General features: G+C 68.8%; 202 protein-coding genes, 4 tRNA genes, 8 pseudogenes and 2 riboswitches (2 of these 216 only partly in view). Of the genes and pseudogenes, 114 read left to right on the top strand and 100 right to left on the bottom strand.

Annotated elements, in window-relative coordinates; genetic code table 11:
* Positions 1–269 carry the 3' portion of a MarR family winged helix-turn-helix transcriptional regulator gene (locus ATL42_RS00535; protein WP_245861902.1) on the top strand. 199 nt of this gene lie to the left of the window's left edge, so the window shows 269 of its 468 coding nt (coding positions 200–468); its start codon lies off the left edge, out of view; it ends in the stop codon at positions 267–269.
* Positions 266–1,621 carry an MFS transporter gene (locus ATL42_RS00540; protein WP_098453684.1) on the top strand — a complete coding sequence of 452 codons (1,356 nt, stop codon included), beginning with the start codon at positions 266–268 and terminating at the stop codon, positions 1,619–1,621. Before ATL42_RS00535 ends, ATL42_RS00540 begins: the two co-directional genes overlap by 4 nt.
* Positions 1,622–1,687: 66 nt before the next feature.
* Here the strand turns inward: ATL42_RS00540 and serC are convergent, their stop codons facing one another.
* The gene (gene serC / locus ATL42_RS00545) at positions 1,688–2,818 is read right to left on the bottom strand and encodes a phosphoserine transaminase (protein WP_245861905.1); all 1,131 of its coding nucleotides are present in this window, start codon (positions 2,816–2,818) and stop codon (positions 1,688–1,690) included.
* Between the two features lie 140 nt (positions 2,819–2,958).
* On the opposite strand from serC, the gene ATL42_RS00550 reads away from it, so the two are divergent.
* From ATL42_RS00550 to ATL42_RS00560, 3 genes are all read left to right on the top strand, one after another.
* Positions 2,959–3,684 carry an iron-dependent transcriptional repressor DtxR gene (locus ATL42_RS00550; protein ID WP_098453686.1) on the top strand — a complete coding sequence of 242 codons (726 nt, stop codon included), beginning with the start codon at positions 2,959–2,961 and terminating at the stop codon, positions 3,682–3,684.
* 99 nt (positions 3,685–3,783) lie between these two features.
* Positions 3,784–3,969, top strand: a riboswitch (cyclic di-AMP (ydaO/yuaA leader).
* The gene (locus tag ATL42_RS00555; RefSeq protein ID WP_245861908.1) at positions 3,970–4,770 is read left to right on the top strand and encodes a C40 family peptidase; all 801 of its coding nucleotides are present in this window, start codon (positions 3,970–3,972) and stop codon (positions 4,768–4,770) included.
* Between the two features lie 173 nt (positions 4,771–4,943).
* Positions 4,944–5,879, top strand: a complete 936-nt coding sequence (locus tag ATL42_RS00560) for a universal stress protein (RefSeq protein WP_098453687.1) — start codon at positions 4,944–4,946, stop codon at positions 5,877–5,879.
* Here ATL42_RS00560 and rocD read toward each other — a convergent pair.
* The 6 genes and pseudogenes from rocD to ATL42_RS00590 form a co-directional block, all read right to left on the bottom strand.
* Positions 5,876–7,093 (bottom strand): ornithine--oxo-acid transaminase, encoded by a 1,218-nt coding sequence (rocD, locus tag ATL42_RS00565; RefSeq protein WP_098453688.1) that lies wholly within the window; start codon positions 7,091–7,093, stop codon positions 5,876–5,878. The genes ATL42_RS00560 and rocD overlap by 4 nt on opposite strands.
* Positions 7,094–7,095: 2 nt before the next feature.
* A pseudogene (gene ddaH / locus ATL42_RS00570) lies at positions 7,096–8,016 on the bottom strand (dimethylargininase); the annotation flags it as partial.
* 26 nt (positions 8,017–8,042) lie between these two features.
* On the bottom strand, positions 8,043–8,531 hold the full coding sequence (locus ATL42_RS00575) for an SRPBCC family protein (RefSeq protein ID WP_098453690.1): 489 nt from the start codon (positions 8,529–8,531) through the stop codon (positions 8,043–8,045).
* A 1-nt stretch (position 8,532) separates the two neighbouring features.
* Complete coding sequence (locus ATL42_RS00580; protein ID WP_245861910.1) at positions 8,533–9,249, bottom strand: hypothetical protein; 717 nt, start codon at positions 9,247–9,249, stop codon at positions 8,533–8,535.
* 43 nt (positions 9,250–9,292) lie between these two features.
* Positions 9,293–9,823, bottom strand: a complete 531-nt coding sequence (locus ATL42_RS00585) for an OsmC family protein (protein WP_211281753.1) — start codon at positions 9,821–9,823, stop codon at positions 9,293–9,295.
* A gap of 25 nt (positions 9,824–9,848) precedes the next feature.
* The gene (locus ATL42_RS00590; protein ID WP_098453692.1) at positions 9,849–10,979 is read right to left on the bottom strand and encodes a GNAT family N-acetyltransferase; all 1,131 of its coding nucleotides are present in this window, start codon (positions 10,977–10,979) and stop codon (positions 9,849–9,851) included.
* 104 nt (positions 10,980–11,083) lie between these two features.
* Here ATL42_RS00590 and ATL42_RS00595 point away from each other — a divergent pair, with 104 nt between their 5' ends.
* Positions 11,084–11,428 (top strand): zinc ribbon domain-containing protein YjdM, encoded by a 345-nt coding sequence (locus tag ATL42_RS00595; protein WP_098453693.1) that lies wholly within the window; start codon positions 11,084–11,086, stop codon positions 11,426–11,428.
* Between the two features lie 17 nt (positions 11,429–11,445).
* Here the strand turns inward: ATL42_RS00595 and ATL42_RS00600 are convergent.
* A tRNA-Arg gene (locus ATL42_RS00600) sits at positions 11,446–11,521 on the bottom strand.
* 513 nt (positions 11,522–12,034) lie between these two features.
* Between ATL42_RS00600 and ATL42_RS00605 the strand changes: the two genes are divergently transcribed.
* Both ATL42_RS00605 and ATL42_RS00610 read left to right on the top strand, forming a co-directional pair.
* A complete protein-coding gene (locus tag ATL42_RS00605) occupies positions 12,035–16,384 on the top strand; it encodes a hypothetical protein (RefSeq protein WP_098453694.1) in 4,350 nt (1,449 codons plus the stop codon).
* 6 nt (positions 16,385–16,390) lie between these two features.
* Positions 16,391–16,633: a hypothetical protein gene (locus tag ATL42_RS00610; RefSeq protein WP_143556658.1), complete on the top strand. Its 243-nt coding sequence runs from the start codon at positions 16,391–16,393 to the stop codon at positions 16,631–16,633.
* 144 nt (positions 16,634–16,777) lie between these two features.
* Here ATL42_RS00610 and mscL read toward each other — a convergent pair whose 3' ends face one another.
* Together mscL and ATL42_RS00620 are read right to left on the bottom strand one after the other, a co-directional pair.
* The gene (mscL, locus tag ATL42_RS00615; RefSeq protein WP_098453696.1) at positions 16,778–17,245 is read right to left on the bottom strand and encodes a large conductance mechanosensitive channel protein MscL; all 468 of its coding nucleotides are present in this window, start codon (positions 17,243–17,245) and stop codon (positions 16,778–16,780) included.
* A 98-nt stretch (positions 17,246–17,343) separates the two neighbouring features.
* The gene (locus ATL42_RS00620) at positions 17,344–18,090 is read right to left on the bottom strand and encodes an SAF domain-containing protein (RefSeq protein WP_098453697.1); all 747 of its coding nucleotides are present in this window, start codon (positions 18,088–18,090) and stop codon (positions 17,344–17,346) included.
* Positions 18,091–18,197: 107 nt separating this feature from the next.
* Between ATL42_RS00620 and ATL42_RS16880 the strand changes: the two genes are divergently transcribed.
* Positions 18,198–18,470, top strand: coding sequence for a hypothetical protein (locus ATL42_RS16880; protein ID WP_342748145.1), 273 nt, complete (start codon positions 18,198–18,200; stop codon positions 18,468–18,470).
* A 62-nt stretch (positions 18,471–18,532) separates the two neighbouring features.
* On the opposite strand, the pseudogene ATL42_RS16885 reads toward ATL42_RS16880, so the two are convergent.
* A pseudogene (locus tag ATL42_RS16885) lies at positions 18,533–18,661 on the bottom strand (FmdB family zinc ribbon protein); the annotation flags it as partial.
* 178 nt (positions 18,662–18,839) lie between these two features.
* Between ATL42_RS16885 and ATL42_RS00630 the strand changes: the two are divergent.
* Positions 18,840–21,596 carry a penicillin acylase family protein gene (locus ATL42_RS00630; protein WP_245861913.1) on the top strand — a complete coding sequence of 919 codons (2,757 nt, stop codon included), beginning with the start codon at positions 18,840–18,842 and terminating at the stop codon, positions 21,594–21,596.
* 15 nt (positions 21,597–21,611) lie between these two features.
* Here the strand turns inward: ATL42_RS00630 and ATL42_RS00635 are convergent, their stop codons facing one another.
* Entirely contained in the window at positions 21,612–22,247 is a 636-nt protein-coding gene (locus ATL42_RS00635; protein WP_098453699.1) for a 5-formyltetrahydrofolate cyclo-ligase, read from the bottom strand.
* A gap of 171 nt (positions 22,248–22,418) precedes the next feature.
* On the opposite strand from ATL42_RS00635, the gene ATL42_RS00640 reads away from it, so the two are divergent.
* The 5 genes from ATL42_RS00640 (at position 22,419) to ATL42_RS00660 (ending at position 27,193) form a co-directional block, all read left to right on the top strand.
* Positions 22,419–23,669, top strand: coding sequence for a molybdopterin molybdotransferase MoeA (locus tag ATL42_RS00640; RefSeq protein ID WP_098456221.1), 1,251 nt, complete (start codon positions 22,419–22,421; stop codon positions 23,667–23,669).
* 2 nt (positions 23,670–23,671) lie between these two features.
* Positions 23,672–24,406, top strand: coding sequence for a GNAT family N-acetyltransferase (locus ATL42_RS00645; protein WP_098453700.1), 735 nt, complete (start codon positions 23,672–23,674; stop codon positions 24,404–24,406).
* A gap of 421 nt (positions 24,407–24,827) precedes the next feature.
* Entirely contained in the window at positions 24,828–25,706 is an 879-nt protein-coding gene (locus ATL42_RS00650; protein ID WP_143556659.1) for a hypothetical protein, read from the top strand.
* 89 nt (positions 25,707–25,795) lie between these two features.
* Positions 25,796–25,871: transfer RNA gene (locus ATL42_RS00655), tRNA-Ala, on the top strand.
* 227 nt (positions 25,872–26,098) lie between these two features.
* The gene (locus tag ATL42_RS00660) at positions 26,099–27,193 is read left to right on the top strand and encodes a fatty acid desaturase family protein (RefSeq protein ID WP_098453702.1); all 1,095 of its coding nucleotides are present in this window, start codon (positions 26,099–26,101) and stop codon (positions 27,191–27,193) included.
* A 75-nt stretch (positions 27,194–27,268) separates the two neighbouring features.
* Here ATL42_RS00660 and ATL42_RS00665 read toward each other — a convergent pair whose 3' ends face one another.
* Positions 27,269–28,939, bottom strand: coding sequence for a dolichyl-phosphate-mannose--protein mannosyltransferase (locus ATL42_RS00665; RefSeq protein WP_098453703.1), 1,671 nt, complete (start codon positions 28,937–28,939; stop codon positions 27,269–27,271).
* Positions 28,940–28,966: 27 nt separating this feature from the next.
* Here ATL42_RS00665 and rsmI point away from each other — a divergent pair, with 27 nt between their 5' ends.
* Together rsmI and ATL42_RS00675 are read left to right on the top strand one after the other, a co-directional pair.
* A complete protein-coding gene (gene rsmI / locus ATL42_RS00670) occupies positions 28,967–29,821 on the top strand; it encodes a 16S rRNA (cytidine(1402)-2'-O)-methyltransferase (RefSeq protein ID WP_098453704.1) in 855 nt (284 codons plus the stop codon).
* A gap of 73 nt (positions 29,822–29,894) precedes the next feature.
* Positions 29,895–31,649, top strand: coding sequence for an ABC transporter ATP-binding protein (locus tag ATL42_RS00675; protein ID WP_098456222.1), 1,755 nt, complete (start codon positions 29,895–29,897; stop codon positions 31,647–31,649).
* 16 nt (positions 31,650–31,665) lie between these two features.
* Here ATL42_RS00675 and ATL42_RS00680 read toward each other — a convergent pair whose 3' ends face one another.
* Positions 31,666–32,286: an isochorismatase family protein gene (locus ATL42_RS00680; RefSeq protein ID WP_098453705.1), complete on the bottom strand. Its 621-nt coding sequence runs from the start codon at positions 32,284–32,286 to the stop codon at positions 31,666–31,668.
* Positions 32,287–32,346: 60 nt separating this feature from the next.
* Between ATL42_RS00680 and ATL42_RS00685 the strand changes: the two genes are divergently transcribed.
* The 9 genes from ATL42_RS00685 to ATL42_RS00725 all read left to right on the top strand — a co-directional run bounded on the left by ATL42_RS00685 (position 32,347) and on the right by ATL42_RS00725 (position 44,755).
* Complete coding sequence (locus tag ATL42_RS00685; RefSeq protein ID WP_098453706.1) at positions 32,347–33,540, top strand: aminotransferase class I/II-fold pyridoxal phosphate-dependent enzyme; 1,194 nt, start codon at positions 32,347–32,349, stop codon at positions 33,538–33,540.
* On the top strand, positions 33,537–34,931 hold the full coding sequence (locus ATL42_RS00690) for a PQQ-dependent sugar dehydrogenase (protein WP_245861919.1): 1,395 nt from the start codon (positions 33,537–33,539) through the stop codon (positions 34,929–34,931). Before ATL42_RS00685 ends, ATL42_RS00690 begins: the two co-directional genes overlap by 4 nt.
* A 90-nt stretch (positions 34,932–35,021) precedes the next feature.
* Entirely contained in the window at positions 35,022–36,737 is a 1,716-nt protein-coding gene (gene metG / locus ATL42_RS00695; protein WP_098453707.1) for a methionine--tRNA ligase, read from the top strand.
* Between the two features lie 27 nt (positions 36,738–36,764).
* Complete coding sequence (locus ATL42_RS00700) at positions 36,765–37,676, top strand: TatD family hydrolase (protein WP_098453708.1); 912 nt, start codon at positions 36,765–36,767, stop codon at positions 37,674–37,676.
* A gap of 249 nt (positions 37,677–37,925) precedes the next feature.
* A complete protein-coding gene (locus ATL42_RS00705) occupies positions 37,926–39,122 on the top strand; it encodes a resuscitation-promoting factor (RefSeq protein WP_245861922.1) in 1,197 nt (398 codons plus the stop codon).
* A gap of 352 nt (positions 39,123–39,474) precedes the next feature.
* Positions 39,475–40,971, top strand: coding sequence for a resuscitation-promoting factor (locus ATL42_RS00710; RefSeq protein ID WP_098453709.1), 1,497 nt, complete (start codon positions 39,475–39,477; stop codon positions 40,969–40,971).
* A gap of 71 nt (positions 40,972–41,042) precedes the next feature.
* Positions 41,043–41,930, top strand: coding sequence for a 16S rRNA (adenine(1518)-N(6)/adenine(1519)-N(6))-dimethyltransferase RsmA (rsmA, locus tag ATL42_RS00715; protein WP_098453710.1), 888 nt, complete (start codon positions 41,043–41,045; stop codon positions 41,928–41,930).
* Positions 41,927–42,856: a 4-(cytidine 5'-diphospho)-2-C-methyl-D-erythritol kinase gene (locus ATL42_RS00720; RefSeq protein ID WP_098453711.1), complete on the top strand. Its 930-nt coding sequence runs from the start codon at positions 41,927–41,929 to the stop codon at positions 42,854–42,856. Before rsmA ends, ATL42_RS00720 begins: the two co-directional genes overlap by 4 nt.
* Positions 42,857–42,901: 45 nt before the next feature.
* Positions 42,902–44,755, top strand: a complete 1,854-nt coding sequence (locus ATL42_RS00725) for an ABC-F family ATP-binding cassette domain-containing protein (protein ID WP_098453712.1) — start codon at positions 42,902–42,904, stop codon at positions 44,753–44,755.
* Positions 44,756–44,786: 31 nt separating this feature from the next.
* On the opposite strand, the gene ATL42_RS00730 is transcribed toward ATL42_RS00725, so the two are convergent.
* Genes ATL42_RS00730 through ATL42_RS00745 form a run of 4 tightly spaced genes read right to left on the bottom strand, consistent with a single transcriptional unit; the run spans position 44,787 to position 48,115 of the window.
* Positions 44,787–45,299 (bottom strand): MarR family winged helix-turn-helix transcriptional regulator, encoded by a 513-nt coding sequence (locus ATL42_RS00730; protein WP_098453713.1) that lies wholly within the window; start codon positions 45,297–45,299, stop codon positions 44,787–44,789.
* A gap of 49 nt (positions 45,300–45,348) precedes the next feature.
* Positions 45,349–46,554: an ABC transporter permease gene (locus tag ATL42_RS00735; protein ID WP_098453714.1), complete on the bottom strand. Its 1,206-nt coding sequence runs from the start codon at positions 46,552–46,554 to the stop codon at positions 45,349–45,351.
* Entirely contained in the window at positions 46,551–47,495 is a 945-nt protein-coding gene (locus ATL42_RS00740) for an ABC transporter ATP-binding protein (protein WP_098453715.1), read from the bottom strand. The genes ATL42_RS00735 and ATL42_RS00740 overlap by 4 nt, the downstream gene beginning before the upstream one ends.
* A gap of 14 nt (positions 47,496–47,509) precedes the next feature.
* A complete protein-coding gene (locus ATL42_RS00745; RefSeq protein WP_098456225.1) occupies positions 47,510–48,115 on the bottom strand; it encodes a TetR/AcrR family transcriptional regulator in 606 nt (201 codons plus the stop codon).
* A gap of 198 nt (positions 48,116–48,313) precedes the next feature.
* Between ATL42_RS00745 and ATL42_RS00750 the strand changes: the two genes are divergently transcribed.
* The 8 genes from ATL42_RS00750 (at position 48,314) to ATL42_RS00785 (ending at position 57,252) form a co-directional block, all read left to right on the top strand.
* Positions 48,314–48,385 (top strand) — tRNA-Gln (locus tag ATL42_RS00750).
* Positions 48,386–48,445: 60 nt separating this feature from the next.
* Positions 48,446–50,104: a bifunctional UDP-N-acetylglucosamine diphosphorylase/glucosamine-1-phosphate N-acetyltransferase GlmU gene (glmU, locus tag ATL42_RS00755; protein ID WP_098453716.1), complete on the top strand. Its 1,659-nt coding sequence runs from the start codon at positions 48,446–48,448 to the stop codon at positions 50,102–50,104.
* Positions 50,101–51,084, top strand: coding sequence for a ribose-phosphate diphosphokinase (locus ATL42_RS00760; RefSeq protein WP_098453717.1), 984 nt, complete (start codon positions 50,101–50,103; stop codon positions 51,082–51,084). The genes glmU and ATL42_RS00760 overlap by 4 nt, the downstream gene beginning before the upstream one ends.
* 361 nt (positions 51,085–51,445) lie before the next feature.
* Positions 51,446–52,072 (top strand): 50S ribosomal protein L25/general stress protein Ctc, encoded by a 627-nt coding sequence (locus ATL42_RS00765; protein ID WP_098453718.1) that lies wholly within the window; start codon positions 51,446–51,448, stop codon positions 52,070–52,072.
* A gap of 128 nt (positions 52,073–52,200) precedes the next feature.
* Positions 52,201–52,800 (top strand): aminoacyl-tRNA hydrolase, encoded by a 600-nt coding sequence (gene pth / locus ATL42_RS00770; RefSeq protein WP_098453719.1) that lies wholly within the window; start codon positions 52,201–52,203, stop codon positions 52,798–52,800.
* A gap of 210 nt (positions 52,801–53,010) precedes the next feature.
* Positions 53,011–54,213, top strand: a complete 1,203-nt coding sequence (locus ATL42_RS00775) for a glycosyltransferase (RefSeq protein WP_098453720.1) — start codon at positions 53,011–53,013, stop codon at positions 54,211–54,213.
* Positions 54,210–55,949, top strand: coding sequence for a tyrosine-protein kinase domain-containing protein (locus ATL42_RS00780; RefSeq protein ID WP_098453721.1), 1,740 nt, complete (start codon positions 54,210–54,212; stop codon positions 55,947–55,949). Before ATL42_RS00775 ends, ATL42_RS00780 begins: the two co-directional genes overlap by 4 nt.
* A 1-nt stretch (position 55,950) precedes the next feature.
* The gene (locus ATL42_RS00785; protein WP_169925301.1) at positions 55,951–57,252 is read left to right on the top strand and encodes a glycosyltransferase; all 1,302 of its coding nucleotides are present in this window, start codon (positions 55,951–55,953) and stop codon (positions 57,250–57,252) included.
* On the opposite strand, the gene ATL42_RS00790 is transcribed toward ATL42_RS00785, so the two are convergent.
* Genes ATL42_RS00790 through ATL42_RS00805 form a run of 4 tightly spaced genes read right to left on the bottom strand, consistent with a single transcriptional unit; the run spans position 57,206 to position 62,812 of the window.
* A complete protein-coding gene (locus ATL42_RS00790) occupies positions 57,206–58,363 on the bottom strand; it encodes a glycosyltransferase (RefSeq protein ID WP_098453723.1) in 1,158 nt (385 codons plus the stop codon). The genes ATL42_RS00785 and ATL42_RS00790 overlap by 47 nt on opposite strands.
* Positions 58,360–59,445, bottom strand: a complete 1,086-nt coding sequence (locus ATL42_RS00795) for a glycosyltransferase family 4 protein (protein ID WP_098453724.1) — start codon at positions 59,443–59,445, stop codon at positions 58,360–58,362. Before ATL42_RS00795 ends, ATL42_RS00790 begins: the two co-directional genes overlap by 4 nt.
* A complete protein-coding gene (locus ATL42_RS00800; RefSeq protein WP_143556661.1) occupies positions 59,442–60,806 on the bottom strand; it encodes an O-antigen ligase family protein in 1,365 nt (454 codons plus the stop codon). Before ATL42_RS00800 ends, ATL42_RS00795 begins: the two co-directional genes overlap by 4 nt.
* Positions 60,803–62,812 carry a glycosyltransferase gene (locus ATL42_RS00805; protein ID WP_098453726.1) on the bottom strand — a complete coding sequence of 670 codons (2,010 nt, stop codon included), beginning with the start codon at positions 62,810–62,812 and terminating at the stop codon, positions 60,803–60,805. Before ATL42_RS00805 ends, ATL42_RS00800 begins: the two co-directional genes overlap by 4 nt.
* A 185-nt stretch (positions 62,813–62,997) precedes the next feature.
* Between ATL42_RS00805 and ATL42_RS00810 the strand changes: the two genes are divergently transcribed.
* Together ATL42_RS00810 and ATL42_RS00815 are read left to right on the top strand one after the other, a co-directional pair.
* Positions 62,998–64,041 (top strand): NAD-dependent epimerase/dehydratase family protein, encoded by a 1,044-nt coding sequence (locus ATL42_RS00810; protein ID WP_098453727.1) that lies wholly within the window; start codon positions 62,998–63,000, stop codon positions 64,039–64,041.
* An 11-nt stretch (positions 64,042–64,052) separates the two neighbouring features.
* Entirely contained in the window at positions 64,053–65,282 is a 1,230-nt protein-coding gene (locus ATL42_RS00815) for a transferase (protein WP_098453728.1), read from the top strand.
* A gap of 142 nt (positions 65,283–65,424) precedes the next feature.
* On the opposite strand, the gene ATL42_RS00820 is transcribed toward ATL42_RS00815, so the two are convergent.
* The 4 genes from ATL42_RS00820 to ATL42_RS00835 all read right to left on the bottom strand — a co-directional run bounded on the left by ATL42_RS00820 (position 65,425) and on the right by ATL42_RS00835 (position 68,279).
* Positions 65,425–66,141, bottom strand: a complete 717-nt coding sequence (locus ATL42_RS00820; RefSeq protein ID WP_098453729.1) for a hypothetical protein — start codon at positions 66,139–66,141, stop codon at positions 65,425–65,427.
* A complete protein-coding gene (locus tag ATL42_RS00825; protein ID WP_098453730.1) occupies positions 66,138–66,710 on the bottom strand; it encodes an RNA polymerase sigma factor in 573 nt (190 codons plus the stop codon). The genes ATL42_RS00820 and ATL42_RS00825 overlap by 4 nt, the downstream gene beginning before the upstream one ends.
* Positions 66,711–66,780: 70 nt before the next feature.
* A complete protein-coding gene (locus ATL42_RS00830) occupies positions 66,781–67,734 on the bottom strand; it encodes a pirin family protein (protein ID WP_245861926.1) in 954 nt (317 codons plus the stop codon).
* Positions 67,731–68,279, bottom strand: a complete 549-nt coding sequence (locus ATL42_RS00835) for a dTDP-4-dehydrorhamnose 3,5-epimerase family protein (RefSeq protein WP_098453731.1) — start codon at positions 68,277–68,279, stop codon at positions 67,731–67,733. The genes ATL42_RS00830 and ATL42_RS00835 overlap by 4 nt, the downstream gene beginning before the upstream one ends.
* A gap of 151 nt (positions 68,280–68,430) precedes the next feature.
* On the opposite strand from ATL42_RS00835, the gene ATL42_RS00840 reads away from it, so the two are divergent.
* The 5 genes from ATL42_RS00840 to ATL42_RS00860 are packed head-to-tail and all read left to right on the top strand — an operon-like array spanning position 68,431 to position 73,591.
* On the top strand, positions 68,431–69,834 hold the full coding sequence (locus ATL42_RS00840; RefSeq protein WP_098453732.1) for a glutamate-1-semialdehyde 2,1-aminomutase: 1,404 nt from the start codon (positions 68,431–68,433) through the stop codon (positions 69,832–69,834).
* On the top strand, positions 69,831–70,688 hold the full coding sequence (locus ATL42_RS00845) for a glycosyltransferase family protein (RefSeq protein WP_211281754.1): 858 nt from the start codon (positions 69,831–69,833) through the stop codon (positions 70,686–70,688). The genes ATL42_RS00840 and ATL42_RS00845 overlap by 4 nt, the downstream gene beginning before the upstream one ends.
* A complete protein-coding gene (locus ATL42_RS00850) occupies positions 70,688–72,037 on the top strand; it encodes a polysaccharide pyruvyl transferase family protein (RefSeq protein ID WP_098453733.1) in 1,350 nt (449 codons plus the stop codon). The genes ATL42_RS00845 and ATL42_RS00850 overlap by 1 nt, the downstream gene beginning before the upstream one ends.
* Positions 72,034–72,666: a PIG-L deacetylase family protein gene (locus tag ATL42_RS00855; RefSeq protein WP_098453734.1), complete on the top strand. Its 633-nt coding sequence runs from the start codon at positions 72,034–72,036 to the stop codon at positions 72,664–72,666. Before ATL42_RS00850 ends, ATL42_RS00855 begins: the two co-directional genes overlap by 4 nt.
* Before the next feature lie 52 nt (positions 72,667–72,718).
* Complete coding sequence (locus ATL42_RS00860; protein WP_098453735.1) at positions 72,719–73,591, top strand: glycosyltransferase family 2 protein; 873 nt, start codon at positions 72,719–72,721, stop codon at positions 73,589–73,591.
* A gap of 59 nt (positions 73,592–73,650) precedes the next feature.
* On the opposite strand, the gene ATL42_RS16530 is transcribed toward ATL42_RS00860, so the two are convergent.
* The 7 genes from ATL42_RS16530 to ATL42_RS00895 all read right to left on the bottom strand — a co-directional run bounded on the left by ATL42_RS16530 (position 73,651) and on the right by ATL42_RS00895 (position 83,195).
* Complete coding sequence (locus ATL42_RS16530) at positions 73,651–75,225, bottom strand: polysaccharide lyase family 7 protein (RefSeq protein ID WP_211281755.1); 1,575 nt, start codon at positions 75,223–75,225, stop codon at positions 73,651–73,653.
* Between the two features lie 195 nt (positions 75,226–75,420).
* Positions 75,421–76,977, bottom strand: coding sequence for a polysaccharide lyase family 7 protein (locus tag ATL42_RS16535; RefSeq protein ID WP_211281756.1), 1,557 nt, complete (start codon positions 76,975–76,977; stop codon positions 75,421–75,423).
* A gap of 282 nt (positions 76,978–77,259) precedes the next feature.
* Positions 77,260–78,051 carry a polysaccharide lyase family 7 protein gene (locus ATL42_RS00875; RefSeq protein WP_098453736.1) on the bottom strand — a complete coding sequence of 264 codons (792 nt, stop codon included), beginning with the start codon at positions 78,049–78,051 and terminating at the stop codon, positions 77,260–77,262.
* A 90-nt stretch (positions 78,052–78,141) separates the two neighbouring features.
* Positions 78,142–78,939: a polysaccharide lyase family 7 protein gene (locus ATL42_RS00880; RefSeq protein ID WP_098453737.1), complete on the bottom strand. Its 798-nt coding sequence runs from the start codon at positions 78,937–78,939 to the stop codon at positions 78,142–78,144.
* A 49-nt stretch (positions 78,940–78,988) separates the two neighbouring features.
* Positions 78,989–80,071, bottom strand: a complete 1,083-nt coding sequence (locus tag ATL42_RS00885; RefSeq protein WP_098453738.1) for a DUF1565 domain-containing protein — start codon at positions 80,069–80,071, stop codon at positions 78,989–78,991.
* Positions 80,072–81,111: 1,040 nt separating this feature from the next.
* Positions 81,112–82,086: a sugar kinase gene (locus ATL42_RS00890; protein WP_098453739.1), complete on the bottom strand. Its 975-nt coding sequence runs from the start codon at positions 82,084–82,086 to the stop codon at positions 81,112–81,114.
* Entirely contained in the window at positions 82,083–83,195 is a 1,113-nt protein-coding gene (locus tag ATL42_RS00895; RefSeq protein WP_245861929.1) for a LacI family DNA-binding transcriptional regulator, read from the bottom strand. Before ATL42_RS00895 ends, ATL42_RS00890 begins: the two co-directional genes overlap by 4 nt.
* Before the next feature lie 295 nt (positions 83,196–83,490).
* On the opposite strand from ATL42_RS00895, the gene ATL42_RS00900 reads away from it, so the two are divergent.
* From ATL42_RS00900 to ATL42_RS00930, 7 genes are all read left to right on the top strand, one after another.
* On the top strand, positions 83,491–84,768 hold the full coding sequence (locus ATL42_RS00900) for an extracellular solute-binding protein (protein ID WP_169925303.1): 1,278 nt from the start codon (positions 83,491–83,493) through the stop codon (positions 84,766–84,768).
* Positions 84,769–84,983: 215 nt separating this feature from the next.
* Entirely contained in the window at positions 84,984–85,814 is an 831-nt protein-coding gene (locus ATL42_RS00905) for a carbohydrate ABC transporter permease (RefSeq protein ID WP_245861932.1), read from the top strand.
* Positions 85,811–86,740 (top strand): carbohydrate ABC transporter permease, encoded by a 930-nt coding sequence (locus ATL42_RS00910; protein ID WP_211281757.1) that lies wholly within the window; start codon positions 85,811–85,813, stop codon positions 86,738–86,740. Before ATL42_RS00905 ends, ATL42_RS00910 begins: the two co-directional genes overlap by 4 nt.
* 46 nt (positions 86,741–86,786) lie before the next feature.
* Positions 86,787–87,554, top strand: coding sequence for an SDR family NAD(P)-dependent oxidoreductase (locus ATL42_RS00915; RefSeq protein ID WP_098453743.1), 768 nt, complete (start codon positions 86,787–86,789; stop codon positions 87,552–87,554).
* Complete coding sequence (locus tag ATL42_RS00920; protein WP_098453744.1) at positions 87,551–89,431, top strand: heparinase II/III domain-containing protein; 1,881 nt, start codon at positions 87,551–87,553, stop codon at positions 89,429–89,431. The genes ATL42_RS00915 and ATL42_RS00920 overlap by 4 nt, the downstream gene beginning before the upstream one ends.
* A 268-nt stretch (positions 89,432–89,699) precedes the next feature.
* On the top strand, positions 89,700–90,359 hold the full coding sequence (locus ATL42_RS00925; protein ID WP_169925304.1) for a DUF624 domain-containing protein: 660 nt from the start codon (positions 89,700–89,702) through the stop codon (positions 90,357–90,359).
* Complete coding sequence (locus ATL42_RS00930; protein ID WP_143556662.1) at positions 90,356–91,573, top strand: MFS transporter; 1,218 nt, start codon at positions 90,356–90,358, stop codon at positions 91,571–91,573. Before ATL42_RS00925 ends, ATL42_RS00930 begins: the two co-directional genes overlap by 4 nt.
* A 57-nt stretch (positions 91,574–91,630) precedes the next feature.
* On the opposite strand, the gene ATL42_RS00935 is transcribed toward ATL42_RS00930, so the two are convergent.
* On the bottom strand, positions 91,631–92,827 hold the full coding sequence (locus tag ATL42_RS00935) for a glycosyltransferase family 4 protein (protein ID WP_098453747.1): 1,197 nt from the start codon (positions 92,825–92,827) through the stop codon (positions 91,631–91,633).
* Positions 92,828–93,003: 176 nt separating this feature from the next.
* Here ATL42_RS00935 and ATL42_RS00940 point away from each other — a divergent pair, with 176 nt between their 5' ends.
* On the top strand, positions 93,004–93,867 hold the full coding sequence (locus ATL42_RS00940; protein WP_098453748.1) for a glycosyltransferase family protein: 864 nt from the start codon (positions 93,004–93,006) through the stop codon (positions 93,865–93,867).
* Between the two features lie 60 nt (positions 93,868–93,927).
* Here the strand turns inward: ATL42_RS00940 and ATL42_RS00945 are convergent, their stop codons facing one another.
* Both ATL42_RS00945 and ATL42_RS00950 read right to left on the bottom strand, forming a co-directional pair.
* On the bottom strand, positions 93,928–94,746 hold the full coding sequence (locus ATL42_RS00945; protein WP_098453749.1) for an ABC transporter permease: 819 nt from the start codon (positions 94,744–94,746) through the stop codon (positions 93,928–93,930).
* A 1-nt stretch (position 94,747) separates the two neighbouring features.
* Positions 94,748–95,965 carry an ABC transporter ATP-binding protein gene (locus tag ATL42_RS00950; protein ID WP_098453750.1) on the bottom strand — a complete coding sequence of 406 codons (1,218 nt, stop codon included), beginning with the start codon at positions 95,963–95,965 and terminating at the stop codon, positions 94,748–94,750.
* 59 nt (positions 95,966–96,024) lie between these two features.
* Between ATL42_RS00950 and ATL42_RS00955 the strand changes: the two genes are divergently transcribed.
* On the top strand, positions 96,025–99,363 hold the full coding sequence (locus ATL42_RS00955; RefSeq protein ID WP_143556663.1) for a galactose-binding domain-containing protein: 3,339 nt from the start codon (positions 96,025–96,027) through the stop codon (positions 99,361–99,363).
* A 696-nt stretch (positions 99,364–100,059) separates the two neighbouring features.
* On the top strand, positions 100,060–101,370 hold the full coding sequence (locus ATL42_RS00960) for an ISL3 family transposase (protein ID WP_098453752.1): 1,311 nt from the start codon (positions 100,060–100,062) through the stop codon (positions 101,368–101,370).
* Between the two features lie 13 nt (positions 101,371–101,383).
* Here the strand turns inward: ATL42_RS00960 and ATL42_RS00965 are convergent, their stop codons facing one another.
* The 5 genes from ATL42_RS00965 to ATL42_RS00985 form a co-directional block, all read right to left on the bottom strand.
* Positions 101,384–102,178, bottom strand: coding sequence for a Fic/DOC family protein (locus ATL42_RS00965; RefSeq protein WP_098453753.1), 795 nt, complete (start codon positions 102,176–102,178; stop codon positions 101,384–101,386).
* Positions 102,178–102,417, bottom strand: coding sequence for an antitoxin VbhA family protein (locus ATL42_RS00970; RefSeq protein ID WP_098453754.1), 240 nt, complete (start codon positions 102,415–102,417; stop codon positions 102,178–102,180). Before ATL42_RS00970 ends, ATL42_RS00965 begins: the two co-directional genes overlap by 1 nt.
* Positions 102,418–102,452: 35 nt before the next feature.
* Positions 102,453–102,899 (bottom strand): helix-turn-helix domain-containing protein, encoded by a 447-nt coding sequence (locus tag ATL42_RS00975; protein ID WP_143556664.1) that lies wholly within the window; start codon positions 102,897–102,899, stop codon positions 102,453–102,455.
* 650 nt (positions 102,900–103,549) lie between these two features.
* On the bottom strand, positions 103,550–104,608 hold the full coding sequence (locus ATL42_RS00980; protein WP_098453756.1) for a PDDEXK nuclease domain-containing protein: 1,059 nt from the start codon (positions 104,606–104,608) through the stop codon (positions 103,550–103,552).
* 397 nt (positions 104,609–105,005) lie between these two features.
* A complete protein-coding gene (locus ATL42_RS00985) occupies positions 105,006–106,220 on the bottom strand; it encodes an IS4 family transposase (RefSeq protein WP_098453757.1) in 1,215 nt (404 codons plus the stop codon).
* 1,033 nt (positions 106,221–107,253) lie between these two features.
* Between ATL42_RS00985 and ATL42_RS16315 the strand changes: the two genes are divergently transcribed.
* Both ATL42_RS16315 and ATL42_RS16320 read left to right on the top strand, forming a co-directional pair.
* Positions 107,254–109,866 carry a hypothetical protein gene (locus ATL42_RS16315; protein ID WP_169925305.1) on the top strand — a complete coding sequence of 871 codons (2,613 nt, stop codon included), beginning with the start codon at positions 107,254–107,256 and terminating at the stop codon, positions 109,864–109,866.
* On the top strand, positions 109,863–110,555 hold the full coding sequence (locus tag ATL42_RS16320) for an ATP-binding cassette domain-containing protein (protein WP_169925306.1): 693 nt from the start codon (positions 109,863–109,865) through the stop codon (positions 110,553–110,555). The genes ATL42_RS16315 and ATL42_RS16320 overlap by 4 nt, the downstream gene beginning before the upstream one ends.
* 53 nt (positions 110,556–110,608) lie before the next feature.
* Here ATL42_RS16320 and ATL42_RS00995 read toward each other — a convergent pair.
* The 3 pseudogenes from ATL42_RS00995 to ATL42_RS01005 all read right to left on the bottom strand — a co-directional run.
* Positions 110,609–110,845 (bottom strand): annotated as a pseudogene (locus ATL42_RS00995) (IS3 family transposase); the annotation flags it as partial.
* Positions 110,846–110,861: 16 nt separating this feature from the next.
* Positions 110,862–110,999 (bottom strand): annotated as a pseudogene (locus ATL42_RS01000) (IS110 family transposase); the annotation flags it as partial.
* A gap of 49 nt (positions 111,000–111,048) precedes the next feature.
* Positions 111,049–112,275 (bottom strand): annotated as a pseudogene (locus tag ATL42_RS01005) (IS3 family transposase).
* An 84-nt stretch (positions 112,276–112,359) separates the two neighbouring features.
* On the opposite strand from ATL42_RS01005, the gene ATL42_RS01010 reads away from it, so the two are divergent.
* The 4 genes from ATL42_RS01010 (at position 112,360) to ATL42_RS01025 (ending at position 116,321) form a co-directional block, all read left to right on the top strand.
* Positions 112,360–112,665 carry an ISAs1 family transposase gene (locus ATL42_RS01010; RefSeq protein WP_245862672.1) on the top strand — a complete coding sequence of 102 codons (306 nt, stop codon included), beginning with the start codon at positions 112,360–112,362 and terminating at the stop codon, positions 112,663–112,665.
* A gap of 896 nt (positions 112,666–113,561) precedes the next feature.
* Positions 113,562–114,011 carry a hypothetical protein gene (locus tag ATL42_RS01015; RefSeq protein ID WP_098453760.1) on the top strand — a complete coding sequence of 150 codons (450 nt, stop codon included), beginning with the start codon at positions 113,562–113,564 and terminating at the stop codon, positions 114,009–114,011.
* A 283-nt stretch (positions 114,012–114,294) separates the two neighbouring features.
* The gene (locus ATL42_RS01020; protein ID WP_098453761.1) at positions 114,295–114,822 is read left to right on the top strand and encodes a hypothetical protein; all 528 of its coding nucleotides are present in this window, start codon (positions 114,295–114,297) and stop codon (positions 114,820–114,822) included.
* 479 nt (positions 114,823–115,301) lie between these two features.
* A complete protein-coding gene (locus ATL42_RS01025; RefSeq protein ID WP_245861934.1) occupies positions 115,302–116,321 on the top strand; it encodes an IS30 family transposase in 1,020 nt (339 codons plus the stop codon).
* Here ATL42_RS01025 and ATL42_RS01030 read toward each other — a convergent pair.
* The 4 genes from ATL42_RS01030 to ATL42_RS01045 all read right to left on the bottom strand — a co-directional run bounded on the left by ATL42_RS01030 (position 116,261) and on the right by ATL42_RS01045 (position 120,116).
* Positions 116,261–117,082: an FRG domain-containing protein gene (locus ATL42_RS01030; RefSeq protein WP_098453763.1), complete on the bottom strand. Its 822-nt coding sequence runs from the start codon at positions 117,080–117,082 to the stop codon at positions 116,261–116,263. The two genes, ATL42_RS01025 and ATL42_RS01030, sit on opposite strands and share 61 nt — an antisense overlap.
* Before the next feature lie 316 nt (positions 117,083–117,398).
* Positions 117,399–118,793, bottom strand: a complete 1,395-nt coding sequence (locus ATL42_RS01035) for an IS1380 family transposase (RefSeq protein ID WP_098453764.1) — start codon at positions 118,791–118,793, stop codon at positions 117,399–117,401.
* Between the two features lie 345 nt (positions 118,794–119,138).
* Positions 119,139–119,705: a recombinase family protein gene (locus tag ATL42_RS01040; protein ID WP_098453765.1), complete on the bottom strand. Its 567-nt coding sequence runs from the start codon at positions 119,703–119,705 to the stop codon at positions 119,139–119,141.
* 159 nt (positions 119,706–119,864) lie between these two features.
* Positions 119,865–120,116, bottom strand: a complete 252-nt coding sequence (locus ATL42_RS01045; protein ID WP_098453766.1) for a hypothetical protein — start codon at positions 120,114–120,116, stop codon at positions 119,865–119,867.
* Between the two features lie 463 nt (positions 120,117–120,579).
* Here ATL42_RS01045 and ATL42_RS01050 point away from each other — a divergent pair, with 463 nt between their 5' ends.
* Together ATL42_RS01050 and ATL42_RS01055 are read left to right on the top strand one after the other, a co-directional pair.
* Positions 120,580–121,173, top strand: coding sequence for an RNA polymerase sigma factor (locus ATL42_RS01050; RefSeq protein WP_098453767.1), 594 nt, complete (start codon positions 120,580–120,582; stop codon positions 121,171–121,173).
* 251 nt (positions 121,174–121,424) lie between these two features.
* Positions 121,425–122,270 carry a hypothetical protein gene (locus ATL42_RS01055; protein ID WP_098453768.1) on the top strand — a complete coding sequence of 282 codons (846 nt, stop codon included), beginning with the start codon at positions 121,425–121,427 and terminating at the stop codon, positions 122,268–122,270.
* 51 nt (positions 122,271–122,321) lie between these two features.
* Here ATL42_RS01055 and ATL42_RS01060 read toward each other — a convergent pair.
* From ATL42_RS01060 to ATL42_RS01075, 3 genes and pseudogenes are all read right to left on the bottom strand, one after another.
* Positions 122,322–123,555 (bottom strand): annotated as a pseudogene (locus ATL42_RS01060) (IS3 family transposase).
* A 1,012-nt stretch (positions 123,556–124,567) separates the two neighbouring features.
* Complete coding sequence (locus tag ATL42_RS01070) at positions 124,568–125,842, bottom strand: hypothetical protein (RefSeq protein WP_098453770.1); 1,275 nt, start codon at positions 125,840–125,842, stop codon at positions 124,568–124,570.
* The gene (locus ATL42_RS01075) at positions 125,839–126,645 is read right to left on the bottom strand and encodes an ATP-binding cassette domain-containing protein (protein ID WP_098453771.1); all 807 of its coding nucleotides are present in this window, start codon (positions 126,643–126,645) and stop codon (positions 125,839–125,841) included. The genes ATL42_RS01070 and ATL42_RS01075 overlap by 4 nt, the downstream gene beginning before the upstream one ends.
* Positions 126,646–126,756: 111 nt before the next feature.
* On the opposite strand from ATL42_RS01075, the gene ATL42_RS01080 reads away from it, so the two are divergent.
* Positions 126,757–128,067 carry an ISL3 family transposase gene (locus ATL42_RS01080; RefSeq protein ID WP_098453752.1) on the top strand — a complete coding sequence of 437 codons (1,311 nt, stop codon included), beginning with the start codon at positions 126,757–126,759 and terminating at the stop codon, positions 128,065–128,067.
* A gap of 6 nt (positions 128,068–128,073) precedes the next feature.
* On the opposite strand, the gene ATL42_RS01085 is transcribed toward ATL42_RS01080, so the two are convergent.
* Positions 128,074–128,571: a hypothetical protein gene (locus tag ATL42_RS01085; RefSeq protein WP_098453772.1), complete on the bottom strand. Its 498-nt coding sequence runs from the start codon at positions 128,569–128,571 to the stop codon at positions 128,074–128,076.
* A gap of 276 nt (positions 128,572–128,847) precedes the next feature.
* Here ATL42_RS01085 and ATL42_RS01090 point away from each other — a divergent pair, with 276 nt between their 5' ends.
* From ATL42_RS01090 to ATL42_RS01110, 4 genes are all read left to right on the top strand, one after another.
* Positions 128,848–130,026: an alpha-amylase family glycosyl hydrolase gene (locus ATL42_RS01090; RefSeq protein ID WP_245861937.1), complete on the top strand. Its 1,179-nt coding sequence runs from the start codon at positions 128,848–128,850 to the stop codon at positions 130,024–130,026.
* Between the two features lie 205 nt (positions 130,027–130,231).
* The gene (locus ATL42_RS01095; RefSeq protein ID WP_143556666.1) at positions 130,232–131,425 is read left to right on the top strand and encodes an MFS transporter; all 1,194 of its coding nucleotides are present in this window, start codon (positions 130,232–130,234) and stop codon (positions 131,423–131,425) included.
* Positions 131,426–132,579: 1,154 nt separating this feature from the next.
* Complete coding sequence (locus tag ATL42_RS01105) at positions 132,580–133,656, top strand: ISAs1 family transposase (RefSeq protein ID WP_281254311.1); 1,077 nt, start codon at positions 132,580–132,582, stop codon at positions 133,654–133,656.
* A gap of 28 nt (positions 133,657–133,684) precedes the next feature.
* Entirely contained in the window at positions 133,685–134,641 is a 957-nt protein-coding gene (locus ATL42_RS01110) for an alpha-amylase family glycosyl hydrolase (RefSeq protein WP_281254257.1), read from the top strand.
* Positions 134,642–134,921: 280 nt separating this feature from the next.
* Here ATL42_RS01110 and ATL42_RS01115 read toward each other — a convergent pair whose 3' ends face one another.
* The 5 genes from ATL42_RS01115 to ATL42_RS01135 form a co-directional block, all read right to left on the bottom strand.
* Positions 134,922–135,974: a cation diffusion facilitator family transporter gene (locus ATL42_RS01115; RefSeq protein ID WP_098453776.1), complete on the bottom strand. Its 1,053-nt coding sequence runs from the start codon at positions 135,972–135,974 to the stop codon at positions 134,922–134,924.
* Positions 135,971–136,312 (bottom strand): ArsR/SmtB family transcription factor, encoded by a 342-nt coding sequence (locus ATL42_RS01120; RefSeq protein ID WP_245861945.1) that lies wholly within the window; start codon positions 136,310–136,312, stop codon positions 135,971–135,973. The genes ATL42_RS01115 and ATL42_RS01120 overlap by 4 nt, the downstream gene beginning before the upstream one ends.
* A 74-nt stretch (positions 136,313–136,386) precedes the next feature.
* Positions 136,387–137,001, bottom strand: a complete 615-nt coding sequence (locus ATL42_RS01125; RefSeq protein ID WP_245861948.1) for a DUF305 domain-containing protein — start codon at positions 136,999–137,001, stop codon at positions 136,387–136,389.
* A gap of 444 nt (positions 137,002–137,445) precedes the next feature.
* Entirely contained in the window at positions 137,446–138,594 is a 1,149-nt protein-coding gene (locus ATL42_RS01130) for a sensor histidine kinase (protein WP_245861952.1), read from the bottom strand.
* The gene (locus ATL42_RS01135) at positions 138,591–139,316 is read right to left on the bottom strand and encodes a response regulator transcription factor (protein ID WP_098453779.1); all 726 of its coding nucleotides are present in this window, start codon (positions 139,314–139,316) and stop codon (positions 138,591–138,593) included. Before ATL42_RS01135 ends, ATL42_RS01130 begins: the two co-directional genes overlap by 4 nt.
* A gap of 149 nt (positions 139,317–139,465) precedes the next feature.
* On the opposite strand from ATL42_RS01135, the gene ATL42_RS01140 reads away from it, so the two are divergent.
* Genes ATL42_RS01140 through ATL42_RS01150 form a run of 3 tightly spaced genes read left to right on the top strand, consistent with a single transcriptional unit; the run spans position 139,466 to position 141,338 of the window.
* Positions 139,466–139,765: a glutaredoxin gene (locus tag ATL42_RS01140; RefSeq protein ID WP_098453780.1), complete on the top strand. Its 300-nt coding sequence runs from the start codon at positions 139,466–139,468 to the stop codon at positions 139,763–139,765.
* Between the two features lie 2 nt (positions 139,766–139,767).
* The gene (locus ATL42_RS01145; RefSeq protein ID WP_098456233.1) at positions 139,768–140,715 is read left to right on the top strand and encodes a cytochrome c biogenesis CcdA family protein; all 948 of its coding nucleotides are present in this window, start codon (positions 139,768–139,770) and stop codon (positions 140,713–140,715) included.
* Positions 140,712–141,338 (top strand): peroxiredoxin family protein, encoded by a 627-nt coding sequence (locus ATL42_RS01150; RefSeq protein WP_098453781.1) that lies wholly within the window; start codon positions 140,712–140,714, stop codon positions 141,336–141,338. Before ATL42_RS01145 ends, ATL42_RS01150 begins: the two co-directional genes overlap by 4 nt.
* Positions 141,339–141,536: 198 nt before the next feature.
* Here the strand turns inward: ATL42_RS01150 and ATL42_RS01155 are convergent, their stop codons facing one another.
* From ATL42_RS01155 to ATL42_RS01165, 3 genes are all read right to left on the bottom strand, one after another.
* Positions 141,537–142,967 carry a multicopper oxidase family protein gene (locus tag ATL42_RS01155; RefSeq protein ID WP_098453782.1) on the bottom strand — a complete coding sequence of 477 codons (1,431 nt, stop codon included), beginning with the start codon at positions 142,965–142,967 and terminating at the stop codon, positions 141,537–141,539.
* A gap of 2 nt (positions 142,968–142,969) precedes the next feature.
* Positions 142,970–143,242 (bottom strand): SHOCT domain-containing protein, encoded by a 273-nt coding sequence (locus ATL42_RS01160; RefSeq protein ID WP_098453783.1) that lies wholly within the window; start codon positions 143,240–143,242, stop codon positions 142,970–142,972.
* Between the two features lie 339 nt (positions 143,243–143,581).
* Positions 143,582–143,842, bottom strand: coding sequence for a DUF2933 domain-containing protein (locus ATL42_RS01165; protein ID WP_098453784.1), 261 nt, complete (start codon positions 143,840–143,842; stop codon positions 143,582–143,584).
* A gap of 378 nt (positions 143,843–144,220) precedes the next feature.
* Between ATL42_RS01165 and ATL42_RS01170 the strand changes: the two genes are divergently transcribed.
* Positions 144,221–144,589 carry a hypothetical protein gene (locus tag ATL42_RS01170; protein WP_098453785.1) on the top strand — a complete coding sequence of 123 codons (369 nt, stop codon included), beginning with the start codon at positions 144,221–144,223 and terminating at the stop codon, positions 144,587–144,589.
* 231 nt (positions 144,590–144,820) lie between these two features.
* Here ATL42_RS01170 and ATL42_RS01175 read toward each other — a convergent pair whose 3' ends face one another.
* The gene (locus tag ATL42_RS01175) at positions 144,821–145,468 is read right to left on the bottom strand and encodes a C40 family peptidase (RefSeq protein WP_342748078.1); all 648 of its coding nucleotides are present in this window, start codon (positions 145,466–145,468) and stop codon (positions 144,821–144,823) included.
* Here ATL42_RS01175 and ATL42_RS16610 point away from each other — a divergent pair.
* The 4 genes from ATL42_RS16610 (at position 145,461) to ATL42_RS01190 (ending at position 148,102) form a co-directional block, all read left to right on the top strand.
* Positions 145,461–145,631 (top strand): hypothetical protein, encoded by a 171-nt coding sequence (locus tag ATL42_RS16610; protein WP_245862818.1) that lies wholly within the window; start codon positions 145,461–145,463, stop codon positions 145,629–145,631. The genes ATL42_RS01175 and ATL42_RS16610 overlap by 8 nt on opposite strands.
* A riboswitch (cyclic di-AMP (ydaO/yuaA leader) is annotated at positions 145,617–145,777 on the bottom strand. It overlaps the preceding gene by 15 nt.
* 239 nt (positions 145,778–146,016) lie before the next feature.
* A complete protein-coding gene (locus ATL42_RS01180; protein ID WP_098453787.1) occupies positions 146,017–146,436 on the top strand; it encodes a hypothetical protein in 420 nt (139 codons plus the stop codon).
* A gap of 96 nt (positions 146,437–146,532) precedes the next feature.
* Positions 146,533–147,144 (top strand): DUF305 domain-containing protein, encoded by a 612-nt coding sequence (locus ATL42_RS01185; RefSeq protein WP_098453788.1) that lies wholly within the window; start codon positions 146,533–146,535, stop codon positions 147,142–147,144.
* A gap of 79 nt (positions 147,145–147,223) precedes the next feature.
* The gene (locus ATL42_RS01190) at positions 147,224–148,102 is read left to right on the top strand and encodes a F510_1955 family glycosylhydrolase (RefSeq protein WP_143556667.1); all 879 of its coding nucleotides are present in this window, start codon (positions 147,224–147,226) and stop codon (positions 148,100–148,102) included.
* Between the two features lie 10 nt (positions 148,103–148,112).
* Here ATL42_RS01190 and ATL42_RS01195 read toward each other — a convergent pair whose 3' ends face one another.
* The 3 genes from ATL42_RS01195 to ATL42_RS01205 all read right to left on the bottom strand — a co-directional run bounded on the left by ATL42_RS01195 (position 148,113) and on the right by ATL42_RS01205 (position 150,691).
* The gene (locus ATL42_RS01195; RefSeq protein ID WP_098453790.1) at positions 148,113–148,694 is read right to left on the bottom strand and encodes a M15 family metallopeptidase; all 582 of its coding nucleotides are present in this window, start codon (positions 148,692–148,694) and stop codon (positions 148,113–148,115) included.
* Between the two features lie 102 nt (positions 148,695–148,796).
* Entirely contained in the window at positions 148,797–150,227 is a 1,431-nt protein-coding gene (locus tag ATL42_RS01200) for a 4Fe-4S binding protein (RefSeq protein ID WP_098453791.1), read from the bottom strand.
* Positions 150,224–150,691, bottom strand: a complete 468-nt coding sequence (locus ATL42_RS01205; RefSeq protein ID WP_143556668.1) for a hypothetical protein — start codon at positions 150,689–150,691, stop codon at positions 150,224–150,226. The genes ATL42_RS01200 and ATL42_RS01205 overlap by 4 nt, the downstream gene beginning before the upstream one ends.
* 155 nt (positions 150,692–150,846) lie before the next feature.
* On the opposite strand from ATL42_RS01205, the gene ATL42_RS16325 reads away from it, so the two are divergent.
* The gene (locus ATL42_RS16325; RefSeq protein ID WP_169925307.1) at positions 150,847–151,035 is read left to right on the top strand and encodes a hypothetical protein; all 189 of its coding nucleotides are present in this window, start codon (positions 150,847–150,849) and stop codon (positions 151,033–151,035) included.
* Positions 151,036–151,492: 457 nt separating this feature from the next.
* Here the strand turns inward: ATL42_RS16325 and ATL42_RS16615 are convergent, their stop codons facing one another.
* Positions 151,493–151,960 (bottom strand): transposase, encoded by a 468-nt coding sequence (locus ATL42_RS16615; protein WP_245861956.1) that lies wholly within the window; start codon positions 151,958–151,960, stop codon positions 151,493–151,495.
* 82 nt (positions 151,961–152,042) lie between these two features.
* Positions 152,043–152,171 carry a hypothetical protein gene (locus tag ATL42_RS16815; protein ID WP_281254259.1) on the bottom strand — a complete coding sequence of 43 codons (129 nt, stop codon included), beginning with the start codon at positions 152,169–152,171 and terminating at the stop codon, positions 152,043–152,045.
* Between the two features lie 130 nt (positions 152,172–152,301).
* On the opposite strand from ATL42_RS16815, the gene ATL42_RS01220 reads away from it, so the two are divergent.
* A complete protein-coding gene (locus ATL42_RS01220) occupies positions 152,302–153,006 on the top strand; it encodes a helix-turn-helix domain-containing protein (RefSeq protein WP_169925308.1) in 705 nt (234 codons plus the stop codon).
* On the top strand, positions 153,003–154,022 hold the full coding sequence (locus tag ATL42_RS01225; protein ID WP_098453794.1) for a hypothetical protein: 1,020 nt from the start codon (positions 153,003–153,005) through the stop codon (positions 154,020–154,022). The genes ATL42_RS01220 and ATL42_RS01225 overlap by 4 nt, the downstream gene beginning before the upstream one ends.
* A 425-nt stretch (positions 154,023–154,447) precedes the next feature.
* Here the strand turns inward: ATL42_RS01225 and ATL42_RS16935 are convergent, their stop codons facing one another.
* Complete coding sequence (locus tag ATL42_RS16935; RefSeq protein WP_098453795.1) at positions 154,448–154,813, bottom strand: SdpI family protein; 366 nt, start codon at positions 154,811–154,813, stop codon at positions 154,448–154,450.
* A gap of 606 nt (positions 154,814–155,419) precedes the next feature.
* A complete protein-coding gene (locus ATL42_RS01240) occupies positions 155,420–155,887 on the bottom strand; it encodes a DUF952 domain-containing protein (RefSeq protein WP_098453796.1) in 468 nt (155 codons plus the stop codon).
* 230 nt (positions 155,888–156,117) lie between these two features.
* Here ATL42_RS01240 and ATL42_RS01245 point away from each other — a divergent pair, with 230 nt between their 5' ends.
* Together ATL42_RS01245 and ATL42_RS01250 are read left to right on the top strand one after the other, a co-directional pair.
* Positions 156,118–156,894 carry a DNA-binding protein gene (locus tag ATL42_RS01245; protein WP_098453797.1) on the top strand — a complete coding sequence of 259 codons (777 nt, stop codon included), beginning with the start codon at positions 156,118–156,120 and terminating at the stop codon, positions 156,892–156,894.
* A gap of 59 nt (positions 156,895–156,953) precedes the next feature.
* Positions 156,954–158,348: an IS1380 family transposase gene (locus ATL42_RS01250; protein WP_098453764.1), complete on the top strand. Its 1,395-nt coding sequence runs from the start codon at positions 156,954–156,956 to the stop codon at positions 158,346–158,348.
* A 253-nt stretch (positions 158,349–158,601) separates the two neighbouring features.
* Here ATL42_RS01250 and ATL42_RS01255 read toward each other — a convergent pair whose 3' ends face one another.
* The 5 genes and pseudogenes from ATL42_RS01255 to ATL42_RS01280 all read right to left on the bottom strand — a co-directional run bounded on the left by ATL42_RS01255 (position 158,602) and on the right by ATL42_RS01280 (position 162,135).
* Complete coding sequence (locus ATL42_RS01255) at positions 158,602–158,853, bottom strand: DUF2283 domain-containing protein (protein ID WP_098453798.1); 252 nt, start codon at positions 158,851–158,853, stop codon at positions 158,602–158,604.
* 561 nt (positions 158,854–159,414) lie between these two features.
* Positions 159,415–159,900: a GNAT family N-acetyltransferase gene (locus ATL42_RS01265; RefSeq protein ID WP_098456234.1), complete on the bottom strand. Its 486-nt coding sequence runs from the start codon at positions 159,898–159,900 to the stop codon at positions 159,415–159,417.
* Positions 159,901–160,040: 140 nt separating this feature from the next.
* A pseudogene (locus tag ATL42_RS01270) lies at positions 160,041–160,280 on the bottom strand (sigma factor); the annotation flags it as partial.
* Positions 160,281–160,508: 228 nt separating this feature from the next.
* Positions 160,509–161,762: an RNA polymerase sigma factor gene (locus tag ATL42_RS01275; protein ID WP_098453801.1), complete on the bottom strand. Its 1,254-nt coding sequence runs from the start codon at positions 161,760–161,762 to the stop codon at positions 160,509–160,511.
* Between the two features lie 4 nt (positions 161,763–161,766).
* Positions 161,767–162,135, bottom strand: coding sequence for a YciI family protein (locus tag ATL42_RS01280; RefSeq protein ID WP_211281761.1), 369 nt, complete (start codon positions 162,133–162,135; stop codon positions 161,767–161,769).
* A 605-nt stretch (positions 162,136–162,740) separates the two neighbouring features.
* On the opposite strand from ATL42_RS01280, the pseudogene ATL42_RS01285 reads away from it, so the two are divergent.
* Positions 162,741–162,818 (top strand): annotated as a pseudogene (locus ATL42_RS01285) (NAD(P)-binding protein); the annotation flags it as partial.
* A 150-nt stretch (positions 162,819–162,968) separates the two neighbouring features.
* Here the strand turns inward: ATL42_RS01285 and ATL42_RS01290 are convergent.
* On the bottom strand, positions 162,969–164,069 hold the full coding sequence (locus ATL42_RS01290; protein WP_245861964.1) for a glycosyltransferase: 1,101 nt from the start codon (positions 164,067–164,069) through the stop codon (positions 162,969–162,971).
* A 178-nt stretch (positions 164,070–164,247) separates the two neighbouring features.
* On the opposite strand from ATL42_RS01290, the gene ATL42_RS01295 reads away from it, so the two are divergent.
* On the top strand, positions 164,248–165,495 hold the full coding sequence (locus ATL42_RS01295; protein WP_169925309.1) for a glycosyltransferase family 4 protein: 1,248 nt from the start codon (positions 164,248–164,250) through the stop codon (positions 165,493–165,495).
* A gap of 110 nt (positions 165,496–165,605) precedes the next feature.
* Positions 165,606–166,589, top strand: a complete 984-nt coding sequence (locus tag ATL42_RS01300; RefSeq protein WP_098453804.1) for an SDR family oxidoreductase — start codon at positions 165,606–165,608, stop codon at positions 166,587–166,589.
* Here ATL42_RS01300 and yczR read toward each other — a convergent pair.
* The gene (yczR, locus tag ATL42_RS01305; RefSeq protein ID WP_098453805.1) at positions 166,583–168,001 is read right to left on the bottom strand and encodes a MocR-like transcription factor YczR; all 1,419 of its coding nucleotides are present in this window, start codon (positions 167,999–168,001) and stop codon (positions 166,583–166,585) included. The genes ATL42_RS01300 and yczR overlap by 7 nt on opposite strands.
* Before the next feature lie 61 nt (positions 168,002–168,062).
* On the opposite strand from yczR, the gene yczE reads away from it, so the two are divergent.
* On the top strand, positions 168,063–168,845 hold the full coding sequence (yczE, locus tag ATL42_RS01310) for a membrane protein YczE (protein ID WP_245861966.1): 783 nt from the start codon (positions 168,063–168,065) through the stop codon (positions 168,843–168,845).
* Here the strand turns inward: yczE and lhgO are convergent.
* Positions 168,762–169,982 (bottom strand): L-2-hydroxyglutarate oxidase, encoded by a 1,221-nt coding sequence (gene lhgO, locus ATL42_RS01315; protein ID WP_098453806.1) that lies wholly within the window; start codon positions 169,980–169,982, stop codon positions 168,762–168,764. The two genes, yczE and lhgO, sit on opposite strands and share 84 nt — an antisense overlap.
* Before the next feature lie 184 nt (positions 169,983–170,166).
* Between lhgO and mfd the strand changes: the two genes are divergently transcribed.
* From mfd to ATL42_RS01335, 4 genes are all read left to right on the top strand, one after another.
* Positions 170,167–173,817, top strand: a complete 3,651-nt coding sequence (gene mfd / locus ATL42_RS01320) for a transcription-repair coupling factor (RefSeq protein ID WP_098453807.1) — start codon at positions 170,167–170,169, stop codon at positions 173,815–173,817.
* A 363-nt stretch (positions 173,818–174,180) separates the two neighbouring features.
* Positions 174,181–175,740, top strand: a complete 1,560-nt coding sequence (locus ATL42_RS01325; RefSeq protein WP_098453808.1) for a Re/Si-specific NAD(P)(+) transhydrogenase subunit alpha — start codon at positions 174,181–174,183, stop codon at positions 175,738–175,740.
* A gap of 1 nt (position 175,741) precedes the next feature.
* Positions 175,742–177,160, top strand: coding sequence for a Re/Si-specific NAD(P)(+) transhydrogenase subunit beta (gene pntB, locus ATL42_RS01330; RefSeq protein WP_098453809.1), 1,419 nt, complete (start codon positions 175,742–175,744; stop codon positions 177,158–177,160).
* An 87-nt stretch (positions 177,161–177,247) separates the two neighbouring features.
* Positions 177,248–178,108: a formate/nitrite transporter family protein gene (locus ATL42_RS01335; RefSeq protein ID WP_098453810.1), complete on the top strand. Its 861-nt coding sequence runs from the start codon at positions 177,248–177,250 to the stop codon at positions 178,106–178,108.
* Positions 178,109–178,190: 82 nt separating this feature from the next.
* Here ATL42_RS01335 and ATL42_RS01340 read toward each other — a convergent pair whose 3' ends face one another.
* Both ATL42_RS01340 and ATL42_RS01345 read right to left on the bottom strand, forming a co-directional pair.
* Entirely contained in the window at positions 178,191–179,222 is a 1,032-nt protein-coding gene (locus ATL42_RS01340) for a CNNM domain-containing protein (protein ID WP_098453811.1), read from the bottom strand.
* The gene (locus ATL42_RS01345; protein ID WP_211281762.1) at positions 179,219–180,628 is read right to left on the bottom strand and encodes a hemolysin family protein; all 1,410 of its coding nucleotides are present in this window, start codon (positions 180,626–180,628) and stop codon (positions 179,219–179,221) included. The genes ATL42_RS01340 and ATL42_RS01345 overlap by 4 nt, the downstream gene beginning before the upstream one ends.
* Positions 180,629–180,951: 323 nt before the next feature.
* Between ATL42_RS01345 and ATL42_RS01350 the strand changes: the two genes are divergently transcribed.
* The 4 genes from ATL42_RS01350 to eno all read left to right on the top strand — a co-directional run bounded on the left by ATL42_RS01350 (position 180,952) and on the right by eno (position 186,732).
* Positions 180,952–182,835, top strand: coding sequence for a carbohydrate binding domain-containing protein (locus tag ATL42_RS01350; RefSeq protein ID WP_245861968.1), 1,884 nt, complete (start codon positions 180,952–180,954; stop codon positions 182,833–182,835).
* Between the two features lie 54 nt (positions 182,836–182,889).
* The gene (locus ATL42_RS01355; protein ID WP_245861970.1) at positions 182,890–183,612 is read left to right on the top strand and encodes a nucleoside triphosphate pyrophosphohydrolase; all 723 of its coding nucleotides are present in this window, start codon (positions 182,890–182,892) and stop codon (positions 183,610–183,612) included.
* Positions 183,613–183,751: 139 nt separating this feature from the next.
* The gene (locus ATL42_RS01360) at positions 183,752–185,341 is read left to right on the top strand and encodes a sugar transferase (RefSeq protein ID WP_143556669.1); all 1,590 of its coding nucleotides are present in this window, start codon (positions 183,752–183,754) and stop codon (positions 185,339–185,341) included.
* 110 nt (positions 185,342–185,451) lie between these two features.
* The gene (eno, locus tag ATL42_RS01365) at positions 185,452–186,732 is read left to right on the top strand and encodes a phosphopyruvate hydratase (RefSeq protein ID WP_098453813.1); all 1,281 of its coding nucleotides are present in this window, start codon (positions 185,452–185,454) and stop codon (positions 186,730–186,732) included.
* A gap of 172 nt (positions 186,733–186,904) precedes the next feature.
* On the opposite strand, the gene ATL42_RS01370 is transcribed toward eno, so the two are convergent.
* Positions 186,905–187,102, bottom strand: a complete 198-nt coding sequence (locus ATL42_RS01370; protein WP_098453814.1) for a hypothetical protein — start codon at positions 187,100–187,102, stop codon at positions 186,905–186,907.
* A gap of 166 nt (positions 187,103–187,268) precedes the next feature.
* Here ATL42_RS01370 and ATL42_RS01375 point away from each other — a divergent pair, with 166 nt between their 5' ends.
* The 8 genes from ATL42_RS01375 to ATL42_RS01410 all read left to right on the top strand — a co-directional run bounded on the left by ATL42_RS01375 (position 187,269) and on the right by ATL42_RS01410 (position 193,233).
* The gene (locus tag ATL42_RS01375) at positions 187,269–187,658 is read left to right on the top strand and encodes an FtsB family cell division protein (protein ID WP_245861973.1); all 390 of its coding nucleotides are present in this window, start codon (positions 187,269–187,271) and stop codon (positions 187,656–187,658) included.
* 160 nt (positions 187,659–187,818) lie between these two features.
* On the top strand, positions 187,819–188,322 hold the full coding sequence (locus ATL42_RS01380) for a DUF501 domain-containing protein (RefSeq protein WP_245861976.1): 504 nt from the start codon (positions 187,819–187,821) through the stop codon (positions 188,320–188,322).
* Between the two features lie 46 nt (positions 188,323–188,368).
* Positions 188,369–189,364, top strand: coding sequence for a Ppx/GppA phosphatase family protein (locus ATL42_RS01385; RefSeq protein ID WP_098453815.1), 996 nt, complete (start codon positions 188,369–188,371; stop codon positions 189,362–189,364).
* A 158-nt stretch (positions 189,365–189,522) separates the two neighbouring features.
* Positions 189,523–189,852, top strand: a complete 330-nt coding sequence (locus tag ATL42_RS01390; RefSeq protein ID WP_098456241.1) for a PadR family transcriptional regulator — start codon at positions 189,523–189,525, stop codon at positions 189,850–189,852.
* Positions 189,852–191,051: a hypothetical protein gene (locus ATL42_RS01395; RefSeq protein WP_098453816.1), complete on the top strand. Its 1,200-nt coding sequence runs from the start codon at positions 189,852–189,854 to the stop codon at positions 191,049–191,051. Before ATL42_RS01390 ends, ATL42_RS01395 begins: the two co-directional genes overlap by 1 nt.
* A gap of 63 nt (positions 191,052–191,114) precedes the next feature.
* Positions 191,115–192,608: an NAD(P)/FAD-dependent oxidoreductase gene (locus ATL42_RS01400; RefSeq protein WP_098453817.1), complete on the top strand. Its 1,494-nt coding sequence runs from the start codon at positions 191,115–191,117 to the stop codon at positions 192,606–192,608.
* Between the two features lie 90 nt (positions 192,609–192,698).
* Positions 192,699–192,775: transfer RNA gene (locus ATL42_RS01405), tRNA-Leu, on the top strand.
* A 74-nt stretch (positions 192,776–192,849) separates the two neighbouring features.
* Positions 192,850–193,233, top strand: a complete 384-nt coding sequence (locus ATL42_RS01410; protein WP_098453818.1) for a response regulator transcription factor — start codon at positions 192,850–192,852, stop codon at positions 193,231–193,233.
* Here the strand turns inward: ATL42_RS01410 and ATL42_RS01415 are convergent.
* Together ATL42_RS01415 and ATL42_RS01420 are read right to left on the bottom strand one after the other, a co-directional pair.
* Positions 193,230–194,966, bottom strand: coding sequence for a sensor histidine kinase (locus ATL42_RS01415; RefSeq protein ID WP_098453819.1), 1,737 nt, complete (start codon positions 194,964–194,966; stop codon positions 193,230–193,232). The two genes, ATL42_RS01410 and ATL42_RS01415, sit on opposite strands and share 4 nt — an antisense overlap.
* Before the next feature lie 77 nt (positions 194,967–195,043).
* On the bottom strand, positions 195,044–196,699 hold the full coding sequence (locus tag ATL42_RS01420) for an FAD-binding dehydrogenase (RefSeq protein ID WP_098453820.1): 1,656 nt from the start codon (positions 196,697–196,699) through the stop codon (positions 195,044–195,046).
* Between the two features lie 197 nt (positions 196,700–196,896).
* Between ATL42_RS01420 and ATL42_RS01425 the strand changes: the two genes are divergently transcribed.
* From ATL42_RS01425 to ATL42_RS01450, 6 genes are all read left to right on the top strand, one after another.
* Positions 196,897–197,754, top strand: a complete 858-nt coding sequence (locus tag ATL42_RS01425; protein ID WP_098453821.1) for a Bax inhibitor-1/YccA family protein — start codon at positions 196,897–196,899, stop codon at positions 197,752–197,754.
* An 80-nt stretch (positions 197,755–197,834) separates the two neighbouring features.
* Positions 197,835–198,239: an FKBP-type peptidyl-prolyl cis-trans isomerase gene (locus tag ATL42_RS01430; protein ID WP_098453822.1), complete on the top strand. Its 405-nt coding sequence runs from the start codon at positions 197,835–197,837 to the stop codon at positions 198,237–198,239.
* Positions 198,240–198,413: 174 nt separating this feature from the next.
* Positions 198,414–199,373 (top strand): hypothetical protein, encoded by a 960-nt coding sequence (locus tag ATL42_RS01435; RefSeq protein ID WP_143556670.1) that lies wholly within the window; start codon positions 198,414–198,416, stop codon positions 199,371–199,373.
* 20 nt (positions 199,374–199,393) lie between these two features.
* A complete protein-coding gene (locus ATL42_RS01440; protein ID WP_098456242.1) occupies positions 199,394–200,791 on the top strand; it encodes a cystathionine beta-synthase in 1,398 nt (465 codons plus the stop codon).
* Between the two features lie 17 nt (positions 200,792–200,808).
* On the top strand, positions 200,809–202,050 hold the full coding sequence (locus tag ATL42_RS01445) for a cystathionine gamma-synthase (protein WP_098453824.1): 1,242 nt from the start codon (positions 200,809–200,811) through the stop codon (positions 202,048–202,050).
* On the top strand, positions 202,050–202,355 hold the full coding sequence (locus ATL42_RS01450) for an Rdx family protein (protein ID WP_098453825.1): 306 nt from the start codon (positions 202,050–202,052) through the stop codon (positions 202,353–202,355). The genes ATL42_RS01445 and ATL42_RS01450 overlap by 1 nt, the downstream gene beginning before the upstream one ends.
* 30 nt (positions 202,356–202,385) lie before the next feature.
* On the opposite strand, the gene ATL42_RS01455 is transcribed toward ATL42_RS01450, so the two are convergent.
* Positions 202,386–202,793, bottom strand: a complete 408-nt coding sequence (locus ATL42_RS01455) for a DUF5997 family protein (protein ID WP_098453826.1) — start codon at positions 202,791–202,793, stop codon at positions 202,386–202,388.
* A 40-nt stretch (positions 202,794–202,833) separates the two neighbouring features.
* Here ATL42_RS01455 and ATL42_RS01460 point away from each other — a divergent pair, with 40 nt between their 5' ends.
* Positions 202,834–203,664, top strand: coding sequence for a LysR substrate-binding domain-containing protein (locus tag ATL42_RS01460; protein ID WP_098453827.1), 831 nt, complete (start codon positions 202,834–202,836; stop codon positions 203,662–203,664).
* A 45-nt stretch (positions 203,665–203,709) separates the two neighbouring features.
* On the opposite strand, the gene msrA is transcribed toward ATL42_RS01460, so the two are convergent.
* Together msrA and ATL42_RS16620 are read right to left on the bottom strand one after the other, a co-directional pair.
* Positions 203,710–204,375, bottom strand: a complete 666-nt coding sequence (gene msrA / locus ATL42_RS01465) for a peptide-methionine (S)-S-oxide reductase MsrA (protein WP_098453828.1) — start codon at positions 204,373–204,375, stop codon at positions 203,710–203,712.
* Between the two features lie 184 nt (positions 204,376–204,559).
* A complete protein-coding gene (locus tag ATL42_RS16620) occupies positions 204,560–204,784 on the bottom strand; it encodes a hypothetical protein (RefSeq protein WP_245861979.1) in 225 nt (74 codons plus the stop codon).
* On the opposite strand from ATL42_RS16620, the gene ATL42_RS01470 reads away from it, so the two are divergent.
* Positions 204,774–206,030 carry an AI-2E family transporter gene (locus tag ATL42_RS01470; RefSeq protein WP_245861981.1) on the top strand — a complete coding sequence of 419 codons (1,257 nt, stop codon included), beginning with the start codon at positions 204,774–204,776 and terminating at the stop codon, positions 206,028–206,030. The genes ATL42_RS16620 and ATL42_RS01470 overlap by 11 nt on opposite strands.
* Positions 206,031–206,035: 5 nt before the next feature.
* Positions 206,036–207,250 (top strand): threonine ammonia-lyase, encoded by a 1,215-nt coding sequence (gene ilvA, locus ATL42_RS01475; protein WP_098453830.1) that lies wholly within the window; start codon positions 206,036–206,038, stop codon positions 207,248–207,250.
* A gap of 123 nt (positions 207,251–207,373) precedes the next feature.
* Here ilvA and greA read toward each other — a convergent pair whose 3' ends face one another.
* From greA to ATL42_RS01495, 4 genes are all read right to left on the bottom strand, one after another.
* Entirely contained in the window at positions 207,374–207,856 is a 483-nt protein-coding gene (gene greA, locus ATL42_RS01480; RefSeq protein ID WP_098453831.1) for a transcription elongation factor GreA, read from the bottom strand.
* A 260-nt stretch (positions 207,857–208,116) separates the two neighbouring features.
* Complete coding sequence (locus ATL42_RS01485; RefSeq protein WP_211281763.1) at positions 208,117–208,335, bottom strand: CDGSH iron-sulfur domain-containing protein; 219 nt, start codon at positions 208,333–208,335, stop codon at positions 208,117–208,119.
* Positions 208,332–209,420 carry an iron-containing redox enzyme family protein gene (locus ATL42_RS01490; RefSeq protein WP_098456244.1) on the bottom strand — a complete coding sequence of 363 codons (1,089 nt, stop codon included), beginning with the start codon at positions 209,418–209,420 and terminating at the stop codon, positions 208,332–208,334. Before ATL42_RS01490 ends, ATL42_RS01485 begins: the two co-directional genes overlap by 4 nt.
* A gap of 185 nt (positions 209,421–209,605) precedes the next feature.
* Positions 209,606–210,115, bottom strand: a complete 510-nt coding sequence (locus ATL42_RS01495; RefSeq protein ID WP_098453832.1) for a DUF4307 domain-containing protein — start codon at positions 210,113–210,115, stop codon at positions 209,606–209,608.
* Between the two features lie 90 nt (positions 210,116–210,205).
* Between ATL42_RS01495 and mca the strand changes: the two genes are divergently transcribed.
* From mca to ATL42_RS01510, 3 genes are read left to right on the top strand one after another with little or no spacing between them, the layout of a single operon-like run.
* Positions 210,206–211,096: a mycothiol conjugate amidase Mca gene (gene mca / locus ATL42_RS01500; RefSeq protein WP_098456245.1), complete on the top strand. Its 891-nt coding sequence runs from the start codon at positions 210,206–210,208 to the stop codon at positions 211,094–211,096.
* Positions 211,093–211,443 carry a hypothetical protein gene (locus tag ATL42_RS01505; protein WP_098453833.1) on the top strand — a complete coding sequence of 117 codons (351 nt, stop codon included), beginning with the start codon at positions 211,093–211,095 and terminating at the stop codon, positions 211,441–211,443. The genes mca and ATL42_RS01505 overlap by 4 nt, the downstream gene beginning before the upstream one ends.
* An 11-nt stretch (positions 211,444–211,454) precedes the next feature.
* Entirely contained in the window at positions 211,455–212,291 is an 837-nt protein-coding gene (locus ATL42_RS01510; RefSeq protein WP_245861984.1) for a nitrilase-related carbon-nitrogen hydrolase, read from the top strand.
* Positions 212,292–212,375: 84 nt separating this feature from the next.
* On the opposite strand, the gene trhA is transcribed toward ATL42_RS01510, so the two are convergent.
* Positions 212,376–213,128: a PAQR family membrane homeostasis protein TrhA gene (gene trhA, locus ATL42_RS01515; RefSeq protein WP_098453835.1), complete on the bottom strand. Its 753-nt coding sequence runs from the start codon at positions 213,126–213,128 to the stop codon at positions 212,376–212,378.
* A gap of 189 nt (positions 213,129–213,317) precedes the next feature.
* Between trhA and ATL42_RS01520 the strand changes: the two genes are divergently transcribed.
* From ATL42_RS01520 to hemQ, 3 genes are all read left to right on the top strand, one after another.
* A complete protein-coding gene (locus ATL42_RS01520) occupies positions 213,318–214,079 on the top strand; it encodes an isoprenyl transferase (RefSeq protein WP_098453836.1) in 762 nt (253 codons plus the stop codon).
* A gap of 85 nt (positions 214,080–214,164) precedes the next feature.
* Positions 214,165–215,319, top strand: a complete 1,155-nt coding sequence (locus ATL42_RS01525) for a ferrochelatase (RefSeq protein WP_098453837.1) — start codon at positions 214,165–214,167, stop codon at positions 215,317–215,319.
* Between the two features lie 55 nt (positions 215,320–215,374).
* The gene (gene hemQ / locus ATL42_RS01530) at positions 215,375–216,130 is read left to right on the top strand and encodes a hydrogen peroxide-dependent heme synthase (RefSeq protein ID WP_098453838.1); all 756 of its coding nucleotides are present in this window, start codon (positions 215,375–215,377) and stop codon (positions 216,128–216,130) included.
* Positions 216,131–216,202: 72 nt separating this feature from the next.
* Here hemQ and ATL42_RS01535 read toward each other — a convergent pair whose 3' ends face one another.
* From ATL42_RS01535 to ATL42_RS01570, 8 genes are all read right to left on the bottom strand, one after another.
* The gene (locus ATL42_RS01535; protein ID WP_098453839.1) at positions 216,203–217,513 is read right to left on the bottom strand and encodes a Glu/Leu/Phe/Val family dehydrogenase; all 1,311 of its coding nucleotides are present in this window, start codon (positions 217,511–217,513) and stop codon (positions 216,203–216,205) included.
* Positions 217,514–217,567: 54 nt separating this feature from the next.
* Positions 217,568–218,371 carry an aldo/keto reductase gene (locus ATL42_RS01540; RefSeq protein WP_098453840.1) on the bottom strand — a complete coding sequence of 268 codons (804 nt, stop codon included), beginning with the start codon at positions 218,369–218,371 and terminating at the stop codon, positions 217,568–217,570.
* 66 nt (positions 218,372–218,437) lie between these two features.
* Positions 218,438–219,493, bottom strand: coding sequence for a LacI family DNA-binding transcriptional regulator (locus ATL42_RS01545; RefSeq protein WP_098453841.1), 1,056 nt, complete (start codon positions 219,491–219,493; stop codon positions 218,438–218,440).
* Between the two features lie 53 nt (positions 219,494–219,546).
* Positions 219,547–221,019 (bottom strand): GH1 family beta-glucosidase, encoded by a 1,473-nt coding sequence (locus ATL42_RS01550; RefSeq protein WP_098453842.1) that lies wholly within the window; start codon positions 221,017–221,019, stop codon positions 219,547–219,549.
* Positions 221,016–221,924, bottom strand: a complete 909-nt coding sequence (locus tag ATL42_RS01555) for a carbohydrate ABC transporter permease (protein WP_098453843.1) — start codon at positions 221,922–221,924, stop codon at positions 221,016–221,018. Before ATL42_RS01555 ends, ATL42_RS01550 begins: the two co-directional genes overlap by 4 nt.
* Positions 221,921–222,955, bottom strand: a complete 1,035-nt coding sequence (locus ATL42_RS01560; protein WP_098453844.1) for a carbohydrate ABC transporter permease — start codon at positions 222,953–222,955, stop codon at positions 221,921–221,923. The genes ATL42_RS01555 and ATL42_RS01560 overlap by 4 nt, the downstream gene beginning before the upstream one ends.
* Before the next feature lie 135 nt (positions 222,956–223,090).
* On the bottom strand, positions 223,091–224,401 hold the full coding sequence (locus ATL42_RS01565; RefSeq protein WP_098453845.1) for an ABC transporter substrate-binding protein: 1,311 nt from the start codon (positions 224,399–224,401) through the stop codon (positions 223,091–223,093).
* Between the two features lie 272 nt (positions 224,402–224,673).
* A complete protein-coding gene (locus tag ATL42_RS01570) occupies positions 224,674–225,219 on the bottom strand; it encodes a DUF2505 domain-containing protein (RefSeq protein WP_098453846.1) in 546 nt (181 codons plus the stop codon).
* Positions 225,220–225,326: 107 nt separating this feature from the next.
* Between ATL42_RS01570 and ATL42_RS01575 the strand changes: the two genes are divergently transcribed.
* A complete protein-coding gene (locus tag ATL42_RS01575) occupies positions 225,327–226,784 on the top strand; it encodes a sensor histidine kinase (RefSeq protein ID WP_098453847.1) in 1,458 nt (485 codons plus the stop codon).
* Between the two features lie 153 nt (positions 226,785–226,937).
* Here ATL42_RS01575 and ATL42_RS01580 read toward each other — a convergent pair whose 3' ends face one another.
* A complete protein-coding gene (locus tag ATL42_RS01580; protein ID WP_093183738.1) occupies positions 226,938–227,186 on the bottom strand; it encodes a WhiB family transcriptional regulator in 249 nt (82 codons plus the stop codon).
* A 324-nt stretch (positions 227,187–227,510) separates the two neighbouring features.
* Here ATL42_RS01580 and ATL42_RS01585 point away from each other — a divergent pair, with 324 nt between their 5' ends.
* Complete coding sequence (locus ATL42_RS01585; RefSeq protein WP_143556671.1) at positions 227,511–227,987, top strand: hypothetical protein; 477 nt, start codon at positions 227,511–227,513, stop codon at positions 227,985–227,987.
* A 30-nt stretch (positions 227,988–228,017) separates the two neighbouring features.
* Here the strand turns inward: ATL42_RS01585 and ATL42_RS01590 are convergent, their stop codons facing one another.
* Both ATL42_RS01590 and ATL42_RS01595 read right to left on the bottom strand, forming a co-directional pair.
* Entirely contained in the window at positions 228,018–228,461 is a 444-nt protein-coding gene (locus ATL42_RS01590) for a DUF4825 domain-containing protein (RefSeq protein WP_169925311.1), read from the bottom strand.
* A gap of 127 nt (positions 228,462–228,588) precedes the next feature.
* Positions 228,589–230,686, bottom strand: partial view of an FtsK/SpoIIIE domain-containing protein gene (locus tag ATL42_RS01595; protein WP_143556673.1) — the final stretch only. The gene runs 2,135 nt beyond the window's last position; the window shows 2,098 of its 4,233 coding nt (coding positions 2,136–4,233); the start codon falls outside the window, past its right edge; the stop codon is at positions 228,589–228,591.

Consider the following 230,686-nt stretch of genomic DNA (forward strand, 5'->3'; position numbering starts at 1 on the left):
CACTCGCAGAGCACGAGAACATGCGCCCGCCGTCCATGACGAGGATCGTCAGCGCGCTCGCCGACGCGGGCCTCGTCCTCAAGGTCGGCGACGCGACGGACCGGCGTCTCGTCGTCGTCGAGATGACCGCCCTGGGCGCCAGCGAGATCGCCGAGACCAAGCGCCGTCGCAACCAGTGGCTCACCGAGAAGCTCGACGGGCTGACCGCGGAAGACCGACAGACGCTCGCCCGGGCGAGCGAGCTCCTCACCGAGATCGCTGCACGATGAGCCCCACGTTCTCCTCGCTCAAGTATTACAATTACCGGCTGTGGTTCGGGGCAGCGTTCGTCGCGAACGTCGGCACCTGGATGCAGCGCGTCGCCCAGGACTGGCTCGTGCTCACCGTCCTGTCGGACGACTCCGGGGTCGCCGTCGGGGTGGTCACCGCCCTGCAGTTCGCGCCGGTCCTCTTCCTCTCCGCCTGGGCCGGGGTCCTCGCCGACCGCGTCAACCGGCGCAAGCTCCTCATGATGACCCAGACGGCGCTGGGCGTCCTGGCGCTCGGTCTCGGTGCCCTCGTGCTGTCCGGCCAGGCCGAGCTGTGGCACGTCTACGTCTTCGCGACGCTCCTCGGTTGCGTCTCCGCGATCGACGGCCCGGTCCGGCAGGTGTTCGTCGCCGAGATGGTCCCGGCCAAGAGGCTCTCGAACGCCGTCGGCCTCAACTCCGCGTCCTTCAACGCCGCGCGTCTCGTGGGCCCAGGTGCTGCAGGTCTGCTCATCGCGCTCGTCGGGCCCGGGTGGGTGTTCGTCATCAACGGGGTCACGTTCGCTGCGACGATCTTCGCGATGTCGCGCATGCGCGTCCGAGAGCTGAACATCATGCCGGTCACCCCGCGGGCGAAGGGGCAGATCCGGGAGGGGATCCGGTACGTCCGCGGGCGGAGCGACATCGTCGTCATCATGGTCGTCGTCGGAGTCGTCTCCACCTTCGGCCTGAACTTCCAGCTGACCTCGGCCATCATGGCCCGCGAGGTCTTCGACAAGGGGGCCGGGGCGTACGGCATCCTCGGCTCGATCCTCGCGATCGGGTCGCTCGCCGGTGCGCTCCTCGCCGCCCGTCGAGAGCGTCCGCGCGTGCGGCTCGTCATCGGCGCAGCCTTCGCCTTCGGTGTGGCGAGCGGCATCACGGCCCTCATGCCGACGTACCTGACCTATGCGATCGCGTGCATCCCGCTGGGCTTCGCGTCGCTGACGATGATGACGGCGGCGAACAGCACCATCCAGATGTCGACCGACCCGCACGTCCGGGGCCGCGTCATGGCGCTCTACATGATGGTCTTCCTCGGGGCCACCCCGATCGGTTCGCCGATCGTCGGCTGGGTAGCCGAGGCGTTCGGGGCGCGCTGGGCGATCGGCATCGGTTCCATCTCCGCGCTCCTCGTCGCGTCTGGAGCCGCCCTCTGGACCTCGCGCCACTGGAAGTACACGGTCCAGTACCAGGTGCTCCACCGGCCGCACGTCGAGGTGCGCTACGCCCCCGTCCCCCACCAGGAGGGCGAGGCGCTCGTCGACGAGCGGCGTCTGGTGGCCGACGAGCTCGGGGCGCAAGAGGCGAAGAACACCGCGACGTCGACCTGACGCGTCATGGCGCGAGGCGCTGCTCCTGTGCGGCAGGTGCAGCGCCTGGACGTCGTGAGGGCCTCGTCAGAGGATCGTGTCGATCACGTAGTCGATGCTCTGGGTGAGCGCCTGCACGTCGGCAGGCTCGACCGACGGGAACATCGCGACCCGCAGCTGGTTGCGCCCGAGCTTGCGGTACGGGTCGACGTCGACGACACCGTTCGCCCGCAGGACGGCCGAGATGCGTGCCGCATCGATCTCTGGTGCGAAGTCGATCGTCCCGACGACGGTCGAGCGGGCGGCCGGGTCGGCGACGAAGGGGGTCGTCTCCGTGCGTGTCTGCGCCCAGTCGTAGAGCACCGAGGCGGACTCGGCCGTGCGGGCCGCAGCCCACGCGAGCCCGCCCTGACCGAGCATCCACTCGATCTGCTCGGCGAGCAGGAAGAGGGTGGCCACCGCGGGCGTGTTGAGGGTCTGGTTCGCGCGAGAGTTCGTCACGGCCGTCTGGAGCGACAAGAAGTCGGGGATCCACCGGTCGCTCGCGTCGATCTCGGCGATCCGCTCGAGAGCAGCGGGTGAGACGACGGCCAGCCACAGCCCGCCGTCCGACGCGAACGACTTCTGCGGCGCGAAGTAGTAGACGTCCGTCTCGGAGACGTCGACCGGCAGCCCGCCGGCAGCCGACGTCGCGTCGACCACGGTCAGGGCCCCCTGCTCGGCCGAGCCGGGCACCCGGCGGACCGGGGCCATCGCACCGGTCGAGGTCTCGTTGTGCGGCCAGGCGTAGACGTCGACGCCTTCAGCGGTCTCGGGGAGGGCGACGGTCCCCGGCTCGCCCGACGTGATGATCGAGGTCGAGAGGAAGGGGGCGCCCGTCGTCGACGCCGCGAACTTTCCGCCGAACTCCCCGAAGACGCCGTGCGCTGCACGCTCCCGCACGAGGCTGAACGTCGCGGCGTCCCAGAAGGCGGTCGACCCGCCGTTGCCGAGGACGACCTCGTACCCGTCCGGGACGTCGAACAGCTCGGCCAGGCCGGTGCGCACGCGGCTGACGAGCCCCTTGACGGGGGCCTGGCGGTGGGACGTGCCCAAGAAGGTGTGACCCGTCGCTGCGAGAGCGGCGAGCTGGGCGTCGCGCACCTTGCCCGGGCCGCTGCCGAACCGGCCGTCGCGCGGGAGGAATACGGGAGGGATCGTGGGCGCTGTGTCAGTCACGCGCCACACCTTACGCGCGCCCGATCGTCCGGCGTGGTGGCGTTCGAGCCCCGGGATAGGGTGTCTGTCGGAGACGAGTGAAATCGCCGATCGGCGCGGTTCGGGGCCTTCCAACGCCATCTGATCTACAGGAGGAACGCGTGAGCGACCTGATCGACACCACCGAGATGTACCTGCGGACGATCTACGAGCTCGCAGAAGAGGGGATCGTCCCGCTTCGCGCCAGGATCGCCGAGCGGCTGGGACACTCGGGACCGACCGTGTCGCAGACCGTCGCCCGCATGGAGCGGGACGGGCTGGTGGTCGTCAGCGGCGACCGGCACCTCGAGCTCACCGAGCTCGGCTACGGCAAGGCGATGCGCGTCATGCGCAAGCACCGGCTCGCCGAGCGGCTGCTCACCGACGTCATCGGGCTCGACTGGGAGTTCGTCCACGACGAGGCCTGCCGCTGGGAGCACGTCATGAGCGATCGCGTGGAGCGCCGGCTCGTCGACCTTCTCGACCACCCGCACTTCTCTCCGTACGGCAACCCCATCCCGGGCCTCATGGAGCTGGGGGAGTCGTCGGAAGCAGTGACCTTCCTCGACGGCGTCGTCTCTCTGACCGCTCTCGTGTCCGCGCGCTACGCGAACGGTGGGGTGCTCGAGGCGGGGGCGTTCCCGGCGACGGTCGCACGGCTCGGCGAGCCGCTCCAGACGGACACCGAGCTTCTCGCTCGGCTGGCGTCCGCCGGGATCAAGCCCGGAGAGGTGGTGCGGATCGAGCGTCAGCCCGACGGCGCGGGGATCTCGGTGACGTCGGAGGGGGCGGAGATCGTTCTGGACCTTCCGGACGAAGTATCACGACACATCTTTGTTGTGGCATAAGTCACACCGGCAAAACTTGAGGCCTGGAGTGGGTGACATACCGATGGTCTCTGAGGTACCGTCATGTTGCTTCGTAGGCATAACAAACTATCGAAGTGCAAGAGCGAAACGCCGAACCCTGCCATCGCTCGAGCTAGCCCACGACCCGCTGGCAGGGACGGGGGACCCATAACTGGGCACTGGTCGCAGTGTCCTCGGGGTGAAGTCGTATGAAAAGTTCATTCGGCCGGGTGTTCTCCTACCCGAACCCGACAGCTGACCTCGCAGGCGTCATTGGAGATAAACGTGACCACTAGCACCACTCGTGCCCGCCACAGGCAGGCTCGGCGTCCCATCAGCCCACTGACCACGCTCGTCAGCTCCGCGACCGGCAACGCCGCCGTCATGGGCCGTCGCACGGCCGTCGTCGCTGCGTCCTCGGGTCTCCTCGTCTCGTTCATGGGCGCTGGTGCGGCCATGGCTGCTCCTGCATCCAGCAGCCCGGCACTCAACTCCGTCGACGTCTCTGCGCTCACCACGCAGGCGCGTGCGGCACTGAACACGGCTCCTGCCGTCACGGTCGCCGCCGACGCGACCTGGACGGTCGAGCAGACCGCGGTCTCGGTCACGCCGAAGCCCGAGGCTGCCCCGGAGGTCGAGCGCACCGTTGCTGCCACGCGCAGCGCCGAGCGGACGTCGCTCACCGAGGACACCACGACCACCGCGAGCGCCACGACAGAGACGGCAGCGGCCTATGCGGTTCCCGCATCGGCTGCCGGCAGCTCGATCATCGACATCGCGAGCCGCTACGTCGGTGTCCCGTACGTCCTGGGTGGATCGACCCCTGACGGCTTCGACTGCTCCGGCTTCACCGCGTACGTCTTCGCGCAGGCAGGGATCTCCCTCCCGCGCACGGCAGCCGCACAGCACTACGCGGGGACGATCATCTCCCGCGACCAGGCGCAGGCCGGTGACCTCATCTGGTCTCCTGGGCACATCACGATCTACGCCGGTGGCAACACCCAGATCGATGCTCCCAAGCCCGGTGGAAGCATCCAGTTCCGCTCGATCTGGCAGTCCGACCCGGTGTTCATCCGTATCGGCTGATATCTCTCCTGTTGACGAAGCCCGGACCGCATCTGCGGTCCGGGCTTCGTCATGTCCGGATCTGTCCTGGTCGACCGTCAACCCGGTGCATGGTGGATGCGGGTTTCGCGTCATGGGAGCGTAAAGTCGTTGACGAGTAACGTCTTGGACCATCACGTCAAGGGAGTCTCCTCATGAGCCGCACCGAAGCAATCCTCGTCGGTATCGACGGTTCAGCATCGAGCCTGCACGCACTCGACTGGGCGACCGCCCTCTCGAGACGGTCCGGCCAGCCGCTGACTGTCGTCTGCTCCTACTCCTTGCCCTCGTTCGCGGCAGCGTCGCTCGACGGCGGCTACGCAGCGCTCGACGACTCCTCGATCCAGGCAGGGGCCCGCGTCGTCCTCGACGAGGCTGTCGCCCGCGCGGAGCTCTCGGGCGTGACCGTCACAGCGCACCTCACGACAGGTGACGCGGCCGGGGTGCTCATCGAGATGTCGAAGGACTTCTCCTTGGCTGTCGTCGGCACGCGTGGGCGCGGTGGGTTCGCCGAGCGGCTCCTCGGAACGGTCTCCTCAGCGCTCCCCGCCCACGCCCACTGCCCGACGGTCGTGGTGCCGCTCCGCTCCGAAGAAGCAGCGCCTGACGAGGACGCCGTCGCGCCGCTGCACCGGATCATCGTCGGGGTCGACGGGTCGCCCTCCGCTCACGGAGCGCTGGACCGTGCGATCGAGCAGGCGATCCTGTGGGAGGCCGAGCTCGTCGCCGTCGCCGGCGTACCCGTCGGTTCAGGGTCGGGGCTGCTCGCATGGCTCCCGGCGTCGATCGACCACGAGCAGGTCCTCGAGGACGTCACGAGGGGCCTCAACGACATCGTCGATGCCGCCGAGGCGGAGCACGCGGGCCTGAAGATCAAGCGCATCGTGCTCGACGGCACCGGCGCAGAGCTCCTCACCGAGTTCTCCACCGCCAGCGACCTCCTCGTCGTCGGTTCGCGTGGGCGTGGCGGCTTCGCAGGGCTCCTCCTCGGCTCGACGAGCCAGGCGGTCCTCCACCACTCCGAGTGCCCGGTCATGGTCGTCAACAAGCACTGCGACGCCCCACGACCTGCTGACAGCGCGTCGCTCTAGCCGTCCTCGGCGAGCACGTCGCGGAGCTGGTCGAGGCCGTGGTCGAGGTCCTCGACAGAGATCGTCAGCGGCGGCGCCAGCCGCAGGGTCGATCCGTGCGTGTCCTTGGCGAGCACGCCTCGTCGCAGCAGCGCGAGGCACACCTGCTTGCCTGTGCCCCAGGCAGGGTCGACGTCGATGCCTGCCCACAGGCCGGCGCCGCGCACGTCCACGAGCAGCTCCTCGGTCACGAGGTCGTCGAGCCGCGCCTGGAGGTGGTCGCCGAGAGTGCTCGCTCGCTCCTGGAGGTCTCCCGTGCTCAGGAGGTCCACGACCGCGAGCCCGACCGCGCACGCGAGCGGGTTGCCGCCGAACGTGGAGCCGTGCGTTCCCGGTGTGAAGACCCCGAGGACGTCCGAGCGACCGACCACCGCGCTCACCGGCACGATGCCGCCGCCGAGCGCCTTGCCCAGCACCACGAGGTCCGGGCGCACGTTCCACAGGTCGCACGCGAGCGTGGTCCCCGTCCGGCCGAGGCCTGACTGGACCTCGTCCGCGATGAGAAGGATCCCGGCGTCGTCGCACAGGGCGCGGAGGGAGGGCCAGAAGCCGGGCGCGGGAACGATCACGCCTGCCTCGCCCTGGATAGGTTCCATGAGGACGGCGACGGTCGAGGAGTCGATCGCGGCCTCGACAGCAGCCGCGTCGCCGAAGGGGACCACGCGGAAGCCCGGGGTGAACGGACCGTAGCCGGCCCGAGCGTCGTCATCGGTCGAGAACGAGACGAGCGTCGTGGTGCGACCGTGGAAGTTGTTCTCCGCGACGATGATGGTCGGGCTGGTGATACCGCGAGATGCGCCCCACTTGCGGGCCGCCTTGATCGCCGTCTCGACAGCCTCGGCGCCCGTGTTCATCGGCACCATCATCGACTCGGCAGCGCCTCCGGCGACCGACGGACCCACCAGGCCGCACAAGGCCTCCGCGAACGGGTCGAGAAGGTCGTGGGTGAACGCTCGTGACGTCAGGGTGACACGATCGAGCTGATCATGGGCGGCAGCCACGAGCGCAGGGTGCCGGTGACCGAAGTTCAGGGCCGAGTACCCCGCGAGCAGGTCGAGGTACCGGCGCCCTGCCGTGTCTGTCACCCACGAGCCATCGGCCGTCGCGATCGTCACCGGCAGCGGAGCATAGTTCGGCGCGAGCCGTCCCGTCCCCGGCGCTGCAGCCGCGGCCATGCTCAGTCCAGCCCTGCAGCGCCGGCGAGGCCGTCAGGGCCGCGCGCAGGCCGGATCTCCAAGGTGCAGCACTTCGCGCCACCCCCGCCGAGGACGAGCTCTGACGTGTCGACTCCCACCGGCTCGTACCCCCGCTCCGCAAGCTGACCGACGAGCTTCGTCGCCAGCGGGTTGAGGACCACGTGATGACCGTCGCTCACCCCGTTGAGGCCGAGCACCACCGCATCGGACTCGTCCGCGATGACCGCGTCCGGGTAGAGGCCCTCGAGCACCTCGCGGCTCGACGGAGAGAACGCCGCCGGGTAGTACGCGACCTGACCGGCCCGCGCTCCGCCCTCGGTGCCCTCGAGCCCTGTACCTCCCTCGGTGCCCTCGAGCACGATCAACGCGGTGTCCAAGTGATAGAACCGCGGGTCGACGAGCTCGAGCGTGACGAGCTCGCGTCCCCAGAGCTCCGCCGCCTCGGCATGGGCGGCCACGTCCGTGCGGAAGCCTGTCCCGGCGAGGATCCGTGGGCCGACGGTGAGGATGTCGCCCTCGCCCTCGTTGCGCTCACGGGCGTCGTGCACCGTGAAGCCGTGGTCGGCGAACCAGCGCAGGAACGCCGGGCCCTCAGGCTGGCGCTCGGGGTGCGTGAAGCGCGCGCCGTACACGACACCGTCCACGACGGTCGCGCCGTTCGCCGAGTAGACCATGTCCGGGAGCCCCTCCACCGGGTCGATGTACTCGACCGTCGCCCCGAGATCGAGGTACGTGTCTCGCAACCTCTCCCACTGCTTGACGGCGAGAGCCGTGTCGACGGGCAGGTGCTTGTTCATCCACGGGTTGATCTCGTAGCTCACCGTGAAGAAGTCTGGGCGGCACATGAGATAGCGGCGGCTCTGCGGGGTGGTCATGCGGTGGGCCTCCCGGGCGTCGTGGGTTCTGCGTTGGCTGAGAGTACGCCGTGCTAGCCGCGCGCGGCAGCGGTCGCCGCGATCTCGCGGCTGACGGCGCGCAGCGCGTACCGGAGCATGAGCACGAGAAAAGGGCCCACGAGGACCCGCGTCACGCGTGCGGGAATCGGGCCGGCGAGGTGGACGTCCTCCCACCACGTGATCTGGGACGTGCGCGCCGTCGGGCCGGGGGTGACCTCGATGCCGGCGACCCCGGCGAGCAGCGGGCCTGCCTTGCGAAAGGTCGTCGACAGGGTCGTCGAGGCTGTCCCGATGAGGTCCGTGACGATCATGCGGTCGACGATGCCCGGCGTGCTGATCATCGTGAACCGGGCACCGCGGGGGAGCGGGCCGGGAGGCGCGACGGGAAACCTGCCGTGGGTCAGGGGGATCCAGCGGTCGTGGTTGCGGACGTCCGCGACGAGCGCGAACGCGTCGGCCGCTGGGAGAGGGACGGTCACCGACGCCGCGAAGCGCAGGGCTCTCGACCGTTCGGAGGGCACGTCAACGCTCGATCGTGACGCGCTGCGAGGCGTCGTTGATGACGGTCGGGCGGACGAACGCCGGCGGCGGCGGACCGAACGCCTCGGTGGCCTGCTGGACCACCGTGCGAGCGAGCGCCCGACCGCCGGCGATCCCGATCGCGGCACCGATGCCGAACGGGATGACCCGCCCGACCATGAGGGAGCCCTGCTTGACCACCTGGCGCTTGATGAACCGCTTCGCCAGGACGCTGTTGACCTGCTTGATGGTGCTCTGCGGCATCGTCGTCAGCAGCGCGGTACCCCACGCGGAGACCGACTTGCCGGACGCGTCGGCGACCGTCTGCGCCCCGGACTCGCCGAGGACGGTCGCGAGCAGGAGCGCGCGCCGCCGCTCGATGTCGTTCACCTCGATCCCGTGCACCTCGGCGACGGCGAGGGCGTAGGCGGAGGACGACGCGAAGAACGTCGCGACGTCGCCGCTCGAGAGCACCAGGCTCACGCCCGTGCCCACGCCGGGGACGGCCGCCGCGGCACCGACGGCGCCGCCGGCGCCCTGGAGGACGAGCGCGTACTCGCGGCCGAGCAGCTCGATGATGCGGGCGGGGCTGGCCTCGGGGTTGCGTCGACGCAGCGAGTCGACGTGGCTGCGGACCCGTGCCGTCGGCAGAGCGACGGCGCGGTCGATCGCAGCGTCGATGATCGGTGTGCGGGAGCTGCCCCGTGTGATGATCGCCAAGGACTCTCTCCTGTGCTCGTGCGGTGCGACCGGGGGTAGAGCGTCAGGCCTCGGACGACTGGGCGTCCACGGAACGGTCGGCACCCGTGACGGACTCGATGTGCAGTTCGACCGTAGTGCCAGCCGTCAGAGTTCGCCCGACGGTGCACGCCTGGTCGATGGCGCGCTGCACCACGGTGAGGAGCCGCTCGGCGGCCGCCGGCTCGAGCGCCGAGAGGTCGACCTCGAGACGCTCGACGAGGGTCGGGTAGCGCTCCTCGGCGGCGTCCTTCGCGCCTGAGACGCGGATGACGGCGTCGTAGTCGTCGCCGAGCCGACGAGCGAACGGCACGTCCGAGGTCAGGCCCGTGCAGCCGGCGAGTGCGATCTTCAGGAGCTCGCCGGGCGTGAAGGTCTCGGGGGCCTCTGAACCACCGATGTGCACGACGCCACCACGCTCTGAACGGCCCGTGTAGAGCCGTGGGCCGGTGCGCTCGACCCAGAGTGCCGGCTGAGCCGGTTCGTCCATTCCTGGCGCGGTCGTGGGCTCTGAGGGCTCGGAGGAGGCTGAGGGCTGGGTGCCTGAGTCGGTCATGCGGCCGATTCTCTCATCGCCGGTGTCAGAGGTCGCGCGACCACCGCGCCTCGATGCTCGTCGACCGAAACCCGAGGGCGTCGTTGATCGCGAGCATCTGGGCGTTCTCGGCAGCGTTCCACGTGTGCACACGCTCGGCGTCAGGCCGTGCCCGTGCGACCTCGGCCATGAGCGACGTCTTGACGAGCATCCCCAGGCGTCGACCACGGTGCTCGCGCAGGACGAGCGTGTCGCACTGGAACACGACAGCAGGGTCGTCGACCGGGAACACGACCTCGGAGTAGGCGACGAGCGAACGGCTCGTCACGTGCTCGGCGGCGACCAGCACGCGCCCCTGCCCGCGCTCGCGGAGGTCGACCGCGGTCGCGAGGACGCGGGCGGCGTCCCACGGGTCTTCTTCGACGACGATGTCGCCGGACGGCATGTCCGTGCTGATGCGGGTCTTGAGCGTCGCGACGCTGTCGAGGTGCTCGGGCGGGATGTCGAGGTGCCACACGTGGACGCGGTAGTCGCTGCCTGCTGCCTCGACAGCACGGTCGTGCAGTCCTCCGAGCGTCTCGTGCGGCACGGGAAGGTCGAGGACCGAGTGGCGGGCCACCTGCACGAGGCGCAGGCCCTGCGCGATCGCGAACCGGGTCGAGTCGTGGTCGAGGGGGACGCTCCCGGGCCCGGTCGGGGGCTCGATCGTCCCCGGACCGGGGGCAGGCTCGGGCGAGTACGTGACGTCGGTCAGCAGGAGCCGTCGGCCCGACGCCCGTGCGACGTCGACGACGGCCTCGGCCAGCGCGCGTCCGATGCCCTGGCGCCGGTGCTCGGGGTGCACCTCGACGATGACGCGTGCTGTGTGGACGTTGCCCACCTGGGGGAGCAGGACCATCGCATGCCCGACGACAGCGTCGGCCGTCCGGGCTCCGGGCGCGACGGCGACGAGGCGCCGGACCTGGCGGTACGCGGGGGTGAGCATCGTCGCGCGGGCACCCGCGGCGTCGATCGCGAGATTGGCGTGGCCGTGGTTCTCCAGCGCGCAGGCGCGCGAGACGGCGGCGACGCCGTGCAGCGGCCAAGCATCGGGGGTGTCTAGCACCGCGGGGACGGTCGCCTCGACGATCTCGACCGGAGGGACGGTGGCAGCGTGGGGGCTCTCAGAGGGTGGCATCACGATGATCCTCGCGTGCCAGCTGGGTGGTCCGCCAGTCCTTTTTCGCCTGGGTGCATCGAGCACGGGCCCAGGCGGGGTCGCAGCCTCCGTACGATGGCGCCATGACCGACGTCCTGCCCCCGTGCCCTGCCTGCTCGAGCCCCTACACCTACGAGATGGGGGCGCTCCTCGTGTGCCCGGAGTGCGCGCACGAGTGGTCGCCAGAGCAGGTGGAGGAGACCCCGGAGCGCGTCATCAAGGACTCGGTCGGCAACGTCCTGGCCGACGGCGACACCGTGACGGTCGTCAAGGACCTCAAGGTCAAGGGCAGCGCGACCGCCATCAAGGTCGGCACCAAGGTGCGGGGCATCCGCCTCGTCGACGGGGTCGGCGACCACGACATCGACTGCAAGGTCGACGGCTTCGGACCGATGCAGCTCAAGTCGAGCGTCGTGAAGAAGGTCTAGCAGGCCGAGACAACGTCTGGTGCGCCCGGGCAGATTCGAACTGCCGACACCCGCTTTAGGAGAGCGGTGCTCTATCCCCTGAGCTACGGGCGCGTGAGCGAGTCAAGGCTACCTGACCAGGTCTGGGGTCCTGACGGCCGCGCTCGCAGGGTGGACCGAGGTGCCCGGATAGCGGATATCCGCTGGACTGGTGCCCGTCGAGGAGCGCGCGCGAGCCTCGAGGTTTCACCTACTGGAGGTTATTGACCATGGGTATTTGAACGTGCATACTTTATTTCGACAGCGCGTGCCGCCTGCCCCCCTGCGCGGCACGCGCTGTTCCTGTACCCGGTCCCCGTGTCTTCCCGGAGCGACCGCCCCCCGCCGGTTCTCGGCCGTCTGAACGGCCACCCACGTCGTGCGCTCTCCGCCGACCGGGGTGAAGTCGCCCGGATCACGTTCACGCATCCGGCGCGTCAGAGTCCCGTTTCTCCCCCTGGCCGCTAGCGTTCCAAGGTGACTGTTCCCGATCGCGACAAGCAAGCGGGTCCGCGCGGTGCTACGGCGGACGGATCACGACCGCCCGAGCGCACCACACCACAGCCGTCCACGGAGGGACACGCCGACATGACCACCGACGCAGCGGCGAGACTCTCACCAGCCGAGACCGACACGTCCGCGGGCGCCAGCGCCCGCACAGGGGCCGACGCCGCAGGTCCGACCCCGCCGTCCGTCGTGCGCACACCGACGACGACCGAGCTCGTCGCCGCCGCGGTCGAGAGATGGCGCGCCACGCTCGTCTCGCTCGCCGGCGGGTCCACGCTCGCAGACATCGGTCTGCTCGGCGACGCCGTCCTCGACCTCACCGCCGCGCACCCGTCGGGCATCGCCCAGCTCTTCGCCGGGCGCAGCACCCGCCTGGCCAACATCTTCCGCGAAGGCGGCTCGCTGCCCGTCGCGCGCCGCCGCGCCCGCGCCGTGGCCCAACGCTCCCAGGAGCAGGCCGAGCGCTACGGCATCGCGCCCACGTACCTCGCCATCGGCATCGCCACCTGGACCGAGTACGGCACCGACGACGCGAGCGACGACGTCGCCGCCCTCGCCCGCGCCACCGGCAGCGGGACCGTCAGCCACGGGAGCGGCGGCGTGTACGACGACGTCGCCGTCACCACCACCCGCGGACACGGACGCACCGTCCGCGCACCCGTGCTCCTGCGACCCATCTCCATCACCGCACGCGGGGGAGGAGAGTCCGACTACGAGCTCACCCTCGAGCCCACGGCCGAGATCAACCCCGTGCTCTCCCGCGCGCTGCGCTCACGGGGCGCGCTCCTCGACCCGACAGCCCTCGCCCGCGGCGCGTTCACCGGGTCCGGGTTCGACCCCTCGACGGCCCTCGACCGCATCAACGCCCTCGGCAGCGCCGTCCTCAGCAACTTCAAGCTCGCAGACCGCCTCCTCGTCGGCACGTTCGTCCACCCCGGCCAGATGCTCGTCGACGACCTCGACGATCTCGCCGCAGGGCTCGAGCGCCACGAGATCATCGCCGCGCTCGCGGGCGACCAGGCCGCCATCGACTCGCTCAGCCACCCGCTGGCAGCCGCCCGCACGGGCGACGCCGAACCGAACATGGAACGCGGCGTCGGCGACCTCGACCCCTCCGGCCGTCAGGTGCTCGACGCCCTCGCCACCGGCAGCCACCTCTTCATCGACGCCCCCGTCGGCGCCGACTCCACGGCCGCTGTCGCCGCAGTCGTCGCCGAGGCCGCAGCCATCGGTCGCAGCGTCCTCTACGTCCCCGGGCACCGTCGCGCCGCCGACGCGCTCACCGCCCGCCTCACCGACCTCGGCCTCGACGACCTGATCCTCGACGTCACACCGAACCCGAGCTGGCGCACGATGGTCTCCCGCCGGCTCCTCGGCGCGATGACCCTCGAAGCACCCCACGTCGATGCCGCCGCGATCGCCGACCTGCGTCTCCAGCTCGTCGAGACCCGCACCCGCCTCACCCGCATGATCGACGGGCTCCACCAGTCCCGCGAACCGTGGGGGATCTCCGCCTACGACGCGCTCCAGGCCCTCGCGCGGCTCACCGCCGAGCACCCCGCACCGGGGACCACCGTCCGTCTCGACGCCGCGACCGTCGCCCGGGTCGGGGCCATCCGTCCCGCTGTCGGCGCCGACCTCGTGCGTGCCGCGTCCCTCGACGCCTTCGCCCTGCGCCCCGCCTCGACCCCGTGGTTCGGTGCGGACATCGTCCGTTCCGCCGACGCGGACGCGGTCGTCGCTCGCATCGAGCGCCTTCTCGACGTCACGCTCGTCGACCTGCGCCAGCACATCGAGACCGTCGTCGACGACACCGGGCTCGTCTCCCCGCGGACCATCACGCAGTGGGGCGAGCAGCTCCGCATGCTCAGCGGCATGCGCTCCACGCTCGACGTCTTCCAGCCTCTCGTGTTCGAGCGGACAGCCGACGACCTCGTCGCCGCGACCGCGACCCGTCAGTGGCGCACCGACCGCTCCGTCGAGATGAGCGGGCTGCACCGCCGTCGCCTCGTCAAGCGCGCCAAGGACATGGTCCGCCCAGGCACCCGCGTGACCGACCTGCACAGCGCGCTCCTCCAGGTCCAGACCCAGCGCGAGGCGTGGTCCGCCCACTGCCCCGGCGGCGGGTGGCCCCGCCTGCCCGAGGGGCTCGCCGCCATCGAGGAGACCTACGAGTCCGTCCTGGCGGACCTCGCCGAGCTCGACACCGTGCTCGCCTCGACCCCTGGCGGCGCCGGGCTCGCGACGATGCCCCTCGGCGAGCTCACCGAGCGCCTCCAGAAGCTCCTCGACGACCAGGCCGCGCTCCTCACGCTGCCCGACCGGACGACCACCCTGCGCCACCTCACGAGCCTCGGTCTCGGCGAGCTCCTCGGGGACCTCTCCCGCCGTCGTGTCGAGGCCCCCTTCGTCGAGGCGGAGCTCGACCTCGCCTGGTGGAGCTCGGTGTTCGAGCAGATCCTCGCCGCCGACCCATACCTCGCCGAGGTCGACGGCACGAGCATCGAGGCTCTCGCTGACCGCTTCCGCAGGCTCGACCGCGCGCACGTCGACTCGCTCGGCGTCCCCGTGCGGGCCGCCGCCGTCCAGCAGCTCCATGGCTCGTTGCGCGACAACCGCGACCAGGCCGAGGGCCTGTTCGCCCAGCTCGTCGAGGAGCAGCTGACGAGCGTGCGCACCGCCATGGACGACTTCGGCGACGTCATGCGCAAGCTCCGTCCCTGCTTCGTCGCGACGCCGACCCTCGTCCCGCACCTCCTGCCGGCGCACCGCACCGTCGACCTCGTCATCCTCGACGCGGTCCAGCACCTCCCCGTCGAGACCGTCCTCTCAGCGATCGCCCGCGGTCGTCAGGTGCTCGTCGTCGGCGACGCACGCTGCGCGTCCGGCGAGGCCGTCCGCAGCCTCTCGGCGCTGCTCCCCACCGTCGCGCTCGCCGGCGACGCCTCGCGGCGCGACCCGATGCTCACGTCGTTCCTCGTCGAGCACGGCTACGACGGCGTCCTGCGACCGATGCCGCTGCCCTCGGCCGAACAGCTCGTCACCTTCGACACCGTGCCGGGCGCGGGGATGCCCGACTCCGTCTCGGGGGCGGTCGAGTCCACGCAGGTCGAGGTCGACCGGGTCGTCGACCTGGCGATCAGCCACGCGCTCGACCGGCCCGAGGAGTCGCTCGCGATCATCGCGGGATCGCGCGTCCACGCCGACCGCATCCGCGAGGCCGTCCTGTCCCAGGTGCGCCAGAACCCGGCCCTCGGTACGTTCTTCGACTCACGGCGCGCCGAGCCTGTCGTGGTCGCCGACCTCAAGGGGGTTGCTGGCCTCAGCCGTGAGGCCGTGATCTTCTCGGTCGGTTTCGGACGGACCCCGCACGGTCGCGTCCTCCACCGCTTCGGCGAGATCTCCGGACCGACAGGCGACGCGCTCCTGCTCAACGCCATCGGCGTGACGCGCCGACGGCTCTCCGTCGTCAGCTGCTTCGGAGCGCAGGACCTCGACCCCGGTCGTCTGCGCGGAGCCGGAGCACAGCTGCTCGGCGCGCTCCTCGACTTCGCTGAGAACCGTCCCACGGAGATCGGCGCCGAGCGGATCGATCTCTCGGCGAGCCGGCCGCACCCTGACCGCCTCGTCATCGACCTCGCCGAGCGGCTGTGGCGCACCGGCCTGACGGTCGAGACGCAGCACGGGACCCCGGGCGGCGAGCAGATCCCGCTCGTCGTGGGTCACCCTGACCTCCCGGGTGAGCTCCTCGTCGCAGTCCTCACCGACGACGACGCCTACACCGACGAGCGGAGCGTCCGGGTCCGTGACCGTCAGCGGGCGGAGCGGATGGAACGCCTCGGCTGGCACGTCATCCAGGTGTGGTCCGTCGCGCTGTTCCTCGACCCGGAGCGCCAGGCGAACCGGGTCCGCGAGGCTGTCTTCGCGATCGAGGCGCGTCGCCGGGCGCAGCGCCAGCCCGTGACCGGCGCGCTGCCGGTCGTGGACCCCGACGGCTCGAGCATGCTCGACACGCTCGTCGGTGATGACGCCGACGCCGCCGGACAAGACGACCTCGTCGACCCTGCCGCCCCGGTCAGGACGGTAGCGGTCGACTCTGCGGCCGCTGTTTCCGACGGACCTGGTGCTGCCGACCGACCCGGTGCTCCCAGCGAGCCTGCCGGGCCGGGCACCCCGCCCGCGGGCGGGGCGTTCGGTCGGGACGACGTCGCTCTCGAGCGTGGACCGCGTCCTGAGGTCGAGGCCGGGCTGCCCATCGCTGCTTATGGCGACGACCAGCTCGACGAGCTCGCCCTGTGGATCACCGCGGACGGTGTGGCTCGCGATCACGAGCAGCTGGGCCGCGCGCTGAGAGCCGAGCTGGGGATCACCCGTCGCAACCACCGCGTCGACACCGCCGTCGCGAACGCCGTCCACCGTCTGCTCGGCTAGGCCGCCGTGACTCACGAGGACGCCGAGCCCTTGGGCGCCGACGCAACGACCCGCGCCGACGAGTCGGAGCAGCAGCCGGAGCCGCAGCCACGACGACGGCACCGCCGGGTCGTGCGGAACGGGTCGGAGCACGAGGCGGTGTCGGGGCTGAGTGCTGACGAGGGCTCGACCGGCTGGTCCGAGACGCCGGGAGACGTGATCGACTCGAACGACGCACGCCTCACGAGGGACGTCCCGCCGCACTGGTAGCCGGTCGTCCGCGGACGAACGGTCACACGACAGCAGGGGCGAGACCTAGGTCTCGCCCCTGCTGTCATGTGCGGGGTCGCACGGGTCGTGCTGCCGTGCGGGTGCTGCTGGGACTACAGGTGTCGCTGCGGGAGCTGCTCGATCTCAGTAGCCGACCGGGGGTGCGGGCGGTGCTGGCGGCGTCGAGGGGCCAGCGGTCGGGTGCGACCCGCCGACGGACTTCTGTGCCTGGAGAAGATCGCGGATCTGCTGGAGGAGGAGGACCTCCTCGGCCGGTGCCTCGGGCTCCTCGACGAGGCCACGCTTGCGCAGGCTCTGGAGGTGGTTGATCGGGACGACGACGAAGAAGTAGAGCGCTGCGGCCACGAACAGGAAGTGGATGACCGCGTTGAGGACGAGACCGAAGCTGAAGAGCGCGTGGTTGATCTCGAAGCTCATGGCATTGGAGAGGTCCCGTGCACCGAAGACCGCTGCGATCAGCGGGGTGAGGAGACCTTCGACGAGGCTGGTGACGACGGTGGCGAACGCGCTACCGATGACGATACCGACGGCGAGGTCGATGACGTTGCCGCGCATGATGAACTCTTTGAAGCCGATGATGACGTTCTTCACGGATGTCCTCTTTCTGGGGGGCGAGGAGCGGTGCGCTCTGAACCTGGCAGCCAGGTCGAGTGAGCCGACTGCCGCGGCTCTGCAGGGCGACGCTCGGTTCAGTGGACCAGGACTGCGCTGATGGCACTCCAGCCGGCCATGTTAGCAAGCGAGGCCGCCTCGTCTGGAGAGACTGCGACGAGGACCAGATCGGTGGTTTCTCCCGATTCCGCCGCGCCGAGCGACAGCACGCCACCGTCCTCGGTCGCGGAGCCGGAGCGGGGCACCGGCTGGACGACGGCGCCGCGTGCGAGGTAGGTCCCGGGGACCGGCTGGCCGAAGCCCTCCGACGAGGCGTCCGTCGAGGGGCTCGCCGTCGCAGGTGCGAGCAGGTCCACGCGCATCCCCGGCTCGAGAAGGACGGCCAGCGCAGGTTCCGCCAGGCGGACCGCCGCGATGACGGTCCCTGGCGGGGCCTGTGCGGCGAGGTCGGTGCTGAGCACCGGTGTGCTGAGCACCGTGCCCGGAGTGACGTTCACGGCGACGGTCCGTCCGACAGCGTCGTGCTCGTCGCGCAACGCGTCGGGTGGGATCGAGTCCGGCGGGCCGGTGACCGTCCGGACGTCGGCGGACGTCAGCGAGGTCCCGGCCGCGACGGCCCGGTCGGCGACGACCATCGAGGCGACCTCAGGGCGTGCCGGACTCAGCTCGTGGACCGTGACTGCGGCGGCGCTGCCGAGCGCGAGGGCGGCCAGCGCGAAGCGCAAGCGCCAGGCGAGCGTCCGCAGCCGTCGTCTGACCCGCGGGTGAGCAGGTGGTGCCGGTGCGGTGCGTGGGCCCGTCCGAGACGGGGAAGAGGGGGTCATCCGTGCACGCTAGGCACGCTGCGCATTCTGCTGCCGCTACCCGCCAGGTGCTCGTGAAGAGCCCGGCGCTGGCCTGCCCTGTGGGCAGGCTGCTAGCCCATCAGGTCGTGGCTGATGCCGCGGGCTTGGACGTCGACGACCCAGACGAGCTGCTCCCGGACGAGGCCGACGACCCGCTCCCTGACGACCCGCTGCCCGACGAGCCGGAGGTCGAGCCTGAACCGGACGAGTCCTTCGAGCCGGACGAGTCCTTCGACCCGGACGAGCCCGACGACTCCGTCGACCCCGACGACGACTCGTTCGTGCTGGAGCCTGACCCGTCCTTCGGAGCCGCAGACGACGAGGAGCCCTTCTTCGAGGCCTTGTTGTCCGTGCGGTAGAAGCCTGAGCCCTTGAACACCACGCCGACCGGAGAGAACACCTTGCGCAGGCGGCCCGCGCACTCGGGGCACACCGTCAGCGAGTCGTCGGTGAACGACTGCTGGATGTCGAAGCTGTGGCTGCACGCCGTGCAGGTGTAGGCGTAGAGAGGCAACGAAACTCCTCGGAACCGGTAGGGGTCGGAGCGCACCGCGTGTTCGGGGGACTGGCCCCGGCGGGACTGGTACCAGGACTGGCACTCGCGACAACAGAGTGCCAATCATACGTCGGGCCGGATGATCACGGAAGCGGGTCCCACGGGCGTCGCGCAGGTGGTCAGATCAGGTCCTTGTGCGCACATCGACGCCAGGACCAGTTAGTCTCGCAGCGTGTCCCGTCGCCATATCATCCTGCGCCGCTCTCTCGCCGGGGTCGCGGCCCTCGTCGTCCTCGTCCTGGTCATGGCGGTCGTCGCCGTCGTCGTGATCACCCGACAGCCCCTGCCCAGCACCAGCGGAGAAGTCTCTGTGCCCGGCCTCGGCGCGGACGTCCGCGTCGTGCGCGACGAGGAGGGGATCCCGCACATCTACGCTTCGACGTCGGCCGATCTCTTCATGGCCCAGGGCTACGTCCAGGCGCAGGACCGGTTCTTCGAGATGGACTACCGGCGCCACGTGACCTCCGGACGGCTCTCCGAGCTCGTCGGCGACAACCCCGACGCCATCGAGGCCGACAAGGTGATCCGGACGCTCGGCTGGCGCGAGGTCGCGGAAGCCGAGTGGGAGCTCATCGACGCCCAGACCCGCGCCTACCTCACGGCGTACGCCGCCGGCGTGAACGCTTATCTCGACGGTCGGAGCCCCTCCTCGATCGCCGTCGAGTACACCGTCCTCGGTACCCAGGTCACGGTCGAGGCCCCCGAGCCGTGGGACCCGGTGGACTCGCTCGCCTGGCTCAAGGCGATGGCGTGGGACCTCCGCGGCAACTACGACGCCGAGCTCGGCCGTGCGCAGGCGTACGCGAGCATCGGCGACGTCGGACGCGTCAACCAGCTCTTCCCTGCCTACCCGCAGGACATCAACCCGCCGATCCTCGACGAGCCGACAGCGGGGGCGAACAAGGCCGCAGTGGAGGCCGCCGCAGCGGCAGAGGCCCAGAGGGTCGCCGACGAGGCCGCAGCCGCTGCAGCAGCCGAGACGTCGTCGTACGGCACGCGCACGATCGCGTCGACAGCGACGCCAACGGCGGGCCAGGACGCAGACACCGTGACGGCGACGAGCTCCTCGGTGACCGCTCCCGAGTCGTTCGACCTCACCGAGGCCGCATTCAGCGAGGCGGTTGACTCAGCCGCTGCGGCCATCGACGCGGTCCCCGTGCTCGTCGGTGACGGCGAGGGGATCGGATCGAACTCCTGGGTGGTCTCGGGTGCGCTCACGGACACCGGGAGCCCTCTCCTCGCGAACGACCCGCACCTCGCGCTCGGCGCCCCGAGCATCTGGTCCCAGGTCGGGCTCCACTGCAACGAGATCACCGCGCAGTGCCCGTTCGAGGTGAGCGGCTTCTCGTTCGCCGGGTTCCCCGGCGTCGTCGTCGGCCACAACTCCTCGCTCGCCTGGGGCATCACCAACCTCGGTGCAGACGTCACGGACTTCTTCCTCGAGCGGACCACAGGCGACACCTACGAGCGCGACGGCGAACAGGTCCCCTTCACGACGCGCACGGAGACGATCAAGGTCAACGGCGGCGAGGACATCCAGCTCGAGGTGCGCTCGACGGTGCACGGACCGCTGATCTCGGACGTCCTGTCCGTCAGCGGTGTCGACCGGACACCCGTCGAGGCGCCGCTCACCGACAGCATCAGCCAGGCGTTCTCGGCGGAGACAGAGACGACCTTCGAGGTCGCGCTCGGCTGGACGGCTCTCGAGCCCGGGCACACCGCCGAGGCGATCTTCGCGATGGACCTCGCGAAGACCCCGGAGGACATCCGTGCGGCGGCCGAGAAGTTCGAGGTCCCGGCGCAGAACATCACCTTCGCGACCGTCGACGGTCACATCGGGTACCAGGCGCCCGGAAAGATCCCGGTACGAGCCGCGGTCGCCGGCCCGGTCCCGTCCGACGGCACGTGGCCGCGACCCGGCTGGGACAGCCGCTACGACTGGCAGGGATACGTCGACTCCGCCTCCATGCCGTCGGTCCTCGACCCGGCCGAAGGCTTCATCGTCGCCGCCAACCAGGCGGTCGGTCCCTCCGGCGCTGGTCCGTACCTCTCCAACGACTGGGACTACGGGTACCGCTCCGAGCGCATCCGCGAGATGCTCCAGCAAGACATCGACCGCAACCGCAAGATCAGCTCCGCCACGATGGCCCGGATCCAGTCCGACACGTACAACCCGTACGCCGAGATGCTCGTGCCCACGCTCCTGGAGCAGGACATCGAGAACACGTTCGACGGTGACGGCCAGGACCTGCTCGTCGACTGGGACTACCAGCAGACGGCGGACTCGGCTGCCGCGGCCTACTTCTCGGCCGTCTGGGTCGAGGTCCTCGCCCTGACGTTCGACGACGAGCTCCCGGACGAGGCGTCTCCCACGGGTGGCAGCCGCTGGCTCGAGGTCGTCCGGACCCAGCTCGCAGACCCGACGAGCACCTGGTGGGACGACCGGTCGACCGTCAACGTCGTCGAGACCCGCGACGAGGTGCTCACACAGGCGCTCGTCAAGGCGCGCGAGTCGTTGACGATGTCCCTGGGGCGTACGGCCGACGAGTGGCAGTGGGGCAAGCTGCACCAGCTCAAGCTCGAGCACCCGGTGCTCGGCGGCGACTCTGTGCCGGCCCTCGTGCACCGCATCGTCAACCCGTCGCCTGTCGAGATGGGCGGTGGCTCGTCCATCGTCAACGCGACCGGGTGGGACGCGTCCTCCGGGTCCTACGACGTGACGACGGGACCGTCGATGCGCATGGTCGTCGACCTCGCCGACTTCGACCAGTCGACCTGGGTCGTCGTCACGGGGGCGTCAGGACACCCGGGGAGCGCCCACTACGACGACCAGCTGGAGACCTGGGCTGCAGGGGAGTCTTACTCCTGGCCGTTCACCGCGTCGGCGGTCTCGGCCGTCAGCGAGGACGTGCTCACGCTCAAGCCGTGAGCACGTACCACTCGCTCACGCCGTGAGCAGGTACCACTCGTGCGGGGTGGCCAGGCCGTGGACCGGCCGGTCGTGGTCTTCTTGCGGGAGCGGCCGGCTCGTCACGTCGTAGATCTCCTCGGGGAAGACGAGCGCGATGATCTTGACGTCCGGACGGGCGTGGGCGAGCGCGCGGTCGTACCAGCCGCCGCCCTGTCCGAGCCGGTTCCCTGACGAGTCGACGGCCAGCGCGGGTGCGATGATCACGTCGGCGAGCTCGAGCGCCTCGGGGCCGAGCGACGGGGTGCTGGGCTCGGGAGGCCGTCCCGGGGCACGCTGCAGCAGGTCGTCCGGGCCGGCGTACTCGGCCCAGTTGCGCTGCAGGCCGGCGCCGAGGACCGGGAGGAGGATGCGCTTGCCGAGCGCCTGGAGCTCCTCCATGAGGGGCGTCGTGCCGGGCTCGTAGGGCCGCGAGGCGTAGAGGCCGACGCAGTGCGCGTCGAGAACCTCGGGGATGGTGAGCACCACGTCGGCGAACATCCGCGCCGCCTCGGTCCTGCGTCGCTCGCTCCGGGTCTCCCGTGCGCCGCGGATCGCTTGACGAAGAGCGATCTTCGCCTCCTCTGCGTCGAGGGGATCGTGGACCGGGTAAGGCTGTAGTGGACCGCTCATGGTCAAAGTATCTCAAAGAAATGGTGCGCTCGGTCTATCGCCACGACGAGCGGGTGAGCAGCACCCCTGGACTAACCTGAGACCCATGAGCGGTGGAGCGAGCGAACGACAGAACGTCACGGTGCGAGGCAGCGAGCCGAGCGGGTGCGCCGGACGGGCGGTGGCGCTCTCGTGAGGAGCGTCCAGGACCAGCTGGCGGCGGTCCTCGCGATCGCGCGTCCTGTTCCTGCTCTCGACGTGGTCCTCACCGACGCGGCCGGGTGCATCCTCGCGACCGACATCGTCGTGACGGAGGACGTCCCGTCGCGCCCCGTCGCGACGTGCGACGGCTACGCCGTGCGCGCGGCCGACGTCGCCGGAGCGAGCAGCGCGTCGCCCACGGTCCTCCCCGTGGTGCACGACGTGTGGTCCGCCGCCGACGAGCCGTTCCGTCTCGTGCCCGGTCAGAGCGTCCTGGTCGGCTCGGGCGTCCCCATGCCGATCGGCGCGGACGCGCTCGTGCCGGTCTGGGCGACGGACCGCGGTGGGGCGAAGGTGCGTGTGAGCTCGCCGTTCGGGGTCGGCGCCAACGTGCGCGCGGCCGGCGCGGACGTCCGGGCCGGTGACGTGGCGCTCAGCGCGGGGACGCGTCTCGACGCCCGCCAGCTCGCGTTCGCCGCGAGCCTCGGGTACGCGCGGATCCGCGTGCATCCCGCCCCTCGTGTCGTCATCTTGCCGGTCGGCGACGAGCTCGTGCAGCCTGGGTCGTCACGGCCCGGCGTGTTCGACGCGAACGGGCCCTCGTTGCGGACCGCGGTCCAGGACACGGGGGCGGTGGCGATCCAGGTCGCCCCGGTGAGCGACGACCAGGCCGCGCTGCGCGACGCGATCGAGGACCAGCTCGTGCGAGCCGACCTCGTCATCACGACCGGCGGTCTGAGCGAGGGCTCGCGCGACACGCTCAAAGACGTGCTCGCCCCTCTGGGCACCGTGCGGTTCGACCATGTCGCGATGATCCCGGGGCGCAACCAGGGCTTCGGCACCCTCCATGCGGGGATCGGGAGCGGCCCGGAGCGTCCGGGCGACACGATCCCGGTCTTCTCGTTGCCGGGGCACCCTGTCGCTGCGCAGATCTCCTACGAGGTCTTCGTCCGCCCTGCGCTGCGCGCGATGGCCGGGTACTCGGAGATCTACCGACCGTCGGTGGCCGCGCACGCGTCGGTGGGGTGGCGCAGCCCGGCGGGGGTCCGCCAGTTCGTCCCTGCGACGCTCGTCGGCTCGCCGGACGAGGGATATCACGTGACGCCGGTCGGGGACCCCACCCGGCTCGACGAGCTCTCGGTAGCCGGTCTCGCCGGGGCGAACGCCCTCGCGGTCGTCGCGGAGGGCGACACGGAGGTGCGGTTCGGCGACCGGGTGCACTGCCTCGTGCTCGAGGGGTGAGCATGAACCTCTTCCGTCGCTCCCCGTGGTGGCCCGTGACCCTGCGCGACGACAGCCGTGCCGGGTCGCCGAGCGACGCCGTGATCCTCAGGCCTCTCACCCGAGCAGACGAGCGCGACTGGCTGCACCTGCGCGCCCTCAACGCGGAGTGGCTCGGGAAGTGGGACGCGACGACCCCGGAGATCGAGCCCGACGGGCTCGTCGGACCCGCCGTGGTGGTGCAGGCTCCCCGTCGTGGCAGGCCGATCGGGCCCGTCCTGCGCGCACCGCGCTTTCCCGAGTACGTGAACATCCTCGAGACGGCTGCGCGCGACGGCTCGACGCTGCCGTTCGCCATCGAGATCGACGGCGAGCTCGTCGGACAGCTGACGGTCTCCTCGATCACGTACGGGTCCTTGTGCTCGGCGAGCATCGGGTACTGGGTGAGCGAGCACGTCGCCGGCCGCGGCATCACCCCGACCGCGGTCGCGATGGCTGCGGACTACTGCTTCTTCGAGCTCGGTCTCCATCGGATCGAGGTGAACATCCGCCCGGAGAACGCCCCGAGCCTGCGGGTGGCGGAGAAGCTCGGTCTGCGCGACGAAGGGCTGCGGAGGGGATACCTGCACATCCAGGGCGTGTGGCGCGACCATCGTGCGTTCGCTCTCACCGCCGACGAAGTGCCGGAGGGCCTGCTCGCCCGGTGGCGTGCCGCTCCTCGCGCAGGCACCGGCGTCCTGCGTCATGACGCCCGCTAGCGCGGACCGAGCGTCATGAAAGAATCATAAGGATGTAACTTGCACCCTCGACACACCGTGGCGCGTCCATGGGTGGGTCCGTCGCCTCACCTACCGTCGAGGAGTGGACTCACCAGCCGGCATCGTCGTCCTGGCAGCGGTCGGTCTGTGGTTGGCCTATCTGGTCCCGCACAGGCTCCGCCAACGGCAGGAGATGTCGGAGTCGAGGGTCGACGACCGATTTTCTGGGCGTCTTCGGATTCTTGCGGTCGCTGCGGCGACCGTGCAGAGACCGAGGAACGGCCACCGGGTGGCGACGATGGCTGTCGCTCACCCGTCGCACGGCGACTGCCTGTTGTCGAGCAACTCAGCAGCACCGCTCTTGACCCCGCCTCTCGGGATGACCACGAGGCCGCAGCACCAGCCGGAAGGAGAGCAGGACATGGAGCGACCACAGACCCCGATCACGCAAGGGCTTGCTGTGCGTGAGGCCCTCCACGCGCGCCGAGCGGCCGCTGCTCGACGCAGGGCTCTGCTCACTGCCGTCCTCCTTGTCCTCAGCGTGGTCGCCGGTGCCCTCGCAGGCTTCTCCGTCATCAGCCCGTGGATCGTCCTCGCCCCGGCTGTCTTGCTGGGGACGGTGCTCGTCCTCGGGCGCAAGGCTGTCGTCGGGAACCAGCGGGCCGACGCCGAGTGGGAGGCGCGGGAGCACGAGCGGCGCGCCGCACGGCCTGTCGCCGGGCACGGCCCGGTCCGGCCCGGTCCGGTGCGCCACGCCTCGGGCCGCCCTGTCGCTGCTGTCCGCCCCGCCGTCACCGGGCACGCTGTTCACGCGTCGCAGTCGCACACGCAGATCATCGCCCGCGTCCGCGCGGTTCCTGGACCTGCCGCCCAGGGAGCCGGACCTCGACCGCTCGACAGCGACGAGCCTGCGGCGGTGAGCCTCACGGGCCTGCGCGCTGTGGACAGCACGGCTGTCGCGCAGAAGCTCGGCGTACCTCGGGTGCACGAGACGCCGTCTCAGGCTGCTCCCGTCGCTGCTGCTCCGGCTGCTGCGAAGGCGGAGCCCGAGGAGGAGTGGGCCCCGGTCCCGGTGCCGCGGCCCGTCTACACGATGAAGTCTGCTGCTCCTCGCTGGGAGCCTGCGCCGCTGACGGCCGAGCTCCAGCAGGTCACCGAGGCGCGTCGGGCACAGCTCGCCGAGGACCACGAGGTTCCGCCGGTCTCGGCTGTGCGCCGGCACGAGGGAGAGCCTGCTGTCGACAGCCTCGGCGTCAACCTCAACTCGGTGCTCGCGCGCCGCCGCGCCGCCGGCGAGTAGGACCATCGCTCCGGCGGTGCTAACCTGGTTATCGCTTCGCACGGACGGATCCTCGGATCCGGTCGAGCAGGCGGTACGTGCAGTTCAGAGGGGCTATGGCGCAGCTGGTAGCGCGCTTCGTTCGCATCGAAGAGGTCAGGAGTTCGAATCTCCTTAGCTCCACCACACAAGGCGTCCCCGTGAGCAACAGTTCACGGGGACGCCTTTTTCGTGTGGTGCTCCGCTGTTCGTGCCTCGTCTCCGGGTAGCCAGGCAACGACATCGCAGGTCTGCGCGCACACCGTTCCCCAGCGATAGGGGGGCTGTCCCCCTGTTGGTGGCCAGGGCCGGAATCTAGGGTGGTCGAAAGTCGCCGGACCCCCTGGCGATCCCCCGATGATGAGCGGACGGTTATGACGGCAAGCAGCGCGGTGATGGAGCACGACGGCACGACGTCTCCTCGTGAACGCCAGGTCAGCGACTTCGCAGCACTGACGCGGACTGTCCAAGAGACCGGGCTCATGCGTCGGCGCTACGCCTACTACTGGGGACGCTTCGCGCTCCTCGTCGCACTGCTCGCGGCGTCGGTGGCAGCGATGGTCCTCATCGGCGACTCGTGGTGGCAGCTCGCCGTCGCCGCCGGTCTGGGCGTGCTGTTCACCCAGTTCGCGTTCCTCGGCCACGATGCGGCGCACCGCCAGATCTTCCGGTCTGGTCAGTGGAACGACTGGGCGAGCCTCGTCATCGCGAACCTCTTCGGTGGGATGAGCTACGGCTGGTGGCTCCACAAGCACTCGCGCCACCACTCGAAGCCGAACGTCATCGGCACCGACCCGGACATGCTCAACGGCGTGCTCACGTGGGAGACCGAGTCGATCACGGAACCGAAGAAGGGCGTCTGGGCGTGGCTCGCAGCCCGTCAGGGCTACTGGTTCTTCCCGCTCCTCTGCCTCGAGGGGCTCAACCTCCACGCGAACGGCATCAAGACGATCTTCGGCCGCGGACCGGTCAAGCGCCGTGCCATCGAGATCACGTTCGTCAGCATCCGGCTCGTCGGCTATGTCGCAGTGGTCTTCCTCCTCATGCCGGTCGGGATCGGCTTCGCCTTCCTCGCCGTGCAGCTCGGCCTCTTCGGGTTCTTCATGGGTGCGTCGTTCGCCCCGAACCACAAGGGCATGCCGATCGTCGGCCCCGACGTCAAGATCGACTTCCTGCGCCGCCAGGTCCTCATGAGCCGCAACATCACCGGTGGCCGATGGGTCGACCTCTTCATGGGAAGCCTGAACTTCCAGGTGGAGCACCACCTCTTCCCGAGCATGCCCAGCCCGGCGCTGCGGGCCGTCCGGCCCATGGTCCAGGAGTTCTGCGCAGAGCGCGGCATCAAGTACACCGAGACGACGCTCGTCGAGTCGTACGGCATCGTCGTGCGCTACCTCAACACGGTCGGCCTCGCGGCTCGCGACCCGTTCCAGTGCCCGCTCACCGCGCAGTTCCGCTCCGCACGCTGATAGACGAGCGCTGATAGACGAACAGGGCGGGGCGCCTCCACGGCGCCCCGCCCTGCTCGTCTGCCCTCGGGCGTGCTACACCCAGCTGCCGAGCCACATGTGCGCCTGCCAGAACTCGTACGGCACCTGGATCCCCGTCCAGACGGGGTAGAAGAACGCGCTCACGCCGACGAAGACCGCAAGGAGCGCGCCGGTCGCCCACAGGCCCAGGCGCCGGCTGCGCGGCGCGTCGCCGAGCCGCTCCCAGCCGGTGACGACGAGGTACCCGATCGCGAGGTACATCCACGGGGCGAACGCGATCGAGTAGAACGTGAAGATGGTGCGCTCGGCGACGAAGAGCCACGGGACCCAGCCGGCCAGGATGCCCGAGAGCACCGCAGCGGCACGCCAGTCGCGGTAGCGCAGGAGCGCCCAGACGGCGAAGACCAGCGCGACGGTCGCGACCCACCAGATGAGCGGGTTGCCGATGGACGTCACAGCACGGGCGCACTCCGACGCCGTGCAGCCGTTCTCGCCGAGCGCCGACTTCTCCCAGTAGAAGGACGTCGGCCGCAGCTGGAGGAGCCACCCCCACGGGTTCGACTCGTACGTGTGCGACTTGACGAGCCCGGTGTGGAAACGCCACATGCTCTCGTGGTAGGCCCACAAGGACCGGAGCGCCTCGCCCCAGCCGGTGAGGACGTCTGGCATCCACGACGGGTACGACCCGCGGTTGAGCGTCCACCACGTGCGGTCGTAGGAGGCGGAGTGCGCGAACCAGGACGACCACGACGCGAGGTAGGTCAGCACGGTCGTGGGGATGACCAGGGTGACAGCAGGGACCAGGTCCTTGAGGAGCGTCCCGACCAGCCACGAGCGCACGCCGACAGCACGTCGCGCGGCAGCGTCCCACGAGACGGACATGATGCCGAAGACGGCGACGAAGTACAGCCCTGACCACTTCGTCCCGCAGGCGAGCCCGAGAGCGACGGCCGCAGCGAGGCGCCACCAGCGCCACCCGACGGTCGGCCCGTACCGTCCGAGGCCTGCGCCAGAGTCGATCGCGGCTGCGGCACGCTCGGCCAGCCGCCGTCGTGCCCAGGAACGGTCCGCCACGATGCAGGCGAAGGCGACGAGCACCCAGAACATGACGAAGCTGTCGAGCAAGCCTGTCCGTGCATGGACGATCGCCGCACCGTCGATCGCGAAGAGCCCACCGACGATCACGCCGATCGCTGTGGAACCGAAGATCCGTCGCGCGGTCCGAGCCAGGAGGAAGACCGCGACGATGCCGACCACCGCGGACGCGAGGCGCCACCCCCACGCGTTCTCCGGCCCGGCCAGCCGCATCCCGAGGGCGATCATCCACTTGCCGACAGGCGGGTGGACCACATAGTCGCCCGCGGTGAGGTGCCCCGACTGGTCGCCGTTCTCGAACGCGAAGTCCGACCCCTCCGGCCAGTCGGCCTCGTAGCCGAGCGTGAGCAGGGAGTAAGCGCCCTTGACGTAGTACGTCTCGTCGAAGACGAGCGTGCTCGGGAACCCGAGGTTGACGAGGCGCAGGATCGCAGCGAGCAGCGCGACGAGGCCCGGCCCTGCCCAGGACCAGAACCGGTCGCGGGAGGTCGAACCCAGCGCGAGGGCGCGAGGAGTGAAGAGAGCACCGAGGAGCCGCTCGTGCGTCGAGACGACGGGTGGGTCGTCGCTGTCGCCCGAGTCCGCAGTGACGTCGGTGGGTGTCGCATTCGTCGCACTCACGTCGGCCATCGTAAGCGACGTGGCAGGGTAGACCCTATGACCGGCCGACTGATCCTTGCTGCAACACCTATCGGGGACGTCGAGGACGCCTCGCCGCGTCTGCGCCGTCTGCTCGTCGAGGCGGATGTCGTCGCCGCAGAAGACACCCGACGCCTGCACGCCCTCGTCGGTCGGCTCGAGCTCCGGATGGGCGGCCGCGTGGTCAGCTATCACGAGCACAACGAGTCGGCCCGGGCGGGTGAGCTGCTCGACGTCGTGGAGCAGGGCGGGACGGTCCTCATCGTCACCGACGCCGGCATGCCGAGCGTGTCCGACCCCGGCTACCGCGTCGTCGCAGCCGCGATCGAGCGCGGACTCACCGTCACGTCGGCGCCCGGCCCCAGTGCCGTGCTCACGGCGCTCGCCGTCTCAGGGCTCCCGACGGACCGGTTCTGCTTCGAGGGATTCCCGCCACGCAAGGCGGGGGAGCGGGCGCGCGCGTTCGAGTCGCTCGCGGACGAACGGCGCACGATGGTGTTCTTCGAGTCTCCGCACCGCATCGATCAGACGCTCGCCGCGATGGCGGAGGCGTTCGGCAGCGACCGGCCCGCCGCTGTCTGCCGTGAGCTGACCAAGACCTACGAGGAAGTCCTGCGGGGCGGCCTCGCCGAGCTGGCCGAGCGCGCCTCGGGGGAGCAGCTCCGTGGAGAGATCTCGATCGTCGTCGCCGGGGCTCCGGCGCGCGAGTCGCTGTCCACGGGTGACGCTGTTGCTGAGGTCCTCGCACGGGTCGACGGCGGGGAACGCCTCAAGGAGGCTGTCGCTGACGTCGCCGGGATCGCGGGGATCCACAAGCGTGAGCTCTATGCGGCGGCGCTTGCTGCGAAGCCGGGGCGGGTCCGCCAGCCCTGAGGTGCGAGACCCGTGTCGAATCGATTCGGGCTACCACTGTCGAATTGATTCGACCGGGGTGACAATGATCACCATGACCCGCACACCCTTGGATCTCGAGGACTGGTACGACCCCACCCATCCGGTCCGGACCACGCTGCGGCTGTTCTCCGAGCAGCGCTGGCGCATGACCGGGGCGGCCTTCACCTACGCCGTCAAGCACTCCCCGGTCTGGGTGATGCCCGTGCTCACCGCCCAGGTCATCGACATCGTCGTCGACGAGCGCCCCCTCTCCGAGCTCTGGTTCATCGCGGCGTTCATGGCCGTGCTCATCCTGCAGAACCTTCCGCTGACCTCTCTGTACGCGCACCTCCTCAGTCACTCGGTCCGCACCGTCGAGACCAACCTGCGCATGTCCCTCGCCCGGCGCCTGCAGGAGCTCTCCATCGGCTACCACCGACGGATGAGCGCAGGAGTCCTCCAGGCAAAGATCGTCCGAGACGTCGAGAACGTCGTCGAGTCCTCCCGGCAGACCTTCGACTCCGCGCTGGGCGCGATCACCACGCTCGTCGGTGCGCTCGTCATCACAGCGTTCCGCACGCCAGAGTTCCTGCCGGTGTTCCTCCTCGCCGTGCCCGCGTCGGCAGGCCTCATCGTCGTCATGCGCAAGCGCATGACGAGCCGCAACGCAGCCTTCCGCGTGCAGATCGAGGCCATGTCCGCTCGCGTGAGCGAGATGACCCACCTCATCCCCATCACCCGGGCGCACGCGCTCGAGAGCCGCGAGCTCGACCGGCTCGACACCACCCTCGTCGGGGTCCGTGAAGCGGGGATCCGGCTCGACGTCCTCAACGGCCGCTTCGGTGCGCTCGCGTGGGTCACCTTCCAGCTGCTGTCCGCCGCGTGCCTCGTCGGGGCAGCCTGGGCTGCCTACACCGGGCGGTTCGACCTCACGCCCGGGGACGTCGTCATGCTCTCCAGCTACTTCGTGCAGCTCACCGGCTCGGTCACGGTGCTCATGACGCTGGCGCCGATCGTCACCAAGGGGCTCGAGTCGATCCGTTCGATGGGCGACGTGCTCGCCGAGCAGGACCTCGAGCGCAACGCGGGCAAGAGCCAGGTGAGCGACGTCCGGGGCGACGTGCGCTTCGAGAACGTGGGATTCCGGTACGACGACGGCGCGGCACCCGCGATCGGCGCGCTGACGCTCGACGTCCGTGCGGGGGAGACCGTCGCCCTCGTCGGGCCGTCAGGGTCGGGGAAGTCGACGGTGCTCAACCTCATCATCGGCTTCTTGCGGCCCACGAGCGGGCGGATCGTGCTGGACGGCGTCGACATGGCCGAGCTCGACCTGCGGTCGTACCGAAAGCACATCGCGGTGGTCCCTCAGGAGTCGCTCCTCTTCGAGGGGTCGGTGCGGGACAACGTCACGTACGGCGACAACGAGCTGCCTGACGAGGTGGTCGTCGCTGCGGTCCGGGACGCCAACGCGTGGGACTTCGTCGAGGAGATGGGCGGTCTGGACGCCGTCATCGGCGAGCGCGGCTCACGCCTGTCCGGCGGCCAGCGTCAACGCATCGCGATCGCTCGCGCGCTCGTCCGCAACCCTCGGGTCCTCGTGCTCGACGAGGCCACCTCTGCGCTCGACACGACGTCGGAGCGGCTCGTCCAGGAGGCGCTCGAACGACTCATGGCGGGGCGGACGACGTTCGTCGTCGCGCACCGGCTCTCCACGGTCCGCGGGGCGGACCGGATCGCGGTCATGCACGACGGGCACGTGGTCGAGGTGGGCTCGCACGCGGAGCTGGTCGCTGCGGGAGGTGCGTACGCGCAGCTGCAGACGCTGTGAGGCGCGGTCGGTCGCTCTACTGCGCGTGGCTGTCTGCGAGGTGGACACCGGCAGCCGTCAGCTCTGAGCGCGCGGCCGCGCCGAGCGCGACGGTGACCGGGACGGTGAGGTCTGTGAGCACCCGCGTCGCGAGCCCGAGCGCGTGGGCGTCGAGGGCGGTGGCCTTGACGCAGTGCGACTCCGCGATGCCGACGACGTCGACCCGGGTGATCTCGGAGTCGAGGAGGATGTCCGCGAGCATCCGGTCTGTGCTGTCGCGGCCCTCGAACCCGGAGTAGGCGGCCTGGTACTCGCCCTTCTTGACGCTCGCGTCAGGGGCGATCGAGGCGAGCGCGGGGTGGAGCTCGGCCTCGGCGGTGCCGGCGATCCCGTGCGGCGGCCACGTGTCGACGAAGTCGGGGGTGTCGCTGAAGTGTGCACCAGGGTCGATGTGCCAGTCCTGCGTGGTGACGACGAGGTCGTAGTCGTCGCGGTGCTCGGCGACGTAGCCGGCGATCGCGTGCGCGACGTCGTGGCCGCCGTCCACCGCGAGCGCCCCGCCCTCGCAGAACGTCGGTTGGACGTCGACGACGAGCAGCGCTCGGTGCGTGCGCTCCCGGGCGCTGCTGGCGTGGCTGAGGTCACCTGAGCTCGTCATCGTGCCAATCTAGCCGGACGCACCGGTCGCCGCACCCAGCACCGGCGATAGGCTGGCAGCATGCCCCGTGAGATCGAGTTCCGCCGCATCCCAGGCCTGCCGCCGTACGTCTTCACGATCATCGACTCGCTCAAGCTGGCGGCGCGCCGCGACGGTCGAGACATCGTCGACCTGGGCTTCGGCAACCCGGACCTGCCCAGCCCGCAGATCGCTGTCGACAAGCTGGCCGAGGCTGCGCAGAACCAGCGCAACCACCGCTACTCGTCCTCGCGCGGCATCCCCAAGCTCCGTGAGGCTGTCGCGGCGCTCTACCAGCGGCGCTTCGGTGTGACGCTCGACCCCGAGACGCAGATCATCTCGACGATCGGGGCCAAGGAGGGGTTCAGCCACCTCATGTGGGTGCTCCTGCAGCCGGGGGACTCGGCGATCGTGCCGACGCCGAGCTATCCCATCCACATCTGGGGCCCGTACTTCGCGGGGGCCGATGCCCGTCAGGTGCCGATCGGCGACGGGACGGACGCGTCGGGCTTCATCGACCGGGTCATGGCGGCGTGGGAGCTCGGCTGGCCGAAGCCCCGGGTGGTGGTGCTGAGCTTCCCGCACAACCCGACGACGACGGTGGCGACCCTCGAGGACCTGCAGCGCCTCGTCGACTGGGCACAGGACAAAGACGTGGTGCTCGTCCACGACCTCGCGTACGCGGACATGACGTTCGACGGCTTCACCCCGCCGTCGATCATGCAGTGCACCGGCGCGACAGAGGTCGCCGTCGAGCTGTACTCGATGACGAAGTCGTACTCGATGGCCGGGTGGCGTGTGGCGTTCCTCGTGGGGCGCGCGGACGTGGTCGGGGCGCTCGGCAAGCTCAAGAGCTACCTCGACTACGGGACGTTCCAGCCCATCCAGATCGCTGCGACCGTCACGCTCAACGAGGCGGTCGACGTCCCCCGCGAGGTGTCGGACGTCTACGAGTCCCGGCGCAACACGCTCGTGGACGGGCTCAACCGGATCGGGTGGGAGACGGCGAAGCCTGGGGGCACCATGTTCGTGTGGGCGCGCATCCCCGAGGCGTACCGCGAGATGGGTTCCATCGAGTTCGCGAAGCACGTCATCGAGGAGTGCGACGTGGCGGTCTCGCCCGGTGTCGGTTTCGGGGCCGGAGGGGACGAGTTCGTCCGGTTCGCGCTCATCGAGAACGAGCACCGCATCGGGCAGGCCGTGCGCGGCCTGAAGAAGGGACTGACGAGGCTGTGACGCGCGGACACTGCACCGAGGACGGCCGACGGCGCGTCGCGGCGTCACGACGGGCGGTCGCGGCGACGGCTGCGGTCATGACGGTGCTCGCGCTCGCGTCCTGCGGAGACGACGAGAGCTCGTCGCCGGAGCCGTCTGCGTCGAGCGCGGCTCCTGCGACGGGGGAGCCTGAGGCAGAGCCGTCACCGTCCACGTCGCCGACGCCGGGCGCACGCGTCCCGGAGGTCGAGAAGGTGACTGCCGAGGTGACTGCTTCTCTCGCCTCGGACCTCGCCGCGCCGTGGGGTGTCGCCGAGCTGCCGGACGGCGCATGGCTCGTCACGCAGCGCGACACCCGGACGGTCCTGCGGCTGAGCGCCGGAGCGGGCTCGAGCGCGCCGGTCACGCTCACGGGGCCGGGCGCGGACGAGCTCGTCGACGGCACCACGGGCGAGGGCGAGGGCGGCCTGCTCGGGATCGCGGTGTCGCCGACGTTCGCTGACGACGGCCGCGTGTACGTGTACCGCACGGCCGAGGACGGCAACGAGGTGCTCTGGGGCGAGCTCACCGACGACACCCTCGGCGTGCTGACTCCCGTGATCCAGGAGATCCCTGCTGCGGCCAACCACGACGGCGGGCAGGTGGCGTTCGGTCCGGACGGCTTCCTCTACGTCACGACCGGCGATGCCGGGGTCGAGCGCGACGCCCAGGACCCGGACTCGCTCGCCGGGAAGATCCTGCGGCTCACGCCCGATGGCGACGCGGCGCCCGACAACCCTGTCCCCGGTTCGCCGATGTGGAGCATGGGTCACCGCAACGTCCAGGGCATCGGTTGGTCCGACGACGGACGGATGTTCGCCTCCGAGCTCGGCCAGAGCCGGTCCGACGAGCTCAACCTCATCGTCGCCGGCGGGAACTACGGATGGCCGGACGTCGAAGGGGCCGCGGGGACGGACGACACCGAGGCTGGACCGGCCACGGCAGATGCAGCCGACAGCGCCGACAGCGCCGATACAGACGGTGACACGACCACGGACCGGACGGGCTTCATCGAGCCCCTCGTCACGTGGCCCACGTCGTCGGCCTCGCCGAGCGGCCTGGCTGTGACGAGCGAGGGCATATACCTCGCAGGCCTGGGCGGCGAGACGCTCTGGCGGGTCCCGCTCGCGACGCAAGGGGTCGGTACGCCGCAGGCGCTCCTCGAGGGGGTGTACGGGCGGCTCCGCTCGGTGGTGGTCGCCTCGAACGGGACGCTGCGGGTGCTGACGAACAACACGGACGGTCGTGGCACACCCCGTGCGGGCGACGACCAGCTCCTGGCCGTGACGATCACGCCGGTCCTCGCCACCGAGCCAGCGACGGTCGAGCCACCGACCGTCGAGCCGCCGTCGCTGCAGGCACCCGCCGGATAGCGACGCCGGCTCCGGTGCACGGTCCCGGCCGCCCGGACGGTGCCGGACGGCTGAGGCCGGGGCCGCCACGAACGTCTTATCATTGGGCCCATGGTCACCGCAGGAATCCCAGCACCCAGCGACATCCCCAGTGACGCACCCGGTGCCGGCACCGGTTCGACGTCCTTCTACCTCACGACCCCGATCTTCTACGTCAACGACGCCCCGCACATCGGGCACTCGTACACGACGGTCGCGGCCGACGTCCTCACCCGCTGGCACCGCCAGCGCCAGGAAGACGTCTGGTTCCTCACCGGGACGGACGAGCACGGTCAGAAGGTCATGCGGACGGCCGAAGCGAACGGGATGACCCCGCAGGAGTGGTCGGACCGCCTCGTCGAGTCCTCCTGGAAGCCGGTCCTCACGACCGTCGACGTCATCAACGACGACTTCATCCGCACCACCCAGCCGCGGCACACCGAGCGCGTCCAGACCTTCATCCAGGACCTGTACGACAAGGGCGAGATCTACGCCGGCTCGTACGAGGGGCCGTACTGCGTGGGGTGCGAGGAGTACAAGCTCGCGGGCGACCTCGTCGACGGCACCGGTGAGTTCGCGGGCCAGAAGGTCTGCGCAGTCCACGGCAAGCCGGTCGAAGAGCTCTCGGAGCAGAACTACTTCTTCAAGATGAGCGCCTACACGGACCGCCTGCTCGCGCTCTACGAGGACCACCCCGAGTTCGTCCAGCCTGCCAGCGCGCGCAACGAGGTCATCGGCTTCGTCAAGCAAGGTCTCCAGGACCTGTCGATCTCCCGCTCGACGTTCGACTGGGGCGTCCCCATCCCCTGGGACACCACGCACGTCCTCTACGTGTGGTTCGACGCGCTCCTCAACTACGCCACAGCGGTCGGTCTGGGGTCCGCGGACCCCGCCGACGCCGAGAAGTTCGCTCGCACGTGGCCGGCGGACGTGCACCTCGTCGGCAAGGACATCCTGCGGTTCCACGCCGTGACCTGGCCGGCCATGCTCATGGCTGCGGGCCTCCCGCTGCCGACCACCGTGTTCGCTCACGGGTGGCTGCTCGTCGGCGGCGAGAAGATGAGCAAGTCCAAGCTCACGGGCATCTCGCCCGACGTCATCGTCGACCACTTCGGCTCCGACGCGTTCCGGTACTACTTCATGCGCGCGATCCCCTTCGGCTCCGACGGGTCCTTCTCCTGGGAGGACCTCGCCGCGCGGTACAACGCCGAGCTCGCCAACGGCCTGGGCAACCTCGCGTCCCGGGTCGCCGCGATGGTCGGGAAGAACTTCAGCGGATCCCTGCCCGCGCCGGGCGCCCTCACCGAGGCGGAAGAGGCTCTCGAGGTGGTAGCGCTCAAGGCGGTCGTCGACGCCGAGGACGCGATCGACCGGATCTCGCCCAACGAGGCGATCAACGCGATCTGGACCCTTGTCGACGCGACGAACATGTACCTCACCGAGCAAGAGCCGTGGAAGGTCGCCAAGCTCCCGGGCGAGTCCACCGACGACGGCGCGGGTGTCGAGGGCGGCCGCCTCGCGACGATCCTCGTGACGGCTGCTGAGGCGCTCCGGACGCTCGCGGTCCTGCTCAACCCGGTCATCCCCAAGGCTGCCCAGGGTCTGTGGGTGCTGCTCGGGGCGCAGGAGCCTCTCGGTCCGCTCGCGGCACAGCAGGTCCGCGCAGCCGGTCGCTTCGGTGCGCTCCCGGCAGGTACCCGCGTCACGAAGGGGGAGTCCCTCTTCCCCCGGCTCGAGGACGCCGACCCGGCCGTCCCCGCGACCACCTCGACCACAGCGTCCGCCTGAGCCGGCGGCGACGGCAGGAGCCTACTCATGGCACGAGTGCGTGACCGGAGCTGGCCACCAGCACCTGAGGTGCTGCCGCGCCCGGTGGTCGACAACCACACCCACCTCGACTCGATCGCGCAGGTCCTGGCCGACGGTGAGCCTGTCCCCACCGTCGCGCAGCTGATCGCGGACGCGACCGCGGTCGGGGTGACGCGGATGGTCCAGGTGGGGTGCGACCTGCCGGCGGCCCGGTGGACCGACGCGGCGGTGCGCGAGCACCCCGCGCTCGTCGGAGCGGTCGCCATCCACCCGAACGAGGCCCCTCTGCACGCGGGCGTCCGTGAGGTGGGCCCGGACGGTCTCGACCCGTCCGTCCGCGAGCACCACGGTGTGGACCTCGACACCGCGATCGCCGAGATCGCGAGCATCGCCCGCACGAACGATCGTGTCCGCGCGATCGGGGAGACCGGCATGGACCTCTTCCGGACCGGGGAGCGAGGTGTGGCCGTGCAGCGCGAGGCGTTCCGTGCGCACGTCGCGCTCGCCAAAGAGCTCGGGATCGCGCTGCAGATCCACGACCGCGACGCGCACGCCGAGGTCCTCGACGTCCTGGCGAAGGACGGGGCCCCGGACCGCACGGTCTTCCACTGCTACTCCGGCGACGCGGCGATGGCGGAGCACTGCGTGCGCGAGGGCTGGTTCCTCTCGTTCGCCGGCCCGGTCACCTTCGGCGCGAACGACGGGCTGCGCGAGGCGCTGCGGCGGACGCCTCTCAGCCAGGTCCTCGTCGAGACGGACGCGCCGTACCTCACACCGCACCCGTTCCGCGGGCGACCGAACGCGCCGTACCTCGTCCCAGTGACCCTGCGGACGATCGCCGCGGTGCACGACGTGGACCTGGCGACCGTCTGCGACACCGTGTCCGCCACCTCGGAGAGGCTCTACGGGCCCTGGTGAGAGCATCTCGCCGAGCAGTCGAAGCTGGTCGGCGCGCACGGACGCGCATGAAGCGTTCGTGAGAGTTCGTCGTCCTGACTGTCTGGGGGCTGCTCTTCGTGCTCGGCTCCGCTACCGTAGGGCAGCACGTGTGTCGGCCGGAGTACGTCCAGCGCCTCGACAGCTGCGACCAACGCCGGCTGCGACAGCCGTGACAACGAGAGCTGCGACGGGCAGCCGAGACCGACGACCGAGAGGGTCAGCCCACACGTGATCGGTAACCTGCGAGGCGTCCGGGGTGCTGCGCCCCAAGTACCACGCCCTGTACGCCTGGTCGCACAGACGGTGATCCTCGCGACGATCGTCAGCGGCACCACCGCCTTCACGACGCTGCACAAGAGCGTGACGCTCGAGGTCAACGGCGACGTCCGGACCGTCTCGGTCTTCGGACGGACGGTCGACGACGTCCTCGCCGGTCAGGTCGTCGACCTGAGCGCGAACGACAAGATCTACCCGGAAGGCTCGACGATCGTCAACGACGGCGACCTCATCGTGGTGCGGACCCTCAAAGACATCCAGATCGAGATCGACGGCGAGATGCAGACGATCGCGTCGACCGCGCTCACGGTGGGCGAGGTGCTCGACGAGCTCGGACCGCGAACAGAGGGAGCGACCGTGTCGGCGTCTCGCTCCGAAGCAGTCGGTCGGTCGACACTGAAGATCTCCACGGTCAAGAACCTCACCGTCTCGATCGACGGCCAGCTCATCGAGCGCTCGACCACGGCGGCATCGGTGCGTGACGTGCTCAGCGACCTTGGCGTCGTCCTCAGCCCGGGCGACGTGGTCAGCCCTGAGCTCGAGACCACCCCGGTGGACGGTCAGGTGATCACCGTCGGCCGTGTCGCCGCGAGCACCACGACCGAGACCGAGGTGCTCCCGTTCACCGTCGAGGAGACGGAGGACGCATCGATCGTCGTCGGGCAGCGTGTGGTGAAGCAGACCGGCCGGGTCGGTCAGGCGGTCACGACCTATGACATCGCGCTCGTCGACGGGGTCGAGTCTGAGCGGACCGTCGTCGCTCGGCAGGTGATCGTGGCTCCGCGCGACGAGCTCGTCAGCATCGGGACGCTCGAGCTGCCCGACCCGACGACCGTCGTCATCGACTCAGGGTCTGCACGGGCGCTCGGGCAGTCAATGGCGCTCGAGCGCGGCTACGGGGCCGACGAGTTCGCCTGCCTCGAGAGCCTCTGGACCAAGGAGAGCAACTGGAACGTCACCGCCGAGAACGCCTCGAGCGGTGCCTACGGGATCCCGCAGTCGCTCCCCGGCTCCAAGATGGCGAGCGTGGCCTCGGACTGGCGGACCAACGCCGCGACCCAGATCACGTGGGGGCTCAACTACATCGAAGGCCGCTACGGCACCCCGTGCGGGGCGTGGGCCCACTCTCAGTCGTCCGGCTGGTACTGATCTACCGGGTGAAGTTTCACCCTCCCGACGGCGTGTCGTCGAGCAGGCGCGCAACGGCGGTATTGCACCGGATCGGGCAGGTTCGGCCTCTCGGCGAGCCGTGAGGAAAGCGCCTGCACGCGCGGGGCACGGGTTGGCGGAACATCACGGAACGGTTACGGTCGATCGTTGCCTGGACCCGCTCGACCGTCTCCCTCTGGAGCGATCGACCCAGGGCGCAGCCGGCTAGACGGGCGTCACGACGCCAGCCGCCGGCACGATGGCCGGATCAGGACAGACGCGACGCCCACGGGCGACGGCAGCAGCCGCAGCGACGATCTTGTGCCCGGAAGGCTCCACGTCTGGACACCACTTGAAGAACCCTTTCCGCGGCTCTGCGCCGCACAGCACCCTGAGCACCCCCAGCACCCCCAGCACCCCGGGCTCCACGAGCTCCTTCGGCTCGACCAGCACGACCGATGCGAGCCGCCCCGCGGCCGCCCCACTCTCTTCCGAGGCCGCGAGCCTCGACGGCGCTCCCTCCGCCACAGCACGCCCCGGCCGACGCCGTCGCCGTACCGCACTGATCGTCGGAGGCGGCCTCGCGCTCGCTCTGGTCGGTGGCGGGACCGCCGTCTACGCGGATGCGCACAAGACCATCACCCTCGACGTCGACGGCACCGTCACGACGGTGTCCACGCTGTCGGGCTCCGTCGGTGGCGTCCTCGCCGAGCAGGGGATCGCGGTCGGTGACGATGACCTCGTCGCCCCGGCGGCGAGCGCCGAGCTCACGGAGAGCTCCGACGTCGTGGTCCGCTACGGACGTCAGATCACGCTCGAGCAGGACGGCGTCGCCAGCGAGATCACGACCACCGCGGTCGATGCTGAGGAGCTGCTCGAGGCCTACGCCTCACGGAGCGACGTGCGTCTCGTCGCGTCGCGCTCCGCAGCCGACGGCCGCACCGCGGTCGGGCTCCGGCTGAGCATCGACGGCCCTGTGGACCTCCTTGTCGACGGCGAGACCACACGCATCGACGACGGCTCCGTCGGGCTCGAGACGATCTTCGCCGAAGCCGGTGTGGAGCTGGGAGACCTCGACCGGGTCACCGTCCAGCACCTGCCGACCCCGGAAGCGCTCAAGGCGCAGGAGCAGGCCGCCGAGCTCGCCGCGCAGCAGGTTGCAGACGCTGAGGCAGCGCCCGCAGAGACTCCTGCCGACGACGCCACCGCCCCAGCCGACGTGATCGCCGACCCGCGCGTCGACGACACCCAGCTGACGATCGTGGTCAACCGTGTCGCCGTCGCCGACGAAGCGGTCGAGGCGCCGATCCCGTTCGAGACGGTCACCGAAGAGGACGCCACGCGCTACGAGGACCTCGCCGTGGTGACGAAGGTCGAGGGCGTCGAGGGCGTCCAGACGACCGTGCACTCTGTGACGAAGGTCGACGGCGTCGAGGAGTCACGGACCCTGGTCTCCGACACGACCACGACCGAGCCCGTGACGAAGGTGCTCGTCAAGGGCACGAAGGAACGACCGGTCGTCGTCGCACCGAAGGTCACCACCCCGTCGGCACCCACCACCTCGGCACCCACGACGACCGCCACCGAGCCCGCTCCTGCGGTCGTCACCGGCGACGTCTGGTCCCGCCTCGCGCAGTGCGAGTCCGGCGGAAACCCGACGATCGTGAGCAGCAACGGTCTCTACCACGGCCTCTACCAGTTCTCGGTCGGTACGTGGCAGAGCCTCGGCGGCGCTGGCCTGCCGTCGCAGGCGTCCGCTGCTGAGCAGACACGCCTCGCACAGGCGCTCCAGGCGCGCTCGGGCTGGGGCCAGTGGCCTGCCTGCTCGTCCAAGCTCGGCCTGCGCTGAGACGGTGCGTCAGGCGTTCGCGAACGGGCGCCTGACGACCTTCTCCCCGATGAGCATCTAGGCTCATCCGTATGACGAACACCCTGAACGCCCTGCTCGGTCCGGTGCAGATCCGTGACCTGGCAGGGCGTCTTGGTGTCCGGCCCACGAAGACCCTCGGTCAGAACTTCGTCCACGACGCAGGCACCGTCCGCAAGATCGTGCGCTCCGCGGGCATCGAGGCAGGGCAGCACGTCGTCGAGGTCGGCCCAGGGCTCGGCTCCTTGACGCTCGGTCTCCTCGAGGCAGGAGTGAGCGTCGTCGCCGTCGAGATCGACCCTGTCTTGGCCGCACAGCTGCCGCTCACCGTCCGCGAGATGGCCCCCGAGCAGGCCGACCGGCTCACGGTCGTCGTGCAGGACGCGCTCACGGTGAAGGAGCTTCCCGGCCCGCCGCCCACGGCGCTCGTCGCGAACCTCCCGTACAACGTCGCCGTCCCCGTGCTCCTCACGTTCCTCGAGCGCTTCCCCTCTCTCGACCGCGTCCTCGTCATGGTCCAGGCAGAGGTCGCAGACCGGCTCGCGGCCCCACCCGGCAACCGGACGTACGGCATCCCCTCCGTCAAGGCCGCCTGGTACGCGAGCGCCCGGCGCACCGCGACGATCGGACGGTCCGTGTTCTGGCCGGTGCCCAACGTCGACTCGGCGCTGGTCCTCCTCGAGCGCCGGGACCACCCGCAGACCACAGCCTCCAGGCAGAGTGTCTTCCGGGTCGTCGACGCGGCCTTCGCCCAACGCCGCAAGACGCTCCGCGGAGCGCTCTCCGGCCTCGCCGGTTCGCCGGCTGCGGCGCAGTCGGCGCTCGAGGCCGCGGGCGTCGACCCCGGCGCTCGCGGTGAGCGCCTGACCGTCGCGGAGTTCGCGCGGATCGCCGAGGCGCTGGAGGCCGCTGCCACGGAGACTGCCGAGGGCGGCGCGTGACCGGGCCGACGCTCGTCACGGCGGCGCGCACCGCGGTCAAGGTCCGGGCACCCGCGAAGGTCAACCTGTCGCTGCACGTAGGACCGCGCGAGGACGACGGCTACCACCCGCTCATCACGGTCTTCCAGGCGGTCTCGTTGTACGAGGAGGTCGTCGCGGTCGAGGCGGACGACCTCTCGCTCACGGTGACCGGGCCGGGGGCGGAGTACGTGCCGCTCGACGGGACGAACCTTGCGCTGCGGGCGGCTCGAGCGCTCGCCGACCGCACCGGTACGGACCGGGGCGCGCTGCTCGAGATCACCAAGGGTGTTCCGGTGGCGGGCGGCATGGCAGGCGGGTCTGCAGACGCGGCGGCAGCGCTCGTCGCGCTCGACGCCCTGTGGGGCACGGGACTGACCCGGGAGGAGCTCGCCGAGGTCGCCGCCACGCTGGGCGCCGACGTACCGTTCGCGCTCCAGGGGCACACCGCGGTGGGCACGGGACGCGGCGACGTCCTCACGCCGGCGATGGTCCGGGGGACGTTCCACTGGGCGTTCGCGCTCCGCGCCGAAGGCCTCTCGACCCCTGACGTCTTCCGGCACTTCGACGAGATCGTCGGCCGAGGGCGTGATCTGGCGCCCGACGCGGACACGGCACTCATGGCGGCGCTGCGTGCCGGTGACGCGCCCCGGCTCGGCCTCGCGCTGTCGAACGACCTCCAGGGGCCGGCGATCGACCTCGCCCCCGACCTTGCTGAGACAATAGGTGCGGCGGCCAACGCCGGGGCGCTCGGGGTCGTCGTCTCGGGCTCTGGGCCGACCGTGGCTGCGCTCGGGCGCAGCCACCAGCACGCGCTCGCGATCGCTGCGGAGATGACTCTCGCAGGGGTGTGCGAGTCTGCAGTCTGCGCGTCGGGCCCGGTGCCCGGCGCCCGCGTCATCCTCTGACCGCTCACGAGCGGTCCTCCACGTACGTCCGACGGAAGAAGTACATTGGCTCACCTCTTGGGCGCTGACGGTCTGCGCTTCATGGCTGGTACGCGCACGCTGCTCGACGGCATCAGTCTCGGGATCGACGACGGGGACCGGATCGGGGTCGTCGGCCCCAACGGTGCCGGCAAGTCGACGCTCATGCGTCTGCTCTCCGGGAAGCTCACGCCGGACGACGGCCGGGTGACACAGGTCGGCGGCCTGTCCGTCGGGATGCTCGACCAGCGCGACGAGGTGGTGCCCGGCCAGACCGTCCGCGACGTCGTGTTCGGCGACGCCGAGGAGCACACCTGGGCGACGGACGCGAAGATCCGGTCCGTGCACATGGGGCTCCTGGGCGATCTCGACCTCGACCAGGACGCGGACGCGCTCTCGGGCGGGCAGCGTCGCCGGGTCGCGCTCGCGGCGCTCCTCGTCGCCGAGCACGACGTGATCTTCCTCGACGAGCCGACCAACCACCTCGACGTCGAGGGCGTGGCGTGGCTCGCGGAGCACCTGCGCGAGCGGTACGCCCGTCAGGGAGCCCGCGGCGCGCTCGTCGTCGTGACCCACGACCGGTGGTTCCTCGATGCCGTGTGCACCCGCATGTGGGAGGTCACCGGTGACGGCAGCGGTGCCGTCGAGGGGTACGAGGGCGGGTACGCGGCCTACGTGCTCACGCGGGCCGAGCGTGCGCGTGCCGCGTCGGTCACGGCGGAGAAGCGCAACAACCTGCTCCGCAAGGAGCTCGCCTGGTTGCAGCGCGGGGCACCCGCCCGCACGTCGAAGCCGAAGTTCCGGCTCGACGCGGCGGCGGCGCTCATCGCGGACGAGCCGGCGCCGCGCGACCCGCTCGAGCTGACGCGGATGGCGACGAAGCGGCTCGGCAAGGACGTGCTCGACCTCGAGGGCGTCACTCTGCGCGTGCCCAACGCGGACGGGTCGGCGAACGCTGACGGGCGCGTGCTCTTCGACGACGTGACGTGGCGTCTCGGTCCGGGCGACCGGTACGGGATCGTCGGCGTCAACGGTGCGGGCAAGACGACGCTCCTCAAGCTCCTCTCGGGGCGCTCCGTCCCGGAGTCGGGCCGCGTCAAGCGCGGCAAGACCATCGACGTCGCCGAGCTGACGCAGGACGTCGACGAGCTGGACCAGATCGCCGGGCTGCGGGTGCTCGAGGTGATCGAGCGCGAGAAGCGCACCGTCGAGGTCGACGGCAAGGAGCTCACCGCGGCTCAGCTCGTCGAGCGGCTGGGCTTCACGCGGGAGCGGTCGTCGACGCTCGTCCGAGACCTCTCGGGTGGAGAGCGTCGTCGGCTCCAGCTCTTGCGCCTGCTCGTCGGGGAGCCCAACGTGCTCCTGCTCGACGAGCCGACGAACGACCTCGACACGGACACGCTCGCCTCGCTCGAGGACCTGCTCGACGGCTGGCCGGGGACGCTCATCGTCGTGTCCCACGACCGCTACCTGCTCGAGCGGGTCTGCGACCGGCAGATCGCTCTCCTCGGCGACGGCACGCTGCGCGACCTGCCGGGGGGAGTCGAGCAGTATCTCGAGCTGCGGAACGCCGCGATCGCGCTGCGTGACAGCGGTGGCTCCGCGCCGTCGACGAGCGCGGGCGCCCCGGACGGAGCCGGTGACGACGGCGCCGCTGCTCCGAGCGGTGCCGAGGTGCGGGCCGCGAAGAAGGAGATCAACCGGATCGAGCGCCGCCTGAGCAAGATCGCAGAGCTCGAGACGCGGGTCCACGACAAGATGGCGGCGCAGGCCACCGACCACACGGCGGTCGCGGCGCTCGACGCGGAGCTCAAGGTTCTCGGAGCCGAGAAGGACGCGCTCGAAGACGAGTGGATGGTCGTCGCGGAGACCGCCGGCTGAGTCGCGTCAGGACGGGCTGGTCACGGCAGGTTCAGGTCAGCTCGTCGAACTGCGCCACGAGGCGCCGGAGCAGGTCGGCGATCTCTGGCTGGTCGGCCGGGTCGAGGACCGCGAGGACCTGGTGCTCGACGTCGAGCAGGTCGGAGAACGCCGCGTCGACGGTCGTGAGCCCAGACGGGGTGAGCCGCACGAGGACGCCGCGGCGGTCGCCCGGCGAGGGGAGCCGTTCGACGAAGAGGCGTGTCTCGAGCCGGTCGATGCGGTTGGTCATCGTGCCGCTCGTGACCATCGTCTGGGTGAGGAGCGCGCCGGGCGAGAGCGCGTACGGCTCGCCGGACCTGCGGAGCGCGGCGAGGACGTCGAACTCCCACGGCTCGAGGGTGTAGCGGGCGAACGCACCGCGGCGCGCGATGTCGAGGTGCCGGTTGAGGCGGCTCACGCGCGAGAGGACGGCCAGCGGCGAGACGTCGAGGTCAGGTCGGACGCGGCGCCATGCGGCGGTGATCCGGTCGACCTCGTCCTCGTGCGGCTGCTGACGCTCCATAGGTGGAGATTACTTGACGTCAAGAGTCTTGACAGACAGGCCGCGGCGCTCAGGCGGCCTTGAACGCGTCTCTGACCTTGATCCGGCTGCCGGTGCGGAGCACCGCGTTGCTGTAGACGCGGCTGCTGAACCACACGAGGAACGGGACGACCGCGAGGTTCCCGGCGAGCACGGCGAACACCTGCCAGTCGGGCACCGCACCGAGTGCGACGCGGATCGGCATGATGAGCGGTGACGTGAACGGCAGGTAGGAGAGCCAGGCCACGAGCGGGTTGTCCGGCGCCCAGGGGGCCACAGAGACTCCGACGATGTACGGGAGCATCATGAGGACGAGGACCGGCGACGTGACGGACGCGACCTCTTCCTGTCGCGAGACGAGCGCGGCCAGCGCTGCGAAGAGGAGCGCGTACATCGTGAACCCGACGACGAACCACGTGGTCGCCCACAGGGCTGTCGAGCCCAGGTCCACCGAGATCGAGTCGGTGAGGCCCAGCAGGCTCGATGCGGCGACGCCCGTGCCGGTGAGCAGCGCGACCTGGGCGAGCCCGATGGCTCCGATGCCGGCGACCTTCCCGGTCATGAGCTGCCACGGTCGCAGGGTGGCGAGCAACAGCTCGACGACCCGGCTCGTCTTCTCCTCGACGACGCCCTGCGCGACCATCTGGCCGCAGGTCTGGAGGGCGACGAACAGGAGGATGCCCACGACGTAGGCCGCAAGGATCTGCGAGCCGTCGACCTCGGGCGGCGGCTCGAGCGACTCGACGTCGAGCGCCGCGGAGGCGACGGCGGCGCTCACGGTGTCGGGATCACCGCCGAGAGCGTCGATCTCCGCCGCGAGGGCGGCCTGCTGGTCGAGGACGCTCAGGGCGGTGGTGAGGTCGATGTCGAGCGTCGTCTTGGCGACGACGGAGAAGTCGTCGGCCGTCCCGACCACGAGCGCGTCGAGGCTCTCGTCGGCGACCCGAGCGCGCCCGTCGGCGTCCGTGACCGTGTCGACCTCGACCCGTGGGCCGAGGCTCTCGGTGGTCGCGGTGATCGCACCGGCCAGCGAGGCGGTCTGCTCCGTGACCCCGACGCGCAGGGTCTTCTCGGACCCGATGACGAACGACGCGCCCACCGTGGCGGCGACGATGAGCACGAGGAGCACGACGGTCGTCCACACGAACGACTTCGTCCGAGCGCGCTGCACGATCTCCCGGCCCGCGACGAGGCGGACGGCATCCCAGGTGCCGGACGAACGGTCGCCGGCGCTCATGCCGCGCTCACCGTGGTGGAGCCGGGCGCGTCCGTGGTCTCGGCCTCGTGGCTGACGACGTGCCGGTACAGGTCGGTGAGGCTCGGGCGCTGCGGCGCGAACTCGCGGACCGGACCGGTGGCCAGCGCAGCACGCAGGACAGCCTGCTCGGCGTCGGGTGCTGCACCGACCTCGACGACGGTCCGGGTGCCGTCGGTCGAGAGTGTCGTGACGCCCGGCAGCGCGCTCGCCCACCCGGGAGGTGCGCCCGGCGCGTCGACGAGCCAGCGCGGCGCCGTCGAGGACCGGAGCTCGGCGACGCTGCCCAGGGTGACCATGGACCCGGCCTTGATGATCCCGACGCGGTCGCAGAGCCGCTCGACGAGGTCGAGCTGGTGCGAGGAGAAGATGACCGGTGCGCCGGCGTCGGCGCGCTCGCGCAGGACGCTGCTCATGACGTCGACGGCGACCGGGTCGAGCCCGGAGAACGGCTCGTCGAGGATGAGGACGTCCGGGTCGTGGACGAGGGCCGCTGCGAGCTGGACGCGCTGCTGGTTGCCGAGGGAGAGCTTCTGCACGTCGTCGCCGCGCCGTCCCGCGACGCCGAGGACCTCGGTCCACCGTTCCATGGACGCCGTGGCTGCGCTGGACGTGAGGCCGTGCAGGCGAGCGAGGTAGACGAGCTGCTCCCCGACCTTCATCTTCGGGTAGAGGCCGCGCTCTTCAGGCATGTACCCGACACGGCGGCGCGCCTCGAGGTCGAGGGGGCGCCCGTCCCAGCGGACCTCGCCCGAGTCGGCTGTGAGCACGCCGAGAGCGATCCGCATGGTGGTCGACTTCCCGGCACCGTTGGACCCGACGAAGCCGAAGATCTCGCCGGAGCCCACCGAGAACGACAGGCTGTCGAGGGCGCGCAAGGCACCGTAGGTCTTCGAGAGGGAGTCGATCTCAAGACTGGGCACGGGTGGTCCTCTCGTCAGTCCCGGACCGAGGACCGCAGGGCGGGCTCACGCTCGAGCCCTGCGAGACCGTTCCAGGCGAGGTTCACGAGATGGGCGGCCACCTCGGTCTTGTCGGGGTTGCGCGCGTCGAGCCAGTGCTGACCGGTGAGCGCGACCATCCCGACGAGCATCTGGGCGTAGATGGGGGCGACGCTGGGGTCGAGGTCCCTGCGCTTGAACTGGTCGGCTAGCAGGTGCTCGACCTGCGTCGCGACGTCCCCGATGAGGCTCGAGAAGGTCCCCGTCGCTTGCGCGACGGGTGAGTCGCGGACGAGGATCCTGAAGCCGTCCTCGGACGCCTCGATGTAGGACAGGAGCGCGAGCGCCGTCCGCTCGAGGAGGACCTTGGGGTGTCCTCCGGCGGTGAGCGCGCCGGTCAGAGCGGTGGTGAGCCCTTCGATCTCGCGGTCGACGATGACCGCGTAGATGCCTTCCTTGCCCCCGAAGTGCTCGTAGACGACGGGCTTGGACACGGTCGCGCGAGCCGCGATCTCCTCGACGCTCGTCCCCTCGAAGCCCTTCTCCGCGAAGAGCGCACGGCTCACGTCCAACAGCTGCTCACGGCGTGCTTTGGCTGTCATGCGCGAGCGGGGGATGCGTTTGCTGTCGAGGGCCACGGCTCCATCATGCCGGACGCCATCGCGCGTGAGCGTTTGGTCCACCTGAAAATCCTGGCAGAATGAGGTCCGGACCCACGAGCGTGTCGTGCGGCTTCGTCCCGTGATCGTTCGGTCACCCACCTGACGGAGACGCGTGCCTGCACGGTCGGAGGTGTTCGTTCCGCCTTGGTGTAATCGGCAGCACACGGGTTTTTGGTGCCCTTGGTCCAGGTTCGAGTCCTGGGGGCGGAGCTGGCGTGGCGCACGGCCACACCTGCATGGCAGAGATCTCGAGCAACCGGGAGTCCTTTCGTGACCACCGCTCAACCCGCAGCCGTCATCGTCCTCGCCGCTGGCGAGGGAACACGGATGCGCTCTGCTACACCCAAGGTTCTCCATCCCCTCGCGGGGCGCAGCATGCTCGGTCATGCGGTCGCTGCCGCGCAGGGGCTGGACCCGGCACGTGTGGCTGTCGTCGTCCGTCACGAGCGCGAGGCGGTGGCGAGCCACGCGGTGAGCATCGACCCCTCGATCCTCGTCGTCGACCAGGACGACATCCCTGGCACCGGACGTGCCGTCCAGTGCGCGCTCAGCGTGCTCGACGCGGCGGCGCAGGCGCAGGCCGCGCAGGCCGGCATCCCGGACGGGCACGAGGGACGCGGCGTCGGCGACGGGCTCGACGGCGCGGTCGTCGTCATCGCCGGAGACATCCCGCTGCTCGACTCCGGCACGCTCAGCGAGCTTCTCGCAGCGCACACCGCCGACGGCAACGCGGTCACGGTCCTCACCACCGAGATCGACGACGCGACCGGCTACGGCCGGATCGTGCGCGACCCGTCGACAGGCGAGGTCACCGGTATCGTCGAGCACCGCGACGCGACCGTCGAACAGCTCGAGATCCGTGAGATCAACTCGTCGATCTACGTCTTCGACGCGGCCGTGCTGCGGCACGGGCTCGCGAACCTCAACCGAGACAACTCCCAGGGCGAGGTCTACCTGACCGACGTCCTGGCGATCGCCAGGACCCAGGGCGGCTCCGTGCGCGCGGTGCGCACCGACGACCCCTTCGCCGTCGAGGGCGTCAACGACCGCGCCCAGCTCGCGGTCCTGCGGGCCGAGCTCAACCGTCGGATCCTCGACGACTGGATGCGCGCAGGCGTCACGGTGGTCGACCCGGGCACCACGTGGGTCGACGTCGACGTCGAGATCGAGCGGGACGTCACGATCCTGCCCGGCACCCAGCTCTACGGCACCACGATCGTCCGCGAGGGCGCGACGATCGGCCCCGACACGACCCTGACCGACGTCGAGGTGGGCGTCCACGCCTCTGTCGTGCGCACGCACGCCACGCTCGCGGTCATCGGCGGCGACGCCGTCGTGGGACCGTTCGCCTACCTGCGACCCGGCACCGTCCTCGGCACCGCCGGCAAGATCGGCACCTTCGTCGAGACGAAGAACGCCGTCATCGGTGACGGCTCGAAGATCCCGCACCTGTCCTACGTGGGCGACGCGACGATCGGGGAGCACACGAACATCGGTGCAGCCAGCGTGTTCGTCAACTACGACGGCGTCGCCAAGCACCACTCGACCGTCGGGTCCTTCAGCAGGACCGGCGCCGACAACCTCTTCGTCGCCCCCGTGCACATCGGCGACGGTGTCTACACCGCTGCCGGCTCGGTCATCCGCAACGACGTTCCCTCCGGCGCGCTCGCCGTCTCGGCAGGCACCCAGCGCAACATCGAGGGCTGGGTCGAGCGTCGTCGCCCAGGGACGGACGCCGCGCACGCAGCCGAGCGGGTCCGTCTCGAGTCAGACCGCGACACCTCGATGCTCGGCGCACAGGCCCGCGCCGAGCGAGCCCAGGCCGACCAGGCGAGCCTGCCTGTCCCGAGCCCGCCGACCGCTTCCCCCGACCAGGCTGCGCCGCGGCCCGGGACCTCCGGCACCACAGAAGGACACCGCGACCGATGACAGGAATCATCTCCCCGGACAGCGAGAAGCGACTCGTGTTCGCCTCCGGGCGCGCCCACCCCGAGCTCGCGAAGGACGTCGCACGAGAGCTCGGAACGGAGATCATCCCGACCAGCGCGTACGACTTCGCGAACGGCGAGATCTACGTCCGGTTCGGAGAGAGCGTGCGAGGTGCTGACGTCTTCGTCCTGCAGTCCCACACCTCGCCGATCAACCAGTGGATCATGGAGCAGCTCATCATGTGCGACGCGCTCAAGCGCGCCTCCGCAAAGACGATCACCGTGGTCCAGCCGTTCTACGGCTACGGTCGCCAGGACAAGAAGCACCGTGGGCGCGAGCCGATCTCGGCCCGCCTCATGGCCGACCTCTTCAAGACGGCGGGCGCGGACCGCATGATGAGCGTCGACCTGCACACGTCGCAGGCGCAGGGATTCTTCGACGGGCCGGTGGACCACCTCTGGGCGATGCCGCTCCTCACGGACTATGTCCGCACCCGGGTGAACGTCGCGGACGTTACGGTCGTGTCGCCAGACGCTGGCCGCATCCGTGTCGCCGAGCAGTGGGCGACCCGTCTCGGGGATGCGCCGCTCGCCTTCATCCACAAGACCCGCGACATCCACCAGCCGAACATGTCCGCAGCGAACCGCGTCGTCGGTGACGTCGAGGGGCGCAGCTGCGTGCTCGTCGACGACCTCATCGACACCGGTGGCACCATCGCCGCCGCCGTCCGGGTGCTGCTCGACGCGGGAGCCAAGGACGTCATCGTCGCTGCGACCCACGGGGTGCTCTCCGACCCCGCGCCTCAGCGGCTGCAGGAGTGCGGGGCGCGCGAGGTCGTCGTCACGGACACGCTGCCGATCGCGTCGGACAAGCAGTTCTCGAAGCTCACCGTGCTGTCGATCGCGCCGCTGCTCGCCCGTGCGATCCGCGAGGTCTTCGACGACGGCTCCGTGACGTCGCTCTTCGACGGCAACGCCTGACCGCAGGTCGACCAGCACGATCCTCTGCAGGCCCGTGGGCGTCCGTCGCCCCGGGCCTGCAGGTTCGACGCCACGGTGAGCGACAGGTATATTGGTCGGGTTGCCTCGGCGAGGGACGTCTGACGGGCCGTACGAACGGCCGCGACACGACCAGGGATGGTCCGTGAGACCAGCGATGGTCCAGATGATCGCAGATTTCCGTAATCGACTGGGCGGTCGCTGCTGCGCGTCCGTCACATGTCCCGCGCCGATGCAACCGCCCGTCATCCGTAGAGGTCGATCCCCAGTGTTGCCCGGCCGCTGCATGTGACAGCCGACTGCTCCCGTTCGTCGGCCCACACCACTTCCCCTGGAGTTCTACGTGTCTGAGATCAAGCTCGTCGCTGAGGCCCGCACCGAGTTCGGCAAGGGCGCTGCCCGCCGCACCCGTCGCAACAACCAGATCCCCGCAGTCCTCTACGGGCACGGCACCGCGCCCGTGCACGTCGCGCTGCCGGGCCACCAGACGATGCTCGCCCTCAAGCAGGCGAACGCCCTCTTCGAGATCGACCTCGACGGCGCCCTCGAGCTCGCGATCATCAAGGACGTCCAGCGCGACCCGGTCAAGGCCGTCATCGAGCACATCGACCTCCTCATCGTCAAGCGTGGCGAGAAGGTCGAGGTCGAGGTCGCCGTGCACATCGTCGGCGACGCCGCTCCTGGAACGATCCACATCCTCGAGTCGCAGTCCGTCGTCATCGAGGCGCTCGCGACCAACCTGCCGCGCTTCGTCGAGGCGTCCATCGAGGGCCTCGGCGCCGGTGCGACCGTCTACGCGCGTGACATCACGCTCCCCGAGGGCGCAACGCTCATTACGGACCCGAACGCCTACATCGTTCTCATCTCCGTGCCGCAGGACAACTCGGCCGACGACGCCGCTGCCGCCGAGGTCGCTGCCGGGCAGGCCGCCGCGTCCGCCGCAGCAGCCGAGACCGGTACGTCGCTCTAGTCGACAACGCTGCCGGGTGCGACCAGCGCCCGGCAGCTCGACCACCCCACCGTGGTCGAGCAACGCCCGGTACCGTTCGGTACCGGGCGTTTCGCCGTCCCGCACACGTTCACGAGGAGCACCCGACCATGACCGACCACCTGTGGCTCGTCGTCGGGCTCGGCAACCCCGGACCGCAGTACGCAGGGAACCGGCACAACGTCGGGCACATGGTCCTCGACCTGCTCGCTGCCCGTCACCGGGCGACGTTCACGGCACACCGGTCCCGGGCAGCGGTCGCCGAGGCGCGGCTCGGTGTCCTCCCGGGCGGGGCCCCCGGCCCCCGGGTGGTGCTCGCGAAGCCGTCGACCTACATGAACACGTCGGGCGGACCGGTCGCCGGGCTCGCCCAGTACTTCGACGTCGCACCGGAGCACGTGCTCGTGGTCCACGACGAGGTCGACATCCCGTTCGGTGACGTCCGGTGCAAGAGCGGTGGGGGAGAAGGCGGGCACAACGGGCTCCGCGACATCACCAAGGCGCTCGGCACCCGTGACTACGTGCGCGTCCGGACAGGTGTGGGCAGGCCGCCGGGGCGCATGGACACGGCGGACTACGTGCTCAAGGACTTCGGGACGGTCGAGCGCAAGGAGCTCCCGTTCCTCCTCGACGACGCTGCCGACGCGGTCGAGATGATCCTTACCGAGGGGCTCCTCGCAGCACAGGGAAAGTTCCACACGAAGTCGTGACGGCGTGACCCTCCGGGCGTCCCCTGGAGCGAGTCACCCGGAAGATCACCCCGACGCCCCTTGCTGCTCACCCCTCCCGCCTGCGGCTGCCGCAGATTCATCCCTGCGGTCGCCCCGATGCGGGCCCCTCCACCCGTGACACGGTCGCCACGTGTGGCTTGACTGGTGCAGGTGCGGCGAGCGTCGTCGCACCGGCGACGGGGTGGGGACATGACAGCACGCGTGGCGCTCGCACACGACTACGCGACCCAGCGCGGGGGCGCCGAACGGGTCGCGCTCCTGCTGGCCGACGCCTTTCCTGGTTCTCCCCTCTACACGACGCTGTACGACGCCGCGGGAACGTTCCCGGAGATGGCCGACCTCGATGTCCGCACCACCTCCCTCAACAGGTTCGGTCCGCTGCGCCGCCACCACCGCTATGCCCTGCCGTTCCTCGCCCGCGCGGTGTCGCGGCAGGTCATCGACGCGGACGTGGTGCTCGCCAGCTCGACCGGGTGGGCGCACGGGTTCCCCACCTCGGGGAGCAAGGTCGTCTACTGCCACGCCCCCGCGCGCTGGCTCTACCAGCGCGACCGGTACCTCGGTGCTGGGCGGCGCGGGGAGTCTGTCGCCCAGCGGGCCTCGCGGTGGGTGGCGACCGGGATGCTCGGGGTCGCGTCGGGCCCGTTGCGCCGTTGGGACGAGCAGGCCGCACGCACCGCAGACGTCTACCTCGCCAACTCCACGGTCACGCAGAGGGCGGTCCAGGTCGCCTACGGGATCGACGCCGAGGTCGTCGCGCCGCCGCCGGCGCTCCTGCCGACCGGGGACGAGTCGCGTCCTGAGATCCTCGACCGGAGCGCCACCGGACGGTCCGTCCAGGGCGACGACTTCCTCCTGTGCGTGGCACGGCTCCTGCCCTACAAGAACGTCGACGCCGTCGTCGCGGCGGCCGCGAGACGTCCCGACCTCGTGGTCCTCGTCGTCGGCTCGGGCCCGGACCGTGCACGTCTCGACGGCCTCGTCGCGTCGGGCGGGCACCGGAACGTGCTGCTCCTCGGCAGGGTCAGCGACGCCGAGCTGCGATGGCTCTATCGGTCGTGCATCGCGCTCGTGGCGGCGTCTTACGAGGACTACGGTCTCTCGCCCCTCGAGGCTGCGGCCTTCGGCCGCCCGTCTGTGGTGCTCCGCGACGGTGGCTACCTCGACACGGTGGCCGAGGGCACCACCGGGACGTTCTTCGACAGGCCTGGACCCGACGAGATCGCTGCCGCGGTGGGGGAGACGCTCGAGGCGACCTGGGCGGCGGACGTGCTCCAGCGTCACGCTCGGACGTTCTCGGCCGCGGCCTTCACGTCTCGGCTGCGGTCCGTCGTCGACGGCGAGCTGGACCGTCACGACATGCACGTCACAGCAGGAAGGAGCCTCGCATGACGCTCACAGAGCTCGTCCGGACCTTGTGGGTGGGGAGATGGTTCGTCGCCGCGGCCGTCTTCCTCGGACTGTGTGCGGGAGGGGCGTACCTCGCGACGCGCGAGGTGCCGTTCCACAGCGTCGCGACCGTCCAGTTCCGCATCGACACCCCGGCTGCGGCGACCGTCAGCCCGCCGGTCGTCACGATCGACCCGGTCGATGTCACGTCCGCGAAGGTCGCGGAGAGGGCAGCCGAGATCCTGGGCGACGGGTCGCAGCCGCTGGACCTCACGGCGTCCGTCGACGCGTCGCACGACCCGGTCACGGCCCGCGTGACGATCGGTGCGCAGGCGCTCTCTGACGAGCGCTCGGCGGACGTGGCGAACGCGTTCGCCGACGCCTACGTCGAGTACGTCGACGCACGGTGGGAGGCCGAGCTGACGACGCTGGAAGCGAACATGGAGAGCACGCGGACCAGGGCGCTCGACCTCCAGGCGGAGATGCTCGCGAGCCCCGCCGACCCCATCGTGGCTGCAGACCTCGACGCGGTCCTGTCGTCGTACGGAGCTCTTGCGGCCCAGCAGAACATCGCGGCAGGCCTGGGGTCGCCGGCGGCTCTCGCGCAGGCGGCGGGCGGCGGGACCCCCATCGGCATGGGCGCAGCCTCGGTCCTCCTGCTCGCGCTCCTCGCAGGCGTCTTTCTCGGCTGCGGCCTCGCGCTGCTGCGGCGCGCTCTCGACTCGACGATCTCGACGGCCAAGCTCGCGCGGGCGACCGCCGGGGCACCCGTCCTCGCCGAGCTGGCCGACGTGCGCCGGTCCGCGCAAACAGCGGCCCTCGCGGGGCTCCTGCCTGTCGACGGCAGGTCGGCGACCCCGTTCACCGAGTCGATCCGTGAGCTGCGCACGTCGATCCAGGCCGCCAAGGAGGGGGCAGCGCTGACGATCGTCGTCAGCGCGACGGAGCCGGACGCGCCACGGAGCTTCATCGTCGCGAACCTCGCGGCATCCTGGGCGCTGTCCGGGCGGGACACGATCGTCATGTCCGGCGACCTGCGGCGCAGCGACCTCGAAGACCTGCTCCCGGCGCCCGACGGCTGGGAACCGACAAGGACGCCCGGGTGGGGGCAGGGGGACCTCGAGCCTGTGCACCTGCACCGCGAGGACGGCCCTGTGCTCGGCACGCTCCGGCCCACCGCCGTCAACGGGCTGCGCTACCTGCCGGCGCCGACGACGAGCCTCGACCCGGCCGACTACCTCGCCAGCGCTGCGGCCCGGCGCATGATCGACCAGGTACGGGCAGCAGGTCAGGTGGTCATCATCGACGCACCGCCCGTGCTCGCGGCCGCGGACGCCATCATCCTCGGTGGGTACACCGACGGGGTCGTCCTCGTCGCGACCGTCGGGCACACCGACCGCAGCGTCCTGGAGGACGCCGCGTCGCGCCTCGCGGGAGCGAACGTCACGCTCATCGGGGTCGCGCTCCACGGGCGGACGGCCGACAAGCGGATGACCTACACCTCGACGTACGCGCCGGAGCAGCCCGACGCGGTGGCCTCCGAGACGGTGCCGGACGTCCCGGTGCCGTCCGACGCGGTGCCCGACCTCGCGGTGCCCGACCTCGCGGTGCCGTCCGACGCGGTGCCCGACGTCATCGTGCCGGCCCGCCCACCTCGCCGCCTCGACCGTGGTCGTCATGGTGGGCAGGTTCGAGAGGCCGAGCCGGCTGCCCGGTCCGGTTCGCGCGCGGCTGGTTGACGTGCCGCGCGTCCTCGTCGTCGGGCACACCGCCGCACCCGGGGGCGCCGAGCTTGCGCTCGTGCGGCTGTGCGGTGCGCTCGACCCGAGCCTCGCCTCGGTGGCCGTGCTGCTGTTCGAGGACGGGCCGCTGAGAGCGCGCCTCGAGACAGACGGTCACGAGGTGGCGGTCCTTCCGCTGCGCGCGGACGTCCGGACTGCTCATCGCGACGCGTCGCTGCGGTCGTGGTCCGCGCTGCGGGGCGCGCTCGTCGCTGCGGTCGAGGTCGTGCGGTTCACAGCACGGCTGACCCACGCGGTCCGCGCACAGGCACCGGACGTCCTCCACGCGACCACCCTCAAGGCCGACCTCCTGTGCATGGTCCCGGCGCTGCTCGCGCGGGTGCCTCTCGTCTGGCACGTCCACGACCGCATCGCCGCCGACTACATGCCGGCTCCGGTCGCCGCGCTCCTGCGGGCTCTCGCCCGGGTGGTGCCGAGGCACGTCGTCGTGAACTCCATGGCGACCGCCGGGACCCTCCGCCCGCCGAGAGGCCGGTGGACGCTCGCCTACCCCGGCCTGCTGCCCACGCAGGTACGTCCGTGGCCGGAGCGGACCGAGCCTCGGTCGCCGGTCGTCGGGATCGTCGGGCGGGTCGGTGCGACCAAAGGGCAGCGGGAGCTCGTCCAGGCCGCCGCGCTCGTCGTGGCTCACCATCCGCAGGTGACGTTCCGCATCATCGGCGGGGCGCTGTTCGGCGAGGAGGGCTACGAGGCGGAGGTGAGGTCGCTCGTGGGGTCGCTCGGCCTGCGCGGGAGCGTCCGGCTCACCGGGCACGTCGACGACCCCGTCGGCGAGCTCGACGGGCTGAGCGTGTGCGTCCACGCGTCACCCGTCGCCGAGCCGTTCGGTCAGGTGGTCGTCGAGGCGATGGCGCGCGGCGTCCCCGTGGTCGCCACCTGCGCGGGTGGCGTGCCCGAGATCCTCCTCGCGGACGGTGGCCGCGGCGCGGCCGGTGCGCGTCCCGCACGATCCGGGACAGGACCGCGCCGCACGCCGTTCGGCGTGCTCGTCCCGCCGGGGGACGTCGCGGCGCTCGCCGCGGCGGTGCTCGACGTCCTCGACGACCCGGTGGGCGCACGCGAGCGTGCCCGGGCCGCGTGGCTCCGTGTGCAGGAGCAGTTCATGATCGACCGCACCTGCGCGGCGGTGCTCGGTGCCTGGTCCGCGGTGCTCTCCAGCGGGCCGTCGGGCGGTCTGCGCGGCCAGCGCGTCGTCAGGTCGTCGCGCGGAGGCCGACGAGGACGTCCTGCATCTCGGTGACCCGCTCCGCCCACGTCGGGATCGTCGCGGTCTGCGGCAGCGGTCCGGGCGGCAGGGGCGGCCCGACGAGCACGCTCGTCACCCCGTCGACGAACGCCCGGCTGTCGAGGACGTGCACCGCCGGGTGGTGGAGGTCGCGGAACCCGGCGACAGGGGTGGAGACGACGGGTCGAGCGACGGCTTGGTACTCGTAGAGCTTGATGGGGTCGAGGGAGTCGGTGAACGGGTCGACCACGTGGGGGACGACGAGGACGTCGGCGTGCTGGAGGTATGCGGGCACGGTGGCGTAGGGGCGCGGTCCGAGGACCTGGACCCCTGCGTCGTGCAGGAGCGTCCGGTCCTGCTCGGAGACGAGCGCCGGCCCGACGAGCACGAGCGTGCCGAGGCCGGTGGTACGGAGCTCGTCGCCGAGGCGGACGCAGAGCCCCACGTCGACCCGGTCGGGGTGGACGGTGCCGGCGTAGAGGGCGACGCGGCCGGGCGGGAGGTCGCGCGGGCGAGCGCGCGGTCGCCGGAAGGCGTCGAGGTCGACGGCGTTGGGCACGAGGCGGACGGGGCGGATCGCGCCCTTCGTGCGAGCGAGCGCTGCGGAGCACACGACGACCGTGCGGCACGTCGCCATGAGGAAGTCCTCGTCGTCGCGCAGCCGTGCGAGCTGGGCAGGGGAGCGGTGTGCCGCGAGCCAGTCGTCCGTGATGTCGTAGAGGCTCGGCCACGAGGAGACCCGGGCGAGGGTCGCGCCCGCCGGGTCGTTGACCCACAGCACCGGTGCGTGCAGGTGCAGGCGCCGGGCGACCTGCAGGACGGTGTGCGCCATCCGCGTGTCGGCGCTCGTGCCCACGAACGCGTCGGCGCGCCGTGGCAGCCACTTGGTCGGCTGATAGGTCCACAACCGGCCGGCGGGCACGCCGTCGGCACGTCCGCGGGCGACGAGGCCTGCGCCGCGCCGCGGACGTCGACGGCCGGCGAGGGCGTGGAGCGGGTCGGCCGGCGGCTCGACGACGAGCACGCGCAGGTCCGGGTCGGCACCGAGCAGCCCCGCGAGCAGGATCTGGTTGCGTCGCCACACGTCGTCCCAGCGCTCGAGCGACACCACGACGAGATCGGTCATGTCAGGGTGGTCCTTCCCAGGGTGGCGGCGCAGCGCGCCCGGTCGTCGAGCACCGCGCGGTAGACGGCGAGGGTGCCGGCGACCTGTGCGTCCAGGGTGAAGTGCTCTCGTTGGACCGCGCGGAGCGCGAGGCCGTGCTCGCGTGCGGCCTCGGGGTCGTCGGCGACGGCGCACAGCCGGCGTGCGGCGTCGTCCGGGTCGCCGGGCGTGAAGAGGTGCGGTGCGTCGGCGCGGCCGACCGTCTCGAGGTGCCCGCCGGCCGCTGCCGCGACCACGCACAGCCCTCCGGACATCGCTTCGAGGACGGAGAGCCCGAGCCCGTCGACGGCGCACGGTGCGAGGAGCACGGACGCCTGGTCCATGAGGTCCGGGCAGTCCGAGCGTCCGCCGAGGAACCGGGTGCTGGCCCAGGTGCCGAGGTCTCCGGCGAGCGCCTCGAGGTGCGGGCGCTGGGAGCCGTCCCCGGCGATCTCCATCGTCCATCCGTGCGCCGCGAGCCCGCTGGCGGCGAACGCTCGCACCGCCACGTCCGTGGACTTCTCCGGCTCGAGACGCTGGACGACGAGGACGATGCGTCGTCGGGGACCGGTCGTTGCGTCGCGCACAGGGACGCCCGGGTAGACGACCGTCGACCAGCCGTCGATGCGGTCGGCCACGTAGTCGCTGATCGCCACCTGCGCGTCGATCCTGGCGGCGACGACGTTCCCGACCCGTCGCGCGAGGGGGCTCGACCCGCGGCGTCGGGCGAAGTGCCGGGTGGCGACGAGGGGGACGTCGCGCAGCGTCGGGACGAGCGTCGCCGCGGTCTCTGCTGCGGTCATGTGCGCGTGCACCACGTCGGGGCGGCTCCCGGACCTGGACACGCGGTATGCCGCGAGGGCCGCAGCGGGCACCGTCGATGCCGGGGCGACAGGGACGCTGTGCCCGGCGAGCGCGGTGCGCATCGAGGTCAGGTCGCCGCCGACCACCCTGACCCGGTGGCCGGCACGTGCCTGGGCCGCAGCGAGGTTGGCGACGTGGCGCTCCACGCCGGCGAAGGCGTCGGAGCGGATCACGTGCAGGATCCGTAGGGCGTCGTTCACCGGTGCGCCTCCTGGGTGGTCGTCGGGGCGCCTGCGGTCGCGAGCGCGTCAGCGAGCGGGTCGCCGTGCTCCTCGGCGCGGGCCAGCGCACCGACACAGATCCCGGCGACGACGAACGGCATCGGCACCTGGGCCGCGACCCAGAAGAAGTCGAGCTGGCCCTGGACGAACCGGCCGAGGACGACGCAGAAGGCCAGGGTGCCGTAGGCCGGGTTCGCCCTCCAGAGCACCACGAGGACGCCGACGAACAGGACGAGGAACCCGACGAGGCCGACGGCTCCGGCCGAGGTGAGGACCTCGAGCTCGGCGTTCGGCGGCTGGAACCCGTAGGAGGTGCGTCCGGTCGTCCACCATCGCAGGCCCGCACCGAAGAACGGCTGGTCCTGCCACAGGCGCAGGGAGTCGGCGTACCACGCGAGCCGCTGGTTGGCCGAGTTGAACTCGTTGCCGTCGGTGAGCTGGGCGCTCGTCGTCGACCACACGAGGGCGAGCGCGGAGACGATGGCGACGAGGATGACGGGTGACCGGCGGCGGCGTCCGGGCTCGTGACGCAGCACGACGACGACCGTGACGATCGCGAGCCCGAGGATCGCCTGGCGAGACTGCGAGGCGAGCAGACCTGCGGAGAAGAGGCAGAACGCGGGGACGGTCCACGTCGTCGACCAGCCCAGCCACGTGGGCCGTTGGTAGACGATGAGGGCCGCGGTCGCGAGGACGCCTCCGAGGAGGTTCTTGTGCATGTCGAGCGGCCACTCGAGGTAGACGGGCGACCACGTGCCGGTCGCGGCGAGGTCGACCACCGCTTGTGTGATCGCTGCTGCGGCGCAGACGGCCGCCGCCCAGAGGAAGAGACCGAGCGCGACGTTCCCGCGCCCTGCCCGGCCGATGGACCATCCGACGAGGAGCGCGCCCCCGACCTGGAGCCACGCGTGGAACCACTCGACGGCGTTGGCCGTGTACGGGTTGACCAGCACGGTGAAGAGCGTGCTCGCCTGGTAGAACGCCGAGAACCACACGAGGGAGCGCATCTCGCGGCTCAGCGGGTGGGTGCGCAGGAGGAGCGCTGCCCAGAACGCGACGAAGAGCACGAGGTCGGACACCGAGAGGTCCACCCCGCCCTCGCCGTCTGCTCCGCCGCCACCGACCCGTGCCACGACGATGATCGTGGGGAGCGCGAGCACCGGCAGGGTGGCGGGCTCGGTCGCGGTGAGCGCGAGCACGACGACGAGCGCCGCCGCCGCGACCCCGAGCATCGGGTCCACGACGACGACGACGCTCACGACGACGGTAGCGAGGACCGCGCACACGACGAACGGGACGAGGTGCGCCGGGACCGCCCGGAGCAGCCGGTCCGCGCTCACGGGCGGGCCAGGAGCGTGCGCTGCACGCGAGCCGGGCCGCGCGCGTAGAGCACGAAGCGTCGTGTCGCGTCCGCTCGGCGCTCCCCGCGCAGGAGCACCATGCGCAGCGCGGTGCCGGCGAGGACGCCCAACCGGTTGACAGCCCATCCGGACGCGCCGAAGTGCTTGCGGAAGTAGAGCTCCTGCGACGCGTGGAAGTGCGTCTCGCGCAGGCGGGAGTCCGAGCTCGTCGCTCCGCCGAGATGCACGGCTCGCGCGCCCGGCACGACCCCGTGGCGCCACCCGGCGTGCCGTGCCCGACGCGCCCAGTCCGTCTCCTCGGCGTAGAGGAAGAACCGTTCGTCGAGCCCACCGACGTCGGCCAGCGCCGCTCCCCGGACGAGGAGGACCGACCCGATGACGAAGTCGTCCTGAGCGGTGAGCGACCCGAGCCCGAGGTTGATCAGCCATGTTCGCAGCGGGGTCGGGAACGGCCACGCGACCCGGGCCGCGTGCCCGTCCGCGTCGACCTGCGCCGGCCCCACCGATGCGAGGCCCGGGTCCGCGTGCAAGGCCTCCCGCAGCAGGTCGACGTCCTGCGGCTCGACCACCGCGTCCGGGTTGAGCAGCAGCACGTCGACGTCCGGGGTGAGGCACTCCTGCAGGCCGTGGTTGGCGCCGGCCGCGAACCCGCTGTTGAGCCCAGGGTCGAGGTAGCGCACACCGTGACGCTCGCACAGCGCCCGGACGAGCGGGCTGGACGAGTTGTCCACGACGATGACCCGGTAGGTGTGGCTCAACGGCGCGAGCGCGCGGTCGAGGAGCTCGACCGACCCGTAGGCGACGACGACGATCTCGAGGTCGCTCGTGGTCGGGGTGAGCTCGTCGGGCCGGGGCCGGTGCGGGGCGTCGACCGGGGTGCTCGCGGTCGCCACCTCGCGGTACACCCGCAGGTACTGCGCCCCGATGTTCTCCCACGTGTAGTCCGCCGAGCGAGCGAGGCCCGCAACGACGAGCTCCTCCCGCAGGCCGGGGTGGGTGCCCACCGTGACGAGAGCGTCCCGGAGCGCCTCCACGTCACCGGCAGGGACGAGCAGGCCGGCGTCCTGGAGCACGTCGGGCAGCGCGCCGCTGTCGCTCGCGACGACCGGGACCCCGCTCGCCATCGCCTCGACCGCGACCCGCCCGAACTGCTCCACCCATCCGGGCTGGGGCAGGGACGGCACCGCGAGCACGTCGAGCGAACGGACGTGCTCGGCCAGGCGCTCTCCGGAGAGGTGACCGACGAGCTCGACCCGGCCCGCGAGGTCTGGTCGGGCCACGCGCTCGCGGATCGTGGCCTCGAGCGGTCCGCCACCGGCGATGCTCACGTGCAGGCGGACGTCCCGGGCGGCAGCCCGGACGAGGACGTGGACACCCTTGTGGACCTCGAGCCGTCCGACGAACCCCACGCGGATCGGGCCGCCCGGGTGGCGCACCGCCCGGGTGCCCGCCGGTGCCGGGTGGAACGTCGCAGTGTCCACACCGAGCCCGATCGTCCAGGCGGGTGCGCGCAGGCCCTTGCCGCGCAGCACCCGACCCGCCTCGTCGTTGCACACGGAGACAGCCGACGCGCCGCGGAGCGTCAGCCGCTCGATCCATCGAAACGGCAGGGGGTGGGTCTTGGTGATGTTCTGTGCCGAGTAGAGCAGGTACGGCGCACGGACCGGGCGCAGGGCCCGGAGCAGCAAGATCTCGGCTGCCGCGAGCGAGTACGGCTCCTCGTGGATGTCGAGGACGGTGTGGGGGCGCCCGAGCTCGCGCCACAGTGCGACGGGGTCGTAGAGGAACGTGATGGGGTGCGACCCGAAGGTCCGTATGCCTACGACGTCCTCGCCGGCACCTGGGACGAGCCAGACGGCTGAGCCGCCCTCGTCCCAGACGGTCGCGGACACGGACCGGACGGGGTGCCCGGCTGCCCGGACGTGCCGTTCGCGCTCACGCCACGCGTCGACCACGGCGCTGTGGGAAATTCTCAGAACCCGCACGGTCTGGCCCTCCTCGTTGGATCGACGACCGTCGTCTCACCCATCGAAGGTAAGCCCGCAAAAAGGGCATAACCCATGGGGGATCGGGGTGATTCTGCAACTCACCCCTGACTTTGCCTCCGACCGGCCGTACGGTTTCAGTCAATCCACTGTTTGAGGTCCTTTCGTGCAAAAGGGGTGAGATCGTGCAGATTCTGGTCGATGGTGATCGTGGTTATCTGGGGGCTCGCATCGTCCCGTTCCTGCGTGCAGCAGGTCACGAGGTCGTCGGGCTCGACGCCGGCTGGTACGACGGCTGCGACTTCGGTGAGCCGCCCGGCGGGTACGAGCAGCGCACGGGCGACGTGCGCGACGCCCGCCCGGAGGACCTCGAGGGTTTCGACGCGGTCATCCATCTCGCGGCGATCTCGAACGACCCGGTGGGCCACCTCAACCCCGACGCGACGTACTCCGTCAACGCGCACGGAGCGATCCACACGGCCCGAGCGGCAAAGGCCGCTGGTGTCCCGCGCTTCCTCTTCTCGTCCTCGTGCTCGCTCTACGGGGCCGCCGGCGACGCCCCGGTCGACGAGCGCAGCGCGTTCAACCCCGTGACGCCGTACGGCGAGAGCAAGGTCCTCGCCGAGCAGGGGATCTCCGAGCTCGCCGACGACTCCTTCAGCCCGACCTACCTGCGCAACGCCACCGCCTACGGGTCGTCGCCGCGGCTGCGCGCCGACATCGTCGTCAACAGCCTCACCGGTACGGCGTTCACCACGGGCAAGGTCGAGCTCCAGTCCGACGGCACCCCGTGGCGCCCGCTCGTCCACGCCGAAGACATCGCCCGCGCGTTCCTCGCCGTCCTCGAGGCACCACGAGACAGGATCCACGACGAGGCGTTCAACGTCGGCCGCGACGAAGACGTGGTCCAGGTCCGGGACATCGCCACCCAGGTCGCCGACCTTCTCGACGCGCCCGTGACCTTTGCCGACGGCGCAGGCCCGGACGCCCGGGACTACCGCGTCGACTTCACCAAGATCACCACGTTGCTCCCGGCGTTCGCCCCACGGTGGACCGTCCCGGACGGCATCCGTGAGCTCGTGGCGGACATGCGCCGCATCGGCCTCACCGCTCACGACTTCGCCGGACCCCGCTACGTCCGGCTCCAGCGCATCCAGGAGCTCACCGCCCTGGGGCTGCTCACCGAGGACCTCCGGCTCACCACGCCGGCACGCCAGCCCGTCTCCTGAAGGGGCCCGTCATGACCACCGCATACCAGAGCACCACCTCGACTGCCCCGACTGCCCCGGCCCTGCCGCCAGGCTCTCCTCGCCACGCAGCCGACCGACCGCCGCTCCCCGAGCCCCACCCCGACTGGGTGTGCCGGTGGTCCGGGCAGCCTGGGGGGAGCGTCGTGCTCGACCTCGGCCTCCAGCCCGCCGCCGACGCCTTCCCTCTCCCGACCGACCCCGTCCCCGACCCCGAGCACCCGCTGCGCATGGTCATCAGCTCGGTGAGCGGTCTCGTCCAGCTCGAGACCGACCCGACCACCCCCGAGGAACCGCGCGGGGTCGAGCCAGCCGCACTCGTCGCCCAGTCCGAGGCCGCCGTCGCCCAGTCCGAGGCGGCCGGCTTCGTCCGGCCCGGCACCCGTGTCCTCGAGCACCCCAGCCCGCACGGCGGGTCCTGGGTCGACCAGCTTGGTGCACGCGGGCTCGTCGAGGTCGACGAGGGACCAGCCGAGCTCGTGGTCGACATCTTCGGCATGATGCACGCCGCCGACCAGCGGACCGCGCTCCTCGAGCGTGCCGCCCAGCTCACGGACGACGGCATCCTGCTCATGCAGTTCCACACGGTCGCCGCGATCATCCGCTCCGGCATCTGGAACGCTCTGCGGCACGGCCACTTCGCCTACTACTCGACGCCTGCGCTCGTCGCGATGGCGCGCGAGGTCGGCCTCGTCGCGATCGGCTGCTGGGAGTACCCGCTCTACGGCGGCACGATCATGCTCGCGTTCGCCAAGCAGTCCGAGAGCCACCCGACCCAGACTCCCGACGTAACGACGATGGTCGCGCGCGAGCTCGCCGAGGGCGCCATCGACCCCCACCATGCCGCGAGCCTCGGGCGCGCCCTCGACGAGTCCGTCAGCGCCATCGAGGCCTACCTCGCCCAGACCCAGGCCGAAGGACTCGTCGTCGGTGGCTACTGTGCGGCCTCCCGCGCCTCCGCGCTCCTGCGCTGCGCCCACATCACGACCGACCAGGTCGTCGCGCTCGCCGACGCCTCCGTGGCGAAGCACGGCCGCACGATGCCGGGCAACCGCATCCCCATCGTGTCGCCAGCCGGCCTCGTCGCCCTGCACCCTGACCGGGTGCTCCTCTTCGTCCCCGACCTCCTCGACGAGGTGCGCGCTGCGCTCCCCGAGATCGAGGCGAACGGCGGCCGCTGGGTCGTCCTCGACCCGATGCCGCGGGAGATCGAGCCGCTGTAGCGAGAGCTCGAGCGTGACGCTGCAACGACACAGACCGGGTGGCGGTGCGAGCCATCCTTGGTACGCCCGCCGCCGTCCCCCTCGGCGGCGGGCGTGCTGGTGTGCCGAGATCGTTGTCGACAAGGTGCGTGCGTTCGGTGACTCAGCCGGGCACAGTCACCGTGTCTGTCGCCGCACCGTCGGCGCCGTAGGCCGTCACGACCGCTGTCGTGACCCCCTCAGGGACCCAGCCGAAGTAGTGTCCGCCGCCGGCGAGCAGCTCGCGGTCTGACCCGTCGGCGAGCCGGACGGTCGCGCGCACGCTGTCGCCTCCCGCCAGCACGAAGAAGGTCAGGCCGTCGTCGACGTGCGACGGCATGCCCTCGCTCGTTGCCGTCGCGAGCAGCGCAAGCTTCTCCGGGCCTGCCGCGCAGATGAGACTGCCGCCTCCAGACCGTGTCCAGTCACCACCCGAGGTCGGCTCCACCACGGTGGCGTGGCACGTCGTCCCTCCAGAACCGGTGGACGCCCACAGAGAGAACCGATGCTCGTCGTCGAACGGGACGCTCGTGACGTACTCGATGCTCGACGGGTCGGGGCCTGCGCCGTCCTGTGCAGATCCTCCGACGACCGGCTGCAGGGCGAAGAGGTCGGTGATCTGGCTCGGGACAGGGTCGTCGGCGGTCGCGAGCCCGATGCCACCGGTGGAGAAGGCGATCACCGCGACGCCCACGACGGACCCACGCACGGTCCACCGGCGTCGTGGAGGGGCGGAGCGCAGAGCCATCGTGCGGGCGTACGCGGACGCAAGACGGTCCGGACCAGCGACCGGAGGCGCGAGGGAGGCGAGGACGTCGAAGGGGTCACGGTCGGGGATCATGCGCGTCCGTCCTGGAGCTCGAGAGAGTGGTCGACTGGCTCGTCTGGGGGCGGGGCGTCTGCGGCGCTGGCGTGTCGGAGCCTCGTGCGTGCCCGGGAGAGCCGCATCGCGAACGCTGACGGCGAGCAGCCCGCGACCTGTGCAGCGGCCCCGGGGGCGAGTCCGTCCCACGAGACGAGCAGGAGTGCTTCGCGCTCACGCGGGGAGAGCGTCGCGAGGGCGCGGAGCACGGTCTGGCGCTCGAGGGCGCTCGTCTCGGCCGACGGGTGGGTCTCGACGAGGTGGACGATCCGGGCGAGCTCCTGGCTGACCGCGCGACGGCGGAAGCCCGAGCGGCGCTGGTTCGCCACCGTGTTGCGGGCGACGACGAGCAACCACGGCAGCGCTTCGCCGGGCACGTCCGCGAGCCGGCGCCATGCGACGAGGAACGTCTCGGCGACGACCTCGTCGGCGAGGTCTGGTCCGACGTGGCGTTGGGCATACGCGAGGATCCGGTGCGCGTGGGCGGCCCAGAGGGCGCTGAAGAGGCGCTCGGGGTCCTGGTGGTCGGTCGTGCTGTCGTCGCTCACACCTGGAAGTGTCCGGGACCCCGCCCAGATTCACGTCCGGCTGCGCACGGTCTTCTCAGCGACGTCCCGCTCACCGCCCGCGCGGCTTGAGCCGCACCTGCGGCAGCTCAGGCGCGGGGAGCGGGGCGCCGTCGTATCCGGGGACGGTGCCATAGCGGTGCAGGCCCGCCTCGGTGCCGGCGATCGCGTCCTGCCACCGGGCACGCGCCTCGACGATCTCCTCGTGCGTGCGGCCGACGAAGTTCCACCACATGAGGACCTCCTCGCCGAACGGCTCGCCGCCGACGAGGACCGCCCGGACGGGCTCGGCTGCGGACTCGAGCACGATCTCGTCAGCACCGGGCGCGAGATACGCGAGCCACGCAGGGGCGACCGGCTCGCCGTCGACGGTGAGGTCGCCTGCGTCGACGAGCACGGCGTGCTCGAAGTCGCGGTCCACCGGCAGGCGGACCGTCGCGCCGCTCGGGATGTCGATCTGGGCGGCGACGAGGGGCGAGTACGCGCGGGCGGGGGACGTGACGCCGCCGAACGAGCCCATGAACACCTGGACCGTCGCGCCGTCGAGCGTGACGGTCGGTGCGTGAGCCACGTGCTCGAACGTCGGTGCAGCGTGGCGGTGGGCGTCGGGCAGCGCGGTCCACAGCTGGACACCGTGCATGACGCCCTGGTCCGGGAAGTGCTCGAGAGTGCCCTCCTCGGAGTGGCTGATGCCGTGCCCGGCGGTCATGAGGTTGAGCTGGCCGGGCTCGATCGTCTGCACCGACCCGACCGAGTCGCGGTGCAGCACCCGCCCCTCGAAGAGCCACGTGACCGTCTGCAGACCGGTGTGCGGGTGCGGTGCGACGTCCATCCCGCCCGAGCGGGCGACGTCGTCCGGGCCGTAGTGGTCGACGAAGCAGAACGGACCGACGAGCGAACGCTGCTTCGACGGCAGCGTCCGGCGCACCGTCATCGCCCGCGGCCCACCGAGCGGGACGTCCCGCGGCGCGACGAGCTCGACCGTGCGGGTCGCTGGACCGTTCACGCGGGGAGGCTCGCCACGAAGTCCGCCCACGAGCCCGCTGCGTGGTCCCGGTCGCTCACGACCGTGACCGGGGCCGGCCACGGCACCGCCAGGTCGGGGTCGAGGAAGTTCACGGTGACGTCCTCGTCTGGCCCGTAGTAGTCGTCGATCCGGTAGATGAAGTCGGTCACCGACGTGAGCGCCTGATAGCCGTGGAGGAACCCGCGCGGGATGTACACCTGGGTGCACAGCTGGTCGTCGAGCAAGAACGTCTCCATCTGGCCGAACGTCGGCGAGCCAGGGCGTGCGTCGATCGCGACGTCGAGGACGGCGCCGTGGGAGCACCGCACGAGCTTCGCCTCACCGGCTCCTGATCGTCCGTGCAGGCCGCGGACCACCCCCTGGTAGGAGCGCGACTGGTTCTCCTGGACGAAGCCTGCCGGGTCGATGCCGGCCGTGCGCAGGTAGTCGACGTCGAGGGAGCGCGCAAAGTATCCGCGGGCGTCCCGGTGCGGTGTCGGGCGGAACACGACGAGTCCTTCGATGGACGTCTCGATGATCTCCATGCGCACCACCCTAGAGGTGACTCGGGGTGAGTAGAGGGGTGATTCATCCTGATGTGTCTTGTTCCCGTCCCGAGAAGGCGCACAGACTCGAGATGCGCAGACGAGAGCCCCGACGAGAGGCCCTCCCGCCGAACCCCGAGGGGGACGCAGCATGGACACCGCCCTACAGACAGTCCTCGACGAGCCGCTCGTCGCTCGCACGTACCACGCGTCAGAACGCGTCCAGCGTGCCCTGCACCGCATGGTTCCCGGGGGCTCCCACACCTACGCCCGGTCGTCGGACCAGTACCCGGAAGGGATGGCGCCGATCATCGCCCGGGGGAGCAGGGCACACGTGTGGGACGTCGACGGCAACGAGCTCGTCGAGTACGGCATGGGGATGCGATCCGTGACGCTCGGGCACGGCTACGAACCCGTAGACGACGCGGTCTGCGCAGCACTGCGCGCAGGCGTGAGCTTCTCTCGCCCCAGCGTCTGGGAAGCGAGCGCAGCAGAGACCTTCCTCGCCGCGGTCCCCGGCGCGGACATGGTGAAGTTCGCCAAGAACGGGTCCGACGTCACGTCGGCGGCGGTCAGGCTCGCTCGCGCCGCGACAGGTCGCGACCTCGTCGGGATCTGCACGACGCAACCGTTCTTCTCTACCGACGACTGGTTCATCGGCAGCACCGCGATGGGCGCAGGCATCCCGGACGCCGTCAAGGCGCTCACCGTCGGGTTCCGCTACAACGACCTCGACTCCGTCCGTCAGCTCTTCACGCTGTACCCGGACGAGATCGCGTGCCTCGTCCTCGAGCCGGCGACCGCGACCGTCGAGCCGGCGCCCGGCTTCCTCGAAGGGGTGCGCGAGCTCTGCGACGCCCACGGCGTCGTCCTCGTCTTCGACGAGATGATCACCGGCCTGCGCTGGCACGCGAGCGGGGCACAGCACGTCTACGGCGTCACGCCCGACCTCTCCACGTGGGGCAAGGCGCTCGGCAACGGCTACGCGATCTCGGCGCTCGCCGGCAAGCGCGAGCTCATGGAGCTCGGCGGTCTCCGCACGGACGCGTCCCGCGTCTTCCTCCTGTCGACGACGCACGGCCCCGAGGTGGTCGGGCTCGCGGCGTACCTCGCCGTCGCCCAGGCCTACGCAACGACCGACGTCGTCGGGATCATGGCAGAGCGGGGGCAGGCGCTCGCCACCGGTGTGAGCGCGGCCGCCGCCGATGCCGGCATCGGTACGGCGGTCGAGGTCCTCGGGCGGCCCTCGTGCCTCGTCTTCGCCACCCGTGACCACACCGGTGCACCCTCGCAGGCCTTCCGCACGCTGTTCATCCAGGAGATGCTCCGCGCCGGGGTCCTCGCCCAGTCGTTCGTCGTCTCGGCCGCTCACACCCCAGCGGACATCGAGACGACTGTCGATGCCGCACGCCGCGCCTTCGCGGTCTACGCCCGCGCGCTCGAGCGCGGCACCACGGACGGTCTGCTCGTCGGCAGACCCGTCGCACCGGCGATCCGCGAGCATGCCGCGCCGCGGCGGCTCGAACCAGACGTCATCGAGGACGGTGTGTCATGAAGGTCGTTCTGTTCTGCGGAGGTCTCGGGATGCGCATGCGCTCCGGAGAGGACTCGCTGCCCAAACCCATGATGGAGATCGGCTGCCGCCCGGTCCTGTGGCACATCATGCGGTACTACGCCCACTTCGGTCACACCGAGTTCATCCTGTGCCTCGGGCACGGTGCACGGGCGATCAAGGACTACTTCATCAACTACGACGAGACGCACTCGAACGATTTCGTCTGGTCCGGTGACGGGCAGGACGTCGAGCTGCTCGGGCACGACATCAGCGACTGGAAGGTCACGTTCGTCGACACCGGCCTGAGCACCGCGATCGGCGAGCGTCTGCGTCGCGTGCGCCGGTACCTCGACGATGACGAGATGTTCCTCGCGAACTACGGCGACGTCCTCACCGACGCGCCGCTCGACATGATGATCGAGGGCTTCGCGATGTCGGACGCCGTCGGCAGCCTCCTGGCTGTCAGCCCGCAGGACTCCTTCCACGTGGTGCGCATCGGCGACGACTGCGCCATCACCCAGTTCGAGCCCGTCGCCGACATGGACATGCGCATCAACGGCGGGTACTTCATCTTGCGCTCCGGCATCTTCGACTACCTGAACGAGGGCGAGGACCTCGTCATGGACGCGTGCGTCCGGGCTGCCGTCGACGGCCGCATGCGTGCCGTGAAGTACGACGGGTTCTGGGCCCCGATGGACACGCTCAAGGAGCGTGCTGCCCTGGAGGAGATGCACAGGTCCGGCCGGACGCCGTGGACGGTCTGGAAGACCGCGCCCGCGCCTACGTCGCTGGTCGACGCGATGGACCACGACCTCCTCGACCTGCCGCAGACCGCGTCACGGCTCGTCTCCTGATGCGACGGGACCACAGCCCCGAGAGCTCCCGCGCCGACCTCGAGGTCCTTGTCTTCGGGGAGCTCGGGATCGGCAACCTCGGCAACGAAGCATCTCTCACCGAGGCGCTGCGACGCCTCGAGATGCACCTCCCGGGAGCCCGCGTGCGGGTGCTCAGCTACGACCCGGCCCGGACCGCCCTCGAGCACCACGGCGAGCACCCCCGATGGTCGACCGAGCCGATCAGCGCACCGCAGCAACCCCGGGCCGGCAGGCAACCGGGGCGGTGGGGGCGGCTTGCACGACAGCTGACCGACTCACGACGGGTCGCCCACGCCTCACGAGGCGCGGACCTCGTCGTCGTTCCGGGGACAGGGATCTTCGAAGAGCTGTGGACCGGACCCTGGGGGGTCCCGGTGCTGCTCGTCGGGCTGGCGGCTGGTGCCCGCGCCCGCCGGGTGCCGCTCGTCGTCGTCGCCGTCGGCGCGGACCTCCCTCGTCGACGCCTCACCCGGTGGATGTTCTCCTTCGTCCTGAGGTCGTCCGCGCAGGCGACCTTCCGGGACGGGCACTCTCGCGCGGCCGGCGCCGCGATGCTGGCTGACGGGAAGCTCAGCAGGCGGCGGCCCGCCGGTCGGCGGCCGGGCGCAGTGCACCGCGCCCCTCCGACACCTCGCCTCGCACCGGACCTCGTGCTCGGCGCGCCTCCACCGCACGTCGCGGTGACCGACGCGGCGGTGACCGACGCCGGGTCCCGGCCGCGCCTCGTGCTCGGCGTCATGCGCTACTACGGGACCAGCGACGACGCCACCAGCCCCGAAGGCGTCGCCGTCCACGAGCGGTACCGCGCCGCGCTGACGGACACGGCGGCGCGCATCCTCGCCCGCGGATGGACCGTCGACATCGTCGTCGGCGACGACGGGGACCTCCCCGTCGCCCACGACCTGGCGTCACGGCTCGGCCCCGGGACCACCGTGCGACCGGTGACGACGATGCACGACCTCGACGCTGTGATCGCCGGGGCCACCGTCGTCGTCGCCAGCAGGTACCACAACGTCGTGAGCGCCGTCCGAGCCGCGGTCCCGGTCATGTCCGTCAGCTACACCACGAAGGGCCACGCACTCATGGAACAGGTCGGGATGGTCGGGGCGAGCCAGTGGATCGAGAAGCTCGACGCACAGCGCCTCACCGTCCAGATCGACGACGTCGTCACCCGGTCCGGCGAGATCGCAGCCCAGCTCCGCGAAGCGACACACCGGTTCAGGGCAACCGCCGACGACCCGTGGCGAGACGCCGCCTCACTCACCAGGACGGCAGGCGCACGACCAGCGCAGCCCGTGCGGACGACGCTCGTCGAGGAGACCGCATGATCGACCTCGGGCTCCCCACCGGTGACCTGCGCGTCGTCTGCCTCGCCGCGCACCCCGACGACGTCGAGATCGCGTGCGGCGGCACGCTCCTCGCGCTCGCGGCGCGCGGCGGCGTGAGCGCGTCGTGGCTCACGCTCACGGGCTCGGCGGACCGCGCCGCGGAGTCTGACGCAGCGGCACAAGCCTTCTTCCCCGGCGCGACGACCGAGCACGCGACGTTCCCCGATGGCCGCCTCCCGCAGCACTGGGGCGACGTCAAGGCGACGGTCGAGGCGTTCGCCGTCGAGCACCCGGCTGACCTCGTCCTCGCTCCCCGGACCGACGACGCTCACCAGGACCACCGGTTGCTGGGGACCCTCGCGAGCACGGTCTGGCGCGATGCGCTCGTCCTGCACTACGAGATCCCCAAGTGGGACGGGGACCTGCGCCCGCAGACGCACTACGTGCCGGTGAGCGCGCGCGACGCCCAGCACAAGTGGGGGCTGCTCGACGAGCACTACGCCTCTCAGCGCGGGCGTGACTGGTGGGACTCCGAGGTGTTCCTCGGGCTCTTGCGGCTGCGCGGGATGGAGTGCCGGCACAGGTACGCGGAGGCCTTCTCGGTGTCGAAGGCGGTCCTGAGCCTCTGATGCGGAGCGTGGTGACGAACGTGCGGAGAAACCGACGAGAAGGTGGACGACGATGCCCAGACTGACGTTCGGCATCCCTGTGTACAACGGGGAGAAGTATCTTCCGGAGGCGCTGCGTTCTGTGCAGGAGCAGGACCTCGAGGACATCGAGATCGTCGTGTCCGACAACGGGTCCGACGACGCTACGCAGGAGATCTGCGAGGAGGCGGCGGCTGCTGACCGTCGCGTGCGCTACCTGCGGTACGGGACCAACCGTGGCGGCGCCTGGAACTACTGCAACGTGGTCGACCAGGCACGGTCGTCGTTGTTCTCCTGGCAGGCGGCCGATGACGTCAAGCTGCCTGGTTTCGCTCGCCGGTGCCTCGAGGCGCTCGACGACGCGGGCCTCCGTGCCCTGTTCGCGTGCCCGCGCACGCAGCTCATCGGTGCCGACGGGACCGTGTTCGAAGACCTCGACGACGTGTCGCTCGGTCTCGGCGCGCCCACCGCGCACGAGCGCGTCCACAACCTCTTCGTGTCGCAGGCCTCGCACGTCATGTACGGAGTCGTGCGCATGAGCGCTCTGCGTGCGACGCGGGGACTCCTGCCGATGGTCGGCGACGACATGGTGCTCCTCACGGAGCTCCTGTGCCGCGGGCCCATGGCATCGGTGGACGAGCAGCTGTTCCACCAGCGCAGGCACTCTGAGCAGTTCTCTCAGCAGGGGGAGAACCAGGTGAAGTGGCACGCTCCGGACGGCAACGTCCGCTTCGCGTTCCCGCAGACGAGGCTCGATCTCGAGCTCTACCGTGCGGTGCTGATCGCTCCGATCCCGTGGACGGAGAAGGCCCGGGCCTGCCGATCGGTCACCACGCGGTGGGTGGGGCCTCGCTGGCGTGGGGTGGGGTCGGACGTACAGACCGCGATGGGGGTGAGCCGTCGGTAGACGACTCACCCCCATCGCGGGGTGGGCGCCGGGTCGTTGTGCGGCCCGGCGCCCGGGGTTCAGGAGGTGTGGGTGACTGCGAGCTTGGAGATGCTCACCTGTCCGTAGTTGTCGTCGGTGCAGGGGTCGGAGTTGGTGCAGTTGGCCTGGGTGTAGGCGCCGGCCTTGAAGTAGTTGCCGGATCCGGTGTGCTCGATGGTCGTCTGGAGGACGCCGTTGTAGTAGACGTCGATCTCGCCGTCGCTGACGACGAACTTGCCTTCGTAGCTGGTGCCGAGCTGGTAGTCGTCGGTGACGAGCTTGTGGTGGGTGTCGTCGCCCTTGGTGATGTAGAGGCTCGTGCCTTCGAGGCGGAAGACGGTCACGTCGTCGCCGGAGTCGTGGATCTGTGCGCCGACGAGGTGTGACTTGACCAGCGGGAGGTGGTCGAACGCCTCGGTGAAGGTCATGGTGTGGGTGCCGGAGGTGGGCGACCAGGAGGCGTTCTCGGTGCCGTCTTCGGTCATCTCGCGCAGCTCAGAGCGCGGGTAGCCGGAGCCGGAGGTGGTGACGCCGTTGACGGCTGCGCGGAACTGCACGTCGGAGCAGTCGTCCGAGGCGGTGAACCAGGTGCTGTCCGTGAAGGTGTTGAGCGCAGGCTGCTTGATCTCTTCTGGTGACTCGTCGTCGCCGGTCGGAAGGGTGACCTTCCAGTCGGTGAGGTCGAGGACGTCGGCCGGGTACTCGCACTCGGTCGGCGCCGGTGTCTCGACGGGCTCGGTGGTCTCGACAGGCTCGGGCGTCTCGACAGGGTCCGTGGTCTCGACAGGCTCAGGCGTCTCGACGGGGTCCGTCGAGTCTGAGGTGTGCGTGACCGCGAGCTTGTAGATGCTCACCTGTCCGTAGTTGGACGAGCTGCACTCGTCCACCTTGTCGCAGTTGGCCTGGGTGTAGGCGCCAGCCTTGAAGTAGTTGCCGGACCCGGTGTGCTCGATCGTGGTCTTGAGGACGCCGTTGTAGTAGACGTCGATCTCGCCGTCGCTGACGACGTACTTGCCCTCGAAGACGGTGTTGAGCTCGTAGTCGTCGGTGACGAGGAAGTAGTTGCTGTCGTCACCCTTGGTGATGTAGAGCTTCGTGCCTTCGAGGCGGAAGACGGTCACGTCGTCGTCGGAGTCGTGGATCTGTGCGCCGACGAGGTCTGGCTTGTCTTCGGGGAGGTGGTTGAACGCCTCGCGGAAGATCATGGTGTGCGTGCCGGAGGTGGGCGACCAAGAGGCGTTGGCCGTTCCGTCGTCCGTCATCTCGCGCAGCTCGGAGCGCGGGTAGCCAGAGCCGGACGTCGTGACGCCGTTGACTGCCGCGCGGAACTGCACTCCGGTGCACTTGGAGTTGACCGTGAACCAGGGAGAGACGGAGTACGTGGCGAGACTGGGTTGCTTGATCTCGGTCGGGGACTCGTCCGAACCTGTCGGGAGCGTCAGCTTCCAGTTGGTGAGGTCGAGCAGCTGAGACGGGTAGTCGCAGTCATCAGAGACAGCTGTGTTGATCGGTGCTGCTGCACTTGCGGTGCTTGCTCCGGCCAGCGGAGCCGCCAGGACCATCGCCGCGGCCAGCATGCTGGTCGTGATCTGGCGCTTGTGAGAGGACTTCATCTGTGTGTATGCCTTTCGAGACATCGTGTGGGTGGAGATCACGGCATCGACGGTGTTCACCAGGCTGCTTCCCCCAGACCTGGTGCCGCGGGGTGGCAACGAGTGCGATGCCACCCCGCAGGGTTCTTGACCGACGAGCGGCCGCCTCTGAACGAGCACGGGCGCCGGGTCGTTGTGCGGCCCGGCGCCCGGGGTTCAGGAGGTGTGGGTGACTGCGAGCTTGGAGATGCTCACCTGTCCGTAGTTGTCGTCGGTGCAGGGGTCGGAGTTGGTGCAGTTGGCCTGGGTGTAGGCGCCGGCCTTGAAGTAGTTGCCGGATCCGGTGTGCTCGATGGTCGTCTGGAGGACGCCGTTGTAGTAGACGTCGATCTCGCCGTCGCTGACGACGAACTTGCCTTCGTAGCTGGTGCCGAGCTGGTAGTCGTCGGTGACGAGCTTGTGGTGGGTGTCGTCGCCCTTGGTGATGTAGAGGCTCGTGCCTTCGAGGCGGAAGACGGTCACGTCGTCGCCGGAGTCGTGGATCTGTGCGCCGACGAGGTGTGACTTGACCAGCGGGAGGTGGTCGAACGCCTCGGTGAAGGTCATGGTGTGGGTGCCGGAGGTGGGCGACCAGGAGGCGTTCTCGGTGCCGTCTTCGGTCATCTCGCGCAGCTCAGAGCGCGGGTAGCCGGAGCCGGAGGTGGTGACGCCGTTGACGGCTGCGCGGAACTGCACGTCGGAGCAGTCGTCCGAGGCGGTGAACCAGGTGCTGTCCGTGAAGGTGTTGAGCGCAGGCTGCTTGATCTCTTCTGGTGACTCGTCGTCGCCGGTCGGAAGGGTGACCTTCCAGTCGGTGAGGTCGAGGACGTCGGCCGGGTACTCGCACTCGGTCGGCGCCGGTGTCTCGACGGGCTCGGTGGTCTCGACAGGCTCGGGCGTCTCGACAGGGTCCGTGGTCTCGACAGGCTCAGCTGAGTCTGACGTGTGCGTGACCGCGAGCTTGAAGATGCTCACCTGTCCGTAGTTGGACGAGCTGCAGGGCGAGGAGTTGGTGCAGTTCGCCTGAGTGTAGGCGCCGGCCTTGAAGTAGTTGCCGGATCCGGTGTGCTCGATGGTCGTCTGGAGCTCGCCGTTGTAGTAGACGTCGATCTCGCCGTCGCTGACGACGAACTTGCCCTCGTACTTGGTGCCGAGCTTGTAGTCGTCCGTGACGAGCTTGAAGTGGGTGTCGTCACCCTTCGTGATGTAGAGGCTCGTCTCCTCGAGGCGGAAGACGGTCACGTCGTCGTCAGCGTCGTGGATCTGCGCGCCGACGAGGTGCGGCTTCTCTTCGGGGAGGTGGTTGAACGCCTCGGTGAAGGTCATCGTGTGAGTGCCCGAGGTGGGCGACCAGGCGGCCTTCTCGGTGCCGTCGTCCGTCATCTCGCGCAGCTCAGAGCGCGGGTAGCCAGAGCCGGACGTCGTGACGCCGTTGACTGCCGCGCGGAAGCGCACACCGTTGCAGTTGGACTTGCTCCGGAACCAGGGCGCCACGGCGAAGGTCTCGAGCTCAGGCTGCGTGATCTCCTCAGGTGACTCGTCGTCGCCGGTCGGGAGCGTCAGCTTCCAGTTGGTGAGGTCGAGGACCTGGGCCGGGTACTGGCACTCGTCCGGGATGGCCGTGACGACCGGGCTGGCGGCGCTGGCAGTGCCGGATGCGACGAGGGGGGCTGCCAGGACCATCGCAGCGGCCACGACGGTCGTCGTGAGTCGGCGTGTGTATATGACGTTCATCTGGAGGTGTGCCTTTCGACTGGTCGTGCTGGAGGGAGATGAAGTCATCGGCGGCAGCGTCCACGGTTGCACTCGACCTCGAGCGCAACCGTCACGGTGCCACCGACGGTGTTCACCAGGTTGCTCGCGCAGACCTGGTCCTACGAGGAGCATGGAGCGCGCTGCCTCGTAGCGTCTGTGGGACGGACAAGCCGCACCTGGTGCCGGCCGTCGGTAGACGGCCGGCACCAGGTGCGAGATGGGCGCAAGGTTCCCCCCCTGGGACCGAGCGGCCAGAGTCGGTCAGGAGTGGGTGACCGCGAGCTTGTAGATGCTCACCTGTCCGTAGTTGGAGGAGCTGCACGGGGAAGAGTTGGTGCAGTTCGCCTGGGTGTAGGCGCCGGCCTTGAAGTAGTTGCCGGATGCCGTGTGCGTGATCGTGGTCTGGAGGACGCCGTTGTAGTAGACCTTGATCTTTCCGCCGCTGACGACGAACTTGCCTTCGTAGACGGTGTTGAGCTTGTAGTCGCTGGTGACGAGCTTGTAGTGGGTGTCGTCACCCTTGGTGATGTAGAGGCTCGTGCCCTCGAGGCGGAAGACGGTGACGTCGTCGTCAGCGTCGTGGATCTGTGCGCCGACGAGGTGCGACTTCACATCGGGGAGCGAGTTGAACGCCTCGCGGAAGACCATGGTGTGCGTGCCGGAGGTTGCCGACCAGGACGCGTTGGACGTGCCGTTGCTCGTCATCTCGCGCAGCTCGGAGCGCGGGTAGCCGGAGCCCGACGTCGTGACGCCGTTGACTGCTGCGCGGAACTGCACGCCGGTGCATGCGCTGTTCACCATGAACCAGGGGTTCACGGAGAACGTGGCGAGGCTGGGCTGCTTGATCTCGGTCGGCGACGAGCTGGAGCCGGTCGGGAGCGTCACCTTCCAGTTGGTGAGGTCGAGCTTCTGCGCAGGGTAGCTGCAGTCAGCGGCGGCTGTGTAGACCGGGCTGGCTGCCCCGGCCGTGCTCGCTCCTGCGAGCGGTGCCGCCATGACCATCGCGGCGGCCAGCACCGTCGTCGTGAGCCGGCGCTTGTGGTTGAGGTTCATGTTCGTGGTGCCTTTCGGATGGTTGTGCTGGATGGGACGTACTTCTGATGGTGCCGGGTCCCCTCGATGGGACCCGGCACCTGAAACTGGTTAGGAGTGGGTGACTGCGAGGCTGTAGATGGTCACCTGTCCGTAGTTGGACGAGCTGCACGGGTCGGAGTTGTCGCAGTTCGCCTGGGTGTAGGCGCCGGCCTTGAAGTAGTTGCCGGATGCCGTGTGCGGGATCGTGGTCTGGAGGACGCCGTTGTAGTAGACCTTGATGCTGCCGCTGCTGACGACGAACTTGCCTTCGTAGACGGTGTTGAGCTGGTAGTTGCTGGTGACGAGCTTGTAGTGGGTGTCGTCACCCTTGGTGATGTAGAGGCTCGTGCCCTCGAGGCGGAAGACGGTCACGTCGTCGTCAGCGTCGTGGATCTGTGCGCCGACGAGGTGCGACTTGTCTTCAGGGAGGTGGTTGAACGCCTCGCGGAAAGTCATGGTGTGCGTGCCGGAGCTTGCCGACCAGGACGCGTTGGACGTGCCGCTGCTCGTCATCTCGCGCAGCTCGGAGCGCGGGTAGCCGGAGCCCGACGTCGTGACGCCGTTGACCGCTGCACGGAACTGCACACCGGTGCATGCGCTGTTCACCATGAACCAGGGGTCCACGGAGTACGTGGCGAGGCTGGGCTGCTTGATCTCGGTCGGGGACTCGTCCGAGCCGGTCGGCAGCGTCACCTTCCAGTTGGTGAGGTCGAGCTTCTGCGCCGGGTAGCTGCAGTCGGCTGCCGTGGTCGCTGTGAACACCGGGCTGGCCGCACTGGCTGTGCTCGAGGCGACGAGCGGTGCTGCCAGGACCATCGCCGCCGCCAAGACGGTGGTCGTGAGCTGGTGCTTGCGGTTGAGCTTCATCGTTGAATCCCCCTGCTTGAGTGATCGTGCTGGACCGTACGGGACTGCATCAGCGGCACTTGCTGGTGGGGTCGTACTCGGCCGAGTAGGTTCCCACCGCGTCGCCACCGGTGTTGTCGGCCATGCTGTTTCCACAGACACGGCCCTGCGGGGTTGCTTCGAACTTGATGCCCCCCGCAGCGTTGGAGCGAATGACGTTGCCGTAGATGTTGTTGGCAGTGCCGTCAGTCGCAAGGTCACCGCCGACGCGGATACCGGCGCCGACGTTGTCGTGGGTGTAGTTCGCACGGAAGGTGTTGCCGCTACCTCGTGCGTCGAGTCCGGCAGAGTTCGGGTCCTGCTGACCGGAGCAGTCGTTGCGCTCGACGAGGTTCGCCGTCGAGTTCTCCTTGATGTCGACACACTCGTTGCCCTGTGTGGCGATCACGTTGTGGTGGATCCAGTTGTCCCGGCTGACGTCGGCCTGTGCGTCGGGCGCTCCGTTGAGGCCCTGCTGCTCAGGGGCGGTGCCCAGGTAGATCCCTTCGCCGACCTTGCCGCCGTCGGCGAACCGGAAGTCCCACGTACCGCAGTCGTTGATCGTGTTGTACGCGATCTCGGCTCCGGTGATGAGGTACCGCAGGCGGACGCACTCCTCACCGGCGTTGCGGATCGTCATGTTCTTCACGCTCAGGTCGTCGACCCCGTCGCCGGCCGTGGTGCTGATGACATACAGGAGCTTCTTGCGGTAGCCCTCTTTCTGGTCCGGGTCGCCGATCAGGCCATCGATGGTGAAGCCGCTGAGCTCGACCCCGTCGTGGTGGATCTCCACGATGGCGCGAGACTCGCCCGTCCCCTGGACCACGGCCGAGGACGGCCCGACGATGCGGACGTCGGGTGCTGCGCTGACGACGTCTTGGAGATAGGTGCCGGGCGCGAGGTGGACGGTCGAGCCGGGCTGGGCGAGGTCGACCGCCTGCTGGATGCTGGCCAGCGGGGAGTGGCGTGTGCCGGTGTTGGCTTCGTTGCCGGCCGGGCTCACGTAGAGGTCGCTGTTGCCTCGGGTGCCGGCGACGGCGGAGGTGGCGGGGAGCGCGACGACGAGCGCGAACAACAGGGACGCGGTACGCAGGGATGTACGGGTGAGGTTCATCGTTGTCCTTTCGTAGGGTGCCAGAAGTGGCACGGCAGGTCCCAGCGGTCGTGTCGAAAAGTCGGGCATCGGTAGCCGTCGTAAGCATGAACCGCAAGGATGAGAGGCGAATGAGAAACTAATGAGATGAGTTGTCTGATGACGGCGCGACGGTGTTCCCGATGTGTGTACAACGGGGGAGAAAAAAATGATTGTCGATCAGCTCTGAGAGGTCCAGAAAATGACAGTGGAGTCTCTTGTGGCGTGATGGATGACAGTGTCGCAACCTGTATGTCGTCGTCGTCGTTGAGAGACACGGAGTGGGACAGCTATTATTCGGATTCTCGGACTGCTCCACCGACGGCGTGCCCCGCCCGTCGGCTGTTCGAGCGCTGCACCTCGTCAGCGCGAAGCGGATGTGGACTGACCCGATGAGTCAGCGAGTGCGATGAGTGCGATCTGGACGAGGCGTACCCGCAGGTCGTAGCCTCGCTCGGCGATCTGTGCGGTCAGCTGCCGCGGTCTCTTTCCTTCACTGCCTGCCCCCTTGCATGCTCGTGTCGCAGGCCTCCAGCGTCGTCGCCGTGGCCTTCGCGGTCCCCGGTAAGTCACGGATCGCGGTGCGTCGTTCCTCTAGTGTATCGATTTACCATCAGGTACGAATAAGACATTAACTGCGCCCTGTTCGCCTGTCAACAGGTAGAAAGAGATCGAAGCGTTTCGACCTGTCGGGTTCGGTGCGACCAGGGGGTCAGGGGCGCCTGGGGTCGCCAATCTTCGGGCGTCCTGGGGAGATCAGGCTCGTCTGCGCGGGACGTGGTGCGGGGTCTTGCGGATTACGTGCGCGGTGCATTGATTGCTGGTTGTGCGCGGTTTCTCAAGCATAATCGGCGACCGTGCGCGGAGATTTTGCCAGCATTTTACCGACGCTTTGCAGGGGTGTCGGGCTGGGGTGCCGGGCACGCAAAGACGCCCTCCGGGCATGACGGCGACGAGCTGCGCTCCGCTGTCGTGCTCTCCTACCGGTCGCGGAGACGCTGCTCGTACTGGGGCCCGGAGTGCTACCGCGACGCCATCGATGCGAGGAACCGGGCGAGCTGGGCACGGTCCGGCAGGCCGTCCTTGTCGCCGGCGCTGGTGATCGCCATCGCTCCCACTGCGGCGCCCCGCTCGAGGACCTCTGTAGGGGGGAGCGCGTCGAGCATGGCGCTGATGAGCCCGGTCGCAAAACCGTCGCCGGCGCCGACGGTGTCGACCACCGTCACGGGGAACACCCCGTGGCTCCATGAACCGGCCTCGGTGTGCAGTGTCGCGCCTCGGCTCCCGTCCTTGACCGCCACGAGGGAAGCCCCGTCGCGGAGGTAGTGGGCAGCGACCTCGGACGGTGTCGTGAGCCCGGTGAGCACCTCGGCCTCCGAGAGGCCGGGCAAGATCCAGTCGGCACGTGCTGCGAACGTGTTCGTCACGTCGATCATCTCTTGACGATCGTTCCAGAGCGCCGGGCGGAGGTTGGGGTCGAAGGAGATCGTCGCACCTGACTCCTTCGCGATGTCGAGAGCGCGGAACGCGAACCGTCTCGTGTGCTCCGACAGGGCGAGCGGGATGCCCGTGAGGTGGATGTGGCGCGCGCTCGCCAGGGTCTCGTCGGAGCGGCTGGTGGGCTCGAGCCGCGAGCCGGCCGAGTCGTGGCGGAAGTAGACGACGTTGGGGTCCCCGCCGTCTGCCCGGCTCTTGAGCGCGAGCCCGGTGGACGCGCGCGGGTCGACGTCGATCGAGGTCTGTACACCCGCGGTAGACAGCTCCTCGATGGCGAAGCGACCGAGGGGGTCGGTGCCTACCCGGCCGATCCAGCCGACCTGGTGCCCGAGCCGCGCCAGCCCGGTCGCCACGTTGGCCTCCGCTCCGGCGAGCGCGAGGGTCCAGTTGGTGACGTTCTCGAGCGGTCCGGCCTCGCCAGCGACGAACATGCCCATGACCTCGCCGAAGGTCACAGCGTCCAGCCCTGTGATGGGCGCTGCGGCCGCTGTCTCGCTCATCGCACCGAGGCGAGGTCGGCTGCGCCTGTCGAGCTGCGGACGATGAGCTCGGGTCGCAGCAGGACGGACCCTCCCTTGACGGCGCCTTCTTCGCCCTCTCCGAGAGCCTCGCGCAGAGCGAGCCGGGCGAGATCTGGCAGCGGCTGACGGATCGTGGTGAGCGGGGGGTCGCACAGGGTCGCCAGGACGATGTCGTCGAAGCCGACGACGGAGACGTCTCGTCCGACGGTCATGCCGAGCGCACGGATCCCGCTGCACACACCGAGCGCGGTGATGTCGTTGATGGCGACGATCGCGGTCGGCGGGTTCGGCCCGTTGAGCAGGTCTGTGACGGCGATCCGGCCGATGTCGGCAGCCTCGCTCGCGCCCGCGGGCGGGGTGAGCGAGGCGCCTGGCCACTCGGCCTGTTCTGCAGGGTCGATGCCGACGGCCTCGAGCGCTGCGCGGAACCCGCCGTAGCGGGCTGTCCGGTTGAGGGACTTGAGCGCGCCGGCGACGAAGCTCACGCGCTCGTGGCCGAGACCGAGGACGTGGGCGGTAGCGAGGTGCCCGCCGACCTGGTTGTCGACGCTCACGCTCACGACCGAGGGCGGGTCGTTCGGCTGGACCGGTCGGTCGAGGGTGACGAGCCGGAGGCCCTGGTCGAGGAAAGGTTGGAGGTGCGCGAGGCTCGGGAGCGAGGTGCCGAGGACGATCGAGCGCACGCCGGCGTCCCACAGGTCCTCGACATAGCGCAGCTCGCGCGCCGGGTCGCGCTCGGTGTTCCCCAGGAGCACGCTGTAGCCGGCCTCGATCGACGCGCGCTCGAGCTCGTTGGCGAACGTCCCCCAGAAGGGGTTCGCCACCGACGGCACGACCAGTCCGATCGAGTGGGCGCGGCCCGTGCGCAGTGCGCGTGCCGCACGGTTGGGCCGGTAACCGAGGTCGCTGATCGCGGTGCTGATGCGGTCCCTCGTGTCGGAGTGCATCCGCTCGGAGCGGCCCATGAGGAAGTTCGACACGGTCGTGGCCGAGACCCCTGCCGCTGTTGCGACCTGTCGGATGGTGACGGTTCCCATGGCGTCGCTTGCTCCTTCGTTGGGGCTCAGGCCGTCCTTAGCCTGGGGCATCGATTCTAGTGTAACGATACAGTGGTCATTTCGGCCAGTACCTTGCACTTGGCGCTACGGCGGTGAGCGCTTCCTGAGCCTAGACCCTCCGATCTGCTTGACGTAGATCACATTGCGTGTATATCGTCTGGTGCATCGATACACCGGCAAACGAGGACTCATCGATGACCCTCGCCCGGGCGTAAAGGAACACACGACGACGAAGTCGGAATCCCAGACATCGTCGACACCCCCTCTTGACATCACGTAGGAAGAGCGGATCGACATGAAGATGAACATCAGAGCAAAGAGGGCCGTGGCACTCGCTACGGCAACAGCACTCGCCGCCACGCTGGCGGCGTGCGCCTCGAGCGACAGCGACAGCGGTTCGAGCTCAGGAGACGGCACGGTGAGCGGCGAGGTCTCGCTCCTCACCCCGATCTTCGAAGGATCGACCGGCAAGGAGCTCCTCGAGGGCACCCTGCTCCCCGAGTTCTACGAGATGTACCCGGACGTGAAGGTCAACATCGACTACTCGTCCTACTCCAAGCTCAACACGAAGCTCACGACCTCCGTCGCGTCGGGACTCGTCCCCGACGTCATGCTCATGGGTGTCGGCTGGATCGAGAACTTCGCCAAGAACGGCGTGCTCGCGGACCTCAGCTCCCTCGGCCTGACCGAGGAAGAGCTCAGTGCCACGCACAGCTCCATGGTCGTCAACGCAGGCATCTACGACAACAAGGTCTACGCGGTCCCGATCATGCTCGACGCGCGCTTCGGTGTCGCCCGCATGGACCTCCTCGAAGAGGCCGGCTACGACCACACGCCGACGTCCATCGAAGAGCTGCGCGAGATGGCCAAGGCCCTGACCGTGCGTGACGCCAGCGGCACGATGACGCGCGCCGGGTTCGACCTGCAGTCCAACGACTCGCGCCAGGTCTTCGAGACCTTCTTGTTCTCCGGTGGCGGGGACCTCTTCAACGAGGACATCACGGCTCCGGCGTTCAACTCTGAAGCCGGTGTCGAGGCGCTCCAGCTCATGAGCGACCTCGTCCTCGTCGACAAGGTCGAGGACGTCGGCTACTCCTCGACGGACGCGACGGTCAACCCGCTCATCAACGGGCGCGCAGCCATGGGACTGGCCCACAACAACCTGTGGACCCAGACGCTCGAGGCTGACCCGGAGATGCTCGACAACCTCGAGCCGTTCCTCATCCCCGGCGACGACCCCTCGATGTTCTTCGGTGGCACGCTCGCCACGATGTCGAGCAAGTCGAAGAACCCTGAGGCTGCTCAGGCGCTCCTCGAGTTCCTCACGAGCGCCGGTCCGGCACTCGCGGCGAACGAGCAGCGCGGCAACATCCCGGCGCTGGACGAGCTCCTCACCAGCGACTACGTCACGAACAACAGGTTCGTGCAGTTCGCGATGGAGAACCTCGACGTCGCCAAGCACGAGGGTGGCCCTGCCGAGTGGCTCGAGATCCGTGGCAACTTCACCCCGGCGATCGAGTCGGCGCTTCTCGGTCAGACGGATGCCAAGTCGGCTCTTGACGACCTCGCTGCAACATCGCTGGCAACGATGGACTCCAACTGACCTTCCCTGAGTAGCGGGCGGGGCATCCCCGACGGGATGCCCCGCCCGCCACACTACTGACATTCCACGAGGACGTGAGAAGGATGACCGACTCCTTGGCTGCACCGCCTAGGCCGCCCGAAACGGGGGCCTGGCTCGATCGAAACGCGCGGACGGCTGCCCCCCAGAACCGCCCCTCTAAGGCAAACCGCAAACTCCGCCGTGCCGGTTGGCTGATGGTCGCGCCCGGCGCGCTCTGGCTCGGCTTCTGGGTCGCGCTCCCGGTGGTTGCCACCTTCATCTTGAGCATGACGGACTACAACGTCTTCAACGCTCCGAAGTTCATCGGACTGGACAACTACATCCACGTCTGGAACGACCCCGTATTCCACAAGGCGACCTGGAACACTGTCGTCTACACGTTCTGGACCGTCCCGGTCTCGATGGCTATCGCCGTGGTGATCGCTGTGGCGCTCAACCAGAAGCTGCGGGCGCAGAGCTGGTATCGCGCAGCCTTCTTCCTCCCGCAGGTGACGGCCACGGTCGCGATCGCGATGGTGTGGCTCTGGATCTACAACCCCCAGCAGGGCCTCCTCAACAACGCGCTCGCCATCGTCGGGATCCCGGGCCACGCGTGGCTCGAGTCGACCGACACCGCCCTCTGGGCCGTCAGCCTCGTCGGTGTCTGGCAGGGCATCGGTATGAAGATGCTCATCTACATCGCAGCGTTGCAGAACGTCGACGAAGCCCTCTACGAGGCTGCTTCCATCGACGGTGCCTCGACCGTTCGCAAGTTCTGGTCCATCACGCTGCCGATGCTCAAGCCCGCGACGTTCTTCGTCTTCGTCATCTCGATCATCGGTGCTTTCCAGGTGTTCGACCAGGTCTACGTCCTCACCGACGGTGGTCCGGCGAACTCCACGACGATGATGACCTACGAGGTCTACCGCTCGGCCTTCCAAAACTTCAAGATGGGCCTCGCTTGTGCCCAGTCCGTGTTCCTCTTTGCGTTCCTGCTCGTGATGACTGTCATCAGCCGACGCATGACGAAGGGCGATGAGTCATGAGCGCCGCGACCGCGCCTGCACAGACCGAGAAGACGACCCCGGTCGTCATGACCAAGCCTCGGTCGAAGACCCGCCTGACGACCAGCCTGACCCTCAACGTGGTGCTGATCCTCGGCTCTGTCCTGATGGTCATGCCGTTCGTCTGGATGATCGTCACCTCCCTGAAGTCGCCGGCCGAGCTCGCGCTCGCCGACCCGACCTTCTTCCCCTCGACGTGGGAGTGGTCGAACTACCCCGAGGCCATGAAGGCTGCGCCGTTCTTGCTCTACTTCAAGAACAGCTTCCTCATCGCCATCGGTCACACCGCGATCACGCTCGCGCTCGGCTCGATGGCCGGATACTCGCTGGCACGTCTGCCGTTCCGAGGCCGTGAGGTCATCTTCATGGGCTTCCTCGCGATGCTCATGATCCCCACCTACACGAAGATCGTCCCGCAGTTCCTGCTGGTGAAGTTCATGCCGCTCTTCGGCGGGAACGACATCTTCGGTCAGGGCGGCTCCGGATGGCTCAACACCTGGTGGGCACTCATCATCCCCGGTGGCCTGACGGCATCGTCGGTCTTCCTCTTCCGGCAGTTCTACACCTCGCTGCCCAAGGAGCTCGAGGAGGCGGCCCGTCTCGACGGTCTCAACGAGTTCCGCATCTACCTGCAGATCTACACGCCGCTGATGAAGCCGGCTCTCGCAACGGTCGGTCTCCTGACCTTCCAGGAGTCGTGGAACAACTTCTTGTGGCCCTTGCTCGTCACGACGAGCGACAGCCTTCGAGTGATCCAGGTCGGGCTGGCCGTCTTCCGCCAGCTCGAGTCCACCTCGTGGAGCTTCCTCATGGCAGGAACGACGCTCGCCACCGTCCCGATGGTGATCTTGTTCCTCTTCTGCCAGCGCTACTTCGTGCAGGGTTTCGCGAACGCGGGCATCAAGTAGTTCATCTCTTCTTTCAGGTTTCATCTATAAAGAAAAGGAACATCCTATGCAGATCGATCTGACCGGACGCCGCGCCCTCGTCACCGGAGGTGGCCTCGGAATCGGTGCCGCTATCGCCCGGACGCTCGGAGCCGCTGGTGCCGACGTCGCGGTCCTCTACTACGGGGACAGCAAGGACGGCGCTCTCGAGGTCGTCGCCGAGCTCACTGCCCTCGGCCGCAAGTCCGTCGCCATCGGCGCGGACCTCATGGACCCTGAGGCCGCGACCGCATCCGTGAAAGAGGCTGCGGAAGCTCTCGGCGGACTCGACATCATCGTCAACAACGCCGGCCACATGGTTGGCCGTGCAACGGTCGCCGAGATGACGGACGAGCACTGGGCCCGGGTCATGGACGTCAACTCGTCCACCGGCTTCTACGTGTCTCGCGCCGCTATCCCTTACCTCACCGAGTCCTCCGCAGGACGCATCATCTTCATGTCCTCTCTTGCAGCGGAGAACGGTGGCGGCGCCGGATCGGTCGCCTACGCCGCGTCGAAGGCTGCCCTCGTCGGTCTGTGCCGTGGGCTCGCCAAGGAGCTCGCTGGCGAGAACATCGCGGTCAACGCGATGGCCCCCGGGTTCATCGGTGCCACGTCGTTCCACAACACGTTCACGGCTCCTGAGGTGCAGGAAGCCATCATCGCGGGCATCCCGATGAAGCGCGCCGGAACGGTCGACGACGTCGCCAACGTCGCGCTGTTCCTCGCCTCTGACCTGGCTTCCTACGTCACCGGCCAGGTCATCGACATCAACGGAGGGCTCAACTTCCGGTGAGTACCATCCTTGAGGCTCGCGGCGGATGGTGGCACGACTACGTGTGCCCCACCCACGGAGCAGAGCTCTACCCCGCACACGACGACATCTACCCTTGCAAGTACGGGTGCACCCTCCAGGGGGAGACCTTCACAGGAGCTTGGGTCGTGCTCGAGCACCAAGCACGTGCGCGGGAGGCTCGTCTCCTGGCCCGACGGTTCCACGCCGAGGGCGCGACCGCAGACCGTGATCGCGCACTGGCGATCCTCAAGGACTTTGCTACGTACTACGCCGAGGTGGCGGCAGGTGGGGCGAGCGAACGGGCCGAGGCCTGGATGCTCAAGGGCAAGCTCTTCTCGCAGGCGCTCACCGAGGCCATCTGGGGAGTACAGATCGCTGACGCGGTCCTCGTGCTGGCCGACGACGAGCACTCACGTGCCGTCCTCGGCCAGCACGTCGCCCCCATGCTCGGTGATCTGCTGGACACCGTCGCGGAGGCATGGCACAGGCTCGTCGTCGTCCGTGAGGAGCCGTCGAGCAACTACGTGGCCTGGCTGAACGCTGCAGGGGCGAACCTGTCCCGGGCGCTCGGCGTCCTCGGTCACCGGGTCGGCGACCCTGTCGCCGTCTCGGACCTGTGGCTCGACCGCATGGCTGCCTACCTCGAGCTCGCGGTCGATGCGCAGGGATGGGAGTGGGAAGGGTCCACCTACTATCACCTGTTCGTGATCCGTGCGGCCCTCCTGAGCGTCCACGGGATCGACCCGATGAACCTGCCGGCATCGATGCAGGCCCGGCTCGCTGCGATGGTGGCGGTGCTCGTCCGGCTCGCCAGCCAGGACGGCGGCCTGCCCGCGCTGCACGACGGCCCCTTCGACCGGGCCGGTGTGCACCTGGAGGTCCTGGAGACCTGCGCCATCGCCCGGCAGCTGTGGGTCGATGCTCCTGTCGGAGCGATCGAAGACTTCGCCCGTGCCCGCCTCGGAGCCCAGCACGACGGGCTCGAAGACCGTCTCGACGGGTGGTTCACCGGGCCGTCGATCCCGTGGCCGGTGACAGACGATCTCCGTGCGTCCGTCGTGTTCGCCGAGACCGGATACGTCGTGCTGCACGACGCCGCGGAGGCCATCACGGCTGTCCTCGACGCCGGACCGCACGGCGGCTCCCACGGGCACCTCGACAAGCTCGGGCTCTACCTCTACGGCGACGGGGTCGCCTGGCAACCTGCTCCTGGGGTCCCGCCCTACGGCAGCGCGCTGCGTCACGGGTACTACGCCCGCACGCTCGCTCACCCCACCGTGCGCGTCGACGACACGGACCAGCTGCCTGCCACGGGCACCGTCGACCTCGTCGAGCTGGCCGGGCCAGGGGGTGTCGACCGTGTCGTCGCCGGTTCCGGTGAAGCTCTCGACGGCGTGCAGGCGACCCGCGAGGTGGTCTCGACCCCCTCGTACCTGCTCGACATCGTGCGGGTTCAGGTGACCGCTCCCATCGAGGACGGTGCTGACGGAGCGCGTGACCTGACCTTGGCGCTCCGGCCTGCCGTCCCGCTCGAGATCACGGCCCTGCCCGTCGGGTGGCGCACTCTCTGGCACGGTCCTGAAGGACGGGAGCTGCACGGGCTCCACCGGGCGACCACGCCGAGCCGGCTCGTCGCCAGCCCTGGTCGTGGCCCGTCGGACGACCCTGCGGCTCTGTGCACGGTCGGAGACTGGACCGCTCGCGGCACCTCGGTCTGCTTCGTCTCCGTCTACTGCGTCGGAGAGCCCCGGGTGGTCGGCCTCGAGCTGCTCCCTGCGGACGAGAGCGCCACGTCCGCACCTCAGGGTGCGGTCGGACTCGTGGGCGTCCGCGTCCAGCTGTCCGACGGGACGACGATCGAGCACACGACTGCATGACGACTGAGGTCCTCCTCGCGACCGAGCCGTTTCTCACGGCCGGTCGCGAGGGCGACCCCCGCTCCCGGCGACCACAGGCGTCGTCGAGGATGCACCCGTTACGCTGACCACGGACGGTGACATCGTCGAGGTGACGGCCAGCTCAGCTGCTCGTCACGAGGCTGTCACCCGCTCCCTCCAGAGTGGTGCGGCCGCACACGACCCGGTAGACGCGACGAGCGTCAGGTCGGCCGCCACCCACTGGCACGACGAGGAACACGAGGTGAACGTGACAGAACGTCGAGCTCCGGGCACAGGCTGGGAACAGACTGCCCTGAGGATCTTGACCTACCCGGCGAACCTTGCGCTGGCCGGGGCAGCAGGATTCATCCTCGCTCTTCCTGTGGTCACCGCGGTCCCAGCGGTGCTGGCCGTGGCGCGATCGCTGGACGGCTGGATGCGAGAAGACAGCACCACCGTGTTCACCTCGACGTTCCGGGAGTTCGCTGCGACGTGGCGGCGCACCCTCCCGTTCGGCATCCTCAGCGTCGTCGTCGTCGGTCTCCTCGCGTTCGACGCCTGGTTCCTCTGGGCCCAGGTCGCCTCGGGCACCAGCGGGCTCGCGATCGCCGTGGGCGGAGCCAGCATCCCGGTGGCTGTCTCGGTCGTCGTCATCCTGCTCGTCCTCCCGGTCGCTGTGTGCCGCAACCGCGACGGCACGATGAAGCAGTGGCTCGCCGAGGCAGGCTTCCTGGCGATCACCCATCCCGTGCAGACCACCGTCCAGCTCATCCTCGCCGCCGTGGTGCTGGCCACCCTCGGGCTCGTCCCGAGCATGCTCCCCTTCTTCGGCATCTCGCTGCCCGTGTATCTCGTGCTCTCCGGTTTCGCTGGTTCAGCGCCACCGTCGTCCCGCTCAGCCAGCGGGACGCCTGGTGACGCTGCGTGAGCAGGCGAGACCCTGGTCGCCAGCGCACGTCACCAGCACTCTGGGTGCTGTACACCGACACGTTCACCATGGCGGTCGGCTTCTACATGCTCGTGCCGCTCCTCGCGGTGCACTTTCTCGACGGTCTCGGTATGGCGATCGCGCTCGTCGGCGTGCTCAGCGCGATCCGCAGCATCTCCCAGAACGGGCTCATGCCCGTGGCCGGGTGGATCGCGGACCGCGTCGACTACAAGAGGGCGATCAGCGTCGGGGTGCTCATCCGGGCAGCCGGATTCGCGATGTTCGGCGTCGTCGACAGCACGTCGGGCCTCGTGGTCGCCTCTGTGCTCACCGGGATGGGGGGAGCGCTCTTCCACCCGGCCAGCTACGCCGCGTACGCGGCCCTGGCACAGGGAAGAGACCGCATCAAGGTCTACGCGACCCGCGAGATGGTCTCTAACCTCGGGTTCGTGGTCGGCCCGGTCGTCGGCGGGCTCGTCGCCGGGCTCGACTTCTCTTACGTCAGCTGGACCTCGGCCGGCCTCTTCGTCATGGTGCTGTTCGTGACGCTCGTCGGGCTGCCGAACGGGCTCGCAGGGCGCAGGGAAGAGAAGGTGTCCCTGCGGAAGGTCTTCGCCGACCGTGCCTTCGTCCGCTACTGCGTGCTGGCGTCCGCGCTGTGGTTCCTCGTGTCCCAACTCTACCTCGTGGTGCCGGTCCGTGCCCGTGACGTGCTGCCCGGGACCGCGGGGCTCGGCGTCGTGTACTCGGCGGCAGCCGTCCTCATGGTCGCCACGACGATCCCGATCGCGAAGCTCACCTCGACGCGGATGCGGCCAGCCTCCGTGCTCGCCCTCGGCGCACTGGCGCTCAGCTCCGGGATCGCCGTCATGGGTCTGTGGGACACCGCCGCTGGCCTGTTCGTCGGGGTCGGGGTGTTCACGCTCGGCCAGATCGTCACCCAGCCGACGATGAACGCGATCGCCGCGGGCTACGCCAAGGACGGGTCGGTCGCCTCCTACTTCGGGGTCCAAGGCCTAGCCTTCGCCATCGGTGGCGTCATCGGCAACACCATGGGTGGGCTGCTCTACACGCTCGCCGGCGGGAGTGGTGGCGTCGCCTTGGTGCCGTGGTTCGTCTTTCTCGTGTGGGGAGCCGTCCTCGCGCTCGTGCTCCTGCGCCCCGGGGCGCTCACACCGGTCGCCGTGGACCCGAAGCCGGACGCCGAGGACTGACCTGCTCGTCCGTCGCAGGTCCTCAGCCTCGTCGGTGAGGAGCACCCGGGGACGGGCTCAGCCGCCGACGGCCTGCGCGAGGTGGGCGTCGAACGTCCGGGCGCTGCGCTCCCAGGTGAGCTCGCTCGAGCGCGCGAGACCCGCACGGCCCAGGCTCGCGCGCAGCTCGGAGCTGTCGAGGAGCGGCTCGAGCGCGTCGGCGAGGGCCTGCGGATCGTCTGGTCGCACACGGGTGGTCGGGTCCGTGAGGAGCTCGGGGATCCCACCGATGTCCGAGCCGATGACGGGCAGCCCGGTCGCCATGCCTTCGAGGACGGTGAGCGGGCACGGGTCGGGCCAGCGGGACGGGACGACGACGATGTCGGTGTCGCGCAAGAACGCGCCCAGCGCCGGTCTCGGCAAGGACGGGACGAACCGTATGGTGGCCGCACACTCCTCGGCGCGGTGGCGCAGGGACTGCTCGAAGGGCGTCAGCGGTGCGTACGGGTCGAAACCCTTCGACCCGACGATGCAGACCTCGACGTCCGCGCGGCCGAGGAGCCGGACCGCGTCGATGACGACGTCGGCGCCCTTGTCGCGGATCGTCCGCCCTGTCGTGGTGATCCGGAGCACGTCGCGCCGGGACCGCTCGGCCGGGGGCGACGGGTAGAAGATCTCGGTGTCGGCGGCGTTGTGGACGACGCGCACGCGATCGCGCAGCGAGGCGGGCAGGTGCGGGCGGACCTGCTCGGCGAGCGACTCGCTCACGGCGACGACGAGCGCGACCGAGCCGAGCGCCACCGCTGCCTCGCGGGGCGTGTACGAGCGCAAGAGATGGTTGTGCGCGTAGAGGACAGGCGCGTGGTGGTCGGTGTCGACGAGCCCGACGGCCGGGGGCAGGTTGTGCGCGACGACGACGGCGCTCTCCCACGTGCCCTGGTCGGCGAGCGCGGGCCGCACGGGGCGCTGTGCGCCGGTGCGAGGGCGGCCGACGAGGCCGCGTGCGGCGTCGACGTACCGGTCGCGCGGTCGGCGGTCGACGAGGTCGTACTCGATGATGTCGGCGCTCGTGTACCGGTCTGGGTAGGTGCCGCGCGAGACGAGGACAGCGGGCCGGGGGGAGCCCGGGTCGGCGTTGCTGCACAGGCCGTGGACGACGCTCGGCACGGCGCTGCCTGTGCGGGGGGAGTAGTGGTCTCCGGGGGTGATGAGGTGCACGTGACGGCGTCCGCTGCGCTGCGGTGCGTCGTGCGTGAGGGGTTCGGTCGAGGTCATGTCGTGGAGTCCCGTCTTCCTCGGCGGTCGTCGTGCCAGCCGTCCGGTCTGTCTCTCACCGTAGCGACGAGGGGGCTCGTCGCGACAGGGGTCAGAGGGCCCTGATCGGGGTGATTCGTCCAGATCACCCCGGGGGACGGTGTTCACCCGGTGTGTCGCGGTTCGATACTGGGGCGGTGAAGATCAACGCGTACGTGCTCGCTGGGGACCCTGCGTGGACGGCTGAGAGCGTCGGGTCGTACTACTCGTTCGTCGACCGCCTCGTCGTGAGCTACGACGAGGAGAACCTCTCGTGGAGCGGTCACGAGCTCGAGGTGCCGGAGGCGCTCCGGCGTCTCACGGCGTGCGACCCGCAGCACAAGATCGTCCCGTTGCCGGGGCGGTACTCGGCGCCGGACCGTTTTGCGCTCGACATGGAGACCGAGCAGCGTCAGCGTGCGCTCGATGCGGCGAGCGAGGGCGCGGACTGGGTGGTCCAGCTGGACACGGACGAGGTGCTCGCGTCGCCTGGACGGTTCCTCGCGTGTCTCGAGCGTGCGGAGGCGGAAGGCTTCGACGCCGTCCACTTCCCGTCGCGCTGGTGGTATCAGCGGGCGGGCGCCGGCTCCGACCGGGTGCTGGAGCGGCGTCGGCGGTTCGGCGGGGCTCGTGCCGAGTATCCGGGGGCGATCGCGGTGCGGGCCGGCACCCGGTTGAGGCACTGCCGCCAGACGGACGTGCCGCACTTTCGTGTCGACTTCGCGGCGACGAGCACAGACCCGGCGCACCCGGCGGACGCTGTGGTGCACGACGTGGTGACGCCTGACGAGGGGATCATCCACCTCAGCTGGTTGCGCTCGGCGGAGCAGATGGAGCGCAAGCGCGTGGTGTCGGGCCATGCGGGCCGGGTCGACCTGGGGGAGGAGATCCGCCGGTGGCGTGCCGCGTACCGGCACCCTCGCCTGACGGTCGCGCTCGGGTCCGTCCACCGGCACCCGGACAGGTGGTTGCGCGTCGTGAGCAACCCGCTGGAGCTCCGCTCGGGCGACTGGCTGCCGTGAGCCGAGGCCGAGTCGTCGGGCAGGGCGGGCGGGCGGTGCCGTCCGGTGGGCGTGGTGGCGTCAGATGACGTCGGCGAACTCGCGCTCGAGCTGTTGGAACACGAGCGCTCCGGCGACGAACACCCCGACGCACACGACCACCGACGCGCCGATCTGCCACGGCTCTGGGGCCGGGGTGCCGAGCAACGACCACCGGAACTCTTCGAGGAGCCAGGTGAGCGGGTTGAGCGAGTAGAGGGGCTGGAGGTTTGCCGGCACGCTGTCGAGCGCGTACGCCACCGGCGCCGCGAAGAGGAGCACCTGGACGAGCCACGGCACGATGTAGGCGACGTCCCGGTACTTGACCATGACAGCCGATGCGGCGAGGCCGATCCCTGCGCCGAGGAGCACCATGAGCACCACCCACGCGGGCAGCAGGAGCACGGCCCACCCGGGGGTGACGTCGTAGACGACGAGCAGCACCGCGCCGAGGCCGAGCGCGACGACGAAGTCGAGCAGGACGGAGAGCGTGGTCGCGAGGGGCACGAGCATGCGCGGGAAGAAGACCTTCGACACGAGGGCCTGGTTGCTGACGAGCGAGGGTGCTGCCCGGGTGATGACGCCCGCGAAGAGGTTCCACGCGAGCATCCCCGTGTAGCTGAAGAGGAAGTAGGGCACGCCGCCGCTGTCGAGCCCGGCCACGCGGCCGAAGACGACCGAGAAGATCCCGGCGGCGACGACGGGCTGGAGCAGCACCCACGTGACGCCGACGGCGGTCTGGCGGTAGCGCAGGATGACGTCGCGTCGACCGAACTGGTAGAGGACCTCGCGGGCCTCCCAGAGCTCGGGTACCCGGGGCAGCGAGAAGCGCCGTGGGGGAGTGATGACGATGGTGCCCATGTCAGGTCCGCTCGTAGGTGAAGTCGGCGAGGACGAGGCCCCGGGTCGTCGCCTCGTCGGCGGCGAGCTCGGGGTAGGGGTTGGTGGGCAGGACCTCGAACGCGGCGGCGCCCTCCCACGCGTCGAGGACGCCGGTCTTGCAGACGTAGACGTCGATCGTGTACCTGCCGGGCTTGAGCCACGGGCCGTTCAAGGTCATGGTCACCGTGTGCTCGTCGGACGGGTCGAACCAGGCGCCGACGAGCCGGGAGTCGCACTGGGCGACGACCGATCCGTTGAGGTCGTTGACGTGGCACGACACGAAGTACTGCCCGACGGCCTCGCGGTTGGCGTCTAGGTGGATCCGGACGCTCTTGGGCCCGCTGGGGTCGAACGCGTCCGCGTCGAGAGTCACCGACCGGGCACGGATCTCGCCCGAGCCGGGGCGACGCTCAGGGTCGGTCTGAGCGAGGGCGAACGCCTCGAAGCTGGTGCGGTAGATCTCGAGAGCGCCCGGTACGTCGCCCTGGTAGACGAGCCTGCCGGCGTCGAGGTAGAGCGCCGAGGAGCACAGCGCGCTGACCGTCTGCGCCTGGTGGGAGACGAACAAGACGGTCCGGCCGTCTTTCGCGACGTCGCGCATCTTGGCGAGCGACTTCTTCTGAAACTCTGCGTCGCCCACCGCGAGGACCTCGTCTATCGCGAGGATCTCCGTGTCGAGGTGCGCGGCGACGGCGAACGCGAGGCGCACGTACATGCCCGAGGAGTACCGCTTGACGGGCGTGCCGAGGAACTTTCCGACACCGGAGAACTCGACGATCTCGTCGAACCGGCGGGCGATCTCCTTGCGGCGCATGCCGAGCAGCGCGCCGTTGAGGTAGATGTTCTCCCGCCCCGTGAGCTCGGGGTGGAAGCCCGTGCCCACCTCGAGGAGGCTGCCGATCCGGCCACCGAGCTCGATCCGCCCGCGCGTGGGGGCCGCGATCCGGGTGAGGAGCTTGAGGAGCGTCGACTTGCCCGCACCGTTGCGGCCGATGATCCCGACGGCCTCGCCCCAGGGGACGTCGAACGTCACGTCTTCGAGCGCGTCGAACTCGGTGTGCTGCGCACGGCGCAGGGGCTGGCGCAGGCGTCGGACGGCAGCCTCGGCCGCCGTGGTGGGTTTCTCGCCCGACGCGCCGATGCGGTAGGTCTTGCCTAGACCTGCGACCCGTATGGCTGGATACTTCGTTTTGTCCACGTGGGGAACGCTATGACGCGCTCATGCATGCGGGAAGGGGGACCGGGGTGAAAGTCGGTGTGACCCTGCCAGCGTCCAGCGACGCGAGCGGTCCGGGCGAGGCGACTCCCTCTCCGGTGAGACGACGAGCCGTCGCGCTCGTGTCCGTCGGCGTGCTGCTCGCGGGCGCGGGAACCTTCGCGGCCCTGCGCACGTCGTGGCCGGCTGCACCCCAGGCACCCGCGGCGGCCGGCGCGACGGCCGCCGTCGCTGCCACAGGCTCGGCTCCGGTGTGCGGGCTCCCGGACGTCGCCCAGGTGACCGACGACGGCGCCCCACCGGTCGAGCCTGACGTCCTCGTCGCCGACGTGACCACGGTCCCGGGCGGCCGCGTGCTCGACGTCGAGGTGAGCGGCGACGTCGCCGCCGTCCTCGAGTGGGACGCGAAGAGCACGTACACGGTCACCCGCTACGACCTCGCGGGAGGTCAGCCGCTCGGCGGCTTCGACATCGACCTCGCCGCGGACGAGGGCACCGAGCTCTTCAGCACCGAGCAGATGGTCCTCGGCTCCGACGGTGCGGTCTACCTCCTTGACACGCTCGACGGGCGTCGTGACCTCCTCAGGTACTCCGTGCAGGGCTCGCTCGAGTGGCGGCGGACGATCGCGCCAGGCCCCGCGACGGACGGGTCGGTCCTCAGCCTCTTCGGCCTCGCCCTCTTCCCGGCGGGCACCCACGTCGAGTCCGAGACCGTCGGCGTGCACGAGGGACCGGGGATGCACCTGCTCACCGCCGACGGCGAGGACGCGGGGACGATCGACGGCTTCCCCGGCACGGTCGTCGGCCAGGCCGAGGACGGGAGCGTCATCACCCTCGGCGCACAGGACAGCGCAGAAGCCGACGGCGCCGATACCGACGCTCCTGCCGCGTCGTCGTTCCTCACCGTCGTCGACCCCGCAGGGACCCAGGTGGCACGGCTGGGCTCGCGCTGGGACCCGGACGCACCCGACGCGGTGCTCACCACGTACCGGCTCGGCCGCGTCACCGGCGCAGACACCGGACCCGACGGGACAGGGACGGTCGTCGCCGAGAACGGGCGAGGGCTGGAGTGGTTCGGTCCGGACGGGGTACGCGAGGGCTACTGGCCAGACCGCTCGACGAGCGAGGAGCATACCTACGAGCTCGCCGAGGGCACCCCGCTCCTGCTGCGCGCAGGCTCCTACGTCTTCCTCGTCCGCGGCGAGAGCACACCCGACGGTGAGGCCGTCACCCTTGCCACGCTCGGGGCCGACGAGATGCTCCAGGCACTCACCTCCCCGGTGAAGTACAACGACGGGTCAGCACCCCACCTCGCTGTCATCGGCGCAGGTGCAGGCCTCGTGACCGACACGGTGTACGGCTACTTCCGGGACGGCGACGACCCCGCGGTCACGCTCCGCCTCGACGAGACCTGGGCCGACGCCCCGACGCGCTACACCCTGCGCTACCAGGTCCGGGGCGACCCCCGCGTGCCCGATCCCGTCGCCTCAGCGTGGGTCGACGCCGACCTTCCCACAGGCGGCGGCGACCTGCCGCTCACGCTCCCGCCCGCACGCGCGGGCGTGTACGAGGTCGACGCACGCCTCGTCGACACCACGACCGGCACCGAGGTCGTCGGGACCTGCCTGCGCTACGCGATCGGCGCACCAGGACTGCACGCCGACCTCGCGGCGCTGCCCGACGGCGCCGACTGGGGCGGCGCAGGCCCGTTGCGCGGGGTCGCGCTCGCGGGCGACTTCCGTCTCGGCAGCCACCGCTATCAGGTCGACTTCGGGGCGCTCGTGCCTGACCCCTCTGCGGTGCCGGGCCCGGACGGCCTCGACTGGGACGCGCTCCCGCTCGACGACCTCGCGGCCGCTGCCGAGCTGGCCGCGCGCACCGACGTGCACCTCGTGGTCCAGGTGGGCCAGGGCGGAGACGCCGAACGCGCCGCGGTCGAGGAGGGAACCTGGGAGGGCTGGGTCCGTGAGATCGTCGCCGGGCTCGGTGAGAGTGCGCCGGGGATCGTCTACTACTCCCCGTGGAACGAGCCGAACAACACCGGTCTCGACGACGGCGCGGCGTACGTCCGGGACGTCGGTGATCCGTTCGCGACCGGGGCGCGCGCAGCGGATCCCGGTGTCGTGATCCTGGGCGGGAACACGCTCGGCGTGCCGGTCAACTGGTGGCGGGACGCCGTGGACGCGGGGGCCTGCGCCTCGCTCGACGTGGTCGCTGTGCACCCGTACACCGGGCTCAACCGGTCGTGGGAGGAAGACGGGTGGGGCGCGGACGGCAACCCGCTCGACCGGCTCGCCGAGGTGCTCGACGCGTGCGGGGACGTGCCCGTCTGGGACACGGAGTCGGGGTGGTGGTCCGACGGGGTGGTGAACACGTGGGCGCAGGGCTCCGACGTGGCCCGCAAGCTCCTCTGGTACTCCGAGGCGGGCGTCGAGGAGTGGACGTACTTCTTCTCCGAGGGCGGCTTCGGCGAGACAGGGAACTCGTGGTCTCTCGTCCAGCTCGGCCAGCACGTGAAGCCCGGCCTCCTCTCCTACGCGGCGACGCAGTCTGCGCTCGGCGGTCGCGGGGCGGGGGAGCGCGTCGACCTCGCCGTTCCGGGCACGTTCGCTCTGCGGTGGGCAGACGGCACGGGCTCGGCGGCGGAGATGCTCGCCGCATGGACGGACGACCGCGCCGCGCAGGTGGTCCTCACCGCGACGGGGACGACGAGCGTGAGCGTCGCTGACGTCTACGGCGCGGTGCGCACGATCGACCTCTCGTCCGGCCCTGCTCAGGTCGAGCTCACGGGGGCTCCCCAGATCTTCACGGCCCCCGTCAGCGTCGGGCTGACCCTCGCGCCGGTGGAGGAGTACGGACCGGACCTTCTCGAGGGTGCGGACGTCACGGCGTCCTCGACGGCCGAGGGCACGTCGACCGCGACCGTCACGGACGGCAGCCTCGACGATCCGGAGCCCTGGCGTTCCGGGCCGCTGCCTGCTGCCGGCGGTCAGGAGAGCGTCGCGGACCGGGCCCCCTGGGTCGAGGTCGAGCTGGACGGCCCGGCCGTCGTCGACCGCGTGATCGTGGCGACGGCAGGCATCCGGTGCTGCACGGCTGGACTGCGTGACTACACCGTCTCGGTGCTCACCGGCGGCACCTGGGTCGAGGTCGCCTCGGTGACCGACCAGCTGCACGAGCGCGCCGTGGAGGTTGCGTTCGACGCCGTCGAGGTCAGTGCTGTCCGGATCGACGTGCCGACCACGACCGAGCGAGGCGTCCCGGTCGCATCGGCCAACTACTCAGGGGTCGTCGCAGGGATGCACCCGAGCTTCATGGACCTCACCGCGATCGACCAGGGCATCGCGGTGAGCGCGATCGAGGCTTTCGGTCCGGGGTGACTGGGCAGCCATGCCGCCGTCGGGAACCGACCCCCGCCTGGCGACTCCGGGTCAGTGTCATCAGCGTCATGACACAGAACACCTAGAGGTCTCGGGCTGTCTCTCCCTCTGGTCCGCGACGGGCGGTAGCCCACAGGACCGCGAAGACGACTGCTGGAAGCAGGAGGGACATCGTGGTGCGCCAGTCGACTGTCAGGTACGAAGCACCAAGGCCTGCCGCGCAGGCAGCCTGCGGAAGCGTTCTCCTCGAGAATGGTGATCTACGCGAGAAGTCGTCACGTATCGCTCGATATCCCGATGACCCAGAACGCGGTGTCCGCAGGCAGGTCGAGCTCGACGGCTGTCTCGCCGGTCGTCTCCAGAGGGATCCCGCCGCTGTTCTGAAAACGCTCGCCGCATGAGCCATGCAAACCATGTGCCCATCGTGAGTCTGAATCCACTCTCAGGGGCGCACGCGACGTAGAACGTCACCATCGTCGTCCCCTCGGACGGAGAGAGCGTGAACGTTGCGCTGCCTTCGCCCTGCTCGTCGAGGGCAGGGACCAGCCTCTCCGCGATGAAGTCGTCTGAGGCTGGATCGGTCAACGCGGCTCATCGCAAACGAGGGTGTAGCTGGGTGGGCGCGTCGTTGCGGGATGAGGGTCGAGGTCTTCCGATGATGGAGGTTCCTACGCCGCCCACCTGAAAGACCTCGACGTGTCTGACGCTACCTTCACGCGCCCCGATCTGACCACATTCTGCCGTCTTGACGAGCTGGGCCTGGAGGCGATCGGGCAGCGCCTGGAGCCTGATCGGGCTGTCTTGGCGTGCCGGATCACCGAGCCGGACAACTGGTGCCGGCGGTGCGGGTGCGAGGGGATCTTTCGAGACAGTGTCACTCGTGAGCTCGCGCACGAACCTCTGGGTTGGCGGCCGACCACGCTCGTGCTCACGGTGCGCCGCTACCAGTGCACGGGCTGCTCTCATGTGTGGCGCCAAGACACCAACGCCGCGGCCGAGCCGCGTTCGAAGATCTCCCGCCGCGGCCTGCGCTGGGCGCTGGAAGGCCTGGTCCTCCAGCACCTCACGGTGGCCCGGATCGCCGAAGGCCTCGCGGTCGCTTGGAACACCGCCAACGCGGCCGTCTTGGCAGAAGGTCGCCGTCGCTTGATCGCCGACCCCCGCCGTTTTGAGACGGTGACGACGATCGGGGTTGATGAGCACGTCTGGCGCCACACCCGCCACGGCGACAAATACGTGACCGTCATCATTGATCTCACCCCGATCCGGGGCGGGACCGGCCCCTCCCGGCTCCTGGACATGGTCGCCGGCCGCTCCAAGCAGGTCTTCAAGACCTGGCTCTCTGGCCGCCCCCAGGACTGGCGCGACGGGGTCGAAGTGGTCGCGATGGATGGGTTCACCGGCTTCAAGACCGCCGCCGCCGAAGAGCTCCCCCAGGCGGTCGCGGTGATGGATCCGTTCCACGTCGTCCGTCTCGCCGGGGACGCCTTGGACCGTTGCCGGCGCCGCGTTCAGCACGACCTGCACGGCCACCGCGGCCGCCGAGACGACCCGCTCTACCGCGCCCGCCGGACCTTGCACACCGGCGCCAGTCTCCTCACCCAGAAGCAGACTGCCCGGATCGCGGCACTGTTCGCCAGTGACGAGCATGTTCAGGTTGAGGCGACCTGGGGCATCTACCAGGCGATGGTCACCGCCTACCGCGAACCCGACCGCGCCAGAGGCAAAGCCCTGATGGAAACCCTGATCACCTCGGTCACCTCCGGCGTTCCGGCCGCCCTGACCGAGATCATCACCCTCGGTCGAACACTCAAGAAACGAGCCATCGACGTCCTGGCCTACTTCGACCGCCCCGGCACCAGCAACGGACCTACCGAAGCCATCAACGGCCGTCTCGAGCACCTGCGCGGCTCGGCCCTCGGCTTCCGGAACCTGACGAACTACATCGCCAGATCGCTGCTCGAAGCCGGCGGCTTCAGACCGCTCCTACACTCTGGATTGCGATGAGCCGGTCTATCGGTCAGTCGCGGCCGACCCCGTAAGGACGCCCAGGCGCTGACGCCGGCCGCGGCGCAACACCAGCGTCTGATCGCGCACGGGTGGCTTCGGTTGCCGAGTAGGGGAACGAGGCCCTGCCCATCACCCGGGCCAGCCCCGGATCCGTCACGATCGGCGCCGCGGCCGGTGTGCGCTCGACGGCCAGCGCCCGGAAGACAGGCACCAACGACTCAGGCACCGGTTCGTGGCGGCCGATGTCCGGGCCGGAGAGCATCGACGCCTGGTTCCAGATCTCCGGCGTCACGCCGGAGACCGCGGGGTCGTAGTCGAGGCGGAACGAGCTCAGCTCCGCCACGTGCTGCATGAAGATCTTCGAAGAGCGCCCGTTGCCCTCACGGAACGGGTGTCCCTGGTTGACGTGCGCGAACACCTCGGCCGCCGCCGACGCGAACGCGTCCCGGTCCATCGTCGACCAGTGGGCCGATCGCACCAGCTGGCTCGCCTCAACGAGGTACCGGGGTACATTCTCGGGAGAGGCGAACTTGTTGAAGCCCTTCCGGATGCCCACAGACCGCAGCCCTCCTGCCCACTCGTACACGTTCGCGAAGAGCTGCTTGTGGATCGCCCGCAGGTGCTCGGCGTCATAGGTCTTCGCGATCACGACCAGGCCGGCGTCGAGCTTGACCTGCTGCTTGGCTGTCTCGGCATACTCCCGCTGCGCCAGCACGGCCCCGTCGCGCTCTCCGTAGAGGTTGCGCAGCACCGTCCCACCGGGCTCCCAGAAGTAGGAGTCCCACGAGGAGAACTCGGTCGCCACTAGCGCGCAGCGGGACGGGCGCGGTGACGCTCAGCCGCCTCGGCAGCCCGGCGGTCGTACTCGGCCTCGTCGATCTCGCCGCGCACGAAGTCGGTCAGGTTCGCCACGTCTTCACGGTTGGGCACCCACCCCTCGTGCCAGCTCGACGCGAACGCGTTCACCACCGCACGGCGCCCCGCCTCGTCCAACGGCGCGAAAAGCTCCGGCCAGCGGCCCTCGATGTCAAACTCTCCAGCCACAAGGGCCCTCCTTCGTCTCGATCCATCCTCAACAGTCAATTAACGCCAGGCCTGACGACCTGGCCTCGCACCGCGTCGTACAGGTCCGGCGGCAACAGCCCTTCGTGCACGCACCGGACCACATCGTCGAAGGAGCCCCCGATCGGCGGGCCCTCGACCCCGGTCGCCACCGCTTGCTCGTACGGCCAGCTCACCAGCTCGTCGACGACCTGCTCCCGGGAGAGCTCACCGGTCATGAAGCGCTGGATGACCTCGACGGGACCTCCTCCATGGAACCCGGCGCGGACCGGTGGGATCTTCGCCTCTTCGCTCAACGTCCGACTCACTGCGGACTGCGAGACTCCCAACACCCGCGCCAGCTCAACCTGCGTCACCCGTCGCGACAGCGCGCGCACCCCGCGCAGATAGTCCAGGCGCGCGACCGCCTGCCGGGCGCGAGCAGCGCGCAGACGACCCACGTCCGCCAAGTCTCGCTCTGACAAGACCACGTCCTGAACCCCCTGGAAGCCTTCTGACCTGCATGTATGAGTTTACCTCATACAACGACTGGGAGGAAGGTCGCGAACGCGCCTCGCGGCAGACGGGTCCAGGGGCGTGAGCGTTCGGGTGGGTCCCGTCGTGCCCCTGTGGTCGGGTGGAGCCGCGCAGCGATTGGGCTCAGGCCGTCCACAGGTGCGCGAGGGGCATCCCAACCCAGCCGGGCACGTTTTCGACACCACGGCCCTGGCGCTCGAGCAGCACTCTCGCTATCGTCAGTGGTCCACGGGGCTTCGAGCCCATCCTGGCGCCGCGCATATGAGGCAGGCCCTGGTGCGGGGCGAGCTATAGCCCGTTGCGCACCCCGCCATCTTGCGAGCCTCCATGCGCCCCTGCACCAAGATCACCTACCCGTCCCCACGCGCCGCAGCCCGCGCCCTGCGCCACATCACACGCCAGCAGACAGCGCGCGGACGCACCGCCCCCGTAGCCGTGCACCGGTGCGGGACCTGTCACGCGTGGCACCTGACCTCTCAGAAAGCATCCGGCCGCCGCAACCGGCGCCTGCAGGTGACGGCCGGCATCGCCACCTGACCAACGGAAACCGCTCGTGTGGCTCGACGGCTGCAGGTCGCCGCCGATCTGAACCTGGTGGCTACTGCTGCGCTCGGTCTTCGTGGTCGAGCTCGGCGTCGACGACGGCCTGGAGCTCACCGGCAGAGGGCAGTGCAGCTCGAGCGTCGGCGGGAAGGCCTTGGTAGTCGGCCACGGCGACCGGGGCGGCGGTCGAGGCCAGCGCGTATTTGATCGCGGCCCCGCCCTTGCCTGTGCACAGCAGGATCCCGACGGTGGGCGCGTGGACGTCGGCGCGGCGCAGCTCACCGTCGACGGCTGCGACGTAGGCCCCCAACTGCCCCACGTGCGCTGGCGAGGAGGGCCCGACCTTCAGCTCGATGACGACATAGCGCAGCTGTTCGACGTGGAAGAGCAGCAGGTCGATGATGAACTCTTCACCGTCGCCCAGTGGGAGGTGGAACTGGCGCCCGACCAGGGCCATGCCGCGGCCGAACTCCATGAGGGTGTCCTGCAGGCGGTCCATCAGCGCTTGTTCGACGTCGCGCTCGAGCCGGGTGTTCACCATCGCGAGGTGCTCGAAGACGTAGGGGTCTTTGACCAGCTGTCGGGCCAGGTCGGAATCGATCGAGTCGAGCGCGGAGTCGAAGTTTGAGGGTGCGGCGCCGATCGCGGCGCGGAGGTTGGCCTTGATCTTGTGCTCCAGGACGGCCCGCGACCAGCTTTCCTGGACCGCGCGGGCGGTGTACCAGTCGCGTTCGTCGCGCGACTCGAGCCGGTCCAAGATCACCATCAGGTGGCCCCACGGCAATTGTGCAGCAGCCTGCTGCACAAACTCAGTCTCGGTCGGCCAGGCCTGGGCTGCGCGGCGCATGTAGAGCAGGTTCCGCCGGGACCAGCCCCTCTGATCAGGGAACTCTCGCTTGAGGTCGGCAGCGAGCCGGTCGACGACCTTGGATCCCCACCCTGCGTTCTGCTGGCGATCGAGGATGTCGCGCCCGATCGACCAGTACAGCCTGAGCACCTCGCTGTTGACCGCGCGTGCTGCTCTGAACTGTGTCTGGCGCACACGGTCCGTGAGGTCCACGAGGAGGTCCGCGTACCCGGCCAGCTCCAGCGCGCCCTCGTCCTGCGTGTTCATGGCGCCATTGTGCCTGGTCAACAGCTGCGGACCAGTGCCTCACCGACCACCGCACCACTCGGCGCGTAGTTCGTTGTAGTGGTCGCAGCGCCGGACCGCCCCGCTTGAACTCAGGCGGGTCCCATACATTGCCGGTCACCAGTGCACCCTCAAGTATGGGCACGATCTGCCGATAGTCGGGTTTAAGGCCAATATCGTTTAGTTAGTGACTGTGGCGTGGTAGGTGGGTTCATGCTGGGGCTGGGGCCAGTTGGCGTGGTGGGCGCGTTTGACGTGCCACTTGACGTACTTGCGATTTACGACTCGGGGTGCTGAGCGTCGGCGTCGGGCGAGGTTGAGCCGGCGCAGGAGTCGGTGCACGAAGTCCAGCCATCCTGGGCTGTCGCAGCGGCCCGGGTCAGGGGGGAAAAGCGCCCGGGTGGGCGAGGGGTTGGCGGGTGATCCGGAGTGCGGCGACGAAGCTGACCCGGTCCGGGTCGTGCCCGCACTGGTTGGCGGCGTCGGTCATCAAGGACCGGATCGCGAAGTGGCAGCACAGGTGGCCCCAGATCTCCTGGAGGACCAGGTCAGGCGACTTGGACCGCAGCACGGTGCGGGGGCCGCGTTGGTGGGTCTTGAGCTCGTCGAAGGCCAGCTCAACCTCCCAACGTTCGACGTAGGCAGCGGCAAGCTCGGTCGCCGATACCTCGTCGGGGTCGAGCACCGTGGTGAAGAGGCGGTAGGTGTCGGGGTTCTCGCGTCCGTCATCGATCGTGTAGTCGATGACTCGGACCAGCATCGGCTCTGCCCGCCGCGCCGCGGCCGAGTGCATCTGGTGCAGGTGAGCCAGCCAGGAGCCGTCGGGCAGGTCGTGGAGGTGGATGGGCTTGGGCGCGGCGCTGTCGGTCCGGACCCGCCACAATAGGTCCGCCCCGGTCGCGCACGCCTGGCGCCACAAGGCGTAGGAGAAGAACCCGCGGTCGCCAGTCAGCAGCATCCCCGGTGAGAGGTGGTCCAGCAACGGCACTGTCAACTCTGCCTCAGAGTCGCAGTACCGCCCGATCTGCGCGGCGAAGACCGCATGAGTGCCGCACTCGGCCAACGCCACCACTCTGGCCTGGGGGAACGCCGCCCGCTCACCCTTGTTGACCCCGGGCCGCCCGAAGTGATCGTCGTTCGCGGTGGTGTCAGCGACGTCCAGGCACATCCCGTCGATCGCGACCAACCGCCGCCCTGCCAGCCACACCCCGGGCATGCCCTCGCCCCCGATCGGCTTCGCGACTCGCGCGAACAACGCCGCCAACGGCTGCGAGCCCAGCCGGGCGCGGGCCTGGAAGATCGCGGACTTGCTCGGCGGACCGTACTCCTGGGTCCACCCCGAAGCCCACGACAGCCCATCGGTCAACTGCGCCAGCACGTCCTCATAGGACCCCTCGGAGTACAACGCCATCCCGATCGAGAAGTACGCCATCACCCGGGCAGGCAACGCACGATGACGCTGCTCAGTCCGCCCGACCTCGGCGATCACCTCATCAACCAACCCCGGCGGGAACACCCGCGTCAACACACCCACCGACACCAGGTCCGACAAACGACGCTCAGACTCCGGCTTCTTCCACCCAGCTCTTGGCATGCCACCAAACTACACCCCGACACCCTTAACTGAACGGTATTGAGGCTAACTGGTTCTGATCGTCTCAACCTACTGTAGATACAGTCAGTAAAAGGCTGGTCGGGAACGTCTCGGTAGAAGATCTTGCCTCTCATGCACCGGGTCTCACCCCAAGATCTTGGGCCCACTCGCCGGTGATCTGGCAACTGGGCCGAGTGTGGTTGTGCGAGCCTTCTCGTAGGCGTTCAGCGTCAACCAGGCGCACACGAAGCACCATCGCTTGGTGTCGCATCAGGCAGCCCAACGAAACACCGTGCGACGGGCGACGGGGACGTTGGCAAAGACAGGGCGCACCGGTGAGGTGCTCGCACTTGAGGGAGACGTTGAACCTCCTGACCAGCGGATTGTCCGCCGAGGACCCGATAGACCCCAGGGACTGAGCTACGCCAACCCCTTCACCACGAACCGCAGAGAGCCCCATATACTCCTGGTACGATTTCACCCACAGCGTCCGGTTCGCGAGTCTTGCCTCTGTTGGTTCGTTCGCCCTAGTCTGCACTTACGTCGCATCGCGACGCGCGCACAGAAAAACAGCAAACATGGAGGCTCCGATGAAAAAGTTCCTACCTGTTCTTGCAGTGGCGATGATCCCAATTTTAACTATCGTGACGCCGGCATCTGCGACGGTGAGTTCAATCTCGATCTCGCCGACATTGCGGGCCGCCGTATCAGGCACCACGCTCAGCTGGTCATGGGCTTGGAGTGGTTCGGGTTCTTACGCACCACTCTTCTTCTATGGCGACGGTACCTACCGTACATATTCGACGCAAACTAATGGTGGATCGAATACCGCTAACCGGGCGTTCAACGTGTGCAGCGCACAAACCTTTTACCAGAGCATTTATGTTGGTGGATCAAGCGCTGGAGCTTCGACAAGCGTGAGTGCGGGGGCTAGCGGCTCTTGCTGACTATCCCGCCCCCCTGCGGGCGCTTCTGGTATCGCGGTGCCCGCAGGGGGGCGGTCGTCGCGACGGCCGCTCTCTTGGCGGTGAGCATGGTGGCGGCTTCCCAGACGACGGCGCGTTCGGTCGCTGTGGTGGAGTCCACGGTGGGTGCGAACTGGCGGGGTGCTTATGACCTGCTGGTCGGCGGTGAGGGTGTCTTGTCGAGCGCGGCCCTGGAGACGGGCGGGCTGGTGGAGGAGAACTTCGCCTCGCTCGGGGGCAGCGGGGGCATCAGCGCTGATCAGCTCGAGGCGATCGGGGATCTTGCGGGTGTGGAGATCGCGGCGCCGTTGGCGTTCGTCGGTCAGCTCGAGACGCCGTCCTACGGTCTGCTGGTCGGCGCGATGGAGGCAGACGGTGCGGTGTCGGACTTCTTCTCCGACACCCGGGCCATCGAGGCGCGAGTGAAAGTCACAGTCCCTGATGGTGTCCAGACGCACACGCTCTCGGACAGCACGACGGTCCTCGTCACCGGGCAGATCGACGGGACCCCGAGAGTCGGGACCGATGGCAACGTCCGATCAGCAAGCGCCCCGTATGACGGCACTGGCACCTGGGGGGTGGACGTGACCCTCCCTGGGGCTCCGGCGCTGACCTCGGGGCTCATCGCCATCGATCCGGTCGCTGAGCGGGCCTTGCTCGGGGACTCGGGGCAGTTCCTGGACACTCTCGTGGAGTTCGACGAGCAGCAGTCCCTCGGCGCCGAGCAGACGACTCTGGCTGACCTCGTCGACCCCGTCACGCATGACTACGAGTACTGGGCTCTTACCAACGGGTACCAGGGCGGTCCGGTCGTTCCTGTCGTGGTCTCTAATGCGGCCTATCCATCGCTGCAGGGTGAGGTGACCTTCACACCGCTCGACATGTCGGGGACGTCCATCACAGACCTGGTGAGCTCCGATAGTTTAATGATCACTGCGGATGGCGCTGCCTTGGTCGATCAGGCGGAACGTGGTGCACCGACGACGTCAACGGTTGATCTGACCGCGGGCCTGACGCCGTTCGGCCTTCCGGCACTGGCGCTGGCGCTGCCCGGGGCCACGGGCGCTCCGGGCGGCGCGGCGACGGAGAGTGCCCCGAACCTGACGCCGGCCTTGCCCGGGGCTGCGGTGAGAACCGCCCCGAGCGCGCAGCAGGCCTCAACGGCCCCGGAGGAGACCACGACGCTGCTGACAGCAACCCCGCAAGGCTTCACCCGCATGAAGGTGAGCGTCCAGGAGCAGACCTCCACCACGGAACCGAGAGCCCAGGAGCAGGCCTACCGCCAGGAAGCGAAGTCTGCGGCGGACCCTGAGGGTGTCCCGCTCTACGTTCCTGTGGGTACGTACACCCCTGGTGACATCACCGGGACCGCCGATTCTGCCTCCTATGTCCCGTTGGGCACCTACAGTGCCGCTGATGTCCGCGTCGTTGAGCCCGGTGAGCACGACGGGGCTGTCTTGGCGCCCTCGTTCAGCGGTCGCGGTGCGGTGCTGCCTGCTCCTGGGGCGATCACCACCCTGGGTGCCTACGCTGCGATGCGCGGTTCCGGTGACGCTGATGTCGTGCGGGTACGGGTCGCAGACGTCCAGGGCTACTCCCCGCAGGCCTTGGACGCTATCGGTGTGGTCGCCGCCCAGATCAGCGACCTGGGGCTGGACGTGCGGGTCGTGGCAGGTTCCTCCCTCGATGAGGTCGGGGTGTACCTGCCTGAGTACTTCGCAGACGGTGACCTGGGATGGACGACCCAGGAGTGGACCAGCCTGGGGGCCGCCGTGCGCGTGGAGCGCGCGCAGATCGGCGCGACCATCACCTTGCTGGTCGTGGCCCTCACCGGAGTCAGCGTCCTGGCCTCGGTCGTCCAGATCGCCGGCACAGGCCGACGACGCCGAGAAGCGGTGCTGCTGAGCTCGCTGGGCTGGTCACGCGGACGCATCCGCAGATGGTTCCTCACCGAGGACGTCCCCTCCCTCGCGCTGGTGGTCCTGGCCGGTCTCGTCGCTGCAGCGATGTCCACCACAGCGGTGGCCCGCGGAACCAGCGGCGCAGCGGCCCTGGTCTACGCCGCCGTGGCAGTGGCCGGCACCTACGCCGCAGCCCGCACCAGCACCCGCAGCCCGCGCGCCGCCACCGGACCGGCACGGGCCGCACGCACCGCACGCCAGGTCGGGCGACGGGTCGCCCGCGCGCACCCGGCTTCCGGTGCTCTCAGCGCCACCGCCGTCATCGTCCTGACCTGCGGCGCCATCGCGTTCGCGAGCGTCATCGCCACAGCCCACGTCGCCGCCGGCACCACCCGCATCGCCACCCTCGTCAGCGCCAGCGTCCTGCTGCCCCAGACGATCCTGGCCGTCGGCACGCTCCTCGCCGGGGCCGCCATGTTCGTCGCGGGCATCCGCGCCGGACTCCTCGGCGCAGGCGCCCACCACGCCATGCTCGTGACCACCGGATGGACCAAGACCGCCCTGAGCGCCAGCGTGCGCGCCCAGGTCATCGCCTCCCTGCTGCCCGGGATCGTCCTCGCCGTCACCATCGGCGTCCTCCTGACAACCAGACTTTCCTCCGACCTGTGGGCACCCCTGCTGACACTGACCCTGAGCGTCCCGACCGCAGCCGCCCTCGCCGCCGCAGCCTGGGCACACCGCTACGCCCACACCCTCTCCACCACCGGAGCCCACCGATGACCGCCACCACGACCACCCCAACAACCCCCACCACCACCGCACCAGCGATCACCCTGGAAGCGATCACCGTCACCTACACCCGAGGCGACGGCGACCCCCTGACCATCGTCGAAGACTTCAACCTCACGATCCCCGCCGGAACGATCCACTGCCTGGCCGGACGCTCCGGCTCAGGCAAGACCACCCTCCTGCGCGTCGCCGTAGCCACCCTGACCCCCACCACCGGAACCGTCACCTGGGCCGGCACCCGCCTGGAGACCCTCGACCCCGACCAGCTCGCCGCCGCCCGCCGCAAGCACATGGCCTACGTCGACCAAGGCGCAACCGTCATCGACGAGCTCACCGTCCTAGACAACGCCCTCCTGCCCGCCATCCCCACCGGCCTGACACCCGACCTCGAAGAACGCGCCACCACCCTGCTCACCACCCTCGGCCTAGGAACACGCACCCGCCAACGCGCCCGCACCCTGTCCGGAGGCGAACGCCAACGCCTCGCGATCGCCCGAGCCCTCCTCCTCCAACCCACCGCCATCGCCCTCGACGAACCCACCGCCAGCCTCGACCGCACCGCCGCAGCCACCGTCATCGACGCACTCCACAAAGCAGCCACCAGCGGCGCAGCCGTCCTCGTCGCCAGCCACGACCCCGCCGTCATCAACACCGCCACCACCGTCACACCACTGACCTAAACCCACAAGGCCACGTCTGGTCTGAATCGTCCTGGGATTGATGGAGAGTCGCGCTATTGAATTTCGACGACCTGGTGGTGGTCGGTCTGGTCAGCATAGAAAGCCTGCTCGAACTCGGCCGGTGGGACGTCGCCGAGGTAGCCGTGCAGGCATTGGTGGTTGTGCCAGTGGACCCAGCCGAGGGTCGCGAGCTCGACGTCTTCGGCTGTCTTCCAGGGGGGGCGTTGACAGGCGGCTCCTTGGATGAGTTCGGCCTTGTAGTAGCCGTTCACGGTCTCGGCCAGGGCGTTGATACTCCTATAGTTGTCAACTCGCGATTTCGCCGGTGCGGGGGTTGACCTTGATGAGGTGGTAAACCTCGCGGATGACGTATCGCTTCAGGCAGCGGATGATGTCGCGTTTGCTCTTGCCCTCGGCGGTCCAGCGGGCGACGTAGGCGATAGTCGGCTCGTGGAACGGGGCTTGACCCCTGATCGTGGACACGCGGGTGGCTTCACGCGGCGAGAGCCAGCGTAGTTGTGTGGTGTGCGTTCTCGTAGTCGGCGGGGCTGAGGTAGCCGCAGGTGGAGTGGCGTCGGCGGGTGTTGTAGCGGGTGATCCACGCGAACACCTCGCGGCGAGCCACGGCGGCGTTGGCCCAGCCGTGGGTGCCGGCGAGGGTCTCGCGTTTGAGGGAGGCGTTGAACGACTCGGCCATCGCGTTGTCTGCGCTCGTGCCGACCTTGCCCATCGAGCGCCTGACGCCCAGTCGTTCGCAGAGGGCGGCGTAGTCCTTGGATGCGTACTGGGCGCCGTGGTCGCTGTGAAAGACGGCTCCGGCGAGGGTGCCGCGCTGGCGGGCGGCGGTCAGCAACGCGTCGGCGACGAGGTCGGTGCGCATGTGGTCGGCGATGGACCACCCGACCAGGCGGCGTGAGAAGCAGTCGATGACGGTGGCCAGGTAGAGGAAGCCGTCGCCGGCGCAGGGCAGGTAGGTGATGTCCCCGACGTACCGGGTGTTCGGCTCTGTCGCGGTGAAGTCCCGTTCCAGCAGGTCAGGCACGACCTGCTCGTCGGGTGCGCTGATCGTGGTGCGCACCCGACGGTGCAGCCGGATCCCAGCGATGGCGCGGGCACGCATCACGCGGGCCACCCGCTTATGGTTGACGCACTCCTCGGGCGCCGCACCGTCATTGAGGTCGGCCGTGATCCGCGGCGCCCCGCACGCCTTGTCCTTGGCGTGCGCGACCTTGATCCGCGCGGCAAGGTCCGCATCGTTCTCAGCCCGCCCGTGGCGGGCAGGGGCGGACTTGAACCAGGTGTAGAACGACGAACGCGAGACCTCGATGACCTGGCACAACCGCTTCACCTGGTAGGTGTCTTGGTGGTCGGCAACGAACTCCGAAGCGGCTCACCAGTTCGTCTCCCCGGCGAAATACTTCGCCGCCGCGCGCAGAATGTCCCGCTCGGTGTTGAGCTTGCGCTCAGAGTCCTCCAGGTCCCTCGCACGAGCCCGCAGCCGGGCCAGCTCCTGCTCCGGCGTCTCATCACCCACCGGCGTCGGGGGCCGTGGTCGAGAGTGCCCACGGATCGGCACTCCAGCAGCCCGCAGCCAGCTCGACAGGGTCGTGTCCATGATGCCCAGGTCCAAGGCGATCCCCGCGACCGTCGCCGTCGGCGTCGACCGGCACAGCTCAACAGCGTCGCGCCGGAAATCCTCTGAGTACGTCTTCCTTGCCATGAGTAGATCTTCTCGATTCCTCCAGGTCGAGCCTGGAATCAGCGTGTCCACGATCAGGGGTCAAGGCCCGTCCAGGTCGCCCAGATCCGCCGCACTCGCACCCAGGCGGGCAAGAAGAGCGTCGAGGTCGTCTACGTCATCACCTCGATGAGCCCGAACGACGCCGACCCGGTCCAGATCGCGACCTGGGTCCAAGGCCACTGGGCGATCGAGAACCGGCTGCACTGGGTCCGCGACGTCGTGTTCTACGAGGACCGCTCCAGCGTCCGCACCGGCCACGCGCCCCGAGTGATGGCAACCCTGCGCTCCACCGCGATCAGTGTCCTGCGACTGGCCGGTAGCACCAACATGGCCGCCGCTACCCGGCACCACGCCCGCGACCCTACATAGCCCGTCGAACTACTCCTGACCTGCTCAAACACGACTTTGCCGGGACCCTGACCTGGACTGCGGAGAGCCCCATCGACTCCTCGTCAAACTTCACCCATAGCGTCCAGTTTGCGAGTGTTGCCCCTGTTGACCTGCTCGCCCTATTCTATGCTTACGTCGCATCGCGACTCGCGCACAGACAAATAGCAAACATGGAGGCTCCGATGAAAAAGTTCCTACCTGTTCTTGCAGTGGCGTTGATCCCAGTTCTAACTATCGTGACGCCAGCATCTGCGTCAGTGAGTGCGATCGCGATCTCGCCGACATCGCAAGCCGTCGTATCAGGCAACTACGCTTCCTGGCAATGGGCTTGGAGCGGTACAGGCACTTATACCCCGTACTTCTACTATGGCGACGGCGCCTACCGCATATTCGGAGCACAGACTAACGGTGCAACCTATACAACTTCTCGGAGTTTCAACGTCTGCAGCGCAACTACCTTCTACCAGAAGGTAGTTGTTAGTTCATCAAGCGCTTCAGCTTCGACGAGCGTGAGCGCGGGGGCTAGCGGCTCTTGCTAACTATCCCCCGCAGGGCCCCGGAAAAGTCGGTTGGTAGGGCTGTGACCTGCAGATCTGCCGTGGTGGGGCCCGGCGTGGCGTGTGGGGCGGATGGGCCCGGAGGTTGAGATAAAGATTCTCAAGCCAGACATCTCGCGCTAGGTGTTCTGTGTCATGACGTTGGTAGCGCCATGTTTACTGTTCCGTGAACGATGGGTTCTGAGACCGCGCCGAGCTCGCGGGCGGTCATCAGATGCCGTGCATAGGCAATGCTGGTGAATCCCGCTAGCCTCACAAGCACGCAGCTCGACGTCTCTGGGGAGCGAATCTATGATTTCTCGAACACGTGGTCTCTCCGTGATCGCCCTTGTCGCGTTGGCCGTCAGTGGGTGTTCCGTGGAGGTTGAGCCTGGTCAGACCCCAGAGGCTTCCTCGGGAACGATCGACCTGGCAGTGGCCGAGACGTGCGACGAAGGGTCGGACCCGCAGTGCGTTCCGATAGACGGTCAGTACGTTACGAATCCGGAGACCTTTCGGACCGCAACCGTCGAAGATGTCGTTGTCGCCGAGCATGATGGGCACAGCGCAGTCGACCTGACGTTCGCTGCCGATGGGGAGGCTGTGTTGAAGTCGCTCACGCAGGAGGTCGCCCAAGCAGGAAGCGATGCGCGACTCGTCATGAAGATCGGCGATGAGATCCGGTCGGCTGTAGCCGTTCCAGAACCTGTCATCGGCAATGCCATGACGATCCCTATGTCGTCCACCGACAGCGCCCAGGACGCTGTCGACCTGATCCTCAACGACTGATCGACTTCTGCCCTCGCCCACCTCGAGCCCTACGCCGAAGCAGCGCACTGCCTCGTACCGCGTTCGATGGAGAGTCTGTTCGGCTCCATCCGTGAACGGTCGTGACGCTGTGTCGCTAACGTCATGACCCACAACACCAAGCGCTCCGGGGGCGTAACATGTTCAAAGTTACCGATTTCTGAACAACCCGGCCATCAATCACCCGTGCGGACGTCGACCATCGATCAGACGATGGTGAAGAGCGTCGCTCCAACCCCATACATGGCGAGGCCAGAGGACTCTTATGCACCTGAAAGACCTGCAGGGAATGGCTGAAAGTTGTCAAAACCACGGTGATGGCTTCGGCGCCTTCCGCACTACCTCGGCGATACTCGCGCTGGGCTGGCCCGACGACGTCACCGAACAATGGTTGTATGACCACCCGGATCACTTCATCCAAGACTATGGGCATATCGACCTGATGCACATTGGATGGACAGAAGAAGCCATCGGACTGCGTCAGTTCTTGAACATGCCCACAGGTGCATCTGAAAACGACTTGCTGGAATACAACGCTAAGAATCACGCATATCTCGTAGGAGTTCGCAACGCTGGCGTGCATATCGGTGTTCGCAAGAGTTGGGAGAACGACGGCACGTGGAAGCGGTCTCCCCTAGTCATCCAGCGCAACTTGGTTGAACCGGCGGCAACTGGACTGCAGGTGGTCGAAGGTCGGACTCGTGTAGGTGTGCTGCAAGGCCGCGCTGCGGAAGGGCTTTTTGTCGCTGAGCAACACCTAGCGTGGGTCGGGCGACTACGTTGCCCCACTTGACCGTCGACCTGCCGGACATCATGCGCAAGGCGCTCACGGGGGACCAAGGCTCAAAGAGGCTCTTCCGGTCTAGGGGGGGTAGTAGGTGGGGTCGCAGGAGTCCTAGGTGTTGTGGGTCATGACGTTGGCGACACACCGTCCGCTGTCCGTCGTCCGCGAATGACCGTTCATGGAAGGGCTGTTCGGCCCCATCCGTGAACGGTAGTTGGCGGACAGTGGACGCTGTGTCGCCAACGTCATGACCCACAACATCTAGGCCTGCTTCGTGGCGTAGACCTGTGCGATCCCGCTGAAATCGGGGTAGATCGAAGATCGCGTGAAGCCGAAGTTGTTCTGCAGCATTGCCAGGAGCACCGTCTTGACATCTGGGGGAACGACCACTCCGATCGCTTCGGGAAAGTTCGCACGCGGACGGCCTTGGTGTCATAGCGTCGTAGCAACAGTGCTGGTCGGCGAGGGGTACGGGTGTGGGGCGCAGGATGTTGACGATCGCTGATCGGGTTGAGATCTCCACGGGCCTCAAGGCGGGGTGGTCGATGCGCCGGATCGCCGCTCACATCGACCGTGCGCCGTCGGTCGTGTGCCGTGAGATTGTCCGGAACTCGACGAAGACGTTGGGGTACCGGTTGGTGACGGCGGACTGTCGGGCTGAGCGCAACCGTCGGCGCCCGCAGGTCGGCAAGGTCGCTGGTGACGAAGTGCTTCGGGCTCGGGTCTTGGCGGATCTGAAGCGCTCGAGGACGCCCCGGCAGATCGCAGGCCGGTTGCTTCTGGAAGCGGTCGGCCCCACCGTTGCGAGGGTGAGTCATTCCCCTGCTGCTGGCGGCGCCACGGCCAGTCATGAAGCGATCTACCGGTTCATCTACGCCCTGCCCAAGGGCGACCTCGCCAAGCACGCAGTGATGCTGCGCTCCAAGCGGATCGCTCGCCGGCCCCGCAAACCTGCAGGTGAACGGACCGGGCCGATCGTGGGGATGGTCCCCATCGACGACCGCGACGCCACGGTCGCTGACCGCCGGGTTCCCGGGCACTGGGAAGGTGACCTCGTCGTGGGGGCGTTCGGCCGCTCCGCGGTCGCAACGCTGGTCGAGCGCACCACCCGGTTCGTGGTGATCCTGGGCTTGCCCCAGGGCAAAACATCGGCCCCGTTGGCGGACCTGCTCATCGAGCACGCGAACTCCCTGCCGGCCATGATGCGCAAGTCGTTGACGTGGGACCAGGGCTCACAGATGGCCCGCCACGGCGCCCTCACACTGGCCACGACGATGCCCGTCTACTTCGCCCACCCCCGGTCCCCCTGGGAGCGCGGCACGAACGAGAACACCAACGGGCTCATTCGCGAGTACTTGCCCAAGGGCACCGTCATCACCGACCACCAGCCCTACCTCGACGCCATCGCCGAAGAGCTCAACGACAGACCCCGAGCAGCCCTGGGCTTCTACACCCCGCGAGAGAAATTCGAAGAGCTCCTCAACGCCACCATTGCTTCCACGCCTTGACACCAAGGGCCCCTGTCCGTGCTCATGACGGGTCCGCAGATCTTCTCAAGGGCATCATCCGAGTCCGCCATCCAGTTACCGGTCGAGGGCTGGGTGAAGTCACCGAGCTCCGACATGGACGATTCTGCCTCACTGACAGGGTGGCTGTGTAGGAGGAATGATCCCCGCTGAGCAGCGATTCGCGGGTCGATAGGCGGCGTGGAGTACATCAGTCTGGCCTTGTCCTTGCCCTTCGAGACAAGTTCCCTATAGCTATCGCGCTTCTGTGGATTGTTGATCCTACGGAACGACTCCCGTTGCAGCGCCAGCAGGATGCCGGTCTGGTCACGGACACTCTTGCCACCGACCATGGCATCGTCGTCGCAGAGAAACCACAGGGCAATGAGGGGGTCCCGGGTCACATCAATGAGACGCGTAGCTGCACCGTGGTGACGCATCTTGGCCAGAATCTCCCAGTCGCCCATGTGTTGAGCACCGTCGGCACCGATGATCCGAGCCTCGTTGATCATCGCCGTCTCATGCTTCACTACCTCAGCAGGTGTCATTCCGGCTCTGGCGGCCTTCGACTGGAGCCGCCAGCTGATGTCGGCCTGGCCACGCCATACCACGCCTCCGGTGGGGCCGATCAGAGCGATTCCGTTGATCGCGGTGAGAACGTCCCGAGCGGCCTGCACCTTCGTCTTCCTTCTCGCGCGCGGGATGCCGGCTTTCTTGATGGTGGTGGATTCGTACGTCATCCAGTCTGGCCAGGGATCTGTCATAGCCTGGATGCTCCCACGATCTGAGCGATTTAGAGGCGTTTCATGATTGAGAGGTGTTCTCAGCAGGACTTTCGCCGGGTGTCGTGTTGTAGGTGGAGCAGGTTGAGGGCTGCGGTGGTGATCTCGGTGATGTGTGTCGGGTCTAGCCTCGATCTTTCATCGGGCTCATGAGGTGGGTCGTTTGGGCGTCAGGGCGCCTGCTCGGGTGTGATTCTGCCTTGTGGGTATGACAGATGGTCCCGTGTCGTCGGGTTGGGCGCCGGTTCCAGGTCCGGGTGGTCGCGCGGGGGTCGTTGAGTCAAGGGTGTGCTGGCGCTCAGCCGGGTGCGGGTCGGGCTCGCAGGGCTTGGACTGCTTGAGCGGCCAGCGCTGCCCAGGGCGCTCGGTTGGAGAGGCGGAGCCAGGTGCGCCGGCCGGTGCGGGCGATGACGGCGGGGATGGTGAACAGGCGTAGGCGCAGGCGTTTGGGTTCCCAGCGGCGGGCCTGGTGGTCGGTGAGGGCGAGCATGCCCATCCAGGCCAGGAGGTCATTGGCGAGGGCGACGATCGCGCACCAGATCTGATTCTGGGCGAAGGCCTTGAGGGGGAGGTTGCGCAGACCGGTGTCCTTGGCGATGCGGATGCGGTCTTCACATCTGGCGCGGCGGCGGTGGCGCAGCTCGAGGTCAGCGAGCTGACCGGCGGGCGTGTTCGTCACGAACGCGGTGATGCGCATCCCGTCAACGTCCTCGAAGCGCAGCTGGGCCCCGGGGTGGGGTCGTTCCTTGCGAACGATGACGCGCATGCCTGCCGGCCAGGCGGTCAGGTCCATCAGGTCGGTGAGCTCAGCGATCCAGGCGCCGTCACGGACCTCGTCGTGAGCGTCCAGGGCCGGGGCCCAGACGGTCTCGGGGATGCGGGCCAGCAGGTCGGGGGTGTTGCCAGGCAGCGTGAACCCGACCGAGTAGCCCAGGCGGTGGGTCGTGAGCCATTCGATGAGGGTTTTGGTTCCGCCTGCGCCGTCGGTGCGGACCAGGATCTTCTTACTGCCCCGCGTCCGCCCGCCATGACCAGGGAGCTGAGCCAGAGCATCTCGGAGAACCGCGATGTGATCGGCGGCGGTGTTCGACCCGGCATTGCCCGGCCGCAGCATGATCGCCAGCGGTTCCCCGGTCCCGGCGCCGCCGTGGTCGACGAACGCGCACAGGGGATGGAACCCGAACCCGCGCTTGAACGTCGGCGCCGCGTTCTCCTTCTCCGAATGCGCCGTGACCAGCGTCGCGTCGAGGTCGATGACCAGAGGGTCCACCGCGCTGGCGCCCGCGTCGGGGGCGCGCTCACCAGCCAGGCGCCAGGCCGCCGAACGGGCCGCAGCTCGGGCGGTGTTGATCGCCGCCAACGCTGCCGGGGCATCAGCGGCCAACGCCGCGATCGTGCGCGAAACCGTCGGATCCGAGGCGACCGCGCCATAGACACCGGGCTCGGCGCGCAGCACCGCGACGTCCGCCAACGCGTCCCCACCCAACGCCAGGGCGACCGCCAGGTCCACGATCACCTTGCCCGGGTCGTGGAACGCCGTCGGCTTACGCCACCGCGCCAAGCCCGTCGACAACGCCCGATCCAGACCCGTCGCCCGGACCGTCTCGGTCAACAGCACCCCACCAGCCTGACCAACCGCGGACGTCGCCGACGTGACGATGTTCAGACGGGGATACGCGACGGTAGTCTTCACCTTGAAGGTGCTCCTCGAACTAGTCAGAATCGGTCCTCAACAAACCGTATTCTTCCAGGTCAGGAGCACTTTCTTGCGTCATGACACCTACTGAGACCCACCCCGCCATGAAAGCCCGAGGCTAGGGTGACCAGACGTAGGGCTCGCCAGGCGTTCTTGATCAGGGCGTTGGCGCGTTCGGAGACCAGGCGTAGTGAGGTCAGAGTCTTGTCGTGGGTCACGTTGTGAAGGTGGGCGTTCTTCTTCGGCCGCAGCGGGTGCTAGATGTTCTGTGTCATGAGGTTGGTGACACGATGTCCGCTGTCCACGGACAACAAGTTGCAAACCCTCTCGCGTGTCCTGGCCTCAGGCGGGGTGGGTGTCGTGGGTGAGGTGGCGGTAGATGGTGCCGCGGGAGACGCCGAACGTGTCCGCGATCTGCTGCACGGTGTAGGTCTTCTCCTCATACATCGCCCGGGCCTGGCGCGCCTTGGTCGCGGTCATCTTGACCCGGCCACCACCCACGCGCCCTCGAGCACGAGCTGCTGCCAGGCCGTCTTGGGTGCGCTCGACGATCAGGTCGTGCTCGAACTCGGCGATCGCCGCGAGCATGTGGAAGAACAACCGCCCACCAGGAGTCGTCGTGTCGATCCCCTGCGACAAAGCCTTGAGCCCAACACCTCGGAGCTCCAGGCCGTCGGCGACCTCTTTGAGGTTGCGCACCGAGCGACCCAGCCGGTCGAGCTTGGTCACCACAAGGGTGTCGCCACCACGCAGATACGCCAGAGCATCATCCAGTGCGGGTCGCTTCGCCAAGACACCCGAAGCGTGTTCGACGAAAACCTTCTCGCACCCACCAGCACGCAGCTGGTCCAGCTGACCGTCCAGAATCTGATCCCGGGTCGAGACGCGTGCGTATCCGATCGAAGCCATCCCACGACTGTACCGTGAACGTGCCTCACGGCACATAGGTCTCGGACACGACCCATGGAACACGACACGCCGATCCGAAGCCCGAGCGGCGGGAATGTCTCGTGAACGGTCATTCACGGACGGTGGGCGTAGCCAAGCCAACGTCATGACACAGAACACCTAGGCCCCAGGGCACGACGCCAACTGCAGCCAGCCACAGACCTGGTGCCAGCGAGACGCAAAGGATCCCTGCCGCCGCGGCGAGGGCGCTCGCCCGAACCGGTCGATCACCCGTCTGCCGAAGAGTCGACCGACTGCCATGAACAGCCCGAAGCCCGAGTAGACGATCGCGTCGATCGACTCGCTGAGACCGAAGCCGTCGACGACGATGAGCGGCAGCCAGTCACTGGCGGACCCTTCCGCCAGCGCCATGCCCAGGATGATCGCTTCGAGAGCGACAAGCCTTGCATCGACCCACAGCCAACGCCGCGCACGCCCCGCGCCAGGCAACGGGGCGGCGAGCCTGCGGAAGGCAACCGTGCCAGCTCGTCAGGTCGCCGGGGTCGTAGCGTTCCAGGATCTCGTGTAGACATCGCCCGGAGGCACTGTTCTGACGACGGCGTTGACCGACCAGGCACCGTGACGAGCAGATCGTCCATGAGCCCCGAGAGTTCGTCGGACGGAAGGTAGCGCCGACACAGCAGCTCATAGATAACCTTGTCGCGAGCGAGCTCGTGGGCGGCGAATCGCGTGATGATCTCCTCACAATTTCAGGTCCGATCACAAATATGGGAACCCAAGCGGTAGCTGCGGGCACTTAACAGGTGTGACACGTACTCCTCCTCCCACAGTCCTCGCACCCCTGCCGGTCCGCGATTCTCTAGAGTCGAGTGTGATGCCTGACGAATCTGCTCCGGGTCCGATGCAGGTCCAAACTGATGTCGAGCTCTGGCGAGCGGTCATCGATGGCGACTCTGACTCCTTCGCGATCATCTACGACCGGCACTGTGATGCAGCCCACCGCTACCTGGCGCGTCGTGTCTCATCGCGCGAGCTGTCCGAGGATCTTCTGTCGATCGTCTTCCTAGAAGCCTGGCGTTCCCGCGCTACTGCGCGCCTCGACTCGGGAAGTGCTCGGCCATGGATCTTAGGAATCGCTCGGATGACGCTCCGGCGCAAGGCGCGTTCGGAAATCAGGCGTCGCCGCGCGATGGATCGCGTCCCGCAGGAACCGCCGCAGCCTGATCACGCGGACGATGTCATCGAAGTGCTCGATCGACGCGCCGAGGCGACCCGGGTCCAGGCAGCGTTCAGAGCACTCCGGCAGGCGGACCAGGACGTCATCGAGACGTGTCTGTGGCAGGGCCTCGACTACGTGTCGGCCGCCACCGTTTTGAACATCCCTGTTGGCACGGTCAAGAGCAGACTCTCTCGCGCCCGCGCACGACTCATTGCACGACTCGACGAACTGGACAAGGAGCAACGATGACTATCCGCCATGACAACGGACCCGCCGTCAGCCCGCTTAGCGATAGCCGCCGAGCCGCGGTACGCAGCGAGCTGCTCAGGGCGATCGGCAACTCACCCGACCCGCGCTCGTCCAGAGCGCGCGCAGCTCTAGTCACCGCAGCGCTCGCGACGGTTGTAGCGGCAGCCCTCGTTGCCGGCCCTTCCCTACTTGCAGGGAACGAACCTGCAAGCAGTCCGATCGTTCTTGCCGCAGCCGAAGGGCGAATCCCGTTGTCAACCGCGCCGTGCTCGGGCCCGCAGGTCGCCGACGCGTCGCAGCTCCGCGGCGCTACCTACCTGATCAACGACTCGCCCATAGCGCTCAGCGAGGTGTGGGCAAGCATCGACGAGTGCCCCGTCGCCCTGCCATTGGCGACCTTCGTCGAGGCGACCGGCAACGAGGACGACTCCGTACTGACGCTCTGGGGACCGGACGCCAAAGCCGGGGTCGCCAGCGTCGAGGCGTTCGAAGGCGCCTACACGACCGTTCTGCCGGGCTCTCGAACCGACGCCTGGGTCGTCGAGTTCCCTTGGGGCGCCTGGGTGCAGTGGTCGGACGACACCGGCGACTACATACTTACCGCATCGGGTATCGAAGCAGACACGGCGACCGCGGCTGCCGCCGCATACTCCGAAACGAGGAGTCAAGAATCGATTCACGCAATCCTGCCTGACCTCCAGCTCGTGCCCGCAGCCGAACTGCCGGCGCGCAACACAAGATGGACGGCCGTCTACGGCAACTCCGACCCGAGACCGGGAGATGACACTCCCTGGTTGAGTCTCGAAGTGACAGCGGGCGAACTCCCCGCAACCGCACTGGCAAGCCTCCAGCCGATCCCCGCAACCGGCCTCACACTCCGCGAGCCAACGACGAGCGACGTACACACAGGGGACAACGGTGGATTCCGATACGCACGATGGACCACAGCAACGGGAGCCCATGTCCAGCTCATCGGGAACCTCACAATCGACGAACTCCGCGGCCTCGCCATGCAGGTCCAAGCCGTCCTGCCCGCCGACCCGAGGATCGACGGGAAGCAAATCCTGTCTCCGCCGGCTACCGTCCAGACACTCTAGCTACGCCAGGCAAACGGGGCTTGACCCCTGATCGTGGACACGCAGGTGGTTTCACGCGGCGAGAGCCAGCGTAGTTGTGTGGTGGGCGTTCTCGTAGTCGGCGGGGCTGAGGTAGGCGCAGGTCGAGTGCCGTCGGCGAGTGTTGTAGCGGATGATCCACGCGAAGACCTCGAGGCGTGCTGTCGCTGCGTCAGGCCAGCCGTGAGCGCCGGCGAGGGTCTCGCGTTTGAGGGAGGCGTTGAACGACTCGGCCCTCGCGTTGTCTGCGCTCGTGCCGACCTTGCCCATTGAGCGTTGGACGCCCAGGGGTTCACATAACGTGGCGTAGTCCTTGGATGCATACTGGGCGCCGTGGTCGCTGTGGAAGATCGCGCCGGCCAGCGTGCCGCGCTGGCGAGCAGCGGCCAGGAGAGCGTCGGCGACCAGGTCGGTGCGCATGTGGTCAGCGATCGACCACCCGAACAGGCGGCGTGAGAAGCAGTCGATGACGGTGGCCAGGTAGAGGAAACCGTCATCGGCGCAGGGCAGGTAGGTGATGTCCCCGACGTACCGGGTGTTCGGCCCGGTCGCGGTGAAGTCGCGTTCGAGCAGGTCAGGGACGAGCTGGTCGTCCGGTGCGCTGATCGTGGTGCGCACCCGCCGGCGCAGCCTGGTCCCTGCGATGGCGCGGGCGCGCATCATGCGGGCCACGCGCTTGTGATTGACCCGCTCGTGCGCACCTGCTCCGTCGTTGAGCTCGGCAGTGATCCGCGGGGCCCCGTAGGCGCCGTCCCTGGCGTGCACGGCCGCGACCCGCGCCGCCAGGTCCGCGTCCGCTCGGGCACATTCCTGGCGCGCCGGGGCAGCTTTGGACCAGGCGTAGAACGACGAACGTGAGACCTCCACGACCTCGCACAACCGCAACACCCGCGAAGGTGTCTTGGTGGTCGGCAACGAACTCCGAAGCGGCTCACCAGTTCGTCTCCCCGGCGAAATACTTCGCCGCCGCGCGCAGAATATCCCGTTCGGTGTTCAGCTTGCGCTCAGAATCTTCCAGATCCCTCACGCGTGCCCGCAGCCGAGCCAGCTCCTGCTCCTGCTCCGGAGTTTCATCGCCAGGCGGGGCCGGCGTGCGCGAGCGGGACTACCCGCGGATTGCTACCCCCGCGGCCTTCAACCAGTTCGACAGGGTCGTGTCCATGATCCCCAGATCCGCCGCGATCCCTGCGACCGTCGCCGTGGGCGTCGACCGATACAGCTCGACAGCGTCGCGCCGGAACTCCTCTGAGTACGTCTTCCTTGCCATGATCAGATCTTCTCGCTTCCTCCAGGCAGAGCCCGAATTCAGCGTGTCCACGATCAGGGGTCAAGGCCCGACCACGACGCACACTCGAAGGAAACACCCCCGCACACGCCCTCGAGCAACTACTGTCGAACCCACCGAAACCCCTCATTGCGACGACCCTTTGAGACCGCCCATGGGCCGCAGGACGTCTCATGTCGGCTCTTCGGACTTCCGGTGGGGGTGGCGACGCGCCGGCGAGCGTGGTGCTGGGTGATGTAGGTCGAGGTCCCCGAGGATCAGTAGCGACCAAGCAACCTGTTCTGAACGAGGACCTCGACCTACATCACCCAGCAACCCGTCTCACCGGCGCGTCGCCACTCCCACCGCATCTGCGAAGAGCCTGTTGTGCCGAAGTGTCGCGATCCGCCAGGGCGTCAACCAGAACGCTGCGACACCAGTCACGAGGAGCCCGACGCTTAGCCTCCAGGAGGCCATGGGGTCAGGGCCGTGGGCAGTGAACTCCCACCACCAATATGTGCCTCCTGAAGAGTCGTATCCCCAGTAGATCAAGATGCACAGTACGAGGCACGGCCCCACCCAACAGAACCGCCAGCCCAGCAAACGCCCTGAGAGCAAGGCCAGGCCGAACCAGGCGATGAGTGCTCGGGCGGTTGTCGGCACCGTTGCGGAGCCAGACGCAAAAGCGCTAGCGCCAATCATTAGAGTGCTCCCGCCGAGGAACAACAAGGTGAGTCCCCTGACCTCCATGCGGCGCAGAGCGTGTCCGGCAGCGTCCTCAAGCGCGGCCAGCTGGCTCGTCAGAACCAGCGCCGGGAGCATTCCCGGCGCGACAGACAGGAGCCTCGAGAAAGAGATTGTGGTACCGCCTGCAGATGCGCTTGGCGCGCCGACTTCCACCCCACCGAAGAATGCGGCCAGAAGGCAGACGGCGGTCACCAGCCCTATGAGCGTCGGCACATGACGCGTTCGGGCAAAGACTATTGTCTCGCGAAGCCCCGAGGCGATCTTGGAACTACGAGGCACTGCAATATGTGGTGGTCGTGCTCCGAATTACCTCGGCTACCCATATGGCCTGCTCCGCGTCGTCGAGCTCACGGGCAACCTGCTGCCCCTTAGCCCAGGCGCTCTGGAGCTCGTCGGGGGCATCGGTCGTATAGTCCTGGGCGCCTCCACCCGCAAGGCGGTACTCCAGCCACGCATACACCTGCTCTATTCCTGATTCTGGGTCGATCGGATCGTCCACTTTGCAAGTGGCGAAGACGCTAGAAGTGATAGCTGAGGCGACTCCTTGGGCCAAAGCCCAACGGCTTCCTTCAGAGATGTCGAACTCCGGGTCGAAGGTGCCAGCGACTTCCCGCTCGATCCCATCTTCGCCCCACACCGTTGAGCTCGACAGCGAGTAGTCCACGATTCTGGTAGGCAAATCGAGGTCCAACGGCAGCGTCGCAACCCGCGCATCGACCTCCTCCACAAGAGAGACGTACTTCTGGTGCTCCGGCCACAGGCAGTACGTGATGGTCCGGTCGATACACAGGGGTGCAGCCACAGGCGCACGGGGCGCGAGTACCGTGGTGTTCAGCATGGTAGTCACGACTAGAGCGAGCATCACCGCGACTGCGGCCAGCCCCTGACGATGCTTCTGTGCGACGGCCTTGGCCGGCAACATGCACACAGCCAGGCAGAAAATCGCCAGGACGACCAGGCGCAGGGTGACCACACCAAGTTCAATGGTGACCCACGGGGGGCCAGATACAGGGTTGGCCTGGGTGGGAGGCCCAATCAGGGAGATGAATATAAACCAACTGAAGAAGGCGGTGGCGGCCGCGAACGCGGGACCCATCACTCTTCCGACCGCCCATCCCCACGCGGCAGCCATCACCACAAGAAAGAGTCCCAGTAGCGTGTACCCAGCGTAGAAATCCAGTCCCGGGGCACCCTCCCTAGCAGTGACCACAGCTGCTGCCGTTACGACGACGGCGTACGCAAGGAGTAACCAAACCAGACTGGCGGAAAACCGCAGTGCCTCGAGGAGTGCTGGTCGTCGCACCGTCGCAGCCGTCTGCTCGCGCACTCGGAAAGCGTCCGTACGGGCGCAAGCCCACGCAGACAGGCCTGCGGCGAACAGGCTGAGGAAGAATGCCGACGCCACAACAACCGCGCCCGCCTCAGGCCAGATACCGATCCAGAACGTATTGCGCTGAAAGATGATGACGACACCGAGGACGGCGAGTGGGAGGACAGCCCAGCGAGTGAAGCTCGTTCGCAGGTGAAGGAGGGCAAGTCTCATGCGACGCGATCTCCTTGGGCTAGCAGGCTGATGTAACCCCGTTCGATACTGGTGTTGCCTGGCCCACCATCATCCTTGGTCTTGAGCTCTTTCGTCGTTCCGGTGAAGATGATCGATCCCTTGTCCATCACGATCACCCGGTCGCAGACGGCGTCGACGTCGTCCGTCAGGTGGGTGCTCAAAAGCACCGCAGTCCCTGTGAGTCCACGGAGAAGGTTGCGAAAATCGATCCGCTGTTCCGGATCGAGCCCGACAGTCGGTTCGTCGAGCAGTGCGATCGCGGGACGGCCGACGATCGCCCATGCAATCCCGGCTCTCTGGCGCATACCGCCGGAGAGTCGTCCCATCTTCTCTCGCGCACGGTCGGCGAGGCCAACATAGGAAAGCGCCTCGTTGGTGTCCTCCGTTCGCTCTGCCCTCGGAACGCCTCGGACCCACGCGCCGTAGAAGACAAAGTCGAAGACGCTCATCGCTGGGTCGTAGCCGAAGCCCTGAGGCAGGTATCCCAATGATCGCCGCGCCGCGCGCGCAAGTCTCTCCGAGTGGACGTCCTGACCGCAGATTTCCAGACGTCCGCCCCGCAGGGGCTGCACCGTAGCGAGCGTCCGAAGAAGAGTGGTCTTGCCCGCTCCGTTTGGTCCGAGCAACGCGATCGTCCCCGCCTCCAGGCGGATCGAAACGTCGGCGAGTACAGACGTGTGCCCGTACCCCTGTGAAACATGTTCGGCGATCAACAACCTGAGCCTCGGATCTGTCGGTTCGTTGAGAGGAGGGGCTGAGATGGCGTCAGTCGACCACGCCATAGTGGCTCATCGCAAACGAGGGTGTAGCTGGGTGGGCGCGTCGTTGCGGGATGAGGGTCGAGGTCTTCCGATGATGGAGGTTCCTACGCCGCCCACCTGAAAGACCTCGACGTGTCTGACGCTACCTTCACGCGCCCCGATCTGACCACATTCTGCCGTCTTGACGAGCTGGGCCTGGAGGCGATCGGGCAGCGCCTGGAGCCTGATCGGGCTGTCTTGGCGTGCCGGATCACCGAGCCGGACAACTGGTGCCGGCGGTGCGGGTGCGAGGGGATCTTTCGAGACAGTGTCACTCGTGAGCTCGCGCACGAACCTCTGGGTTGGCGGCCGACCACGCTCGTGCTCACGGTGCGCCGCTACCAGTGCACGGGCTGCTCTCATGTGTGGCGCCAAGACACCAACGCCGCGGCCGAGCCGCGTTCGAAGATCTCCCGCCGCGGCCTGCGCTGGGCGCTGGAAGGCCTGGTCCTCCAGCACCTCACGGTGGCCCGGATCGCCGAAGGCCTCGCGGTCGCTTGGAACACCGCCAACGCGGCCGTCTTGGCAGAAGGTCGCCGTCGCTTGATCGCCGACCCCCGCCGTTTTGAGACGGTGACGACGATCGGGGTTGATGAGCACGTCTGGCGCCACACCCGCCACGGCGACAAATACGTGACCGTCATCATTGATCTCACCCCGATCCGGGGCGGGACCGGCCCCTCCCGGCTCCTGGACATGGTCGCCGGCCGCTCCAAGCAGGTCTTCAAGACCTGGCTCTCTGGCCGCCCCCAGGACTGGCGCGACGGGGTCGAAGTGGTCGCGATGGATGGGTTCACCGGCTTCAAGACCGCCGCCGCCGAAGAGCTCCCCCAGGCGGTCGCGGTGATGGATCCGTTCCACGTCGTCCGTCTCGCCGGGGACGCCTTGGACCGTTGCCGGCGCCGCGTTCAGCACGACCTGCACGGCCACCGCGGCCGCCGAGACGACCCGCTCTACCGCGCCCGCCGGACCTTGCACACCGGCGCCAGTCTCCTCACCCAGAAGCAGACTGCCCGGATCGCGGCACTGTTCGCCAGTGACGAGCATGTTCAGGTTGAGGCGACCTGGGGCATCTACCAGGCGATGGTCACCGCCTACCGCGAACCCGACCGCGCCAGAGGCAAAGCCCTGATGGAAACCCTGATCACCTCGGTCACCTCCGGCGTTCCGGCCGCCCTGACCGAGATCATCACCCTCGGTCGAACACTCAAGAAACGAGCCATCGACGTCCTGGCCTACTTCGACCGCCCCGGCACCAGCAACGGACCTACCGAAGCCATCAACGGCCGTCTCGAGCACCTGCGCGGCTCGGCCCTCGGCTTCCGGAACCTGACGAACTACATCGCCAGATCGCTGCTCGAAGCCGGCGGCTTCAGACCGCTCCTACACTCTGGATTGCGATGAGCCGCCTTACTCCCCGGCGGCGAGGGCCCCGGCCCACATGGAATCGTCGGCAAAGGTCGTCTCTGAGACGACCAGTCGGTGGGGTGCGACGCGTGCCGCGTACGGGCCGTCGACGGGAATGATGACGATCGACGAGAGCCCAGCATCCTTCCCGCTCAATGATCTGCTCGCGAGAATGGTGCGTCGTGGTGGACGCCCCTGGCCGAGGACCTCAGTGTTGATCCGTTGCCGTGTCGCGTTCGACCACTCTCGTAGGGCAGGCATGTCGAGCCCGTCCATGCCGAGGACCGCCTGCCACGGCGGTGCGTTGCTCGTGTGCTCACCACGCGCTGCAGCGCGCCAGAGCGTCGACCACGCGGCCTCGAGACCAGCGGAGTCGGGACGGGTGGATGTTCCAGTCGGTGGACGGGGCGACGGGGGTTCCAGGTCAGGAGGGCCGTCGAGGTCCCAAGCCGCTCGGACGAACAACAGCCGGACCAACGTGCCCGGAACGTCGAGCTCCATCGCACCATCATCCCTCGCTCGGAGGCCACGACATCAAGTCGGCCTCGGTAGGTATTCGGAACACGAAAAGGAGGGCCAGGAGAGCATTCCATCATGGTGCTGTTGACCTATACGTGATCTTGGGTACTCTACTCATGGTCGGGCATGGTTTGACGCGGGATCTGGTGAAAATTTCCTTGCTGCTCGCCGCCCATCTTACGAACAGGGGGCTTTGTGGTCTCATTCGAGAACGATATCTTGTGGCATGTCTATCCGTTGGGATTCACCGGTGCTCCGGTGCATACCGCGCACGACGCTCGGCCGCGGCTGGGCCATCTGGAGGCGTGGCTCGACTACGCCGTCGAGCTCGGTGTCTCAGGTCTTGTCCTCGGCCCGGTCTTCGCGTCCGAGACTCACGGCTACGACAGCATCGACCAGTACCGGATCGACCCGCGTCTGGGTGACGACGCCAATTTCGACACGTTCGTCTCCGCTTGCAAGGAGCGAGGGCTCCGGCTCGTGCTCGACGGGGTGTTCAATCACGTCGGAGCCGGCCACCCATGGTTGGGTCGCGCGCTGAGCGAAGGTCCAGCCGGGGAATACGCTGACTTCTTCCGCATCGACTGGTCCGATCCGAGCAAGCCTCTCCTCGGAGACTTCGAGGGCCATGCATCGCTCGTCGCGCTCAATCATGACTCTCCCGCTGTCGCGGAGTACGTCATCGACGTCATGACGAGGTGGCTCGCCCGCGGTGTCGACGGGTGGCGGCTCGACGCCGCCTATGCGGTGCCCTCACGGTTCTGGGCCGAGGTGCTGCCTGCCGTCCGTGCTGTGCACCCCGAGGCGTGGTTCCTCGGTGAGGTCATCCACGGCGACTATGCGACGATCGCCGCCGACACAGGCATCGACTCGATCACGCAGTACGAGCTGTGGAAAGCGCTCTGGAGCAGTCTTGCCGACCGCAACTACTTCGAGCTCGACTGGACGCTCGCTCGGCACAGCGAGTTCGCGAGCACCCAGCTACCAGCCACCTTTGTCGGCAACCACGACGTAACACGCATCGCGACGTCAGCCGGACCCCACGGGGGCGTCCTCGCGCTGGTCGTGCTCATGACCGTAGCCGGGATCCCGTCCATCTACTACGGGGACGAGCAGGCGTTCACCGGCACCAAGGAGGACCGCGCAGGCGGAGACGACGCCGTCCGTCCCGCGATGCCGCAGTCTCCCGCGGACCTCGCTCCTTGGGGAGCTGAGATGCTCCGCACCCACCAGCAGCTGATCGGTCTCCGCCGTCGCAACCCGTGGCTCGTCCGCTCGACGACCACGACCACCCACCTCAGCAACACTCGCTACGCCTACACAGCACGCCCGGCCACGGGCCCCGGGGCGCTGCACGTCGAGCTCGACATCACCGACGGACATCACGCCCTCGTGAGAGACGACGCCGGCACCGTGGTCTTCTCCTACGACGGCTGACCCCTGCACCAGCCTCGGAGTGAACAGGTCTCGCACCGTTCGCACCGCCTCTGACGGGACCGACCGCCCCGCTATCGCGCTCCACCATGAGCGGTGGCGTCTTGCGGAGTGCGACCTGGTGGGCGGGGCTGGAAGGCATCGGGGTCGACCGATGGTGCCGTTGGTGGTCGCGGTGACCATCAATGAATGATGATGGGGGGAGATCGTGAGGGGAATCGCGGAGGCGTTTCGCCGGTACTCAGACCTGTTGTGCCAAAGCGATATTCGACGATCGTTCTGGGCGGCACTGGCGGGAAAATTCCAGCCCGGTATGTATGGTTTGAGTCTATTTCTTGTTCTCTCGAGCCACTTTGACTACGGCGAGGCTGCCTTGGTTTCTTCGGGTGCGGCACTAGGGTCGATGACCACGCCGCTGCGTGGCCGGATGCTGGATCGTTTCGGATATGGCCCGGTACTGTGGCCCTTGCTTGCTCTGCACCTTGCAGGCTTGGGAGTGCTCTTGGGAGCAGTCGAGAAGGCGCTCTCGCTACCTGTGCTGTTCAGCCTGACCGTGTTCGTCTCGATGGTGATGCCGCCTGTCGGAACAGTGACGCGCGTCATGTGGCAAGCTCGGACGAGTGGTGACTCACGCACCACCGCTCTCGCACTGGACGCGATCTTGGCCGACCTCGGATTCATGGTCGGTCCGATACTTGCTGTTGTCATCGCTCACGCAGTTCACCCGAGCGCGAGTCTCATCGTTTGCGGTGGACTGATGGCTGTTTCCGTACCGCTAGCGCTACGCGGTGCGGTCAGGGGCTCATCCTTGCGCCCTCGTGAGCGTGGCCATTGGGCCGGGCCATTGCAGCGAGCGGCTGCGCGCCGAATATTTGCTACGGCAATGTTCTTCTTCTTCGGCGTGAGCTCGGTAGAGATCGTGCTGGCGTCATATGGTTCGGGCGAGGAGGTCACTGTGGCTGGCGGGGTGCTGCTCGGTATCGTTGCTGGCGCTAGCATGATTGGGGGATTTATTCTCGGCGGCGTTTCTTCGTGTCTCACAAAGAATCTGATGCGTCCCGAGGTCGTTTTGGGTGCGATTTCCTGTGCGGTGTTGATCCTTGCAGGTGCTTTGGCGCTCGTGCCAGATCTTGCCTATGTGGCTTGCGTCATTGTAGGAATTTTTCTCGGCCCTTGCTTCGCGGCGATCTACGGCGCGGCCGGGGATATCGCGACCGTGGGCGAAGAGTCGGAAACTCAATCGTGGGTAGCCAGCTCCATGATGGTCGGAGGGGCGTTGGGCACCGCTGTCGGTGGATGGGGTGTGCAGCAGTATGGACTTGCCGCGACCGTGATGATGGCGGGGGTCGCGATGATGCTCGGTGCGATGGCTGGGCATTTTTCCCCGCGATCGCGCGCATGATCTGAGAGGGTCACCGCAAAACGGGCTCATCATAATCGAGGTGAAGTTGGGTTCTGAAGCCGCCGGTCTCGAGGGGGTCTCTGGTGATGTTGTTGGTGAGGTCGCGGAAGTCCAGGGCGGAGCCGCGTAGGTGTTCGAGTCGTCCGTTGATCGCCTTGGTGGGTCCGTTGGATGTGCTGGGATGGTCTAAGTGGGTCGGGACGCATGACGTATTTTGGATGGTCTTCAACATGGCAAGAAGATGCGAGAATCGCTAGCGGCCTCGGAGAACGTGGAGTATGTGCCTCCTTTCAAAGGATCGTAGCCGGACGGCGGCGCCGTATTATTTTTGCCATCTCTTGTCTCTTGAGCCATCAAGTTCGTTCATGCATCGCTTTCAGTGGTGAAGCATTTAATTTTCGCCGCCCGGACAGCCACTACCGAAGCCATGACAAGTGACACGATTGTCAAGACGAGCCAAGCGCCAAGCAGAGATACGTACACGACCGGAAGAATCTGAAAGAAGAATTGAAAAGATCGCGATTCCTGCTCCAGTCATCGGCGTTAGTGCCCTCCTGGCCGCCGCATGTCCTGAGCGCCAAGCGGTGTCGCTTTTCATGAGAGCCGGTAGTTGAATGCCCGCGACGGAACTTCTCTCACCACGTGATGCCTGGATAGCGATCATAAGAAATGTGGTATCTAGCAGTGTGGGCAGCACGGAGCGCGCAAAGATCGCTCCCCAATCAGGGCTAGTCACTGAAAATCACTCCTTCTTTTTATAGAACAAACACCTGCGGATCAGCCTCAGAAGTGCAACGATCTGACTCTTCGCAATCCAGGGTGTGGTCCCGAAGGGCGGCTGATGAGACTGCTCTCGAGTGCTGGTGTGCCCTGATTGGTAGATTTGAATGGGTGGAGACTTGTCTAGTTGTTGTGGGTCATGACGTTGGTGACATGCCGGGTGGTGGGGCAGGGCTCCGGAAAGGTCGGTGTGTAGGGCTGTGACCTGGAGTTTTGTGGTGGTATGACCGGCGTGGCGTGTGGGGCGGATGGGGCCCGTGGGCTGAGATGGAAGTTCTGACGCTCACCCTCTCGCGCAAGGACCCCATCCGCTCGTGTCATCTTCCCAGATCACCCCTGCCTCCGGTCGTCATCTCGACCATGACCTTCTCGGCGTGTTGGGCCAGGTCCCTGATCCTCGTGACCGGCGCGGGATGCGTTACCCGTTGGCTGGCCTCTTGGCGGTCGCGGTGTGCGCGGTCCTGGCTGGTGCCCGGTCGTTCACTGCGATCGGGGAATGGGCCCTGGACCTGAACGTGGAGCAGCTGGACCGCCTCGGGCTGGAGCGTGCTCCGGTGGAGTCCACGATGCGCAAGCTGTTCGCCCGCCTGGACGCTGACGTACTGGACCGTCACCTCGCGGTGCTCACCTGGTGCAGGACCGCTCAGGTCGGGGGCCGTCGGGTGATCGCGATCGACGGCAAGACGGTGCGCGGGGCGAGGACCGCCGGCGCCACAGCACCGCATCTGATTGCCGCCCTGGATCACACCACCGGCGTCGTTCTGGGGCAGAACGCCGTGCCTGTGAAGTCGAACGAGATCCCCGCCGTCCGGGACCTCCTGGCCGGTTTCGATCCCTCTGACCTGCACGGATGCGTCATCACTGTTGATGCGATGCATACGCTGGACGAGACCGCGAAGACGATCGTGGCGGCGGGCGCGGACTACGTCTTCACCGTCAAAGGCAACCAGCCCCTGCTGTTGAAAGCCCTGAAGACGCTGCCCTGGCACGCCGTCCCCGTCGGTGCCACCAGCACCAAGGCCGGGCACGGTCGCCAAGCCAGACGGACCATCAAGGTCATCGACATCCCAACCCTGCCGGGCTGGCCCGAGTTCACCGGCATCGCCCAGGTCGCTCAGCTGCGACGCACCGTGACCCGAGCAGGGAAGAAGACCATCGAGGTCGTCTACCTCATCACCTCCGCGACCCATCAGGACGCACCACCCGACGTGCTGGCCGCCTGGATCCAGGGGCACTGGGGCATCGAGAACCGCCTGCACTGGGTCCGTGACGTCACCTTCGACGAGGACCACTCCCAAGTCCGCACCGCAGGCGCCCCGCGCGTCATGGCCACGCTCCGCAACACAGCCATCAGCATCCTGCGCCTAGCCGGCTGGACCAGCATCGCCACCGCCCTACGCCACCACGCCCGCAACCCCGACAAAGCCATCACATGCGCCCTGACCTGCTAAGACGCGACCTTTCCGGGGCCCTGCCCTGGTGCTCGACGGGGTGTTCAATCACGTCGGAGCCGGCCACCCATGGTTGGGTCGCGCGCTGAGCGAAGGTCCAGCCGGGGAATACGCTGACTTCTTCCGCATCGACTGGTCCGATCCGAGCAAGCCTCTCCTCGGAGACTTCGAGGGCCATGCATCGCTCGTCGCGCTCAATCATGACTCTCCCGCTGTCGCGGAGTACGTCATCGACGTCATGACGAGGTGGCTCGCCCGCGGTGTCGACGGGTGGCGGCTCGACGCCGCCTATGCGGTGCCCTCACGGTTCTGGGCCGAGGTGCTGCCTGCCGTCCGTGCTGTGCACCCCGAGGCGTGGTTCCTCGGTGAGGTCATCCACGGCGACTATGCGACGATCGCCGCCGACACAGGCATCGACTCGATCACGCAGTACGAGCTGTGGAAAGCGCTCTGGAGCAGTCTTGCCGACCGCAACTACTTCGAGCTCGACTGGACGCTCGCTCGGCACAGCGAGTTCGCGAGCACCCAGCTACCAGCCACCTTTGTCGGCAACCACGACGTAACACGCATCGCGACGTCAGCCGGACCCCACGGGGGCGTCCTCGCGCTGGTCGTGCTCATGACCGTAGCCGGGATCCCGTCCATCTACTACGGGGACGAGCAGGCGTTCACCGGCACCAAGGAGGACCGCGCAGGCGGAGACGACGCCGTCCGTCCCGCGATGCCGCAGTCTCCCGCGGACCTCGCTCCTTGGGGAGCTGAGATGCTCCGCACCCACCAGCAGCTGATCGGTCTCCGCCGTCGCAACCCGTGGCTCGTCCGCTCGACGACCACGACCACCCACCTCAGCAACACTCGCTACGCCTACACAGCACGCCCGGCCACGGGCCCCGGGGCGCTGCACGTCGAGCTCGACATCACCGACGGACATCACGCCCTCGTGAGAGACGACGCCGGCACCGTGCTCTTCTCCTACGACGGCTGACCCCGGTACCAGCCTCTGATCGGTCAGCGGCTTCACGCCCAGCTCGCGACCTGGATCCACTACGCAGGTGCGCGGCGGCGAGCGTGTTCGGATCGACCACCACCAGTCGGCCGTTTCGCCAGCCCTGGGCTGTGCACGCCGACGGCCATGAGTCCTTCGACCTGCCGCTTGAGGGAGCCGCGCCAGGTCGCCACCGGCTACGGCGCAGCCGGTGCGACTCGTGCCGTCTTTCGGTGCGGCAGGCGGGTGAGAGATTCGAGACCATTGTCCCCGCAAGGTTTCACTGATCGACGGCCCGCGGACCGGGGTGCGTGCTGGCCGCGCGGACCGTGAGGTCCACGTGACCCAGGCTGTGCAGGGCCTGGCGCAGCTCTTCCGAGGCACGGATGCGGATCGTGTCGGCCGCGATGAGGGTTGCGGTCCGGTCCAGCGTGAGGGTTGCCTGGGCGTTGAGTCGATGGCCGCTCCAGCGCAGCCGCACGTCGTGAACGTCTTCAACACCTTCGACGTGCTCGAAGGCGTGTTGGGCGCGCTCAGTGAGGGCAGGGTCGACGCCGTCCAGCAGGCGGCGCCCCACGTCGCGGGCGGTGCTCCAGAGCAGGGTGAGGATCGCTGCGGTGATGAGCAGGCCGATGATCGGGTCCGCCTGGGGGAAGCCGGCCCAGACGCCTGCCACGCCCAGGACCACGGCGAGGGAGGTGAAACCGTCGGCGCGGGCATGCATCCCGTCCGCGACCAGAGCGGCAGAGCCAATCCGACGACCAGTGCGGATCCGATAGAGGGCAACGGCTTCGTTTCCGGCGAACCCGATAACACCGGCGGCGAGCACCCACCCGAGGTTGGTCAGGGGCGTGGGGTCGGCGAGGCGGCGGACGGATTCCACACCAGCCACGATCGCGGACAGGGCGATCATCGCGACGATGAACAGGCCCGCCAGGTCCTCGGCTCGTCCGAACCCGTGGGTGTAGCTCCGGGTGGCGGCGCGACGGCTGAGTGCGAACGCGACCCACAGCGGCACAGCAGTCAACGCATCCGAGAAATTGTGGATCGTGTCGGCGAGCAGAGCCACGGACCCGCTGATCGCGACGATCCCCAGCTGCGCCACGGCCGTGGTGCCCAGGACGACGAGACTGATCTTGACCGTGCGGATGCCCTGAGCGCTGGCTTCCAGCGCGTCGTCGATCGAGTCGGCGGCATCGTGGCTGTGTGGGACGAAGACCTCGTGCAGCCAACCCCGGAATCCGGCGGGGTGGTCGTGGGCTTCCGGGTGGTCGTGCGCTGGGTGCCGATGAACGGTGACCTGACTGTCACGGTGGTCAGCCTGGGGGGTCACGCGGGGTCCTGGGGATGGTGGTGGCGGGGGTGATTGTCGACGGCATGCTCTGCCTGGAAGATCGCGTCGCTGACCAGCTGGCGGGCATGTTCGGCCGCCAGGGCGTAGAACACCCGGTTGCCGTCCTGGCGTGTGCTGACAATGCGGGCCAGCCGGAGCTTGGCTAGGTGCTGAGACACCGCGGTCGGGGACTTGCCGACCGCTTCGGCCAGCTCGCCGACGGACAGCTCCCCCTCACAGAGCGCGAGGACGATCCGGACCCGGGTCGCGTCGGCGAGCATCGCGAAGACCTCGACCGCCAGGTCGATGTAGGGCGAGTCGGGCGAGAGTCCACACATTCTCGTATCTTCACGCATGCGAATATGGTTGCACACTCGTCGGGAAGTGGTGAAGGTCGGTCAACGTGCCGCCGTCATGGGGTGGTTTCGAAGTCGGGTACCGGCCGGTGGTCGGCTTCTTCGGTGGTTGTGGCGGACCCGTTCTTCTCGATGTCGTCGATGAGCCAGTCCATCTCCGCGATCTCGCGGCGCTGAGCCTCGATGATCTCGTCGGCGAGCTCGCGGACACGGACGTCGTCGATGTCGGCGCGCTCGCTGGTCAGGATCGCGATGGAGTGGTGGGGGATCATGCCCTTCATGTACGCGCGATCGTCGACGAAGGACTGCGACCTCGACAGCCACAGTGTGGCCCCGCCCATGACGAGAGCCCCGACCAGGATCGCGGCGTTGAGCTTGTTGTTCTTGTACATCATCGAGGCCATGAAACCGAGCATGATGATCGTCATCGCCGAACCCATGAGCAGGGCCATGTAGACGCGTTCCTCGCTCCAACGCACGTGCGCCAGGGCGAAGGTGTTGGTGTATGTCAGGGCGAACATGACCATGGTCGAGGTCGCGATCATGGCGCCGAACCGCAGGTACATCCTCCGGGAGCTTCCGGTGCCCTGGTGGCCGTGCTGGGGCTGCTGCGGCCGCGCGTTGTCCCTGTCTCGCGGGTGTCCTGCTGGCAGCATCTCGGTCGTCTTCATCGCGAGCCTCCGTCGTCGGTGGTTTGAGCGGCTGCGAGAGCGAGGCTTGTGCAGACCGCAAAGAGGTCCTTCCAGCCTAGGCAGGATTCGTCCGAGGGCGCACGGCGGCTGCAGGGAAGGCCAGAGGTCTCCGGCGATCTGCCTGGCCGTTCGCCGAGCTCATCAAGAACTGCGATCTGAAGAGGGCCGAGAAAGTCCCCTGTGAGGAACCCTGGGTCCCAGGGCACGCTCCACGGTGCGACGGATACGGGATGGAGCGAGGTCGTGACGGCATCCGTGGTGTGCGGTGGGCGTCACGCTGCGCAGTGACTGGACTCTGAAGTCGGCTGTGACGAGATTGACGAGTACCTCAGCGAACCGTCGAGCGACGAGGGGCCAGGTCGATTCCCACGGCGTCACGGATGCGCCGGTGCCACCTAGCCGGTGAAGCGGTCCTGCGGTTCTCTATGGTGAGTCGATCAACCGGCTCTGTCCCCCCGGCAAGGTAAAGCTGAACTCGCTGCCTGTTCCCGGACCTGCGCTCGCCGCGGTGATCCTTCCACCGTGGGCGGCGGTCAGTGCTTGCGAGATCGCCAGACCGATCCCGGATCCGCCATGGGCCCGGTCGCGTGCGGTGTCCGCGCGGTAGAAGCGCTCGAAGAGGTGCGGTAGATGCTCTGGAGCGATGCCTTCGCCTGTGTCGCGCACAGAGAATCTGATGCAGCCGGCGGGGGCCCTGGAGGCATGAACGGTGACGATCCCACCCGGAGGCGTGTGTCGGATCGCGTTCGCGACGAGGTTGTCGAGGATCTGCGCCATCCGGAGGCGGTCGACATGGATCTGGGGCAGGTCCTCGTCGACGTCGCTCACGAGGTGCACGGACTGCGCTGCCGCGGGTTCACGACCCGCACTGAGAGCAGCGGCCACCAGGTCGCGAGGGTCGACGGGTGCACGCTCGAGAGTCAGGTCTCCGCTCTCCGCGCGGGTGACGGCAGACAGGTCTAGCGACAAGCGGGTCAGGCGGGCGGCCTGCTCGCGCAGAACGGCGGTCGTGGCTTCGTCGAGGGTCTGGATGCCGTCCTCGAGTGCTTCGAGGTAGGCGCTGATGGTTGCGACGGGTGTGCGCACCTCGTGCGCGACGTCTGCCATGAGGCGTCCTCGAAGCCGTTCGCTGTCCTGTAGCCGTTCGGCCATCTGGTTGAACGATGCCGCGACGGTGTCGAACTCGGTGCCGATGCCCGGCGGTGAGATGCGCGATGCGTACAGGCCCATCCCGACGTCCGCGGCCGTCGAGGAAAACGCTGCCAGGGAACGAGAGATTCGGCGCGCTAAGAGTATTGAGACCATCATCGATGCAAGGCCCGCGGCAGCCAGTGCGAAGGTCAGAGTCAGGGTGCTGGCCGAACGGAACGCTTCCTCAGCATGCAGCACGGCCATATCGGGGTCGCTCAGCTGAGCGCGCACCATGTGATCGTGGAACAGGGCGGGCCCGATGATCGAGGCGACCACCCAGGCTGTGACCGCACCCGTGGCCAGGACGAGCATGATGGCGACCAGAAGTCGCGGGGCCAGCCCCCGCAGAGCCGAAGCGGGCGGCCGAGAGCGGATCATCATCCGGGTCCGATGCGGTACCCGACGCCACGCACGGTCCGGACGAACGTCTGTCGGTCGGCGCTGTCACCGAGCTTTTGACGCACGTGCAGGACGTGCACGTCGACGAGGTGCTCGTCGCCCACCCATCCCTCGCCCCAGACCTTCTCGATCAGGACACGCCTGCTGAACACCATGCCTGGTCGCGATGCCAGGGCTGCCAGGACGTCGAACTCCGTGCGCGTCAGGTCGACGAGGCCCCCCTCCACCCGCACCTCGCGGGCCGCCACGTCGAGCATCAGTGTGCCGATCTCGATCACCTGTGAGGCTGCGCCCCCCTCGGGGCTCGCAGGCACCCGGCGGGGTCGACGCTGCAGCGCCCCGATCCGGGCGACGAGCTCACGTGGGCTGAATGGCTTGGTCATGTAGTCGTCCGCGCCCACCGACAGGCCGATGAGGACGTCGATCTCCTCTGCGCGAGCGGTCAACATGATGACGTAGCAGTCGGAGAAGGTGCGCAGCTGGCGGCACACCTCGACCCCGTCCAACCCGGGCAGGCCCAGGTCCAGCACGACGACGTCAGGGTCGACCTGGCGAACCACCTCGACCGCTCGTGCGCCGTCGGAGCACAGATGAGTCTCGAACCCGTCGCGCTCAAGGTAGTCCGCGACGATGCGGCTCAGAGCCTCCTCATCATCGACGACGACCGCGCGATGCCCTGAGATCACGGGCAAGTGTGTGTCCATCGCTCCATTGTGAGCGCGCCTGTGCCAGTTCCCGACCAGCGGAGCAGGTCACCGGCGAGCATTCATCGAATCTTGACGCAGACACCACCACGAGCTCGGGGTCGCGACGTGAGGCTGTGGGCCTCTGGTCCGCATCTCAAGGAGCGTCTGTGCCTACCGAACCCGCTGCACCCTTTGTGGTGACCGTCGTGCACGCACCGGCGTGCCACTTCTGCCTGGACGCCGAGGAGGCCCTGGCTGTTCTGGCAGTGCGGTACTCGCTCGACGTGCGCAGCATCGAGATCGACTCTCCCGAGGGGCGTCGACTCGTCGCCGAACACCGCCCGGCGATGAACCCCCTCGTGCTGCTCGACGGTGTCTTCTTCAGCTCCGGACGGCTTCCTCGCAAAAAGTTCGTGAAAGCGCTCGAGCTCCGCGCTAGAGCGTGCCCGATCGCCGGGGCGGTCTGACCGTGGGTACCGAGCTGCTGACCACCGGAAGCGTTCTTGCGGCATTCTTCGCCGGCGGGGTCGCGCTGTTCGCCCCCTGCTGCATCGTCTTCCTTGCGCCGAGCTATCTCGCTGGTGCCGTGAAGAACCGTCGGTGGCGGCTGCTGCCGCTGACGTTCGTGTTCGCCGCAGGCCTCGGCCTGGTCTTGATCCCGATAACTCTCGGCATGAGCCTGCTGGCGGGTGCGATCGCCCGTTACCACGCACCGCTCTACTACGCTGGTGGGGCCCTCATGATCGGCCTGGCGATCTTGGCGTTCTCCGGCAGGATGTGGTCGCTACCGTCCTTCGTGCGTGCGCCAGACACCAGCCGCGGGGACACCGCAAGCTTCTTCTCCCTCGGTGTGTTCTCGGGTATCGCCTCGAGCTGCTGTGCCCCAGTCCTCGCCGGGGTCATGACTCTTTCGGTGCTGTCGGGCTCCCCGATCGGAGGCTTCACCCTAGGTGTGGCCTACGTGTTCGGGATGGTCTTCCCGCTGTTCGCCATGGCACTGGTCTGGGACAAGGCGAAGCTGGGCGACAAGAAGATCATGCGGGCGAAGGTCGTCAGGATGCGCATAGCCGGACGCAACTTCGTCACGAACACGCTCAACATCGCCGTCGCGGTGGGCTTTGCAGTGATGGGCGGATTCATCATCGCCTTGGCAGGGAGTGAACAGATGACCGGCGGATCGGCCGTCCAGGACGGTGCCAGCCGTGCTCTGACCGCTGTCTTCGGATCCGTCCAGGAGTGGTTGTCACCGGTACCTGAGCCCATTCTCGGCCTGCTCTTGCTCGCCGTCGCCAGCGTGTTCGTGTGGGCGACGCTCACCGGAAGCCGACGCGCCCTCCGTACCCCGAGCACGCCGGAGGCCGCCGACGCGGTGCCAACGTGCCATGCCATCTCGACCGAGGAAGAGATCTCCCGATGACCTCCGCCAGCGCCACACGACGACTTGACGAACGCCAGCATGCCCTCCACGAGATCCAGGTGATGCAGGAAGCCAAAACACGTCACCGCCAGCGGCGCAGCTGGGCACTGTGGGGTGCCGCGCTGCTGGTCATCGCGACCGTCGTCACCCTGGCACTCCTCAACGCCGGCCCTACCGAGTCTGTCGACACACGTCGGGCGCCCGACTTCACGCTGCCTGCATCCGACGGATCCGTGGTGTCGCTCGCCGACTACCGAGGTGCGCCCGTCGTGCTCTACTTCAACGAGGGCGCCGGGTGCGACGCGTGCCTGTTGCAGATGCAGAAGATCGAGCAGAATCCAGCGTTCGCCGAGGCGGGCATCACGGTCCTGCCGATCGTCATGAACTCCGCTGAGCAGATCAATGCGGAGCGTGCCAGGCTCGGGGTGACCGCTCCGTTCCTCATCGACGACGGAACAGTCTCCGAGGCATACGGCACCCTCGGAACAGGGATGCACGAGGGCCTTCCCGGTCACGGATTCATCCTGATCGACGCCGAAGGCGTACAGAGGTGGTACGGCAACTATCCTTCGATGTGGCTTGAGCCGGACGCACTTCTCGAGGAGGTCACCAGCCGGCTGTGACGTACCGCTGGTGGGGGCGGGCCGCGACTGCGGTTCTGCGCTGGTGCGTGGGTGTGCCGTCCATCGGTAGGGCGGTGCATCCGTGGTCTGCGCCCCGCGTGCCGGAGGGGGGAGGGCGAGACCTTGCTCGTCAGGCCTGGCGTCGAGGAGAGCAGCATGTCCTTGGTCTGGGACGAGGGCCTCGCGCCGTCGACGGCCTCAGGCGACCTCGACGACGCCCATCATCCCCGCGTCCTCGTGGTCGAGGATGTGGCAGTGGTAGACGGTACGCCCGGTGTAGTCGTTGAACGCGACCCGCACGACGGTCTGGCCGCCGGCTGGGACGTTGACGACGTCGCGCCAGGTCGGTTCCGTGACTCGGGAGCCGTCCTGCTCGATCACCTGCATCGGCCATACGTGCAGGTGGAAAGGGTGGTCCATCGGAGATGTGTTGCGGATGGTCCATTCCTCCACGGCGCCGGCGAGCACCGCGGTATCCGTGCGGTGGTGATCGAACTCCTTGCCGTCGATCGTGAAGCGCATGCCCATCCCGGCGCCGAGGGTGAGCACTCGCCGCTGCGACGGCTCATCCCCGCGGAGGTCGACCGGAATCGGTCGCTCAGGTAGGTCGAGTGAGCGCGACGCTGCGGTCCCGGTGACGGACAGCGTCGCGAGCGTGACCGCGCCCGATGGTCCAGAGGGACTGTCCATCATCCCCATTCCGGTAGACCCGCGGTCGTATGCCACGGTGCGGAGCACGCTCGTTCCTCCCTGCGCCGTGACCAGGAGGTCCGCGCGATTTCCCGGTGCGAGCAGAACACTCTCGATATCGCGCGGGCGGCCTCCGGCATCGACATCCAGGCCGAGGAGCTGGAGGTGCTGACCTGGGAGCTCCAGGCGAAGGTAGCGTGACGTGCAGGTATTGACCACCCGCCACCGTTCCCGTTCTCCCGGCCGCGCAACCAGCTGCGGGCTGATCTGGCCGTTGACGAGGACGAGGTCGCCTTCACGGCCCATCATCACGGCCCCCGGGGATGCTTCCGGAACACGGCCAGCACTGTCGAGGGTGATGTCCGAGACGATCAGAAGGCGTTCTCGGGTGCTTGGGGGCTCGTCCTCGCCAGCTATGACGATCGCTCCGTACAGGCCACCGAAGACCTGGTCTGCAACCGATCCGTGCAGGTGCGGATGATACCAGAACGTGCCCGTCGGGTGGTCGATCGGGATCTGGAAGTCGTACTCGTACGTCTCGCCCGGGGCGATGTTGACGAACGGGTTGTCGCTCGCGCCTTGCGGGCTCACATGCAGTCCATGGACGTGCAGGTTCGTCGAGGTGGAGAGGTTGTTGGTCATGGCGACCTGCAGCCGGTCGCCGGGCTGCAGTCGCAGGGTCGGTCCAGGCACAGTGCCGTTGAAGCTCAAGACGGTGGCGCGTCTCCCGGCTAGGGTGACCTCACGCTCGGCAGTCTCCATCTCTACTCGCAAGGTCTGGTCACGGCTGCTCAGTACGCTCGGCTCGACGAATGCATGCCCGCCGATCCGCGGTGGAGTCGGGGTGCGCGTCTGCGACAGCCCAGCGGCGCCGATCACGACCCCGGCCACGCCCAGCGCCCCGAGCCGGACCGCGTGGCGGCGACTGATCGGTTCCACGGTTACTCGTCCTGAAGGTGCTCGAGGCGCTCGCGGTACTCGGTCGTGTCGATCTCCCCGCGGGCGTACCTCTCGGCCAGAATCTGGCGGGGGCGCTCGTGCCCGGAGGGGGTCGGTTTGACTAGAGGTGCCGCGGACGCGTCTGGGCCGCGTCGGACGCCGCCACCGATGAATCGGACGGCCAGGATGACGAGCAGCGTGACACCCACGATCGCGAGGAGACCGAAGATCCAACCCCAGCCCATTCCGCCGTTCATCCCATATCCGTTGCCCATGTCCCACTTCCTGTCCGACGTCGTTCGGCGTGAGGAGAGTCCGCAGCCTATACCGCAGGGGGTATGTCTTCACCGTAGACCTGTGGAGGTCTCATGGGCGGGCCTCGTAGGCCGACGTGCATGATCTTCATGCGATCTTCATGGGACTGGGCAGGGCGGGCGTGATCGTCGGGCGGCCCAGGACGGCCCTGCCTCGATGGCAACGAGCGCTCCCTTGCGACCACTGACCGCCTGGACCGTCGACCCGTCGGGGCTCACCTGCACGGTGTCTGGACTGTTCGCTCCCTCGATCGTGGGCAGCACCCGGCTGGTCTCGGCGTCGATCGAACTGAGGGCGCCTCAGTGGTTCTGGTGCGTGAAGCTGCTCGCCGACGGCGAGGTCGGTGCTTTCGTGACCTCGTGGTCGGAGTGATCATGCCCCCTGCGCATCATGAACATCATTCCGACCATCATCAACGGGCAGGCGAGCACGGCGGCCAGAGTAAGTGCTTCACTGAAGGAGCGCCCAGCGGCGAGCAGGACGATCAGCACCGCTGCGGCGATGCCCAGCATTCCCAGGAGGTGGGACTTCCCACCGTGATTGTGATCCTGCTTGTTCATCGTTCTCACCCAGATCTCTCATTGTGCGTGTTGTGGACGACTGACCAAGCTCTCGACGTCCCGCTGCTGACCTCTCGAGGTTGCAGGGCCCACCCGTGCGGGCAGATGCAGAAGTGACGAAGAATCGCTGAAGATCTTCCTGCGGCACTAGCTGCTACGTCAGGCGTCCGACGCCGCCGGGACGAGGGTCGGGCGGTGCGATGTGGCCGAAACAGGGTCAGCGGTGACGGTGGACGTCGACCAGTGCAGACAGCACGCCACCGACCAGGCCGCCGTACCAGGTGAACCCCATCCCACCGAGGACCTGGAACAGATACGCACCGTCGATGGGGGCAGGCGGTCAAGGTTCTGGGCGACTACAGCCCCGACGTCATCCAGGTGCCCCGCGGGATCCCGGTGCGGATGGAGTACGACCGGCAAGAGACGGGAGACTGCACCTCCCGGGTCGGCGTGCCGACCTTCAAGGACGACCAGGACGACCACGCGCACCAGACGACGACAGTCGAGCTCATGCAAGAGGCGATCGGTGACTTCGAGCTCGCCTACGGCGTGACCATCGTCCGCGGTCGCCTGCATGTCACGGACGCTAGAACGCCCGCGAGTGAACCGGGCCCGCCGAACAAGGCCACCACACGCATAGCTACAAGCCGGTCCGCGAGGCGCAAGGATCCAAAGCCCCCGATCCAGCGCCTGGTGGACGAGGTCTCCAGCTACTTCGTGCCCGCGGTCATCCCTAGCGCGATCTGATTCTTCGTGGACTGGTCGCTTGTCGGTCCCCACCTGGCCTTCATCTTCGCCATGATCGCGGCAGTGTTGGTACTGACCATCGCCTGCCCGTGCGGCTCGTCTCCGCTGACACCGAGTCAATCTTGATCGTCGGCAGACGCGATCGTCTGTCTGGAGCAGCGATGAGCACAGTCTCCTTGCCAGTCACGGTCGCGCGAAGGATCGTGACTGGCAAGGACCCAACACCGTCTATCAGGTCATGCGGACGAAGGTGGGGTTCGACTGCCAGATCTCGCGGAACTGGATGGTCTTCCCCGGCTTGGGCGCGTCGATCATCGTGTTGCCGCCCGCGTAGATCCCGATGTGGCCGGGGGAGAAGATGAGGTCTCCGGGCTGCGCCTGGTCTCGCGAGACGACGGTGCCGGCTGCTTGCTGCTCGCCGGAGGTGCGGGGGATGGTGATGCCGACCTGGGCGTAGACGTACGAGGTGAAGCCGGAGCAGTCGAATCCGGTGGGGGTAGTTCCTCCCCAGACATACGGGACGCCGACGTAGCGGCTGGCCGCTTCGATGATGGCGCTTCCGGAGGCCGCGGCAGGGATCGAAACCTCAGCGGCAGCTTCCGTCGGGGCGGCGGCTTCGCTCGTCACTGTCGCGGTGGGCGCACGCTCGGCGGTCCGCGAAGCGGCGGGGGCAGACTGGACCGGCTCGGGTTCGGGCTCGGGCGCGGGTGTGACGGTGACGGCAGTGTGCTCGACGGTCCACGACGCGTCGGTGGCTACGGTGACTGCGGGCGCGACATCCAGCTGTTGGCGGGCCTGGGCTGTCAGTGCATCGACGTCCACGGTGCTCGGCGAGGAAGCGGTGGCGGGTGCTGCCGAGGCAGGCGCTCCGATGAACATCGAGACGAAGAGTCCCGAGGAGGCGGCTGCGACCACTGTCCGGCGACGCATTGTGGTTGCGTTCTCGCAGGTACTGAGGAGCAACGTCGTCAGGGGCGTGATAGGGCGCCTGGCCGCGCGATGGCGGGCAGAGTTCACCGTCGAGTTCATATTCTCTCCATGACGTCTGCGAGGTTAGCTGTCGGGTTCGGGTAGGAGAACGCCCGGCCGATGACCTCTCGGGTCATGCGGCTTCACCCCAAGGGCGCAGAGCTGCGCGCCCACTTCTGGGTCCCCCGTCCCTGCCAACGAATTCGTCGGCAACCTCAGGCGGTGGCAGGGCTCGACGTGCCGCTTGAGCGCTTCACTGGCATCTTGCCGCTGTGGAGCCTCTCGAAAGTACAGGACGTACCCGTGGTATGTCACGGGATGATCACGGCTCGTGGGGGTGAAGCGCTCACCCCGACGAAGGGACCAGCAACGATGGGCTCATCGAGGTCTCAGGAACTCTTGTTAGCCTGTCCACAGTTGGGGCTTTCCGGTGATTGGGGGGACATGTGCGCGCTCGGGTGAGCAGCATCCAGCGCGTCGGCGCTGTCGTCGTCCTGCTCCTGGTGGTGCTCCTCGGGGTCGTGCTGAACAGCGCGTCTGAGGACGGGCACGGCGGGCACATGGAGCTCGAGGCACCGATGTCGGTCGCGTCAGGCCTGCTGGACGAGACGTGGACGACGCCCGCGGCGTCAGAGATCCTGCTCCTTCCCTTGGACCACCCAGCGGCTGACAGCTCGCTCCACCACGTTCTCGTGGTGTGCTGCGCTCTGGTCGCAGCAGCAATCTTGGTACCGGTCGTCTCTCGGTGGATCCTGGGCAGGAGCGGACTGCGACGTGTGCACGACGACGTCCCGGCCGTGCTGGTGGCGGCACTGACTCATCGCCGTCGAGGCAACCGACCCATCCCGGCGCACTCTCTGTGCGTCCTGCGCGTGTAGGAGCCCTCCGGTTTGCCGTCCCCGCGGTGAACCTGAGCAACCACACCCAGATCCTGTCCCTCGTATCGAGGGACGGGCTAGACGATGGAGCCCACCATGAACACCAAGACACGCATCGCTGCCTTCGCCGCCTCGCTGACCCTGGCCACAGCTCTTGCCGCGTGCGGCGATGCTGCGCCCGAGGCGGAGTCGACACCCGCGGCGCAGGAAACATCTCAGGAGGCCGCTGAGGTCGCGCACAACGGCGCCGACACCGAGTTCGCACAGATGATGATCGTCCACCACGAAGGCGCAGTCGAGATGGCTGACCTTGCGGCGACGAACGCCGAGAGCGAGGAGGTCAAGGACCTCGCAACGGAGATCTCCGCTGCCCAGGGGCCCGAGATCGACACCATGACGTCCTGGCTGGAGAGCTGGGGTGAGGAGACCTCGCCTGATGACGGCATGGAAGGCATGGACCACGGCGACATGGAGATGGAAGGACTGGACCAGGAAGCGGTCATGGCCGAGCTCGGTGCCCTGACCGGAACCGAGTTCGACCGACGGTTCCTCGAGCTGATGACCAGCCACCACGAAGGCGCAGTGGGGATGGCGCAGGAGGAGCTGGACTCGGGCGAGAACGCTGATGCTCTGGTGCTCGCCCAGACGATCATCGACGCTCAGACGACTGAGATCGCAACGATGCAGGGCATGCTCGACAGCTTCTGACTCAGTTCACCTTCCTGTGGCGGGACAGCGAATCACGCTGTCTCGCCACGCCCTGCTTCTCCCTTCCTAAGGACTTTCAATGCGCCCCCGTCCCATCGCACGACCAGCCTCTGTGCTGGCGCTCACCGTCGTTCTCGCCCTCGCAGGGTGTGCCACATCGCCAGCTACCGACGACCCGGCCGAGGACGCGTCCGACGCGGCGTCGCCCACGTTCGAACACATCCACGGCATCGGTCTCAACCCTGGTGACGACAAGGTATATGTCGCAACACACCAGGGACTCTTCCAGCTCGATGGTTCGGTCCCGCAGCCCGTCGGCGAGAGCCGAAGCGACATGATGGGCTTCGTGGTCACAGGGCCTGACACGTTCTACGCCAGCGGCCACCCAGCTCCCGGGGAGGTCGCGCCGGCAAATCTGGGTCTGCTGCGCAGCACTGACGCTGGAGCCGGGTGGGAGGAGGTCTCCCTGCGCGGACACAGCGACTTCCACGACCTCACGGGAGCAGGGGAGCGGCTCTACGGCTTGGACTCCTCCGACGGTCTGCTCAAGATCAGCAACGACGCAGGTGTGACCTGGGCGAGCGGACCGAGCATCAACGCTCGAGATGTCGATGTCGATCCGAACGACCCGGACCGACTCGTCGCGACGACGGAGACCGGCCTTTTCGTGAGTACGGACGGCGGGCAGAGCTTCGCGCCTCACGAGTTCCAGCCGACAGAGCGGCTTGTCCTGGTCGCCCATGTACCCGGGAGGTCGGAGCAGCTCACAGCATCTCTCGCAGGTGTGGACGCGACCGGCAAGCTATGGAAGCTGAACGGTGAGCAGTGGGTTGTCACCGGTGTGCCGCAAGGAACACCAGAAGCCTTCACGGCGGTCGGAGAGGAGTCATACCTCGCCGCGTTCGACAGCACGGTCTACCGCACCGGAGACGGTGGACGATCCTGGTCCCAGGAGTGAGGTCACTCGGCTACTTGCGGTAGACCCAGTGCCACGGCTCACGGGGAGTGTCCTCCACGAAGCCGTAGCGTCCGGCGTTGGACCGCATCCACGCCTGGGCCTGGGAGCTCATGTCGAGATCAAGGGCGATGCCCCAGCCGTGAGGACTCGTTCCCGGGGTGGCCGCAAGGCCACCCTGGGAGTACAGGCCCTTGCGTTCTGCGACGTCGACCTGCGCATCGTAGGAGCGGTAGGAATCGGTGATCCCGATCGAGACCCCATCCTTGGCTGCATCCGCGAGCAGCTGTTCGAACGCTTTCCCGGCCGGCGCCCACAGGCGATGCCCGGTGCCTGCGACATTCACGAGCTCCGCGCGGGGAACTTCGCCGTTGCCGTAGCGGGCCAGGTCGGCGGGAACGCCAGCAGCTGACCACGAGGCGGCTCCGGCGCCCGCCGCGCTGGCCTTCGACAGGTCGTCGACGGCCAGTCCGAGGGCTTGACCGAACGAGCCCGAGCGGGCCGAGTCCGGGAGGTTGGGGACCGGTGGGGAGAACGAGCCGATCGTCGCCTGAATCTCGGTGATCCGCTGAGTAATTGCGGCGATTCCGTCCACGTCTGCTCCACCTCCTCTCTAGTCGACTTGTCCCATCGACCATGCCGCGCTCCTTATGAGCGTGAGGCGTGATGTAGAGGATCTCGGTGCTAGCGCTCGGTGTCACATGCGGTGCGCCATGGGCTGGAGGAACATCCACACGTTGACCGCGCCGAGCAGGATGACGATGGTTGCATAGGGCATGAGGGTCGCTCGGCGGCGGGCATCCGTGCGGTAGCGGCGGTGGGCGATGCGTCGGGCCGTGTAGAGCGAGCCCGCGACGCCGAGTGCGAGCAGCGCGAGCTGGAGCACCTGGATGGTGCCCGTGCTCAGGAGCGCGGGGTCGACGCGGGAGGTGTTCGCTCCGAAGAGCGCAGCGACGGTGGTGTAGACGGAGCCGCCTTCGGCAAGGAGGTGGAAGAGGTTGTGTGCGAGGTGGGCTGCGACGTCGAGGGGGATGAGCGCGTACCCGAAGCGGGCGAAGTTCATCGTGGTGCTCTCGAGGTTGCCGGCGGCCGCGACGCGTGAGGCGAGGGCGAGGAGCGCGACCGGGACCGTCACGGCGACGGCGAATGCGACGGTGAAGATCAGCGGGTAGCTCGTGATCCCGGTGGCGGTCTCGATCCAGGCGAGGACGTCGGTCCAGACCTCGAGCATCGTGATGTTCTGGATGAGGACGATGCCCATGATCGCCATCGCGAGGTAGGACTGCTCGATCTTGGGCTTGGTGATGAACCACAGCTCGCTCGTGGGTTTGCGCAGGCGTATCTGGATGGCGTCGTTGGGGCAGGCCTTGATGCAGTTGGCGCACAGGTTGCAGTTCGCGGACTCGTCCATCGTGCGCGGGAAGGTGAAGAGGGGGCAGCCGGCGACCTTGTCGTTGCCGTTGTAGCAGACGGCCTTGGCGGTGCATGTCTTGCAGATCCCGGAGTCGGCGCGTAGCTCGACCATCCCGACGCGGGCGTAGTTGCCGGACAAACCGCCGAGGAAGCACAGGTAGCGGCAGAAGGTGCGCCGCTGGAAGAAGGCACCCGAGGCGATGACGGCCGTGGTGAGCAGGAGCAGCAGGACCCCCGAGCCCCAGGGCGACTCGACGACGCCCCACACGTGGTCGGCCCACGTAATCGCGAGGAATGAGGCGTCGATGATCCAGATGCCGTAGTTCTTGAGGAACTTGGGCACCGGCCGGTTGACGCCCACCCACTTCTGCACGACGTCCGTCAGCCCCCCGAACGGGCAGACCGCGCACCAGAACCGGCCGAGCAGCACGAACACGATCGGGATGACGGGCCACCACAGCACCCACATGAGCGCGGTGCCCGCGTTCTCGTGCGCGACGTCCGGCCCGGCGAGGAGCTGGTAGGCGACGAGACCGAAGACCGCCGCGACCGGGATCTGGAAGATCTTCGGGTACCACCGGCTGCGCAGCGACCGGGCGACCCACGGGATCGTCATGAGGTTGCGGCCCACCGGTGGTGGCGTGAGGTCTGGTCCCGGGGTCACGTCGGGATCGACGTCGTGAGCGGCGGGCGGTGTGAGCATGGGCATGGTCATCGCGGGATCCTTCGCGGCCGGTCAGCTAGGCGGGCGGTGAGGGGCAGGTCACTGTCGCTGCGGCGCTGGGGCTCGTGGTGGCGCTTGCGCCGGCGCAGCACCGCGGCGCTGACCAGCACGACAGCGTTCAGCCCGCCGAACGCCGACAGCACCGGGACCCGGGGTCGGTCAGGTGTGGGGGCCACCTCGTCGGGGTGGTCGTCGCTGGTCCCCTCGTGCTGACCGTGCTCCTCCTCGACAGGGGTCGAGTGGTCCATTCCTTCCATATCCTCCATGTCGCCCGCGGGCGGCGTCGTGGGGTCCTCGGGCAGGGGGCCGTCGTCGGTCGCGAGGCCCGCGGGCTGGGACACGTAGTCGACCGTCACCTCCTGGTGCTCGGGCACCGCGATGGTGAGGGCGAGGTAGGCGGCCAGCGGCACCGTGAGTGCAACGACGGACGACAGCCGGACGAGAGCGACGTACATGGGAACTCCTCTGGGTCTGCAGCCAGAAGCGTCGCCGCCATCGCGGCCACTCGCGTGGGACTTGTGGGCCTCAGGGCGAACCTCAATCGAACCTTCATCAATTGAGAACATCGAGTCCGTCCGATCCACAGAGGTTGACCCGGCACGATGACGGCATGAAGACGCTGGACGAGAGCGCGTTGGAACTGGCAGGGTATTCGGACCTTCTCGTGAGGCTTACGGAGCTCTTCGCCGAACCCGTGGGGACTAGGGGGGAGTCCGCCGGCGGCGAGGAGCGTTCTGTGTCGGTAGTTGTCGCGGTTGCGGTATCCGCAGGCCAGGAACGCGTCGCGTCAGCGGCGTAGAGTTCGGCCCAGTCGGGCAACCTCGGGAATCGGGCAGGTGGGGAACGTCGCGATGATCCTTTCGGCGCGGCGCGGCGCGGCGACGGCCTTCGGTCAGGTCCTTGGCGCGGTAGGCGGCGCGCAGGTCCTAGGCGTAGCGCCAGGCGACGTAGACTCTCTCGTGAGACTTGTGGGCATCGATCGCTACTTTCGAGCGCGCGAGTTGTTTGTCGGTGCGGTTCTGCGCCCCGCCCGCAAAATGGTTTAGATTCCCAACAGCGGGTCGCCGTTGCGTCCGCAGTGGACCAGCGTCTCGTCCTGGAACCGGAGCCGGACTTCCTCCACGATCTGCGTGCCGGGCTTGACCACGTGGAAGGCCGTCCAGGACGGCGGCAGCGACCCTTCTATGTCTGTCAAGCCATGATCGCTGCGGTAGGGATCGGATTCGCGGCGGGCTCGTGGGCCCTGCTTGCGGCCGTCAGTGCACGATAGATCTGTCGGGCGAGGTAGCGCTTGAGGATGCGGCGGATCTCGCGCCTCGTGAGCCCTTCAGCGATTCGTCTTTCGTCTCCACATCGTGCGTCATGCGCACGATCATGACCATGTGCAGGGCCTTGTTCAACCGACGATCGCCACCGCGATTGAGACGGTGACGCACTCTGTTGCCAGAGGACGCGGGGATCGGGCTGACGCCCACGAGCGAGGCAAACGCCGCCTCGGAGTACATGCGTCCCTCGTGTGACCATGCGGCCATTGCCACCGCCACTGTCACGGGGCCGATCCCAGGCTTGTCGAGCACGACGCACGCCGGACTCTGGTTGAGTAGTGACGTGGTTGTCTTGACGTTCTCGGCGAGCTCTTTGTCGAGGTCGAGGACACGTTCGGCCAGCCGCACTGCCTGAGTGCGTGCGATGACCATCTCGAGTGCCACGGTGCGGGAGCGCAACTTGGAGACCTCGACGACCTGGTTGCCCGCCGTCGTGACCGCGCGCCCATTGGGCTCCGTAGGAGGCAGAGCACTCGATCACTCACAGCGCCTCGAGGTCACCGCCGGTGCGGCGCCCCGCCCGGTCGAGCGCCCGAGCAATCCCCGCGCTCGTGGTGGGGAACTCGGCGTCGTCGACGACCTCGCCGTGGGGCGTCGCGAGAACTCCCATCATCGGAAGGCATCGACGCCTACCAGGGCAACGACGCGCCGACGCCCGCGACGAAGCAGGTAGGTCAGCGACTCATCGTCTCGCACCTCCACTATTGACACTCATGTTCCGACATCGGAACATGAGTGTCATGTTAAGTGTTACAGAGGCGGCTAGACAGACGGGCCTCTCGACTCGTCGCGTGCGGGCGCTGATCGCTGGGGGAGCCCTTCGGGCAACGAAGGTGGGCGCTGCCTACGCGATCGACGAGCGCGACCTCGACAACTTCGTGCGTCACGAGCGCCCCGCATACATCCGTGCCTTGTCCCCGCGGATCGCATGGGCGGCTGCCGCGCTCCTGGACGGGGTGCAGCCCACGTGGCTGCGAGCGGAGGAACGCTCCCGCCTACGTTCCAGGCTTGCCTCCGCGGGAACGTCACGTGGGACCTGGCAAGCCTGGACCGCACGCCTCGCCCAGACACGCATGACGTTCAAGGCCTCCCCAGCCCAGGTCGAAGCGGTCATGGCCGCATCGTCAACGGTGCGATCAGGGCGCTCCGCATCCAACCTCGTCACCGACCCGCTCGTAGGAGCCGTCAGTGCCGCCGTCTGGACCCACACCCTCGACGACGTCGACCACCTCCGGCGCACCCTAGGGCTCCTGCGGTCGAGCGCAGGGAACGTGACGATCAGCGTCCCACCCCCGTTCGGGCTCCCTGCGCTCGGGGCGGACGGGCGCAACGCCTTTCGCCTCGTCGTCGCCCACGACCTGCTGACCGAGAACGACCCCCGCACGGTCTACGCAGGCACCGCGCTGCTCGCTGCCATCACGACCACGGAAGGATTCAAGTCGTGATCGTCCCCACCGAGGTGCTGATCGAGATCGTCACGACACTGACGACGACCGACGAGCAGACTGCGCGCGCCCACCTCGACGCCCCGGGGCCCTCAATCGAGCACCATGTCGCTCTAGAGAACCTGAACAACCTCCTGCGCCAGCTCCCAGCGCACCACGCAGATCGTCTGCGCCTGCGCGACCAGCTCTCCCCGGCAGCCCCCCAGGCCACCGCGACCTCTCTGCACGCCGCCGGCGAGCTCCTGCGCAGCGGGTCCGTACGATTTCCGCAGATGCCTGGGACGCTCAGCCTTCCCGCCCTCGACCCTGTCCTGACCGAGACGTTCGCGGTACTCCAGGCACTCGATACATCGCCTCACCCTTGGACCGTCGTGGGAGGTCTCATGGTGATGACGCACTGCGTCCGCCACGGTGTCCCGTTCACCCGGGCGACCGGCGATGCTGACATCGCCGTCGGCGTATTCACCCACCGCCGAGCCCTGCGAGAGCTCACCAGAGACATGGCCCAGCTCGGATTTGTCGACATCACTCCCGACTCGATGACGGGGGAGAACCTGTCATACCGGTGGTCGCGAGACCCCGTGCTGATCGACCTGCTGGTACCCGAGCGCGTCAACGACCAAAGAATCGTCCCCCACACCGCCGCCCTCCGGCCGGCAGTCGAGCTCCCCGGTGTCCAGCAGGCGCTCGCACGCACGCAACGACTCACCATCGAGCTCCACGACGGACAAACCGGACCGATCAGGGTGCCTGACCTGCTCGGAGCATTGACTATCAAGTCCACCGCAGCGCTCAGCGACCGGCGCGACACCGACCGTCACTTCAGCGACCTCGTCATGCTGATCGATGCCCTTGCCGCATCTGGGGACGTCGTCAGGTATGCCAGTGAACTCCGGTCAGAAGACCGCACGCGCATCCAACGAGCTGCCGACCGCTTTACCGAGGCCCAACGCCGCACTTCCATGGATCCACTGGCCGCTGAGGATGTCCTAGACCTCCTCCTAGACAGGGCTTGACCCCGTGGTTGCCGCTCGACCTGGTGTGGGTAAGTCGCGCTCCCTGCACACGTGAGGGCGATCCTGCGCACGACCCCAAAATATGTGGTGACGCGTCAGCTCGAGGAACACCTTGTCTCGTACCGGGTTTGATGGAGGCTCTCATTCCACGAAAGGATGAGTGTCGTGACAGCACCGAAGAAGTTCCCCGAGGACCTTCGGGAACGAGCGATCCGCATGGGGGCGATGCGCGGCATGATCCGGTGACCAGACCGGTACTACACCCTCATCTGGGAAGAGCCCTCAAACCGAGGACCCAACTAACCTGCAGGTCAGCATACCTTAGCGCTCCTCAAGCCAGCCCATCCTGGTGAGAACACCCCTTAGCGCAGACCAGCGGTAAGAGACCACTCGGCGCGACTAGCATTCTCGGCAGCAAAAACGCCCTACGTGGTCGGGGCGCTTCGCGCTGCCCGATTTGCGGAGCGTGTCGCCGCAATAAGGCAATACAGCGACGCAACGTAGCCGGCAACTCCCACCAATCCGACGGAATCAGCACTATCGACCACGACACCGACCGTGATAGTCAGAACGGCACCTGACCCTGCGACCCACCCGCCTGCTTTCAACCAGGCGGCCGCAGCCCGATGGCCAGCGACCCACGCTTCCGGCGACGCCTTCGTAGCACCCGTGCGAATACCGATCGCACCATTGACGCCCAAATGCTCACCTGACTGCGCAATATAAACCATCATAGCGGAAAGCAGAAAAAGTCCTAGCGACAAACTTATTCCAACACCCATGGACTCCATCCGAACTCCTTCGATGATTACGTTCCGAGCCTCAATTATAGACGCTGCACGCCCGGGGATAGCCGCGACTCCGGATCACTCTAACCGATCGATGTCGGCAGAAGAGGCCAGCTGTCCGGCAAGACCGAACATCGCATCGAAACTTCCCATGTCCGGAATGGCTCCGGCGCTGTCTCCTACGCGTCGTCGCGGAGCAGTGAATACATGAACATGTCGCGGGGCTCGTTGCCCACGCGCTCCCACCCTCGCAGCAGTCCCTCTCGCTGAAATCCTACAGACTCGGCCACCCGCCAGGACCCCTCGTTCCACGGCTCGGCGTACAGCTGGACCCAAGTGACTCCAGGCAGAGACAGTCCCCAGTCGCTGAGGCATCGGCGATGGCGAACGAATAACCCTCGCCCTCAGGCAGACGCGAGTGCTGGCGGCGGATGAAAGCTAGGACCTCGACGTCATCAGACGACGTCGGGACGGTCGTGATCGCAGGGATGAAGGGATCGCTGGACGCCTCACGAACGACATCCGCATCGGCGTCGCGGAACGAGCGCAGCACGACCGAACGCCCCCGCAGGCTCGGCATCGTTGTCGGCAACGGTGAGGAAGCGGGGGTCACGCCAGACATCCTGCATCGGGTTCCAGGGGCTGACGCGCCAGCTCGATCTCAGGCTCGCCGACCGTGAATCGACCAGCCGAGTCGAACCATGCGGCACGAACGTCACGGACCCACGCGGGATCGATCGGGCCGTAGATGTGCGGGTACAGCTCGCCGTCGCCGCCGTCTTCCTCGCGGACGTCGACACCGGAGGACCGGATGGTCTGCTCGTCCATCACCAGGACGCACAGGTCCTGGTCGTCATCGGCGTACACGAGCTCGGCGACGGGCGCGAGCTGGTGCGGCCGCGATCCATGAATGAAGCCGACCTCGTCCAGCGACGCGCCCCTGGTCGAGGTGCGGTAGGAGCCGCTGGTGACGGCAGCCTGCCAGTCGGACCGGTGTGCCAGGTGCCAGACCGCCGGTGTCCGGCTCGGGTCACCGCTCGGGTCCGCCAGCGGTGTGGGGTCTGTGGGCAGGGCCATCGTGATCAATCCTCCAACTGTGCCAAGGGTTTAAAACGGGCCGTCCAGGCGCCCACGGCCAATCGCTAGAGTATTCGATTTCGTCCGCTCGATCTCGGTGGAAAGGTCGAGTTCTGTAACGGGACTCCTCGAGACCGGCACCTTCAGACCACGACTACACCCCCGATTGTGATGAGCCGATAATCCATCCGCGCTCGGGCGGCTTCATTTCGCCAACGCGCCGCCAGCGCATGAAACTCACTCATCTTGGCCCCTCACATGCATCGTCACGGAGATTCCGACCCAACCAGATACCCCAGGGTGAGGGAAGCCGGGTTGGTAGTAGCACTGTAGTAGTAGTAAGAATTAGGGGGGGGGGCATCAAGGAACGGGTTTTCTCGGCGGCGGAGGAGATCGCTACCGAGAGTGGCGCGACGCCGACGCCGACGGTGGCGCTCGTGCGCGTGCGGGCGCAGTGTTCAAATGCCGACGCTACGCGCTACCTGCGTGAGTGGCGGTCCGAGCGCGCAGAGCACTTCAGGGCCGAGGCCAACGTGCCGGCCATGCCGGCTGCCGTGGACCAGGCTGTACGGCGCAGTACGACGACGCTGTGGAGCGTCGCCGTCCAGGCGGCGCGCGCTGAGCACGACGCCGCATTGGCGGCGGCACGAGCATCTGTCGAGGAGTCCCGCGCCGAGGCCGACAGCCTCGCCGCGCAGGCAGATGAGACGGCCAGCGTCCTGGGCCGCACGGAGATCGCATGGATGACCCAGAGCCTCGAGGATGCCCGCGCAGAACTCGAAGAAGTTCGCGCCCAGGCCGCGCGTGGCGCGGTCGAGGGCACCGAGCAGCTACGTGTCGCTTTTGAGGATGCACGCGCCACACGTGAGGCATCCACGGCCGAGAGTGCGCTCTCGTCGAAGGCAGCATCGCTGGCTTGTGAGAGTCGCTGCACCACCTGTCTAGCCTCGGGCTTTCATGGCGGGGTGGGTCTCAGTAGGTGTCATGACGCAAGAAAGTGCTCCTGACCTGGAAGAATACGGTTTGTTGAGGACCGATTCTGACTAGTTCGAGGAGCACCTTCAAGGTGAAGACTACCGTCGCGTATCCCCGTCTGAACATCGTCACGTCGGCGACGTCCGCGGTTGGTCAGGCTGGTGGGGTGCTGTTGACCGAGACGGTCCGGGCGACGGGTCTGGATCGGGCGTTGTCGACGGGCTTGGCGCGGTGGCGTAAGCCGACGGCGTTCCACGACCCGGGCAAGGTGATCGTGGACCTGGCGGTCGCCCTGGCGTTGGGTGGGGACGCGTTGGCGGACGTCGCGGTGCTGCGCGCCGAGCCCGGTGTCTATGGCGCGGTCGCCTCGGATCCGACGGTTTCGCGCACGATCGCGGCGTTGGCCGCTGATGCCCCGGCAGCGTTGGCGGCGATCAACACCGCCCGAGCTGCGGCCCGTTCGGCGGCCTGGCGCCTGGCTGGTGAGCGCGCCCCCGACGCGGGCGCCAGCGCGGTGGACCCTCTGGTCATCGACCTCGACGCGACGCTGGTCACGGCGCATTCGGAGAAGGAGAACGCGGCGCCGACGTTCAAGCGCGGGTTCGGGTTCCATCCCCTGTGCGCGTTCGTCGACCACGGCGGCGCCGGGACCGGGGAACCGCTGGCGATCATGCTGCGGCCGGGCAATGCCGGGTCGAACACCGCCGCCGATCACATCGCGGTTCTCCGAGATGCTCTGGCTCAGCTCCCTGGTCATGGCGGGCGGACGCGGGGCAGTAAGAAGATCCTGGTCCGCACCGACGGCGCAGGCGGAACCAAAACCCTCATCGAATGGCTCACGACCCACCGCCTGGGCTACTCGGTCGGGTTCACGCTGCCTGGCAACACCCCCGACCTGCTGGCCCGCATCCCCGAGACCGTCTGGGCCCCGGCCCTGGACGCTCACGACGAGGTCCGTGACGGCGCCTGGATCGCTGAGCTCACCGACCTGATGGACCTGACCGCCTGGCCGGCAGGCATGCGCGTCATCGTTCGCAAGGAACGACCCCACCCCGGGGCCCAGCTGCGCTTCGAGGACGTTGACGGGATGCGCATCACCGCGTTCGTGACGAACACGCCCGCCGGTCAGCTCGCTGACCTCGAGCTGCGCCACCGCCGCCGCGCCAGATGTGAAGACCGCATCCGCATCGCCAAGGACACCGGTCTGCGCAACCTCCCCCTCAAGGCCTTCGCCCAGAATCAGATCTGGTGCGCGATCGTCGCCCTCGCCAATGACCTCCTGGCCTGGATGGGCATGCTCGCCCTCACCGACCACCAGGCCCGCCGCTGGGAACCCAAACGCCTGCGCCTACGCCTGTTCACCATCCCCGCCGTCATCGCCCGCACCGGCCGGCGCACCTGGCTCCGCCTCTCCAACCGAGCGCCCTGGGCAGCGCTGGCCGCTCAAGCAGTCCAAGCCCTGCGAGCCCGACCCGCACCCGGCTGAGCGCCAGCACACCCTTGACTCAACGACCCCCGCGCGACCACCCGGACCTGGAACCGGCGCCCAACCCGACGACACGGGACCATCTGTCATACCCACAAGGCAGAATCACACCCGAGCAGGCGCCCTGACGCCCAAACGACCCACCTCATGAGCCCGATGAAAGATCGAGGCTAACTAGCTCATACGCGGCCCGTATAGGATCGGGCTCCGTATTTGCACCCGGTTCGTGGGCGCAGCCTCGCTTCGCGTGTTTCTAAGCCTTGTCCCGGACGTTCTTAGGAATCATGGAGGGCGGCATGGCGTCGATTCCCAGAAACTCTATTCCCAGGAGGACTCCTTCCTCGCTAAAATCCAGTATGATCTCACCGGCTCCTCGAGGGTAAGGTACGATTTTCTGAACGGCTGCTTGCCCATCCCCTATTTCCCCCAAGCGTATGTAGCCAAGGTTGTCTTCTGCTTCCCACGTGACCCAGACCGTGTGCGGCAACTCGTCCAACTCGTCCATGGCTTCTCTCCTCAGCGTCTCGTGACCGTTATTACTTTGCCTTTTGCGTTTACAATAACTCGGATAGATTTACCGGTGTAAACCCAGGTTCCGTTCCCGTTACCTCGACTCTTTTTTCCAGTTCGTATTACGTCGCGAACCATATCGTCAATAATGCCGCGTTGGCCCTGGCGCTGATTTGCGTGCGTCGACTTCTTCTCTCGATACATAGTGGAGAGTTTTTTACAGCGGCCCTAGCTCCATGCCAAGCGGCGTAAACAAGGATTGTCCCGATAATCGCGAAGCCCAACATAAGCAAGATGGTCGAGGCCGATACGCCCAGAACCGCGGCGCCGCCTGCCAGGAGTGCGGCTTGTGCCATCAAACCATCAAGGTCATAGAAGTTGATGGGATCTACAGGATATGTGTATGCCGTGGAGTTGCCGCTTCAGACCACGACTACACCCCCGATTGCGACGAGCCGGATTGGCCGCTGGGGCCGCGTACCGACTGAGCACGACGGTGGGGGTGAGCACGATGACGTCGCGAGCTCTGCAGGCTGGACGGGGGTGCAGGTCCAGGTCACGCGAGCTTGAGGTGCATCACGTGCAACCCGACCATTCCATCGTCCGGATGGTCAAATGCCTCGGGCACCGTGCCGATGACCTCGAACCCCAAGGACTTCCACAGGTGCACGGCGGGGCGGTTGACCTCGACGACGGCATTGAACTGGATGCCGCGGTACCCCTCCTTGCGCGCCCACTCGACTACATGCTCACCCAGCGCCCGGCCGATGCCCTTGCCTTGATGGGGTGGATCGACGAGGAACGACGCCGTAGCCACGTGTCCGCCTCTACCAGGCCGGTTGGCACCCATCTTGGCCGAACCCGAGATCTGCTGCCCCTCGATGGCGACGACAGTCCGCCCAGGAGGCTGTTCCATCCACCAAGGGCGCGCTTCATCCAGCGTCTGGCCTTCCGGAAAGGCGTAGGTCCTACCTTCGGCCATGATGGCCGAGTAGAAGGCAAAAATCTCCGGCCAGTCGTCATCGGTACCCGTTCGGATCATCACCCGAAGAACCTATCTGAGTGCCAGCCGTGCGGTCGATCGGATTTGGTCGGTCGACACATCGACACATCGGCGCCTCCAGGACGAACGGCGCCCCGGAATCAAGGGCGCGCTGCAGGCACGCGACCTCTGTCTTGCTTTCAACCTCGACCGTCTGCGTCTGCTCCAGTCGCAGCGAGCCGAAGTTCGAGGGGCACAGAGGTCCGACGGGCGGCAGAGCCGAGGACGTCGCGCAGGCGGTTGCGGGCCACTGTGAGCAGCCACCCTTCGGGATCGTCGGGGATGCCAGAGGTCGGCCACGTCGCGAGCGCGCGCTCGAACGCATCCGCGAGCACGTCCTCGGCAAGGGCGACGTCACGCGTAGCCGAGGCGAGCAGCGCGACGAGTCGGCCATAGCCCGCCCGTCCACTCTCCGTCGACGAAACGTGTCGCCGTCAGGTGGGATCAGACCGATGGGGCATGCCCCTCCATGCGCGTGCCACCAACGTCATGACCCACAACACCTAGATGTTCTGTGTCATGACGTCGGTGACAGCCGCTCGGAGGCGTGAGGCTGGGCCTGGTTCCCGGTGGCACCGTGGGGTCGGCGGGGGCGGTGAGGGCGATGGCTACGTCGTCCGTACCTCAGCGATCCGGCGGCGCAGGAAGGCTTGTTCGACGTCGTTGTCCGTCAAGCGCAGCGCCTCCTCGTAGGCCGCTGCTGCCTCGTTCCAGCGTTCTAGCCTGCGCAGGAGATCTCCCCGGGCGGCGTCGAGGTAGCCGTACCTTGCTAGCGCCGGTTCGTCGAGCAGGCGGTCCAGTGCGGCCAGGCCTGCGATCGGACCGTCGAGCATGCTGACGGCCACCGCGCGGTTGAGCTCGACGACCGGCGAGGGCCACAGCCGTGCCAGGACGGAGTACAGCGCGACGATCTCCGCCCAGTCGGTCGCCTCCCAGCTGGGGGCCTCGGCATGGACGGCGGCGAGTGCAGCCTGGACTGCGTACCGACCGGGAGGTCGTTGCCCCAGCGCCCCGACAAGGAGGTCGATGCCCTCGGCGATCGTGGTGCTGTCCCAGCGGCTGCGGTCCTGGTCAGCGAGCAGGACGAGCTCGCCCGAGGCGGACACCCGGCTCGCGCGCCGGGCATCGGTCAGGAGCATCAGCGCGAGCAGCGCGGTCGCTTCGCTCTCGTGCGGGAGGAGGTCGTGAAGCACGCGTGCGAGACCCAGTGCGTGGTCGAGCAGCTCGCTGTTGATGAGGTCTGCACCACGTGGGGCCGAGTGGCCGGTGGTGAACACCAGCTGGAGGACGTCGAGCACCGCGGCGAGCCGCTGCGGGAGCTCCTCCGGTGACGGGACCCGGTAGGGGATGCGCGCCGTGGCGATCTTCCGCTTGGCTCGTGTGAGCCGTGCAGCCATCGTCGACTCCTGGACCAGGAACGCCCGGGCCACGTCGGCCGTCGTGAGGCCGCACAGCAGCCGGAGCGTCAGCGCGACCTGTGCCTCCCGGGAGAGCGCGGGATGGCAGCACGTGAAGATGAGACGGAGCCGGTCGTCGTCGATGGCAGGCGTCGGCTCGGCGTCGCCGGGTGCACCGACGACGTCGGCCACGACCAGCCGAGGCAACGTCGTGCGAAGACGCGCCTCCCGCCGGAGCGCGTCTCGCGCGCGGTTGCGAGCGACAGTGGTCAGCCATGCCCCCGGACGGTCGGGAACTCCAGCGACCGGCCAGGACTGCAGAGCCTGGGTGAACGCCTCCTGCGTGCAGTCCTCCGCCAGGTCGAGGTCGCGCGTGAGTCGCGCCGTCGCCGCGAGCACCCGCGCCCACTCGCGGCGACACGCCTCCTCCACCGCCCTGACGACGTCGTGAGACGACGGGTCCACGCGCTCAGGGCATCGACGTGCTGTGGTCGACCACAGGGCGGATCTCGACAGCGTTGTGCGACATAGACAGCTCGGGAAGCTGTCGGGCGAGCGCGATCACCTCGTCGAGGTCGTCCGCCTCCACCGCGTAGTAGCCGCCGAGCACCTCCTTCGTCTCGAGGAACGGCCCGTCGGTCACCGACACGTCTCCAGCCGACGTCCGCCGCAGCGTGGTCGTGGTCGAGCTCGGCTCGAGCTCCTCGCCACCGACGATCCGCGGTCCGGCCGCCGATGTGAACGTCTGGTGACCAGCGTGGTTCGCGCTCTGCTCCTCGGGCGTGAGGGCCTCCCACTGCTGCTCGTCGCCATAGATGAGTACCAGGTACTTTGCCATGCTCCACATCCTTGTTCCGGGGGCACCAGCTGCGCCCGCTCTCTCTTTCGACGAACGAACCGAGCGCACATCGACAGTCTGCCGTCCGAACATCCGCGATGCACAGGGCTGAGGCCGACGAGGGCCTGGAGCACGAGCGCTGCTGTCCGCTGGTCCGGGCCGCGGTCGAGCGTGGGGTAGCACTCTGGCGTGGTCGCAGGAGGTAGTGATGGTGAGCCAGCTGGCACGGCAGACCGTCGGCACCGCGGATCTCAGGGGTTCCCTGAGGCCGGAGGGGATCCGTGCAGAATCGAGCAGGGCTCTGAGTGCGGGTGTCGTCCGATGCCCGGCGACGGCCGCCGCCCACCCCACCCTCACCCTCGGGGTGAACAGACATCTCACTCCATCCGCCCGTTGTGCCTCTCTGGTGGGTGGGCAGACGCTGGAACGACAGTCCCTTCCAGCTGGCGGTGCATCATGGCCACGACGTACAGGATCCACCCTGCGATCGACCTCGACCGGGTGCGCAGGTGCGTCGGGAAGGAGAGCCGCGGCTGCGACGAGGACGGGTCACGGTGACACCGTTCACGGTGACGCGGTCTGCCGCACGCCTGCTCGACGTCGTCGTGGGGGCAGGGCCAGCAGGTTCGGCGACCGCGCTGCGGCTCGCGCGAGCAGGACTCGACGTCATGCTGGTCGAGCGAAGGACGTTCACGGACATCCGGGTGGGAGGCCCTCGCGCCCGACGTGCAGCCGATGCTGCGAGACCTCGTCGAGCATGCCCGCTGCTACGCGTCGGAGGACCGCTGGGCGACGCCGTTCTGGCGCCGTCGCAAGGTCCTGTGATGGTCGCGTCAGCCGACCGAGCGCCAGATGCGGGCGTGCTCGAGGGCGCTGCGCTCCCACGTGAACTCCGCCGCACGCAACCGGGCCGCCTCCACCATGAGCGCGATCTGCGGGTCGCCGCTCGTCGCCCACACGACGCCGTCCGCGATGTCGGCCGCGGTCGGCTCCACGAGGATGCCCGCGTGCCCGACCACCTCTGGCAACGAGCTCGTCGCCGCGGCGACGACCGGCGTCCGCGCAGCCATCGCCTCGAGCGCAGGCAGCCCGAAGCCCTCGTGGAGGGACGGGACCACCACGGCGACCGCACCCGCGACGAGACCAGGGACCGACGCCGCGGGCACGCGCCCCACGAGACGTGTCCCGGCCAGACCAGCGAACAGCCGGGTCCGGTCGGGATGCTCCGGACCGGAGAGCACGAGCGTGAGCTCCGGTCGCGCCGACCGGATCGCCGGCCACGCCTCAGCGAGCGCCGCGAGATTCTTGCGACGCGACGCGCCGCCCGCATGGAGCACGTAGGGCCCGCGCACGCCGAGCGACGCGATGTACGCCGACGGGATCCTGTCGGCGTCGAAGAACTCCTGGTTCACACCGTTGTAGACGACGTGCGGCTCATCGATGCCGAGCAGCTCGACCGCCTCGTGCGCACTGAAGCGGGACACGCAGATGACGGCGGCCGCACGGCGGGCCTCTTCGGCCGCCGCGCGGACGGGTCGCGACTCGTCGGGAAAGCGCCACGCGACGACGTCGTGGATCGTCAGGATCTCGCGCTCCGGTGCGGGGGGCAGCATGAGGTCCATGCGGTGCACCACGGCGTCGCGCGGATAGAGCAGCCGGCCGGCGACGGCGCGCACCCGCGCCGAGGCGTTGCCCAGATAGCCCAGGGGGAGGCGCGCTGTCCCCGAGAGCGGCGACCGCAGCGAGCGCACGACGGTGTGGTCCACCCGCCACGGCTGCTCCGTCGAGAGGCCGGTCGACGAGCCCTCGTCCGCTGCGGTGCGCAGGGACTCGTCAGCGCGCGACGCGATCTCCTCCTGGTAGACCTGCGCACCCATGGGGGTGTCCACAGCGACGCGAGCCAGCACGATGTGGCCGACAGAGGGAGGAGTCACGGGACCACCAGTTCTCGGGTGCGTGCTGCAGGGGTGGCTGCGCGGGTGCCCGCGCAGGTCGAGAGACGGAGCCATCGACGTGCGGTGCTCGCTGTGCGAACATGCCCATCATGCCGGACAGCGACCCGTGCGGTCCGACACCAGCGGACGTCGTACAGGTGAGGGCGGGGTGATTCGGGTGCTGGTCGACAGCGAGCCGACGCGCACGGGCGCACGCCCCGTGCGCACCGTCCTCGTCGCGAGCTCGTTCGACCCGTACACGGGCGGCGTCGAAGAGCACACCCGGCGCGTCGCGGGGGTCCTCGCGAGGCTCGGTCACGGCGTCGAGGTGTGGACGGTCGACCGCGGTGAGCACCTGCGTCCGCGAACCGTCGACGGCGTCACGGTCCGCTACCTGCCGACACCGCTGCCTGCCCGGTCGGTCCGCGACGTCCTGACCTTCGCGGCCCGGCTGCCGTCCGCTGCGTGGCGCTGGGCAGGTGCGCTGCGCGCGTTCCGGCGAGCGCACGGCGGCCAGCCGGACGTCCTGCACGTCCAGTGCTTCGGCCCCAACGGCGTCTACGCCCTCGCGCTGCACCGCCTCGCCCGCGTGCCGCTCGTCGTCAGCTCGCACGGTGAGACGTTCGCCGACGACCACTCCGTCTTCGACGCCTCCCGGCTCGTGCCGTGGGCCCTGGGCGCCGCGATGGGTCGTGCACTTGCGGTCACCGGCTGCTCCCGGGTGGTGCTCGACGACCTCGCGCGCCGCTTCCCGCGCTGGGACGCGAGCGCAGCGTCGACCGTGCCGAACGGCGTCGACCTCACGGAACCCGGTGTCTGCTTGCCCGATGCCGATGCCGATGCCGATGCCGATGCCGATGCAGGTGCTGCTGCCGAGCGCTCGGTCGTGCTCGCCGTCGGGCGGCTCCAGCGCGTCAAGGGCTTCGACCTCCTCGTGCGGGCTTTCGCTGCGGCGGCGGACGCGGGCCGAGTCCCGGTCGGCACCCGGTTGCGCATCGGCGGGGACGGCCCGGAGGACGGCTCGCTGCGGGCGCTCGCGGCGGAGCTGGGTATCGCGAACCGTGTGGACCTGCCGGGCCGGCTCGACCGGAGGCAGGTCGCGCAGGAGATGGCTCGGGCGACGCTCGTCGTCGTGCCGTCGCGCGCAGAGTCCTTCGGCATCACGGTGCTCGAGGCGTGGCGCGCGGGCGCGCCCGTCGTCGCGACGACGCGTGGTGGTCCTCCCGAGTTCGTCACGGAGGGCGAGACAGGCCTGCTCGTCGACCCGACCGACACCGACGCCCTGGCCGTCGCCCTCGGTCGGCTGCTCGACGACGCGGGCCTCCGGTGGCGCCTCGGACAGGCCGGCAACGCGCTCGTGCAGCGCGAGTACACGTGGGACCGGGTCGCCGGCCGCTACCTGGACCTCTACCGCACGGCGGGCTGACCGCTCGTGGCACAGAAATCTCTGGAGCCTGACGCGCCCGGGTCGTAGGCTCGGCGGCGCGCGTCCGGCGTCCACGAGGTCCCGCCGCCCCCCGTCACGAGAGCGAACCGATGACCCAGCCCCCAGCAGCCCCCGATCACCCCACACCCGATCACCCCACCTCCGACCACCCCACGCCCCAGCCCCCTGCGGCCCTCCCGCTCGCCGGGAGGACCGCCCTCGTCACGGGAGTCTCACGCCGTCGCGGGATCGGGTACGCGGTCGCCACCCGGCTCGCGGCGCTCGGCGCCAGCGTCGTCGTCCACCACTTCAGCCCGCACGACGCGGACCAGCCGTGGGGTGCCGACGATCTCGACGCCGTGCGGGCAGGGATCCGCGAGGCGCTCGTCGGCAGCGCCGTCATGGGCGACCGCAGCGCCGACCTGCGCGACCCGCACGCTGCCGTCGCGCTCGTCGACGAGGCCCACGCGCTCACCGGTCGTCTCGACATCCTCGTGTGCAACCACGCACGCAGCGGAGGCGACGGCTCCATCCTCGACATGACGGCCGACCGCCTCGACGCCTTCTGGGACGCCAACACGCGGTCGACCCTGCTGCTCACCCAGCGTTTTGCACAGCTGTGGAGCGGCGCTGCAGACCCGGTGGACCTCGATGCAGGCACGAGCACGGGTGCGAGCCCGACCCCGCCCGGGGGCCGCGCCCGCAGCGGTGTCCCCACGGACGAGCGTGCGACGGGACGAGTCTTCTGGATGACGTCCGGGCAGGGCGACGGGCCCATGCGCGGCGAGGTCGCCTACGTGACGAGCAAGGCCGCTCTCTCTGGTGCGACGGCGACGGTGGCGGCCGAGCTGCTCGAGCTCGGGATCGTCCTCAACACGATCAACCCTGGACCCGTGAACACGGGCTACCTCGACCCAGAGACCTCCGACCGGGACGTCAGCGACCTCGAGGTGCTCGTGAGCGCCACCCCGTTCGGTCGTTTCGGCCGTCCTGACGACCCGGCACGGCTCATCGGCTGGCTCGCCGGCGACGAAGGCGTCTGGGTCGTCGGTCAGGTCCTCACCACGGATGGCGGGATGCGGCTCTTCTACTGAGCGGGCCCGAGCGCGTCGAAGGCCTGCGCCACACCGTCGAGAGCGTGCGCGAGATCGTCGGGCTGAAGGGTGAACGGGATGCGCACATGGTGCTCGAGCCCCTGCCCGGTGGCAGAGAAGCTCGAGCCGGGAGCGAGCGCGATGCCGCGGCGCCCCGCTGCGAGCGCGAGCTCCGACGAGGCAGGGACCGGGAGCCGGCACCACAGCGACAGACCGCCCGGTGGTACCGGGACGTCCCAGCCGGGCAGGCGCTCGCGGGCGAACCGGACGGCGGTGTCGCGTGCGTCGCGCAGGTGGGCGCGCCTCTCGTCGCCGATCCCGGGCTGGTCGTGCAGGAGGGTGGCGAGGGCGAGCTGCTCGAGGACGGGGTCGGCGAGGCTCCCGGACAGGCGGGCTCGGGCGAGGTCGGCGACGGTGCGTCGTGACGCGCGGATCCAGCCCAGGCGCAGCCCGCCCCAGTAGGTCTTCGCTGCTGAGCCGACGAGCATCGCGCCGGAGCCGTGGCCGCCCACGGGGGAGGGCATCGGGAGGTCTTGGTCGAGGCGGATCTCGGCGAGGGTCTCGTCGGCGACGACCCGGATGCCGAGACGGCGGGCGCCGTCGACGAGGGCGGTGCGTGCGCTCTCGTCGAGCAGGCGTCCGGTGGGGTTGTGGAAGTCGGCGGTGACGAGGATGGCGACGGCGCCGGTCGTGCGTGCGGCGTCGAGGAGGGCGGGGACGTCGACCTCGGGGCTGTTCACGGGGACGCCGACGAGCCGTGCGCCGGCGAGCCGCAGCGCGGCGAAGACGTTCGGGTAGCCGGGGGTCTCGACGACGACGCGGCTCCCGGGGCGCACGAGGTGGCGGGCGAGGAGCGAGATCGCGTCGAGGGCGCCGGAGGTCACGAGGACGTTCTCCGGGTCGGTCGCCAGGCCTCGGCGGGTGTAGTCGTCGGCGATCGCGCGGCGCAGCACAGGCAGGCCCCCGGCGACGTAGCCGCTCCCGGCGGTGTACGACGGCAGGGCGTCGAGGGCGCTCCGGAGCGCCTCGAACACTCCGGGGGCGGCGGACGGGGCGGCGGAAGTGAGGTCGAGGGGCGTGTCGGTCGTGCGGTGCGACCCGCTCGTGGGGATCGGTTCGCGGGCGCGGGGCACGTCGTGGACGGGCAAGCGCACGACCCGGCCGGAGCCGCGTCGGGCGTCGAGGAAGCCGGTGTCCATGAGGTGGGAGAACGCGCGCACGATCGTCGTCCGGCTCATGCCGGACGCGGTGCTCAGTGCGCGCTCGCTCGGGAGGCGTGCTCCGGGGAGCACGCGGCCGTCGGCGACGAGGAGCGTGATGCGCTCGCTGAGCCACCGGTAAGCCGGTGTGCCCGGTTGTGCCGGACCGAGGAGCGCGCAGAGGGCGTCGGGGGAGATCCGGGGCTCGACCATAGGGTCCACTGTCGCACAGGTGGCTCTTTTTCAGGGTGCCACTGCGGGCTACCGTGACGCTATGACAACGGCCCGCACCCGTCCTCCAGCTCCCACGCTCCAGAATCTCTCGCCCCTCCAGCAGGTCCGTGCGGGCAGGATGACCCGTCGGCTCGCACAGCTCTTCGACGGGCTGACCCTCTACGGGGTGTCCATGGCGATGATGTTCCGCAGCGGCCTCGGCCTCAACCCCTGGGACGTGTTCCACGGAGGCGTCGCCCGGCACCTCCCGCTGTCGATGGGCACCATCGTCGTCCTCACGGCCGTGCTCGTGCTCGCCCTGTGGATCCCGCTGCGTCAGGCTCCAGGCCTCGGCACGGTCGCCAACGCCGTGTGGTTGGGGGTCGCGCTCGACCTCGCGCTCTGGGTGCTGCCCCAGGCCGACGCGCTCGCCGTCCAGGTGCCCCTGCTCCTCGGCGGGATCGTGCTCAACGGCCTCGCCGGCGCCCTGTACATCGGCTCCCAGCTCGGCCCGGGCCCGCGCGACGGGCTCATGACCGGGATCGCCCGCAAGACAGGAGGATCGCTGCGGGTCATCCGGACCGGGATCGAGGTCGTCGTCGTGGCCCTCGGATGGGTGCTCGGCGGGACGGTGGGGATCGGGACCATCCTCTACGCCCTGGCGATCGGTCCGCTCGTCCAGCGCTTCATGCCGTTCTGCATCGTCGTCGTCGACCCGCCCGCACCCCGTCGCGGGCAGGCACCGCGCGCTGTGGACGCATCACGCAGCCGTGCGCTCGGTGACCCGGTCGAGCACGTCGACGACGTGCGCGGCGATCTCGAGGGCAGCCGTCGCCGCGGGTGACGGTGCGTTGATGACGTGGACCTGGCGCGGTCCGCTGGCGAGGAGGAAGTCGTCGACGAGCCGTCCGTCCCGACCGAGGGCCTGCGCCCGGACACCCGAGGGGCTCGGGACGAGGTCGTTGCGAGAGATGCCAGGGACGAGCCGGGACAGGCTCTTCGCGAAGAGCGACCGGGACATCGAGCGCGCGACCTCGCGTGTCCCGGGCGCGACGTTCCGTGCCCCGAGGCGCCACAGCCCGGGCCAGCAGAGCGCGTCGGCGACGTCGCGCACGTCGACGTCGCGCCAGCGGTAGCCCTCGCGGGCGAGGGCCCACACCGCGTTGGGTCCGGCGTGCACCCCGCCGTGCACCATCGTCGTGAGGTGCACGCCGAGGAACGGGAAGCGCGGGTCCGGGACGGGGTAGACGAGGCCGTTCACGAGCCCGGCCGCCTCGGGCGCGAGCTCGAAGTACTCGCCGCGGAACGGCACGATGCGCGCGCCGGGCTCGACACCGCAGGCGCGGGCGAGCCGGTCCGCGTGCAGCCCGCCGCAGACGACGAGGGAGTCGGCGGCGGTCTCCCGTGGCTCGCCGTCCTGCACGAACGTCACGCGCAGCGGCTGCGACGCGTCGGACGGCGACCGGGCCGAGACGAACGCACGGCCGAGGAGCACCTCGCCGCCAGCGTCCTGGACCGCACGGGCCAGGGCTCGGCAGACGGCCGGGTAGTCGACGATCCCGGTGCTCTCGACGTGCAGCGCAGCGACGCACGCGACCTCCGGCTCGATCTCGCGCGCCTCGGCGGCGCTGACGAGGCGTGCCGGGACGCCGTTCGCTGCTGCACGCTCCGCGAGGACCGTCAGCCGCGGGAGCTCGTCTGGCGTCACGGCCACGACGAGCTTGCCCGTGGTGCGGACTGCGACACCGTGCTCGGCCGCGAACGCCGTCATCGACGCCGCACCTGCCGTGCCGAGCGTCGCCTTGAGGCTCCCGGGCGGGTAGTACAGGCCGGAGTGGATGACGCCGGAGTTGCGCCCCGTCTGGTGCGCGGCGAGCTCTGGCTCCTTCTCCAGGACGGTCACCCTGTCCCCGCGCCCGGCCAGCCGTGCAGCCGTCGCGAGCCCGACGATCCCTGATCCGACCACCACCACGTGTGCCATGCGATCGAGCGTACTCAGCGCGATCTCGGCCGCCAGAGGATGCGGGGTGACTCTCGGGGTGGTCCTGCACGGCGCAGCCGCTCGCGCTGCGTGCCGCTGTCGGAGTCCCGTCGTACTGTAGGTCCACAGCCCGGCTCACTCGTGATCCGGGCCCGTCTGCGTCCCCGCACCTGTCGAAGGAACCATGAATCTCACGGGAGTCCTCTCTGCCCTCCTCGCCGACGACGGCGCCCGCGCAGCGGTCGAGCGCGTCGCGTCGCGCGGCTTCCTCGACGTCGTCGGCCCGGTCGGGGTCCGTCCGCCGCTGCTCGCCGCGATGGCTGGTTCGCGCTCGAGCGATGGTCCCGTCCCGCTCAGCGGCGTCCCCGGCTCGCGCCCGCTCGTCGTCATCACGGCGACCGGTCGTGAGGCGGACGAGCTCGCGAGCGCCCTGCGCTGCTACCTGCCCTACGACGACGTCGCCGTGCTCCCGGCGTGGGAGACCCTGCCGCACGAGCGGCTGTCCCCGCGCTCGGACACCGTCGCGCGGCGTCTCGCCGTCTTCCGCCGGCTCGCCCACCCGTCAGCCGACGGCGGGATGACCGGCGAGGTCCGGGTGCTCGTCATGCCGGTGCGTGCGCTCCTGCAGCCGGTCGTCGAGGGCCTCGGGGACCTCGAGCCCGTCCGCCTAGAGACGCGCGACCACGCCGACCTCTCGGCCGTCGCCGACCAGCTCGCCGCTGCCGCCTACGCGCGCGTCGACATGGTCGAGCGGCGGGGCGAGTACGCGGTGCGCGGAGGGATCCTCGACGTGTTCCCGCCCACCGAGGAGCACCCGCTGCGGGTGGAGTTCTGGGGCGAGGAGGTCGAGGAGATCCGCTGGTTCGCCGTCGCCGACCAGCGCAGCCTCGAGGTCGCCGACCACGGTGTGTGGGCACCGCCGTGCCGCGAGATGCTCCTCACCGACTCGGTGCGCGACCGCGCGGCCGCGCTCGTCGAGCAGCTTCCCGGTGCGGAGGAGATGCTCACGAAGATGGCGGCCGGCATCGCGGTCGAGGGCATGGAGTCCCTCGCCCCCGTGCTCGTCGACTCGATGGTCTCGGTCCTCGACCTCGTGACCGACGACGCCCTCGTGGTGCTCTCCGAGCCTGAGAAGGTCCGCCGCCGTGCGTTCGACCTCGTCTCGACGACCGAAGAGTTCCTCGCCGCTGCCTGGACGGGCGCGGCCGCCGGCGGCACGTCACCCATCAACCTCGGGGCTGCGTCCTTCGCGACCATCGAGGAGGTCCGGGACATCGCTGCGCGCCGGGGCCTCGGATGGTGGACGTTGTCGTCGTTCGGTCTCGACGACCCGGCCGCCGGCGACGAGCCGGAGGGCGCGACGCCGAGCTTCGCGCACATGGACGGTGCCGAGACGCTCCGCATCGCGGCGCGAGACGTCGAGAGCTATCGCGGCGACGTGCAGCGCGCGCTCGACGACATCCGCGGGCTGCAGCTCGCCGGCTGGCGGCTCGTCCTGACCACCGAGGGCCACGGCCCGGCCAAGCGGATGGTCGAGCAGCTCAGCGCTGCCGAGACGCCGGCGAGGCTCGTCGGCGAGATCGGCGCAGACCCTGAGGGCGGCGTCGTCCTCGTCACCCCGGCGCCCGTCGGTCCCGGGTTCGTCGCGCCCGAGCTCCGCCTCGCCGTCTTCTCCGAGTCCGACCTCACCGGCCGCGCCGGGTCGTCGACCCGCGAGATGCGCAAGATGCCGTCGAAGCGCCGCAACGTCGTCGACCCGCTCCAGCTGCGCACGGGAGACTTCGTCGTCCACGAGCAGCACGGCGTCGGTCGCTTCGTCGAGCTCGTGCAGCGCACGCTCGGTGCTGGTGCCAACGCGGCGACGCGCGAGTACCTCGTCGTCGAGTACGCCGCGTCGCGCAAGAACCACCCCGGCGACCGTCTCTACGTCCCCACCGACCAGCTCGACCAGGTGACGAAGTACACCGGCGGGGAGTCGCCGTCTCTCAACAAGATGGGCGGCTCCGACTGGGCCAAGACGAAGGGCCGGGCCAAGAAGGCGATCAAGGAGATCGCGGGCGAGCTCATCCGGCTCTACTCGGCGCGCATGGCGACCAAGGGCCACGCGTTCTCGGGCGACACCCCGTGGCAGCGTGAGCTCGAGGACGCGTTCGCGTACGTCGAGACGCCGGACCAGCTCGCGACGATCGACGAGGTCAAGGGCGACATGGAGAAGACCGTGCCGATGGACCGCCTCGTGTGCGGTGACGTCGGCTACGGCAAGACGGAGATCGCCGTGCGCGCCGCGTTCAAGGCGGTCCAGGACGGCAAGCAGGTCGCTGTCCTCGTGCCGACGACGCTCCTCGTCCAGCAGCACTACGACACCTTCTCCGAGCGGTACGCGGGCTTCCCTGTCGTCGTCAAGGGGCTCTCCCGGTTCCAGACGGACAAGGAGGCCAAGGCCGTCATCGACGGCCTCGCCGAGGGGACCGTCGACGTCGTCATCGGCACGCACCGCCTCCTCGCAGGCTCGATCCGCTTCAAGGACCTCGGCCTCGTCGTCGTCGACGAGGAGCAGCGCTTCGGCGTCGAGCACAAAGAAAAGCTCAAGCAGCTGCGCACCAACGTCGACGTCCTCGCGATGAGCGCGACGCCCATCCCGCGCACCCTCGAGATGGCCGTGACCGGCATCCGAGAGATGTCGACGCTCGCGACGCCGCCCGAGGAGCGCCACCCGATCCTCACGTACGTCGGTGCGTACGACGAGCGCCAGATCACGGCCGCGATCCGGCGCGAGCTGCTGCGCGAGGGCCAGGTCTTCTACGTCCACAACAAGGTCGAGTCGATCGACCGGGCCGCCGCACGCCTGCACGAGCTCGTCCCGGAGGCACGGATCGAGGTGGCGCACGGCAAGATGGGCGAGCACCAGCTCGAGCGCGTCATCATGGACTTCTGGGAGAAGAAGTTCGACGTCCTCGTGTGCACGACGATCATCGAGACCGGCCTCGACATCTCCAACGCGAACACGCTCATCCTCGAGCGCGCCGACATGCTCGGGCTCTCCCAGCTCCACCAGCTGCGCGGCCGCGTCGGTCGTGGCCGGGACCGTGCCTACGCGTACTTCCTCTACCCGCCGGAGCGCCCGCTCACCGAGACCGCGCACGACCGGCTCGCGACGATCGCCGCGAACACGGACCTCGGTGCGGGCATGGCCGTGGCGCTCAAGGACCTCGAGATCCGTGGGGCCGGGAACCTGCTCGGTGGTGAGCAGTCCGGGCACATCGCCGGGGTCGGCTTCGACCTGTACATCCGGATGGTGGGGGAGGCCGTCGCCGGCTTCCGCGGCGAGGTCGAGGAGGAGGCCCCGGAGGTCACCATCGAGCTGCCGGTCGACGCCCACCTGCCCCACGACTACATCGCGCACGAGCGGCTGCGCCTCGAGGCGTACCGCAAGATCGCGGCCGCCCAGACGGCGAAGGAGCTGGACGACATCCGTGCCGAGCTCGTCGACCGCTACGGGCCGGTGCCAGAGATGGTGGCGAACCTCTTCGACGTCGCGGCGTTCCGCAACCACGCGCGGGCTGCGGGCCTCGCCGACGTGACGTCGCAGGGGAAGGTCGTGCGCTTCGCTCCCGTGGACCTGCCCGAGTCGGCACAGCTGCGGCTCAAGCGCCTCTACCCCGGCACGCTCGTCAAGCCGACGACCCGGACCATCCTCGTGCCGTTCCCCACGACGGGCCGGATCGGTGGCCGGCCGCTGCGCGGTGCGGAGATCCTCGCGTGGAGCACGCAGCTCATCGACGCGGTCATCTCGGGAGACGTCTCGGCGGCGGCGAAGGTCGGCACGCGGGGCTGACCGTCTGGCGGGCTCGGCCTGCTCGTCCCGGCGGGGCCGTGGGGCTCGCACGCGGGGACCCACCGGGCCAGGGCAAAAAAGAAGACGACGCGTGCCGCGCAGGGGGGCAGTGGCACGCGCCGTCATAGAGAAGTGTGTCGCTTCACATACCCAGAGTCAATGTGAGTCGAAGATTGTCACCCGGGCGTGACCTTCAGAACCTGGTCCCGTCGCGGTGGGGGCTGTAGGTCCTGCCCCTGTCCGGCCCGGGCGCGAGATCATGATCTGGACACCGGTCGAAGAACTGTACGGTGACCGCACGCAGCACCCTGTCCTGGCCTTCGGCGCCGGCGGCACGGGACGCACCATCAACGAGGAGGCTCGATGAGGATCGGCATCCCCCGGGAGACACGTCCCGGGGAACGGCTCGTCGCCGCAACACCCACCACCGTGGCTCAGCTCGTCAAGCTCGGCTACGACGTCGTCGTCGAAGCCGGCGCGGGCGCCGAGGCGAGCTTCTCCGACACCGCCTACCGCGAGTCGGGCGCCGCGATCGGCGACGCTGCGACCGCGTGGAGCAGCGACGTCGTCACGTGCGTCAACGCACCAGACGACGCGTCGGTCGCCCAGCTCCGTCCAGGCGCCACCATCGTGGCGATGATGGCCCCCGCAGCGCACCCCGAGCGCGTCGCAGCCTTCGCCGAGCGCGGAGTGAGCGCGCTCGCGCTCGACGCCGTGCCGCGCATCTCGCGCGCGCAGGCGCTCGACGTGCTCAGCACCATGTCCAACGTCGCCGGGTACCGCGCCGTCATCGAGGCGGCCGAGGTCTACGGCGGCATGTTCACCGGACAGGTGACCGCAGCGGGCAAGACCGCCCCGGCCAAGGTCTTCGTCATCGGCGGCGGCGTCGCCGGCCTCGCAGCGATCGGCGCTGCCGGCAGCCTCGGCGCCCAGGTCCGTGCCTTCGACGTCCGCCCCGAGGCGGGCGAGCAGATCGAGTCGATGGGCGCCCAGTTCGTCCAGGCGCAAGCCGCCCAGCAGGCGGTCTCGTCGGACGGCTACGCCCAGGAGATGACGTCCGAGCAGGAACGGCTCACTGCCGTCATGTACGCGGAGGAGAGCGCCCACGCGGACATCGTCATCACGACCGCACTCGTGCGCGGCGCCGCTCCACGCACCCTCACGGCCGCGATGGTCGCCGCGATGCGACCAGGAAGCGTCATCGTCGACCTCGCCGCCTCCGGCGGAGGCAACTGCGAGCTGACGGTCCCCGGGTCCACGATCGTCACCGACAACGGTGTGACGATCGTCGGGTACACCGACCTCACGAGCCGCCTGCCCAAGCACACGTCGCAGCTCTTCGGCACCAACATCGTCAACCTCATGAAGCTCCTCACCCCAGACGCCGACGGCCAGGTGGTCCTCGACATGGAGGACGTGGTCCAGCGCGGCATGACCGTCACGCTCGCCGGCGAGGTCCTCTGGCCACCACCGCCGGTGCAGGTCTCGGCCGTGCCGGCCGGAGCGCCCGTCGAGGTCGCACCCACCGTCGACCCGGCCGTGCGTGCGCTCGAGGAGAAAGAAGCCGCTCGCCGAGCCGGCCAGCGCAAGCTCGTCGGCTACGGGCTCGGTGCTGTCCTTCTCGGGCTCTCGGTCGCCTTCTCTCCTGCGGCGTTCGCCGGCTACTTCACGGTGTTCGTCCTCGCGGTGTTCGTCGGCTACTACGTCATCTCCCAGGTGAGCCACTCGTTGCACACGCCGCTCATGGCGCAGACGAACGCCATCTCGGGGATCATCCTCGTCGGCGCGCTCCTGCAGCTCGGCAACGACAGCTGGTGGGTCACGTCGCTCGCCTTCGTGGCAGCGAGCGTCGCCAGCATCAACATCTTCGGTGGCTTCCTCGTCGCCTACCGCATGATCTCCATGTTCCGGAAGGATGCCTGACATGACGCTTGCCTCCCTCGCGCAGGCCGTGTACGTCATCGCGGCCATCCTCTTCATCCTCAGCCTGGCCGGCCTGTCCAAGCAGACGACCGCCCGACGCGGAGCGCTCTTCGGCATGACCGGAATGATCCTGGCGCTCGGCGCCACGATCGCGCTCAGCCTCGACAGCTCCGAGCGTCCGCCCCTCGTGACCGCGATCCTCATCGCGCTCGTCCTCATCGTCGGAGCGTCGCTCGGCACCTGGCAGGCTCGCCGCGTCGAGATGACCCAGATGCCGGAGATGATCGCGATGCTGCACAGCTTCGTCGGACTCTCGGCCGTGCTCGTCGGCGTGAACTCCTACCTCACCGAGGCGCACGCCGACCCGGTCCACCTCGTCGAGGTGTTCCTCGGGATCTTCATCGGCGCGATCACCTTCACCGGCTCGATCGTCGCCTACCTCAAGCTCTCCGCACGGATCAAGTCCTCGCCGCTCAAGCTTCCCGGCCGCAACATGCTCAACCTCGGCGGGCTCCTCGTGAGCGCCGCACTCATGGCCTGGTTCCTCACGAGCCCCTCGATCGTGCCGCTCCTGCTCCTCATCGTCGTGTCGCTCGCGATCGGCTGGCACCTCGTCGCGTCCATCGGCGGCGGAGACATGCCCGTCGTCGTCTCCATGCTCAACTCGTACTCAGGATGGGCTGCCGCCGCGGCCGGGTTCATGCTCAGCAACAACCTGCTCATCATCGTCGGCGCCCTCGTCGGGTCCTCCGGCGCGATCCTGTCCTACATCATGTGCACCGCCATGAACCGGTCGTTCGTCTCGGTCATCCTCGGCGGATTCGGCTCAGACGACGGCGCACCCGCCGGCGACGGTGACGCCACGGACTACGGCGAGCACCACGAGACCACCGCCGTCGAGGTCGCAGAGATGCTCACCGAGGCACGCACCGTCGTCATCACGCCCGGGTACGGCATGGCCGTCGCCAAGGCGCAGTACCCCGTCGCCGACCTCGTCTCGCGGCTGCGGGCACGGGGTGTCGACGTCCGGTTCGGCGTCCACCCGGTCGCCGGCCGCCTCCCCGGGCACATGAACGTGCTCCTCGCGGAAGCCAAGGTCCCGTACGACATCGTGCTCGAGATGGACGAGATCAACGACGACCTGGCCACGACCGACGTCGTCCTCGTCATCGGCGCCAACGACACGGTCAACCCCGCAGCCCTCGACGACCCGAGCTCCCCGATCGCCGGGATGCCGGTCCTCGAGGTGTGGAAGGCGAAGCAGGTGGTCGTCTTCAAGCGGTCGATGGCCACCGGCTACGCCGGTGTGCAGAACCCGTTGTTCTTCAAGGACAACACCGCGATGCTCTTCGGCGACGCCAAGCAGCGCGTCGACGACATCGTCGCTGCGCTCGCGGAGGTTCCTGCTCCGGTGCGCTGACGGCCGGTCGAGACGGGCCCCGCCGGGCCCGTCTCGACGGCGCGTGCGGCCTGCGCACCGGCGTGCAGGTCTGAGACCATGAACCACATGGCGCAGGATCCGCACGACCTCTTCCCCGGCAGGCACTTCATCAGCACCGTCCTCGACGCGCTGGACACGAAGACGGAGCTCTCGGGTGCTCTCGCACGCCGCTATCTGCAGCGTGCGGCGATGGCGGGCATCATCATCGGTGTCCTGTACGTGACGAACTACTCGGTCATCGCGGCGTTCGACGCGGTCGACCACGGGGAGGGCGCGCTGCGGCCGATCGGTCGGATCGTCGGGGCGCTCGCCTTCGGCTGGGCCCTCGTCTTCATCTACTACTCGAAGTCCGAGCTGCTCACCTCGAACATGATGATCGTGTCGATCGGCGCCTACTACCGCCGGACGAGCTGGAGCAAGGCCCTGCGGATCCTCGGGCTGTGCTTCGCCGGCAACGCCGTCGGTGGGTTGCTCGTCGCGCTCATGATCCGGTTCAGCACCCTGACGGAGGGGGTGCCGATGGAAGAGATGGTCGCGTCTGTCGAGCACAAGACGGCGTTCATCAGCGAGGGCGCCGCAGGCTGGGGCGACCTGTTCGTCCGGGCGATCCTCTGCAACTTCCTCATCAACCTCGCGATGCTCCTCGTGTACAACGGGCTCATCAAAGACGACCTCACGAAGAGCCTCGTGATGATCGTGGCCGTCTTCATGTTCGCCTTCCTCGGGCTCGAGCACTCGGTCGCGAACACCGTCCTGTTCACCGTGGTGGGTCTGCACGAGGGGATCGACGTGGGACTCGCGGCGGCCAACGTCGGCATCGCCCTGCTCGGGAACTTCCTCGGTGGCGGGGTGCTCATCGGCTTCTACTACGCCTACGTCAACGACGGTGCGCAGTACCTCGAGCGCCGCTCCTCCGTGGAGGAGTGAGCCTCGCAGCACCCCAGACAGCACCCGAGACAGGACACCTGACGGGCGCGCCCGGCCGCACGCGAGGCCCGGACAGCCCCGGTCAGCTCGGCTGGGGAGCCGGAACCTGTGCGCCTTCGCGCGGGAAGAGCCGCTCCACGACGTCCGCGAGCGTGACGACTCCTCGGAGCGCGTCCCCGTGCGTGATGACCGCAAGGTGGTTGCGCGTCTCGCGCATCATCGTCAGCGCCGCATAGACGGGCGTCGAGCCGTCGAGCGTGAAGACCGGCCGGGCGATGTCGCGCGCGGCGCGGTCGCTGGGTTCGGCGAGCGTGTCGCGGACGTGGACCACGCCGAGGATCGTCTCCTCGTCCCCGACGAGGAGACGCAGGTGGCCGGTGGCGAGCGTGGCGTCCTGGACGTCGGTCATCGTGCTGTCGGCCGCGACGAACGCGGGGTTGGCGCCAGGGCCGACGAGGTCTGCGAGCGTGAGGGTCTGGAGCTCGAGCGCGCCGGAGAGCTGGGCGTAGTAGGCGGGATCGAGGGCGCCGACGTTCGCAGAGTGCTCCAGCAGGTGACGCAGGTCGTCGGGAGTCTGGCCGCTGGCGACCTGGGTGGCGGGCTCGACGCCCACGCGCTGCAGGCACCAGTCGGCTGACGCGTTGAGGGCGCGCAGCAACGGTCGGGTGAGCGCCATGAACCCGCGCATCGGGATGGCCAGGAGGGTGGCTGACCGCTCGGGGTGCGCGATCGCCCACGACTTGGGGGCCATCTCGCCGACGACGAGGTGCAAGAACGTGACGATGGCGAGCGCGAGCGCGAACCCGGCGGCGTCGGCGGCCCACGCGGCGGCGCCCCAGGTCTCGAACACCGGCGTGAGCCAGTGGTGCACGGCGGGCTTGGTGACGGCACCGAGCGCCAGCGTGCAGATCGTGATGCCGAGCTGGGACCCGGCGAGCAGGAGCGTGAGCTCGGACGCGCTGCGCAGCGCGGCTCGGGCGGCCTTGCTGTGGGTCGCGGCGTCCTCGAGGCGGTGCCGCTTGGCGGCGAGGAGCGCGAACTCGATCGCGACGAAGAAGGCGCTGGACGCGATGAGCACGGCCGTGATGCCGAGGACGATCCACGGGTTGCTCATCGGTCTGTCTCCTGGGTGTGGGCGAGGGCGTCGTCGGCCGGCGCGAGGTCGGGGTCGGGCGGAGGGCTGGCCACGAGGGTCACCCGGACGAGCGAGGGCACGTGCCGGTCGACCGTGAGGACGTCCACGTGCATCGTGACGGTCGCCGGGACGTCGGTCCGCACGAGGTCTGCTGGGTCGGGTGGGAGCGGGACGAGCACGCTGGTCCCGGCGCGGGGGAACGCGCCGTGGTGGGCGACGACGAGCCCGGCGACGGTCTCGTAGTCGCCGTGGGGCAGGTCGTGGCCGATGGTCCGCTCGACCTCGTCGACGTGCACGTCGCCGGCCATGACCCACGTGCCGTCGTCGGTCGAGGGGGCGACGGTCGGTGCGGCGGGGTCGTGCTCGTCGGTGATCTCCCCGACGATCTCTTCGGCCAGGTCTTCGAGCGTGAGGACGCCGGCGAGCCCGCCGTGCTCGTCGATGACGCAGGCGAGGTGGTCGTGGGAGCCGGCGATCTCGCGCAGCGCGTCTGGGAGCGCCATCGTCGTTGGCAGGACGGTCGCGGTCCGCATGATCGTCGCGGTCGTGGAGTCGTCAGCGCGGGGGAGCGCGAGGACGTCGGCAAGGTGCACGACGCCGACGACGAGCTCGTCGTCGAGCACGGGGTACCGGGAGTGGCCTGTGCTCATGAGCGCGCGGAGCCCGGCGACGGTGAGGTCGGGGTGGACGACGTCGACGCGGGAGCGGGGGATCATGGCGTGCTCTACGTCGCGGCCGGGGAAGTCGAGGATGCGGTCGAGGAGCACCGAGAGGTCGGCGGGCAGGTCACCGCTGGCACGTGACTCGGCGACGATGTGCTCGAGGTCTCGTGCTGTCGCCGAGTGCTCGAGGTCGTGGACGGGCTCGATCCCGAGGGCGCACAGCAGCACGTTGGAGGCGTGGTCGAACACGGCGACGAGCCACCCGAAGGTGCGCAGGTACAGGGTCGTGGACCGGGAGAGCCACAGTGCGACCGGCTCTGGCCGGGCGATCGCGAGGTTCTTGGGGAAGAGCTCGCCGAAGAGCATCTGGACGATGGTGGAGAACACGAGCGCGAGGACGGTGCCGACGGCGATGCCGACCCCGGTGGGCACACCGACCCCGCCCAGCCCCTCGCCGAGAGACTCGCCGATGAGCGGTTCGGCGACGTAGCCGACGAGGAGACCCGTGACGGTGATGCCGAGCTGGGCGCCGGAGAGCATGAAGGACGTCCGTCGCGTCACGCCGAGCGCCCGTTCGGCGCCGGTGTCGCCAGCCTCTGCTTTGGCGGCGAGCCGTGAGCGGTCGACGGCCATGAACGCGAACTCCTGCGCCACGAAGTATCCGGTCACCGCCGTGATGGCGAGGACCACGACGACGCCGAGAAGGAGCGTGAGGACCCACATCAGAAGGCACCTCGCGTGGCAGGTCGATCGGGTCTCGGTATGTGGGGGCTCGTCGTGCTGCGGTCCATCGTTCTCCATGTCGTATGGCGGGGTCCCATGGTCAACGTCTCTCCGTCGTCGATCGTTCCAGTGTGCCGCGTGTCCGCGCGGACGCCCGCTGGCGCAGAGAATGCAACGCCTTGCAACCCTTGCGCAGACCTTGCAACGGGGATAGTGTCCATGTTTGTCGCGATACGCGACGGTGTCACGACGACGTGCCACCGAACCTGCTCGGCCTCCGGCTCTCGGGGCAGGGCACGTTCTGCCGACGATGGAGGAACTCGATGACGAGACAACTCATGGCTGCCCCGCGCTCGCGCGGACGTTCGAACCACTGGTCGGTCCGCAGATGGTCGACCCAGAGCACCGCACTCCTGACGGCGGGAGCCCTCGCCGCCTCAGCGCTCCTGGGCGGTGCGCTCACCCCGCTCGCACCGGCTTCCGCCGCCCCGATGGCGACCGTCCAGCCGGCGGTCGCGTCCCCCGTCCTCACATCGCCGGTCCTCGTGTCCGCGGCACCGACGGTGCCTGGCCGCGGCAACACGGCAGTGAACATGTTCCAGTGGACGTGGAACGCGATCGCGAGCGAGTGCACCTCGACGCTCGGGCCGGCGGGCTACGCGTACGTCCAGACCTCTCCGCCGCAGGAGCACATCCGTGGCACCGCCTGGTGGACGTCCTACCAGCCGGTGAGCTACAAGCTGGAGTCGAAGCTCGGTACGCGGACGGAGTTCAAGGCGATGGTCGACACCTGCGACGCAGCGGGCGTCAAGATCATCGCGGACACCGTCATCAACCACATGACCGGCGCGGACGGCGGCAGCGGCACCGGCTTCGCCGGCACGCCGTACGGGATCGAGAGCTTCCCCGGCCCCGACGGCGGGTACGGCCCGAACGACTTCAACGACTGCAAGACCAACATCTCCAACTACAGCGACCGCTACCAGGTCCAGAACTGCCGCCTCGTCTCGCTGCAGGACCTCAAGACGGGGTCCGACTACGTCCGCAGCGAGATCGCCGCATACCTCAACGACATGATCAACCTCGGTGTCGTCGGCTTCCGTATCGACGCGGCTAAGCACATCCCGGCGGGCGACCTCGCGGCGATCAAGGGCAAGCTCACCAACCCGAACGTCTTCTGGGTCCACGAGGTCATCGGCGCTGCGGGCGAGCCCATCCAGCCGTCGGAGTACCTCGGCAGCGGGGACTCGCACGAGTTCAACTACGCACGCACGCTCAAGAGCCGCTTCGACGGTCGGATCGCCGACCTCCGGTCGATCTCCAACGGTCTGCTCGCCTCCGACCGCGCCGGGGTCTTCGTGGACAACCACGACACAGAGCGCAACGGCGAGACCATGAACTACAAGTGGGGAGCGAAGTACAAGCTCGCGAACGTCTTCATGCTGGCCTACCCCTACGGCTGGCCCACCGTCTACACGGGCTACACCTTCTCCGACAAGGACGCAGGCGCCCCGCAGCAGGGCGACGGTCAGGTCATCGACGCGAGCTGCTCGAACACGGCGACGTGGACCTGCGCGCACCGGTGGCCCGAGATCAAGAACATGGTCGGCTTCCGGACCGCTGTCGGCACCGAGGCTGTGACGAGCTGGTGGGACAACGGGAACAACCAGATCGCCTTCGGTCGTGGCTCGAAGGGGTACGTGGCGATCAACAACGAGGCGAGCGCCGTCACCCGGACGTTCCAGTCGTCGCTCCCTGCCGGCACCTACTGCGACGTCGTCGCAGGTGACGGTTGCACCAAGACCGTCTCCGTGAACGGCTCCGGTCAGCTCACGGCGACCATCCCCGCGTACGGGGCGCTGGCGCTGCACGTCGGGGCGCTCAGCGGTGGCACGGGAGGACCGGGAGACCCGGACCCGGCGACAAAGCTTGCGGTGTACTACTCGACGAACAAGGGATGGTCGGCGTACAACGTGCACTACAAGGTCGGGTCGGGCGCGTGGACCACGGTCCCGGGCAAGGCGATGTCAGCGGCGTGCACGGGATGGGTCTCGACGACGATCGCGACGTCGGGCGCTACCGTGACGGCGGCGTTCAACAACGGGTCCGGCACGTGGGACAACAACGGCTCGAAGGACTACACGCTCACGGGCGCGACGGCCGCGGTCAAGGACGGGACGGTGACGACGACCGATCCCTGCGCCTGATCCTCTAGACGGCCGGTCCCGTGCAGACGGGGCCGGCCGTGCTTCGATGGGCGCATGCCGCAGACACCCCGGACCATGTCCGTGAACGCTTCCCGCCCGTTCGACGACCTCGTCGCGGTGATGGACCGGCTCCGGTCCCCGGGAGGCTGCCCGTGGGACGCCGCGCAGACTCACGCGTCGCTCGCCAGGCACGCCCTCGAGGAGGCCTACGAGCTCGTCGAGACGCTCGAGACCGACGACCGGGCCGGGATGCGCGAGGAGCTCGGTGACCTCCTGCTCCAGGTCGTCTTCAACGCCCGCGTCGCCCACGAGCACGAGCGCGAGCCCTTCGGGATCGACGACGTGGTGCGCGACCTCACGGCCAAGCTCGTCCGCAGGCACCCGCACGTCTTCGCCGACGAGACGTACGTCGACGACGCGAGCCTGACCGCCCGCTGGGACGCGATCAAGCAGGAAGAGAAGGCGCGCACGTCGTGCCTCGACGGAGTCCCGCTCGCGCAGGGTGCACTCTCGCGGGCGCAGAAAGTCCTCTCGCGCGCTGGTCGTGCAGGCCTCGCCCCGACGGCAGCGCTGTCCCTCGGCGTGGTGGTCGGCGACGGTGCTGCGGACGTCGGAGCAGCGCTCCTCGAGCTCGTGCGCCACGCTGCGGCGGTCGGCGTCGACGCCGAAGGGGCGTTGCGCGAGGCGTCGCGTCAGGTGGAAGCGCAGGTCAGAGAGGCAGAAGAAGGACAACGCGCAGCGAGTGCACACGGAGCGGGTGAGGCGAGGGTGAAATAGCGGGCTAGCCCGCGACCCGGCGCTCGGGCCCGGGGTGATCTTGGTGTGGTCTGTTCCGAGATGTCTGGCGCGAGGCCCGTGTCCGGATCCACGATCGAGACGTGTCCAGGCCCAGTGGTACGTGTCAGAGGTGTCGGCGATGAACGCATCCCGCCACCGTCTCGGAGGTTCCCTCCCCGACCAGCGCCCGCCGACCCTCGTCGACGGTTCTCAGGCGGTGCGCCCCGTCTCGCTCCTGGCGCCTGCGCCAGCCGCGCCTGCCCCGGCTCTCGAGACGACCCGCCCTGCCACGGTGCACGCGGTCGGTGGCACCGTCGAGTGGGCCCGGCTCCACCGGCTGCGCCTCGTCGTCCTCGACGCGGTCCTCGTCGGTGTCGCCCTGACGTTCGCGTACGTCGCCCGTGTGGCGCTCGGGTTCCCCGGCGGCGACGTCGTCGTCCCGACGTCGTCCTACGTCCTCATCACCGTCGTCCTCGGGCCGGCGTGGCTGGTCGCGCTCACCGTAGAGAAGTCGCGGGACCGGCGGATCGTGGGGGTCGGTCTCACCGAGTACCGGCGGGTGTTCCAGGGCACGTGGAAGTTTTTCGCGATGGTCGCGGTCATCTCCTACCTCGTCCGGTTCGACCTCGCACGGGGGTACGTCGCGGTCGCGATGCCGGTCGGTATCGCGCTCCTGCTCGGTGGTCGGTATCGCGCCCGGGCCTGGTTGCGTCAGCACCGCGAGGCGGGGGAGTGCATGTCGCCCCTGGTGGTCGCGGGGTCACGGACGGGGGTCGAGGACCTCATCACCGAGCTCACGGCGAACCCGTGCGCCGGCTACCTCGTCGTCGGAGCGTGCATCCCGGACGGCGACCGCTGCCTGGGCGAGCTCGTGGCGGGTGTCGCCGTCCTCGGTGACGTCCTCGACATCCCCGCAGCAGCCCGGGCGACGGGCGCCAGGAGCGTCGCGGTCGGCGGGTGCGACTCGCTCACGTCGAGCGTCGTGCAGAACCTCGGGTGGGAGCTGGAGACGACAGGCACCGAGCTCATCGTCGCTCCGGGGCTCGTCGACGTCGCAGGGCCTCGGGTCGTCATGAGCCCGGCTGAAGGGCTCTCGCTCGTCCACGTGGACGCCGCGTGCTTCTCCGGGGTGAAGTATCTCGTGAAGTCCTGCGTCGACTGGCTCCTCGCGCTCGTGGCGCTCGTCGTCTTGGCGGTCCCTCTCCTGGTCGTCGCTGCGGCTGTCAAGGCGACGAGCGCAGGCCCCGTCTTCTACCGTCAGGAACGCATCGGCCGCGACGGCCGACCGTTCATGATGCTCAAGTTCCGGTCGATGCGTTCCGGCGCAGACCGAGAGGTGGCGGTTCTCGCCGACCGCAACGAGGCTGCCGGCCCGCTGTTCAAGATCCACGACGATCCCCGGGTGACGGCGATCGGCACGTACATGCGGCGCTACAGCGTCGACGAGCTCCCGCAGTTCCTCAACGTGCTCCGCGGGGACATGAGCCTGGTCGGCCCGCGTCCCCAGCTGCCGTGCGAGGTCGCCCAGTACGACGGTCACGCTGCGCGCAGGCTGCGGGTCAAGCCTGGGATCACGGGTCCGTGGCAGGTGAGCGGGCGCTCGGACCTCGAGTGGAAGGTGGGCTTGCGCAAAGACGTCTACTACACGGAGAACTGGACCGTGTTCAGCGACTTCCTCATCCTGGCCCGAACGCTGAAGGCTGTCACGGCGCACAAAGGCGCCTACTGACGAGCTGTTCGTCTGGTGTCCACCGCCCGTAGGCCGAACATCCCGACCGCCCCACGGTGCTTCGCACTAGGCTTGGGTGGTAATCCCCCAAAGTCTGAGAAGGAGCAACTGTGGCCAGCATCGAAGTTGTGTACGCACGTGAGATCCTCGATTCGCGCGGAAACCCGACCGTCGAGGTCGAGGTCGTGCTCGACGACGGCTCGACGGCACGTGCAGGCGTCCCGTCCGGCGCGTCGACCGGTGCGTTCGAGGCTTCCGAGCGTCGTGACGGCGACAAGGGTCGCTACCTCGGCAAGGGCGTCCAGCAGGCTGTCGACGCCGTCAACGAAGAGATCGCCCCCGAGCTCATCGGCCTCGAGGCCGAAGAGCAGCGCGAGGTCGACGCGACGCTCATCGAGCTCGACGGAACGCCCAACAAGAGCAAGCTCGGCGCCAACGCGATCCTCGGTGTCTCGCTCGCCGTCGCGCACGCAGCAGCCGACTCTGCTGGCCTCGAGCTCTTCCGCTACATCGGTGGCCCGAACGCCCACGTCCTGCCCGTCCCGATGATGAACATCCTCAACGGTGGGTCGCACGCCGACTCCAACGTCGACATCCAGGAGTTCATGGTCGCCCCGATCGGCGCCACGACGTTCCGCGAGGCGCTGCGCACCGGCGCCGAGGTCTACCACTCCCTCAAGTCCGTCCTCAAGAGCGAGGGCCTGTCGACCGGCCTCGGTGACGAGGGTGGCTTCGCGCCGAACCTCTCGAGCAACCGTGCCGCGCTCGACCTCATCCTCGTCGCGATCGAGAAGGCCGGCTTCAAGCCGGGCGTCGACGTGGGCCTCGCGCTCGACGTCGCAGCGACGGAGTTCTTCAAGGATGGCGCGTACCAGTTCGAGGGCAAGGCCACGAGCCCGGCCGAGATGGTCGAGTACTACAACCAGCTCGTCGCCGACTACCCCCTCGTCTCCATCGAGGACCCGCTGTCCGAGGACGAGTGGACCAGCTGGTCTGACCTCGTCACCCTCGTCGGCGACAAGGTGCAGATCGTCGGTGACGACCTCTTCGTCACGAACCCTGAGCGTCTGGCCCGCGGCATCAAGGAGCGCTCGGCCAACTCGCTCCTCGTCAAGCTCAACCAGATCGGTACCCTCACGGAGACGCTCGACGCCGTGCAGCTCGCGCAGCGTGCCGGCTTCACCGCGATGGTCTCCCACCGTTCGGGCGAGACCGAGGACACGACGATCGCGGACCTGTCCGTCGCGGTCAACGGTGGTCAGATCAAGACGGGTGCTCCTGCCCGTGGCGAGCGCATCAACAAGTACAACCAGCTCCTGCGCATCGAGGAGAGCCTCGGCGACTCGGCACGCTACGCCGGTGCGTCGGCGTTCCCGCGCTGGAACGCGTGACTCGGTCCTGACCGACTGAGCGACGGCTGATCAGCACCGTCTGAGCAGCGAGGGCAGGTGCCCGCCGGGAGAGCTCCGGTGGGTACCTGCCTTCCTGTCTGAGGTGCCGTTGTGTGTAAGCCCTGTGGAGGCGGCGCGTCCTGGAGTGCGCTCGGGGCCTGGCGGGAGAGAATCAGCACGTGCCTCCAGCGTCCAGACCTCCCGCGCCGCGCCCGTCGACGGGCTCGTCCTCGTCGCGCTCCGCGCCGCGGTCTGGTCGTCCGGCCGCGAAGCCTGGGAGCACGACGAAGTCCACGAGCAAGCCCGCGAGCAAGACTGTGAGCAAGCCCGCGAGCAAGCCTGCAGCGAAGTCCACGTCCGGTGCGTCCACGTCGACCGGTACCAGGTCCGGTCCCTCGGGAAGCGGCGCGCGGCGTCCTCCTCGACCTGCAGGTTCACGGGCGAGCGCGTCTCGTCCATCCGTCCTCCCCTCGGGAGCCCCCGGCCCTCGCAAGCGGACCGGATCAGAACCGACCGGCTGGCTGCGGGTGTTCACGGTGCGCTCGGCCGTCTTCGTCCTCGTCGTGCTCATGGCCTTCGTCCTCGTGACGCCGACCGCCGTCCAGTTCCTCAAGCAGCGAGACAGTCTCCAGGCGTTGCGCGCGGACGTCGAGGACACCCGTGCGGTGAACGCTGACCTGTCGAACGAGCTCGACCGGTGGGCCGACGAGAAGTACGTCATCGCGCAGGCGCGCGAGCGGCTGACGTTCGTGTTCCCCGGCGAGACCCCCTACCGGGTCATCGACCCGGAGTCGGTCGTCGAGACGACAGACCCGGACACCGGCCAGGCGGTGCCCGACGGCGCTGTCACCGACGACCTCGATACTGACCAGCCCTGGTACGCCACGGTCTGGGACACAGTCCAGGTCGCCGGCGACGCGCCCTGAGAGCTGCGCTGAAGCGCTCGCGACGACGGTGGGTGGACGACTGTCCTGCTCGGCTCCCCGGTCGGGGAGAATGGTCGGTCGACGCGCGCCCCGTCGGCTGCACGCCCTGGTGGCTGCTCGAACTCCCGTTGACTGCTCGCCCTGCTGATTGGATGAACCCGTGATCGACCCGGCTGCCTCCGGCGTCACCGCTCGTGACCTCGAGGTCCTCGCTGACCAGCTGGGACGCGTGCCGCGCGGTGTCGTCGGCATCGCCGCCCGGTGCGTGTGCGGGCGTCCGCTCGTCGTCCGCACAGCGCCTCGGCTCGACGACGGCACACCGTTCCCGACCACGTTCTATCTCACGAGCCCCGGCGCCGTCGCCGCGGCGAGCACGCTCGAGGCGAACGGCGTGATGCGTGAGATGTCCGAGCGCCTGACGGTCGACGAGGACCTCGCCGCCGCGTACCGGTCGGCGCACGAGCACTATCTCGCCCAGCGAGAAGAGCTCGGGCACGTCGAGGAGATCGCGGGGATCTCTGCGGGCGGGATGCCCGTCCGGGTGAAGTGCTTGCACGTCCTCGTCGGCCATGCGCTCGCTGCCGGTCCCGGTGTGAACCCGCTCGGTGACGAGGCGCTCGCGCTCGTCCGCCCGACCTGGCGGCCGGACCGCTGCACCTGCTGAGCCTGCCTGACGCTCGGCGGCTCCGGGAGATGGCAGGCTTAGGACCATGACGACGGCTTCCTCCGCTCCTGCAGCACCAGCGCTCGCGCCCGGCACCGTGAGGGTCGCCGCGATCGACTGCGGCACCAACTCGATCCGCCTCCTCGTGGCAGACATCGACACGGAGGCGGGCGTGCTCGTCGACGTGTGCCGCGAGATGGAGGTGGTCCGCCTCGGTCAAGGCGTCGACCGCACGGGGCGTCTCGCCCCCGAGGCTCTGGCACGCACCCTCGATGCCACTGCGCGCTACGCCGCGGTGTGCCGGGACCTCGGTGCTGAGCGCATCCGGTTCGTCGCGACGTCGGCGTCGCGCGACGCCGAGAACCGTCAGGACTTCGTCGACGGCGTCGTCGCGGCGATCGGGGTGGAGCCCGAGGTCGTCTCTGGCGAAGAAGAGGCCGCGCTGTCCTTCCGTGGGGCGACGGGCGTGCTCGGCGCCGAGCACGGGGCACCCTATGCCGTGGTCGACCTCGGTGGCGGGTCGACAGAGGTCGTCGTCGGCGAGTCGGTTCCGGACGCCGCGTTCTCGATGGACGTCGGCTGCGTGCGGATGACGGAGCGGCACCTCGTCTCGGACCCTCCCACTCCGGAGCAGGTGGCTGCCGCGCGGGCCGACGTGCGCGCTGCGCTCGACGTCGCGGTGCAGACGGTGCCGCTGGGCCGTGCGGCGACGCTCGTCGGGCTGGCCGGCTCGGTGACCACGGTGACGGCCCATGCGCTCGGCCTCGAGCGCTATGACCGGGAGCGGATCGACGGCGCTGTCGTGAGCGTGGAGGAGACCCTCGCCGCGTGCGAGGACCTGCTCCGCAGGACGCGCGAGGAGCGGATGGAGCTCGGGTTCATGCACCCGGGGCGCGTGGACGTCATCGGCGCGGGCGCGCTCGTCTGGTCGGAGGTCGTCGCCCGGGTGCGTGACGAGATCGCCGCGAACGGTGGCGAGCTGCGCGACGTCGTGACGAGCGAGCACGACATCCTCGACGGCATCGCCTGGAGCCTCGTCTAGCAGGAGCCTCGTCTAGCAGCAGAAGTCGCTGTCAGGTATGACGCCGTAGCCAGTAGTGCGCTTCGCGTAGTACCGTGTGGTGTGCGCGAGCGGGTCGAGGCCCTCAGACGCAGGTGACGACGCACGGTCGCACCGAGGGCGAGGCTCACGGAGGGTCCATGGATACGACGCAGCTCCTCAAGGGCGTGCTCGACGCGGCGGTGCTCGCCGTGCTCGAGCAGGCCGACGGCTACGGCTATGACGTCGTCCGGCGGTTGCGAGCAGCGGGGCTGGACGAGGTCGGTGACGCGTCGGTGTACGGCACGCTCCGGCGGCTGCACTCGGCGGGAGCGCTCACGAGCTACGTGGTGCCCTCCGACGAGGGGCCGCACCGCAAGTACTACGGGATCAACGTGCAGGGGCGCGGGATCCTCGCCGTCCAGCGCAAGGAATGGAACGAGTTCGCGGGCGCCATGACCGCCCTCCTCATGAGTGAAGGAGCAGCGTGATGACCACTGCAGTCCTCATCAACCACGTGGCCGCCTACGCGGCAGCCGTCCGCGAGCACCTCGCAGACCTCGGGCCTGAGCAGGTCGACGACCTCACAGACGGCCTCGAGGCAGATCTCGCGGAGGCGCTCGACGACCCGACGCGCCCCATCACCGGCGAGACGCCGCTGGTCACCCGGTCGGGAACGATGGAACCGGTGGCCGCAGGTGCTCCGACCGGGTCGCGTGCACCGGACCCAGGCCTCACGTGCGTGCTCGATCTCACCGCCCGGTTCGGCTCACCCGAGGCCTACGCGGAGGAGCTGCGCTCAGCCGCAGGCCTTCCGGTGGTGGTCCCCACCAGGTCGTCGCGCCGCAGGCCCGTCCAGGCGCTCCGGAGACGTGTCGCCCGGATGGTGGAACGGATCACCTCCCACCGACGCTGGCCTGCCGTCCGCGAGTTCCTCGTGTCGCTGCGCTCGGCCTGGTGGGTGGCACGAGGCTGGGCGCTGTTCACGGTGGCGACCGTCGTCACCGGCAAAGACATCGCGTTCGCGCCGCAGGATCTCTCAGCGCTGGTGCTCCTGCTCGTCCTCGTCGTCGCGAGCGTCCAGTACGGCCGAGGCCTCTGGGCTCCGCCGCGCCGTGCCGCAGGTGTCTTCACGGCGCTGAGCGTGCTCGCGATCGTCGTGCTGCCGTTCGCCGCAGCGAGCCAGTGGGGACGCCCAGAGGTCACCTCCTCTGTGGAGTACTCCGTCCAGCAGGTCCTCCCCGAGGACGGCGTCTACCTCGACGGCGAGCCGGTCAAGAACCTCTTCGTCTACGGGCCTGACGGTGAGTTCCTCGACGGTGCGCGGATCGTCGACGACGAGGGACGCCCGGTCGGTCTCGCGGACACCTCGAGCTTCTACGACCCTGAAGAGGACCTCAGCTGGTACTGGGAGCCGCGCGTGGACGCTCAGGGCCGCGACGTCTGGAACGCGTACCCCGTGCCGATGTGGAACAACCTCGACGCCACGTGGATCGATGACCGGGGGTGGGTCCTGCCGGACGGGGTGCACGGCTCCGCGCCGGTCCAGCCCTTCTCGCAGCTCTTCCCGCTGGCGCCGTCGCCAGGAACGACGACGGCCGACCCGTCGGACCCCGCGACCGACACCACCGACCCCGCCGTCGACCCGACGGACGTGACGGAGGACGGAGCTGCGCCGTCGGCGCCGTAGGTGTGCCGGGGATCACCTGCGTGACGTTTCGCCGGACGAAAGACCCAGTAATACGATGGATCTATGCCTCACACTGACCCGACCACGGATTCTCCCCCCACGACGGAAGCCGTCGGGGCCGCCGCCGCGGTCACCCCGCGCCCGCGCAAGGTCCCACGCGTGGTCGTGCTCGGTGGTGGATCGGTGGGTCTGTACGCCGCGCGCCGCCTCCGCAAGCGCCTCGGCCGTCGTGCGGCTGCGATCGTCGTCGTCGACCCGCGGCCGTACATGACCTACGCGCCGTTCCTCCCCGAGGTCGCGGCCGGGTCCATCTCGGACCGTGACGTCGTCGCCCCGCACCGTCGTGCGCTGCGGAACGTCGACACCTTGCAGGGCAAGGTGACGAACATCAACCACGCCGCACGCCAGATCGAGATCACGCCCGAGGTGGGCGACGTCTACGAGATCACCTACGACCACCTCGTCATCGGTCTCGGGTCGGTCGCGCGCACGCTCCCCATCCCCGGCCTCGCTGAGGAGGCCATCGGCTTCAAGAACGTCGAGGAAGCCGTCGCAGTCCGCAACCAGATCCTCAACCGCATCAACCTCGCGAGCTCGACCTGGGACCCGGACCTGCGCAAGCGGATGCTCACGTTCACGTTCATCGGTGGTGGCTTCGCGGGCATCGAGGCGCTCGCCGAGACCGAGGACATGGCGCGCGCAGCCATCAAGAACCTCCCCGGTGTCGATCAGGGCGACGTGCGGTTCGTCATGATCGAGGGCACGGACCGGATCCTGCCCGAGCTCACGCTCGAGATGGCCAACTATGCGCTCGACGAGATGAAGAAGCGCGGGATCGAGTTCCACCTGTCGACGTTCCTCAGCTCGTGCGTCGACGGCCACGTGGTGACCTCGACCGGCGTCGAGTTCGACTCGGACACCATCGTGTGGACCGCAGGCGTCCGGGCCAACCCTGTCCTCGGCACGTCCGACCTCCCGCTCGACCGCATGGGCCGTCTCATGGTCCTCCCGACGCTCCAGGTCGCCGGTCCGGACGGCGTGGTCGTCCCGGGCGCCTGGGGCGCCGGCGACTGCGCTGCCGTGCCTGACCTCTTCAACCCGGGAGCGTTCTGCCCGCCGAACGCCCAGCACGCCATCCGTGAGGCGAAGGTGCTCGGCGACAACCTCTACGCCACGCTGCACGGCGGCGAGGTCAAGGAGTACAGCCACAAGAACCTCGGCACGGTCGCGTCCCTCGGTCTGCACAAGGGCGTCGCGATCCTCTTCGGCAAGATCAAGCTGCGCGGCTTCCCGGCCTGGGTCATGCACCGCATGTACCACGTCGCCGCGATGCCCACGGCGAGCCGCAAGATTCGCATCACGACGAACTGGATCGGGACGTGGCTCCTGCGCCGCGAGGTCGTCTCCCTCGGCTCGATCCACGACCCGCGTGCGGAGTTCCGTGCCGCCTCCGCTCCCGCCCCGGAGCGCCCGAAGGCGGATGTGCCTGCGGTACCTGCCGAGCCTGCAGGCCACGCTGTCACGCCGGCCGGGGACCCGAACGACTCCGTCCAGTAAGGGTTCCGCTCCACAACGACACGCTCGACGACGAGAGGCGCACCCGCCCGTGGTGCGCCTCTCGTCGTTGTAGGGTCGCAGAAACGAGCGGCCCCCATAGCCCAATCGGCAGAGGCATCCGACTTAAAATCGGCACAGTCAGGGTTCGAGTCCCTGTGGGGGCACCACAGGGACCGCGTGCGCGTGGGTGATCCCGGGCGATCGCCGTACCTGCGGGAGCACAGCCGGGTAGCGTAGGTCTATGAACTCCACCGGGGTGTCCACCGTCGTCGTCATCGAGGACGACCCTGACATCCGTGAGCTCATACGGTCGGTGCTCTCTCGTGGTGGGATCGTCGTGCACACGGCGGAGAACGGTCTCGACGGCGTCGCGCTCGTGACCTCGATCCACCCGGACCTCGTCACCCTGGACATCGGCCTGCCGGACATCGACGGGTACGAGGTCGCGCGCCGGTTGCGGCTGGCACCGGGCACTGCCGACATCCAGATTCTCATGCTCTCGGCGCGCACCCACGAGCTCGACCCGGTCCGGGGACGTGATGCGGGCGCCGAGCTCCACCTGAGCAAGCCGTTCCGCCCGCGAGAGCTGCGCGCACAGGTCGACGAGCTGCTCGCTCGCCTCTAGAACCGGGGGAGGACCACCGTCACGGTGCTCCCGACCCCGAGGACGCTCTTCATGTCGATCGTGCCCTTGTGCCCGTCGACGATCGCCTTGGTGATGACGAGCCCGAGGCCGACCCCGGGGATGGCGGCGGCACGCGCAGACTCTGCACGGAAGAACTTCTGGAACAACGACCCCAGGTCGTGCGGGTTCATCCCGATGCCGGTGTCCGAGATGACGATGAGGGTCGCGTCAGCGTCGGTGTGGACGACGACCCGGACAGATCCGCCGGGCAGCGTGTACTTGATCGCGTTCGACAAGAGGTTGTCGATGACCTGCGAGATGCGTGCGTGGTCTGCGTGCTGGGGGCGGGTCTCGTCGATGTTCTGCTTGAGGGTCACCCCGGCGGCCTCGGCACGGGGTCTGAACGAGTCGATCGCTCGCGAGGCGAGCTGGCCGATCTTGACGTCGCTCATCCGGAAGCGGAGCGTCCCAGCCTCGGCCTGCGCCGTGAGGAGGAGGTCCGAGACGAGGACGAGGAGCTGCTCGGCGTTGCGTGAGACGACAGTCAGGTGGCCCTGGACCTCGTCAGGGATCTCGTACTCCTCGTCTTCTACCGCGTCGGCGATGAGGTCGAGATAGCCGATGATCGACGTGAGCGGCGTGCGGAGCTCGTGGGAGACCGTCGCCACGAAGTCGTCCTTGGTGCGCATCGCCTGGACCATCTCGGTGATGTCGTGCACCGCGACGATCGTTCCGTGCGTGTCTCCGTTCGACTCGCGGATCTCCCGCGAGGTCACAGACACGGCCCGTTGGGTCAGGGGATCGTCCCCGAGCCACATCCGCTGGTCCTCGACCATCTGCCCGTGCAGCGCGCGGCACGTCGGCCGGTTCTCCGGCAGCACAGGGGTGATCCGGTCCATCTCGTACATGAGCGAACCCTGCTCTTCGGCGCACCACGGCGCGGTGGTGTCGAGCGGGTCGGCGTCGGGCGGCGCCATGAGGAGCCCGAGCTCGCGGTGCTTGCGGTTGGCCAGCAGGGGCCTCCCGTCGGCATCGAGGCTGTACAGACCGATGTCGACGGTGTTGAGGATCGACTCGAGGAGGACAGAGGCACGTCGGCTCGCTGCGAGGGACTGCGCGAGCCGTGCTTGCTCGTTGCGCAGCCGGGCGTCTTGGCCTTGGGCGAACTCCGTGAACCCGGCGACCGTGACACCGACCATGAAGACGATCCAAGGGAACAAGAGGGTGCGCATCCAGAAGCGGAGGTCGAACGACTGGACCACCCCGGGTTCTGAGACGAGGAGCGGGGCCAGGAGCACCGCGAGCGTCCCGAAGGTCCCGAGCGCGACCCCTCGCCACCGGTACTGCGTGGCGAACCACATCGCTGGGAAGACCACGAGGAGGCCCAGGACGCCGAGCTCGGCGTTGGTGGCGGTCCGCATGAGCCCGCCCGCGACGATGTCGAGCATCCCGATGACGAGAAGGACAGGGGAGCGAGACCTCGTCCACGGGACGAGGACGCACACGAGCGTCAGCACCACGGCCATGGTGAACCCGACGAGGTACATCGGGCGGAGGAACAGGTCCCTGGCCGAGACCCAGACGGCGAGCGACACACCGAAGACGGTCACTGCGAACGGCGCCTGGAGCGCGATGACATAGGCGCGGGGCGAGTTCCCGAGGAAGCGGACGACCGTGCCGGTGAACCCCGGGGACGGTGGTCGGGCCATGGTCTCGACGCTTGGGGTCGTCATCGTTCAACTGTATGGGGGCGGTTGTCGTCAGGCTCTGCGTGGAGGGCGAGTCAGCGGGTGATGTCCTGGAGCCGCCGTCAGGCGCCAGACCGCCCGAGCGCACGCCCGGCCTGCCGGCCGGAGAAGAGGCACCCGCCGAGGAACGTCCCCTCGAGGGACCTGTACCCGTGCATCCCGCCGCCGCCGAACCCTGCGACCTCGCCGGCAGCGTACAAGCCGGGCACCGGGTTGCCGTCGTCGCCGAGCACACGGCCGTCGAGGTCGGTCTCGAGACCACCGAGGGACTTGCGCGTGATGACGTGCAGGCGCACCGCGATGAGCGGACCGTCTGCCGCGTCGAGGATCGGGGCGGGGCGCGCGACCCGGACGAGGCGGTCGCCACGGTAGGAGCGGGCGCTGCGGACCGCAGCGATCTGAAGGTCCTTGGTGAACGGGTTCACGGTCTCGCGGTCCCTCGCCTCGACGACGGACCTGAGCTCCGCGGGGTCGATGAGGCCGTCGCCGGTGACCGAGTTCATGCCGGCAGCAAGCTCGTCGAGCGTGTCTGCGACGACGAAGTCCACGCCGCGGCTCTTGAACGCTTCGACGGGTGCGGTAGCACCCTTGCGCACGCGTCCGAGCACCTGGCGGACGCTTTTGCCCGTGAGGTCAGGGTTCTGCTCGGAGCCCGAGAGGGCGAACTCCTTCTCGATGATCGCCTGGTTGAGGACGAACCAGCTGTAGTCGTGCCCGGTGGTCCGCAGGTGGGCGAGCGTCCCGAGGGTGTCGAAGCCGGGGAAGAGCGGCACGGGCAGGCGGGATCCGGTGGCGTCGAGCCAGAGGGACGACGGGCCGGGCAGGATCCGGATGCCGTGGGCGGGCCAGACGGGGTCCCAGTTCGTGATGCCCTCGACGTAGTGCCACATCCGGTCGTCGTTGATGGTGCGCGCGCCGGCGGTGCGCGAGATCGCGAGCATGCGCCCGTCGACGTGGGCGGGGACGCCGGTGATCATGTGCTCGGGCGGAGAGCCGAGCCTGCTCGGCCAGGCGGCCCGGACGAGGTCGTGGTCGCCGCCGATCCCGCCGCTCGTCACCAGGACGGCCGCAGCACGCAGCGTGAAGTCGCGGACGGGGGACCGGGAGCTGGGCGCGCCGCGGGGGACGTCGCTCGGGGCGAGCACCGTTCCGCAGACGCCGGTGACGGCGCCGTCCTCGGTGAGCAGAGCGTCGACCCGGTGGCGATGGCGGACCACGATGCGACCTGCGTCGACGTGCTCCCGCACGCGTCGCACGAACGGGGCGAGGATGCCGGGGCCCGTGCCCCACGTGATGTGGAACCGGGGGACAGAGTTCCCGTGGCCCTGCGCGGTGTACCCGCCGCGCTCGGCCCACCCGACGACAGGGAAGAACCGCACACCCATCGCGTGCAGCCAGGATCGCTTCTCACCGGCGGCGAAGTCGAGGTAGGCGTCGGCCCAGCGCCGTGGCCACGCGTCCTCGGGACGGTCGAAGCCTGCAGAGCCGGCCCAGTCCTGGCGCGCGAGGTCGATCGAGTCGCGGACACCCATGCGTCGTTGCTCGGGAGAGTCGACGAGGAAGAGGCCCCCGAACGACCAGAACGCCTGCCCGCCGAGCGACTGCGCAGGTTCTTGGTCGACGATGACCACGGACCGACCGGCGTCGGCAGCTTCTGCCGCTGCGACGAGCCCGGCGAGGCCGGCGCCCACGATGATGACATCACTGGCATCTGACATGTCAGAAGTAGACCACGGTGCGGTCGCCAGGTGTGCACGACCTGTGCTGATGAACTGTCGGTATGGCGTTCTCCCCCCTGGGAACTAGGACGCGCGATCGAACGTTCGTTACAGTTGAACGGTAGGAACAACCGGCCAGCGAGATCCACTCGGCTGGCGCGAGAGCGTCGGACCGGAACCGCGACCAGGAGGCATGTGTGGGAAGCCCAGTTTTCTCCAAGAGCAGTGCGTTCAGCCCGAACGCCGACCGGTCTCAGGGGGGTGCGTCGGCATACCAGGGCCAGTCCGCTCAGGCACAGTATGGCCAGCCTGCTGGCTACGGCCAGTCCGCCGGCTACGGCTCGGTGCCGGACGCCGCGACGCTCGGCTCGATGTACGGGGCCCCGTCGGCGACGACCGCCCAGACGGGCCGGCTGACGTATGACGACGTCATCATCAAGACGGTCGGTCTGCTCGCGATCGTCATCGCGTTCGCCGCGATCACGTGGTTCACGGTTCCCGAGCTGTTCTTCGTCGGCGCGATCGTCGGCCTGGTCCTCGGTCTCGTCAACGCGTTCAAGCGCGAGCCGAGCCCGGTCCTCATCGTCGCCTACGCGATCGCCGAGGGAGTGTTCGTCGGTGGGCTGAGCGCGTACTTCGAGGCCGCGTGGGACGGGATCGTCCTCCAGGCGGTCGTCGCGACGTTTGCGACCTTCACCGCGTGCCTGTTCCTCTTCCGGTCAGGTCGCGTCCGCGTGACGCCGCGGTTCACGCGCTGGCTCTTGTTCTCGATGGTCGGGTACATGGCGTTCTCGCTCATCAACCTCGTCGTCATCCTCGCCGGCGGGGCAGAGGGCTGGGGCCTGCGGAGCGGCTGGTTCGGTATCGCGATCGGTCTCGTCGCCGTCGGGCTCGCGTCCGCGTCGCTCATCGTCGACTTCGACAGCATCCAGCGCGGTGTGCGCAACGGCGTCCCGGCGAAGTTTGCCTGGACAGCGGCGTTCGGTCTCGTCGTCACCCTCATCTGGCTGTACATCGAGTTCCTCCGGATCCTCGCGATCTTCCAGAGCGACTGAGCGAACCAGCGTTCTGCATGATCTGATGGTGGGCGCCCGCTCCAGCGGGCGCCCACACCCTTCAAACGAGAGGTACCCCTATGTCGATCGAGCTTCCTCAGGCGACAGGCACCTACGGCGAGAAGCCGCAGCTGACGTTCCCGAGCGGCGGTGCGCCCGAGGGCCTCGTCGTGAAGGTCCTGGTCCAGGGTGACGGAGCCGAGGTGGTGTCCGGGAACACCATCGTCGTGAACTATCTCGGCCAGTCGTGGGCCGGCGGAGTCTTCGACAACTCGTACGACCGCGGTGCACCGATCGACTTCCCGATCGGTGTCGGCGCCGTCATCGGTGGCTGGGACCAGGGCCTCGTCGGGCAGACGATCGGCTCCCGTGTCCTCCTGTCGATCCCGCCGGAGCTGGCCTACGGCCAGCGCGGGGTCCCGCAGGCCGGTATCGCCGGCGGCGCCACGCTCGTCTTCGTGGTCGACATCGTCGACGCCGCCTGACGTAGTCCTGCACGACGCACCGAGGCCGCCCTCCCGACAGGAGAGCGGCCTCGGTCGTACCCGGAGCAGCCCGGACGGTCCAGCTCGTGCTCCGCCCTGCGACGGAGCCGCGGCGCCGAGACGTCAGACCCAGGGGTGATGTCCTCGAGGCTGGTCGTCCGCCAGTCTGGGACGGTGAGCACACCGAGCACCTCCGTCCGCGCGCCGCGAGCAGCCCGAGGACTGCACGCGCTGCGCAGCGCCCTCGGCGCCGTCGCGCTCGCGGGCCTGCTCTCGGGGTGCACCGGACCGGATCCGCTGACGCCGCTGGAGGACGGGGACGCGCCGCAGGCCGACGCAGACCGCCAGGCGCACCGGCTCGAGCTCGTCCTCGAGAACCTCGAGCTGCGCTACGCCGTCTCCGACACCTCGAACCCTCCGCACCTCCTTGCACCGTTCGTCCCCGCCGAGCAGGCCGCCCTCGCGCTCACCGAGCAGCTCGCGCTCGGGAACCAGGCCCAGGCGTACGTCAGCGCCCACGCCGCGTACCTCGACGACGAGCTGGCCGGGACAGACCGCCCGGACGACGTCGACGTCGTGGTGGACGACGTGACGGTCCTCGGCTCGGCTGCCGGGGATCCGGTCGCTCGCGTGTCCGTGGTCACGACGTACGGCTTCGACGACGCGCCGTCGACCACGACGACCACCGAGTACGCCATCTCGTGGTCCTCGCGGTCCGTGACGGCGGACGGGTCGCCCGCCTCGTCTCCCGGGGACGACGAGGTGGACGACCCCGGCGCCGTCCGCCTCGAGGCGGTCTACCCCCTCTACGAGGACGGTGGGCGCCCCGCCCTCGACAGCGGTGAAGGAACGGGCTCCGCGAGCAACGCGGTCCACGACTACCTGCGTGCCGTGACCTACGGCTCGAGCCGGGACGTCGATGCGTTGGAGGGCAGCATCCGCACGTCGGACGAGCTGCGCGAGGTTCTCAAGGAGGAGCTGGCCGCGTCGCCCCGCTACACCCCGGTCGAGATCCCTGCGGCGCGGGCAGGGAACGAGCACGTCCTCTACGTGGTCCCGGCGACCGGTGCCCAGGCTCTGCGCCTCGACGTGACCCTCACCGACGCCGGCCCGACGGTTGTGCCGCGGCTCTGACGCCTCGCTACGGTGTGTCCATGAGATATGCGGAACACATCAGCGAGCTCGTCGGCAACACCCCGCTCGTCCGGCTCAACGCTGTCACGACCGGCCTGTCGGCGACGATCCTCGCCAAGATCGAGTACGTGAACCCGGGCGGCTCGGTCAAGGACCGCATCGCGCTGAAGATGATCGAGGCTGCCGAGGCGAGCGGTGAGCTGCGCCCGGGCGGGACCATCGTCGAGCCGACGTCCGGGAACACCGGTGTGGGCCTCGCGCTCGTCGCACAGCGCAAGGGCTACAAGTGCGTGTTCGTGTGCCCCGACAAGGTGTCGGTGGACAAGCGTGACGTCCTCAAGGCCTACGGCGCCGAGGTGGTGGTCACCCCGACCGCCGTGGCGCCAGAGCACCCGAGCTCCTACTACTCCGTCTCGGACAGGCTCGTCGCCGAGATCCCAGGAGCGTGGAAGCCGAACCAGTACGCGAACCCCAACGGCCCGGCCAGCCACTACGAGACGACCGGGCCTGAGATCTGGGCGGACACCGACGGCCGGGTGACGCACTTCGTCACGGGTGTCGGAACCGGCGGCACGATCAGCGGGACGGGGCGCTTCTTGCGCGACGTCTCCGCGGACCGCGCGACCGGCGAGGTGCACGTCGTCGGCTCAGACCCCGAGGGGTCCGTGTACTCGGGCGGGACCGGACGGCCCTACCTCGTCGAAGGTGTCGGCGAGGACTTCTGGCCCGCAGCGTACGACCCGAGCGTGCCGCACGAGATCATCGCCGTCTCCGACGCCGACTCGTTCGAGATGACACGACGCCTCGCCCGCGAAGAAGGCCTGCTCGTCGGGGGCTCCTGCGGCATGGCGGTCGTCTCCGCGCTGCGCCTGGCACGTCGGCTCGAGGACGAGGACCCCGCAGCGGCGGTCGAGGCCGTCATCGTCGTCCTGCTGCCCGACGGCGGACGCGGCTACATGTCGAAGATCTTCTCCGACGCGTGGATGCGGTCCTACGGCTTCATCGGCGCCGAGGACGGCATCACGGCAGGCGACATCCTGCGCGGGAAGTCGGGCGCGCTGCCAGACCTCGTCCACACGCACCCGGTCGAGACCGTGCGCGACGCGATCGAGATCCTCCGCGAGTTCGGTGTCTCGCAGATGCCGGTCGTCCTCGCCGAACCCCCGGTCGTCATCGGTGAGGTCGCCGGAGCCGTGAGCGAGCGGGCGCTGCTCGACGCCGTCTTCTCGGGTGGTGCCGCACTGACGGACACGGTCGGCACGCACATGGCCGGGCGTCTGCCCCTCATCGGGTCCGGAGAACCTGTCGAGGCCGTCCGGGCCGCGCTCCAGGACGACGACGCCCTCATGGTCATCGACGACGGCAAGCCCGTGGGCGTGCTCACGCGTCACGACCTTCTCGGATTCCTCGCACACTGACGCGTTAGCCTGGGAGGGTGACACACACTCCTGAGCACCCGACCAGCGACGCCACCACACCCTCCGCGCACGACTGGTCCGCAACCGGGCTGGCGACGCGCGCGATCCACGCAGGACAGGCCCCCGACGCCGCCACCGGAGCGGTCGTGACACCGATCTACCAGGTGTCCACGTACAAGCAAGACGGCGTCGGTGGCCTGCGGGGAGGCTACGAGTACTCACGCTCGGGCAACCCGACCCGAGACGCGCTCCAAGAGGCCCTGGCCTCGGTCGAGTCCGGCGAGCGCGCATTCGCGCTCGCGTCCGGTCTCGCGGCCGAGGACGTGCTGCTGCGGGCGATCCTGCGCCCCGGCGGCCACATCGTCATGCCCGACGACGCGTACGGCGGCACCTACCGGCTCGTGCACCGCGTCCTCGGCGCGTGGGGCGTCGAGCACACCCCCGTCAACACGTCCGACCCGGCAGCCGTCGCTGCCGCCATCCAGCCCGGCCGGACGGCTGCGGTGTGGGTCGAGACCCCGTCGAACCCGCTCCTCGGTGTGAGCGACATCGCGGTGCTCGCCGACGTCGCGCACGCCGCCGGTGCGCTCCTCGTCGTCGACAACACCTTCGCGACGCCCGCCCTCCAGCAGCCGCTCACCCTCGGCGCCGACGCCGTCGTCCACTCGACGACGAAGTACATCGGCGGGCACTCCGACGTCGTCGGCGGCGCGGTCGTCACCGCCCCCGGAGCAGTCCTGCCCAGCGGCGCCACCGGTCCGACCGGCTCGCAGGCGCTCGCCGACGCCGTCGGCTTCTACCAGAACGCAGCAGGCGCCGTTGCCGGACCGTTCGACGCGTGGCTCACGCTGCGCGGACTGAAGACGCTCAGCCTGCGCATGGAGCGGCACAGCTCGAACGCCGCAGCCGTGGCCCAGTTCCTCGAGAGCCACCCGAAGGTCGCGTCGGTCCTCTACCCCGGCCTGGCATCGCACCCGCAGCACGATCTCGCCGCACGCCAGATGTCCGCGTTCGGCGGCATGGTCTCGTTCCGCACAGGGTCGCTCGACAGCGCGCTCGCGGTCGTCGACCGGACGAAGATCTTCCTGCTCGCGGAGTCTCTCGGAGGCGTCGAGTCGCTCATCGAGCACCCGGGCAAGATGACCCACGCGTCCGTCGCCGGGTCGGCGCTCGAGGTGCCCGAGGACCTCGTGCGGGTCTCGGTCGGCATCGAGGACCTCGACGACCTCGTCGCCGACCTTGCGCAGGCACTGGCCTGATGGCGACGAAGGCGCGCGTCGCGATCACCTACTGCACCCAGTGCCGGTGGCTCATGCGCGCGGCCTGGATGGCTCAGGAGCTCCTCACGACGTTCCCCGACGACCTCGGTGAGGTGGCTCTCGTGCCGACGACCGGCGGGGTGTTCCGCATCGCGGTGGACGGCGAGACCATCTGGAACCGCAAGGTCGACGGGGGATTCCCTGAGATCACGGTGCTCAAGCGGCTGGTCCGCGACCGGGTGGCCCCGGGACGCTCCCTGGGGCACGCGGACGCGGCGGCCCAGGCCGACCTGTCGACCGGCTGACACGCCCGCGACCGCGTCACGGGGAGCAGATCAGTCGCGCTCGGCGTTCTCTGCCTTCTTGGCGATCTTGGCGTCTCGTGCCGCGATGCGGTCTTCTTCGGCGCGCACCTCGAGCTGGATCGCACGCTCTCGCACGAGCCAGTCGGGCTCGTCCTCGCGCAGCTCGTTGATCTCGTCGGTGGTGAGCGCCTCGGTCACGCCGCCGCGTGCGAGCCCGGCGATCGAGATGCCGAGGCGTGCAGCGACGGTGGGGCGGGGGTGCGGGCCGTTACGGCGCAGCTCGGTGAGCCACTCCGGCGGGTCCGTCTGCAGCGTGCTGAGCTGATCACGGGTGATCACGCCCTCCTGGAACTCCGCGGGAGCAGCAGGCAGGTACACGCCCAGCTTCTTCGCCGCGGTAGCGGGCTTCATGGTCTGGGGTGTCTTGGACGACGTCATGGCTCAAGGATATCGGCCATCGCCCGGGTAGCCTGACTGTGTGCCTCCTGCCCCCGACGAGACCCCGTCCTCCGACCGCCGTTCCTTCCGTCTCGCGTACGCCCCTGGGGTGACGCCGGCGAAGTGGGTCGGTGTGTGGCGCGAGCGTCTCCCCGACGTCGACCTCGTGCTCGTCCCCGTCGACGCGCTCGACGGCGGTGCGGCTCTGCGCGAGGACCGTGCAGACGCAGGCCTGCTCCGGATGCCCGTGCCCGGCGACGACGTCAGCATGATCCCGCTGTACACGGAGGTTCCTGTCGTCGTCGTCGGCAAGGAGCACGCGATCGCGGCGTTCGCCGACATCGCGGTCTCCGACCTCGAGGACGAGGTGCTCTTGCGTCCGCTCGACGAGAGCCTGGAGTGGCCGGAGCTGCCCGGACAGCCGGCGACGGAGCGGCCGGCCAGCACCGGCGACGCCGTCGAGCTCGTGGCCGCGGGAGTCGGCGTGGTCGTCGTGCCCCAGTCCGTGGCCCGGCTCCACCACCGCAAAGACGTGACGTACCGGCCCGTGACGGACGGGCCCGGATCCAGGGTGGGCCTCGCCTGGCTCGAGGGCCGCTCGACCGACCTCGTCGAGGAGATGGTCGGGATCGTTCGCGGACGGACCGCCAACAGCTCGCGCGGGCGCTCGAAGCCCGACGCCGCCCCGACGACGGCCGAGCCGCGAGCAGCAACCAAGAACAGCTCCGCTCCGCCCTCGAAGGCACAGCTGAAGAGCGCGGCTGCCCGTCTGGCTGCTGACCGCAAGGCGGCGTTCGAGCGGAAGTCCGCCGCCCGCACCGGCGCCAAGCGTGGCGGGAAGCCGAGCATCGGCAAGCGCGGCAAGCGCTGACCGTTCCCCGGACCGTCGGCGCCTGGGCCGGTGGGGTCTGCTAGGTCAGGACGGGACCGGGCACGCGACGCCCGTGGAGTGCACCGGGCAGTACCCGCCCGGGTTCTTCTCGAGGTACTGCTGGTGGTAGCCCTCCGCGTAGTAGAACCGGCCCGCCTCTTCTGCGGAGCGGACATCGGTGGTGATAGCACCGAAGCTCCGCTCGGCGAGCTTCGTCTGGAAGGCGGCGAGCGTCGCCTCGGCGGCGTCACGCTGCTCCGGCGTGGTCCAGTACACCGCCGAGCGGTACTGCGTGCCGACGTCGTTGCCCTGACGGAACCCCTGCGTGGGGTCGTGCGACTCCCAGAACGTCCGCAGCAGCTCTGTGTCGCTCACCACGGTCGGGTCGTACGCGACCATGACCATCTCGACGTGACCGGTCATCGCCGAGCAGACCTCCTCGTACGACGGGTTCGGGGTGTACCCGCCCTGATACCCGACCGCCGTGGAGATCACTCCCGGAAGCTGCCAGAACTCCTTCTCTGCGCCCCAGAAGCACCCGAGACCGAGGTAGACCACCTGGGTCCCCTCGGGCCACGGGCCGGCGAGCGGGGTGCCGAGCACGACGTGCGTCTCGGGCACCGTGTAGGTGGGCGTGGGCCGACCGCTGAGCGCGCGCTCCGGCGAGACCATCGAGGTCTTGAGGGACGATCCGAACAACGAGCCGAACATGGTGCCTCCTGGTGGTGACGTGCGCGTGCGGGTGCGTGGGCAGTCGAGCTGCCTGAGGGGGTCAACACCTCGCGGACCTGGGGTGTTCCCGGTCCGCGTGCACCGTAGCCTTGGGGACGGACCGCGGCGGACGCGCTGCAGCCGACACGTATCGAGAGGAACCACACATGGGCGCGGACCAGCGTCAGAACCTGAGCGCGCCCGGCGACAGGCCGGCGAGCGAGGGCTCACCCGTCGAGGGAGCGGGGAACAGCGTGCGAGTCAGCAGCGAGAGGCTCACCGCGTCGGCCCACGCGCTCTCGAGGCCCGCAGCTGTCGAGCACGTCGGGGTGCCGACGAGCGTGAAGATCGCGGCCTCGTGGTCGTGGCGGCTCATCGTCGTGATGGCGGGCGTCGTCGTGATCCTCACGGTGATCTCCTACCTCAAGGTCATCATCATCCCCGTCGCGGTCGCGCTCCTCCTCACCGTGCTGGTCCAGCCGTTCACCCGGTTCCTGCGGACCCGGCTGCACTTCTCTGTCCCGCTCGCTGCAGCGACGGGGATCGTCGCGCTCATCGGAGGCGTCACAGCCCTGGCCGTCATCGCCGGACGAGAGATCGCCAGCGGGCTCACCGACCTCAGCGCGCAGGCCGTCATCGGTTTCGAGCAGCTGCTCGGATGGCTCTCCGACGGGCCGCTCGCGATCGACAGCGCCACCATCGACACCTACTGGCAAGAGCTTCTCGGGGCGGCGCAGAGCAACTCGTCGAGCCTCGTCTCCGGGGCGCTGTCTGTCACCACGACGGTGGGGCAGGTTCTCGCAGGCGCGATCATCGCCCTCTTCTGCACGCTCTTCTTCCTCATCGACGGCCGCCGGATCTGGACGTGGATCGTCGGGCTGCTGCCTCGCCACACCCGTGAACGGGTCCACCAGGCAGGTCGGCGCGGGCTCGTCACCCTGGCGTCCTACGTGCGGACCCAGATCCTCGTGGCGTTCATCGACGCGGTCGGGATCAGCCTCGGTGCCGCGATCATCGGGGTGCCCCTGGCCGTCCCGCTCGGGGTGCTCGTCTTCATCGGTGCGTTCATCCCGTTCGTCGGCGCGATCATCACCGGGTCGATCGCGATCCTCGTCGCGCTCGTCGCGAACGGCTGGGTCGCGGCCCTCATCATGACCGGCGTGGTCCTCCTCGTGCAGCAGATCGAGGGCAACGTCCTCCAGCCCTGGCTCATGGGGCAGGCCGTCTCGCTGCACCCCGTCGCCGTGCTCCTCGCCGTGACGACGGGCGCGCTCGTCGCAGGCATCGTCGGTGCGCTGTTCGCCGTGCCGCTCGTGGCCGTCCTCAACACGGTCATCCTGTACTTCCACGGCCACGACAAGTTCCCGGAGCTCGGCTTCGACGACCACATCGCGCTCCGACCGAGCGGTCGTCGCGCCATCATGATCATGAGCGCCGAGCGCCACGTCGGGATGGACACCGGGTGGGAGCCCGAGGTGCGCGACGAGGAAGAGAGCCTCATCCCGCCCCGCCTCGTCTCGACCGCAGAAGCCGGGCGTGCTGCCTTCGAACGACTCATGGCCTTGCGGTCTCGCAGCATGAAGGACCAGAGCAGCGCAGACGAGACCACCACGACCCCGAACGAACCACGCACCCCGAACAACGAAGGATCCTGACCCTGATGACTGACCTCCATGTGGGCATCGACGAGATCCGTGCAGCTGCAGCCCTTCTCGACGGGATCTCGACGGTCACGCCTGTCGAGTCCAGCAACGCCCTCAGCGCGGTCGTCGGCGCCCCCGCCTACCTCAAGTGCGAGAACCTCCAGCGCTCCGGCTCGTTCAAGATCCGTGGCGCCTACGTGCGGATGGCGCGGCTGAGCGACGAGGAGAAGGCCCGCGGGGTGGTCGCAGCGAGCGCCGGGAACCATGCGCAGGGCGTCGCCCTGGCAGCCAGGCTGCTCGGTATCCGAGCGATCGTCTACATGCCGACCGATGCTGCGCTGCCGAAGGTCGCCGCGACCCGCGACTACGGCGCGGAAGTCCGCCTGATCGGGACGAGCGTGGACGACGTGCTCGTCGCCGCGCGCGAGGAGTCAGAGCGCACGGGCGCCGTCCTCATCCATCCGTTCGACCACGTGGACATCGTCGCGGGTCAAGCGACCGTGGCCCTGGAGATCCTCGAGCAGGTGCCGGACGTGCGGACCGTCGTCGTGCCGGTCGGCGGCGGCGGGCTGGCCGCGGGCATCGTGGCGGCCATGGCCGCCCTCGCACCGCACGTGCGCGTCGTGGGGGTGCAGGCGGCGCGGGCGTCGGGCTACCAGGTGTCGCTCGCTGCGGGGGTCCCGACGAAGTCCGTCGCGATGTCGACGATGGCTGACGGGATCGCGGTGAGCACCCCGGGCGTGGTGCCGTTCGAGATCATCCGGACGTTCGGGACCGATATCCGGACGGTGTCTGAGGAAGACCTCTCGCGGGCTCTCCTCTTCGTGGCAGAACGGGCCAAGCTCGTCGTGGAGCCTGCTGGCGTGGCCGGTGTCGCGGCGCTCATGGCGCACCCCGAGGAGTACGAGGGGCCAGTCGTCGCGGTGCTCTCCGGAGGCAACGTCGACCCGCTCGTGCTCTTGCGCGTCGTCCGCCACGGTCTCGCCGCGGCGGGGCGCTATCTCCAGGTGCGCGTGCGGCTCGTCGACCGTCCTGGTGCGCTCGCCGGGCTGCTGCAGGACCTGGCTCGTCACGGAGGAAACATCATGCACGTCGATCATGTGCGCACCGGGGTCGGGCTCGCTATCGACGAGGTCGAGGTGACGATGCAGGTCGAGACGAAGGGGCCGGAGCACTGCTCGGCGCTCCTCGACCACCTGCGCAGCGAGGGCTACAACCTCGCTGAGAACTGAGGGACCGGACGACGGACCGGCAGCGGCTGATCGCCCTGGTCTGGCGACCACGCACGAACGGCTGCCCAGGATCTCCTGGACAGCCGTTCGTGGAGGGTCGAGGACCCGTGGACCGACGCGCGATCAGCCCTGATAGGGCTTCGCGGCCGTGACGGTCACGTGGATCGTCGAGCCGTTGGGCGCCGCGTAGGTGACCTTCGCGCCGACCTTCTTGCCGTGGATCGCTGCGCCGAGCGGGGACTTCTCGGAGTACACGTCGATGTCGGTGGTCCCGGCGATCTCGCGCGAGCCGAGGAGGAACACCATCTCGTCTCCGCCGACGTCGGCCGTGACGACCATGCCGGGCTCGACGACACCGTCGTCCGGCGGGGTGCCGATCTTGACGCTGCGGAGCTTCTCGGTGAGCTCGCGGACGCGCGCCTCGTTCTTGCCCTGCTCCTCGCGAGCGGCGTGATAGCCGCCGTTCTCCTTGAGGTCGCCCTCGTCGCGGGCCGCTGCGATGCGGTCCGTGATCTCCGCGCGTCCCTCGCCGCTGAGGTGGGCAAGCTCGGCCTGGAGTCGGTCGTGTGCCTCCTGGGTCAGCCAGGTGACATTCGTCTCGGTCACAGGTCGCTCCTTCCATGGCTCGGGCACGTAGGTGTGCCCGTCGTGAATCGTGTGTGGTTCTGGGGGTCTCGCTCGTCGACCGCCGGTGGGAGTGCCTCACCGCGGTGTCCGCGACCTGCACGCCCTGAGGTGTGCAGGGGCGCTTCGCCCCGGTTCCAGTGTTCCTGCCAGCTGCTGTCGGGATCCGAACAGCGCGTGTGCGCCATCAGATCGCCAACCGGGTCAGCGTCCGAATAGACCAGTGTAGCAACGATGCGTCGTCAGTCGGCGGTAGTGAAACCGTTGACCTTGTGCGTGCCGTCGCAGAACGGTTTGATCGCGGAGGCGCCGCAGCGGCACAGGGCCATGGTCGACCGACGTGCCGGGACTGGCTCACCGTCTGGGCCGACCAGGGAGACGTTCCCGCGCACGAGCAGCGGACCGTCAGGGCACAGCGTGATCTCGACCGGGTCGGTCGGGGCTCCCGCAGCCACCGTCACGCGTCCGTCCGGGAGCGCAGGGAGGTCGTCCCCGCGGTCCAGCAGCCCAGCACGTGCGCAGCCGCCCAGCCGTCGACGGTCAAGCACGCGGCTGCCCCGAACATGATGTCGTCGAGCAGTGCGGGGTCCTGCTCTGCGAGACGGCCCGCGAGGTCGCGGCCGGCGATCTGCTCGTGGACCGCGTCGGCCTCGACGTGCTCGTCGAAGTAGCGCGTCACCGTCTCGTCGTACCCGTGCCGGCGGAAGCCGTTGCCGTAGAGCCGGTTCGGGATGGACGACGTCATCTCGAACGCCGCGAGATGACCGACGATCGCACCTCGTAGGCGCCGGTGCAGCCCGAACATCGACATCATGTTCAGGGCCGCGAGCGTCCACGACGGCACCGCGTCGACGTAGGCGCCGTACGTGTCGTCGAGCCCGGTGCCGCGCATGGCCGCGGCGAAGAGAGCAGAGTGCATGCGCTCCGGCCGGCCTCCGCCGTACTCGTCCGTCTGGATCTCGACGAGGGCAGCCTTCGGTGCTCCGGCGAGGCGGGGGACCGCCCAGGTGTGCGGGTCCGCCTCCTTGAGCTGGTACACCGAGCGCTGCACGAGGAGCTCGCGCAGCTGGTCGTCCGTCGCGTCCTTCGCGACGTAGCGGGCGATGCTCGGCCCGGAGTCCTGGGCTGCGAGCGTGAAGAGCGCGGCGGCCACCGACGAGGCGACGGGCTCGGGCAGGGCCGGTACGTCGACCCGGGCGCGCAGCTCGGCCTCGAAGAGCGCTTCGAGGCGCTCTCGTGCGGCGAGGAGCACGGGTGACCACTCCCAGTCGTCGGTGACCCCGGCGATGCCGCGGTAGTGCAGCTCGTACAAGCAGAAGAGGGTGAGCTGGAGGTCGTCGTCCTCGACGACGGACGTCGCGCGGTCCCGGGCCGTGAGCGCGCGTGCCACGTCGTCGTGGAACGCCTCGGCGCGCTCGGTGTCGACAGAGCCCTGCAGGAGGTCGAGGAGCGCAGCGCTCAGCGCGCCGCGAGGCGCAGGGAGGGGTAGGGGGCACCCGCGGTCGAGGACGCGCTCTTCGGACGCTGCGGGCGCTGGCGCGACGATGCTCGTGCGGATCGGGGTTCCGTCGGGTCCGGCATCTCGCTCGGTGGGCGAGGGGACGAACGAGAGGGTCTTCACAGAGTTCTCCTGCGCTACGCGTGCTGTGGTTCCGGGCCGCTTCTTGACGCCAGATCGATCACGCTAGCCCAGGTGGTTCGGGGCGGCACCCGGAACGGTCAGCGTCGGTGTCAGCCGAGCGTGCGGCAGTCCTCCACGATCGCGGTCACGGCCTCCTCCGACGTGGCGATCTCGGTGGTGTATCTCGTCTCGGCGAGGGTCGTCGGGCCGATCGTCACCTCGCGCGTGCCGACCTGCGCGAAGCTCGCGCTCAGTGCCTGCAGGGTGCAGACCACGGTGGCGTCTCGCGGCTTGGCGACGTTGAACGTGATCTCCACGACCTCCGCGCTCTTCACCGAGTACCCGACGTCTTGGCCACGGACGGCGCCGTCTTCCTGGCCGAACGCCATCCACGCGACGAACGCGAGCACGACCACCGCGCCGGCCGCGACGAGGACCCGCAGCACGACAGGGTTCAGGGGCTTGCGCGGTGTGCCGTAGCGCCCGTCCGGGACATGGCCGGGCGGTGTCGCAGGGACGGCCTGCTGAGGATCGACGGGGAGCTCGGGCACAGCGGGGGCCTTTCCGGCAGAGGCCTCAGGCGCCGGCGGGTGCAGCCCACCGTCGTGCTGGGGGATCATGGTCTTCTACTGATTATTGTCGTGATCACGGCACAGCCGAAATCGGCGCCCACCCGGGGCCGGACGGCTATGGAGATCGAAGGAGGACCGGTGACCACTTCGCCGTTGCGGCTCATGGCCGTCCACGCGCACCCGGACGACGAGTCGAGCAAGGGAGCGGCGACGACTGCCCGGTACGCGGCGCAGGGCGTCGAGGTGCTGGTCGTCAGCTGCACCGGAGGTGAGCGCGGCAGCATCCTCAATCCTCGGTTCGGGCGAGAGGTCACGGACATCGACGAGATGCGAGAGATCCGCACGGGCGAGATGGCAGGCGCGGCAGCCGCCCTGGGTGTCCAGCACCGCTGGTTGGGATTCGTCGACTCCGGGCTGCCGGAGGGGGACCCGCTGCCTCCGCTGCCGGAAGGCTGCTTCGCGGCGATGCCGCTCGAGGAGGCGGCCACACCGTTGGTCGAGCTCGTCCGGTCGTTCCGCCCGCACGTGATCACGACGTACGACCCGTCCGGTGGCTACCCGCACCCGGACCACATCATGTGCCACCGCGTGTCGAAGGAAGCGTTCGACACCGCGGGCGACGCGGAGCGCTACCGGGGCCACGGCGAGCCGTGGACGCCCCTGAAGCTCTACTACAACCACGACTTCTCCATGCGGCGCATCAGGACGATGCACGAGGCCCTGCTCGCGGCAGGGCACGAGTCGCCGTTCGGCGACTGGGTCGAGTCGCGGGCGGCCCGTGAGATCACGGAGCGCGAGGTCACGACCCGTATCGAGTGTGCGGACTACTTCTCTGCCCGGGATGCGGCGTTGCGCTCCCACGCGACGCAGATCGACCCTGAGGGGTTCTTCTTCGCGACGCCTCGTGAGCTCGAGGTCAGCGTCTGGCCGGTCGAGGAGTACGAGCTCGCCGAGTCACGGGTCCAGACCTCGACGCCGGAGGACGACCTCTTCGCAGGGATCGTCTCGACGGACGGAGACCGCTCGTGAACGGCGCAGGAACGTCGCTCGACCTCTCGACGCTCGTCGACGCCCGCACCGGCATGCAGGTGCTGCACTCGGAGACGGCGACGCCCGAACCGTTGCCGTCGTCGACGCAGACGCCGCTGCGCGAGGACCTCGACGAGGTGGACGTCTCGCCCGGCCTGGCAGGTTTCCTCGCCATCTTCGTCGTCGCGGTCGCGACGATCTTCCTCGTGCTGTCGATGACCCGAAAGCTGCGCCGGGTCAACCACCGTGCGAACCACGACTCGGTGGTCGACGCGACCTTCGACGACCGCCGCTCCGGCGCAGCCGAGCCCGGTGACGGGGCTGGCGACGGCGACGGGACGGACTGAACCACGTGCGGGTGACGATCGCTCAGGTCGAGGTCAGCCCAGACCATGCCGCCAACCGGGTGGTCGTCGGGCAGGCCGTGACGGAGGCCGAGCGGGTGCGAGCGGACCTGCTCGTCCTGCCGGAGTACGCGAGCGGCTACGACCCGCGCGGTGTCGGGATCGCGCACGCGGAACCGCTCTCCGGCCCGTTCGTCACGCTGCTCCGCGAGCGGACGGCACGCTCGTCGTTGACCGTCGTCGCCGGAACGGTCCTGCCGGCCGAGGCCGATGTCGACGACGAGGCTGGCGTGCGCGAGCCGGGCAGCCCCGCGAGGGCGAGCAACGCCGTCGTCGTGGTGCGCGGCGGGGAGGTCGTCGGCGTGTACCGCAAGGTTCACCTCTACGACGCGTTCGGTCAGCGTGAGTCGGACAGGCTCGCCGGCGGGGATCCTGCCGCGCCGCCCCTCGTGGTCCAGGTCGGTGATCTGCGCGTGGGTGTCATGACGTGCTACGACCTGCGCTTTCCCGAGTCGGCTCGTCGTCTCGTGGACGCGGGCGCGCAGGTTCTCGTGGTGCCTGCCGCGTGGGCGTCTGGGCCGCAGAAGGTCGAGCACTGGCGCATCCTCGCGCAGGCACGCGCGATCGAGAACACCTGCGCGGTCGTCGCGGTCGGCCAGACGGGCCAGGGAGTCAGCGGGCACTCGATGCTCGTCGCTCCGGACGGTCTCGTGAGCATCGAGCTCGGCGACGACCGCGCGTTCCGGTCGGCCGACATCGACGTGGACGGGATCCTCGCCGAGCGCGCACGCAACCCGTCGTTGGAGAACCGGCGCTACGGCGTCGTCCCCCTCGCGCACGGCGAGAGCTAGCGCTCCGGCACGGCACTGCACTGCACTGCAGCACAGCACAGCGCCGCACCCGCGCGCAGAGCGGGTGCGGCGCTGCGCCGGTCGTCAGCGGGACGCGACGACCGCTACCGCGACAGCAGCGAAGTGGAAGCCGAAACCGACGACCGTGAGCACGTGGAAGATCTCGTGGAAACCGAACCAGCGTGGGCTGGGGTTGGGGCGCTTGAGGCCGTAGACGACCGCGCCCAGCGTGTACGCCAGCCCGCCGGCGGCGACGAGCAGCACCGCTGTGGGGCCGACGTCTGCCTTCCAGAAGACGGGCATGTACCCGACGGCGACCCACCCGAGGGCGAGGTAGATCGGCACGTAGACCCAGCGGGGGGCCCCGAGCCAGATGATCCGGGCAGCCAGGCCGAGGATCGCGCCCGTCCACACGATGATGAGGAGGATCCTCGCGGCGCTGGGGGACAAGAGGTAGACGGCCAGAGGCGTGTAGCTGCCGGCGATGATGAGGAAGATGTTCGAGTGGTCGGCGCGCCGGAGGATCCCGGTGACCTTCGGCGACCACGTGCCGAGGTGGTAGACCGCGCTCGTGCCGAAGAGCAGGATCGAGCTCAGGCCGAACACCGCGGTCGCGACGCGACCCGCGCCTGGCTCGGCGAGCACGACGAGGATGATGCTGCCGACGAGGGCGATCGGGAAGGTGCCCGCGTGGATCCATCCGCGCAGGCGTGGTTTGACCGCGCCAGCGACAGCAGACGCGACGCCGCCGACGCGATCGGCTGCCGACGGACGGGTGTCGTCCGGGGTGGTCGGGCGGCCCTGCGGTTCGTCGTCGGCCACGGTGGTCCTGGCCATAGATGCTCCTCGGTCGATCGTGCACACGTTGGGGACGACCATAACTTACGCCTGCGTAGGTTACGAAAGCGTAGGTTCTAGGTCCTGTGTGCGGTGTCTTGTCGTCTTGCCGACAGTGTGAAGGTCGTGTGGTGCGACGGTCCACCTCCGGTAGCGTGTGAACCACAACGACCACCCGGAGGACCGCGCGTGCGCCTGCCCCATCTGCTCTACGGGCTCTACGAGAAGCGACTGGCCGCCTCTCTCGACGGGGGGACCTCCCCGCGTCACGTCGGCGTGATCCTCGACGGCAACCGACGCTGGGCCAAGTCCTTCGGTGAGCCCGCAGCAACAGGGCACCGACGGGGTGCCGACAAGATCGAGGACTTCCTCCGATGGAGCGAGGAGCTCGGCGTCGAGGTCGTGACCCTCTGGATGCTCTCGACGGACAACCTCTCCCGCGCGGCCACCGAGCTCGACGCGCTCCTCGACATCATCGAGGAGGCTGTCTGTGCCCTGGCGAGCAGCGGCCGCTGGCGCCTGCGGGTGGTCGGGCGGCTCGACCTCCTCCCGCCGGCGCTCGCCGCGACGCTCCGCCGGGCGCAGACCCAGACCGACTCGGTCGGTGGCATCGAGGTCAACGTCGCGATCGGCTACGGCGGACGCCACGAGATCGCCGACGCTGTCCGCGACTTCCTCCGTGAGCGGGCCTCCCACGGAGCGACGATCGAAGAGATCGCCGCGGACATCGATGTCGACGACATCGCCGAGCACCTCTACACCAAGGGGCAGCCAGACCCGGAGCTCGTCATCCGCACGTCGGGAGAGCAGCGGCTCGGCGGTTTCCTGCTGTGGCAGAGCGCCCACTCGGAGTTCTACTTCTGCGAGGCCTACTGGCCAGACTTCCGCAGGGTCGACTACCTGCGCGCCCTGCGCGCCTACTCTGCGCGGGAACGTCGCCTCGGTCGTTGAGGTGACAGGATGTCCGGTCAAGGTCACATCGGGGAGTGCTGGCTCCGCCGTGTGCGCGCCACGAAGCGGTGGGAAGATGTCAGCCATGTCCATGAGCACCGTGCCCGCTCCCGCCGTCCGCCCCTACGACGCCCTCCTGCTCTTCTCCTTCGGGGGACCGAACAAGCCCGAGGACGTCGTCCCGTTCTTGCGCAACGTCACCGCCGGAAAGGGGATCCCGGACGCCCGGCTCGAAGAGGTCGGCGAGCACTACTACGGCTTCGGGGGCAAGAGCCCCATCAACGAGCAGAACCTCGCGCTCAAGGCTGCGCTCGAAGACGAGCTGGCTGCCCGGGGGATCGACCTGCCGATCGTCTGGGGCAACCGGAACTGGGCGCCGTACACGAAGGACGCCCTGGAAGAGCTCAAGGCCGCCGGTGCGCAGCGTGCCGTGGTGCTCGTGACGAGCGCCTACTCGTCGTACTCCGGGTGCCGGCAGTACCGCGAGAATCTTGCGCTCACCCTCGACGAGCTCGGTGATCTCGGACCAGAGGGATCGACGAGCGTGCAGCTGGACAAGGTCCGTTCGTACTTCAACCACCCAGGATTCGCGCGAGCGAACGTCGACGCTGTCGTCGATGCCTACCGCGCACTGGCCGCGAAGGCTGGTACCGAAGCTGCCAGCGCCGCTGACCTCGTCTTCGTCACGCACTCCATCCCGGAGACGATGGAAGCGGCGTCGGTCGTGTCCGGCGCGACGTACTCGTCGCAGCACCTCGACCTTGCGGCCGTCGTCGCGGAGCAGGTCGGTGCGGAGCTCGGGCACGAGGTCCCGTGGACGCTCGCCTACTGCTCGCGGTCTGGTCCGCCCAGCCAGCCGTGGCTCGAGCCCGACGTCAACGACCTCCTGCGAGACATGGCGGCAGACGGTCGCACATCGGTCGTGCTGTCTCCGATCGGGTTCATCTCCGACCACATGGAGGTCGCGTACGACCTCGACACGGAGGCGCTGGCGACCGCGGCCGAGCTCGGGATGAGCGCAGTGCGTGCGGGTACCGTGAGCACCAGAGCGCCGTTCGTGGCCGGTCTCGTCGACCTCGTCCTCGAGCGCGCTGCGATCGCACGGGGAGACGACGTCGAGCAGCCCGCTGTCGGGACTCTCGGCGCGTTCCCGTCCCCCTGCCGACCAGGGTGCTGCCGGCGCCGGGACGGCGAGGACAGCGGCGTCCCCGCCCTGTGCAGTACAGGTCTCACGACCTGAGCGTGACCACCGACATCCCTATCCTGAGCAGTCGACGAGAGCTGGACGCAGAGCAATGACCGAGACCGGCCACACCCACCACCGCGCCGACACGGGCGAAGAGATCAGCACGGAGACCGTCAACGCCGCGGTGCGCTACGCGATGTGGTCGGTGTTCTCCACCGTCCAGACGCTCCCCGTGGACGCAGAGGATCGCCGTGCGCTCGTCGACGACGCACTGAGCGCGGTCGGCGGGGAGGCCTCGGGCGCCGAGACCGACCTCACCGTGCGTGGCTGGTACGACGTCGGTGGGCTGCGGTCGGACGCGGACCTCATGGTCTGGTGGCACGGGCCGACGATCGAGTCCGTCCAGGGGGCCTACCAGCGGCTGCGGGCGTCTGAGCTCGGACGGCACCTCGAGCCCGTCTGGTCGGTCGCGGCGCTGCACCGTCCCGCAGAGTTCAACCGTGGTCACATCCCCGCGTTCATGGCCGACGAGGCCCCGGGCGACTACATCTGCGTCTACCCCTTCGTGCGCTCCTACGAGTGGTACCTGCTGCCTCCCCAGGAGCGCGCCACCATGCTCCGGGACCACGGCATGGCTGCTGCCGGCTACAAGGACGTCCGGGCCAACACCGTCTCGGCGTTCGCGCTCGGCGACTACGAGTGGATCCTCGCCTTCGAGGCCGAGCAGCTCGACCGCATCGTCGATCTCATGCGTGACCTGCGTGCGACCGAGGCCCGGCGCCACGTCCGTGAGGAGCTGCCGTTCTTCACCGGGCCGCGCACGGACCTGCACGCATGGGCAGACCGCCAGCCTCAGTCCGAGTGACCACGAGCGTCCCAGCCGACGACTGCCGGCCGGGACGCTCGTCGGGCACGTGCCCGAGCAGTGCGAGGCAGGTCAGGGGTACAGGCCGCGAATCTGGTGCGCTTCGGCGACCCTCTTGACCCCGATGACGAGCGCGGCGTCCCGGAGGGTCAGGTTCTCGCGCCGAGCGAGACCGGCGACGTCCGCGTACGCGGAGCGCATCCGGCCGGCGAGCTTCTCCTCGATCTCCGCGAGCGTCCACCAGTAGGCCTGGTTCGCCTGGACCCACTCGAAGTACGAGACGACGACGCCGCCCGCGTTCGCGAGGATGTCCGGCACGACGACGGTGCCCTGCGCAGCCAGGATGGTGTCGGCCTCCGAGGTGGTCGGACCGTTGGCGCCCTCGACGACGAACCGGGCACGGACCAGCGGTGCGGTCTGCGCGTTGATGACCCCGTCGACCGCGGCAGGCACGAGCACGTCGACCTCGAGCGCGAGGAGCCCCGTGTTGTCGATGGGGTCCGCGCCGTCGAACCCGACGACAGACCCGGTGGCACCGACGTGCTCGAACAGCCGGGCGACGTCGAGGCCTGCGGGGTTGTGCACCCCGCCGAACTCGTCGGTGACGGCGACGACGTGCGCACCCTCCTCAGCGAAGATCGCTGCCGCGTGGGAGCCGACCTTGCCGAAGCCCTGGATGGCGACGGTCGAGCCCGCGAGCTCGGCACCTGCCTCGGCCAGCGCCGACTGGGTGACGTGCACGACCCCGCGGGACGTCGCTGTCGGTCGCCCGAGAGAACCGCCGACGGCGAGCGGCTTGCCGGTGACGACGGCAGGGATCGTGTGGCCCTTGCTCACCGAGTACGTGTCCATGACCCATGCCATGGTCTGCTCGCCGGTGCCCATGTCCGGGGCCATGATGTCGTTCTCCGGGCCGATGATCGGCATGATCTCGCTCGTGTAGCGACGAGTCACCCGCTCGAGCTCTGCCTGGCTGTACTCGTGCGGGTTGATGCCGACGCCACCCTTGGCCCCGCCGTAGGGGAGCTCGACGATCGCGCACTTCCACGTCATGAGCATCGCCAGCGAACGGACCTCGTCGATGTCGACGCTCGGGTGGTAGCGCAGCCCGCCCTTTCCTGGCCCGCGGGAGATGTTGTGCTGGACCCGGAAGCCGTGGAAGAGCTCGACCCGGCCGTCGTCGCGTCGGAGCGGTACGGCGACGTTGAGCTCGCGGCGCGGGGTCGCGAGCATCTCGTGCAGTCCTTCCCCGTAGCCGAGGATCTCGACCGCGCCGGACAGCTGGCCGAGGGCGTTCGCCCACGCGAGAGAGGTCGTCGCGGTCGGGCTGCTGGCCGTCGTGGTGAGCGGCTGATCGAGGGATGTCGCCGTGCGTGTCGTCACTGGGGCTCCTTGTGGGAGGGCGGTGTGCTCGGCCTGTTGCGGCCTAGGGTCAAACTACCGTTCCGTCACCTCTGTGGCGATGCCGAGCGCGTCGACGAGGGCGATCTCCTCGGCACCGAGCGTGATGTCGAGCGCACGGAAGTTCGACGTGATGCGCTCGGGTGTCACGGACTTCGGGATGACGACGAATCCGTGGTCGATGTGCCACCGGAGCACCACGTGCACGGGATCGACACCGTGGGCCGCGGCAACCTGTGCGAGCACCGGGTCGTCGAGGTCGGTGCGCTTGAACGGGCTGTAGCCCTCGAGGACGACACCGCGGGCTCCGAGCTCGGCCGCGAGCGTCGCGTCGTAGTCGGTCGGGCTCCACGGGATCTGGTTGACGGCGGGGGTCTCGCCCGTCGCGTCTGTCAGCTCGTCGATCTGGCTGGGGGAGTAGTTGCTCACGCCGATCGACCGTGCCAGGCCTTCGTCGCGCAGCGTCCGCAGCCGCTCCCAGACGGCCGGGCTTGCCTGCTTGTGGGGCGGCCAGTGGATGAGCCACAGGTCGACTGCAGCGAGGCCCAGCATCTCCAGAGACGACTCGAGCGTCTCGCGCTCGCGTCCCGCGTTGTCGGGCGGCAGCTTGGTCGTGACGAAGAGGTCGTCGCGCGGCACGCCGGAGTCGGCGATCGCGCGGCCGACCTGCGACTCGTTGCCGTAGGCCGTCGCCGTGTCGATGTGCCGGTAGCCCGTCTGGAGGGCGTGCAGCACGGAGGTGTAGGCGTCGTCGCCCTCGGACTGCCAGGTGCCGAAGCCGAGGAGGGGGATCTCCCCTCCGGGCAGGGGTGTGGTGGGTGCGAGAGGTGGTGTGGTCATCGGCCCAGTCTGCCTCGGACGTCGTGAGGTCGCAGGAGGAACGACGACGGCACCAGGGGCCTCGCCTCAGGTCGAGGATCGCTCCACGAGCTCGGGAGCGAGGACGGTGTGACCGTCCTCGGCCATGGTCGAGGTGACGTCGTGGGGAGGTTCGCTCAGATCGTCGGCGCTGAAGACTCCGAGGGTCGTCAGGAGCTCGTCCGTGGCGTGCCGCGCCATGCGCACGACGGGGTTCCGCACGGTGGTGAGGGCCGGGATCGCGCCTTCGGCGACGCCGAGGTCGTCGTAGCCGACGACCGCCACGTCGTCGGGGACCGACCTGCCGTGCTTGGCGAGGACACGCATCGCTCCGACGGCCATGAGGTCCGAGGCAGCGAAGACCCCGTCGACGGTGGGGTCCTCGGCGAGGATGGCTTCCATCGCCTCGATGCCGGCTGCCGTCGTGAAGTCCCCGCCGGCGAGCGGGCCCTCTGGGAGTCCCTGCTGCGCGAGCGCGTGGCGCCAGCCCGCCTGGCGGTCTTCGCCTGCGGTCATGTCGCTGGGACCGGCGATGTGGGCGATGTTCCTGCGACCTCGGGCGATGAGGTGCTGCGTCGCGATGACGCCGCCCCCGAAGTTGTCGACGTCCACGAACCGCAGTCCGGGGAACACCTTGAACGGGCGGCCGACGAACACGGCGGGGAGCCGAGACACGTCGATGACGCTCTCGAGGTCGTCTTTGCGGTGGTGCGACACGACGATGGCGCCGTCGACGTGCCCGTTACGAAGGTAGCGACCGATCCGCCCGCTGGTCTCGCCCGGCTTGTCGATGAGGAGGACGAGCTGCAGGTCGGTGTCCTTGAGGGACGCGTTCATCCCGCGCAGCGTCGCTGCGAAGAACGGGTCGCTGAGGACGCGCTCGTCCGGTTCGGGGACGACGAGCGCGATGGAGTTCGTCCGGCGGGTGACGAGCGACCGCGCCGCCCGGTTCGGGATGTACCCGAGCCGGGCGATCGCGTCGTCGACGGCCGTCTGTGCTTCTGGTGAGACCCGAGAGCCGCCGTTGATGGCACGAGAGGCCGTGGAGCGTGAGACTCCAGCGGTCTGTGCCACCTCCTCCAGCGTGGGGACGTGCATAGTCATGGGTCTCCTCAGGGGACGACGTCGTCGTCAGCCGATCGTGGACAGAGCTGGTGTCAGAGCGCGGTGTCGACAGTAGCGGTCAGCGAGTTGGTCCGTGCGACGTCTGAGTACCAGCGCCCGCTCGCCTTGATCGTCCGCTCTTGCGTCTCGTAGTTCACGCGGACGATCCCGAAGCGCTTGTGGTATCCCCATGCCCACTCGAAGTTGTCGAGGAGCGACCAGGCGAAGTATCCACCGACGTCAGCGCCCTGGGCGATGGCGTCGTGGGTCGCCCGGAGGTGGACGTCGTAGAAGTCCAGACGGTTCTGGTCGTCGACGTCGTCGTTCTCGTCTGCCACGTCGTCGTAGGCGCAGCCGTTCTCCGTGACGAACAGCCGTGCTCTGGCCGGTCCGGTGTACTCCGCCTGCAGACGCAGGAGGAGACGTGTGAGACCTTCAGGCTGGATCTCCCAGTCCATGTCGGTGACCGGGAGCCCACGGGGGTGGACGTAGACGCCGTCCGCCGCCGGGTAGGGCGACGAGGTGGGGCGCTCGACCGGGGCGTCGCTGACGAGCGTCGACGTAGGTGGCGTCTTGCTCACTGCTTCACCGTGGTAGTAGTTCACGCCCAGCGTGTCGATCGGTGTCGAGATCGTCTCGAGGTCGCCGTCCTTGACGAGCGCCAGGAAACCGTCTGCGAGACCGACCTCGTCGAGGTCCTGGAGCAGGTCGACGGGGTAGGCGCCCTTGAACACGGGGTCGGCGAAGACCCGGTTGAACTGGGCGTCGATGCGGCGAGCCGCATCGACGTCGTCTGCGCTCGACGGGTCGACGGGGTCTGCCACCGTGAAGTTCAGGGTGAGCCCGAGGTTGGCTTTCGTGTCACGCGAGCGCAGCTCTTGTGTCGCGAGGCCGTGGCCGAGCATGAGGTGGTGCGCGGCCGCGAGGCCGTCAGGGCGTGACTGGCGGCCGGGTGCGTGCACGCCGGCGGTGTAGCTGAGGAACGACGAGCACCACGGTTCGTTGAGCGTGGTCCACACGCCGACACGGTCTCCGAGCGCCTCGTGCATCGTGATGGCGTACTCGCTGAAGAGGTAGGCGGTGTCGCGGTTCGCCCAGCCGCCCTTGTCCTCGAGCGCCTGGGGGAGGTCCCAGTGGTAGAGCGTGAGCCACGGGAGGATGTTCTTCTCGAGGAGGGAGTCGACGAGACGCGAGTAGAAGTCGATCCCCTTCGAGTTCACGCCGCCCGGACCGCTGACGCCGTCAGGGCGGACGCGGGACCATGAGGTGGAGAAGCGGTAGGCGCCGATGTTCATGCTCTGCATGAGCGAGGTGTCGGCCTCGTACCTGTTGTAGTGGTCGCAGGCGACCTCGCCGTCGTGACCGTCGAGGACTGCTCCAGGCACCGTGCAGAAGGTATCCCAGATGGAGTCGCGACGTCCGTCGACGTGGCCTGCGCCCTCGACCTGGAACGCGGCCGTAGCTGCGCCCCAGATGAATCCTTCGGGGAAGGTGAGAGGTGCGGGGCTGCTGGCGGTGGAGGTCATCCCTTGACTGCTCCTTGCATGATGCCGGCGACCAGGTGGCGGCCCGCGAAGATGAAGACGATGATCAGCGGGAGCGTGGACAGCAGCACCCCGGACATGATGAGGGCGTAGTCCGTGAAGTAGTTCGCGTTGAGGAGCTGGATCACCATCGGCAGGGTCGGGTTGTTCGATCCGAGGATGATGAACGGCCAGAAGAACGCGGTCCAGCTGCCGATGAACGTGAAGAGGGCGAGCATCGCTGCGGCGGGCCGTGCGGCTGGCAGCGCGATGTGCCAGAAGGTGCGGATCATCGACGCCCCGTCGACGCGGGCTGCCTCGATGAGCTCGTAGGGCAGCGCGCTGTCGAGGTACTGCGTCATCCAGAACACGCCGAACGCGGTGACCATCCCTGGGACGATGACGGCGATGAGCTTGCCGGACCAGCCGATCTCCGACATGACGATGAAGAGCGGGACGATGCCGAGCTGCGTCGGGATCGCCATCGTGGCGATGACGAAGACGAGGAGCGGGCCGCGTCCGCGGAACCGGAGCTTGGCGAAGGAGTACCCGGCGAGGGTCGAGAAGATGACGACCGACACCGCCTGGAGCGACGCGACGATCACCGAGTTGATGAAGCCTTGCATCAACGGGATGTTCGAGCTGAAGACCCGGCCGAAGTTCTCGAAGAGCTTGCCGTCGGGGATGAGGCTCGGCACCGGGTTGGCGGCGATCGTCGTCTGGGTGGTCGAGCCGAGAAGGAGCGTGTAGTAGATCGGGTACGCCGAGATGAGGATGACGACGCCGAGGATCAGGTACGTGACCCAGCCCGGCCTGCGGTCGGGCCCGGCGAGCTTTGCGCGCCGACGGCTTGCCGAGCGTGCCGCGCCCTTTCCTGCTGTCTGGGCGATGACGGGGATGGAGCTCATCGCGTCCTCCGGTTGTTCGAGCTGGTGCGCTTGGGCGTCTGAGACTTCTTCGTCTTTGTGGGCTTGGGTCCACCGGACGACGAGATCTTGTTGGTGATCATGTAGTTGATGAGACCGATGACCACGATGATGAGGAAGAGGATCCAGGCGACGGCCGAGGCCCGTCCGAAGCTCTTCTGGTTGCCCCACCCGAGCTCGTAGATGTACATGGTGACGGTCATCCACTGCTGGTCGGAGCCACCGCGGCCGGTGTTGTCGAACATGCGGGGCTCGTCGAAGATCTGGAGGCCACCGATCGTCGACGTGATGACGACGAAGATGATGGTCGCGCGCAGCTGCGGGACGGTGATGGAGAAGAACTGGCGGAACCTGCCCGCGCCGTCGATGATCGCTGCCTCGTAGAGCTCGCGGGGGATGGCCTGCATCGCGGCGAGGAAGATGAGGGTGTTGTAGCCGGTCCAGCGGAAGTTGACCATGGTCGCGATGGCGAAGTGGCTGGGGAAGATCTCGGCGTGCCAGCGGACTGCATCGATCCCGACACCGGTGAGGATCGTGTTGACCATCCCGGACTCGTCTGCGAACAGGCGGCCGAAGATCAGACCGACGGCCACAGGTGCGACGACGTAGGGGATGAGGACGCCCATGCGCCAGAAGGTCTTGGCCCGGAGGTTCGCGCTGAGGAGGGCCGCGAGGATGAGCGCCATGATGACCTGCGGTACCGACGACAGCAGGAAGATCGAGAACGTGTTGCGCAGCGCTTTGTGAAAGCTCGGAGACTCCACGACGTCGACGAAGTTCTGGAGCCCGACGAAGTCGCCCTTCCCGTAGAGGAGGTGCCAGTCGAAGAGGGACACGTACCCGGTGTAGAGCAGCGGGAAGAGCCCGGTGATGCCGAACAGGATGAAGAACGGCGAGATGTAGAGGTACGGGGAGAGCTTGACATCCCACTTGCCCACCGTCTGGCTGAAGGCGATACGCCGCGGTGCGCGATCTACCTCGGGAGGGGGCTTGTGCGGGGACAGGACGGCCATGGGGTTCCTTCTGGCATGCGCAGGCTGAACCCGCGGCGTTGAGCAGTGGCGTGATGCATCGGACGCCGCCGGGTCGTGCTGTTCCGACGGCGTCCGATGGGTGTCATGCAGGTGTGACAGATCAGCCGATGGGGATCAGAGGCCGAGCTCGTCGTAGCTCGTGAGCGCCTTGGTCCAAGACGTTTCAGCGTCGTCCGTCTGGTCGACGTCGACGCGGTTCATGGCGTCGTTGACGATCTGGACGAGCGAGAAGTACGCGCCACCCTTGAACGGCGGGACCGGGTTGACCGCTTCTGCACGGGCCTTGAAGATCTCGCCGACGGGAGCGTCGTTGAAGAACGCGTTCGTCGAGGAGAGGAGCGACTCGTCGGTCAGGGTCTCGACCTGGCTCGGGAAGTTGCCGGCCTCGGCGAAGGCCTTGACCTGCTGCTCAGGGGCAGTCAGCCACAGTGCGAGGTCCTTGGCTGCTTCGATGTTCTTGCCAGACGAGGGGACGGTGAGGAACGATCCGCCCCAGTTTCCGCCGCCACCGGGGAAGACGTCAGCGACGTCCCAGCCCTCGACGCCGCCGGACTCGGACTCGATGGAGCCGGTCATCCAGGACGGGCAGATCATCGTGGCGAAGGCGTCGTTCTGGAAGCCTGCCTTCCAGTCGTCTCCCCACATGCCCAGGTGCGCGGACAGGTCCTGCGACTCGGTGAGGATCGCGTCGTAGGCGGACTTGATCTCGGTGTTGTCAGCGAGGCTCTTGGCCTCACCGGTCGAGGGGTCCTCGTATGCTGCGTCCATCTGGCCGACCTGGGCCTGCATGACGGCGACCGCGGAGTCGTACCAGGCGGAGTCAGAAGCGGCCGTGAACGTGTGGCCGACCTCGAAGTACTTCTCCCACGTGGCGTCCTCGCCCCCGAGGAGCGCGGCGACCTCGTCGCGGTCGGTCGGGAGACCGGCTGCGGCAAAGAGGTCGGAGCGGTAGCAGATGGCCTCGGGGCCGATGTCGGTTCCGAGCCCGATGAGCTTGTTGTCAGCCTTGCCCTGCTCGAGCTTCCAGTCGAGGTAGCGGCCGTCGACCTCAGGTGCCTCGAGGTCTTCGAAGCGGTCTGCGAGGGGCGTGAGCTCGGGCATCCAGTCGATCTCGATGGCCTCGACGTCGGCGAGGCCGTCGCCGCCGGCCGCGAGGCGCGTGGTGAGGTTCGTCCGGGCGTCGCCGGACTCGGCGGCCTTCGTCTGCTTGACGATGATGTCGGGGTTCGCCGCCGTGTACTCGGCGAGGAGTGCGTCGGTGTAGCCGAAGTTGTTGAAGGTCGCGACGGTGAGGGTGATCTTGCCGTCTGCGTCCGGCCCGCCCTCGTCGCTCGAGCTGTCGGAGCACGCGGAGAGGGAGAGGGCGAAGATCGATGCGCCGGCAACCACTGTGGTCAGGCGGCGCGAACGGGTGCTACGGGTCATGTCGAGGACTCCTTTGTCGACGGGTGCGGCACCACTGCCGCTAGTTCCTGTCAGGGAATGTCACGAGACGGGCACGGGGGTGAGTCCGTCTCGTCGAACGTGCACGGGTGTGATCCCGATCTCTTGGGAGCGCTCCCATGCGCTACTGGTGATCCTCGTGGGAGCGGTCCCACCCTGTCAAGCGCGCGAGCGGCGCCGACTGGTGAAACGGTTGCAGAAAACGCATCCTTGCTGGTCAGCGCCGTGTCGTTAAACAGGGGTATGCCAAATTGTTACGTCCTGGGAGCGGACTGGCCGTCTCCGTGCGAGGACGGGCCCTCGGCAGCGATCCATGATGCAGCGCATCGGGCCTCGTCGACGAGCGCCCGCTCGATGGCTTCGGCTGCCGCCTTCTCCACCGCTGCACCGAACAGGGGGAGCGAGCTCTTGATCTCGCCCGAGTACGTCATGACGGATCCGTCGTGGGCGGGAGTCAGCACGACAGACCCCGTCATCCGGACCGGAGCGCCCGTGATGTCGACGGCGACAGTGCCGTAGCGGTCGCCCTGGGTGCCCTCGTGCGGCTCGGCCCACGCTTCCGTCTGGCGGATCTCGAGCTCGTTGCCGACCACCGGGCGCAGGTGCGGCGGGATGAGGTCGCTGGAGATCGTCCGGCGGACGGCGGAGGTGAAGCTGCCGTCCACACCTGAGGTGACGTCCACCTGCAGGATCCGCGAACCGGTCCGCTGTGCCCGGTAGCGGATGAAGTCTTCGTCGTTGACCAGCCGGACGACGGCGTCCGTCGCCACAGGGAAGTGCAGGTCAACGCTGATACGCATCGGATTCTCCTTCGGGCGGTCTCGTCCCACGAGACTACCCAACGTCTGTCGACGTGCACTGGGTCCTGGATCCGCCGCGTGTGCGTAGGCTTTCGTCCGTGTCGACAATGAGCGATCTTGTATCCAAGCACGGCAGCCTTGCTGCGTCCGACGCGGAGTGGCTGCACCTGCTCGTCGGCGACTGGCAGCAGATCTCCGACCTCGCGTTCGCCGACCTCGTGCTCTGGCTGCCGACCGGGGACGGCGGCTACGTCGCGGTCTCCCAGTGCAGGCCGAGCACCGGGGCGACCGTCCACTACGACGACATCGTCGGGACCTTCGCTCCCGAGGGGCTGCGGCCGCAGCTCGAACGGGCGATGGCGGAGGAGGCGACGCAGCGCTCGCGCGAGCCGCGCTGGTTCGGTACCTACGCCGTGCGTGAGGAAGCCGTGCCCGTGGTCCACAAAGGCCGCGCTGTCGCTGTCGTCGCCCGGCAGACGAACCTCGGCAGCGGTCGGACCCCGAGCAGGTTGGAGCTCAACTACGTCGAGGCGGCAGACGACCTCATGAGCATGGTCGCGTGCGGCGACTTTCCCTACCCTGACGCGGCGACGGGCCCGAGGCGCGGGGCCCCGCGCGTGGGTGACGGTCTCATCCGTCTCAACTCGGAGGGCGAGGTGCTCTACGCCAGCCCCAACGCCTTGAGCTGCTTCCACCGGCTCGGCGTCATCGGTGCGCTCGTCGGGGAGTCGCTCATCGAGGTGACGGCCAACCTCATCGAGCACAAGATGCCGGTCGACGAGTCCATGCCGCTCGTCGTCATGGGGCGTGCGCCGTGGCGGACGGAGATCGAGTCGCGCGGGGTCTGCCTGTCGGTGCGCGCCGTGCCGTTGACCGACCGCGGCCAGCGCATCGGCGCGGTGCTCATGTGCCGCGACGTGTCGGAGCTGCGCCGCCGCGAGCGCGAGCTCATCACCAAGGACGCCACCATCCGGGAGATCCACCACCGGGTGAAGAACAACCTCCAGACGGTCGCGGCTCTCTTGCGTCTCCAGGCACGGCGCATGAAGCTGCCGGAGGCGAAGGAAGCGCTCGAGGAGGCGATGCGCCGGGTCGCGACGATCGCGCTCGTGCACGACAGCCTGTCGCAGACGCTCGACGAAGAGGTGGAGTTCGACGACATGGTCGGCCGGGCGCTGCGCCTCGCTGCCGACGTCGCGTCAGCAGACGTGAGCGTGCGGACGGTCGCGAGCGGCTCGTTCGGTCTCGTGCCTGCGCAGGACGCGACTGCGCTGGCTCTCGTCCTCACCGAGCTCGTCACGAACGCGGTGGAGCACGGGCTGACGACCTGCGGCGGCGGCACGGTCGAGATCAACGCTCACCGAGACGGCAAGCACCTGCTCGTGACGGTCTCTGACGACGGTGTGGGGATGGGCTCCGGGCCGACGCCGACCGGCGGGCTCGGTACCCAGATCGTCAGGACGCTCGTGACGAACGAGCTGCAGGGGTCTATCGAGTGGGCGCCGCGGACGGAAGGGGGCACCGTCGTGACCGTGTCGATCGAGCTGCGCGGGGTCCGCGCCTGATCGGTCGCCGGAGCCGGCAGGCCGGCGGGAGAGATCTGCCGGAGGTGCGACGAGGGTGCTGGACAGCAGGACGAAGGCGCACGAACGCAGAGAGGCCCGCCCCGTGCGGGGCGGGCCTCTCTGCGTTCGTGCGAGGTGCGTGCGTGCGGGGTGTCAGCTGGCGCGGCGGGCGCGCGCGGTCCGACGCTTGAGCGCGCGGCGCTCGTCTTCGGACAGTCCGCCCCAGACGCCTGCGTCCTGACCGGACTCGATGGCCCACTTGAGGCAGGTGTCGACTACGTCGCAACGACGGCACACGGCCTTGGCCTCGTCGATCTGGAGGATCGCGGGACCCGTGTTGCCGATCGGAAAGAACAGCTCCGGGTCTTCGTCGAGGCAGGCTGCGCGGTGACGCCAATCCATGGGATCTCCTAAGCAGGGGGGCGCCAGCCCATGAAAGGGCTACGGGGCGCGCGGGGGGTGGTTGTTACTGCTGGTCACTAGGTTCACACCTCCACCGATAGGTGCACAAGGGTTACGACGAGGTTTCTAGCAGATGACCGATGAGGCCTTGGTCACATTGCTGGTCGGGGATGCTGTGTGCTTGGGGTATAAGGACGACCGCTTCTTTGGTGCAAAACGTTGGAATCACAACGATCTTCCCAGGTCTGGGGTACAGGCGTGCCACGTTCAGTGATCGGGCGACGGGGCGTGCAGCGTTGTCAGTGCGTTATCGTCGCACCAACCATGGCTGATGACTTTTCCCCCGCACCGGCCGACCCTGGACCGGCTGATGACGAGCCGGCAGGACGGCGAGACGCGAAGTCGTCACGCCCTCGGGTCGTGACGTGGGTGGCTGTGGTTCTCGGGCTCCAGGCTGGCGTGCTCGTCGGGCTGGCAGCGCTCGGCGTGGTCGACGTGTTCCGCGAGGGCGAGCGCGCCGTGGGTGTCGCCCTGGCGCTCGTGGTCGCGGCGCTGCTCGGGGGATGGCTCCTGGGAGCCTGCGCACGGGGGCTCGCCGCAGGAGCCCCATGGGTCCGTGGGCCGGCGACGACGGTCCAGATCCTCGCGCTGCTCGTCGCGCTGAGCCTCGTCCAAGGTGGCCTGCGCCTCCTGCCCGCAGTGATCGCCGGCTGTGCAGCGGTGGCTCTCGTCGGCCTGATGCTGCCTGCCGTGGTCGCCTACACCCAGCGCGCCACCATGCCGTTCGCCGACGACGCCTGACTCGCTCACGCGACTCCGGCTGAGGGGTGTTCAGTCGTCTGAGAGATCGAGGTACTCCTCGAGCCTGGCCTCGTCGGTCCCGAGCTCTTTCACGTCGAAGCCCAGGGCGTCGGAGGCCTCGTCCGCGGTCAACGAGTACGACTGAGCGCCTGACGTGACCGACACGACCTCGAGGTTGGACACCAGGCCGAGCACGAGCGTGGTCTCAGAGCTGAGGTCCACCGTGTCGAGCGACGTGTCGAGGGCGTCGAGCACCACGGTCAGTCCGTACGGCTCCTCCTTGGTCTGCAAGGAGAGGGTGAAGTCTCCTACCGTCCCGAAACCTGCTTCGTGGGTCAGCGCGATCATGCGCGAGTTGTCACCGACGAACTCGGTGCGAGCCGCCCACAGGGACTCCGTCCGGGTCAGTGGTTCCGACTGCTCTGAGCTCGGTGCGCACCCGCCCAGAGCGATCGCGACTGCCAGCACACCCATGGTCGTCCGAGCTCTCATCGTGGTGCCCCCGTGTCGGTATCTGCGCAGGCCAGACGGCCTTCCCGGGTCGATTGTGCCAGGTCTGCCTAGCCCGGCCCAGCCCCGCCCAGCCCCACCCAGCCCGGCTTCACGCGGCGTTGCTGCCCTCGTGCGCGAGCTGGACGAGCCAGGTGCGCCGTGCGTCGACGAGGGCCCCGCGACCGGGGACATGGACGTCCGGCTCCACGAGCCAACCGAGGTCGACACCGAAGACCTCTGAGCTTCCCGGCGTGCCAGGGTCGAGGACGATACCGCGCCCGGCGGACCGCAGATCGGCCAGCAGGCCTCGAAACGCTCCTGCTGCTGCGCTCGTCGTGGCCGAGGCGACGACGGTGGTTCCCGGCATCTCGTCGAGGAACCTCTGCACGGCGTCGAGCACGGCTGGGCAGGTCTGGGCGAGAGCATCGAGGTCGTCGACGACCATGACCTGGCGCGGCACCTCGGGAGCCGTGCCGAGGAGGGGTGCCGGACCTGACGTGCTGGCCCGGGACAGACCCTCGACGATCTCGGCCGTCGAGCGTGCGGAGCCTGACGAGAGGACGAGCGAGCATCCCACCTCTGCTGCCAGAGCGAGCAGATGAGGGTCGCGGCTGAGGACAGCGACGATCTCGACGTCCGACGGCACCGTCCGAGCGACGAGGGCGAGGGCTGCCGACCGGCCTGAGCCGTGGGGTCCGCAGACGAGGATGCTGCGACCGAGCGACAGCCCGGTGGTGGTCGCGCGGTCTCCGCCCCTCCCTAGCCGCAGGGCGCCGCCCGACACCTCAGTCAGGTCGTCCTCGGTCACCCGCCGCGGCACAGCCGCGACAGTCCATCGGAGGCGTTCGGGATCGTCCACCTCGCCCACCTCGCACGGGGAGCCTCCAGGTCCGGTCGCCGCCGGGCTCCACGGCGCGGTGACCGCCACCTGGCAGCGGGCTGCCGGTTCGGTGCCCACGAGGACGGCCCGTCCGGGGATGCCGCCTCGGCCTGCGAGGTCTGGGGTGATCCCGAGGTACACGTCGTCGTGCTTCTCGCTCCCGCTGAACAGGAGGCGCTGCGTGAGGAGCATCGACACGGCCGAGGACGGGATCCCTGTGGCAGCGACGACGACGTGGATCCCGCGAGACGAGCCCTCCCGCAGGATCGAGACGAGGAGCTCGGAGCCTGCCCCTCGGTGCACGGCGCTGAGCGCTCGCTGGACGTCCTCGAGCCCGTCGATGACGAGGACGTGCCTCTGCCGAGAGAGTGCAGGGTCCCGCGTCGAGGTCGGAGCCGTCGCCAGCAGGAGCGTGAGCAGCCGGGCGAGACGTCGCGGGTCCGAGGTGTCGACCACCGTCGCGTGAGCCTGTGGTGGGCCGGACAGGAGCGCGCTCGGTCCGACGAGATGCACGATGCAGCCCGCAGCACGGGCTGCGTGCGCGATCGTCCGCAGAGCGGTCGTGCGCCCCGTGCCGGCTCGGCCAGCCACGAGGAGATGACCCGCGTCGAGGTTCCAGGCGACGGGTTCGTGGCGCTGCAGCTCGGGACGGTCCGCGACACCGAGCAGCAGCGCGCAGCCGGCGCCCGAGCCCGCGGGCGGTGACAGCGACGCCCACGGGGTCTGGGTCGGGAGCTCTGGCGTCCAGGGCACCCGTGGTGCTGGCACTCCCAGTGCTCGTGCGGCTGCACGGACCGCGTCGACGACCGCTCGGGCCGGATCAGTCGGCGCAGCACCGGGAATCGCTGCAGGTTCGGGAAACGACCAGGGCGTGCCCAGGTCGCGCACGTCCCACCGCGGGGACACCCAGACCGTGCGTCCACGACCGCTCGTCGTACCCCCGGCGTGGTACGTCTGGACCGGTTCTGGTGCCGCGAGGCCCCTGCGGACGAGAGCGCGACCAGGACACTGCGCGGGGATCGACGTGGCGCCGGACGAGCCGATGATGTCGCTGGAGTCCGCATCGTCGGCGACGCGGAGCGCGATCCGCAGCGAGATGTTGGCGCGCATGTCGGGTGTGATCGCGCCGCCCGGTCGTTGCGTCGCGAGCACGAGGTGCACACCGAGCGAGCGTCCCTGGGCTGCGATACGGACGAGGCCCGGGATGAACAGGGGGTGGTCGTCGGCCATCGCCCGGAACTCGTCGACGACGACGAGGAGCCGTGGGAGCGGCTCGGGGCGCCGGGGGTGTGCGCGGTACTCGTCGAGGTGCGTCGCTCCGACGCTC

Origin of the sequence: Sanguibacter antarcticus (assembly GCF_002564005.1) — a bacterium.
Lineage (GTDB): Bacteria > Actinomycetota > Actinomycetes > Actinomycetales > Cellulomonadaceae > Sanguibacter > Sanguibacter antarcticus.

What these genes read in the sequence shown, in the direction of transcription:
- ATL42_RS00540 (WP_098453684.1), top strand. Translation starts at nt 266, where the DNA reads ATGAGCCCCACGTTCTCCTCGCTCAAGTATTACAATTACCGGCTGTGG.
- ATL42_RS00560 (WP_098453687.1), top strand. Translation starts at nt 4,944, where the DNA reads ATGAGCCGCACCGAAGCAATCCTCGTCGGTATCGACGGTTCAGCATCG.
- rocD (WP_098453688.1), bottom strand. Translation starts at nt 7,093, where the DNA reads ATGGCCGCGGCTGCAGCGCCGGGGACGGGACGGCTCGCGCCGAACTAT.
- ATL42_RS00585 (WP_211281753.1), bottom strand. Translation starts at nt 9,823, where the DNA reads ATGACCGACTCAGGCACCCAGCCCTCAGCCTCCTCCGAGCCCTCAGAG.
- ATL42_RS00590 (WP_098453692.1), bottom strand. Translation starts at nt 10,979, where the DNA reads ATGCCACCCTCTGAGAGCCCCCACGCTGCCACCGTCCCTCCGGTCGAG.
- ATL42_RS00595 (WP_098453693.1), top strand. Translation starts at nt 11,084, where the DNA reads ATGACCGACGTCCTGCCCCCGTGCCCTGCCTGCTCGAGCCCCTACACC.
- ATL42_RS00605 (WP_098453694.1), top strand. Translation starts at nt 12,035, where the DNA reads ATGACCACCGACGCAGCGGCGAGACTCTCACCAGCCGAGACCGACACG.
- ATL42_RS00620 (WP_098453697.1), bottom strand. Translation starts at nt 18,090, where the DNA reads ATGACCCCCTCTTCCCCGTCTCGGACGGGCCCACGCACCGCACCGGCA.
- ATL42_RS00635 (WP_098453699.1), bottom strand. Translation starts at nt 22,247, where the DNA reads ATGAGCGGTCCACTACAGCCTTACCCGGTCCACGATCCCCTCGACGCA.
- ATL42_RS00645 (WP_098453700.1), top strand. Translation starts at nt 23,672, where the DNA reads ATGAACCTCTTCCGTCGCTCCCCGTGGTGGCCCGTGACCCTGCGCGAC.
- ATL42_RS00650 (WP_143556659.1), top strand. Translation starts at nt 24,828, where the DNA reads ATGGAGCGACCACAGACCCCGATCACGCAAGGGCTTGCTGTGCGTGAG.
- ATL42_RS00660 (WP_098453702.1), top strand. Translation starts at nt 26,099, where the DNA reads ATGACGGCAAGCAGCGCGGTGATGGAGCACGACGGCACGACGTCTCCT.
- ATL42_RS00665 (WP_098453703.1), bottom strand. Translation starts at nt 28,939, where the DNA reads ATGGCCGACGTGAGTGCGACGAATGCGACACCCACCGACGTCACTGCG.
- rsmI (WP_098453704.1), top strand. Translation starts at nt 28,967, where the DNA reads ATGACCGGCCGACTGATCCTTGCTGCAACACCTATCGGGGACGTCGAG.
- ATL42_RS00675 (WP_098456222.1), top strand. Translation starts at nt 29,895, where the DNA reads ATGACCCGCACACCCTTGGATCTCGAGGACTGGTACGACCCCACCCAT.
- ATL42_RS00680 (WP_098453705.1), bottom strand. Translation starts at nt 32,286, where the DNA reads ATGACGAGCTCAGGTGACCTCAGCCACGCCAGCAGCGCCCGGGAGCGC.
- ATL42_RS00685 (WP_098453706.1), top strand. Translation starts at nt 32,347, where the DNA reads ATGCCCCGTGAGATCGAGTTCCGCCGCATCCCAGGCCTGCCGCCGTAC.
- metG (WP_098453707.1), top strand. Translation starts at nt 35,022, where the DNA reads ATGGTCACCGCAGGAATCCCAGCACCCAGCGACATCCCCAGTGACGCA.
- ATL42_RS00700 (WP_098453708.1), top strand. Translation starts at nt 36,765, where the DNA reads ATGGCACGAGTGCGTGACCGGAGCTGGCCACCAGCACCTGAGGTGCTG.
- rsmA (WP_098453710.1), top strand. Translation starts at nt 41,043, where the DNA reads ATGACGAACACCCTGAACGCCCTGCTCGGTCCGGTGCAGATCCGTGAC.
- ATL42_RS00730 (WP_098453713.1), bottom strand. Translation starts at nt 45,299, where the DNA reads ATGGAGCGTCAGCAGCCGCACGAGGACGAGGTCGACCGGATCACCGCC.
- ATL42_RS00735 (WP_098453714.1), bottom strand. Translation starts at nt 46,554, where the DNA reads ATGAGCGCCGGCGACCGTTCGTCCGGCACCTGGGATGCCGTCCGCCTC.
- ATL42_RS00745 (WP_098456225.1), bottom strand. Translation starts at nt 48,115, where the DNA reads ATGACAGCCAAAGCACGCCGTGAGCAGCTGTTGGACGTGAGCCGTGCG.
- ATL42_RS00760 (WP_098453717.1), top strand. Translation starts at nt 50,101, where the DNA reads ATGACAGGAATCATCTCCCCGGACAGCGAGAAGCGACTCGTGTTCGCC.
- pth (WP_098453719.1), top strand. Translation starts at nt 52,201, where the DNA reads ATGACCGACCACCTGTGGCTCGTCGTCGGGCTCGGCAACCCCGGACCG.
- ATL42_RS00775 (WP_098453720.1), top strand. Translation starts at nt 53,011, where the DNA reads ATGACAGCACGCGTGGCGCTCGCACACGACTACGCGACCCAGCGCGGG.
- ATL42_RS00780 (WP_098453721.1), top strand. Translation starts at nt 54,210, where the DNA reads ATGACGCTCACAGAGCTCGTCCGGACCTTGTGGGTGGGGAGATGGTTC.
- ATL42_RS00790 (WP_098453723.1), bottom strand. Translation starts at nt 58,363, where the DNA reads ATGACCGATCTCGTCGTGGTGTCGCTCGAGCGCTGGGACGACGTGTGG.
- ATL42_RS00815 (WP_098453728.1), top strand. Translation starts at nt 64,053, where the DNA reads ATGACCACCGCATACCAGAGCACCACCTCGACTGCCCCGACTGCCCCG.
- ATL42_RS00820 (WP_098453729.1), bottom strand. Translation starts at nt 66,141, where the DNA reads ATGATCCCCGACCGTGACCCCTTCGACGTCCTCGCCTCCCTCGCGCCT.
- ATL42_RS00835 (WP_098453731.1), bottom strand. Translation starts at nt 68,279, where the DNA reads ATGGAGATCATCGAGACGTCCATCGAAGGACTCGTCGTGTTCCGCCCG.
- ATL42_RS00840 (WP_098453732.1), top strand. Translation starts at nt 68,431, where the DNA reads ATGGACACCGCCCTACAGACAGTCCTCGACGAGCCGCTCGTCGCTCGC.
- ATL42_RS00845 (WP_211281754.1), top strand. Translation starts at nt 69,831, where the DNA reads ATGAAGGTCGTTCTGTTCTGCGGAGGTCTCGGGATGCGCATGCGCTCC.
- ATL42_RS00850 (WP_098453733.1), top strand. Translation starts at nt 70,688, where the DNA reads ATGCGACGGGACCACAGCCCCGAGAGCTCCCGCGCCGACCTCGAGGTC.
- ATL42_RS00855 (WP_098453734.1), top strand. Translation starts at nt 72,034, where the DNA reads ATGATCGACCTCGGGCTCCCCACCGGTGACCTGCGCGTCGTCTGCCTC.
- ATL42_RS00860 (WP_098453735.1), top strand. Translation starts at nt 72,719, where the DNA reads ATGCCCAGACTGACGTTCGGCATCCCTGTGTACAACGGGGAGAAGTAT.
- ATL42_RS16530 (WP_211281755.1), bottom strand. Translation starts at nt 75,225, where the DNA reads ATGAAGTCCTCTCACAAGCGCCAGATCACGACCAGCATGCTGGCCGCG.
- ATL42_RS16535 (WP_211281756.1), bottom strand. Translation starts at nt 76,977, where the DNA reads ATGAACGTCATATACACACGCCGACTCACGACGACCGTCGTGGCCGCT.
- ATL42_RS00875 (WP_098453736.1), bottom strand. Translation starts at nt 78,051, where the DNA reads ATGAACCTCAACCACAAGCGCCGGCTCACGACGACGGTGCTGGCCGCC.
- ATL42_RS00880 (WP_098453737.1), bottom strand. Translation starts at nt 78,939, where the DNA reads ATGAAGCTCAACCGCAAGCACCAGCTCACGACCACCGTCTTGGCGGCG.
- ATL42_RS00885 (WP_098453738.1), bottom strand. Translation starts at nt 80,071, where the DNA reads ATGAACCTCACCCGTACATCCCTGCGTACCGCGTCCCTGTTGTTCGCG.
- ATL42_RS00890 (WP_098453739.1), bottom strand. Translation starts at nt 82,086, where the DNA reads ATGAGCGAGACAGCGGCCGCAGCGCCCATCACAGGGCTGGACGCTGTG.
- ATL42_RS00895 (WP_245861929.1), bottom strand. Translation starts at nt 83,195, where the DNA reads ATGCCCCAGGCTAAGGACGGCCTGAGCCCCAACGAAGGAGCAAGCGAC.
- ATL42_RS00905 (WP_245861932.1), top strand. Translation starts at nt 84,984, where the DNA reads ATGGTCGCGCCCGGCGCGCTCTGGCTCGGCTTCTGGGTCGCGCTCCCG.
- ATL42_RS00910 (WP_211281757.1), top strand. Translation starts at nt 85,811, where the DNA reads ATGAGCGCCGCGACCGCGCCTGCACAGACCGAGAAGACGACCCCGGTC.
- ATL42_RS00915 (WP_098453743.1), top strand. Translation starts at nt 86,787, where the DNA reads ATGCAGATCGATCTGACCGGACGCCGCGCCCTCGTCACCGGAGGTGGC.
- ATL42_RS00935 (WP_098453747.1), bottom strand. Translation starts at nt 92,827, where the DNA reads ATGACCTCGACCGAACCCCTCACGCACGACGCACCGCAGCGCAGCGGA.
- ATL42_RS00945 (WP_098453749.1), bottom strand. Translation starts at nt 94,746, where the DNA reads ATGGGCACCATCGTCATCACTCCCCCACGGCGCTTCTCGCTGCCCCGG.
- ATL42_RS00980 (WP_098453756.1), bottom strand. Translation starts at nt 104,608, where the DNA reads ATGAACACGCAGGACGAGGGCGCGCTGGAGCTGGCCGGGTACGCGGAC.
- ATL42_RS00985 (WP_098453757.1), bottom strand. Translation starts at nt 106,220, where the DNA reads ATGCCAAGAGCTGGGTGGAAGAAGCCGGAGTCTGAGCGTCGTTTGTCG.
- ATL42_RS16315 (WP_169925305.1), top strand. Translation starts at nt 107,254, where the DNA reads ATGGTGGCGGCTTCCCAGACGACGGCGCGTTCGGTCGCTGTGGTGGAG.
- ATL42_RS16320 (WP_169925306.1), top strand. Translation starts at nt 109,863, where the DNA reads ATGACCGCCACCACGACCACCCCAACAACCCCCACCACCACCGCACCA.
- ATL42_RS01020 (WP_098453761.1), top strand. Translation starts at nt 114,295, where the DNA reads ATGCACCTGAAAGACCTGCAGGGAATGGCTGAAAGTTGTCAAAACCAC.
- ATL42_RS01025 (WP_245861934.1), top strand. Translation starts at nt 115,302, where the DNA reads ATGTTGACGATCGCTGATCGGGTTGAGATCTCCACGGGCCTCAAGGCG.
- ATL42_RS01030 (WP_098453763.1), bottom strand. Translation starts at nt 117,082, where the DNA reads ATGACAGATCCCTGGCCAGACTGGATGACGTACGAATCCACCACCATC.
- ATL42_RS01040 (WP_098453765.1), bottom strand. Translation starts at nt 119,705, where the DNA reads ATGGCTTCGATCGGATACGCACGCGTCTCGACCCGGGATCAGATTCTG.
- ATL42_RS01045 (WP_098453766.1), bottom strand. Translation starts at nt 120,116, where the DNA reads ATGGCGCTGGCGGAAGGGTCCGCCAGTGACTGGCTGCCGCTCATCGTC.
- ATL42_RS01050 (WP_098453767.1), top strand. Translation starts at nt 120,580, where the DNA reads ATGCCTGACGAATCTGCTCCGGGTCCGATGCAGGTCCAAACTGATGTC.
- ATL42_RS01070 (WP_098453770.1), bottom strand. Translation starts at nt 125,842, where the DNA reads ATGAGACTTGCCCTCCTTCACCTGCGAACGAGCTTCACTCGCTGGGCT.
- ATL42_RS01075 (WP_098453771.1), bottom strand. Translation starts at nt 126,645, where the DNA reads ATGGCGTGGTCGACTGACGCCATCTCAGCCCCTCCTCTCAACGAACCG.
- ATL42_RS01085 (WP_098453772.1), bottom strand. Translation starts at nt 128,571, where the DNA reads ATGGAGCTCGACGTTCCGGGCACGTTGGTCCGGCTGTTGTTCGTCCGA.
- ATL42_RS01120 (WP_245861945.1), bottom strand. Translation starts at nt 136,312, where the DNA reads ATGTGTGGACTCTCGCCCGACTCGCCCTACATCGACCTGGCGGTCGAG.
- ATL42_RS01125 (WP_245861948.1), bottom strand. Translation starts at nt 137,001, where the DNA reads ATGAAGACGACCGAGATGCTGCCAGCAGGACACCCGCGAGACAGGGAC.
- ATL42_RS01130 (WP_245861952.1), bottom strand. Translation starts at nt 138,594, where the DNA reads ATGATGATCCGCTCTCGGCCGCCCGCTTCGGCTCTGCGGGGGCTGGCC.
- ATL42_RS01135 (WP_098453779.1), bottom strand. Translation starts at nt 139,316, where the DNA reads ATGGACACACACTTGCCCGTGATCTCAGGGCATCGCGCGGTCGTCGTC.
- ATL42_RS01150 (WP_098453781.1), top strand. Translation starts at nt 140,712, where the DNA reads ATGACCTCCGCCAGCGCCACACGACGACTTGACGAACGCCAGCATGCC.
- ATL42_RS01160 (WP_098453783.1), bottom strand. Translation starts at nt 143,242, where the DNA reads ATGGGCAACGGATATGGGATGAACGGCGGAATGGGCTGGGGTTGGATC.
- ATL42_RS01165 (WP_098453784.1), bottom strand. Translation starts at nt 143,842, where the DNA reads ATGAACAAGCAGGATCACAATCACGGTGGGAAGTCCCACCTCCTGGGA.
- ATL42_RS16610 (WP_245862818.1), top strand. Translation starts at nt 145,461, where the DNA reads ATGAACATCGAGACGAAGAGTCCCGAGGAGGCGGCTGCGACCACTGTC.
- ATL42_RS01175 (WP_342748078.1), bottom strand. Translation starts at nt 145,468, where the DNA reads ATGTTCATCGGAGCGCCTGCCTCGGCAGCACCCGCCACCGCTTCCTCG.
- ATL42_RS01185 (WP_098453788.1), top strand. Translation starts at nt 146,533, where the DNA reads ATGAACACCAAGACACGCATCGCTGCCTTCGCCGCCTCGCTGACCCTG.
- ATL42_RS01190 (WP_143556667.1), top strand. Translation starts at nt 147,224, where the DNA reads ATGCGCCCCCGTCCCATCGCACGACCAGCCTCTGTGCTGGCGCTCACC.
- ATL42_RS01200 (WP_098453791.1), bottom strand. Translation starts at nt 150,227, where the DNA reads ATGACCATGCCCATGCTCACACCGCCCGCCGCTCACGACGTCGATCCC.
- ATL42_RS01205 (WP_143556668.1), bottom strand. Translation starts at nt 150,691, where the DNA reads ATGTACGTCGCTCTCGTCCGGCTGTCGTCCGTCGTTGCACTCACGGTG.
- ATL42_RS16325 (WP_169925307.1), top strand. Translation starts at nt 150,847, where the DNA reads ATGAAGACGCTGGACGAGAGCGCGTTGGAACTGGCAGGGTATTCGGAC.
- ATL42_RS16815 (WP_281254259.1), bottom strand. Translation starts at nt 152,171, where the DNA reads ATGGGAGTTCTCGCGACGCCCCACGGCGAGGTCGTCGACGACGCCGAG.
- ATL42_RS01220 (WP_169925308.1), top strand. Translation starts at nt 152,302, where the DNA reads ATGTTAAGTGTTACAGAGGCGGCTAGACAGACGGGCCTCTCGACTCGT.
- ATL42_RS16935 (WP_098453795.1), bottom strand. Translation starts at nt 154,813, where the DNA reads ATGGAGTCCATGGGTGTTGGAATAAGTTTGTCGCTAGGACTTTTTCTG.
- ATL42_RS01240 (WP_098453796.1), bottom strand. Translation starts at nt 155,887, where the DNA reads ATGGCCCTGCCCACAGACCCCACACCGCTGGCGGACCCGAGCGGTGAC.
- ATL42_RS01245 (WP_098453797.1), top strand. Translation starts at nt 156,118, where the DNA reads ATGAAACTCACTCATCTTGGCCCCTCACATGCATCGTCACGGAGATTC.
- ATL42_RS01255 (WP_098453798.1), bottom strand. Translation starts at nt 158,853, where the DNA reads ATGGACGAGTTGGACGAGTTGCCGCACACGGTCTGGGTCACGTGGGAA.
- ATL42_RS01265 (WP_098456234.1), bottom strand. Translation starts at nt 159,900, where the DNA reads ATGATCCGAACGGGTACCGATGACGACTGGCCGGAGATTTTTGCCTTC.
- ATL42_RS01280 (WP_211281761.1), bottom strand. Translation starts at nt 162,135, where the DNA reads ATGGCAAAGTACCTGGTACTCATCTATGGCGACGAGCAGCAGTGGGAG.
- ATL42_RS01300 (WP_098453804.1), top strand. Translation starts at nt 165,606, where the DNA reads ATGACCCAGCCCCCAGCAGCCCCCGATCACCCCACACCCGATCACCCC.
- yczR (WP_098453805.1), bottom strand. Translation starts at nt 168,001, where the DNA reads ATGGTCGAGCCCCGGATCTCCCCCGACGCCCTCTGCGCGCTCCTCGGT.
- yczE (WP_245861966.1), top strand. Translation starts at nt 168,063, where the DNA reads ATGACAACGGCCCGCACCCGTCCTCCAGCTCCCACGCTCCAGAATCTC.
- lhgO (WP_098453806.1), bottom strand. Translation starts at nt 169,982, where the DNA reads ATGGCACACGTGGTGGTGGTCGGATCAGGGATCGTCGGGCTCGCGACG.
- mfd (WP_098453807.1), top strand. Translation starts at nt 170,167, where the DNA reads ATGAATCTCACGGGAGTCCTCTCTGCCCTCCTCGCCGACGACGGCGCC.
- ATL42_RS01325 (WP_098453808.1), top strand. Translation starts at nt 174,181, where the DNA reads ATGAGGATCGGCATCCCCCGGGAGACACGTCCCGGGGAACGGCTCGTC.
- pntB (WP_098453809.1), top strand. Translation starts at nt 175,742, where the DNA reads ATGACGCTTGCCTCCCTCGCGCAGGCCGTGTACGTCATCGCGGCCATC.
- ATL42_RS01335 (WP_098453810.1), top strand. Translation starts at nt 177,248, where the DNA reads ATGGCGCAGGATCCGCACGACCTCTTCCCCGGCAGGCACTTCATCAGC.
- ATL42_RS01340 (WP_098453811.1), bottom strand. Translation starts at nt 179,222, where the DNA reads ATGAGCAACCCGTGGATCGTCCTCGGCATCACGGCCGTGCTCATCGCG.
- ATL42_RS01345 (WP_211281762.1), bottom strand. Translation starts at nt 180,628, where the DNA reads ATGTGGGTCCTCACGCTCCTTCTCGGCGTCGTCGTGGTCCTCGCCATC.
- ATL42_RS01350 (WP_245861968.1), top strand. Translation starts at nt 180,952, where the DNA reads ATGACGAGACAACTCATGGCTGCCCCGCGCTCGCGCGGACGTTCGAAC.
- ATL42_RS01355 (WP_245861970.1), top strand. Translation starts at nt 182,890, where the DNA reads ATGCCGCAGACACCCCGGACCATGTCCGTGAACGCTTCCCGCCCGTTC.
- ATL42_RS01360 (WP_143556669.1), top strand. Translation starts at nt 183,752, where the DNA reads ATGAACGCATCCCGCCACCGTCTCGGAGGTTCCCTCCCCGACCAGCGC.
- ATL42_RS01385 (WP_098453815.1), top strand. Translation starts at nt 188,369, where the DNA reads ATGACGACGGCTTCCTCCGCTCCTGCAGCACCAGCGCTCGCGCCCGGC.
- ATL42_RS01390 (WP_098456241.1), top strand. Translation starts at nt 189,523, where the DNA reads ATGGATACGACGCAGCTCCTCAAGGGCGTGCTCGACGCGGCGGTGCTC.
- ATL42_RS01395 (WP_098453816.1), top strand. Translation starts at nt 189,852, where the DNA reads ATGACCACTGCAGTCCTCATCAACCACGTGGCCGCCTACGCGGCAGCC.
- ATL42_RS01400 (WP_098453817.1), top strand. Translation starts at nt 191,115, where the DNA reads ATGCCTCACACTGACCCGACCACGGATTCTCCCCCCACGACGGAAGCC.
- ATL42_RS01410 (WP_098453818.1), top strand. Translation starts at nt 192,850, where the DNA reads ATGAACTCCACCGGGGTGTCCACCGTCGTCGTCATCGAGGACGACCCT.
- ATL42_RS01415 (WP_098453819.1), bottom strand. Translation starts at nt 194,966, where the DNA reads ATGACGACCCCAAGCGTCGAGACCATGGCCCGACCACCGTCCCCGGGG.
- ATL42_RS01420 (WP_098453820.1), bottom strand. Translation starts at nt 196,699, where the DNA reads ATGTCAGATGCCAGTGATGTCATCATCGTGGGCGCCGGCCTCGCCGGG.
- ATL42_RS01430 (WP_098453822.1), top strand. Translation starts at nt 197,835, where the DNA reads ATGTCGATCGAGCTTCCTCAGGCGACAGGCACCTACGGCGAGAAGCCG.
- ATL42_RS01440 (WP_098456242.1), top strand. Translation starts at nt 199,394, where the DNA reads ATGAGATATGCGGAACACATCAGCGAGCTCGTCGGCAACACCCCGCTC.
- ATL42_RS01450 (WP_098453825.1), top strand. Translation starts at nt 202,050, where the DNA reads ATGGCGACGAAGGCGCGCGTCGCGATCACCTACTGCACCCAGTGCCGG.
- ATL42_RS01455 (WP_098453826.1), bottom strand. Translation starts at nt 202,793, where the DNA reads ATGACGTCGTCCAAGACACCCCAGACCATGAAGCCCGCTACCGCGGCG.
- msrA (WP_098453828.1), bottom strand. Translation starts at nt 204,375, where the DNA reads ATGTTCGGCTCGTTGTTCGGATCGTCCCTCAAGACCTCGATGGTCTCG.
- ilvA (WP_098453830.1), top strand. Translation starts at nt 206,036, where the DNA reads ATGACTGACCTCCATGTGGGCATCGACGAGATCCGTGCAGCTGCAGCC.
- ATL42_RS01495 (WP_098453832.1), bottom strand. Translation starts at nt 210,115, where the DNA reads ATGATCCCCCAGCACGACGGTGGGCTGCACCCGCCGGCGCCTGAGGCC.
- trhA (WP_098453835.1), bottom strand. Translation starts at nt 213,128, where the DNA reads ATGGCCAGGACCACCGTGGCCGACGACGAACCGCAGGGCCGCCCGACC.
- ATL42_RS01525 (WP_098453837.1), top strand. Translation starts at nt 214,165, where the DNA reads ATGTCCATGAGCACCGTGCCCGCTCCCGCCGTCCGCCCCTACGACGCC.
- hemQ (WP_098453838.1), top strand. Translation starts at nt 215,375, where the DNA reads ATGACCGAGACCGGCCACACCCACCACCGCGCCGACACGGGCGAAGAG.
- ATL42_RS01540 (WP_098453840.1), bottom strand. Translation starts at nt 218,371, where the DNA reads ATGACCACACCACCTCTCGCACCCACCACACCCCTGCCCGGAGGGGAG.
- ATL42_RS01545 (WP_098453841.1), bottom strand. Translation starts at nt 219,493, where the DNA reads ATGACTATGCACGTCCCCACGCTGGAGGAGGTGGCACAGACCGCTGGA.
- ATL42_RS01550 (WP_098453842.1), bottom strand. Translation starts at nt 221,019, where the DNA reads ATGACCTCCACCGCCAGCAGCCCCGCACCTCTCACCTTCCCCGAAGGA.
- ATL42_RS01555 (WP_098453843.1), bottom strand. Translation starts at nt 221,924, where the DNA reads ATGAGCTCCATCCCCGTCATCGCCCAGACAGCAGGAAAGGGCGCGGCA.
- ATL42_RS01560 (WP_098453844.1), bottom strand. Translation starts at nt 222,955, where the DNA reads ATGGCCGTCCTGTCCCCGCACAAGCCCCCTCCCGAGGTAGATCGCGCA.
- ATL42_RS01565 (WP_098453845.1), bottom strand. Translation starts at nt 224,401, where the DNA reads ATGACCCGTAGCACCCGTTCGCGCCGCCTGACCACAGTGGTTGCCGGC.
- ATL42_RS01570 (WP_098453846.1), bottom strand. Translation starts at nt 225,219, where the DNA reads ATGCGTATCAGCGTTGACCTGCACTTCCCTGTGGCGACGGACGCCGTC.
- ATL42_RS01575 (WP_098453847.1), top strand. Translation starts at nt 225,327, where the DNA reads ATGAGCGATCTTGTATCCAAGCACGGCAGCCTTGCTGCGTCCGACGCG.
- ATL42_RS01580 (WP_093183738.1), bottom strand. Translation starts at nt 227,186, where the DNA reads ATGGATTGGCGTCACCGCGCAGCCTGCCTCGACGAAGACCCGGAGCTG.
- ATL42_RS01585 (WP_143556671.1), top strand. Translation starts at nt 227,511, where the DNA reads ATGGCTGATGACTTTTCCCCCGCACCGGCCGACCCTGGACCGGCTGAT.
- ATL42_RS01590 (WP_169925311.1), bottom strand. Translation starts at nt 228,461, where the DNA reads ATGGGTGTGCTGGCAGTCGCGATCGCTCTGGGCGGGTGCGCACCGAGC.